The 230,686-nt window shown below is 71.3% G+C and carries 184 protein-coding genes, 2 tRNA genes and 1 pseudogene (2 of these 187 cut by a window edge); 57 read left to right on the top strand and 130 right to left on the bottom strand.

Annotation, left to right across the window (positions count from 1 at the left end; translation table 11 throughout):
* On the top strand, positions 1–723 hold the 3' portion of the coding sequence (locus ACH4U8_RS17520; RefSeq protein WP_360304846.1) for a site-2 protease family protein. The gene continues 84 nt to the left of window position 1, outside the view; the window shows 723 of its 807 coding nt (coding positions 85–807); its start codon lies beyond the left edge, outside the window; it ends in the stop codon at positions 721–723.
* Here the strand turns inward: ACH4U8_RS17520 and ACH4U8_RS17515 are convergent.
* Both ACH4U8_RS17515 and ACH4U8_RS17510 read right to left on the bottom strand, forming a co-directional pair.
* Positions 696–1,901, bottom strand: a complete 1,206-nt coding sequence (locus ACH4U8_RS17515) for an AI-2E family transporter (RefSeq protein WP_360304844.1) — start codon at positions 1,899–1,901, stop codon at positions 696–698. The genes ACH4U8_RS17520 and ACH4U8_RS17515 overlap by 28 nt on opposite strands.
* Positions 1,902–2,038: 137 nt before the next feature.
* Complete coding sequence (locus tag ACH4U8_RS17510) at positions 2,039–2,236, bottom strand: DUF3046 domain-containing protein (protein WP_360304842.1); 198 nt, start codon at positions 2,234–2,236, stop codon at positions 2,039–2,041.
* 100 nt (positions 2,237–2,336) lie between these two features.
* Here ACH4U8_RS17510 and ACH4U8_RS17505 point away from each other — a divergent pair, with 100 nt between their 5' ends.
* From ACH4U8_RS17505 to ACH4U8_RS17490, 4 genes are all read left to right on the top strand, one after another.
* On the top strand, positions 2,337–6,956 hold the full coding sequence (locus ACH4U8_RS17505; protein ID WP_395778652.1) for an ATP-dependent helicase: 4,620 nt from the start codon (positions 2,337–2,339) through the stop codon (positions 6,954–6,956).
* A gap of 342 nt (positions 6,957–7,298) precedes the next feature.
* Positions 7,299–8,132 carry a DNA-formamidopyrimidine glycosylase family protein gene (locus tag ACH4U8_RS17500; RefSeq protein ID WP_360304838.1) on the top strand — a complete coding sequence of 278 codons (834 nt, stop codon included), beginning with the start codon at positions 7,299–7,301 and terminating at the stop codon, positions 8,130–8,132.
* On the top strand, positions 8,129–8,608 hold the full coding sequence (locus tag ACH4U8_RS17495; RefSeq protein WP_395778650.1) for a hypothetical protein: 480 nt from the start codon (positions 8,129–8,131) through the stop codon (positions 8,606–8,608). The genes ACH4U8_RS17500 and ACH4U8_RS17495 overlap by 4 nt, the downstream gene beginning before the upstream one ends.
* A gap of 93 nt (positions 8,609–8,701) precedes the next feature.
* On the top strand, positions 8,702–9,499 hold the full coding sequence (locus ACH4U8_RS17490; protein ID WP_360304834.1) for an SDR family NAD(P)-dependent oxidoreductase: 798 nt from the start codon (positions 8,702–8,704) through the stop codon (positions 9,497–9,499).
* A 72-nt stretch (positions 9,500–9,571) separates the two neighbouring features.
* Here the strand turns inward: ACH4U8_RS17490 and ACH4U8_RS17485 are convergent, their stop codons facing one another.
* The 9 genes from ACH4U8_RS17485 to ACH4U8_RS17445 all read right to left on the bottom strand — a co-directional run bounded on the left by ACH4U8_RS17485 (position 9,572) and on the right by ACH4U8_RS17445 (position 24,666).
* Positions 9,572–10,045 (bottom strand): DNA starvation/stationary phase protection protein, encoded by a 474-nt coding sequence (locus ACH4U8_RS17485; protein WP_360304832.1) that lies wholly within the window; start codon positions 10,043–10,045, stop codon positions 9,572–9,574.
* A 132-nt stretch (positions 10,046–10,177) separates the two neighbouring features.
* Positions 10,178–10,570, bottom strand: a complete 393-nt coding sequence (locus ACH4U8_RS17480; protein WP_360304830.1) for a helix-turn-helix transcriptional regulator — start codon at positions 10,568–10,570, stop codon at positions 10,178–10,180.
* A gap of 244 nt (positions 10,571–10,814) precedes the next feature.
* Positions 10,815–12,092 carry a CinA family nicotinamide mononucleotide deamidase-related protein gene (locus tag ACH4U8_RS17475; protein ID WP_360304828.1) on the bottom strand — a complete coding sequence of 426 codons (1,278 nt, stop codon included), beginning with the start codon at positions 12,090–12,092 and terminating at the stop codon, positions 10,815–10,817.
* A gap of 38 nt (positions 12,093–12,130) precedes the next feature.
* Positions 12,131–12,805 carry a CDP-diacylglycerol--glycerol-3-phosphate 3-phosphatidyltransferase gene (gene pgsA / locus ACH4U8_RS17470; protein WP_360304826.1) on the bottom strand — a complete coding sequence of 225 codons (675 nt, stop codon included), beginning with the start codon at positions 12,803–12,805 and terminating at the stop codon, positions 12,131–12,133.
* On the bottom strand, positions 12,802–14,301 hold the full coding sequence (gene rimO, locus ACH4U8_RS17465; RefSeq protein WP_395778648.1) for a 30S ribosomal protein S12 methylthiotransferase RimO: 1,500 nt from the start codon (positions 14,299–14,301) through the stop codon (positions 12,802–12,804). The genes pgsA and rimO overlap by 4 nt, the downstream gene beginning before the upstream one ends.
* An 81-nt stretch (positions 14,302–14,382) precedes the next feature.
* Positions 14,383–15,174 (bottom strand): helix-turn-helix domain-containing protein, encoded by a 792-nt coding sequence (locus ACH4U8_RS17460; RefSeq protein WP_360304822.1) that lies wholly within the window; start codon positions 15,172–15,174, stop codon positions 14,383–14,385.
* 57 nt (positions 15,175–15,231) lie between these two features.
* Positions 15,232–17,742: a DNA translocase FtsK gene (locus ACH4U8_RS17455; protein ID WP_360304820.1), complete on the bottom strand. Its 2,511-nt coding sequence runs from the start codon at positions 17,740–17,742 to the stop codon at positions 15,232–15,234.
* 166 nt (positions 17,743–17,908) lie between these two features.
* Positions 17,909–18,601: a response regulator gene (locus ACH4U8_RS17450; protein ID WP_360304818.1), complete on the bottom strand. Its 693-nt coding sequence runs from the start codon at positions 18,599–18,601 to the stop codon at positions 17,909–17,911.
* 374 nt (positions 18,602–18,975) lie between these two features.
* Entirely contained in the window at positions 18,976–24,666 is a 5,691-nt protein-coding gene (locus ACH4U8_RS17445) for a HAMP domain-containing protein (RefSeq protein ID WP_395778646.1), read from the bottom strand.
* Positions 24,667–24,984: 318 nt separating this feature from the next.
* On the opposite strand from ACH4U8_RS17445, the gene ACH4U8_RS17440 reads away from it, so the two are divergent.
* Positions 24,985–27,507, top strand: coding sequence for a SpoIIE family protein phosphatase (locus ACH4U8_RS17440; RefSeq protein ID WP_395778644.1), 2,523 nt, complete (start codon positions 24,985–24,987; stop codon positions 27,505–27,507).
* 74 nt (positions 27,508–27,581) lie between these two features.
* On the opposite strand, the gene ACH4U8_RS17435 is transcribed toward ACH4U8_RS17440, so the two are convergent.
* The 7 genes from ACH4U8_RS17435 to ACH4U8_RS17405 all read right to left on the bottom strand — a co-directional run bounded on the left by ACH4U8_RS17435 (position 27,582) and on the right by ACH4U8_RS17405 (position 34,747).
* Positions 27,582–28,103, bottom strand: a complete 522-nt coding sequence (locus ACH4U8_RS17435; protein WP_395778642.1) for a GNAT family N-acetyltransferase — start codon at positions 28,101–28,103, stop codon at positions 27,582–27,584.
* 19 nt (positions 28,104–28,122) lie between these two features.
* On the bottom strand, positions 28,123–29,043 hold the full coding sequence (locus ACH4U8_RS17430; protein ID WP_379989325.1) for a hypothetical protein: 921 nt from the start codon (positions 29,041–29,043) through the stop codon (positions 28,123–28,125).
* Between the two features lie 178 nt (positions 29,044–29,221).
* Positions 29,222–29,752 carry a peptidoglycan-binding protein gene (locus ACH4U8_RS17425; protein ID WP_395778640.1) on the bottom strand — a complete coding sequence of 177 codons (531 nt, stop codon included), beginning with the start codon at positions 29,750–29,752 and terminating at the stop codon, positions 29,222–29,224.
* 421 nt (positions 29,753–30,173) lie between these two features.
* The gene (locus ACH4U8_RS17420; RefSeq protein ID WP_360304806.1) at positions 30,174–31,862 is read right to left on the bottom strand and encodes a ribonuclease J; all 1,689 of its coding nucleotides are present in this window, start codon (positions 31,860–31,862) and stop codon (positions 30,174–30,176) included.
* Positions 31,863–31,988: 126 nt separating this feature from the next.
* Entirely contained in the window at positions 31,989–32,888 is a 900-nt protein-coding gene (dapA, locus tag ACH4U8_RS17415) for a 4-hydroxy-tetrahydrodipicolinate synthase (protein WP_360304804.1), read from the bottom strand.
* A gap of 314 nt (positions 32,889–33,202) precedes the next feature.
* Positions 33,203–33,946, bottom strand: coding sequence for an FAD-dependent thymidylate synthase (gene thyX / locus ACH4U8_RS17410; RefSeq protein ID WP_360304802.1), 744 nt, complete (start codon positions 33,944–33,946; stop codon positions 33,203–33,205).
* A 48-nt stretch (positions 33,947–33,994) separates the two neighbouring features.
* Positions 33,995–34,747 (bottom strand): hypothetical protein, encoded by a 753-nt coding sequence (locus ACH4U8_RS17405; protein ID WP_395778638.1) that lies wholly within the window; start codon positions 34,745–34,747, stop codon positions 33,995–33,997.
* Positions 34,748–34,921: 174 nt separating this feature from the next.
* Here ACH4U8_RS17405 and ACH4U8_RS17400 point away from each other — a divergent pair, with 174 nt between their 5' ends.
* The gene (locus tag ACH4U8_RS17400) at positions 34,922–35,467 is read left to right on the top strand and encodes a GNAT family N-acetyltransferase (protein WP_360304798.1); all 546 of its coding nucleotides are present in this window, start codon (positions 34,922–34,924) and stop codon (positions 35,465–35,467) included.
* A gap of 95 nt (positions 35,468–35,562) precedes the next feature.
* Positions 35,563–36,237 (top strand): TetR/AcrR family transcriptional regulator, encoded by a 675-nt coding sequence (locus ACH4U8_RS17395; RefSeq protein ID WP_395778636.1) that lies wholly within the window; start codon positions 35,563–35,565, stop codon positions 36,235–36,237.
* On the opposite strand, the gene ACH4U8_RS17390 is transcribed toward ACH4U8_RS17395, so the two are convergent.
* The 6 genes from ACH4U8_RS17390 to eccD all read right to left on the bottom strand — a co-directional run bounded on the left by ACH4U8_RS17390 (position 36,234) and on the right by eccD (position 43,249).
* Positions 36,234–36,707, bottom strand: a complete 474-nt coding sequence (locus tag ACH4U8_RS17390) for a hypothetical protein (protein WP_395778634.1) — start codon at positions 36,705–36,707, stop codon at positions 36,234–36,236. The two genes, ACH4U8_RS17395 and ACH4U8_RS17390, sit on opposite strands and share 4 nt — an antisense overlap.
* Positions 36,708–36,712: 5 nt before the next feature.
* Entirely contained in the window at positions 36,713–37,465 is a 753-nt protein-coding gene (dapB, locus tag ACH4U8_RS17385; protein WP_360304792.1) for a 4-hydroxy-tetrahydrodipicolinate reductase, read from the bottom strand.
* A gap of 49 nt (positions 37,466–37,514) precedes the next feature.
* Positions 37,515–38,876 carry a M16 family metallopeptidase gene (locus tag ACH4U8_RS17380; protein WP_395778632.1) on the bottom strand — a complete coding sequence of 454 codons (1,362 nt, stop codon included), beginning with the start codon at positions 38,874–38,876 and terminating at the stop codon, positions 37,515–37,517.
* Positions 38,873–41,095, bottom strand: a complete 2,223-nt coding sequence (locus ACH4U8_RS17375) for a polyribonucleotide nucleotidyltransferase (protein WP_360304788.1) — start codon at positions 41,093–41,095, stop codon at positions 38,873–38,875. The genes ACH4U8_RS17380 and ACH4U8_RS17375 overlap by 4 nt, the downstream gene beginning before the upstream one ends.
* Positions 41,096–41,416: 321 nt before the next feature.
* Positions 41,417–41,704: a 30S ribosomal protein S15 gene (gene rpsO / locus ACH4U8_RS17370; RefSeq protein WP_360304787.1), complete on the bottom strand. Its 288-nt coding sequence runs from the start codon at positions 41,702–41,704 to the stop codon at positions 41,417–41,419.
* Positions 41,705–41,848: 144 nt separating this feature from the next.
* The gene (gene eccD / locus ACH4U8_RS17365) at positions 41,849–43,249 is read right to left on the bottom strand and encodes a type VII secretion integral membrane protein EccD (RefSeq protein ID WP_360304785.1); all 1,401 of its coding nucleotides are present in this window, start codon (positions 43,247–43,249) and stop codon (positions 41,849–41,851) included.
* A 277-nt stretch (positions 43,250–43,526) separates the two neighbouring features.
* Between eccD and eccCa the strand changes: the two genes are divergently transcribed.
* The 3 genes from eccCa to ACH4U8_RS17350 all read left to right on the top strand — a co-directional run bounded on the left by eccCa (position 43,527) and on the right by ACH4U8_RS17350 (position 51,111).
* On the top strand, positions 43,527–47,477 hold the full coding sequence (eccCa, locus tag ACH4U8_RS17360; RefSeq protein ID WP_379989332.1) for a type VII secretion protein EccCa: 3,951 nt from the start codon (positions 43,527–43,529) through the stop codon (positions 47,475–47,477).
* Positions 47,478–47,639: 162 nt separating this feature from the next.
* Positions 47,640–48,113, top strand: coding sequence for a hypothetical protein (locus ACH4U8_RS17355; protein ID WP_360304781.1), 474 nt, complete (start codon positions 47,640–47,642; stop codon positions 48,111–48,113).
* Between the two features lie 1,690 nt (positions 48,114–49,803).
* A complete protein-coding gene (locus tag ACH4U8_RS17350) occupies positions 49,804–51,111 on the top strand; it encodes a S8 family serine peptidase (RefSeq protein WP_395778630.1) in 1,308 nt (435 codons plus the stop codon).
* A 24-nt stretch (positions 51,112–51,135) separates the two neighbouring features.
* Here ACH4U8_RS17350 and ACH4U8_RS17345 read toward each other — a convergent pair whose 3' ends face one another.
* The 7 genes from ACH4U8_RS17345 to eccB form a co-directional block, all read right to left on the bottom strand.
* Entirely contained in the window at positions 51,136–52,230 is a 1,095-nt protein-coding gene (locus ACH4U8_RS17345; protein ID WP_395778628.1) for a hypothetical protein, read from the bottom strand.
* Positions 52,231–52,266: 36 nt separating this feature from the next.
* The gene (locus ACH4U8_RS17340) at positions 52,267–54,417 is read right to left on the bottom strand and encodes a hypothetical protein (RefSeq protein ID WP_395778627.1); all 2,151 of its coding nucleotides are present in this window, start codon (positions 54,415–54,417) and stop codon (positions 52,267–52,269) included.
* A gap of 9 nt (positions 54,418–54,426) precedes the next feature.
* Complete coding sequence (locus tag ACH4U8_RS17335; RefSeq protein ID WP_395778625.1) at positions 54,427–54,813, bottom strand: hypothetical protein; 387 nt, start codon at positions 54,811–54,813, stop codon at positions 54,427–54,429.
* A 204-nt stretch (positions 54,814–55,017) separates the two neighbouring features.
* Entirely contained in the window at positions 55,018–56,241 is a 1,224-nt protein-coding gene (gene mycP / locus ACH4U8_RS17330; RefSeq protein ID WP_395778623.1) for a type VII secretion-associated serine protease mycosin, read from the bottom strand.
* 287 nt (positions 56,242–56,528) lie between these two features.
* Positions 56,529–56,816 (bottom strand): WXG100 family type VII secretion target, encoded by a 288-nt coding sequence (locus tag ACH4U8_RS17325; RefSeq protein WP_355536648.1) that lies wholly within the window; start codon positions 56,814–56,816, stop codon positions 56,529–56,531.
* Positions 56,817–56,916: 100 nt separating this feature from the next.
* Complete coding sequence (locus ACH4U8_RS17320; RefSeq protein ID WP_360304769.1) at positions 56,917–57,222, bottom strand: WXG100 family type VII secretion target; 306 nt, start codon at positions 57,220–57,222, stop codon at positions 56,917–56,919.
* A gap of 287 nt (positions 57,223–57,509) precedes the next feature.
* Entirely contained in the window at positions 57,510–58,988 is a 1,479-nt protein-coding gene (gene eccB, locus ACH4U8_RS17315) for a type VII secretion protein EccB (protein WP_379992119.1), read from the bottom strand.
* Positions 58,989–59,243: 255 nt separating this feature from the next.
* Between eccB and eccE the strand changes: the two genes are divergently transcribed.
* The 3 genes from eccE to ACH4U8_RS17300 all read left to right on the top strand — a co-directional run bounded on the left by eccE (position 59,244) and on the right by ACH4U8_RS17300 (position 65,280).
* The gene (gene eccE / locus ACH4U8_RS17310) at positions 59,244–60,434 is read left to right on the top strand and encodes a type VII secretion protein EccE (RefSeq protein WP_379992120.1); all 1,191 of its coding nucleotides are present in this window, start codon (positions 59,244–59,246) and stop codon (positions 60,432–60,434) included.
* A gap of 40 nt (positions 60,435–60,474) precedes the next feature.
* Complete coding sequence (locus tag ACH4U8_RS17305; protein WP_360304763.1) at positions 60,475–61,317, top strand: hypothetical protein; 843 nt, start codon at positions 60,475–60,477, stop codon at positions 61,315–61,317.
* Positions 61,318–61,503: 186 nt separating this feature from the next.
* Complete coding sequence (locus tag ACH4U8_RS17300; RefSeq protein ID WP_395778621.1) at positions 61,504–65,280, top strand: AAA family ATPase; 3,777 nt, start codon at positions 61,504–61,506, stop codon at positions 65,278–65,280.
* A gap of 95 nt (positions 65,281–65,375) precedes the next feature.
* Here ACH4U8_RS17300 and ACH4U8_RS17295 read toward each other — a convergent pair whose 3' ends face one another.
* The 9 genes from ACH4U8_RS17295 to rimP form a co-directional block, all read right to left on the bottom strand.
* On the bottom strand, positions 65,376–66,326 hold the full coding sequence (locus ACH4U8_RS17295) for a bifunctional riboflavin kinase/FAD synthetase (RefSeq protein WP_379992669.1): 951 nt from the start codon (positions 66,324–66,326) through the stop codon (positions 65,376–65,378).
* 137 nt (positions 66,327–66,463) lie between these two features.
* Positions 66,464–67,357, bottom strand: a complete 894-nt coding sequence (truB, locus tag ACH4U8_RS17290; RefSeq protein ID WP_360304757.1) for a tRNA pseudouridine(55) synthase TruB — start codon at positions 67,355–67,357, stop codon at positions 66,464–66,466.
* Positions 67,354–68,481 (bottom strand): bifunctional oligoribonuclease/PAP phosphatase NrnA, encoded by a 1,128-nt coding sequence (locus ACH4U8_RS17285; RefSeq protein ID WP_379992668.1) that lies wholly within the window; start codon positions 68,479–68,481, stop codon positions 67,354–67,356. Before ACH4U8_RS17285 ends, truB begins: the two co-directional genes overlap by 4 nt.
* Entirely contained in the window at positions 68,478–68,963 is a 486-nt protein-coding gene (gene rbfA / locus ACH4U8_RS17280) for a 30S ribosome-binding factor RbfA (RefSeq protein ID WP_360304753.1), read from the bottom strand. The genes ACH4U8_RS17285 and rbfA overlap by 4 nt, the downstream gene beginning before the upstream one ends.
* A gap of 132 nt (positions 68,964–69,095) precedes the next feature.
* A complete protein-coding gene (locus ACH4U8_RS17275) occupies positions 69,096–69,389 on the bottom strand; it encodes a DUF503 domain-containing protein (RefSeq protein WP_360304751.1) in 294 nt (97 codons plus the stop codon).
* A gap of 238 nt (positions 69,390–69,627) precedes the next feature.
* Positions 69,628–72,807: a translation initiation factor IF-2 gene (infB, locus tag ACH4U8_RS17270; RefSeq protein WP_360304749.1), complete on the bottom strand. Its 3,180-nt coding sequence runs from the start codon at positions 72,805–72,807 to the stop codon at positions 69,628–69,630.
* 98 nt (positions 72,808–72,905) lie between these two features.
* A complete protein-coding gene (locus tag ACH4U8_RS17265; RefSeq protein WP_360305451.1) occupies positions 72,906–73,274 on the bottom strand; it encodes a YlxR family protein in 369 nt (122 codons plus the stop codon).
* Between the two features lie 8 nt (positions 73,275–73,282).
* Entirely contained in the window at positions 73,283–74,305 is a 1,023-nt protein-coding gene (gene nusA, locus ACH4U8_RS17260; RefSeq protein ID WP_360304747.1) for a transcription termination factor NusA, read from the bottom strand.
* Positions 74,306–74,308: 3 nt separating this feature from the next.
* On the bottom strand, positions 74,309–74,860 hold the full coding sequence (rimP, locus tag ACH4U8_RS17255) for a ribosome maturation factor RimP (RefSeq protein ID WP_360304745.1): 552 nt from the start codon (positions 74,858–74,860) through the stop codon (positions 74,309–74,311).
* 221 nt (positions 74,861–75,081) lie between these two features.
* On the opposite strand from rimP, the gene ACH4U8_RS17250 reads away from it, so the two are divergent.
* Genes ACH4U8_RS17250 through ACH4U8_RS17240 form a run of 3 tightly spaced genes read left to right on the top strand, consistent with a single transcriptional unit; the run spans position 75,082 to position 76,951 of the window.
* Complete coding sequence (locus ACH4U8_RS17250; protein ID WP_360304743.1) at positions 75,082–75,555, top strand: hypothetical protein; 474 nt, start codon at positions 75,082–75,084, stop codon at positions 75,553–75,555.
* Positions 75,552–76,037 (top strand): ferritin-like domain-containing protein, encoded by a 486-nt coding sequence (locus ACH4U8_RS17245; RefSeq protein WP_360304741.1) that lies wholly within the window; start codon positions 75,552–75,554, stop codon positions 76,035–76,037. Before ACH4U8_RS17250 ends, ACH4U8_RS17245 begins: the two co-directional genes overlap by 4 nt.
* Entirely contained in the window at positions 76,034–76,951 is a 918-nt protein-coding gene (locus tag ACH4U8_RS17240) for an aminoglycoside phosphotransferase family protein (RefSeq protein ID WP_360304739.1), read from the top strand. The genes ACH4U8_RS17245 and ACH4U8_RS17240 overlap by 4 nt, the downstream gene beginning before the upstream one ends.
* A gap of 19 nt (positions 76,952–76,970) precedes the next feature.
* On the opposite strand, the gene ACH4U8_RS17235 is transcribed toward ACH4U8_RS17240, so the two are convergent.
* The 11 genes from ACH4U8_RS17235 to ACH4U8_RS17185 form a co-directional block, all read right to left on the bottom strand.
* Positions 76,971–77,498 carry a GNAT family N-acetyltransferase gene (locus ACH4U8_RS17235; RefSeq protein ID WP_360304737.1) on the bottom strand — a complete coding sequence of 176 codons (528 nt, stop codon included), beginning with the start codon at positions 77,496–77,498 and terminating at the stop codon, positions 76,971–76,973.
* A gap of 58 nt (positions 77,499–77,556) precedes the next feature.
* Positions 77,557–78,414, bottom strand: a complete 858-nt coding sequence (locus ACH4U8_RS17230) for a GNAT family N-acetyltransferase (RefSeq protein ID WP_379991147.1) — start codon at positions 78,412–78,414, stop codon at positions 77,557–77,559.
* A 123-nt stretch (positions 78,415–78,537) separates the two neighbouring features.
* Positions 78,538–80,031: an alpha/beta hydrolase gene (locus ACH4U8_RS17225; RefSeq protein WP_379991148.1), complete on the bottom strand. Its 1,494-nt coding sequence runs from the start codon at positions 80,029–80,031 to the stop codon at positions 78,538–78,540.
* Positions 80,028–81,482, bottom strand: coding sequence for an alpha/beta hydrolase (locus ACH4U8_RS17220; RefSeq protein WP_395778619.1), 1,455 nt, complete (start codon positions 81,480–81,482; stop codon positions 80,028–80,030). The genes ACH4U8_RS17225 and ACH4U8_RS17220 overlap by 4 nt, the downstream gene beginning before the upstream one ends.
* A gap of 161 nt (positions 81,483–81,643) precedes the next feature.
* Positions 81,644–82,801: a flavodoxin-dependent (E)-4-hydroxy-3-methylbut-2-enyl-diphosphate synthase gene (gene ispG / locus ACH4U8_RS17215; RefSeq protein WP_360304730.1), complete on the bottom strand. Its 1,158-nt coding sequence runs from the start codon at positions 82,799–82,801 to the stop codon at positions 81,644–81,646.
* A 156-nt stretch (positions 82,802–82,957) separates the two neighbouring features.
* A complete protein-coding gene (locus ACH4U8_RS17210) occupies positions 82,958–84,262 on the bottom strand; it encodes a M50 family metallopeptidase (protein ID WP_395778617.1) in 1,305 nt (434 codons plus the stop codon).
* A complete protein-coding gene (gene dxr / locus ACH4U8_RS17205; protein WP_360304728.1) occupies positions 84,259–85,521 on the bottom strand; it encodes a 1-deoxy-D-xylulose-5-phosphate reductoisomerase in 1,263 nt (420 codons plus the stop codon). Before dxr ends, ACH4U8_RS17210 begins: the two co-directional genes overlap by 4 nt.
* A 117-nt stretch (positions 85,522–85,638) precedes the next feature.
* Entirely contained in the window at positions 85,639–87,564 is a 1,926-nt protein-coding gene (locus ACH4U8_RS17200) for an acyl-CoA dehydrogenase family protein (RefSeq protein WP_395778615.1), read from the bottom strand.
* Positions 87,565–87,799: 235 nt separating this feature from the next.
* Entirely contained in the window at positions 87,800–89,242 is a 1,443-nt protein-coding gene (locus ACH4U8_RS17195; protein ID WP_395778612.1) for an aldehyde dehydrogenase family protein, read from the bottom strand.
* 107 nt (positions 89,243–89,349) lie between these two features.
* The gene (locus ACH4U8_RS17190) at positions 89,350–90,870 is read right to left on the bottom strand and encodes a PucR family transcriptional regulator (protein WP_395778610.1); all 1,521 of its coding nucleotides are present in this window, start codon (positions 90,868–90,870) and stop codon (positions 89,350–89,352) included.
* A 44-nt stretch (positions 90,871–90,914) separates the two neighbouring features.
* Complete coding sequence (locus ACH4U8_RS17185; protein WP_360304720.1) at positions 90,915–93,290, bottom strand: hypothetical protein; 2,376 nt, start codon at positions 93,288–93,290, stop codon at positions 90,915–90,917.
* A gap of 255 nt (positions 93,291–93,545) precedes the next feature.
* Between ACH4U8_RS17185 and gabT the strand changes: the two genes are divergently transcribed.
* Positions 93,546–94,901 (top strand): 4-aminobutyrate--2-oxoglutarate transaminase, encoded by a 1,356-nt coding sequence (gene gabT, locus ACH4U8_RS17180; RefSeq protein ID WP_395778608.1) that lies wholly within the window; start codon positions 93,546–93,548, stop codon positions 94,899–94,901.
* 126 nt (positions 94,902–95,027) lie between these two features.
* On the opposite strand, the gene ACH4U8_RS17175 is transcribed toward gabT, so the two are convergent.
* Complete coding sequence (locus tag ACH4U8_RS17175; RefSeq protein WP_360304716.1) at positions 95,028–95,474, bottom strand: STAS domain-containing protein; 447 nt, start codon at positions 95,472–95,474, stop codon at positions 95,028–95,030.
* A gap of 502 nt (positions 95,475–95,976) precedes the next feature.
* Here ACH4U8_RS17175 and ACH4U8_RS17170 point away from each other — a divergent pair.
* Positions 95,977–96,651, top strand: a complete 675-nt coding sequence (locus ACH4U8_RS17170; protein WP_395778606.1) for a phosphatase PAP2 family protein — start codon at positions 95,977–95,979, stop codon at positions 96,649–96,651.
* Here the strand turns inward: ACH4U8_RS17170 and ACH4U8_RS17165 are convergent.
* Complete coding sequence (locus ACH4U8_RS17165; RefSeq protein ID WP_395778604.1) at positions 96,581–97,510, bottom strand: NAD(P)H-dependent flavin oxidoreductase; 930 nt, start codon at positions 97,508–97,510, stop codon at positions 96,581–96,583. The two genes, ACH4U8_RS17170 and ACH4U8_RS17165, sit on opposite strands and share 71 nt — an antisense overlap.
* A 262-nt stretch (positions 97,511–97,772) precedes the next feature.
* Between ACH4U8_RS17165 and ACH4U8_RS17160 the strand changes: the two genes are divergently transcribed.
* On the top strand, positions 97,773–99,188 hold the full coding sequence (locus ACH4U8_RS17160; RefSeq protein ID WP_395778602.1) for an APC family permease: 1,416 nt from the start codon (positions 97,773–97,775) through the stop codon (positions 99,186–99,188).
* Between the two features lie 94 nt (positions 99,189–99,282).
* Here ACH4U8_RS17160 and ACH4U8_RS17155 read toward each other — a convergent pair whose 3' ends face one another.
* The 8 genes from ACH4U8_RS17155 to ACH4U8_RS17120 all read right to left on the bottom strand — a co-directional run bounded on the left by ACH4U8_RS17155 (position 99,283) and on the right by ACH4U8_RS17120 (position 108,991).
* On the bottom strand, positions 99,283–100,077 hold the full coding sequence (locus ACH4U8_RS17155) for a tyrosine-protein phosphatase (RefSeq protein ID WP_395778600.1): 795 nt from the start codon (positions 100,075–100,077) through the stop codon (positions 99,283–99,285).
* Between the two features lie 37 nt (positions 100,078–100,114).
* Positions 100,115–101,074: a metallophosphoesterase gene (locus ACH4U8_RS17150; protein WP_395778598.1), complete on the bottom strand. Its 960-nt coding sequence runs from the start codon at positions 101,072–101,074 to the stop codon at positions 100,115–100,117.
* A 199-nt stretch (positions 101,075–101,273) separates the two neighbouring features.
* Positions 101,274–102,776, bottom strand: coding sequence for a CoA-acylating methylmalonate-semialdehyde dehydrogenase (locus ACH4U8_RS17145; protein WP_360304704.1), 1,503 nt, complete (start codon positions 102,774–102,776; stop codon positions 101,274–101,276).
* A 201-nt stretch (positions 102,777–102,977) separates the two neighbouring features.
* Positions 102,978–104,408, bottom strand: coding sequence for an FAD-dependent oxidoreductase (locus ACH4U8_RS17140; RefSeq protein WP_360304702.1), 1,431 nt, complete (start codon positions 104,406–104,408; stop codon positions 102,978–102,980).
* Positions 104,409–104,512: 104 nt separating this feature from the next.
* Positions 104,513–105,313, bottom strand: coding sequence for an ABC transporter permease (locus ACH4U8_RS17135; RefSeq protein WP_360304700.1), 801 nt, complete (start codon positions 105,311–105,313; stop codon positions 104,513–104,515).
* Positions 105,313–106,245 carry an ABC transporter permease gene (locus ACH4U8_RS17130; protein WP_360304698.1) on the bottom strand — a complete coding sequence of 311 codons (933 nt, stop codon included), beginning with the start codon at positions 106,243–106,245 and terminating at the stop codon, positions 105,313–105,315. The genes ACH4U8_RS17135 and ACH4U8_RS17130 overlap by 1 nt, the downstream gene beginning before the upstream one ends.
* Positions 106,242–107,393 (bottom strand): ABC transporter ATP-binding protein, encoded by a 1,152-nt coding sequence (locus ACH4U8_RS17125; RefSeq protein WP_360304696.1) that lies wholly within the window; start codon positions 107,391–107,393, stop codon positions 106,242–106,244. The genes ACH4U8_RS17130 and ACH4U8_RS17125 overlap by 4 nt, the downstream gene beginning before the upstream one ends.
* Before the next feature lie 95 nt (positions 107,394–107,488).
* A complete protein-coding gene (locus tag ACH4U8_RS17120) occupies positions 107,489–108,991 on the bottom strand; it encodes a gamma-aminobutyraldehyde dehydrogenase (protein WP_360304694.1) in 1,503 nt (500 codons plus the stop codon).
* Between the two features lie 319 nt (positions 108,992–109,310).
* Here ACH4U8_RS17120 and ACH4U8_RS17115 point away from each other — a divergent pair, with 319 nt between their 5' ends.
* Positions 109,311–110,924 carry a PucR family transcriptional regulator ligand-binding domain-containing protein gene (locus tag ACH4U8_RS17115; protein ID WP_360304692.1) on the top strand — a complete coding sequence of 538 codons (1,614 nt, stop codon included), beginning with the start codon at positions 109,311–109,313 and terminating at the stop codon, positions 110,922–110,924.
* A gap of 29 nt (positions 110,925–110,953) precedes the next feature.
* On the opposite strand, the gene ACH4U8_RS17110 is transcribed toward ACH4U8_RS17115, so the two are convergent.
* On the bottom strand, positions 110,954–112,723 hold the full coding sequence (locus ACH4U8_RS17110) for a protein kinase (RefSeq protein WP_395778596.1): 1,770 nt from the start codon (positions 112,721–112,723) through the stop codon (positions 110,954–110,956).
* Between the two features lie 272 nt (positions 112,724–112,995).
* On the opposite strand from ACH4U8_RS17110, the gene ACH4U8_RS17105 reads away from it, so the two are divergent.
* Positions 112,996–114,135 carry a hypothetical protein gene (locus ACH4U8_RS17105; RefSeq protein ID WP_395778594.1) on the top strand — a complete coding sequence of 380 codons (1,140 nt, stop codon included), beginning with the start codon at positions 112,996–112,998 and terminating at the stop codon, positions 114,133–114,135.
* Between the two features lie 68 nt (positions 114,136–114,203).
* On the opposite strand, the gene ACH4U8_RS17100 is transcribed toward ACH4U8_RS17105, so the two are convergent.
* On the bottom strand, positions 114,204–115,436 hold the full coding sequence (locus ACH4U8_RS17100) for a geranylgeranyl reductase family protein (protein WP_395778592.1): 1,233 nt from the start codon (positions 115,434–115,436) through the stop codon (positions 114,204–114,206).
* A gap of 105 nt (positions 115,437–115,541) precedes the next feature.
* Here ACH4U8_RS17100 and ACH4U8_RS17095 point away from each other — a divergent pair, with 105 nt between their 5' ends.
* A complete protein-coding gene (locus ACH4U8_RS17095; protein ID WP_395778590.1) occupies positions 115,542–116,741 on the top strand; it encodes a cation:proton antiporter in 1,200 nt (399 codons plus the stop codon).
* Positions 116,742–116,750: 9 nt separating this feature from the next.
* Here the strand turns inward: ACH4U8_RS17095 and ACH4U8_RS17090 are convergent, their stop codons facing one another.
* On the bottom strand, positions 116,751–117,968 hold the full coding sequence (locus ACH4U8_RS17090) for a spermidine/putrescine ABC transporter substrate-binding protein (protein WP_395778588.1): 1,218 nt from the start codon (positions 117,966–117,968) through the stop codon (positions 116,751–116,753).
* 193 nt (positions 117,969–118,161) lie between these two features.
* Positions 118,162–119,592 (bottom strand): gamma-aminobutyraldehyde dehydrogenase, encoded by a 1,431-nt coding sequence (locus ACH4U8_RS17085; protein WP_360304680.1) that lies wholly within the window; start codon positions 119,590–119,592, stop codon positions 118,162–118,164.
* A 185-nt stretch (positions 119,593–119,777) separates the two neighbouring features.
* On the opposite strand from ACH4U8_RS17085, the gene ACH4U8_RS17080 reads away from it, so the two are divergent.
* The 4 genes from ACH4U8_RS17080 (at position 119,778) to ACH4U8_RS17065 (ending at position 123,873) form a co-directional block, all read left to right on the top strand.
* Positions 119,778–120,269 (top strand): Lrp/AsnC family transcriptional regulator, encoded by a 492-nt coding sequence (locus ACH4U8_RS17080; protein ID WP_379989642.1) that lies wholly within the window; start codon positions 119,778–119,780, stop codon positions 120,267–120,269.
* The gene (locus ACH4U8_RS17075) at positions 120,266–121,651 is read left to right on the top strand and encodes an aspartate aminotransferase family protein (protein WP_360304678.1); all 1,386 of its coding nucleotides are present in this window, start codon (positions 120,266–120,268) and stop codon (positions 121,649–121,651) included. The genes ACH4U8_RS17080 and ACH4U8_RS17075 overlap by 4 nt, the downstream gene beginning before the upstream one ends.
* A 189-nt stretch (positions 121,652–121,840) precedes the next feature.
* A complete protein-coding gene (locus ACH4U8_RS17070) occupies positions 121,841–122,497 on the top strand; it encodes a pyridoxamine 5'-phosphate oxidase family protein (RefSeq protein WP_360304676.1) in 657 nt (218 codons plus the stop codon).
* The gene (locus ACH4U8_RS17065; protein WP_360304674.1) at positions 122,494–123,873 is read left to right on the top strand and encodes an FAD-dependent oxidoreductase; all 1,380 of its coding nucleotides are present in this window, start codon (positions 122,494–122,496) and stop codon (positions 123,871–123,873) included. Before ACH4U8_RS17070 ends, ACH4U8_RS17065 begins: the two co-directional genes overlap by 4 nt.
* Positions 123,874–123,931: 58 nt before the next feature.
* Here the strand turns inward: ACH4U8_RS17065 and ACH4U8_RS17060 are convergent, their stop codons facing one another.
* Positions 123,932–124,732: a tyrosine-protein phosphatase gene (locus ACH4U8_RS17060; protein ID WP_395778586.1), complete on the bottom strand. Its 801-nt coding sequence runs from the start codon at positions 124,730–124,732 to the stop codon at positions 123,932–123,934.
* 178 nt (positions 124,733–124,910) lie between these two features.
* On the opposite strand from ACH4U8_RS17060, the gene ACH4U8_RS17055 reads away from it, so the two are divergent.
* The gene (locus ACH4U8_RS17055) at positions 124,911–125,663 is read left to right on the top strand and encodes an ATP-binding cassette domain-containing protein (RefSeq protein ID WP_360304670.1); all 753 of its coding nucleotides are present in this window, start codon (positions 124,911–124,913) and stop codon (positions 125,661–125,663) included.
* 4 nt (positions 125,664–125,667) lie between these two features.
* Positions 125,668–126,906 (top strand): hypothetical protein, encoded by a 1,239-nt coding sequence (locus ACH4U8_RS17050; RefSeq protein ID WP_395778584.1) that lies wholly within the window; start codon positions 125,668–125,670, stop codon positions 126,904–126,906.
* A 357-nt stretch (positions 126,907–127,263) separates the two neighbouring features.
* On the opposite strand, the gene rlmN is transcribed toward ACH4U8_RS17050, so the two are convergent.
* From rlmN to rpsB, 6 genes are all read right to left on the bottom strand, one after another.
* On the bottom strand, positions 127,264–128,370 hold the full coding sequence (gene rlmN, locus ACH4U8_RS17045) for a 23S rRNA (adenine(2503)-C(2))-methyltransferase RlmN (protein ID WP_360304666.1): 1,107 nt from the start codon (positions 128,368–128,370) through the stop codon (positions 127,264–127,266).
* A 96-nt stretch (positions 128,371–128,466) separates the two neighbouring features.
* Complete coding sequence (locus ACH4U8_RS17040; RefSeq protein WP_395778582.1) at positions 128,467–129,732, bottom strand: phosphatidate cytidylyltransferase; 1,266 nt, start codon at positions 129,730–129,732, stop codon at positions 128,467–128,469.
* Positions 129,732–130,289, bottom strand: coding sequence for a ribosome recycling factor (gene frr, locus ACH4U8_RS17035; protein ID WP_360304662.1), 558 nt, complete (start codon positions 130,287–130,289; stop codon positions 129,732–129,734). Before frr ends, ACH4U8_RS17040 begins: the two co-directional genes overlap by 1 nt.
* Before the next feature lie 32 nt (positions 130,290–130,321).
* The gene (gene pyrH, locus ACH4U8_RS17030) at positions 130,322–131,131 is read right to left on the bottom strand and encodes a UMP kinase (protein WP_395778580.1); all 810 of its coding nucleotides are present in this window, start codon (positions 131,129–131,131) and stop codon (positions 130,322–130,324) included.
* A gap of 82 nt (positions 131,132–131,213) precedes the next feature.
* Positions 131,214–132,047, bottom strand: coding sequence for a translation elongation factor Ts (gene tsf, locus ACH4U8_RS17025; protein WP_360304660.1), 834 nt, complete (start codon positions 132,045–132,047; stop codon positions 131,214–131,216).
* Between the two features lie 205 nt (positions 132,048–132,252).
* Positions 132,253–133,194, bottom strand: coding sequence for a 30S ribosomal protein S2 (gene rpsB, locus ACH4U8_RS17020; protein ID WP_360304658.1), 942 nt, complete (start codon positions 133,192–133,194; stop codon positions 132,253–132,255).
* Between the two features lie 394 nt (positions 133,195–133,588).
* Between rpsB and ACH4U8_RS17015 the strand changes: the two are divergent.
* A pseudogene (locus tag ACH4U8_RS17015) lies at positions 133,589–134,026 on the top strand (peptidoglycan DD-metalloendopeptidase family protein); the annotation flags it as partial.
* 86 nt (positions 134,027–134,112) lie between these two features.
* Here the strand turns inward: ACH4U8_RS17015 and ACH4U8_RS17010 are convergent.
* Together ACH4U8_RS17010 and dusB are read right to left on the bottom strand one after the other, a co-directional pair.
* On the bottom strand, positions 134,113–134,694 hold the full coding sequence (locus ACH4U8_RS17010; protein ID WP_020553151.1) for a TetR/AcrR family transcriptional regulator: 582 nt from the start codon (positions 134,692–134,694) through the stop codon (positions 134,113–134,115).
* Between the two features lie 71 nt (positions 134,695–134,765).
* A complete protein-coding gene (gene dusB, locus ACH4U8_RS17005) occupies positions 134,766–135,962 on the bottom strand; it encodes a tRNA dihydrouridine synthase DusB (protein WP_360304656.1) in 1,197 nt (398 codons plus the stop codon).
* 119 nt (positions 135,963–136,081) lie between these two features.
* Here dusB and ACH4U8_RS17000 point away from each other — a divergent pair, with 119 nt between their 5' ends.
* Both ACH4U8_RS17000 and ACH4U8_RS16995 read left to right on the top strand, forming a co-directional pair.
* Complete coding sequence (locus ACH4U8_RS17000; protein ID WP_395778578.1) at positions 136,082–136,735, top strand: NADAR family protein; 654 nt, start codon at positions 136,082–136,084, stop codon at positions 136,733–136,735.
* Positions 136,736–136,750: 15 nt separating this feature from the next.
* Complete coding sequence (locus ACH4U8_RS16995) at positions 136,751–137,746, top strand: hypothetical protein (protein WP_395778576.1); 996 nt, start codon at positions 136,751–136,753, stop codon at positions 137,744–137,746.
* A gap of 115 nt (positions 137,747–137,861) precedes the next feature.
* Here the strand turns inward: ACH4U8_RS16995 and ACH4U8_RS16990 are convergent, their stop codons facing one another.
* On the bottom strand, positions 137,862–139,244 hold the full coding sequence (locus ACH4U8_RS16990; protein WP_360304650.1) for a glycine--tRNA ligase: 1,383 nt from the start codon (positions 139,242–139,244) through the stop codon (positions 137,862–137,864).
* A gap of 163 nt (positions 139,245–139,407) precedes the next feature.
* On the opposite strand from ACH4U8_RS16990, the gene ACH4U8_RS16985 reads away from it, so the two are divergent.
* From ACH4U8_RS16985 to ACH4U8_RS16970, 4 genes are all read left to right on the top strand, one after another.
* Positions 139,408–140,370, top strand: coding sequence for a metal ABC transporter substrate-binding protein (locus tag ACH4U8_RS16985; RefSeq protein WP_395778574.1), 963 nt, complete (start codon positions 139,408–139,410; stop codon positions 140,368–140,370).
* On the top strand, positions 140,367–141,143 hold the full coding sequence (locus ACH4U8_RS16980) for a metal ABC transporter ATP-binding protein (protein ID WP_379990278.1): 777 nt from the start codon (positions 140,367–140,369) through the stop codon (positions 141,141–141,143). The genes ACH4U8_RS16985 and ACH4U8_RS16980 overlap by 4 nt, the downstream gene beginning before the upstream one ends.
* The gene (locus ACH4U8_RS16975) at positions 141,140–142,051 is read left to right on the top strand and encodes a metal ABC transporter permease (protein ID WP_360304645.1); all 912 of its coding nucleotides are present in this window, start codon (positions 141,140–141,142) and stop codon (positions 142,049–142,051) included. Before ACH4U8_RS16980 ends, ACH4U8_RS16975 begins: the two co-directional genes overlap by 4 nt.
* Positions 142,052–142,120: 69 nt before the next feature.
* Positions 142,121–142,540: a Fur family transcriptional regulator gene (locus ACH4U8_RS16970; protein ID WP_020553159.1), complete on the top strand. Its 420-nt coding sequence runs from the start codon at positions 142,121–142,123 to the stop codon at positions 142,538–142,540.
* A gap of 15 nt (positions 142,541–142,555) precedes the next feature.
* Here ACH4U8_RS16970 and ACH4U8_RS16965 read toward each other — a convergent pair whose 3' ends face one another.
* The 7 genes from ACH4U8_RS16965 to leuA all read right to left on the bottom strand — a co-directional run bounded on the left by ACH4U8_RS16965 (position 142,556) and on the right by leuA (position 149,566).
* Positions 142,556–143,098, bottom strand: a complete 543-nt coding sequence (locus tag ACH4U8_RS16965) for a hypothetical protein (protein ID WP_395778572.1) — start codon at positions 143,096–143,098, stop codon at positions 142,556–142,558.
* A 158-nt stretch (positions 143,099–143,256) separates the two neighbouring features.
* Entirely contained in the window at positions 143,257–144,045 is a 789-nt protein-coding gene (locus ACH4U8_RS16960; protein WP_360304641.1) for a TIGR03943 family putative permease subunit, read from the bottom strand.
* Complete coding sequence (locus tag ACH4U8_RS16955; RefSeq protein ID WP_395778570.1) at positions 144,042–145,127, bottom strand: permease; 1,086 nt, start codon at positions 145,125–145,127, stop codon at positions 144,042–144,044. The genes ACH4U8_RS16960 and ACH4U8_RS16955 overlap by 4 nt, the downstream gene beginning before the upstream one ends.
* Before the next feature lie 118 nt (positions 145,128–145,245).
* Positions 145,246–146,169, bottom strand: coding sequence for an isoprenyl transferase (locus ACH4U8_RS16950; RefSeq protein WP_360304637.1), 924 nt, complete (start codon positions 146,167–146,169; stop codon positions 145,246–145,248).
* Positions 146,166–146,918, bottom strand: a complete 753-nt coding sequence (gene recO, locus ACH4U8_RS16945; protein ID WP_360304635.1) for a DNA repair protein RecO — start codon at positions 146,916–146,918, stop codon at positions 146,166–146,168. Before recO ends, ACH4U8_RS16950 begins: the two co-directional genes overlap by 4 nt.
* Before the next feature lie 69 nt (positions 146,919–146,987).
* Positions 146,988–147,596 (bottom strand): TerB family tellurite resistance protein, encoded by a 609-nt coding sequence (locus tag ACH4U8_RS16940; RefSeq protein ID WP_395778568.1) that lies wholly within the window; start codon positions 147,594–147,596, stop codon positions 146,988–146,990.
* 212 nt (positions 147,597–147,808) lie between these two features.
* Complete coding sequence (leuA, locus tag ACH4U8_RS16935) at positions 147,809–149,566, bottom strand: 2-isopropylmalate synthase (RefSeq protein ID WP_360304633.1); 1,758 nt, start codon at positions 149,564–149,566, stop codon at positions 147,809–147,811.
* A gap of 310 nt (positions 149,567–149,876) precedes the next feature.
* Between leuA and ACH4U8_RS16930 the strand changes: the two genes are divergently transcribed.
* Positions 149,877–150,626 (top strand): hypothetical protein, encoded by a 750-nt coding sequence (locus ACH4U8_RS16930; protein WP_395778566.1) that lies wholly within the window; start codon positions 149,877–149,879, stop codon positions 150,624–150,626.
* Positions 150,627–150,640: 14 nt separating this feature from the next.
* On the opposite strand, the gene era is transcribed toward ACH4U8_RS16930, so the two are convergent.
* From era to hrcA, 11 genes are all read right to left on the bottom strand, one after another.
* Positions 150,641–151,591, bottom strand: a complete 951-nt coding sequence (gene era, locus ACH4U8_RS16925) for a GTPase Era (protein ID WP_395778564.1) — start codon at positions 151,589–151,591, stop codon at positions 150,641–150,643.
* Positions 151,592–151,662: 71 nt separating this feature from the next.
* Positions 151,663–152,022: a cytidine deaminase gene (locus ACH4U8_RS16920; protein WP_395778562.1), complete on the bottom strand. Its 360-nt coding sequence runs from the start codon at positions 152,020–152,022 to the stop codon at positions 151,663–151,665.
* A gap of 96 nt (positions 152,023–152,118) precedes the next feature.
* Positions 152,119–153,447, bottom strand: coding sequence for a hemolysin family protein (locus ACH4U8_RS16915; protein WP_360304625.1), 1,329 nt, complete (start codon positions 153,445–153,447; stop codon positions 152,119–152,121).
* A gap of 51 nt (positions 153,448–153,498) precedes the next feature.
* Complete coding sequence (ybeY, locus tag ACH4U8_RS16910) at positions 153,499–153,972, bottom strand: rRNA maturation RNase YbeY (protein ID WP_360304623.1); 474 nt, start codon at positions 153,970–153,972, stop codon at positions 153,499–153,501.
* 5 nt (positions 153,973–153,977) lie between these two features.
* Positions 153,978–155,027 carry a PhoH family protein gene (locus ACH4U8_RS16905; RefSeq protein ID WP_395778898.1) on the bottom strand — a complete coding sequence of 350 codons (1,050 nt, stop codon included), beginning with the start codon at positions 155,025–155,027 and terminating at the stop codon, positions 153,978–153,980.
* Between the two features lie 215 nt (positions 155,028–155,242).
* Positions 155,243–156,154: a ribonuclease Z gene (locus ACH4U8_RS16900; protein ID WP_395778560.1), complete on the bottom strand. Its 912-nt coding sequence runs from the start codon at positions 156,152–156,154 to the stop codon at positions 155,243–155,245.
* A gap of 7 nt (positions 156,155–156,161) precedes the next feature.
* Positions 156,162–156,524 (bottom strand): HIT domain-containing protein, encoded by a 363-nt coding sequence (locus tag ACH4U8_RS16895; RefSeq protein ID WP_395778558.1) that lies wholly within the window; start codon positions 156,522–156,524, stop codon positions 156,162–156,164.
* A 73-nt stretch (positions 156,525–156,597) separates the two neighbouring features.
* Positions 156,598–157,338: a 16S rRNA (uracil(1498)-N(3))-methyltransferase gene (locus tag ACH4U8_RS16890; RefSeq protein WP_379990274.1), complete on the bottom strand. Its 741-nt coding sequence runs from the start codon at positions 157,336–157,338 to the stop codon at positions 156,598–156,600.
* Positions 157,335–158,402: an NAD(P)H-dependent flavin oxidoreductase gene (locus ACH4U8_RS16885; protein ID WP_395778896.1), complete on the bottom strand. Its 1,068-nt coding sequence runs from the start codon at positions 158,400–158,402 to the stop codon at positions 157,335–157,337. Before ACH4U8_RS16885 ends, ACH4U8_RS16890 begins: the two co-directional genes overlap by 4 nt.
* Positions 158,403–158,596: 194 nt before the next feature.
* Positions 158,597–159,727, bottom strand: coding sequence for a molecular chaperone DnaJ (gene dnaJ, locus ACH4U8_RS16880; RefSeq protein ID WP_360304615.1), 1,131 nt, complete (start codon positions 159,725–159,727; stop codon positions 158,597–158,599).
* A 2-nt stretch (positions 159,728–159,729) separates the two neighbouring features.
* Positions 159,730–160,746, bottom strand: a complete 1,017-nt coding sequence (hrcA, locus tag ACH4U8_RS16875) for a heat-inducible transcriptional repressor HrcA (RefSeq protein ID WP_360304614.1) — start codon at positions 160,744–160,746, stop codon at positions 159,730–159,732.
* A gap of 150 nt (positions 160,747–160,896) precedes the next feature.
* Here hrcA and ACH4U8_RS16870 point away from each other — a divergent pair, with 150 nt between their 5' ends.
* From ACH4U8_RS16870 to ACH4U8_RS16830, 9 genes are all read left to right on the top strand, one after another.
* Complete coding sequence (locus ACH4U8_RS16870) at positions 160,897–161,652, top strand: MBL fold metallo-hydrolase (RefSeq protein WP_360304612.1); 756 nt, start codon at positions 160,897–160,899, stop codon at positions 161,650–161,652.
* Between the two features lie 29 nt (positions 161,653–161,681).
* The gene (locus ACH4U8_RS16865) at positions 161,682–162,512 is read left to right on the top strand and encodes a DUF3097 domain-containing protein (protein ID WP_395778556.1); all 831 of its coding nucleotides are present in this window, start codon (positions 161,682–161,684) and stop codon (positions 162,510–162,512) included.
* A gap of 56 nt (positions 162,513–162,568) precedes the next feature.
* Positions 162,569–162,661 (top strand): putative leader peptide, encoded by a 93-nt coding sequence (locus ACH4U8_RS16860; RefSeq protein WP_360304608.1) that lies wholly within the window; start codon positions 162,569–162,571, stop codon positions 162,659–162,661.
* Between the two features lie 259 nt (positions 162,662–162,920).
* Entirely contained in the window at positions 162,921–164,507 is a 1,587-nt protein-coding gene (locus tag ACH4U8_RS16855) for an ABC transporter substrate-binding protein (RefSeq protein WP_395778554.1), read from the top strand.
* A gap of 1 nt (position 164,508) precedes the next feature.
* Positions 164,509–165,453 (top strand): ABC transporter permease, encoded by a 945-nt coding sequence (locus ACH4U8_RS16850; protein ID WP_395778552.1) that lies wholly within the window; start codon positions 164,509–164,511, stop codon positions 165,451–165,453.
* The gene (locus ACH4U8_RS16845; protein ID WP_395778550.1) at positions 165,450–166,319 is read left to right on the top strand and encodes an ABC transporter permease; all 870 of its coding nucleotides are present in this window, start codon (positions 165,450–165,452) and stop codon (positions 166,317–166,319) included. Before ACH4U8_RS16850 ends, ACH4U8_RS16845 begins: the two co-directional genes overlap by 4 nt.
* Positions 166,316–168,139 carry a dipeptide ABC transporter ATP-binding protein gene (locus tag ACH4U8_RS16840; protein WP_395778548.1) on the top strand — a complete coding sequence of 608 codons (1,824 nt, stop codon included), beginning with the start codon at positions 166,316–166,318 and terminating at the stop codon, positions 168,137–168,139. The genes ACH4U8_RS16845 and ACH4U8_RS16840 overlap by 4 nt, the downstream gene beginning before the upstream one ends.
* Before the next feature lie 11 nt (positions 168,140–168,150).
* The gene (locus ACH4U8_RS16835; RefSeq protein WP_395778546.1) at positions 168,151–170,466 is read left to right on the top strand and encodes an arylsulfatase; all 2,316 of its coding nucleotides are present in this window, start codon (positions 168,151–168,153) and stop codon (positions 170,464–170,466) included.
* Positions 170,467–170,538: 72 nt separating this feature from the next.
* On the top strand, positions 170,539–171,744 hold the full coding sequence (locus ACH4U8_RS16830) for a WD40 repeat domain-containing protein (RefSeq protein WP_395778544.1): 1,206 nt from the start codon (positions 170,539–170,541) through the stop codon (positions 171,742–171,744).
* A 94-nt stretch (positions 171,745–171,838) separates the two neighbouring features.
* Here the strand turns inward: ACH4U8_RS16830 and ACH4U8_RS16825 are convergent, their stop codons facing one another.
* Complete coding sequence (locus tag ACH4U8_RS16825; RefSeq protein WP_395778542.1) at positions 171,839–172,732, bottom strand: phenylalanine 4-monooxygenase; 894 nt, start codon at positions 172,730–172,732, stop codon at positions 171,839–171,841.
* Between the two features lie 225 nt (positions 172,733–172,957).
* Between ACH4U8_RS16825 and ACH4U8_RS16820 the strand changes: the two genes are divergently transcribed.
* From ACH4U8_RS16820 to ACH4U8_RS16805, 4 genes are read left to right on the top strand one after another with little or no spacing between them, the layout of a single operon-like run.
* The gene (locus tag ACH4U8_RS16820; RefSeq protein ID WP_360304592.1) at positions 172,958–174,985 is read left to right on the top strand and encodes a dynamin family protein; all 2,028 of its coding nucleotides are present in this window, start codon (positions 172,958–172,960) and stop codon (positions 174,983–174,985) included.
* The gene (locus ACH4U8_RS16815; RefSeq protein WP_395778540.1) at positions 174,982–176,112 is read left to right on the top strand and encodes a hypothetical protein; all 1,131 of its coding nucleotides are present in this window, start codon (positions 174,982–174,984) and stop codon (positions 176,110–176,112) included. The genes ACH4U8_RS16820 and ACH4U8_RS16815 overlap by 4 nt, the downstream gene beginning before the upstream one ends.
* 43 nt (positions 176,113–176,155) lie before the next feature.
* Positions 176,156–178,828, top strand: a complete 2,673-nt coding sequence (locus ACH4U8_RS16810; protein ID WP_395778538.1) for a dynamin family protein — start codon at positions 176,156–176,158, stop codon at positions 178,826–178,828.
* Between the two features lie 27 nt (positions 178,829–178,855).
* The gene (locus tag ACH4U8_RS16805; RefSeq protein ID WP_360304586.1) at positions 178,856–180,829 is read left to right on the top strand and encodes a dynamin family protein; all 1,974 of its coding nucleotides are present in this window, start codon (positions 178,856–178,858) and stop codon (positions 180,827–180,829) included.
* Positions 180,830–181,035: 206 nt separating this feature from the next.
* Here the strand turns inward: ACH4U8_RS16805 and hemW are convergent, their stop codons facing one another.
* The 3 genes from hemW to lepA all read right to left on the bottom strand — a co-directional run bounded on the left by hemW (position 181,036) and on the right by lepA (position 186,388).
* Positions 181,036–182,256, bottom strand: coding sequence for a radical SAM family heme chaperone HemW (gene hemW / locus ACH4U8_RS16800; RefSeq protein ID WP_395778536.1), 1,221 nt, complete (start codon positions 182,254–182,256; stop codon positions 181,036–181,038).
* Between the two features lie 66 nt (positions 182,257–182,322).
* Complete coding sequence (locus ACH4U8_RS16795) at positions 182,323–184,179, bottom strand: AMP-dependent synthetase/ligase (protein ID WP_395778534.1); 1,857 nt, start codon at positions 184,177–184,179, stop codon at positions 182,323–182,325.
* Between the two features lie 355 nt (positions 184,180–184,534).
* On the bottom strand, positions 184,535–186,388 hold the full coding sequence (lepA, locus tag ACH4U8_RS16790) for a translation elongation factor 4 (protein ID WP_395778533.1): 1,854 nt from the start codon (positions 186,386–186,388) through the stop codon (positions 184,535–184,537).
* 354 nt (positions 186,389–186,742) lie between these two features.
* On the opposite strand from lepA, the gene rpsT reads away from it, so the two are divergent.
* Positions 186,743–187,009 carry a 30S ribosomal protein S20 gene (rpsT, locus tag ACH4U8_RS16785; RefSeq protein WP_078977364.1) on the top strand — a complete coding sequence of 89 codons (267 nt, stop codon included), beginning with the start codon at positions 186,743–186,745 and terminating at the stop codon, positions 187,007–187,009.
* Between the two features lie 171 nt (positions 187,010–187,180).
* Here the strand turns inward: rpsT and holA are convergent, their stop codons facing one another.
* The 9 genes from holA to ACH4U8_RS16740 form a co-directional block, all read right to left on the bottom strand.
* Positions 187,181–188,170: a DNA polymerase III subunit delta gene (gene holA / locus ACH4U8_RS16780; RefSeq protein WP_395778894.1), complete on the bottom strand. Its 990-nt coding sequence runs from the start codon at positions 188,168–188,170 to the stop codon at positions 187,181–187,183.
* Positions 188,136–191,657 carry a ComEC/Rec2 family competence protein gene (locus tag ACH4U8_RS16775; protein WP_395778531.1) on the bottom strand — a complete coding sequence of 1,174 codons (3,522 nt, stop codon included), beginning with the start codon at positions 191,655–191,657 and terminating at the stop codon, positions 188,136–188,138. Before ACH4U8_RS16775 ends, holA begins: the two co-directional genes overlap by 35 nt.
* 256 nt (positions 191,658–191,913) lie before the next feature.
* Positions 191,914–192,606, bottom strand: coding sequence for a helix-hairpin-helix domain-containing protein (locus ACH4U8_RS16770; protein WP_395778529.1), 693 nt, complete (start codon positions 192,604–192,606; stop codon positions 191,914–191,916).
* A gap of 431 nt (positions 192,607–193,037) precedes the next feature.
* A complete protein-coding gene (locus ACH4U8_RS16765) occupies positions 193,038–193,883 on the bottom strand; it encodes a DegV family protein (RefSeq protein ID WP_360304574.1) in 846 nt (281 codons plus the stop codon).
* A 197-nt stretch (positions 193,884–194,080) separates the two neighbouring features.
* Positions 194,081–194,713, bottom strand: coding sequence for a hypothetical protein (locus ACH4U8_RS16760; RefSeq protein WP_360304572.1), 633 nt, complete (start codon positions 194,711–194,713; stop codon positions 194,081–194,083).
* Between the two features lie 303 nt (positions 194,714–195,016).
* Positions 195,017–197,917 carry a leucine--tRNA ligase gene (leuS, locus tag ACH4U8_RS16755; RefSeq protein WP_395778527.1) on the bottom strand — a complete coding sequence of 967 codons (2,901 nt, stop codon included), beginning with the start codon at positions 197,915–197,917 and terminating at the stop codon, positions 195,017–195,019.
* 251 nt (positions 197,918–198,168) lie between these two features.
* Positions 198,169–198,828, bottom strand: a complete 660-nt coding sequence (locus ACH4U8_RS16750) for a lysoplasmalogenase family protein (RefSeq protein WP_360304568.1) — start codon at positions 198,826–198,828, stop codon at positions 198,169–198,171.
* 149 nt (positions 198,829–198,977) lie between these two features.
* Positions 198,978–200,357 carry a glutamine synthetase family protein gene (locus tag ACH4U8_RS16745; RefSeq protein ID WP_395778525.1) on the bottom strand — a complete coding sequence of 460 codons (1,380 nt, stop codon included), beginning with the start codon at positions 200,355–200,357 and terminating at the stop codon, positions 198,978–198,980.
* 93 nt (positions 200,358–200,450) lie between these two features.
* Positions 200,451–201,428 (bottom strand): YafY family protein, encoded by a 978-nt coding sequence (locus ACH4U8_RS16740; RefSeq protein WP_360304566.1) that lies wholly within the window; start codon positions 201,426–201,428, stop codon positions 200,451–200,453.
* A 61-nt stretch (positions 201,429–201,489) separates the two neighbouring features.
* On the opposite strand from ACH4U8_RS16740, the gene ACH4U8_RS16735 reads away from it, so the two are divergent.
* Entirely contained in the window at positions 201,490–202,668 is a 1,179-nt protein-coding gene (locus ACH4U8_RS16735) for an epoxide hydrolase family protein (protein ID WP_395778524.1), read from the top strand.
* 58 nt (positions 202,669–202,726) lie between these two features.
* On the opposite strand, the gene ACH4U8_RS16730 is transcribed toward ACH4U8_RS16735, so the two are convergent.
* The 3 genes from ACH4U8_RS16730 to ACH4U8_RS16720 all read right to left on the bottom strand — a co-directional run bounded on the left by ACH4U8_RS16730 (position 202,727) and on the right by ACH4U8_RS16720 (position 204,595).
* A tRNA-Ala gene (locus ACH4U8_RS16730) sits at positions 202,727–202,799 on the bottom strand.
* Positions 202,800–202,810: 11 nt separating this feature from the next.
* Complete coding sequence (locus ACH4U8_RS16725; RefSeq protein ID WP_360304562.1) at positions 202,811–203,587, bottom strand: rhomboid-like protein; 777 nt, start codon at positions 203,585–203,587, stop codon at positions 202,811–202,813.
* Positions 203,588–203,635: 48 nt separating this feature from the next.
* Complete coding sequence (locus ACH4U8_RS16720) at positions 203,636–204,595, bottom strand: DJ-1/PfpI family protein (protein WP_360304560.1); 960 nt, start codon at positions 204,593–204,595, stop codon at positions 203,636–203,638.
* Between the two features lie 130 nt (positions 204,596–204,725).
* On the opposite strand from ACH4U8_RS16720, the gene ACH4U8_RS16715 reads away from it, so the two are divergent.
* Both ACH4U8_RS16715 and ACH4U8_RS16710 read left to right on the top strand, forming a co-directional pair.
* Positions 204,726–205,364 (top strand): HD domain-containing protein, encoded by a 639-nt coding sequence (locus ACH4U8_RS16715; protein WP_395778522.1) that lies wholly within the window; start codon positions 204,726–204,728, stop codon positions 205,362–205,364.
* Positions 205,361–205,813, top strand: coding sequence for a nuclear transport factor 2 family protein (locus ACH4U8_RS16710; protein WP_395778520.1), 453 nt, complete (start codon positions 205,361–205,363; stop codon positions 205,811–205,813). The genes ACH4U8_RS16715 and ACH4U8_RS16710 overlap by 4 nt, the downstream gene beginning before the upstream one ends.
* 20 nt (positions 205,814–205,833) lie before the next feature.
* Here ACH4U8_RS16710 and ACH4U8_RS16705 read toward each other — a convergent pair whose 3' ends face one another.
* From ACH4U8_RS16705 to ACH4U8_RS16680, 6 genes are all read right to left on the bottom strand, one after another.
* Entirely contained in the window at positions 205,834–206,817 is a 984-nt protein-coding gene (locus ACH4U8_RS16705) for an SDR family NAD(P)-dependent oxidoreductase (RefSeq protein ID WP_360304554.1), read from the bottom strand.
* A 165-nt stretch (positions 206,818–206,982) separates the two neighbouring features.
* A tRNA-Ala gene (locus ACH4U8_RS16700) sits at positions 206,983–207,055 on the bottom strand.
* Positions 207,056–207,243: 188 nt separating this feature from the next.
* A complete protein-coding gene (locus ACH4U8_RS16695; RefSeq protein WP_379990554.1) occupies positions 207,244–208,005 on the bottom strand; it encodes a glucose 1-dehydrogenase in 762 nt (253 codons plus the stop codon).
* Positions 208,006–208,063: 58 nt separating this feature from the next.
* Positions 208,064–208,840: a glucose 1-dehydrogenase gene (locus tag ACH4U8_RS16690; protein WP_395778518.1), complete on the bottom strand. Its 777-nt coding sequence runs from the start codon at positions 208,838–208,840 to the stop codon at positions 208,064–208,066.
* 115 nt (positions 208,841–208,955) lie between these two features.
* Entirely contained in the window at positions 208,956–209,711 is a 756-nt protein-coding gene (locus ACH4U8_RS16685) for a glucose 1-dehydrogenase (RefSeq protein WP_395778516.1), read from the bottom strand.
* A gap of 133 nt (positions 209,712–209,844) precedes the next feature.
* Positions 209,845–210,984 (bottom strand): LLM class flavin-dependent oxidoreductase, encoded by a 1,140-nt coding sequence (locus tag ACH4U8_RS16680; RefSeq protein ID WP_360304546.1) that lies wholly within the window; start codon positions 210,982–210,984, stop codon positions 209,845–209,847.
* 118 nt (positions 210,985–211,102) lie between these two features.
* On the opposite strand from ACH4U8_RS16680, the gene ACH4U8_RS16675 reads away from it, so the two are divergent.
* On the top strand, positions 211,103–211,678 hold the full coding sequence (locus ACH4U8_RS16675) for a PadR family transcriptional regulator (RefSeq protein WP_360304544.1): 576 nt from the start codon (positions 211,103–211,105) through the stop codon (positions 211,676–211,678).
* 107 nt (positions 211,679–211,785) lie between these two features.
* Here the strand turns inward: ACH4U8_RS16675 and ACH4U8_RS16670 are convergent, their stop codons facing one another.
* From ACH4U8_RS16670 to ACH4U8_RS16630, 9 genes are all read right to left on the bottom strand, one after another.
* Complete coding sequence (locus ACH4U8_RS16670) at positions 211,786–212,427, bottom strand: histidine phosphatase family protein (protein ID WP_360305441.1); 642 nt, start codon at positions 212,425–212,427, stop codon at positions 211,786–211,788.
* Positions 212,424–212,837 (bottom strand): ribosome silencing factor, encoded by a 414-nt coding sequence (gene rsfS / locus ACH4U8_RS16665; RefSeq protein ID WP_360304542.1) that lies wholly within the window; start codon positions 212,835–212,837, stop codon positions 212,424–212,426. Before rsfS ends, ACH4U8_RS16670 begins: the two co-directional genes overlap by 4 nt.
* Before the next feature lie 199 nt (positions 212,838–213,036).
* On the bottom strand, positions 213,037–215,151 hold the full coding sequence (locus ACH4U8_RS16660) for a LytR C-terminal domain-containing protein (protein WP_395778514.1): 2,115 nt from the start codon (positions 215,149–215,151) through the stop codon (positions 213,037–213,039).
* Complete coding sequence (gene nadD / locus ACH4U8_RS16655) at positions 215,148–215,750, bottom strand: nicotinate-nucleotide adenylyltransferase (protein ID WP_355544154.1); 603 nt, start codon at positions 215,748–215,750, stop codon at positions 215,148–215,150. Before nadD ends, ACH4U8_RS16660 begins: the two co-directional genes overlap by 4 nt.
* Before the next feature lie 43 nt (positions 215,751–215,793).
* Positions 215,794–216,627 (bottom strand): carbohydrate ABC transporter permease, encoded by an 834-nt coding sequence (locus ACH4U8_RS16650; protein WP_360304538.1) that lies wholly within the window; start codon positions 216,625–216,627, stop codon positions 215,794–215,796.
* The gene (locus ACH4U8_RS16645; protein WP_395778512.1) at positions 216,624–217,571 is read right to left on the bottom strand and encodes a carbohydrate ABC transporter permease; all 948 of its coding nucleotides are present in this window, start codon (positions 217,569–217,571) and stop codon (positions 216,624–216,626) included. Before ACH4U8_RS16645 ends, ACH4U8_RS16650 begins: the two co-directional genes overlap by 4 nt.
* On the bottom strand, positions 217,568–218,863 hold the full coding sequence (locus ACH4U8_RS16640; RefSeq protein WP_395778510.1) for an extracellular solute-binding protein: 1,296 nt from the start codon (positions 218,861–218,863) through the stop codon (positions 217,568–217,570). The genes ACH4U8_RS16645 and ACH4U8_RS16640 overlap by 4 nt, the downstream gene beginning before the upstream one ends.
* Positions 218,864–218,935: 72 nt before the next feature.
* Positions 218,936–220,165 carry a TerD family protein gene (locus tag ACH4U8_RS16635; RefSeq protein WP_395778508.1) on the bottom strand — a complete coding sequence of 410 codons (1,230 nt, stop codon included), beginning with the start codon at positions 220,163–220,165 and terminating at the stop codon, positions 218,936–218,938.
* Positions 220,166–220,305: 140 nt separating this feature from the next.
* Positions 220,306–220,455, bottom strand: a complete 150-nt coding sequence (locus tag ACH4U8_RS16630) for a hypothetical protein (RefSeq protein ID WP_360304530.1) — start codon at positions 220,453–220,455, stop codon at positions 220,306–220,308.
* A gap of 159 nt (positions 220,456–220,614) precedes the next feature.
* Here ACH4U8_RS16630 and ACH4U8_RS16625 point away from each other — a divergent pair, with 159 nt between their 5' ends.
* Positions 220,615–221,676, top strand: a complete 1,062-nt coding sequence (locus tag ACH4U8_RS16625) for a M48 family metallopeptidase (RefSeq protein WP_360304528.1) — start codon at positions 220,615–220,617, stop codon at positions 221,674–221,676.
* 6 nt (positions 221,677–221,682) lie between these two features.
* Here the strand turns inward: ACH4U8_RS16625 and ACH4U8_RS16620 are convergent, their stop codons facing one another.
* The 3 genes from ACH4U8_RS16620 to ACH4U8_RS16610 all read right to left on the bottom strand — a co-directional run bounded on the left by ACH4U8_RS16620 (position 221,683) and on the right by ACH4U8_RS16610 (position 224,826).
* Positions 221,683–222,732: a hypothetical protein gene (locus tag ACH4U8_RS16620; RefSeq protein WP_395778507.1), complete on the bottom strand. Its 1,050-nt coding sequence runs from the start codon at positions 222,730–222,732 to the stop codon at positions 221,683–221,685.
* A gap of 62 nt (positions 222,733–222,794) precedes the next feature.
* Positions 222,795–223,364, bottom strand: coding sequence for a hypothetical protein (locus tag ACH4U8_RS16615; RefSeq protein WP_360304524.1), 570 nt, complete (start codon positions 223,362–223,364; stop codon positions 222,795–222,797).
* A 199-nt stretch (positions 223,365–223,563) separates the two neighbouring features.
* Positions 223,564–224,826 (bottom strand): glutamate-5-semialdehyde dehydrogenase, encoded by a 1,263-nt coding sequence (locus tag ACH4U8_RS16610; RefSeq protein WP_395778505.1) that lies wholly within the window; start codon positions 224,824–224,826, stop codon positions 223,564–223,566.
* A 127-nt stretch (positions 224,827–224,953) separates the two neighbouring features.
* Here ACH4U8_RS16610 and ACH4U8_RS16605 point away from each other — a divergent pair, with 127 nt between their 5' ends.
* On the top strand, positions 224,954–226,507 hold the full coding sequence (locus tag ACH4U8_RS16605) for a fatty acyl-CoA synthetase (RefSeq protein ID WP_395778503.1): 1,554 nt from the start codon (positions 224,954–224,956) through the stop codon (positions 226,505–226,507).
* A 370-nt stretch (positions 226,508–226,877) separates the two neighbouring features.
* Here ACH4U8_RS16605 and ACH4U8_RS16600 read toward each other — a convergent pair whose 3' ends face one another.
* The 3 genes from ACH4U8_RS16600 to ACH4U8_RS16590 all read right to left on the bottom strand — a co-directional run.
* Positions 226,878–228,617 (bottom strand): ABC transporter ATP-binding protein, encoded by a 1,740-nt coding sequence (locus ACH4U8_RS16600; RefSeq protein ID WP_395778501.1) that lies wholly within the window; start codon positions 228,615–228,617, stop codon positions 226,878–226,880.
* Positions 228,614–230,341, bottom strand: a complete 1,728-nt coding sequence (locus tag ACH4U8_RS16595; protein ID WP_360304517.1) for an ABC transporter ATP-binding protein — start codon at positions 230,339–230,341, stop codon at positions 228,614–228,616. Before ACH4U8_RS16595 ends, ACH4U8_RS16600 begins: the two co-directional genes overlap by 4 nt.
* A gap of 127 nt (positions 230,342–230,468) precedes the next feature.
* Positions 230,469–230,686, bottom strand: partial view of a hypothetical protein gene (locus tag ACH4U8_RS16590; protein ID WP_360304516.1) — the 3' portion only. The gene runs 187 nt beyond the window's last position; the window shows 218 of its 405 coding nt (coding positions 188–405); the start codon falls outside the window, past its right edge; the stop codon is at positions 230,469–230,471.

Genomic DNA, 230,686 nt, shown 5'->3' with positions numbered 1-230,686 from the left:
ATAGTCGCGGTCTGCGCCGCCTCGACCTGGTACACGTGGCACGACGACGGCACCTCGGAGGCGGCCACCCGGACCGGGGTCTTCCTGCTGGTGATGTCCGGCTGGTTGGTGTCGTTGTGCCTGCACGAGTTCGCGCACGCGTTCGCCGCGTTGCGCTCGGGCGACCACAGCGTGGTGGGCAAGGGCTACCTGACCCTGGACCCGCTCAAGTACAGCGATCCGCTGTTGTCCTTCATCCTGCCGACGATCTTCGTGCTGCTCGGCGGCATCCCGCTCAGCGGCGGCGCGGTCTACCTGGATCGTTCGGCGATCCGGGGTCGGGCGCGCAACAGCCTGGTGTCGGCGGTCGGACCGCTGACCAACGCGGTGCTGGCGATCGTCCTCGCACTGCTGCTGTCCTCCGGCGCGGTGGACGGCGCGAGCCCGACCTTCACCGCCGCGTTCTCGTTCCTGATCCAGCTCCAGGTGATCGCGGCGGTGCTCAACCTGCTGCCGGTGCCCGGCCTGGACGGCTACGGGGTGATCGAGCCCTGGTTGCCGTACGACTTCCGCCGGGCGATCGCGCCGTACGCGCCCTACGCGATCCTGTTCCTGTTCGCGCTGTTGTGGTCGCCGTCGGTCAACGGCTGGTTCTACGACGTGATCGACCACGTCACCGACGCGCTGGACGTGTCGCCGTTCCTGGCGAGCGACGGCTACCGGTTGTTCCGCTTCTGGTCCTGACGGTCCGCGCGACCGTGCTCGTCCCGCACGCGCCGCCACATCCGGGTGAGCGGCCCCGGGCCGCGCGGGGGCCGACTCTCGTCCGGCGTCAGTCGATGCTCGGGGATCTCGTAGCGGTGCAGATAGCTGCCCACGAAGGTCTGTCCGGTGGCCGCGAGCGGGATCGCGATCAACGCGCCCACCGCGCCCAACAGCGCGGCGCCGCCGATCACCGCGCCGAACGCGAGCGCCGGGTGGATCTCCACCGTGCGGGCGGTGATCCGCGGATGCAGCAGGTAGTTCTCGAACTGCTGGTAGGCGGTCGCGAACAACACCACCCACAGCGAGGTCAACGGGCTCACCGTCAACGCGATCAACGCGGGCAACACGATCGCGATATAGGTGCCCACGGTCGGCACGAACTGCGAGATCAGCCCGACCCACAACGCCAGCGGGACCGCGTACGGCACCTCGAGCACCAGGAAGGCGATGTAGTGCGCGAACGCCGAGATCAGCGCGAGCGCGGCACGCGAATACAGGTACCCGCCGGTCTTGTCGATCGCGATCTCCCACCCGCGCAGCACCTCGGCCTGCCGCTCCGGCGGCAGCAGCGAGCACACCGCCCGGCGCATCCGCGGGCCCTCGGCGGTGAAGTAGAAGGTGAACAGCGCGATGGTGAACATCTCGAACAAACCGGCCACGATCTTCGCGGACAGGCCGAGCGCGTTGTTCGCCACCCGCTCGGCGTAGCCCTGGACGGTGCCGGAGTCCTTGAAGATGTCGCCCTGGATCTTCTCCACCGTCAGGTCGGTGCCGAACGTGCGATTCACCCAGGCGACCAGGTCGTCGAGGTAGTCGGGCAGATTCCGGGCGAACGCCACCACCTGGTCCACCAGCAGCGAGCCCACCACCGCCAGGAACCCGGCGCAGGCCAGGAAGACCACCACGAAGGCGATGGCGGTGGCCACGCCCCGGCGCATCCCGCGCCGGGCCAACCGGTCCACGGCCGGCTCGAAGGCCAGGGCGAGGAAGAACGCCAGCAACAGGTCGATCAGCAGCGAGCGCAGGTGTGCCAGCGTCCAGCCGAGCAGCCGAAAGCCCGCGATCATCGCCAGGATCATGAACACGGCCCGCGGCAACCACGACGGCATGCGATCGCGCGAGGTGAGCCGCGTCGCAGGTGTGTCGGGTGGGGTCACATGGGCTCCCTGTACTCTCCCGCACCACTGTGTCGCGATGCATGTCGAATGACAGGAAGAGCCTAGAGCGTCACGCTATGTCCGCTTGGGTGCGCCGCCGCGTGTGCCCGAGCCGCCCGGCCCCCGGGCCGGCCGGATCAGGCCCGCTTGGTCGTCGGCAGGTCCATCGAGACACACACGCCGCGCCAGACGTCCTTGGCCTCGATGCCCGCGGCCAACGCCTCGTGCACGGTCCGGCCACCCAGCTCGGACATCACGTGGTCGCGGGCGAAGGACTCGGCGTACGAGTCGCCGAAGTGGGCGCGCATGCGTCGCCAGAAGTCGGTGAGTCCCATGCGACCAGTATCCCGGTAGCGGCGACTCGCGCGGTCGCCCCGCCCGGCGCCCGAATGTCCCCGACGCGAATGTCCGAGCCACCCGGCACCATGGGGAGTTATGCCACATGACGACCCCGCTTCGGTCCTGGCCGGCTTCTCCCCCGCCACCCGGGAATGGTTCACCGGCGCCTTCCACGCGCCGACCCGGGCCCAGGAGGGCGCCTGGCGCGCCATCGCCGAGGGCAAGGACGCGCTCGTGGTCGCGCCGACCGGGTCCGGCAAGACGCTCGCGGCGTTCCTGTCCGCGCTGGACCGGCTCGCCGCCGAACCGGTGCCGGCCGATCCGCGCCGGCGCTGTCGGGTGTTGTACATCTCGCCGCTCAAGGCGCTCGCGGTCGACGTCGAGCGCAACCTGCGCAGCCCGCTCACCGGCATCCGGCAGGCGTCCGTGCGGCTGGGCCTGCCCGAGCCCGAGGTCACCGTGGGCGTGCGCTCCGGCGACACCCCGGCGGCCGATCGACGTCGCTTCGCCACGAAGCCGCCGGACATCCTGATCACCACGCCCGAGTCGCTGTTCCTGATCCTCACCTCGCAGGCCCGCGAGGCGCTGCGCGGGGTGGACACGGTGATCGTGGACGAGGTGCACGCGGTCGCCGGCACCAAGCGCGGCGCGCACCTGGCGCTGACCCTGGAGCGGCTGGACGAACTCCTCGATCGCCCGGCGCGCCGGATCGGCCTGTCCGCGACCGTGCGCCCGGTCGAGGAGGTGGCCCGCTGGATGCGTTCGACCGGCGACGTGCACGTGGTCCAGCCGCCGGCCACCAAGACGTTCGAGCTCTCGGTCGTGGTCCCGGTCGAGGACATGGGCGAACTCGGCGCCGGCAGCGGCGACTTCGACGAGGCCGGCAACGAGCGCAGGACCTCGGTGTGGCCGCACGTCGAGGAACGCATCGTCGACCTGATCCAGGCCCACCGCTCGACCATCGTGTTCGCCAATTCACGCCGCCTGGCCGAGCGGTTGTGCGGCCGGCTGAACGAGATCGCCTACGAGCGGGCCACCGGCGAGGAACTGCCGAAGGACTCGTCGCCGGCCGAGCTGATGGCCCAGGCGGGCAGCAGTCGGGGCGCCCCCGCGCTGCTCGCGCGCGCCCACCACGGCTCGGTGTCCAAGGAGCAGCGGGCCCAGGTGGAAGAAGACCTCAAGGCCGGTCGCCTGCCCGCCGTGGTGGCCACCTCCAGCCTGGAGTTGGGCATCGACATGGGCGCGGTGGACCTGGTCGTCCAGGTCGAGTCGCCGCCCTCGGTGGCCTCGGGCCTCCAGCGGGTGGGCCGGGCCGGGCACCAGGTCGGGGCGATCTCGCGCGGGGTGATCTTCCCCAAGTTCCGCGGCGACCTGGTGCAGACCGCGGTGGTCACCGAGCGCATGCGCGAGGGGGCGATCGAGTCGGTGCGCGGGCCGCGCAACCCGCTGGACGTGCTGGCCCAGCAGATCGTCTCGATGGTGTCGATCGAGGACCGCGACGTGGACGCGCTGCTCGCGCTGATCCGCCGGGCCGCGCCGTTCGCCGCGCTGCCCGCGTCGGCCTACGAGGCGACCCTGGACATGCTCGCCGGCCGCTACCCCTCGGACGCGTTCGCCGAACTGCGCCCGCGCATCGTGTGGGACCGGGTCGGCGGCGTGCTCTCCGCCCGCCCCGGCGCCCAGCGGCTCGCGGTCACCTCCGGCGGCACCATCCCCGACCGCGGCCTGTTCGGCGTGTTCCTGGTCGCCGGCGACGCGAAGTCGCGGGTCGGCGAGCTGGACGAGGAGATGGTCTACGAGTCGCGCGTGGGCGACGTGTTCACGCTGGGCACCTCGTCGTGGCGGATCGAGGACATCACCCACGACAAGGTGCTGGTCTCGCCCGCCCCCGGGGTGCCGGGCAAGCTGCCGTTCTGGCACGGCGACGCGCTGGGGCGGCCGGTGGAACTGGGCCGCGCGCTCGGCGCCTTCGTGCGCGAGGTGGGCGCGTTGCCGGCCGAGCGGGCCCGCGAGCGGGTGGCCGCCGCGGGCCTGGACCCGTGGGCGGTGGACAACCTGCTCGGCTACCTGGGCGAGCAGCGCGAGGCGTGCGGCCACATCCCGGACGACCGCACGATCGTGGTCGAGCGCTTCCGCGACGAACTGGGCGACTGGCGGGTCGTGGTGCACTCGCCGTTCGGCGCCCAGGTGCACGCGCCGTGGGCGCTGGCCATCTCGGCCCGACTGCGCGAGCGCACCGGGCTCGACGTGCAGACCATGCACGGTGACGACGGGATCGTGCTGCGGCTGCCGGACAGCGGGCTGCCCTTCGGTGACCAGTCCTTCGGGGAGTCCTCCGACGACCTCGCGGCGGGGGCGCTGCCACCGGACTTCGCGGTGTTCGAGGAGGCCGAGGTGGAACCCCTGGTGACCGCCGAGGTGGGTGGTTCGGCGCTGTTCGCGTCCCGCTTCCGCGAGTGCGCGGCCCGCGCGCTGCTGCTGCCGCGCCGGATGCCGGGCCGCCGTACCCCGCTGTGGCAACAGCGCCGGCGCTCGGCCCAACTGCTCGCGGTGGCCAGTGAGTACGGCTCGTTCCCGATCGTGCTGGAGACGATGCGCGAGTGCCTCCAGGACGTGTTCGACGTGCCCGGTCTGACCGGCCTGATGCGCGACATCGCCACCCGCGCGGTGCGCATCGTCGAGGTCACCACGACCGAACCCTCGCCGTTCGCCCGCTCGCTGCTGTTCGGCTACGTCGCGCAGTTCATGTACGAGGGCGACTCGCCGCTCGCGGAACGTCGGGCGGCGGCGCTCGCGCTGGACTCGCGGCTGTTGGCCGAGCTGCTCGGCCAGGCCGAGTTGCGCGAACTGCTCGACCCGGAGGTGCTGGCCCGCACCGAGGCCGAGTTGCAGCGGCTCGCCGAGGACCGCCGGGTGCGTGACGCGGAGGGGGTCGCCGACCTGTTGCGGCTGCTCGGACCGCTGACCACGGCCGAGGTCGCGGCACGCGGCACGGACGCGTTCGAGCTCGATTGGCTGACCGGCCTGGCGGACGCGCGTCGGGCGATCCGGGTGCGGATCGCGGGTGAGGAGCATTGGGCGGGCATCGAGGACGCCGGCCGGCTGCGCGACGCGCTGGGCACTCCGCTGCCGGTCGGCGTGCCCGAGGCGTTCACCGAGCCGGTCAAGGATCCGCTGGGCGATCTGCTGGCCCGCTACGCCCGCACGCACGGGCCGTTCCGGGCCGGCGATGCAGCCGCCCGCTTCGGCCTGGGGGTCGCGGTGACCACGGGCACGCTGGAGCGGCTGGCCGCGAGCGGGCAGGTGGTCTCGGGCGAGTTCCGCCCGGGCGGCTCCGGCCTGGAGTGGTGCGGCGCGGAGGTGTTGCGGATGTTGCGCCGGCGCTCGCTGGCGGCGCTGCGGCACGAGGTCGAGCCGGTGCCGCCGGTCGCGCTGGCCCGGTTCCTGACCGTGTGGCAGGGCGTGGGCGCGAGCGGGGTGCGCGGCCCGGACGGTCTGCTTCGGGTGGTCGAGCAACTCCAGGGGGCGAGCGTGCCGGCCTCCGCGCTGGAGAAGCTGGTGTTGCCCACGCGGGTGGTCGACTACCACCCCGCGATGCTGGACGAGCTGTGTGCGGCCGGCGAGGTGCTGTGGGCCGGACACGGCGCGCTGCCGGGCAAGGACGGTTGGCTCTCGCTCTATCTCGCGGACGCCGCGCCGTATCTGCTCCCGCCGCCGGTGCCGCTGGAGACGACGCCGCTGCACACCGCGATCCTGGCCGCGCTGGCCGGTGGCTACGCGCTGTTCTTCCGGCAGCTCGCCGAGCGGCTGGAACTGCCGACCCCGGCGTCGGAGGCGGCGATCGCCGAGGCGCTGTGGGACCTGGTGTGGTCCGGGCAGGTCACCGGCGACACGCTCACCCCGCTGCGCGCGCTGCTCGGCTCGGGACGCACGTCCGGCTCGACCGCGCACCGGGCCCGGCGGGCGACCCCGCGCGGGCGGTACGCGGGCCTGAGTCGAGGGCGGCCGGTGGCGGCCGTTCGCGGTGGGCCACCGACGGTGGCCGGCCGCTGGTCGCTGGCCCCGGTGGTCGAGCCCGACCCCACCCGGCGGGCGCACGCGTTGGCCGAGACGCTCCTGGACCGGCACGGCGTGGTCACCCGCGGCGCGGTGGTCGCCGAGGGCAGCCCGGGCGGCTTCGCCGCGGCCTACAAGGTGCTGAGCGTGTTCGAGGACGGCGGTCGGGTCCGCCGGGGCTACTTCGTGGAGGGTCTGGGCGCCGCCCAGTTCGCCGCCGACGGCGCGGTGGACCGGCTGCGCGCGTTGCAGGGCGCGAGCGAGCGCCGTGAGCCGCACGAGTTGCCCGGCGCGGTGGTGCTGGCCGCCGCCGACCCGGCCAACCCGTACGGCGCCGCGCTGGCCTGGCCGGACCGGCCCGGGGAGAGCGCGGGCGGGCACCGGCCGGGCCGCAAGGCCGGTGCGCTGGTGATCCTGCTCGACGGCGAGCCGATCCTGTACATCGAGCGCGGCGGACGCACGTTGTTGTCCTGGACCGACGACCCGGACCGAGTGGGCCCGGCGGCCGAGGCGCTGGCCGCCGCGGTGCGCGCCGGCGCGCTGGGCAAACTGACGGTGGAGAAGGCGGACGGCGCCGAGGTGCTGACCTCCTCGCTGGGCAAGGCGCTGGAGGCGGCCGGGTTCCACGCCACCCCCAGGGGGCTGCGCCTGCGAGGGTGACACCGTTTCGTTACACGAGCGCCCGGTCCGCGAAACACCCCGGTCATGTACATCGAGCAGGATCGTGGTCACGGAAGGCGACGCCGGGAGGGATCCCGACGGAGTCGACCGGCACCATCCGCCCGTGGCGACCCTGCACGCGTCACGGTCGGACGTACTCGGATCCGGCGTCGCGGGCGTGTTCCTGGCCGCGCGCTCGCGACGTCGGTTCCCGGGCCGCCACACCTGCGGCGCCGCGACCCCCGGGGTTCGGCCGCACCGACGGGTCCGGGGGGACTCGGAGGGCCGGCCCCGGGCTCGGCCCCGTCTCCCGGGGACGACGACACCCGGGACAATGGTGGAATGCCCGAAGGCGACAGCGTGTATCAGGCGGCGCGGCGGCTGCGTGCGGCCCTGGTGGACCGCCCGCTGACCGTGACCGACTTCCGGGTGCCCCGGCTGGCGACCGTGGATCTGACCGGGCGTTCGGTACTGGCGGTGGTCCCGCGCGGCAAACACCTGCTGACCCGGATCGAGGGCGACCTCACGCTGCACACCCACCTGCGGATGGACGGCACCTGGGAGATCCAGCCCACCGGCCCGCGCCCGCTCCCGCGTCCCTGGCACGCGATCCGGCTGGTGCTGGCCAACGCGGCGCAGACCGTGGTCGGGATGCGGATGCCCGTGGTCGAGTTGGTGCGCACCGCCGAGGAGTCGACCGTGGTCGGCCACCTGGGGCCGGATCCACTCGGCCCGGACTGGGATCCGGACGAGGCCGCCCGCCGGCTGGCCGCCCGGCCGGGCCGGCCGATCGGTGACGCGCTCCTGGACCAGCGCAACCTGGCCGGCCTCGGCAATGTGTACCGGGTGGAGTTGTGCTTCCTGCGCGGCGTCGCCCCCTGGACCCCGGTGGCCGCGGCGGGCGATCCGCACGCGTGGGCGACCCTGGCGCATCGTGCGTTGAACGCCAACCGCGACCGGGTCGGGCACGTCACCACGGGCGACACCCGGCCGGGTCGCCGGCACTGGGTCTACGGGCGCGGCGGACGCCCGTGCGCGCGCTGCGGCGGTTCGATCCGGCGCGCCGACCTGGGGGATCCGCCGCGGGTGACGTACTGGTGCCCGCGCTGCCAGCCGTCACCCGATGGAGGTACACCCGGTGACCGATACCCGGGCGGTTCGTCGTACAGGGCATGACCGCGTCCCGGATCGTGCCCGCCCTGGTGTTGCCCATCCTGCTGTCGGCCTCGGTCGGTTGTACCCGAGTGGCCGCGCCGGACCCGACGCCGCGCCCGGCAGCACCGGTGGCGGCTCCGGCCCCACCGGTCGCACCCGCCCCCGCCGCCGCGCTCCCGGCGGAGCCCGCGCCGGCGATCACCGAGATGGCGGGCGGCTCGACCGAAGCCGAAGCCAACGCCGAAACCGACGCCGAGGACGGGACCGGGACGCCCACGGCCGACCCCGCCGCGGACCCGGATCCGCCGCGCACCACCCGCCCGCGCCCCCGGGCCGAATCCGGCGCGGCCCGCCCGCCCCGTTCCGGCAGGACCGGATCCCAGCGGGGGTCGAATCCGGTGCGGACCGACCCGTGTGACGCCCTCGCGGCGAATGGGATCTTCCCCTTCGGCGGCGCCACACACCGCTGGTGCCATCGAAAGGAGGGCCTGCGGTGACACCGATCTCCTTGCCGCGCACCTTTATTGACTGTTCGTCAGATGGCTCGTACGGTCGGCGCGCTGTGCACGCCTAGCGCCGGGAGGCCAACCGTGTTTCGTGAAGCCCTCGATCTGACCGGCCGAGTCGCCGTCGTCACCGGCGCGGCCTCCGGCATCGGCCGCTCCAGCGCCGAGGTGCTGGCCGACCTGGGCGCGACCGTGGTCTGCGCGGACATCCACGAAGCGGGGGCCCGGGAGACCGCGAAGGCGATCGTGGCCGCCGGCGGCGCCGCGACCGCCGCGGGCGTCGACACCTCCAAGGCGGCCCAGGTGGACGCGCTGATCAACGACGCGGTCACCGCGCACGGCCGACTCGACGTGCTCGCCAACATCGCCGGGGTGATGCATTCGAGCACGGTGATCGAGACCGAGGAGGCCGACCTCGACCGGGTCCTGGCGATCAACTTCAAGGGCGTCTTCTTCGGCTGCCGGGCCGCCGCGCGCGTGATGTCCGCGCAGGGCTTCGGCAGCATCGTCAACATGGCCTCCGGCGCCGTGGACACCGCGACCTCGGGCCTGCTGTGCTACGGCGCGGCCAAGGCCGCGGTGGTGCAGTTGACCAAGACCCTGGCCACCGAGGTCGGCCCCAGCGGCGTGCGGGTCAACGCGGTCGCGCCGGGCTGGATCGTCACCGGGATGACCGGCCGGCACTGGACCGACGCGGACGGCAACGAGGATCTGGAGCGCAAGGCCGCCGTGGCCGCGCCGATGGCCCGGATGACCCCGCTGCGCGCCGTCGGCGAGCCCACCGACATCTCCTACGCGGTCGCCTACCTCGCCTCGGACGCCGCCAAGTTCGTCACCGGCCAGATCCTGCGTCCCAACGGCGGCGTCGCGATGCCCTGGTAGCCCACCCACGCCGAAGCCCCGCCTCCGAGACGGGAGACGGGGCTCGGGCGAACCGGCAGACCGGGAATCGGCTCAGCTCTGGTTCTCGGCCTGGAACATCCAGCTCATCTTCTCCAGGTCCGCGGCGATGGTGATGAACAGGTCCTGGCTGACCGGGTCCGGTTCCTCGGTGGCCGCGATCCGCTCGCGCATGCGCTCGATCACGGCGCCGTAGACGCCGACGAAGTAGCCGACCACGTCGCCGTCCTTGATCCAGCCGGATTCCGGCTGCGGGACGCCGCTGCCCGCCGTGATGGTCGCGGCCCGGCCGTCGGGGTTGTACCCGATCGCCGAAGCACGTTCGGCGACGGTGTCCGCGAAGGTACGCGCCGAGGCGACCACCTCGTCCAACTGCAGGTGGATCGAGCGGAAGCGTGGGCCGACCACATTCCAGTGGGTCTGCTTGGCGACCAACGAGAGATCTATCAGGTCGACGAGGGCGCCCTGCAGCGCCTCGCCGGTGATCTTGCGCGCCTCGTCGGACAGGGGGCTCTTGACGACGACCATGGTGCTACGACTCCTCGGGATCCGTGTCGATCGGTTGCCGGGTCGGGGAACCCGGTCCACCTGGCACCGGATGCCCCGAATCGGCCGATCGATGCTCCCGAGTGGGAAAGAGCACACCCTCGGTCGTCGTCCTCAGGCCGCCACCACCACGCTCACCGCGGTGTCGGCGGAGATCGGGCCCGTGCCCGACGACCGGTCGTTGTTCTGACGTTCGGCGGCGGCGCGCTCGTTCGGCGTGAAACCGGCACCGACCGGCTCCAGGACCGGTCGCATCGCCTCGGCCGAGGCCAGCTCGGCGAGGGCCAGCTCGTCGCTGACCTCCCGCATGAGCACGGACATGCGCACGTCCAGCGCGTCGCAGATCGCGGCGAGCAGTTCGGACGAGGCTTCCTTCTGGCCGCGCTCGACCTCGGACAGGTAGCCAAGGGATACCCGGGCTGAGGACGAAACCTCGCGCAGGGTGCGACCCTGACGCTGGCGCTGGCGCCGCAGCACGTCACCCAGCAGGCGACGGAGCAGGATCATCGGTCGCTCCCTCCTAGGGCGGCTCGGGGGGTCACAGCCCCACCGTACCTGCCCGACCGCGCGGGTGTGCCCGCCTTGCGGTCCTGTTCACTCAGGGCGTGGAACCTTGACGGCGAGGGTGTCCAGGGTCCATAGGGCTCGCGGGGCACTCCCGCCTCGATTCGCAGCACGTCCTCGCCCGCCCTTCCGCGTGTCCCCCACGTTCCCGACCGAAGTGCTCCCACCGGCCGGCCGGCGCGCCCGGTCACCCCGTACACGCCGGATCCTGCTCGGCCGGCAACCCCGCCACCACACACCGGAGCAGGTCCAGTACGCGGACCGTCGTCATCTCCCGAATCCTGCTCCGACTGCCCGAGAACAGCAGCGACAGCACGGTTGTTCCCTCGGGACCGGCCACCGCGATGTATACCGTGCCCACGGGCTTGCCGTCCTGGGGATCCGGACCGGCGACCCCCGTCGTGGCCACCCCGTAGGTACCCGACATGATCCGCCGCACACCCTCGGCCATCCGCGCCGCCACGTCCGGGTGAACCGCGCCCTCGGCGGCGAGCAGGTCGGCGTCCACCCCGAGCACCGAGTCCTTGAGGTCGGTGGCGTACGCGGTGACCGAGCCGCGCACGCTCGCGGACGCGCCGGGCACCGAGGTCAGTTCGGCGGCGACCAGGCCGCCGGTGAGCGATTCGGCCACCGCGACGGTGGCGTCGTGCTCGCGCAACAGGGCCAGCACGACACCGGCCAGCGTGTCGCCGGCCTCGCCGTAGACACAGCCGCCGAGCAGTTCGCGGGCCCGCAACGCGGCGGCGTCGACCGCCTCGACCCCGCCGGGGGCGGTCGCGGTGAGTTTGACCCTGGTCCGTCCGGCGGTGGCGAGGTAGGCCACCTCGACCGCGCCCGCGATCGCGAGTTCCTTCTCCAGCGGTTCCAGCATCGCGGCGATCACGCCCTCGCCGATCGACGCGGTGAGCAATTGCCGCTGGGCCCGGATCGGTGCGCCGCCCGCGCGCCGCAGCAGGTCGGGCAGCACCTGCTCCTCGACCATCGCGATCATCTCGTGCGGCGGGCCGGGCACCGCGTACACCGGTACGTCGCCGATCGAGATCGCCACGCCCGGGGCGCTGCCGTTCGGGTTGGGCAACGAGCGGCCGCCCTCGGGCACGTCGGCCTGCTGGAGGCCGAGCGCGGTCAAGGTGCGGTTCAGGCCCTGATAGCGCCGGCGCAGCCAATCCTCGATCGCCGGGTCCCGGCGCAGCGCCGCGCCCGCGACGGCGGCGATCGCCTCGCGGGTGCGGTCGTCGGAGGTGGGGCCCAGGCCGCCGGAGACGAGCACCGCGTCGGCACGCCGCACGGCCTGGGTGAGCACGTCGATCATCTCGTCGAGGCCGTCGCCCACGGTGGACACGCCGGTGACCCGCAGTCCGGCCGCGGTGAGCCGGCGGCCGAGGGTGACCGCGTTCGTGTTCACCACGTCGCCGACGAGCAACTCGTCCCCCACCGCGACCAGTTCGATCCTCAATTCGCGCATGGTCCTGCTCCCCCCCGTGGTCGGGATCCGTCCCGACGTCAGACCTGTCCGGCGGGCACCGGCGTGCCGCGTCGCAGTCGTATGGCCTTGACGATGTAGTCCAGGCCGGTCACCACGGTGACGATCACCGCGGCCGCCATGACCCAGGCCCGCGTGCTGGCCAGCGGGCCGGTCATGACCAGTGTGTACATGCCGATCGCGACGCCCTGGAGCATGGTCTTCGCCTTGCCGCCCCGGCTGGCCGGGATCACGCCGTGCCGGATCACCCAAAAGCGCAGCAGGGTGATGCCGATCTCCCGGGCGAGCACCACGAGGGTGACCCACCAGGGCAGGTCGCCGAGCGCGGACAGGCTGATCAGCGCGGCACCCATCAGTGCCTTGTCGGCGATCGGATCGACGAGTTTGCCGAAGTCGGTGACCAGGTTGTGCATCCGGGCCAGCTTGCCGTCGAAGAGGTCGCTGATGCTGGCGACGGTGAACGCGGCCCAGGCCCAGGCCCGCCAGGCGGGATCGTGGCCGCCGTCCTGCAGCAGCAGGACGACGAAGACCGGCACCAGGGCCACCCGCATCATGGTCAGCGCGTTGGCCGCGTTCCAGGCGCTCACCGAGGTGGTGGGGTCGCCGAGGCGGTCCGGCTTCGGCGGGTGGTTGGCCGCGGCGGCGCGGACGGCCTCGGCCGGACGCCGACGCTGCGGTGCCGGTTCGGCCGTCACCGATCGCCCCCGGGCACGATCACGTCGATCGCCTCTCCGTGCAGGTCGGCACCCTCGCTGTCGGTGACCCGGACCCGGACCAGATCGCCGACCCGCAGGCCCTCGCCGACCACCGTCGTCGATCCGTCGGTCTCGGGCGCCTGGTGGTGTGCGTGGCCCTCGGCGGTGCCGTCCTCGCCGACTTCCTCGATCAGCACGATCACCTCGGTGCCGATCCGGTCCTCGGCGCGCTGGGCGACCAGTTCCTCGGCGAGTCGGGAGATCCGCTCCACGCGGGCGGCCACCACGTCGGGTTCGAGCTTGTCGGCGTAGCCGGCGGCCTCGGTGCCGTCCTCGTCCGAGTAGCCGAACACGCCGATGGCGTCCAGCCGGGCGGCGATCAGGAAGCGCTCCAGCTCGTCGACGTCCTCCTCGGTCTCGCCGGGGAAGCCGACGATGAAGTTCGACCGGGCGCCCGCCTCGGGGGCCTTGGCCCGGGCCTGGTCCAGGAGCGCGGTGAACGCCTCGCGCGAACCGAACCGGCGCATCCGGCGCAGCACCGGCTCGGAGGCGTGCTGGAAGGACAGGTCGAAGTAGGGCGCGACGCCGGGGGTGCCGGTGAGCACGTCGAGCAGCGTCGGCCGCATCTCGGCGGGCTGGAGGTAGTTGACCCGGACCCGCTCGATGCCCTCGACGGCGGCCAGCTCCGGCAGCAGCGTCTCCAGCAGGCGCAGGTCGCCCAGGTCCTTGCCGTACGACGTGGAGTTCTCGCTGACCAGGACGATCTCGCGGACACCCTGCTCGGCCAGCCAGCGGGCCTCGGCGATCACGTCCGAGGGGCGGCGGGAGAGGAAGGAGCCGCGGAAGGAGGGGATCGCGCAGAACGAGCAGCGGCGATCGCAGCCGGAGGCGAGCTTGAGCGAGGCGACCGGGCCCGAGCCCAGCCGGCGGCGCAGCGCGCGCGGCCCGGAGGCGGGGGCGATGCCCTCCGGGAGGTCCTCGGGGGCGCCGTGACCGGGCACCGCGACGGCGGCGGCCTGGCGCTCGACCGGGGTGATCGGCAGCAACGCCCGGCGGTCGCGCGGGACGTGCGAGGTGTGCTCGTCGCCGGCGAGGATCGAGCGCAGCCGGGTGGAGATGTCGCTGTAGTCGTCGAAGCCGAGCACCGCGTCCGCCTCGGGCAGCGCGCCCGCGAGCTGGTCGCCGTAGCGTTCGGCCAGACATCCGACCGCGACGACGGCCTGGGTACGGCCCTCGCCCTTGAGGTCGGCGGCCTCCAAAACGGTGTCGATCGAGTCCTTCTTGGCGGACTCGACGAAACCGCAGGTGTTGACCATGACGACGGAGGCGTCCGCGGCGTCCTCGACGAGGGACCAGCCGTCCGCCTCGAGCCGGCCGGCGAGTTCCTCGGAGTCCACCTCGTTGCGGGCGCAGCCGAGGGTGACCAGGGCGACGGTGCGCAGGGCGGAGGGGCTCTCGGCCGGGGCGGCGGGGCTGGTGGTATCGCGGGCGGACATGCCGGAAAGCCTACGTCAGACATGGGCGTGGACCGGACGCAGGGAAGCGTCCGATGGTTCCGGGGAGGTCACGATGGCCCGTCACCGGGCGGAAGGGGTGGGCGACGGGGTCGCCCGCATCTGCGGGACCGGGTCGCCGGGCACGAAAGTGTGCTTGACGACGGCGCCCTCCTCGCCCGCCGGGCCCACGTCCTTGCCGTTGACCTTCAGGCGCGCGGCGCCGGAATTGCCGATCTGGAGTTTGAGCTGCTCGGGGTCGGTGAGCGTCTTGGCCTCGCCCTTGTCCAGGATCGTCTCGAAGATCTGCTTGTTGTCGGCGTCGAACGCGCGCACCCAGCTACGGCCGTCCACCGCGGTGATCGTGACCACCACCTCGGCCGGGAATTCGGGGGTCTTGGCCACCGGCGCGACCGGGGACGGCGGCGGGGGCGGCGGCGGAACCACGGGGGCGGCCGAGGTCGGCGTGACCCGCGACGCGGTCTCCTTCTCGTCGTCGTCGGCGCGCCCGCCAGCGAGTTGCACGAACGCGAAGATCAGCACGATGACCACGGCGACGCCCATGGCCAGCGTCCAGTTCGGCCGGCGGTACTCGATCGACTTGCGGGGGGAGTCGAAGATCTGGGTCGGGCGGGGGGTGCTGGTGCCGCCGACCGTGTGGTCGTACTCGGCGACCAGCGGCTCCGGATCCAGGCCCGTCGCGCGGGCCAGCGTGCGGATGTGACCGCGAGCGTAGAAGTCGCCGCCGCACGGTTCGAAGTCGTCGCATTCGACGCCCTCGATGATGACCTGTCGGATGCGGGTGACCTCACTGAGCCGTTCCACAGTGAGACCGGCCCGCACTCGCGCCTGGGCGAGACTCTGACCGATCGACACGATTCGCCCCTTATGCGTCATTCATCACGACTGACACCAATCATCACTTAAGTCGGATCATTCACCGCGCAACGTGGCCATAATCGACTCGATTTCATCCGGTTTGATCAAAACTTCGCGCGCCTTGGAACCTTCGCTCGGTCCCACGATGTCCCGGCTCTCCATCAGGTCCATCAGCCGACCCGCCTTGGCGAAGCCGACCCGCAGCTTGCGCTGGAGCATCGAGGTCGAGCCGAACTGGGTGGACACGACCAGTTCGACCGCCTGGCAGAGCAGGTCGAGATCGTCGCCGACGTCCTCGTCCACCTGCTTCTTGCGATCCGGCGGGGCGGTGACCTCCTCGCGGTACTCCGGCCGCAGTTGCTCCTTGCAGTGCCGGGCGACCGCCTCGATCTCGTCCTCGGTGACGTAGGCGCCCTGCATCCGGATCGGCTTGCTCGCGCCCATCGGCAGGAACAACGCGTCGCCCTTGCCGATCAGCTTCTCCGCGCCGGGCTGGTCCAGGATGACCCGGCTGTCCGCGAGCGAGGAGGTGGCGAACGCGAGCCGGGAGGGCACGTTGGCCTTGATCAGTCCGGTCACCACGTCGACGCTGGGCCGCTGGGTGGCCAGCACCAGGTGGATGCCGGCGGCGCGGGCGAGCTGGGTGATCCGCACGATGGAGTCCTCGACGTCACGCGGGGCGACCATCATCAGGTCGGCCAACTCGTCGACGATCACCAGCAGATACGGGTAGGGCTGCGCCTCGCGCTCGCTGCCCGGCGGCATCTTGAGCTTGCCCGCCCGCACCGCGGCGTTGAAGTCGTCCACGTGCCGGAAACCGAAGTTGGCCAGGTCGTCGTAGCGCATGTCCATCTCGCGCACGACCCACTGAAGCGCCTCGGCCGCCTTCTTCGGGTTGGTGATGATCGGCGTGATCAGGTGCGGGATGCCCTCGTAGGTGGTCAGTTCGACCCGCTTGGGGTCGACCAGCACCATCCGCACCTCCTCGGGCGTGGCCCGCATCATGATCGAGGTGATCAGGCCGTTGATACAGCTCGACTTGCCCGCGCCGGTGGCGCCCGCGACCAGCAGGTGCGGCATCTTGGCCAGATTGGCCACCACGTCGTTGCCCTCGACGTCCTTGCCGAGCGCGGCGATCATCGGGTGCGCGTCGCCGGCCGCGGTCTCCGAGGCCAGGATGTCGCCGAGGCTGACCATCTCGCGGTCGGTGTTGGGGATCTCGATGCCGACCGCGGACTTGCCCGGGATCGGGCTGATGATCCGCACGTCCGGGCTGGCCACCGCGTACGCGATGTTCTTGGCGAGCGCGGTGATGCGTTCGACCTTGACCGCCGGACCCAGCTCGATCACGTACCGGGTCACCGTCGGGCCCCGGGAGAAGCCGGTGACCTGCGCGTCGACGTTGAACTGTTCGAACACCTTGGACAGCGCGGCGACCACGTCGTCGTTGGCCTTGCTGCGGGCCTTGGCCGGCGGACCCTTCTTGAGCAGCGTGGGGCCGGGCAGGTGGTAGGTGATGTCGCCGGACAGCTTCAACTGCTCGCTGCGCGGCGGCGCGGGGGTGTGCGCCGGCGCGTCGGCGGCGCGGGCCCGCAGGTCGGTCACCACCCGAGCGGCGGCGGCCTTGCGCGAGCGCGCCGGCGGTACGACCAGACCCGCGTCGTTCGCGTCCAGCGCCGCCGCGGCGGCCGCGGCCACGTCGACGGCGTCCGGATGGCCGCTCGCGGCGGGACTCGGCCGGCGGCGCGGCCGGGTCTTGCGGACCGGCGCGGGCGCGGGCGGTTCCTCGTCCTCGTCGTACCCGGCGAAGCCGCTCGGGTGCTCGTCCTCGTACTCGTCCGCGGGCGGCGGCCCCTCGACGAAGCCGAGGAAGACCGCGAGCCGCTCGGGCGCCGCGTTGATCGGCGTCGCGGTCACCACGAGCAGGCCGAACACGATCAGCAGCACCAGCAGCGGCACCGCGACCCAGCGGGTGACCAGATGCACGGGCGGGGTCGCGAAGGCCCAGCCGATCAGCCCGCCGGCGTCGCGCATCGCGGCCGCGCCGTCGCCGGGTTGCGGGGTGCCGCAGCCGACGTGGATCAGGCCGAGCACGCTGCACACCAGCGCGGTGCAGCCGATCATGATCCGACCGGTGGCGTCCTTCTGGTCCGGATGGCGCATCACCCGCACGCCCAGCGCGCCGACCAGGAAGGGCACGAACAGGTCGAGCCGGCCGACCAGGCCCGCGACCACCGCGTTGACCGCTTCGCCGACCGCGCCGTCGATGGTGCCCCACGCACCCGCGGCGATCACTATGGCCAGGCCGAGCAGGGCCAGACCCACCCCGTCCCGGCGATGGGCCGGATCGAGTCCGCGCGCACCGGAGCCGATGCCCCGCGCGGCCGAGCCGAACGCGTGGGCCAACCCCAGCCACAACCGCTTGAGGCCCCTCCCGAGCAGCGCGGGCAGACCCCCGAGCAGTTTCGGCGGGGGCGGCGGAGGTGGCGCGGGCTTCTTGGCGGGAGCCTTCTTCTTCGCGGCCGTGCGCGGTTGCGCTCCGCCGCCGGACGCACGTGTGGCCATGTTCCGAGGTTACCGGTGGACCCTTCCCACCTCGTGCGTCACAGGGCCCGGAATGCGCGTGTCGACCCCGAGGCGATCCGTCCGGGTGCCCGGGCGGTCGCGGGCGGCGCCGGGCGCACGTCGGCCGGGCCGCGGATGGGCCCGGCCGGCGTGCGACACCAAAGGGTCAGTCGTCGACCTCGCCGGTGTCCGGGGCGGGCACCAGCGGCGGACCGCCGTGGCCGGCCGCTGCGGGGGCGAGGGCGTCGAGGGCGGCGCGCATCCGGGCCACCCGGCGGCGCAACTGGTTCGCCGAGGCGGCCAGGATCGCGTCGTTCGCCGACTCGACCTGTTTGGCCATGCCGTCGGCCTGCTCCTCGACCGAGGCCAGCCGCGAGGACAGCTCGGCGATCACGTCCGCCCCGGCCCGGTCGCCGCCGGCGACCCCTTCGAGTCGCCCGCGCAGCAGCGTGGCCTGTTCGCGCAGTTGGCAGTTCTTCTTGTACAGGTCCACGAACACGGAGACCTTGGCCCGCAACACCCACGGGTCGAACGGCTTGGAGATGTAGTCGACGGCACCGGCCGCGTAGCCGCGGAAGGTGTGGTGCGGACCGTGGTTGATCGCGGTCAGGAAGATGATCGGGATGTCCCGGGTCTTCTCCCGGCGCTTGATGTGCGCGGCCGTCTCGAAACCGTCCATGCCGGGCATCTGGACGTCGAGCAGGATCACCGCGAACTCGTCCGTGAGCAGCGCCTTGAGGGCTTCCTCGCCCGAGTGCGCCCGAACCAGGGTCTGGTCCAGCGCGGACAGGATCGCCTCCAGGGCGAGCAGATTCTCCTGACGGTCATCGACCAGGAGGATCTTGGCCTTCTCCGTCATGGCCCACCCTCTTCGATCCGACACGGTGGGTGACCCCGCGTATCGGTCGGCTCCACTCGTCCTTGTGCATGTTCTCGGTATACGCGGCCCTGAATGACACAGCCTCGATCGACACGGTTGCGCTCGACACAGCCTCGGCCGAGATCGCCCCGGCGCACGCCACGCCGGTCGAGCACACGTTCCGGGTGGTGCTCGTCCCGGTCATGGTAGTGGCCAGGCGATCGGCTCGGCAGGTATTCCGAAACAGACGACCGCATGGTGTCACCACGTCCCGACCCACGGTCGCGACAACACCGCATCGACCCCTCCGCTCCTTCAACGTCACTCGACCCGTTCGGGTTCCATCATGGGCTGCGAGCCGCCCCGGAAGCGAACTAGTGGTCGAGCCAGGTTCGGATGAGTCCCAACAAGTGCCGCGTATCGACCGGCTTGGCGACGTAGTCGGACGCCCCGGAGTCGATGCTCTTCTCCTGATCCCCCTTCATGGCCTTCGCGGTCAACGCGATGATCGGCAGGCCCGCGTACTGCGGCATCCGGCGAATCGCCGAGGTCGTGGCGTAGCCGTCCATCTCGGGCATCATCACGTCCATCAGCACGATCGCGATGTCGTCGTGCGCCTGGAGCACCTCGATGCCCTCGCGGCCGTTCTCCGCGTACAACACGCTCAGCCCGTACTGCTCCAGCACGCTGGTCAGGGCGAACACGTTGCGCACGTCGTCGTCGACGATCAGCACCCGCTCGCCGTCGAAGGTGCCCTCGAACGGCTCGACCACCGGCTTGGCCGGGCTCGCGTGCTCGGTGCGGTCCGGGCCGGCGGCGCCCAGGACCGTCCGGGTCAGCGCGTCCGGGGTGGAGACCCGCTGGAGCAGCACGATCCGGCGCCGGTAGCCGCGCAGTCGGCCCGATTCGGAACGGGTGGGCCGCTCCGGGACGTGCACCACGACCGGCAGGTTCTGCAATTCCGTCCGGGAGGCGACCGCGTCCAGCACCTGCCAGGCGCCCTCGTCGGCCAGCCGCAGGTCCACCACCAGGCACGCGGGCGGCGCCTCGGCGAGCAGACGCACCGCCTCGCCCTCGTCGGGGGCCGTGCTCAACTCGATCGCGCCGTCCATCGCGGCCAGCACGGTGGCCAGCGGGGCGCCGTCGGTCTGCGGGTTCTCCACCACCAGCACCCGGCGCGGCACCCGCTTGCCGGTCTCCTCGACGATCGGCTCGCCGTCCGAGAGCAGCTCGGGGGCGTCGCTGAGCAGCGGGGTGGAGGGCGGCGCGGCGGGCAGCGCGCTCCGGTACGGCGTCGGGGCGAGTTCACCCTGCCGGTCGTGGCCGGCCTCGTCGCCCGGAACCAGGACGCTGTCCAGCGGGAGGTAGAGGGTGAACGTGCTGCCGCGGCCCGGCATGCTCTCGGCGTGGATCTCGCCGCCGAGCAACCAGGCGATCTCCCGGCTGATCGACAACCCCAGCCCGGTGCCGCCGTAGCGGCGACTGGTGGTGCCGTCGGCCTGCTGGAACGCCTCGAAGATCACCTTGAGCTTGTCCACCGCGATGCCGATGCCGGTGTCGATCACCGAGAAGGCCACCGCGTGCTCGGCGTTGTCCAACTCGGTGTTGGTCAGCGGGATGTCGTCGGTGAGCGTGATCAACACCTCGACCGAGCCGGAGTCGGTGAACTTGACCGCGTTCGAGAGCAGGTTGCGCAACACCTGCTGGAGGCGCTGCTCGTCGGTGAACAGGATGCCGGGCACCGCGGGCGAGACGTGCACGGTGAAGTCGAGGTTCTTCTCCGAGGTCAGCGGCCGGATGGTCGCCTCGACGTAGTCCATCAGTTGGGCCAGCGCGATCCGCGCGGGCCGTACGTCCATCTTTCCGGCCTGCACCTTGGACAGGTCCAGGATGTCGTTGATCAGTTGCAGCAGGTCGGATCCGGCGCCGTGGATGGTCTCGGCGAACTCCACCTGCTTGCGGGTCAGGTTGCCCTCGACGTTGTCCGCGAGCAGCTTGGCCAGGATCAGCAGGCTGTTCAGCGGGGTGCGCAGCTCGTGCGACATGTTGGCGAGGAACTCGGACTTGTACTTCGAGGACAGCGCGAGTTGTTCGGCGCGCTCCTCCAGCGCCTGGCGGGCCTGTTCGATCTCCCGGTTCTTGATCTCGATGTCCCGGTTCTGCCGGGCCAGCAGCGCCGCCTTGTCCTCCAACTCGGCGTTGGAGTGTCGCAGTTCGCCCTGTTGGCGCTGGAGCTCCTCGGAGCGTTCCTGGAGTTCCTCGGTCAGCCGCTGCGATTCGGCCAGCAACATCTCGGTGCGCGAGTTCGCCATGATCGTGTTGACCGTGACGCCGATCTGCTCGTTGAGCTGCTCCAGGAAGTTGCGGTGCACCTTGGTGAACGGGCGGAACGAGGCGAGTTCGAGCACGCCGAGCAACTGGTCCTCGAACAGCACGGGCAACACGATCACGTTCGCCGGCGCCGCCTCGCCCAGTCCGGAGGCGATCTTGATGTAGCCGGGCGGCGCGTCCAGGATCAGGATCGAGCGCTTCTCCAGCGCGGCCTGGCCGACCAGGGACTGCCCGAGCCGGAAGCGGGTGGGCACGCCGCCGCCGTCCTGGTAGCCGTAGGAGGCGATCAGCCGCAGCTCGACCACGTCCTCCTGGGTCAGCTCGGCCAGGAAGAACGCGCCGTGCTGGGCGTCCACGACCGGGGTGAGCTCGCTCATGATCAGCGCGGCGACCGCCATCAGGTCGCGGCGGCCCTGCATGAGACCGGAGATCCGGGCCAGGTTGGTCTTGAGCCAGTCCTGTTCGCGGTTGGCCCGGGTGGTCTCGCGCAGGTTGTAGATCATCTGGTTGATGTTGTCCTTGAGCTCGTCGAGCTCTCCGGACGCGTCGACCGCGATCTGCAGGGACAGGTCGCCGCGGGTCACCGCGGTGGCCACCTCGGCGATGGCCCGCACCTGGCGCGTCAGGTTGCCGGCCAACTCGTTGACGTTCTCGGTGAGTTGCTTCCAGGTACCGGAGACGCCCTCGACCTCGGCCTGACCGCCGAGCATGCCCTCGGTGCCCACCTCGCGGGCGACGCGGGTCACCTCGCCGGCGAACGCGGACAACTGGTCGACCATCGTGTTGATCGTGGTCTTGAGTTCGAGCATCTCGCCGCGGGCGTCCACGTCGATCTTCTGCGACAGGTCGCCGCCCGCGATCGCGGTGGTCACCTTGGCGATGTTGCGGACCTGGCCGGTGAGGTTGTCCGCCATCGAGTTGACGTTGTCGGTCAGGTCCTTCCAGGTGCCCGAGACGCCGGGCACGTGCGCCTGGCCGCCCAGGATGCCTTCGGTGCCCACCTCGCGGGCCACTCGGGTGACCTCGTCGGCGAACGCCCGGAGCGTGTCCACCATCGTGTTGATGGTGCCCGCGAGACCGGCCATCTCGCCCTTGGCCTCGACCGTGCTCTTCTGCGACAGGTCGCCGTCGGCCACGGCCGTGGCCACCTGGGCGATGTTGCGGACCTGGGACGTCAGGTTGTTGGCCATGACGTTGACGTTGTCGGTCAGGTCCTTCCAGATGCCGGACACCCCGCGCACCCGGGCCTGGCCGCCGAGGCGGCCCTCGGTGCCCACCTCGCGGGCCACCCGGGTCACCTCGTCGGCGAACGCCGAGAGCTGGTCGACCATCGTGTTGACGGTCTCCTTCAGCTCCAGGATCTCGCCGCGCGCGTCGACGGTGATCTTCTTGGACAGGTCGCCCGTGGCCACCGCCGTGGTCACGTCGGCGATGCTGCGCACCTGGCCGGTCAGGTTGCCGGCCATCACGTTGACCGACTCGGTCAGGTCCTTCCAGGTGCCCGAGACGCCCTTGACGTCGGCCTGGCCGCCGAGGCGGCCCTCGGTGCCCACCTCGCGGGCCACCCGGGTCACCTCGTCGGCGAAGCCGGAGAGCTGGTCGACCATGGTGTTCACGGTGTTCTTGAGTTCGAGGATCTCGCCGCGCGCGTCGACGGTGATCTTCTGCGACAGGTCGCCCCGGGCCACCGCCGTGGTGACCTGGCCCAGGCTGCGGACCTGTTCGGTGAGGTTTCCGGCCATCGAGTTCACCGAGTAGGTGAGGTCGCGCCAGACGCCGGCCACGCCGAGCACCTGGGCCTGGCCGCCGAGCCGACCCTCGGTGCCGACCTCGCGGGCCACCCGGGTGACCTCGTCGGCGAACGCGGAGAGCTGGTCGACCATCGTGTTGACGGTGTTCTTGACCTCCAGGATCTCGCCGCGCGCGTCCACGTCGATCTTCTTGGACAGGTCGCCGCGCGCGACCGCCGTGGTCACCTCGGCGATGTTGCGGACCTGGGCGGTCAGGTTGCCCGCCATGAAGTTCACCGAGTCGGTCAGGTCGAGCCAGACGCCGGCGACGCCCGGGACGACCCGGGCCTGACCGCCCAGACGTCCCTCACCGCCGACCTCGCGGGCGACGCGGGTGACCTCCGAGGCGAACGCGGACAGTTGGTCCACCATCGTGTTGACGGTGTTCTTGAGCTCCAGCATCTCGCCGGAGACGTCGACCGTGATCTTCTGCGACAGGTCGCCCCGGGCCACCGCGGTGGAGACCTGGGCGATGTTGCGGACCTGGCCGGTCAGGTTGCCGGCCATCACGTTGACCGAGTCGGTCAGGTCCTTCCAGGTGCCGGCCACCCCGGATACCTGCGCCTGACCGCCGAGGATGCCCTCGCTGCCCACCTCGCGGGCCACCCGGGTCACCTCCGAGGCGAACGCGGACAGTTGGCCGACCATGGTGTTGACGGTGTTCTTGAGCTCCAGCATCTCGCCGGAGACGTCCACGGTGATCTTCTGCGACAGGTCGCCCTGGGCCACCGCCGTGGTCACCCCGGCGATGTCGCGCACCTGCGCGGTGAGGTTGAAGAAGGCGGTGTTGACCGAGTCGGTCAGGTCCTTCCAGATGCCCGCGCCACCGGGTACCTGGGCCTGGCCGCCGAGCCGACCCTCGAAGCCGACCTCGCGGGCGACCCGGGTCACCTCGGAGGCGAACGTACGCAGCGTGCCGGTCATCGCGTTGATCGTCTCGGCGAGCTGGGCCATCTCGCCGCGCGCGGACACCGTGATGGTCTGCGACAGGTCGCCGTACGCGACCGCCTTGGTCACCTGCGCGATGTCGCGCACCTGGGCGGTCAGGTTGCCCGCCATGATGTTGACCGAGTCGGTGAGGTCCTTCCAGGTGCCCGAGACACCCTCGACCCGGGCCTGCCCGCCGAGGCGGCCCTCGGTGCCGACCTCGCGGGCCACCCGGGTGACCTCCTGGGCGAAGCCGGAGAGCTGGTCGACCATCGTGTTGACGGTCTCCTTCAGCTCCAGCATCTCGCCGGCCACCTCGACGGTGACCGTGCGGGAGAGGTCGCCCTTGGCCACGGCGGTGGTCACCAGCGCGATGTCGCGCACCTGGAGGGTCAACCGGCTGGCCATCGTGTTGACCGAGTCGGTGAGGTCCTTCCAACTGCCGGACACCCCGCGCACCCGGGCCTGGCCGCCCAGCTTGCCCTCGGTGCCCACCTCGCGGGCCACCCGGGTCACCTCGTCGGCGAACGCGCTGAGCTGATCCACCAGGCCGTTGGCGGTACGGCCCATCCGCAGGAACTCGCCGCGCAACGGCTGCTCGGCGATCCGCAGGTCCATCCGCTGGGACAGATCGCCCTCGGCGACCGCGGCCAGCACCCGGCCGACCTCGACGGTCGGGCGGACCAGGTCCTCCACGAGCGCGTTGGCCGCGTCGATGCTGGTCGCCCAGGCGCCCTCGCCCGGTCCGGGGTCGAGCCGCTCGGTGAGTTTGCCCTCACGACCGACCACCCGGCGCACTCGGGCCAACTCGCCGGAGAGATGCTGGTTGCGCTCGACCATGTCGTTGAACACGACGGCGATCTCGGACATGATCCCGTCGCCGGAGACCGTGAGGCGCTTGCGGAAGTTGCCGTCACGGACGCCGGTCAGCGCGGCCAACAGCCGACGCAGATCCTGCTCGTCGTGCCGGCTCCGGGCGGCCGTCGTCCGTGCCTGCCCTGGGGAAGCCTTCGCCATCTCGCATTTCCTCCGCCGGACCGATTCGCCGCGACCGCTCGTGCACCCGGTCGCTTGCCATCGACAGTCTTTCACTCACAGGGTTGAGAGCAGAGGCGGTCCGGGAGGATGGTGCTTGTCAACCGGAAAGTGTGGGCGCGAAAGGCCCGCTCGCCCGGAAGTTCTGTCGGAATCGTGACGGATCCGTCACTGTTTGGAAGGGGTCCGCCCGATCGTCCTGAACCGATAGGGTGCGAATCTGCCGGACTGTGGAGCCGGATTCGTCACCGCAGCCGCCGTTCGTCGCAGATGCGGGAGTGTATGGATCAGGGAACGAGCATGCTCATCACTGCCCGGATGAGCGCTGCCTTCGCACCCGAGGGCAGGTCCGTGGCGGCCGCACGCTCGTTCGTCCGCAAGACGCTCAGCGACTGGGACGCCGGCGAGGTCGTGGACGACGCCGTGTTGTTGACCAGTGAGTTGGTCACCAACGCGATCGTGCACGCAGGCACCTCGGCCGAGGTCTCCTGTGTGCGCTACGACGGCGGCGTGCAGATCGAGGTCACCGACCACTACCCCAGCCGCGAGTTGCCCGAGCCCGTCACCGGGTTCGACGACGGCGACGAGAGCGGGCGCGGCCTGTTCCTGTCCGCGTCGCTGGCCTCCGGGTGGGGCGTGGAGTACGCCAAGAACGTCAAGCGGGTGTGGTTCCGGCTGGAACTGCCCGATCCGGTCTCGGCGACCAGCTCGGCGGGACCGCTGCTGCCGGCCAACGCGCTGCCCGACGCCTCGGTGCCGATCGGCGTCGCGGTGCTGCACGCGGACGCCTCGCGCAAGGTGACGCACTGGAGCCCCGAGGCGGCCCGGCTGTTCGGCCTGGGCGACGACGAGGCGGTCGGCATGTCGCTGAACGACCTGGTCGCGTGGCCGCAGACGCCCGGCACCGAACTGACCCTGGACGAGATGCTGGAGCTGTCCCGCTGGCAGGGCGGCTACGACATCCGCGCCGCCGACGGCATCGCCTCGCGCGTGTTCGCCTCGCATGTGCGGCTGCGCGATGCCGGCGGTGATCCGGCCCTGGTGGCGCTGCTGGTGCCCGCGCAGGCCCGCGCGGTGCTGGAGAACCGGGACGCGGCTCGCGCCAGGGCCGGTACCGCGACGCCCGCGGACAACGAGTGGGACGGCATCGACGGGCTGAGCCGGCTGGGCCTGGAGGACCTGTTGCAGCGCGCGGTCGAACGCGCCCGCGACCTGCTCGACGCGGACGCCGCGTTCGTCCTGCTGGCCACCGACGACGAGAGCGAGATGGAGGTGCGCGCCACCACCGGCCTGGCCGGCGCCGCGCACCGGTTGTCCCGGGTGCCGGTGGAGACCTCGGTGGGCCGCTACGGCTCGGCCCGGATGCCCGCGGTATACGAGGACCTGGACACCGGCCCCGGCGCGGTGCCGATCCTGCGGGAGACCCGGATGCGCTCGGCGGTGACCGTCCCGCTCAAGGTCGAGGGGCGGCTGACCGGCACGCTCGGCGTCGCCTCGGAATCCGCGACGCGCTTCGACAACGACGACGCGGCCCGACTCCAGCGCGCCGCCGACCGGGTCTCGTTGACCGTGGAGAGCGCGCGGCTGTCCGAGCTGGAACGGGTCCGCCGGGGCTCGCTGTCCTTCCTCGCCGAGGCGTCCGACCTGCTCGCGGGCACCCTGGACCCGGAAATGACGCTGGCCATGATCGCCCAGATCGTGGTGCCTCGGCTCGGCACGTGGTGCGCGGTGCACACCGGCGAGTCGCACGCGCCGGTGCTGAGCGTGGTGTGGCACGCCGACGAGATGCGGATCGACGACCTGCGGGCACTGCTGGACCGGGCCGAGCCGCCGCGCGCCCAGCCCACGCCCGGCGCCCGTCGCTGGCTGGGCCTGCGGCATCTGGACCCGGAGGTGGTCCGCGAGCACGCCGACCTGGTCACCGGCGAGGCGGTCACCCTGCCGCTGGTCGCCCGAGGCCGCGGGATCGGCATGCTGACCTTCGGCATCCTGGCCGGCGACCGCTTCCGCCGGGACACCCTGGAGCTGGCCGAGGACCTGTCCCGGCGCGCCGCGCTGGCGATGGACAACGCCCGGCTGTACTCCGAGCGCAACTCGACCAGCCAGGCCCTCCAGCGCAGCCTGCTGCCGCCCGAGCTGCCCAAGATCCCGGGGGTCGACGTCGAGGTGGTCTACCAGGCGTCCGGCGAGGGCAACGAGGTCGGCGGCGACTTCTACGACCTGTTCACCATCGGCGACGACAAGTGGGGCTTCGCGATCGGTGACGTGTGCGGCACCGGCCCCGAGGCCGCCGCGGTCACCGGGCTGGCCCGGCAGGCCCTGCGGCTGCTGACCCGCGAGGGGTTGTCGGTACCGGCCGTTCTGCAACGGCTGAACACCGCGATCCTGGAGGAGGGACCGCGCAGCCGGTTCCTCACCCTGTTGCACGGCCACATCACCCACCGCGAGGGCGGCGGTGTGCGGCTCAGTCTGGTCTCCGCCGGGCACCCGCTCCCGTTGCGGCTGCGTCCCGACGGCACGGTCACCTCGGTGGCCACGCCACAGCCGCTGCTGGGCGTGCTGGACGAGGTCGACCTGGTCCTGGAGACGGTGGATCTGGACCCGGGCGACGTCCTGGTCTGCGTCACCGACGGAGTCACCGAACGCCGCGAGGGCACCCGCATGCTCGGCGACGACGGTCTGGCCGACGTGCTCTCCGGATGCACGGGCCTGACCGCGGGCGCGGTCGCCACCCGAATCCACCGCGCGGTCGAACAGTTCGCCGAGGAACAGGCCCGCGACGACATGGCCATCCTGGTCATGCGCGTCTCCGCCGAGGACTGACCAAGGACGACCCGCCGGCCACCGTCCGGGCCCGGCTACCCGGGTCCGGTCCGCCGGCCCCGACGTCGCCGGGCTCAGTCGGTGGGTGTGTCCGGGCCGGGCGTCGACCAGCGTTGTTCGTCCTCTTGCCAGTGGTCGGTGGGGCGTAGACCCGCGGCCCTGGCGACGCCCGTCGAGGCGAGGTTGGCCGGGTGGATGTGCGCGTGGATCTCCTCGACACCGTGCGCGCGCAGCCAGGCCACCCAGCCGATCGCCGCCTCCTTCGCGATGCCCAGGCCCTGCCAGGCGCCGCCCACGACCCACGCCACCTCGGCGACCGGACCGGGGCCGACCGTGGCCTGCACCGTGCCCACCAACCGCTCCTGCGCACGCAGCCGGATCACCCGGTTCAGCCAGGTCACCTGCGGGTCCGGCGACCCCGCGGCCCACCGCGTGTACCGGGCCCGCAGAGCCGTCAGGTCCTCCGGTTCACCACCGATGAAGGTGTGCAGCGCCGGATCGCCGAGCACCTCGACCATCTCCTCGGCGTGCTCCGCCTCGACCGGGATCAGGTCGAGGCGATCGGTGCGCACCCACGTGGGCTCGTTCACGTTCATCGCGGCAGCATGCCGGCCCTCACGCGGCGATGTCGCCGGCATATCGACGCTCGCGCAGCCGCAGCTCGGACCCGATCCGGGCGACCGTGGCCGGCGCGTTCACGCGTACCTGGTCCGTCGGGCAGTCCAACACCCACCAGCCCTGTCCGCCGATGCTCCGCGACCGCGCCCGCACCCATTGCCGGTCCGCCGTCAGCCCCACCCCGACCCGCCACCGCGGCCAGGCCAGGGCGAAGCGGTGCAGGGTCCGGCCGAACGCCGAGCGAATCTCCCAGCCGACCTCGGCCGGCGGCAACCCGGCGCCGAGCAGCGCCAGCCGCAGTCGGGTCTCGTCCTCGCTCGCGCTGCGCCCGTCGGCCAGCCGCCCCGCCTCGGCGAGCCGCTGCCGACCCGGATGCCCGGCATAACGCCGCACCGCCGCGGCCCACCCCCCGGCCGGAACCAGGCCGGCCCGCAGGAACCCGTCCAGCACCACCACGCCGGTGTCCCGATCCGAGGTACGCACCAGGTCCGCCGCCGTCCGGAGCGGCGAGGTGACCGGAATCCCGCCCGGCCACACCACCTCCCCCGGCGCCAGCGCCATGACCCGGGCCCGGCAGCCGTGCCGGCGGGGCAGTACCGCCCCCACCGGCACGACCACCTCGACCGGTGCCGTCCGCCGAGCCCCGTCCCGGGGATCCGCCGGCACCCGCACGCCGTGCAACTCCGCCGCGGTGCGCCCACAGACCACGGTCCCGCGGGGCAGCACCACGACCGCGGCCCGGGCCCGCACCGCAGGCGTGTCCACGACATGCGCGCCGACGTAGACCCCGTGTATGACCCGACGCACGTCGCCGTCCCGCACCAGGCGTCGGACGACCGACCGGCCGACCCCGTGGCGGGCGGCGACGGCGAGGGTGAAGGGCCGGGACAGCAGGGCGCAAAGGTCGGTCGACGTCATGCGGGTCAGTGTGCGCGCGTCCCCTCCGCGCGTGCCGCCGGTTGTCCACAGCCCCCGGGATGGGTGTGACCATCACACCCGGCCTGTGCACACCGCGTGGCCGAACCGCCCCCTCGGTCCGATCCCCGGCCGACCCGCCGACGCCCTTCGTCCCCACCGCCCGGCCCTTCCGCCCCGCTCAGCCGGTGTCGACCGCCTGCTCCGCCTTCTTCCCGCATCCCTTCTTCGCGCGGTAGAGGACCTTCCAGGTGGCCGCGTCCGTGACCCCCGACGGTTCGAGGGTGTTGCACTTCTGGACCCACCGAACCGCGTCCGCGGTGGCCGCGTCGAAGACTCCGTTGTCCGGCAGCTCCCCGGGGGCACCGGACCGCGTGTCGATCAGGCACTGCACCTGGGCGACCGCGTCGTCCCGATCCCCCTCACGCAGCTCCGGCCGGTTGTCCTTGGCCACGTGATCACAGCGCGAGGCGGCCGCCGCCGGCGACCCGGGGGCCATCATCCCCGTGCCCAATCCCAGCGCAGCACACGAGGCCAGCGCGATCACCGCGGCCCGACCCCGACCCCGCTGCCGCTGCCCGGGCCGGACCGCGGGCGGCCGAGGCGCCGGAATCGGCGGGGCCGGCGGCGGCGCACCGCGCCGTGCCCCACCGCAGCGCCGGTCCCGCCGTACCGCGTCCAGCCCCGCGCACGATCCCGCGTGCGCTCCCACGCCGGGTCCCACCTTCGGTCCCGCGTTCAGTCCCGTATCCATCTCTGCTCCCGACTGCCGATCCTGTCGACGGTGTCGACCCGTCCTGCCCGAAGGGCCGAATGCCCTCCGAACACGACCGACGTTAGGAGCCGGCGAGCACGGCACCGAGAGGTACGAAAACCCGAATTACACACCGCTAAATCACCCGGAAACCCCCGATTCACACCCGCCGCACCCCGCTCCCCGCGGCCCTCCACCCACCCGCGCACCCGTCGGCCCGCACCCCGCGTCCGGACCGGCTCGCACAATCGGTCGAGAACACGCCGCCGCGCCCGACCACGAACGACGACAACCGGCGCCCCGACCACACCGACGACGACACAGGGCCCGCTACGAAGAATTCGTAGCGGGCCCGGGCAGGACGACGAGGAGGCGAGGATCAGACCTCCACGACCACCGGCAGAATCATCGGCCGGCGCCGATAGGTGTCCGACACCCACTTGCCGACGATCCGGCGCACCTGCTGCTGGAGCTGATACGGCTCCGCCACCCCGTCGGCGGCCGCCTTCTGCAACATCTCCTCGATCTTGGGGATCACCGCGTCGAACCGGGCGTCGTCGATGCCCGAGCCGCGTGCCGTGATGGTCGGCCCGCCGACCACCTTGCCGGAGGAGGAGTCCACGGCGAGGAACACGGACACGAAGCCCTCCTCGCCCAGAATCCGGCGATCCTTGAGCGAGGACTCGGTCACGTCGCCCACGGACAAACCGTCCACGTAGACGTAGCCGGCCTGCACCTTGCCGGTGATCTTGGCCACACCGTTGACCAGGTCGACGGTGAGACCGTCCTCGGCGAGCACCACCCGGTCCTTGCGCACCCCGGTCTTGATGCCCAGGTCGGCGGCGGCCCGCAGGTGGCGCCACTCGCCGTGCACCGGCATCAGGTTGCGCGGCCGGGTGAGGTTGAAGAAGTACAACAGTTCACCGGCCGAGGCGTGTCCGGAGACGTGCACCTTGGCGTTTCCCTTGTGCACGACCTTGGCGCCCCAACGGGTCAGCCCGTTGATCACCCGGTAGACCGAGGTCTCGTTGCCCGGGATCAACGAGGACGCGAGCACCACCGTGTCGCCCTCGACGATCCGGATCTGCTGGTGCGAGCGGTTGGCCATCCGCGACAGCGCCGCCATCGGCTCGCCCTGCGAGCCGGTGCACACGAGCACCACCTCGTCCGGCGGCAGGTCGTCCAGCGTCTTGACGTCCACGACCAGTCCGGCCGGAATCTTCAGATAGCCCAGCTCACCGGCGATCTTCATGTTGCGCACCATCGAGCGGCCGACGAAGGCGACCTTGCGCTCGTAGGCGTACGCGGTGTCCAGCACCTGCTGGATGCGGTGCACGTGGCTGGCGAAGCTGGCCACGATGATCCGCTGGTCGGCGTCCGCGAAGACCCGGTCGAGCACGCCGGCGATGTCGCGTTCGGCCGGGATGAAGCCGGGCACCTCGGCGTTCGTGGAGTCCACGAGCAGCAGGTCGATGCCCTCGGTGCCCAGGCGCGCGAACGCCGGCAGGTCGGTCAGCCGGTTGTCCAGCGGCAACTGGTCCATCTTGAAGTCGCCGGTGTGCACGACGGTGCCGGCCTCGGTGCGGATGGCCAGTGCGAGCGCGTCCGGGATCGAGTGGTTCACCGAGATGAACTCGCACTCGAACGGACCGAGCCGCTCGATGTCGCCTTCCTTGACCTCCAGCGTGTACGGCCGGATGCGGTGCTCGGTGAGCTTGGCCTCGATGAACGCCAGGGTCAGCTTCGACCCGATCAGCGGAATGTCGGCCTTCTCGCGGAGCAGATACGGGACCGCACCGATGTGGTCCTCGTGCCCGTGCGTCAGGATGATCGCCTCGATGTCGTCGAGGCGATCCCGAATCGAGCTGAAGTCCGGCAGGATGAGGTCGACTCCGGGCTGCTCCTCCTCGGGGAACAGCACCCCGCAGTCGACGATCAGCAGCCGGCCGTCGAACTCGAAGACGGTCATGTTTCGGCCGATCTCGCCGAGACCACCCAACGGAGTGATCCGAAGGCCGCCCTTGGGCAGCACCGGCGGCGGGCCGAATTCGGGATGGGGATGGCTCAAGTTCTCTCCTCGCCACGTGCCGCCGCCCGGCCGTCTCGAACGGTCGTACGGGGACGCGCAAAAGCTCGTGTTCGGCCCGGGCGGGTTGTGGTACCCGCCCGGGGCACTACTTACAGATATTCCTGCTTACAGCTCTACCCCACCCGCCGAAAGATCCTGCCTAAGCTGCGCGATCTGAGCCTTGGTGGCCTCGATCAGCGGCAGCCGCAGCGGCCCGGCGGGCAGGCCCTGCAATCCCAGAGCGGCCTTGGTGAGGATCACGCCCTGGGTACGAAAAATGCCGGTGTACACCGGAAGGAGGCGCTGGTGGATCTCGCGCGCCTTGGCGACGTCGCCACCCACGTGGGCGTCGATCATCGCGCGGAGCTCCGCCGACACGAGGTGCCCGACCACGCTCACCACACCGACCGCGCCGATGGACAGGAGCGGCAGGTTCAGCACGTCCTCACCGCTGTAGTACACCATGTCGGTGCGCGCCATGACCCAACTCGCGGAGGCGAGGTCGCCCTTGGCGTCCTTGTTCGCGACGATCCTGGGGTGCTCGGCGAGCCGGACCAGGGTCTCGGTCTCGACCGGTACGGCGCTGCGACCGGGGATGTCGTACAACATCACCGGCAGCTCGGTGGCGTCGGCGATGGTGGTGAAGTGCCGGTACAGGCCCTCCTGCGGGGGCTTGTTGTAGTACGGGGTGACCACGAGCAGACCGTGGGCGCCGGCGGCCTGTGCCTGCCGGGCCAACTCGACCGAGTGTCGGGTGTCGTTGGTGCCGACCCCCGTGACCACGAACGCGCGATCGCCCACGGCCTCCAGCACCGCCCGGACCAACTGCTCTTTCTCCGCGTCGCTCGTGGTGGGCGACTCGCCGGTGGTGCCGTTGACGACGAGTCCGTCGTTGCCGGCGTCGACGAGATGGGAGGCCAGGCGCTGGGCGCCGGGAAGGTCGAGCGCACCATCGGCCGTGAAGGGGGTCACCATCGCGGTGAGGACCCGGCCGAAGGGGGTCTGGGGGGTAGACGTCGGAGCCATGGCCCAAACGGTACCGGGCGCACACCTGACCTGCGGGTAGCACCCGCCTTATGAGACCTGGACCGCGGTTTCGCCGCCGATCCCGGCCGCTGTCTCGACGGCAACCCCGGGCGTTCGGCCGAGACTTCGGGCACCCGCGCACATGGTCCGGCGACCGGACGAAAAGAAAGGACCAGGCGCTGCCCGCTCGGGGGTTCGAGCAGCGCCTGATCTCTTTCAGTATCGACCCACAGCGAGCGAAACCTTAGGGATTCGGACGAAAAAGTTCTGATGTCACCCTATGTGCCGATTTGACCACTCGGACGGCTCAACACCTACGGCGCGACTCGTCCGTTCGCGTTGAACGCCGCGTACGTGAGCGGCATCAGCTCGGCCCACGCGGCCTCCATGCCCTCCGCGACCATCTCGATCTCGCGCTGCGGGAAGGACGGGAAGGTCGCGTCCTCACGCTTGGTGCGCAGGCCGAGGAAGTGCATCAGCGAACGCGCGTTGCAGGTCGCGTACATCGACGAGTAGAGGCCCACCGGCAGCGTGGTGCGCGCCACCTCGCGCGCGACGCCCGCCGCCAACATGCGCTGGTAGCCCGCGTAGGCGGCCTCGTAGGACTCGCGCGTGGCGCTGTCCACCGTCTTGTACTGCTCGGGGGTGCCGTCGACGAAGACATAGGCACCGGGCTTGCCCTGCTGGACCAGCTTGCGGTCCTCGGCGGGCACGTAGAACACCGGCTGCAGCTCGCGGTAGCGGCCGCTTTCCTCGTTGTACGACCAGCCGACGCGGTGCCGGTGGAACTCGCGGAAGACGAAGATCGGCGCGCTCACGAAGAACGTCATCGAGTTGTGCTCGAAGGGACTGCCGTGCTTGTCCCGCATCAGGAAGTTGATCAGCCCCCTGGACCGCGAGGCATCCTTTTCGAGCTCGTCGAGGGACTTCTCCCCCGCCGTGGAGACCCGAGCCGCCCACAACACGTCCTGGTCGGCGGCGCTGTGCTTGATCAGCTCGACCGTGACGTCGCTGCGGAAGCGGATGGCGGACGGATTCTCCTGGGGTGTTTCGGTCACGCGGAGTTGCTCCTCGTCGATGAGGTCGGGGTGGACGGGCGCTCCAGCCTAACCACGCCCACCGACATCCCTCGACGCCGTGGCCGAGCCGGCGGACGCGGTGGCCGAGGCGCCCGCCGTCGGTGTGGATCTGGGCACCACCACCGTGCCGGGTTGCGTCGCCGGACCCTCGGCGGGCCGGGTGGCGGCACTCGCGGGCAGCGCCACGGACGTCTCGAAGGTTGCCTTGTCCAGCCGGGACATGAACGGCTGCACCTGGATCACCAGCCTGCCGACCAGCTCGCGGGGCACCGCGAAGTTGTAGGTGAACACCGTGTCGGCGTTGCGCGCCGCCTGATCCGGGCCGCTGCGCAGGGGCCCGGTCTTCGCGGGCCCGCACGGCCACCCGTCGGGCCCGGCGTACAGCGTCACGCCGAACAGGTCGGCCACCAGGTTGGAGCCGGTCCGGTTGGTGTATCGGATCGGGATCGCGACGTCGACCGTCTCGCGTTTCTCGTTCGGCACGCCCACCGAGCGGGTCACCGCGAGCGGCAGCGTGGCCACCGTCAACCCGTTCGAATACGTGTGCGAGCCCTGTTTCGGCGGGACCTGGCCGGGTGGGACCGCCGCGCCGGGGGGCGCCGCGCTCGGCGCCGAACCACCCGTCGGGTTCTTGTCCGGCAGGTCCGGCGGATTGCCGGTCGCGCCCGCGCCCGCCGCCTTCGGCTTCTCGTCGTCGATCGTCGGACCGACCATGCAGCCGCTCGCGAGCAGCACGACCACCGCACACGCCGGGGCGATTCGTCGGATCCGGACCCCCATGACCATCCTCCGCTGCCGCGCCCACCAATCCTTGGCGGACAGCGTCGCACGCCGCGCGCGAGGTCGGGAGCGCCTGTCCCGCGTGTCGCCCACCCGTGTGCGCGTTCGGCGAGCGGGGGACACGGGCCGCCGGGGCGCGCGAGAATCGGCCGTACTCGACGATGGGGGCGCCACATGACCGATCCGTACGTACGCCCGGCCCACGCCGGCGACGGTGCCGCCCTGGGCGCCGCGCACGCCCGGGCCTGGCACGACGCGTATACCGGAGTGTTGCCGGCCGCCGCGCTGGAGGCGGCGACGCCCCGGGCGCTGGCCGCCGAGTGGGAGGACGCGGCGATCGCGCCACCCTCGCCCCGCCACCGCCTGCTGGTGGCCTGTGCGGGGCCGACCGTGGCCGGTTTCGCGGCCCTGGTGCCCGGCTCGGACGAGGATCTCGACCCGGCCCGCTCCGGCGAGTTGGCGATCCTGGTGATCGACCCGCCACGACAGCGCGAGGGGCACGCCTCACGGCTGCTGACGGCGGTCGTCGCGGACGCCGCGACGGACGAGGTGGAAACGCTGGTGACCTGGGTTTTGGAGAGCGACAAGCCGTTGTACGACTTCCTGGTCGGCACCGGTTGGGCACCCGACGGCGCGACCCGCGAACTGTGGGTGGACGAGGCGGGCGGCTCGGTGATCCGACAGGTGCGATTGCACACGGCGGTGGCCATCGGCGAGTGAGCGCGGATCGGCGGACGAAACGGCCGACGAACACGGTGAACACCACACCGATGTGCCATTGAACAAGGTAAGTCAGCCGTCTTAACGTGGGCGCCGTGAGCCGAACTCCGACCCGCGAGCGCCTTCTGCTCACCGCCGAGCGGCTCTTCGCCGTGCACGGAATCGACGCGGTCTCGCTGCGACAGATCAGTGTCGCGGCGAGTCAGCGCAACAATTCGGCCGCGCAATACCACTTCGGCAACAAAGAGGAGTTGATCCGGGCAATCTTCGGATTCCGACTCGTGGCGATCAACGCGCGCCGTGAGGCTCTGGTCCGGGAGTCGGTGCGCACCGGACTGGACGCACAGCCGAGGACGCTGGCCGAGGCCATGGTGCGACCGCTCGCCGAACAGATCGATGTCGGCGGCAGTTTCTATCTGCGCTTTCTGGCCCGCGTGCACCAGCACATGGGCGCGAGCACGTACGCGCTGCCGGCGATGGGCCTGGAGGGCAGCTCACCGGAGTTCGGCGCCTTGATCGACCTCGCGCTGGGTCATCTGCCGACCGCCGTGCGGCGCAACCGGCTGCGGCTGGGCGGGAGTCTGGCGGTGCACGCCACGGCCGACCGGGAACAGCGGGTGTACGAGGGGCAGGCGCACGACGTGTTGCCGCCGGCGGCCTTCGTGGCGGACCTGGTGGACGCGGTGGTCGGCATTCTGGCCGCGCCGGTGTCCGCCCAGGTGCTGGCCGCGCTGGAACCGCCGACGGGCCGGCCGGCCCTGCGAACCTAGGGCGAAGACGCGCCCTGGGCCCTCGCCGCGGGTCGGCCGGCGTGCAGGCGGATCGCGGTGAGCATGGCCCGGCGCCCGCGCGCGTTGTCGCGCGCGTCGCCGTACGCGACGGCCAGCCGGTACCAGACCCGCCAGTCCTCGGGGGCGGCCTCGACCTCCGCCTTGCGTCGTTCGAACGCCGCGTCCGCGCTGTCCCGGTCGACCCGGCCGCCCGGCGTGCGCCGCAACTCGTCCGGCGGCAGGGCGCCCTCGGCCGCCAACTCGCGGGCCAGGCGCTGCATCGCGAAGCCGAAACGCGCCTCGCGCCAGATGTACCAGGCGCCGACGATCGGCACGAGCAGGATCGCCAGACCCAGCACGATGGTGACCGGCTCCCCGTCGCGAATCGCGATCAGGCCACGACTGCCGACCAGGAAGACGTAGAACACCAGAACCGCGATCAGCACGAGCGCGGTGACACGTTGCTTCACGATGCTCAGTCCAGATCGAGGAAGTGTTCCAGGCCCACGGTCAGGCCGGGCACGGAAACCACACGACGCACCCCGAGCAGTACGCCCGGCATGAACGACGTGCGCTGGAACGAGTCGTGCCGGATGGTCAACATCTCGCCCTCGTCGCCGAGCAGGACCTCCTGGTGGGCGACCAGACCGCGCAGGCGCACCGCGTGCACCGGGACGCCGTCGACCTTGCCGCCGCGGGCGCCGTCCGGGTCGTCCACCGTCGCGTCGGGCATGTCCGCCAGGCCCGCCCGCTCGCGTGCCTCGGCGATCAACTCGGCGGTCCGGCGGGCGGTGCCGCTGGGCGCGTCCAGCTTGTTCGGGTGATGCAGTTCGACGATCTCGGCCGACTCGTAGAACCGGGCCGCCTTCGCCGCGAACTGCATCATCAGCACCGCGCCGATGCCGAAGTTCGGCGCGATCAGGATGCCGGTCCGCGGGCTCTTCGCCAGCCACTCGCGCAGCAGCGCCAGGCGGTCGGGGGTGAAACCGCTGGTGCCCACGACGGCGTGGATGCCGGCGCCGGCGCAATATTCGAGATTGCCCATGACCACACCCGGGTGGGTGAAGTCGACGGCGACCTGCGCGCCCGCCTTCGCGAGTTCGGCGAGGTCGTCGCCTTCGTCGACGCGCGCCACCAGTTCGAGGTCGGCCGCGGCCTCGACGGCCCGGCACGCCTCGGAACCCATGCGGCCGGCCGCACCGATCACACCCACCCGGATTGCAGTCATGTCGTGCACTCTCCAGTCAGAACGTGTTTCGACTTCGATCGCGCCGCGATCAGGCCGACGCGGCGACGAAGTCCCCGTCGTCGGCGAACGGTCCGACCACGGCCAGGGTGGGCCGCGCGGCGAGCAGGTGTTTCGCCACGTCGTGGACCTCGGCGGCGGTGACCGCCGCGATCCGGGCGAGTACCTCGTCGACGGACAGGTGCTCGCCGTAGACGAGTTCGCTCTTGCCGATCCGGCTCATCCGGGACCCGGTGTCCTCCAGGCCCAGCACGGTCGAGCCGCGCAGTTGCCCGATGGCCCGATCGATCTCGTCCTGCGGCAGGCCCTCGCGGACCACCCGGTCCAGCTCGGTCCGGCAGATCTCGATCACCTGGCGGGCCTTCTTGGGCTGGCAACCGGCATAGATGCCGAACACGCCCAGGTCGGCATAGCCGGAGTGGAAGGAGTAGACCGAGTAGGCCAGGCCGCGCTTCTCCCGGATCTCCTGGAAGAGCCGCGAACTCATCCCGCCGCCCAGCGCGGTGTTGAGCACGCTGAGCGCGAATCGCCGATCGTCGTCCCGGGCCAACCCCGGCATGCCCAGCACCAGATGGGCCTGCTCGGTCGGCCGGTTCAGCACCCGTACGCTGCCGGTCGCCCGGGCCCCGCGCCCACCGGCGCGCGGCGCGGCGGGCACCGCCTGCTCGTCCACGCGCACCTGCGCGAACGCCTTCTTGACCAGGCGGACCACCTTGGCGTGGTCGACGTTGCCGGCCGCGGTCACCACCATGTTCGGCGCCTTGTAGCGACGCTTGTAGTAGCCGCTGATCTGGGTCCGGGTGAGCGCGTTGATCGACTCGACCGTGCCCAGCACCGGACGACCGAGCGGGGCGTCGCCGAGCATCGCGTCGTAGAACAGCTCGTGCACGAGGTCGCCGGGCTCGTCCTCGTTCATCGCGATCTCCTCGAGGATCACGCCGCGTTCGGCGTCCACGTCCTCGGCGTCGATCAGCGAGCCGGTCACCATGTCGCAGATCACGTCGATCGCGAGCGGGAGATCGGTGTCGAGCACACGTGCGTAGTAGCACGTGTACTCCTTGGTGGTGAACGCGTTCATCTCGCCGCCGACCGCGTCCAGCTCGGCCGAGATCTCCAGCGCGTCGCGCTTTTCGGTGCCCTTGAACAGCAGGTGTTCGAGGTAGTGCGAGGTGCCGGCCAACGCGGGTGTCTCGTCCCGCGAGCCGACCCCGACCCAGATCCCGAACGTGGCGGAGCGCACGGAGGGCATGTTCTCGGTGATCACCCGAAGGCCGCCGGGCAGGACGGTGCGGCGGACGGCACCGGTGCCGTCCGCGTCACGCAGCAGGGTCTTCGTGGAACCAGGCCGCTGCGCGGACGCAGCGACCTGGTTCTTCGACGAGGAGGACGTCACTTGGCGGCAGCGTCCTCGGCGGTCTCGGCGTTGTCTTCGCCCTCGATGACCGGGACGAGCGACAGCTTGCCGCGCTGGTCGATCTCGGCGATCTCGACCTGCACCTTGTCGCCGACCTTGATCACGTCGTCGACGTTCTCGACCCGCTTGCCGCCGGCGATCTTGCGCAGCTGCGAGATGTGCAGCAGGCCGTCCTTGCCGGGCATCAGCGACACGAACGCGCCGAACGTGGTGGTCTTGACAACCGTACCCAGGTACCGCTCGCCGACCTCGGGCATCGTCGGGTTGGCGATCGCGTTGATCGTCGCCCGCGCGGCCTCGGCCGAGGTGCCGTCCGAGGCACCGATGTAGATCGTGCCATCGTCCTCGATGGTGATCTCGGCACCGGTGTCGTCCTGGATCTGGTTGATCATCTTGCCCTTCGGGCCGATGACCTCGCCGATCTTGTCCACCGGGATCTTGACGGTGATGATGCGCGGCGCGAACTGCGACATCTCGTCCGGCGTGTCGATGGCTTCCATCATCACGTCGAGGATGTGCAGGCGGGCGTCCTTGGCCTGCTTGAGCGCACCGGCGAGCACCGACGCCGGGATGCCGTCGAGCTTGGTGTCGAGCTGGAGCGCGGTGACGAACTCCTTGGTGCCGGCGACCTTGAAGTCCATGTCGCCGTACGCGTCCTCGGCACCGAGGATGTCGGTCAGGCAGACGTACTCGGTCTTGCCGTCGACCTCGTCCGAGATCAGCCCCATCGCGATGCCCGCGACCGGCGCCCGGAGCGGCACACCGGCGTTGAGCAGCGACATCGTGGACGCGCAGACCGAGCCCATCGAGGTCGAACCGTTGGAGCCGAGCGCCTCGGACACCTGACGGATCGCGTACGGGAAGTCCTCGCGGGCCGGCAGGACCGGGAGGATGGCGCGCTCGGCGAGCGCGCCGTGGCCGATCTCGCGGCGCTTGGGCGAGCCCACCCGGCCGGTCTCGCCGACCGAGTACGGCGGGAAGTTGTAGTTGTGCATGTAGCGCTTGCGCGTCTCGGGCGAGAGCGTGTCGAGCATCTGCTCCATGCGCAGCATGTTCAGCGTGGTGATGCCCAGGATCTGGGTCTCGCCGCGCTCGAACAGGGCCGAGCCGTGCACGCGCGGGATGACCTCGACCTCGGCCGACAGGGTGCGGATGTCGGTCAGGCCGCGACCGTCGATGCGCACCTTGTCGCGCAGCACGCGCTGACGCACGAGCTTCTTGGTGAGCGAGCGGAACGCGCCGCCGATCTCCTTCTCGCGACCCTCGAACGCCGGGAGCAGCTTCTCCGCGGCCAGGTCCTTGACCCGGTCGAGCTCGCTCTCGCGGGCCTGCTTGCCGGCGATGGTCAGCGCGGCCGACAGCTCGTCGGTCACCGCGGCGGCCAGCGCCTCGAAGACGTCGTCCTGGTAGTCCAGGAAGACCGGGAACTCGCCGGTCTCCTTGGCCGCCTTCTCGGCGACCTGGACCTGCGCGGCGCACAGCGCCTTGATGAACTTCTTGGAGGCTTCGAGGCCGTCCGCCACGACCTCCTCGGTCGGCGCCTCCGCGCCGCCCTTGACCAGCTCGATCGTGCCGGTCGTGGCCTCGGCCTCGACCATCATGATCGCCACGTCGCCGTCCTCGAGCACGCGGCCCGCGACGACCATGTCGAACACGGCGCGCTCGAGCTCGGTGTGCGTGGGGAAGCCGACCCAGGTGCCGTCGATGAGCGCCACCCGGACGCCACCGATCGGGCCGGAGAACGGCAGGCCGGCGAGCTGGGTGGACATCGAGGCCGCGTTGATCGCCACGACGTCGTACAGGTGGTCCGGGTTGAGCGCCATGATCGTCTCGACGATCTGGATCTCGTTGCGCAGGCCCTTCTTGAAGGACGGGCGCAGCGGACGGTCGATCAGGCGGCAGGTGAGGACGGCGTCCTCGGACGGGCGGCCCTCGCGACGGAAGAAGGAGCCGGGGATCTTGCCCGCGGCGTACATGCGCTCTTCGACGTCCACCGTCAGGGGGAAGAAGTCGAGCTGGTCCTTCGGGCGCTTCGAGGCGGTCGTGGCCGAGAGCACCATGGTGTCGTCGTCCAGATAGACCACGGCGGAGCCGGCGGCCTGCCGGGCGAGCCGGCCGGTCTCGAAGCGGATGGTGCGGTTGCCGAACGTGCCGTTCTCGATGACTGCTTCGGCGAAGCTGATGTCGGGACCCTCCACGGGTGCCCTCCTCGTTCGTTTCGAGGGAGGTCCGCGGCGCATGACGCCACAGGGCCGGCCGAGCCGGTCTTCGATCGAAGCACCCGGGTGCGTTACCCGGGGGCCACTACCGAGGACCGGCGCTGTAGGTCGGCGCCTTGGTCGCGACGCGGCGCTCCCAGTCTTTGTTCGTCTCCCTCGTGCCGATGCACGGGAAGGGGGTTCGTGCTGTCTTGTTCTATCGCAGCGCGGGATGCCCGCGCGCGGGACACAGCCTACAAAGACCGTGTCCGGATACGGCGAAGGAGCGGCTCGTGAAAGCCGCTCCCCCGTCGTGCGTTACTAGCGGATGCCGACGCCGCTGCGGCGGATGCTCAGGCGGTCCGTCAGCGTGCGGTAGCGCTCGATGTCCTTCTTGGCCAGGTAGCCGAGCAGGCGACGACGCTGGCCGACCAGGAGCAGCAGGCCCCGGCGGCTGTGGTGGTCGTGCTTGTGCTCCTTGAGGTGGGCGGTGAGCTCGTTGATGCGGAAGCTCAGGATCGCGACCTGCACCTCGGGGGAGCCGGTGTCGCCTTCCTTGGTGGCGTAGTCGGCCATGATCTGCTTCTTCGTTGCGGTGTCGAGCGACACGTGTTCTCCCTCTGCAAGGTGGTGAGCGCCCCCGGTCTGACTCACGGAGGCAACTTGGCTCACATGGTGCGGGCGCGCGGCCCGTGGACAGCGCGCATCCCGGGCACGAGGCTCCGGGATACGGACAACCCTAGCAGGAGCGCATCAGGCCGTGATGTTCCGCAGCTTGTCGTACAGATCCAGCACGGCCAGGCACAGCGGGACGACGGACACCATCAACATGCCTTCGAGCACGTCCATCGCGCGTCCCCAGAACGGGGACAGGCCGCGCGTGGGCACGGTGGTGGCGACGATCGCGAGGAGCGCGCCGACCGCGCAGACCAGCGCGAAGATCCAGCCCTGCCGCTCCTTGTCCAGGAATCCGGTGTCCAGGGTCAGGCCGATGAAGAGCATCGCCAGGCCCAGCAGGCCGGCCGTGTACAACACGGTGACCTGCGTGGTGTGCCGGAACAGGCGGGCGCGGCCGAGGGTGACCAGGGCCAGCACGGCGGTCAGGACCCGGGTCCACATGGTGTCGACGTTGCCCAGCACGACGCACGAGGCGACGATCACGGCGGCGCACGCGCCGGTGAGGCCGCTGAGCAGTTCGTGTCCGTTGCGGGCGCGCGCGGCGACGTCGGCGTGGTCGAGGGTGTCGCTCTGCCGGGCGGTGGGCGCGTCCGAGGGCAGGAAGCCGATCGGCAGGCGGGCCAGGCGGGCGGCCCAGGAGGGCAGGAAGGCGATCATCGCGAGCGCGACGGTGCCCGCGACGGCCGCCGCCTCGCGCGGGCCGCTCTCGAAGGTGATCAGGCCGAAGGTGGCCAGGGTTCCCAGCGCACCGGCGCCGGCGCCCGCGATGTAGACGGCGCCGCGTTCCGGCAGCAGCGCGGCGATCAGCGTGGACACCACCAGGACCGCGACGCAGGCGGTCAGGAACTGCACCCGGCCCGGGCCCTCGCGCACCGGCGGCTCGATCGCGCCCAGGCCGGCCAGGAAGGCGTTCGGCAGCGCGCCGAGGCCGAGCACGGCGCCACCCACGTGGTCGCCGTAGACCCGCGAGCGAACGCCGGCGACCACGGTGAGCACCAGGGCCAGCGAGCCGCCGACGATGGCGGGCAGGCCGTGCGGCAGGGGGGTCATCCGCCAGAGCACGATGGCGCCCAGGGTGAAGAAGGCGGCGGCACCGGACAGGCCGGCGATCCGCAACATCTCCGGCGTCCACAACCGGTTGTCGCCGGTGACCGAGGTGGCCACCGAGTCGGCCACGTCGTCGTAGACCGGCGGCGGCGGTGCGTCGGCGAGGGCGGTGAAGCGCAGCAGTTCCCCGTCGCGCACGTGCTGCCCCGCGAGGGTGAGCGCGCTGTCCAGGGCCTCGCCGTCGAGCCGGGTGAGCTGGAAGCCGGTCACCGCGCCGTTGCGCTGGGTCTGCCCGGACAGCCGGAGTATCTCCGGGTACAGCTCGGCGAGCGGGACCTCTTCCGGCAGCGCGAGGTCGACTCGGCAGTCCGGCGCGATGACGGTGATCCGGGCGAACCCGGTGGTGACCGTCGTGGTCGTGGAGTTCACCTGTGCAGATCCCCCTGCTTGTAGCTGCCCCGTGTCCCGCGGCCCCGAGGGGCCGGGATGACGACGCACTCTATACGCCGCGACCCGGCTCGCCACTGGCGCCGACGCGGTCGGCCAGTAGTATGCGGCGCACACACGAACGGCTCAACCGCCCTCACGTGTGCATGGAGACGACCCTGACGGGGTGGGTTGACTCACATCACCTGCTCCTTTTCCGTGTTCTGCGGCGGGCTCGATCCGTGTCCAGGATCCTCGCGACGGATGAGGCTGATTCACCTTGACCGTGGTCATCGTCAAGCGCCCGCCCAGGGTGCTGCCCTCGCCTGTGCCGGCGGAGGAGATCCAGCTCCAGGCACCCCCCGAACTGGAGCGCCCGACCGACCAGAACTGGATCATGAGCGTGCTCCCGATGATGGGCATGCTCGGCTCGGCCGGCTTCTTCTTCATGCCTGGTGCACCGAAGATGATGATGGTCATGGGCGGCATGATGATGATCTCGTCGCTGGTCATGGTGGTCGCCAACATCATCAAGTCGCGCGGTGGCAACCGGGTCCAGATGCTCGACGCCCGACGCGACTACCTCAAGTACCTGGCCCAGCAGCGCAAGGAGGTCCGCCGGACCGCCCGCAAGCAGCGCGACGCGCAGTTGTGGACGCACCCGGACCCGGCGCAGTTGTGGTCGGTGGCGGCGGGCGAGCGACGGATCTGGGAACGCCGGGCCGGTGACGCCGACTTCGGACAGGTCCGGGTCGGCGTGGGCCAGCAGCAGTTGTCCACTGCGCTGGTGGCGCCGAGTACCGCGCCGCTGGAGGAGTTGGAGCCGCTGTGCGCGGATGCCATGCGGCGCTTCCTGCGCACCCAGGCGACGCTGGACGACCTGCCGATGGCGGTGTCGCTGCGCTCCTTCTACCACCTGACCGTCTCCGGCGAGCCGGAGCGGGTGTACGGGCTGACCCGGGCGATGTTGGGCCAACTCGCGGTGCTGCACTCGCCGGACGACGTGCGCATCGTGGTGGCCACGGACGCGAACTCGCTGCCGCACTGGGAATGGCTGAAGTGGCTCCCGCACGTGCAGCACCCGTCCCAGTCGGACGGCGCCGGTTCGATCCGGATGATCGCGGGCGACCTCGGCGAGATCGAGGAGTGGCTGGCGGAGGACCTGGCCGGGCGTTCGCGCTTCGCGGCCGGCGCGCAGCCGGTACTGGACCAGCCGCATCTGGTGGTGGTCCTGGACGGCGGCGGCGTGCCCGCCAACTCGCTGCTCGCGGGGGCGGACGGGCTGCAGGGTGTGACCATCGTCGAGGTGGTGCCCGGCCCGCTGGACGAACTGCGCGGCGGCCTGGCGATCATCGCCGAGGAGGACCGGCTGACGCTGGAGTCCACGGCGGGCGCGTACGAGGGGGTGCCGGACTTCCTGTCGGCGGGCGACGCGGAGGCGCTCGCCCGGAAGTTGGCCCCGTTGCGGTTGTCGGCCAACGACGACGACGAGCCGCTGCTGGCCAACCTGGACTTCACCGACCTGATGGGCATCGGTGACGCCGCGCAGGTGGACGTGTCGCAGACCTGGCGGCCCAGGCCGCCGAACGACCGGCTGCGGGTGCCGATCGGGATCGGCCAGAACGGCGAGCCGATCATGCTGGACATCAAGGAAGCGGCGATGGAGGGCATGGGCCCGCACGGCCTGTGCGTCGGCGCCACCGGTTCCGGCAAGTCCGAACTGCTGCGCACCCTGGTGCTGGGCCTGGCCACCACGCACAGCTCGGAGATCCTCAACTTCGTGCTCGCCGACTTCAAGGGCGGCGCGACCTTCTCCGGGATGTCGGACATGCCGCACGTCGCGGCGGTGATCACCAACCTGTCCGACGACCTGACCCTGGTCGACCGCATGCGCGACTCGATCACCGGCGAGCTGAACCGGCGGCAGGAGCTTCTGCGTTCGGCGGGCAACTACGCCAACATGCACGACTACGAGCGGGCCCGGGTCGCGGGCGCCGCGCTGGAGCCGCTGCCCTCGCTGGTGATCATCATCGACGAGTTCAGCGAACTGCTGACCGCCAAGCCGGACTTCATCGACATGTTCATCCAGATCGGCCGCATCGGCCGATCGCTGGGCGTACACCTGCTGCTCGCGTCGCAGCGTCTGGAGGAGGGCCGGCTGCGCGGTCTGGACACGTACCTGTCCTACCGGATCGGTCTGCGTACCTTCTCCGCCGCCGAGTCGCGCGCGGCGATCGGCGTCCCGGACGCGTATCACCTGCCGTCGGTGCCCGGCGCGGGCTATCTCAAGTTCGACACCGAGTCGATGGTGCAGTTCAAGGCCGCGTACGTGTCGGGTACCTACCGGGCCTCCGACCGGATTCGACGCAACCGGTCGGGCGCCCCGATGCCGGTGCTGTTCGGGAGTCGGTGGACGGCCGCGAACATGTGGAACCGGCAGCCCGATCTGCCGCCGGAGCCCGAGCCCGAGCCGGACATCGACAGCGCGCTCGCGGACACCGTGCTGGACGTGATCGTGCGCCGGATGGTCAACCAGGGTCCGCCCGCGCACCAGGTGTGGCTGCCGCCGCTGTCCGAGTCGAACTCGGTCGACCAGATGTTGCCGCCGCTGCAGGTCACCGCGGACCGCGGGCTGTGCTCGCCGGACTGGGGCGCGAACGGCCGTCTGGTGGTGCCGCTGGGCCTGGTGGACAAGCCGTTCGAGCAGCGCCGCGACGTGATGTACGCGGACCTGTCCGGCGCGGCCGGTCACGCGCTGGTGGTGGGTGGTCCGCGAAGCGGCAAGAGCACCTTGCTGCGCACCATGATCACCTCCTTCGCACTGACCCACACGCCGGCCGAAGTGCAGTTCTACGTCCTGGACTTCGGCGGCGGCGGCATGGTCGCGCTGAGCGACCTGCCGCACGTCGGCGGGGTGGCGGGCAGGCTCGACGCCGAGCGGGTGCGCCGGATCGTCAGCGAGGTCAAGGGCATCCTGGACCGCCGCGAGGAGATGTTCCGGGTCAACAACATCGACTCGATCGACACGTTCCGCAGGCGCCGGGCCGCCGGGACGCTGCCGGACGAGGCGTGGGGCGACGTCTTCCTGTTCGTCGACGGCTGGTTGACCCTCAAGAACGACTTCGACGCGCTGGAGGCCGAGGTCACCGACATCGCCACGCGCGGTCTGGGCTTCGGCGTGCACGTGGTGCTCACCGCGTCCCGGCATCCGGAGATCCGGCCCGCGCTCAAGGACCAGATCCAGACCCGGTTGGAGCTGCGGCTCGGCGAGACGATGGAGTCCGAGGTCGACCGGCGGCTCGCGGCGAACGTGCCCACGGGTGCGCCGGGCCGCGGCCTGTCCCCGGACAAGCTGCACTTCCTGGCCGCGCTGCCGCGGATCGACGGGGCCTCCACGGCGGAGGACCTGGGCGAGGGCATGGCGGCCATGGTGGGCGCGATCAAGGCCGCTTGGGCGGGGCCGCCCGCTCCGCCGGTGCGGGTGTTGCCGATGTTGCTGCCCTACGAGCAGTTGCCGACGCCGGCGCAGGTGCCCGGTCGGGCGATCCCGATCGGGGTGGACGAGGCGACGCTCAGCCCGGTCTACCTGGACTTCAACGTCGACACGAACTTCGTGCTGTTCGGCGAGAGCGAGTCCGGCAAGACCAACTTCCTGCGGTTGCTGGCCCGCGGCATCTCCGAGCGCTACACGCCGGCCGAGGCGCGGATCATCGTGTCCGACTACCGGCGCACGCTCCTGGACGTGGTCCCGGAGTCGCACCTGCTGGAGTACGCGGCGGCGGCGCCGGCCCTGACCTCGTTCATGAACGAGATCCGCGGCGGCATCGAACGCCGCCTGCCCGGACCGGAGGTGACCCAGGACCAGCTCCGCAACCGGAGTTGGTGGAGCGGCCCCGAGCTGTTCCTGCTGGTCGACGACTACGACCTGGTGGCCTCCTCCAGCGGCAACCCGGTCGGCAGCATCGCCGAGTTCCTGCCGCTGGCCCGCGACGTCGGCCTGCACCTGATCATCGCCCGCAGCAGCGGCGGCGCGGGCCGCGCCCTGTACGAGCCGGTCCTGCAAAAGCTCCTCGACCTGGGCACGTCCGGCCTGATCCTGTCCGGCAACCGCGACGAGGGCGCCCTGATGGCCAACGTGAAACCGGCTCAACTGCCGCCGGGACGCGGCCAGTTCATCACCCGTCGACGCGGCGTCGAACTGATCCAGACGGCCTGGCTCGCGGAGAGCTGACGTCGAGAACCCGCAAGCGGGGCTCGGTCGCCACAGCGACCGGGCCCCGCTTTACGTCGGTATGCCACCCCGACCATCCGAATAGTTATAACGGAACGTCAGCCTCCTCTTGCGATCCGCTGACGATCCATGGATCAATAGTCGACGCTGCGACACGCAGGCGTGTCCGACGTGCGCCGGGGAGGCTGTCGCGGCCGAAGGTCATCAAGCGCGGGGGAAGCGTTGGCTATGGCGGGATCCGGTTTTCAGATCAGCCTGGAGATGCTCGAAAAGTTCCAGAGCGCGCTGGAGGGCGTACTGGCCGACTTGGTCGGCCCGGACGCGGGGGCCAACCCGGGGGAACACGGAATCGGTGCGGGCGACTTCGGGGTGTCGTTCGCCGAGGCCCCGATGATGGGCGCGGTCGTCACCGCGACGGCGACGCAATTGCGGCAACTGATCGACAAGTTGCAGGACCAGATCACGGCGATGAAGTTGGCGATCAAGGTCACGGGCGTGAACACTGCCGACGTGGACGACGACACGCGCCGGTCGCTGCAACAAGTGATGCAGCGGATCACCACCGGTGGACAGGCGCCCGTGGTGGCGGGCTCGGCGCCGGGCACGCCGCCGGTGCGCAAGGGGGCCGTGGAATGACGCGACTACGCGATCCGGGCGGCGTGGGGGGAATCTGATGGTGCATGCAGAAGGAGCGCCGACCAACGGACCGGGCGGCGGGGAAACCGACTTCGACAGTTTCTCGCTGGAACAACTGCAGGCGATGATCGCGCAGGCGAATCCTTCGACACTGGGCAAGTACGCCGAGAAGTTGAACGGCACGGCACGGCGGATCCAGACCGCGACGGAGGGCCTCAGCCAGTGCATCAAGGCTCTCGACGGTGTCTGGGAGGGCCCCAGCGCGGACAGCTTCCGCGCTTGGGCGGGCGGTCTCACCGCTGCCGCATCAGGACTCGGCGACTACGTCGCGGCGGCCGGCAACCACGTCAATCACGTGGGCCAACAGATCTTCGTGGCCAAGGCCCGGATGCCGGCCCGCATGGACCCCGCGATCGTGGCCAAGGCGAACCAGGGCCCGGTGGCCACGGTCTCCCTGGCCGTGACGACCCAGGCCGCCGGTGGCCCACCTCCCGGCGGCGTGGACCCGGTCAAGGCCCAACAGGAAGCCAAGGCCCAGGTCGACGCGGCCCACCGCGAGGCGGTGGCACAGATGCGGATGCTTGCTTCGACGTATCGGGTGACGGCACAGGACTTGAAGGCCCTACCGCCCCCGGCGTTTCCGGATCCGCCGGGTGACTTTCAACATGACGTCAGGTCTCTTGGTGGCCCAACCGGTAGCTCCGGTGGCCAAGCTGGTGGTGGAAGAGGCACGTCACAGTCACGTGCAGGAACAGGCCACCCTAGCTCGGGAATCTACTCCGCCCCACGAGGCTCTGCACCCAACGGCGGAGGTCCTGGCGGCGGAGGTCCCGGCGGCGGAGCAACGACGGGGCTCAATACCCCTTACGCGCCCCAACCCACCTACGTGCCACAGTCAACCAATCTGCAAGGCAACGGTTCACTCACGGCCCCCGACACCACGGCAAACGCTCCGTGGATGCCGCAGGTCTCCGGCGGTGGCCCGGGATCGGTAAATGCCCCCAACGTCAATGGTCCCGGTGTAGTGCCCTCGGGCGGTTCGAACCCGTTCTCGGGGACCTACCCCAGCACAAACGTCAGTGGCGGTCCCGGTCTGCGAGGCGGAGGCGGGAGTACCGGCAGCACACCTCTACGCGGAGGCGTCCCCGGAACGGTGCCGGGTGGCAGCGGGGTCTCGCCTCGTGGCAGCAACTCTCCGGGAACCGGCGGTGGACGAGGGTCGTTCAGCGCGCATCCGGAGGGACGCAACCCGAACACACCGGGGACCAATAGTCCGTCCGGCGCCAACTCCTCCATGCGCCCCGGAGGGATGCCAGGCTCCCCGGGTTCGGCTGGAGCCCCCGGTAGCCCGTCCTCGAACGGTGGTGCGAGCCGCAGGCTTGCCGCGTCCCGAGGCGGCTCCGTTGGAAACGCCTCGGGAACCGCGTCCAACCGGAATTCGCCCAGACTGCGAGCGCTGCCGGTCGAGGGCAGCAACCCGGCATCGGAGGCTACCGGCAGCCAGTCCTCAAGGCGATCGCCCGGACAGCGGACGCCTTTCACAGGCGGTGCCCGCTCGGAGCAGGTCCGACGTCGCACTCCGCGCGCCGAAGAAGATGACGACAATGTCTGGGACGGCCCACGCCGCCCGGGTGTCGTCCCACCGGTCATCGACTGACACCCCTCATCTCAGAAAGGACACCTTCGCCACATGAGCGGACGCCCCACCCGAACCTCCCGGATGTCCGTCACGCTCGGCATGCTTGTGATCTTCCTGATCGGCGCGGGCCAATTTGCTACGCCCGCTCTGGCCGATTCCATCCGGGCACAACAGTGGTACTTGGACGCTTGGAAGATCGATGACGTGTGGAAAACCACGCGCGGCGCAGGAGTCACAGTTGCCGTGGTCGACTCGGGCGTGGACACCACTCACTTGGACCTCGTCGGACAGATTCTCCCGAGCCTGAACACTTCGGGAGATCAAGACGGGCACGGGACTTCCATGGCCAGTCTCATTGTGGGGCAGGGCCAAACAGGTGGCGGCCAAGGTGTCTTCGGCGTTGCCCCAAAGGCTAAAGTCCTACCCTTCCGTACCAACCCTGCTCCGGTTGGAGGGGTCGATCAAACATCTTTGGCCGAGGGCGTTCGTCTCGCCGCCGACTCGCAGGCCCGAATCATCAACCTCTCAGTCGGCTCGAAAATAAATACTCCAGCATTGGGCGATGCCGTCGCATACGCGCTGAGTAAGGGAAAACTGCTGATTGCGGCCGGCGGAAACACACCACTGGACCGAAACGGCGCACCGGTGTATCCCGCCGCCTATCCGGGTGTTCTGTCGGTGAGCGCAGTCGATCGCAACGGAACGCCGGCCAAGAACAGCGTTCAGGGGTCGTGGATCTCACTGGCAGCGCCCGGAGAAGACATCCCAAGTGCCTGCGTCACGCAGACCCACTATTGTCTCGGCACCGGCTCCAGCGACGCCACCGCCCTAACCTCCGGCGTCGCCGCGCTCGTCTGGTCGGTTCACCCCGACTGGACCGCCAACCAGGTCATCCGGCGGCTGCTCGACACCGCGAACCGGCCCAATGAGCCCATCCCCTCGGACGCCTTCGGCTACGGCATCGTCAGCCCCCGCAAGGCCCTCGCCGCCACCGACACACCCGGTCCCGCCGACGTCAATCCGCTCGTCGGCGTGCGCGGCGACAAACCCGCGCCGAGTGCTCCCGCCGGCACCGCACCAAGCACCCCCTCGGCCGCCGCGTCCGCGCCGCCGAGCGCCACCGCTCCCCCGGCCGCAGCCACCGCCCCCAAGTCCGACGACAACGACAGCCTCCTCGTGCCCGTCCTCGTCGGCACCATCGCCGCGGTCGCCCTCGTCGCCGGCGCCGCCGTCATCGCCACCCGCCGTCGCCGCGCCCGCGAGGTCGCCCGCCGGCAAGCCGTCGCCGCGCCTTCCTGGCCCCCGGCACCACCGCCGACCTACTACCACCCGGGCCCCGGCCCCTACGACCGCCGCTGAGCCCGTCTCCGCAGGCGACCCCACCTACTTCGCCGCCACCGCGCAGGCCGCCGGTTCGGGGGCGGCCGCCACGATGGCCGCCTTCAGCTCACCCACCGGGCGCAGTCGGTCATCCAAGCGTTCGAGCACGCGGACGGGGGCATCGTAATCGGGGTAGGAGCGTGGTTCGCAGCCCCACTGCAAAGCCTTTCCGCCGGATAGTTCGCTGTTCACCGGGCTCTCCGGACCACGGAGAAGAGAGTGCATCTTCGTGAATCGAAGGGCCCGTTCGCCCTTCTCGTTGAAAACGTCACACCACGACACGATGTCGGGGTCGGTGCGGAAGCTTTCTCGGGTCCAGCCGGCGGTGTTCGGGATGCCGAGATCCGCCGCTGCGATCGGCAGACACGTTCGGTCGTCTCCGAGCGGCGTTCGTCGGACCGGCCCGGCGGAGATATTCGGCTCCTGTATCCGCTCGTCACAACCGATGAGTTCAAGCGAGCGATTCGTCAACCGAGTCAGCATCGATGTCAAGATCGGCCGCACGTTCTCCAACGGGGCGTTGTCGGACCGGATGATGCCGACCTTGGCGAACTGCGGCGTACCCCGAAATCTCTGTGGCGCCTTGGCGCATTCGGGCATCCGAAGCCACGCCTCACTGTCGGTGACCGCTCCGCTGAGGCCGCCGCCGAACGGGGTTGCGCCACTTGGGAAATCTCGCCGGATCGCTCCTTCGACGTTCGCATTGCCCAGCGACATCGCGAAATCGAACGTCGCCCTGGCATCACCGTCAGGATGGCTGATCAGGGTTGATTGCGCACGGACGGTACCGGGCGTCACAGGCACCTTGACCTGGCAGATCGCCAGTCCGTTGGATTTCTCGGACACCGATTCGACGGTATCGAAGGCGCGTACGTCACCGTGCTTGCCCCCCGCCGAACCACTGACCAGACGAACAACCTCTGCCCCGGACAGTACGTCAAGGCAAACGCGCTTCGGTGCGGAATAGACTTTTTTCTGCCACGGCAGTTCATGGTTGCGCCACAAAACAAGGCCGCCGGCAACCAGTGAGATGCAGACTGCAAGTATTATGATCAGCCCACGCTTTTTGCGGAACGAAATCGTCGGACCGGCGGCCATTCGTAAAACCTTTCGCAGTCGAGCACCATGGGCGAATCACTGGCCAAGATTTGACTTTGCGGTCGCACTTCCGGTCACATAACTGTCGTGGGAATTGTGGATCCAATTCTCAAGCTGCTCCCTGAAATACGGGGTGCCCGATTGGGGGTTATTGGTCGCCCACGATCGCAAAGCCGCGTCCAGACGATCCTTGTTCTCTCGGCGAAGCGCCTCCACATCCAGGGCGGTTCGCTCGGCGATCTGAGCACTCTGGTCACCGTACCAACCGTCGGTGAACAAGTTGACCGACCGCTGCGCCACGTCGCCCAGAAATGCAAATTGCGGCGGGAGAACGTATCCCGCCAGCGCGTTCGAGCCGCCACCCACTCCGTGATACCAGTATTTGCTTTCCCAGTTCTTCGCGCTGTCCTGATCACCGCCCTGATCCTTGATCACCTGTGCGCGGATTTCATCCAACGCCCCCAACGCCTCGGAACCGCTTTTGATCTCATTCTCGATCCGCAGCGGATCCCCCGCCGGGGTGACCGACAACGTGGCACCCGTATAGGCCAGTTCCTGATCGTAAATAGACCGGAAAGCCTCAGGGTTCTCGGCAGTCCCCTTGATCACCCGGACCAGGTCGCCGACATCGAAAAAGGCGTTTCCGCCTTCATTCTGAGCGAGGCTGCGGTGGGTATCCTCCACGTACTCCGAGAGGATGTTCGCGACGCTGTCACTCATGCTTCCCGGGACTGCTCCGCCCAAGGAGGCGTGGCTCCCGAGGTAGGCGACGGAGTCCTTCGCGATGCGTCGCATCACATCGTCGTGCGGCAACATCGGAGAGTCCGGCAGCCCCACACCGCCCGTCGGGATTCGGCCGGTCGTGGCGGCCTGTAGCGCGTTCCCCAAGGCGTCGAAACTCGTCGGCTCACCGCCGCCGCCGACATGGTCCGGGATCGGGTCGCGGCCCTTGAACAGGTAGTCGAGTCGGGCCGGGCCGCCGTCACCGAAGAAGCCCTTCGCCGCTTCGGGGTTCCAACTCATCGCGGTCAGTACGCCGGTCACCGGGTCGTAGCCGCTGCCGGGGCGGGAGAGGTCCAGGCCGAAGCGGGGCGGCGGGATGAGGGTCGTGCTCCAGATCGACGGCTTGCCGGCGGCCTTTTCGAACGCGATCACCTCGTCGGCGGTCTGCCGAAGGAAGCCGGTGTCGTACGTGCCATGGCTCAGCAGCGTGCCCAGCAACTGGTAGCCGTAGACCGTGGCCCGGCCCGGGTAGGCGTCACCGTCGCCGACCCGGACGAACCGGCGGCCCGCCTCCGTCATCGAGGCCATCCACGCCGGGTCCTTGGCCAGGCGCGGACTGGCCGCGGCCAGCGAGTTGCCCAGGTCGGTCTGGAGTTGCTTCAGGTCCGCGAGCCTGGGGTCGTTCCTGTCTCCGGCGGCTATCCGCGCGTTCATCTGGGCGATCAGGCCGGTGGCGTCGTAGAGACCCGTCGGCTTCATGCTCCGGGTCAGCGCCTCGGCGAAGTTCGGGTTGCCCGAGTTCGCCTGCATGATGTTGCGCAACAGGTCCAGATCGCCCGCGTCCAGCGAGGACAGGCGGGTGAACAGGTCGGACGCACGCTTGGCATCGGCCTCGGCGCCACCGCCGAGCGCCTCGGGTGAGTCGAAGGTGCTCGCGTCCTTGCCCCGCGTGGCCCGCAAGGCCGCCGCTCCCCGCTCGTCGGCGTCGCCCGCTCGACGCAGCAGGTCGGTGATCCGACGACCGATCTCCTCGGCGTGCGAGCGCTGTTCCGCCGTGTAACGATCACCGGCCTCCTTGCTCACCTCCTGCCCGGGAGCGACCTGCATCGGCGGCCAGTTGACCGAGCCGTCCGCCGCGATCACCAGCTTCTTGGCCGCCGCCTCCGCCTCGATGCTCCGCAACTCCTCACGCAGCTTGCGAAGATCACCGTTGACGTCACTGAGCACCGAGGCGACCGCCCGACTTTCCAGCGTGGCGTTCTCCAACTGCTTGTGCACCGTGTCGATGCGCAGGCCGGCGAACGTGGCGGAGAGTCCCAGCCATGTGCCGCTCTTGATCGGCCCCGACAACTCGGTTCCCAGGCGGAGTTCGACGCCCTGCATCTGTCCGGCCAGGGTGTCCCAGTACGCCACGGCCGCCGACAGGCCGTCGAGGTTGGCCTGTCGAAACTGTGCGAGGTTCATCGCTTCTCCTCAGGAGCCGAACAGGTTGGTGTTGACGTGCTCCGTGTGCCGGTACCGGTCGGCATTGGCGCGCAGGGCTTCCGCCGCCAGGGTGAACTGGGCCGCGGCGGAGGCTGCCTGCAAAGGCCAGTCGTGGGCCAACTCGCGCAGCGCCGCCTGCATCGTGAAACCCTCCAGCCCGCCGGCTGCCGTTTGCGCGGTGGCGTCGGCGTCCCGGTTGATCTTGAGGATCTCGCCCTGGAAACCGTCGGCCGTGCCGGCCAGGCGGGTCAATGCGTCCGCTTCCACATACGTCCGGCCGGGCACGTCGAACGAGCCGGGATCCTGGATCGGCGGAACACCCGGAGGCGGGTTCGGTGGGCCGGCCGCGGGCTGCCGGGAACCGGGCGGTGCCACGGGCGGGTCGCTCTTCGGCGACTGATCGGGAAAGGCGATACGACTCAGGTTGGTATCGGGTACGCCCTCTGACACGTTTCCCCCAGCTGCTCTGGCGAGATCCTCGACGAAGCCTCACCGGCCTCGCCGAAACGACGAATCGTCGACGCGCCGTCGCGGTGACCGACCTGCCGCCGAACGGTTGCGTCGGGGTGCGGTGGTGCTTCAGCCGGACGCGCGGCGCCTGCGGGCGTCGCGGATGACGGTGGCGGTGCAGGTGACGACGATGGTGAGGCCGATGGCCAGGAACAGGACGACCGAGGCTTGGCGGCGGTCGCGGTCGGCGCGGGTGGGGCCGTGGGCCAGCGGGGCGACGTTGACGAGTTCGGTGCTGCGGTCGACCTGGGGGTCCGGGACCGGGGCGAACGCGGGGACCACCGTGGAGTTGAGGGCCCGCAGCGGGTCGACCACCCCCCAGCCGACGCCGACCGTGTGGCCCGGGGCGCCGCGCTGCGCGGTCTGCTCGATCAGCGTGATCACCTGGGCCGCGGTGTAGTTCGGGTGTGCCGAGCGGATCAGCGCCGCGACCGCGGCCACGTACGGGGTCGCGAAGGAGGTGCCGTCACCGCGGCAGTGGCCGCCCTTGGGCACCGTCGACCACATGTCCACGCCGGGGGCCAACACGCCCACGTACGGCTTGTTCTGCGAGAACGGCGCCCGCTCGTTGTTGCGGTCGGAGGCGCCGACGCCCAGGACGCCGGGATACTTCGCCGGCCACGAGTCGAGGTTGTCCTTGTCGCCGGAGTTGCCCGCGGCGGCGACCACGACCACCTGCTTGGCGATCGCGCGCTGCACCGCGTCGCGCAGCTTGACGCCCGGCTCCTGGCCGCCCACGGTGTCCTGCGAAATGTTGATCACCGTGGCGCCGCCCGCCACCGCGTAGTCGATCGCCGCGGCCAGGCTGTCCTCGTTGCCCTTCGTCGCGTCGTCGCCGCCGTTCTGCCGGATCGGCAACAACATCGCCTCCGGCGCCAGACCCACGAAGCCGGTGTCGATCGCCGGGGTCAGTCGGCTGCCCGGGCGGGCCGCGATGATGCCCGCGGCCATCGTGCCGTGGCCGTTGGTGTCGTCGGTGCCGTTGGCCTTGTCGTTGAAGAAGTCCTTGCCGGGCACGATCGCCGGACCCAACTGCGGGTTGTCGTCGTCGATCCCGCTGTCGATCACCGCGACCGTGACGCCCTTGCCGGTGGACTTCTGCCACAGCTCGTCGAGCAGGACGCGTTGCAGCGACCACGGCTTGCCGGGCATCGGCTTGGACGGATATTGGCAATCACTGCCCGCGAGCAGGCCGGTGTCCGCCGGCCCTGCACCGACCACCGCCGACCCCGCCGGCAGCAGCAGGCCGAACGCGAGAAGAGGTGCCGCCCACCGTCGCCGCACGGGTCGCATCGGTTCGTTCGCCTTCCGGATCACCACCGGGCCGGGCCCGGACTCCCGGGCCGGCCAGGTCTGTCGTGTAGGTGTCCCGGCCCCCGTGAGACCGATGACGGACGCGGGAGGAGGCGGGCACCGGCCCGCCTCCTCTCACCGCGTCACAACGATGGCACCGGCCGCCGACCCGGCGACTGCCCCCGGACCGATACCGCTGTCGCCGATACCGAAACCACGTCGGTGGCGCTGTCGAACGAGCGCCACCACGCCGGGACGGATCGCCGGTGCCCCCGGAATTCCCGGTGTCAGTGCCACATCTTGGCGTTGGACGCCTCGGTCTGGCGGTACGCGTCGGCCGCACGCATCAGGCCGTCGGCGATGCCGTTGAGCGCGTCCTGCAGACCCTGCGCGTTCTGGTCCCAGCTCGCCTGCTGCACGAGGTAACCCTCGCGAGCGTCACCGGACCACGACTCGGTGACCGGCGCGATGTCCCGCTTCAGGCCCGACTGCATGTCGGCGAGACGAGCGTTGAGGGCACGAATATCGGCTGCGGCCTGTTCGAGCGCAGCAAAAGTGACAACTACCTGCGACATGCTTTCTCCCCAGTGTCGGATGACCGGCTTGCGACCGGGGCATCGCCCCGAGCAGTACGAGAGCGAGTACGACCGCCTGCGACCGAGAGGCGAACCTCGGTCAGAACATCAACTTCGAGATGTTGCCGGACACGGTCGTCTCGGTCTGGTCGTACGAGTTGGCGTTGTGGCCCATGGCCCCGGAAATGGCATCAAGAGCGCGCTTGACGCCGAGCGCCTTCTGCACGGCCTGCTCCTGCAGCGGGTCGAACTGGGTCCGGGCAGCGCCCTGCCACTGACCCTCGATCGCGTCGACCTTGCGGTTCATCTCCTGGATGGCCGCTTCGAGGTCGGTCGCCACGCCCTGAACCTTCTTCGACAACTCCGCCAACATCTGCGGAGTGATCTTGAACGCTTCACCTGCCATGTTTCACCATCCCCCATGAGACAGACGTGCGCGAGGGAAGGCTCGTGTCACCCGTGTCGGGTGCCCCCGCACCAACGTCACCGTTGCGACGTCGTGGGAACTCTAACCGCAACCCGGGACGCCACCCAAGCGACGCCCTACGCATGGTTACGGAACCTTGACCCGGTCGATACCACTGCGGCCTTGTGCAATGCGCCGGTCTGCACTGGTGCCTTCCGGTGTCTCGGGGTCGAAAGTCGTCACCACTCACGACCCACCCGACGCTACCCCAACTCCCGCACCCCGGCTCAGGAACCCTGGGGCTTCTTCGCATCGGCCGTACTCAATTGCGGGCCCCGCGAGACCAGTTCGGACCACGCCCGGGGCAACGCCCGCACTTCCACGCCCTTGTAGCCCAGGCGCTGCTTCGCTTCGCTCTCCTGGTTCGAACCGGCCGGCGCGCCGCCGGCCTGCGCCTCCTCGGGCACCCGGTAGCGCAGCCCGGAGTCGGCCACCAGGTAGGTCGGACCACCCTCGTCGGGCGTGCCGGTCACCTCGCGATACAGCGCCCCCGCACCGGGCTTGACCCACACGCCGCCCATGCCGTCGACCAGTTGCTCCGGCGGCCGGATCCCGGCGGACTGGCTGGTCACCGGCTGATTGCCGCGCCACTCGCCGGAGAACGTGTTGCACACCACGTTGCGCGGCAACTCCAGGTCGTTGCGCTCCACCCGGTTCATCGGCGTCGGCGGGATCTCCGGCCAGCCCTTGTCCGCGGCGAACGTGCGGTCCTGCACCACGGCGCCGCCGAGCGTGCCGATGTTGACCGGGAACGCGACGGGCTGGATGTTCCCGTACGCCTCCCGCGCCCGGGGGTTCGTGGTCAACAGCACGGCGGTCAGCTCGCTGACCGGCATCACGCCCTCCTTGGTGACCACGTAGTTCTGCCGCTGGGCACTGCCCTCGGCGCGCAGCACGATGCCGACCTTGTTGTACTGCCGATCCAGCGGCAGTTGGGTCGCCTTGCCGTAGTCGGCCGGCATCGGGTGGTCGATGGTGCCGCCGTCGATCAGCGTCGCCAGCCACGCGTCGCCGACCGATTGCGCGGGTATCCCGATCAGGTTCAGCGCGACGATCACCGTCGGCGCGTCCACCCGGTAGCGCTTGCCCTGGTAGACCAGGTACTTGTGCTGGGTCCGGTCCTGGACGAACAGCGCCTCGCCCGGCCGCAGCCCCCCGTCCGCCGCGGACGCGCCGATGAACACGCTGCGCTGCGGCTCGCCGGCCGGGTCGGGCCTGCCGTCCTTGCCGACGGCCGGCCGCTCGCACACGGTCCAGGACTTGCGCTCCTTGACCTCCTTGGCCGTGGGCAGCCGGTCCGGCGCGTTCGGAATGCCCAGCGGCGCACCGTGACTCACGCTGTTGAGCTGCTTCTCCGGGACCATGTTGACCTTGAACTTGCCCGGGTCGAGCAGCAGTCGCCCGGAGGCGATGTTGAGCACCGGGTGCAGCTTGCCGTCGAGGAAGACGTACCGGCTCGCCGAGTCGCGGCCCACGATCAGGCTGCTCTTGTCCTTCCAACCCGGCGGCGTCCCGGGCTTGATCAGCCCGACCACCCCGAACCCGACCAGCACCAGCATCGCGACCACGATGCTCGGCGTGACCATGCGCATCGGTTTGGGCGCGTTCTCCTCGGTGCCACCACCCGGCGCCGGTTGCAGGAACGCCGCCACCATGCGGCGGCGCGCGAAGATGTACGCCTCAAGTTGCTCGCGGCGCGATGCCATCGTTCTCCCCGTGATCGACCGTGCGCTCCGGCTGAAGGTTCTATCACCGACGCGGCCACAGGGTCGCGGGCAAACCCCCGGGCCCGTACCGTACGGTGTGCCGCACCCGCCGTGACAGCCGGGCGACGGCATACGGGGACAAGTCGTGAGCATGGGGGATCTACAAACGTGGCCGCACCCGCGCCGGTAGGGACGCATCGGCAGACCCGCCCACCCACACCCGACGGGACGTCACCACCGCCGCAGCGTGCCGTGCTGCGCGTGCACCCGCGCGCCGGCCGGATCGGCGGCGTCCTGGTCCAGCAGATCGTGTTGATCCAACTCGGTGTACTGCTGGTCGCGATCGGACTGGCCACCAATCCGGCGGTGTTGATCGGCCTGGGCGCCCTCGCGGTCCTGCTCGTGGCGCCCGCCCTGGTGCGGCTGCGCGGGCGCTGGCTCGTGCAGTGGTTGCCGATCGTGTTCGACTTCCGCCGCCGGCACCGGATGCCGGCCGTCCCGGACGACGCGGATCCGGTCCTGGTCCCGGTGCTGGAGTGCGCACCGCAGCTGGCGACGAGTTCGGTCACCGACCGCGACCGCCGCTCGATCGGCCTGATCGGCGACGGCACCTTCCTCACCGCCGTGCTGTTGGTCACCTCGCGCGACGAACCGCTGCGCCCCACCCGGGCGCAACGACCGCTGCCACTGCCCACGATCGTGAGCACGCTCGACGTCGACGACGTGACGCTGGCCTCGGTCCAGGTGGTCCAGCACACCCAGCCCGCGCCGGCCACCCACCTGCCCGAGGAGGCGCTGGCCACCCGGTCGTATCGCCAACTCGTCGAGCAGGGGCTGCACGACGTGCCGGCGCTGCGGCTGACCTGGATCGCGCTGCGCTTCGAGCCCGAGCTGTGTGCCGGAGCGGTCGCCGCCCGCGGTGGCGGCGAGGAGGGGGCCCAGCGGGCGTTGCTGCGCGCGGTCAACCAACTCGCCGGCAACCTGACCGGTGCGGGCTTCGACGCCCGTGCCCTGGAGGAAGCCGAGCTGATCCAGGCGCTGGCCACCTCGTGCAGCGTGAACCGCACCACCCGCCAGTACGGGCGCGGCGGCCGGCGCACCACCGAGTCCAAGCGGGCCTGGCGCTGCGACGACCGGTGGCACACCACCTACTGGGCCAACCGCTGGCCGCAACTGACCCAGGGCCGCACCTCCGACCTGGTGGGCGCGCTGACCGCGACACCGGCGATCGCCACCACCTTCGCGTTGACCGCCACGCACGGCGTGGGCGGCACCACCGCGCTCACCACACACGTCCGGATCGCCGCCCGCTCGGGCAGCGAACTCGCGGACGTGACAAGGCAGTTGGAACGCCGGGCCCGAGCCGAGAAGATCGGCCTGACCCGACTCGACTGGGAGCAGCAACCGGCCCTGCTGGCCACCCTGCCGCTCGGTGGCCTGTCGTGACGAACCGGCACAGGTGCCTACGTACGGGGAGGATCGACCAGTGAGCACCACCAACACCGGCCGGGGCCGACGCCGGGCCCCGAACGGGCGTGGCAACAACCGCAACCCGAACCCGCCGCCCGCCCCCACGCCGAACCCGACCCCCGGTTCGGGCACTCCCGTGCCGCCGCCCTCGCGGCGCAAGGGCCTGGCCCGACTGGTCGGGCCCCGGCACGAACGGCACCTGCTGACCGCCGCCCAGTTGCCCGCCCTGGGTCTGCCGGTGGGCGACGACGGCGTGGTGATCGGGGTCGACCCCGAGCGCAATCCGGCGGTGCTCGGCCTGTTCCGGCCCGAGGCGTTGGACGTCGCGTTCGTCGGCGGTGCCTACGTGGTGCAGATCATCGCGCTGCGGGCGGCGGCGATCGGCGCGCGGGTCGCGATCGAGTCCGGTCGTCCGCAGTTGTGGTCCGCGATGGCCCAGGCCGCGGGCGGCGCCCAGCCGTGCGTGACGGTGCATCAGGTGGGCCGGCTCGGCCCGCAGGGCCCCACCGCCGGCAGCCCGGTCCTGGTCATCCGCGACTGCGGCGCCCGCCCGCCGCGCAATCGGCTCGCGCCGGCGGCGTGGCAGACCACGCTGACCCTGCTGCCGTTCCTGGACCCGGCGCAGGCCCGGCAGCGGATCGGCGTGGGCGCGGGCCTGGTCGGCATCCAGCGGGTCTCCCCGATCGAGGCGCAGGCCGCCTCGTCGGTGTTGTCCCTGCCCGGCGAGGACGAGGCCGCGCTGCCCACCCTCGCCGACGAACTGACCCTGTGGAGTACCAGGAAGGCCCGGAAGTACGTATTGCTGACGCCCACTCAGGCCGAGGTCGGCCTGCTCGGCCCGCCGCGGCGGATGGACTGACCGAGCGCGGTCGCGACACCGGCTCCGCGCGAACAGGCGGACGGACCGGCGACGGTTGCCGACACCGCTGACTACGCTGTGAGACTCGTGTAGGGGGCAGCCTCGACTCCGGTCGAGGTACGGCGGACGGCGCGGCGCCGTGTGATCCGAGCCGAGCCGCCTCCGGACGATCGGAAGGACCACACCGTGAGCAGCGAGCAGGACGGCGCACCCATCGAGCCGGGGACCGACGAGGAAGAGGAGTGGTCGGGACCCGACTTCACCATGCCCTCGTGGTACACGCACCAGGACGGCGGCGCGCCCGCGCCACCACCGTCCGGAGTGGGCGCGCCCGCACCCCCTCGGCAGGGTGCCCAGGTGCCGGCGGCGCCCCGCTACGGCAGCGACGACGCGACGCTGGTGCCTCCCGCGCGGACGCCCGAGCCGCCCGCACCGCTGCCGTACGGGACCGGGCCCGGCCCCGGTGGGCCGACCGGCGCCGCCCCGGGTCCGTACGGCTCCGGCCCGGGAGAGCCCGGCCGGGCGTCGGTGCCGCCGGCCCGCCCGGCGCAGGCCCCGCCCGGTTACGGCACGCCGCCGGCCGAGCCGCCCGCGACGCACCGACCCGCGGCCGAGCCCTACGGGGTCGATCACGCCGCATCGCGCCCGGGCGACGCGCAGTCTCCGTACGGCCCCGGGCAGCCGGGTACCGCGCCCGACGGCGCGCCGAGCGGATTCGGCCCGCCCCCGGGTGACCCGACCACCGTGGTGCCGCCGCAGTTCACCCCGCCCGAGCCCTCGGCGCCGCTGCCGTACGGCACGCCGTCGGCCGAACAGCCCCCCGCCGGCCCGCCGACCGCCGCGGACCCGGCGTTCACCCCCGGCGAGCCGACCGTGGTCGCGCCGCCTTCCGTCGATCAGGGCCGCCCCACCGACGACCCGGCCGGTCCGCCGCCGTTCACGCCGGGCGAGCCGACGATGGTCGTGCCGCCCTCGTTCGAGCCGAACCGGGGGACCGACGCCGAGCCGCCCTTCACCCCGGGCGAGCCGACCATGGTCGTGCCGCCCTCGTTCGACCAGGGTCGCCCCGCCGCCGATCCACGCGAGGTCGGCGAACCGACCGCGCCGACCGCCGAGTCGGACCACCGCGGCCCGGATCACGCCGAGCAGGCCGAGCAGACCCCGCCCGCCTCCCGGCCGCACGACGCCGCGCCCGCCGAGCAGCCGCCGCACGACGCCGGCCCCGGGCCCGACTCCGAGCCCGCCGCGCCCACCGACCGGGCCGACGCGCCCCAGGACGCGCCGTTCGACCCGCACGACGTGCCCACCACCCCCGCCGGCGGCACCCCGATCCCCGGCCTGTCCGCCGCCGGACCGGCCCCCGAGGCACCCGGTACCCCGCCCGTCGAGGCGGCCGGCGGCCCCGCGCCACAGCAGCGGCCCGCCCCCGAGCCGCCGGGGTACGACCAGTACGCGCCGGCGGCCGACGCACCACCGGCGCCCGCGCCGTACGACCCCACCCACCACCCGACCGGCGACCCGTCCGGCCCGCCCGAGATCCGCACCGCCGAGCCGCAGCCCGCCGCGCAGGCCCCCTCGGCCGCCGCCCCGCAGCCGGCCGACGACCGGCCGTACCCGCCTCCGGGCCAGGCCCCCGCGGACCGGCAACCGCCGCCCCCCGTCGGCCAACCGCCGTACGGACAGCAGCCCGCGCCGCCGCAGACCGGCCAACCGCCGTACCAGGGCGGCCCACCCCCGGGCCCGGACCGGCAGCAACCGCAGCCCTACCCCGGCCAGGCCCAGGGCGCCCCGCTGCCCGACCCGGCCACTCGGCTGATGGCGCCGATCACCGACGACATGGCCCCGCCGCCCGGCGTCCCGCAGCAGGCGCCGCCCCCCGGCCCCGGCCAATACCCCATGCCGACCGGCGCCCCGCCGCGCCCGACGACCCCGCCGCAGGGCTCGCCCATGCCGCCCCCGGGCTGGTCCGGCACGGCCCCCGCGCACGGCGAGGCCTGGGGCACCGGCGCCCCGCCGCCGGCCGGAGCACCACTGCCGCCGCCCAGCGGCGAGCCGCTCGCGCCTCCGCAGCAGCAGTCGCCCGCGCCGCCCCCGCAGGACGAACGCTCGTGGATGCGGCGCGCGTTCGGCGGCAACAACGCCCCCGCCGGCCCGCCCGAGCAGCAGGGCGGCCAACCGCCGTACGCCCAGGCCCCCGGCCCGTACCAGCAGGCCCCGGACCCGTACCGGCCGGGCACCCCGCCGCACGGCGCCCCCGGCCCGCAGGCCCCCGCGCCCTACCCGCAGCCCGACCCCAACCAGGCGCACCACCCGTACGCCCAGGCCCCGCCCGCCGACGGCCGCCCGGGCCAGGCGCCGTACGGCCGACCCGGCCCCCAGGGCCAGGAACCGCCGCACGCCCAGGGCGCCCCCTACGGCCGCCCCGAGCAGTACGCCCAGGGCACCCCGCCGCAGGGCGCACCGGCCCCGCAGCACAACCCGTACGGCCAACCGCCCGCCGGCCCCGACCCGCAGTCGCCGTACCAGCCGGGCACGCCCCCACACGGCGCCCCCGGCCCGCACGCGCAGCCGGCCCCGCCCCACCAGGCCCAGGCCCCGCGGCCGGGAGCCCCGCAACACCAGCCCCCGCAACACCAGACCCGGCAGCCCGGGCCGCCCACACCGGCCGACCGCGCCCCCGAGCAGCCCAACCCGTACGACCCCGCGCAGCCGTACGCCCCGGGCACCCCGCCCCAGGGCAGCCAACAACCGCAGTCCTGGTCCCCCGACGGCGGCGGCGCCCCCGCCCGAACCGTCGGTGGCGCGCCGCTCGGCTACACCGCCGCCGTCGAGCTGACCAGCGACCGACTGCTGCGCAAGCAACCGCAACCCCGCCGGCAGACCCCGCGCTTCCGACTCGGCGGCAAGTCCGCCGACGCGCGCCGGGCCGAACGCCTGGAGCGGATCCGCACGCCCGTCCTGGGCTGCTACCGGATCGCGGTGATCAGCCTCAAGGGCGGCGTGGGCAAGACCACGACGACCACCGCGCTCGGCTCGACGCTGGCCACCGAGCGGCAGGACCGGGTGATCGCGATCGACGCCAACCCGGACGCCGGCACGCTCGGTCGCCGGGTCCGCCGGGAGACCGGCGCGACCATCCGCGACCTGGTCAACTCGATGGCCCACGTGCACAGTTACATGGACATCCGGCGGTTCACCTCACAGTCCTCCAGCGGCCTGGAGATCCTGGCCAACGACGTGGACCCGGCGGTGTCGACGACGTTCAACGACGAGGACTACCGCTCGGTGATCGATCTGCTGGGCAAGCAGTACCCGATCATCCTGACCGACTCGGGCACCGGACTGCTCTACAGCGCGATGCGCGGTGTGCTCGACCTGGCCCACCAGTTGATCGTGATCAGCACGCCCAGCGTGGACGGCGCGACCAGCGCGAGCACCACGCTCGACTGGCTGGTCGCGCACGGCTACGCCGACCTGGTCGCGAACAGCATCACGGTGATCTCGGGTGTCCGCGAGACCGGCAAGATGGTCAAGACCGAGGACATCGTGGCCCACTTCGAGACCCGCTGCCGTGCGGTCGTGGTCGTCCCGTTCGACGAACACCTGTCGGCGGGCGCGGAGTTGGACCTGGACATGATGCGGCCCAAGACCCGCGAGGCGTACTTCGAGCTGGCCGCGCTGGTCGCCGAGGACTTCCACCGCACCCAGCCGCCGGCCGACCAGCAGCAGTGGCAGCCCCAGTACCAGCAACCACAGCAGCAACCACCGCAACAACAGCCCTACTACGGCCAACCGCAGCAGGCCCAGCCATACCCGCAACAGCAGCCGTACCCCCAGCAGCAGCCGCAGCACCAGCCACAACAGCACCCCCACCAACAGCCCCACCCACAACAACCGCAGCCCCAGCAGCCGTACTACCAGCAGCCCCCGCCCGGCGACTGGCAACCACCGCGACAGGGCTGACACGCCGAAGGGCCGCCCCGGAGATTCCGGGGCGGCCCTTGGCACATCCGTCGCGAAGCGAAGGCGGCGCGGCGACCGGGCCGCGCGGCGCCGGTTCAGCCCGTCGGACCCAGGTCCGCCGCGTCGATCAGCTCACGCGCGCGCTTGACGTCGCGGGCCATGTGTTCCAGCAGGTCGTCGATCGAGTCGAAGCGCTCGGTCCCGCGCAGGTACTCCAGGAAGTCCACCGCGACGTGCATCCCGTACAGGTCGAGGTCGGTCCGGTCCAGCGCGTACGCCTCGACCCGCCGCTCGGTGCCGTCGAAGGTCGGGTTGGTACCGATCGAGATCGCCGCGGGCAAGCGCTCGCCCTCGATCACCAGCCAGCCCGCGTACACCCCGTCGGCCGGGATCGCCGTGTACGGGAGCACCTCCAGGTTGGCCGTCGGGTAGCCGAGTTCGCGGCCGCGCTGATCGCCGCGCACCACCACGCCCTCGACCCGATGCGGGCGACCGAGCAGCTCGGCCGCACCCGCGACGTCGCCCTCGGCGACCCGGGCCCGGACCACGGTGGACGAGAAGGTCACCTCGCCGGAGACGAACAGCTCCGGCTCGACGACGGTGAAGTCGTTCGCCACGCCCAACTCCTCCAAGAGCGCGACGTTGCCCGTCGCCTTGTGGCCGAATCGGAAATTGCGCCCCTCGACCACGACGGCCGCGTGCAGCGTGTCCAGCAGGACCTGCCGCACGAAGTCGACCGCGCTCTGCCGAGAGAATTCGAGCGTGAACGGGAGCACCAGCACCGCGTCCACACCCAGGTCCGCCATGAGCTGCGCGCGCCGGTGGTGCGGCGTGAGCAGCGGCGGGTGACTGCCCGGTCGGACCACCTCGCTGGGGTGCGGGTCGAACATGACCACGACCACCGGCAGCCCGCGCTCGCGACCGATCGCGACCGCCCGGCCGATCGTCCGTTGGTGTCCGCGATGCACACCGTCATAGGACCCGATCGTGACGACGGAGCGTCCCCAATCGCTGGGGACGTCCTCCAAGCCCCGCCAACGCTGCACCGTAACCGCTCCTCGTTCTTCGTGACGTGTCGCGGGTCCAGCTTCCCACGCAGGCGCCGTCGCTCGGTCCCACCCCCGCCGTGGCGACCGTCACCCCGGGCCCGGCAATGCCGTGCCCGGCCTCGGCCGCGAACGTCTCAGCCCACGAACACCGCGAGCGGTCGGGCCACGCCCTCCCGGTTCTCCACCAGCGCGAGGAAGGTGCCGTCGGGGCCGAACACACCCACCGGCCCCTCCCGGTCGTCGGCCGGCAGCCGGCCGCCGTGCGAGACGGCGCGCGCCTGGTCCTCGGTCACCTCGCGGCGCGGAAAGGCCGCCGTGGCCGCGTCGGCGATCGGCAACACGCCGAAGGACTCCTCCAGCTCCGCCAACGTGTGCGCCCGATCGATCGAGTACGGCCCCACCCGGGTGCGGCGCAGTGCGGTCAGATGGCCGCCGACCCCGAGCCCGGCGCCCAGGTCGCGGGCCAGCGCCCGGATGTAGGTGCCGGACGAGCAGGTCACCCGCACGTCCAGGTCGAGCGTCTCGCCCTCGCGCCGGGTGGCGAGCACCTCGAACGCGGACACCGTGACCGGGCGGGCGGCGAGTTCGAACTCCTCGCCGTCGCGCACCCGCGAGTACGAACGTTTGCCGTCGATCTTGATCGCCGACACCTTCGAGGGCACCTGCAGGATCGGGCCGGTCAGCTCGGCCACGCCCGCCGCGATCGAGGCGTCGTCCACGTGCGCGGCCGAGGTGGTCGAGGTGACCTCGCCCTCGGCGTCGTCGGTGACCGTGTTCTGCCCGAGCCGGATGGTGCCGGTGTACTCCTTCTCGGTGAGCGCGAGGTGGCCGAGCAGGCGGGTGGCCTTCTCGATGCCGATCACCAACACGCCGGTGGCCATCGGGTCCAGCGTGCCCGCGTGGCCCACCCGGCGGGTACCGGCGATCCGGCGCAGCCGGCCCACCACGTCGTGCGAGGTGAGTCCGGCCGGCTTGTCCACGATCACCAGACCGTCGGGCGGCGGGGGTCCTGCGTTGCGGCGCTTCACGCGTCGTCTCCCGGGGTTGCGTGCGCCGGAGCGACCGGCAGTAGTGCGTCGGCCAGGAGGTCCCGGAATCGGGCCACCACCTCGGCCGGTGGGTCGTATGCGGTGAAGCCGGCCGCGAACGCGTGCCCGCCGCCGCCGAAGGCCGCGCAGACGCGGCCCAGGTCCACCGCGCCCTTGGAGCGCGCCGAGGCGCGCAGCGCGCCGTCGTCGTCCTCCTTGAGCACCAGCGCGACCTCGGCCTCGCCGCTCTTGCGCACCACGTCGATCACGCCCTCGATCTCGTCCAGACGGATCCCGTGCGCGGCACGTTCGGCGCGGGTGATCACGGTGGACACCAGGCCCAGACCGCCCGCCGCGTCGGCGTCCAGTCGGGCGGCGGCCAGGGCGGTGGCGAGCACCTTGAGATAGCCGAACCGGCAGGTGTCCCAGATGGCCCGCTGGATCAGGTCGTGTCGTATCCCGGTGGCCATCAGCCGAGCCGCGAAGGTGTGCGTCTCGGGGGTGGTCCCCACGTACTTGAACGAGCCGGTGTCGGTGACCAGGCCGGTGTACAGCGCGGTCGCGATGTCGGCGGTCAGCGTCGCGCCGAGCCGGGTGATCAGCTCGTCGGCGAGCACCGCGGTCGCGGGCGCCTCGACGTCGATCAGGTGATGCGTGCCGAAGCGGGTGTTGGAGGCGTGGTGGTCGACCACCAGGAGCGTGCCGGCCGCCTTGGCCTTGGCCTCCAGCAGGCCCAGCCGCGCCGAGCCCGCCGCGTCGAAGACGGCGACCAGCTCCGGTTCCTCGGGCACCTCGGTGTGCGCCACGAGCAGGTCCTGACCGGGCAGGAACTCCAGCGAGGACGGCACCACCAGGGGGTCGTCGCCGTAGGAGACCCGGACGGTGCGGCCCAACTCGCGCAGCGCCAGCCCGACGGCGAGCGCCGAACCCAGCGCGTCGCCGTCGGGGCTGACGTGTGCCAGCAGGGTGATGTCGCCGGCCGTCAGGAGCAGGCGGACCGCCTCGTCCCACTCGGCCGCACCCGGCGCGGTCGGCGGCACCGTCCGCGCGTCGAAGTCGCCGGTCCGCGACTTCCCTCCCGCGGTCGGGCCGGGCTCCCGGTCCGCCGCCACGCCTGGTGTCAAGGTCGGTCGCCCTCCTGTGTTTCCGCCTTGGGCTCCGCCTCCGACTCGTCGTCGGAGTCGCCCACGGCCGGGGTCCGATAGGGGTCCGCGTCACCGGCATAGCCGGCCCCCGCGGCGGTTGAGCGTACCGCCGCATCGGCCTGCTGTGCCCGGGCGAGGAGATCGTCGATGAGTTTGGCGTTGTCCGGAAGGGCGTCGGCGATGAACGTCAACGACGGGGTGTGACGCACGCCGGTCTGGCGGCCCACCTCGCTGCGGAGCACGCCCTTGGCGCTCTCCAGCGCGGCGGCCGTCGCCGCCCGTTCGGTCTCGTCGCCGTAGACCGTGTAGAACACGGTCGCCTCACGGAGGTCACCGGTCACTCGTGCGGCGGTGATCGTCACGAACCCCAGACGCGGGTCCTTGATCCGGCGCTCCAAGGTCTCCGCGACCACAACCTGGATACGGTCCGCGAGTTTGCGCGCCCGCGCGGTGTCGGCCACTGATCCTCCTGCGATTGCTCGGCATTTCGGCGGGATCCCCGCGCCCGGGATCACCGGACGCGGGGCCGCTCTCGTTGCTTGTTCCGTTCGACTGCCCGCCCGACCGCTCGTTCGACGGCGGTCCGACGATCGTCAGTCGTCCTCCCCGTACACCCTGCGGCGTGCGGAGAGCAGTTCCAATTCGGGCCGGCCGGCGACCAGCCGTTCACAGTTGTCCAACACCTCGGCGCATCGCTCGACGCTCGCGGAGACCACCGCGATGCCGATCACGCTGCGCCGATGCAAATCCTGATGCTCCACCTCGGCGGCGGCAACGGCATTCTTGCGCTGAAGGTCCGCCAGGATGGGGCGGATCAAAGATCGTTTTTCCTTCAACGAGTGCACATCGCCGAACAGCACATCGAGGCTGATGGTTCCCACAAACATAGGCGACGGGCCTGGCCGGCCCGGGAGGCCTCGGGTCGGGGCCGCTGAGGCCACCGACGAAAGAACCGGGCACACACGTCGCGGCCCGGGATACCACTGGTCACGCTGATCACTCGTATCGCCGGCCCACGTACTGCCGGTGTGCCACCGCTCATCCTGCGACACGCCGGATCCGCCCGGTGGGTACCGGGCGGATCCGTCGCATCGATCAGCGGTTCGATCGGTTCGACCTACCGGGTCAGCCTCGCGGCTTCTCCCGCATCTCGAACGTCTCGATGGTGTCCTCGACCTTGATGTCGTTGAACGAACCGAGGTTGATACCGCACTCGAAGCCCTCGCGGACCTCGGTGACGTCGTCCTTCTCGCGGCGCAGGCCCTCGACGTTGAGGTTGTCGGCGACGACGGCCCCCTGCCGGATGATCCGCGCCTTGGTGTTGCGCTTGATCGTCCCGCCGGTGACCATGCAGCCCGCGATGTTGCCGAGCTTGGAGGACCGGAACACCGCGCGGATCTGCGCCGTGCCGAGCTGGACCTCTTCGTACTCGGGCTTGAGCATGCCCTTGAGCGCGGCTTCGATCTCCTCGATGGCCTGGTAGATCACCGAGTAGAAGCGAATGTCGACGCCCTCGCGGTCCGCCATCGTCCGCGCCCGGCCCTCCGGCCGGACGTTGAAGCCGATGATGATCGCGTCCGAGGCCATCGCCAGGTTGACGTTGGACTCGGTGATCGCACCGACGCCGCGGTCGATGATCCGCAGCTCGACCTCTTCGCCGACATCCAGGTTGAGCAGCGCGTCTTCCAACGCCTCCACCGAACCGGAGCCGTCACCCTTGAGGATGAGGTTGAGCTGCTGCATCTCGCCGGCCTTGAGGGCCTTGTCCAGGTCCTCGAGCGAGACGCGCTTCGAACGGCGGGCCAGGGTCGCGTTGCGCTCCCGGGCCGCCCGCTTCTCGGCGATCTGACGCGCGGTGCGCTCTTCCTCGACCACGAGGAAGTTGTCACCGGCACCCGGCACCGAGGTCAGACCCAGCACCATGACCGGACGGGACGGCGTGGCCTCGGTGAGGTTGTTGCCGTTCTCGTCGATCATCGCGCGGACCCGGCCGTACGCCTCGCCGACCACGATCGCGTCGCCGATGTGCAGCGTGCCGCGCTGGACCAGGACGGTCGCGACGGGGCCGCGGCCCTTGTCGAGGTGACCCTCGATCGCGATGCCCTGGGCTTCCTGGTGCGGGTTGGCGGTGAGCTCGAGAGCCGCGTCCGCGGTCAGCACGACCGCTTCCAGCAGCTCGTCGATGCCCAGGCCCTGCTTCGCCGAGATGTCGACGAACATCGTGTCGCCGCCGTACTCCTCGGCCACGAGCCCGTATTCGGTGAGCTGGCCACGAACCTTGGTCGGGTCCGCGCCTTCCTTGTCGATCTTGTTGACCGCGACGACGATCGGCACGCCGGCCGCCTGCGCGTGGTTGAGCGCCTCGATCGTCTGCGGCTTCACGCCGTCGTCCGCCGCGACCACGAGGATCGCGATGTCCGTCGACTTGGCACCGCGGGCACGCATGGCGGTGAACGCCTCGTGACCGGGGGTGTCGATCAGGGTGATCTTGCGGTCGACCTCGTTGACCGTGGTCGCGACCTGGTAGGCACCGATGTGCTGGGTGATGCCACCGGCCTCGCCCGCGATCACGTTCGTCTTGCGGATCGCGTCGAGCAGGCGGGTCTTGCCGTGGTCGACGTGACCCATGACCGTGACCACCGGCGGACGGGCCTCGAGGTCTTCCTCGTCGCCCTCGTCCTCGCCCCATTCGAGGTCGAAGGACTCGAGCAGCTCGCGGTCCTCCTCCTCCGGGGAGACGATCTGGATCACGAAGTCGAGCTCGGCCCCGAGGGTCTGCAGCTCGTCGTCGCTCACCGACTGGGTCGCGGTCAGCAGCGAGCCCAGGTTGAACATGATCTGGACCAGTGCCGCGGGGTTCGCGTTGATCTTCTCCGCGAAGTCGGTGAGCGAGGCACCGCGCGACATCCGGACGACGCGTCCGTTGCCGCGAGGAGCCATCACGCCACCGGCGGACGGAGCCTGCATGTTGTCGAACTCTTGACGACGCTGACGCTTCGACTTGCGCGCGCGGCCCGGACGCCCACCGGGACGACCGAACGCACCCTGCGTGCCGCCGCGACCACCGGGGCCACCACGACCGCCGCCGCCGGGACGACCGGCGAAGCCGCCGCCACCACCGGGACGACCCGGAGCGCCGCCGCCACCACCGGGACGGGGACCGCCGAAGCCGCCACCGCCGCCGCCGGGACGACCGCCACCGCCGCCGGCACCCGCCGGACGACCGCCGCCGCCACCGGGACCGCCGGGACGACCGGGCGCACCGCCGGGACGACCGGGACCACCCGGGCCACGAGCGGGCGCCGGACGGTTGGGCATCATGCCCGGGTTGGGACGCGGGCCGCCGGGGCCTGCGCTACCACCGGGACGGGGACCCGCGGGACCACCCGAACCACCCGGACGCGGGCCACCGGCCGCAGGACCCTGCGGACGCGGCGGCATGCCACCGGGGGTGGGTCGACCGGCGCCGCCGGCGGCCTGCGGCCGCGGCATGCCGGTGCTGCCCGAGGTGAAGGGGTTGTTGCCCGGACGCGGGCCGGCGGGACGGGTGCCACCCGGACGGGGTGCACCACCCTGACCGGGACCCGACGGACGCGCGCCACCGGCGGACGGAGCGCCACCGGTACGCGGACCGGAGGGACGCTCGCCACGCTCGGGACGATCGCCGCGCTCGGGACGGCCACCGGGGCCGCCCTGGCCGGCACCGGCCGGACGCGGGCCCGGACGGTTGCCCGCACCGGGACCCGAGGAGGCCGCCGCCGGACGGTCCGAACGCGGACCGCGCTCGGCCGGACCGCGGTCGCTCTGGCCACGCTCGGCCGGACCACGCTCGGCGGGACGCGCTGCCGGGCGCGGGCCCGGAGCCGGCGCACCGGCCGGACGCGGACCCGACTGGGCCGCGGGACGCTCCGCCTGACGCGGGGCGGCCGGAGCCGCCTCGGCGGCCGGGGCGGCCGGCACCACGGGCGGGGCGGTGCTGCCCTGGGGGGCCGGGCGCGGCGCCGGGCGCGGGCCCGGAGTCGGCGCACCCGCCGGGCGCGGGCCCGGAGCGGGGGCAGGACGCGCGGCGCCCTGCGCTGAACCTGGGGTGGCACCCTGCGGCGCGCCCGAGGGGGCGGGACGCTGGGGCCGGCGGGAGGGCCCGCCTTCCGTCTTGAGTGCTTCCGTCAGTTTGCGAACAACCGGCGCCTCGATCGTCGAGGACGCCGAACGAACGAACTCACCGAGTTCTTGGAGCTTGGCCATGACGACCTTGCTCTCGACTCCGAACTCCTTGGCGAGTTCGTATACCCGGACCTTTGCCACGTCGCTCCTTCTGGTCCGGGGTTGGTCGTCCGCCGGACCGTCACTACCGCATGTCTGTACTCATCGCGTACTCATCGAGTGCTCATCGCAATCTCGACCTACTTCCGACTCGCGAGGTACTGCTTCGCTGGACCTGTCCGACCGACCTCTGACAACCCATCACCGCTCAAAAAAGCACGCAGTGGTGCCGAGTCCAGCGGCCCCGGCACGCGCAAAGCCCGAACGAACGCCTTGCGACGTTCCGCCTGGGCCAGGCACTCCGGGTCGGGATGCAGATGCGCGCCCCGCCCGGGCTTTCGGCCGCGGGGGTCGGGGACACAACTGCCCTCCACCGCCACGACCCGCAATAGGTCGGCCTTGGCCGCACGCTGCCGACAACCTACGCATGTCCGGACCGGAAAGGCAGTGATTTCCTGCTTTTCCGACCGTGTACGAGGGCATGCTCGGCCACGCCTGCGACCAGACATGTTCAAGTCTACCGCTCCTCACCGCGACCTGGTTCGGCCGACCGTCCCCGGTCGTCCGAATCACCGGTCTCGGTGTCCGGCCGGATGTCGATGCGCCATCCGGTCAATCGCGCGGCAAGTCGGGCATTCTGCCCCTCCTTGCCGATCGCCAGCGAGAGCTGGTAGTCGGGCACCGTCACCCGGGCGGAACGCGCGGCGAGATCGACGATCTCCACCTTGCTCACCCGCGCCGGCGACAGCGCGTTGGCCACCATCCGCGCGGGGTCGTCCGACCAGTCGACGATGTCGATCTTCTCGCCGTTCAACTCGGCCATGACGGCACGCACGCGTGCCCCCATCGGCCCGATGCACGCGCCCTTGGGGTTGAGCCCGGCCCGCGTGGAGTAGACGGCGATCTTGGAGCGGTGGCCGGCCTCGCGGGCGATCGCGGCGATCTCGACGCTGCCGTCGGCGATCTCCGGGACCTCCAGCGCGAACAACTTCCGCACCAGGTTGGGGTGGGTGCGCGAGAGCGTGATGGACGGCCCCTTGGGCCCACGCCGCACCTGTACGACATAGCAACGCAGGCGCATGCCGTGCGCGTACCGCTCGCCCGGTACCTGCTCCTGGGGCGGCAGGATCGCCTCGATGCGACCCAGGTCCACCAGGACGTTGCGGTTGTCCTTGCCCTGCTGGACCACGCCCGCGACGATCTCGCCCTCACGGCCGGCGAACTCGCCGAACGTGATCTCCTCCTCGGCGTCGCGCAGCCGCTGCAGGATCACCTGCTTGGCGGTGGTCGCCGCGATCCGGCCGAAGTCGTCCGGGGTGTCGTCGAACTCGCGAACGCGCTGCCCGGCCTCGTCGGTCTCGGTCGCCCACACGGTGACGTGACCGGTGGAGCGGTCCAGTTCCACCCGCGCCTTGGGCAGGCTGCCCTCGGTGCGGTGGTAGGCGATCAACAGGGCCGATTCGATGGCCTCGACCAGGAGGTCGAACTTGATCTCTTTTTCGCGCTCAAGCCCGCGCAGGGCGCTCATGTCGATGTCCACGTCCTACGCCTCCTCGTCCTTGGTGTCGTCGTTGTCGGGGTCGATGTCCTCGACCTCGTCGTCCTCGTCGTCCTCGGCGTCGACCGCCGGGTCCGCGCTCTTGCGGTTGAACTCGACCTGCACGACCGCCTTGGCGATCTCGGCGTAGCCCAGCCGGCGCGGTTTGCCCTCGACGTCCAGATCCACGCCCTCGGCGTCGCTCGCGCCGATCCGGCCGGTCACGGCGTCGCCGTCGTGCAACTGGACCTGGACCAGCCGATCCGCCGCGCGGCGCCAGTGGCGCTCCAGCGTCAGCGGACGGTCCACGCCCGGGGTGGTGACTTCCAACTGATAGGGCAGGCTGCCCAGTACGTCGCTCGGGTCCAGCACGTCCGAGACGGCCCGGCTGACCTCGGCGACCTTGTCCAGATCCACGCCGCCGTCGGCGGCGACCATCACGCGCAGCACCCGGCGCTTGCCGGCGGGGGTGAGGGAGAGATCCTCCAGATCCACGCCCACCGTCGATACCACCGGCTCCAGCAACTCCCGCAGCCGGTCCAACGTGGTGGTGCTCATCCGGGTGACTCCTCGGCTGCGTGTGCTGTTGTCTCAGGTGCGTCGACCGCCGGGGCGGGTCGTGGAAGGACAACAGTATCCGGTCCGGAGCCCATCTCGCGCACGTCCGCCCGGCGTACGCCGGATGTCCACTGGGGTCCGCACGACCGCGGATGCGATAGCGTCCGACACGGCCGGAGGCCGGCAACGGACATCACGGACGAGGGTCAGGAGCGGGACGCATGCGCGACGCGGGGCCGACGCGACGGGCCGTCCTGGGCGCCGTGGCCGCAGCGACGATCGCCGCCGGCGTCGTGGGTTGCGACGACGGCGGCGGGGGTTCGGGCCAGGGACGACGCAAGGCGGACGACGCGGCGCGGCAGCGGGCCCACGCGGCGACCGGGGCGCTGCTCGCGCGCTACGACGCGGTCGCCGCGCGACACGCCACGCTGGCCGAACACATCCGGCCGCTCTCGGTCGAGCTGCGCCAGCACCTGACCGTCTTCGCGAAGGGCGCGGCGCACTCCGCGCCGCCCGCCGGCAACGCGCCGGAGGACGCCGCCGCGGCGGGCACCGCGATCGCCGACTGGGCCCGGCAGGCGTCCGACGAGCGGCTGAGCGGACTGGACGCGGTCTCCCCCGAACTGGCCCGCACCCTGGCCGCCACCGCCGCGTGCCTGGCCGGACACGCCCAATTGCTTCGGAGCACATCGTGAGCACGCCGCGGCCGACCCCGTCCGGGTCCGCCACCCCCGAGGTCAAGGCGCTGCGCGACGCGCTGGACGCGGAGCACGCGGCCGTCTACGGCTACGGCGTGGCCGGCGGCCGATTGACCGGTACCGAGCGCACCCAGGCCCGCAGCGCGCTGGACGCGCACCGGGCCCGCCGGGACACCATCGCGCGGCTGATCGGCGATCGGGGCGCGGTCGCGCAACCGGCGGCGGCCGCGTACACGATCCCGTTCACGGTGGCCACGCCCGCCGACGCGACCCGGCTCGCGATCCACCTGGAGGACGCGGTCGCCCTGCATCTGGGCGAGTTGGTGGCCGCGAGCGGGGCGCCGTTGCGCAACGAGGCGGCGGGCTGGTTGCGCGAGAGCGCCGTGTGGGCGGTGCGGTGGCGGGGCGCGAGCACCGCGTTCCCGGGGTTGCCCGCGCCGAGCGACCCGGCGGCACCGGCGGCCGGGAGCCGCACGTGAACGATCCGGTCGAGGTCCCGGAGCGGTTGACCCGGACCGCGCTGCGCTGGTGCGGCGAGGAGGTGGCCCGCCCTTGGCTGGCGGGACTGCCGGAGGCGGTCGCCGAATACGCGCGGCGCTGGGAACTGACCGTGGAACGGGCGATCATTCCCGGCGGCGCACTCAGCCTGACCTTCCTCGTCCGGCGCGCGGACGACACGCCGGCCACCCTCAAGCTCGGCCTGATCGACCGCTACACCGCGCACGAGGCGAGCGCGCTCGCGTTGTGGAACGGCGTCGGGGCGGTTCGCCTGCTCGACGCGGATCCCGAGCGCGGCGCGCTGTTGCTGGAGCGACTCCAGCCGGACGTGTCGCTGCGCTCCCTGGCCGAGGACCGGGCGATGCTGGAGGCCGCCGAGGTGGTGCGCAGGTTGTGGGTGACCCCGCCCGCGGACTGCGCGATCGAACCGGTCGCGGATCGGGCCGAGCACTGGGGCGAATCGATCCCGCGCCGCTACGCGGACCTGGCCGGCCCGTGTCCCCGGGCACTGGTCGACGAGGCGGTGTCGCTGTGCCGCGAGTTGGCCGCGTCGCAGCCGGAGGTGGTGGTCCTGCACACCGACTTCCACCACGGCAACGTGCTGGCCGCCGAGCGGACGAAGTGGCTGGCCATCGACCCGCGCCCGATGCTCGGCGAACGGGCCTTCGACCTGGGCGCACTGGTCCGGGACCGGATGGCCACGGTGGTCGCCGAGCCGCGTCCGCAGGCGCTGGTGCGGCGGCGGGTGACCTGGCTGGCGAACGCGTTGGACCTGGACGCCGAGCGGGTGCGTGGTTGGGCGTTGGTGCAGGCGCTGGCGCTCGGCCTGTGGTGCGTGTCGGTGGAGGATCCGGCGGGCGAGGACCTGCTGTCCGTCGCGGAGTGGTTGTCCTGATCCGCGCGGTGCGGACGCCTCACGTGAACGGCAGCACCGCGCCCATCACCGCGTAGGGGCGGTCGTTGCCCGGGAACAGGACCGGACGGGCCAGGTCCCGAAAACCCAGACCGCGGTACAACCGGCGGGCCGGCGTGTGTTCGTCGATCGCCGACAGCAGGATGTGCGACCGGTCCTGGCCCCGACACAGCAGGGTGATCAGGGTGCGTCCGATGCCGTGCCCCTGCCAGCGCGGCAACACGTGCAGTTCGCCGACCACGAACGACTCGTCCAGCCAGGCCCGGTATCCGGCCCGGGCCAGGTGCGGTTCGATCACCAGGCTCCACCACTGGTCGGTGAGATTGGGATAGCCGTAGCCGAAGCCGACCAGTCGACCGTCGTCGTCGAACGCGCCCAGGGAACGCACCCCGGCGAAGGTCGCGTGCCGGCGCATTATCCGCTGCCGCACCGCGATCTCGTCGTCGGCGAGACCGAACGCGCCGGCCTGGACGTCGACCGCCTCGTCCGCGTACTCGGCGAGATCGACGACCCGGCACGTCCACTCCATCAGCACACGCACTCCCTGGAATCGGGTCGCCGCCGCTGTCCGGACACCACGGGCCGGATCAGAACAGCACGCTCATGAAGGCCCCGGTCTCGGCGAAGCCGACCCGCCGGTAGGCCGCGCGCGCGGGGCCGTTGTAACTGTTGACGTAGAGACTGGCGATCGGGGCCACCTCGCTCAGCGCGTGCCGCAGGACGGCCGCCATGCCGATCTCGGACAGGCGCTCGCCGCGCCGCTCCGGCGCGACCCACACGCCCTGGATCTGGCACGCGTGTCGGGTGACCGCGCCGATCTCCGCCTTGAACACCACCCGGCCGTCCTCGATCCGGGCGAACGCCCGCCCGCCCGCGATGAGTTCGGCCACCCGGGCGCGGTACAGGGTGCCGCCGTCGCCGATCAGCGGCGAGATGCCGACCTCCTCGGTGAACATCGCCACGCACGCGGGCATCACCAGGTCCAGCTCGTCCGGACGCACCCGGCGCACGAGCGGATCCGGGGCGACCTCGCGCGAGGGTTCCTCGGCGACCATGAGCGGCTGCACCGGCCGCACGTCGCGAGCGGGTCCCCACACCGGTTCGAGCAGACGCCACAGGTCGCCGGCCGCCTCGGCCGGGCCGACGATCGACGAGCAGCGTCGGCCCTGGCGGCGGGCCCGCTCGGCGAACGAACGTATGGCGTCCGGGCCGGCCTCGACCGGGACCAGATTCGCCCCCGCGTAGCACAGCGACGTGAGCCGACCACCCTCGTAATAACCCCACAGCTCGCCGCCCAGTCGCCACGGGTCGACGCCGGCGAGTCGAACCCGGGACGCGACGAAGACGTTCGTGACGGGGTCACGGTCGAGCAGCGCCTGGACGGCGGACAGGTCGCTCCCGTCCAGGACTTTGGTGGAAACCGAGCTCAGCACGTGCCTCACCATGCCATCAGGCGGACCTTGGGGAAATGCCAGTCTTGCGGCACCACCCTATGCAGGTCCGGGCCGCCCGCGCCGCCCGGGAGGCGACGGGATCGGCGACCGGGGCCGGTGCGGCCTGTGGCCGGGTCAGCGGCGCGGGTGTGGGACCGGCGATCGGCGCGGGTCGGAATCGGCCGACGCGGGGCCGGTGCACTCGACGTCGGTCGCGGGCAGGGTGCCCTCGACCAGGTAGGCGGTGCCCCGGTCGTCGACGCACGAGCCCTCGACCAGGTAGTGCCCGTGGTTGCCGTTGCCGCGCACGGTGAGCAGCCGCGACGAGGGCAGCGCCGCGTGCATGCGCAGGGCCCCCTCGTAGGGCGTCGCCGGGTCGCCGACGGACTGGACGAGCAGGACACCGGGCAGACCGGCACCGTCGATCCGGGTCGGCGGGGCGGTGTTGCTCTGTAGGTACAGGCACGCGCCCGGAGCGGCGATGGCCGCGCCCAGCGCGCCGTGCCGGGCCCGGAACACGGCCATGTCCCGTTCCAGGACCGCCTCGTCGGCCGGGAAGGGCGCGTCCGCGCAGGCGACGGTCTGGAACACCGACTCGAAGTTGACCTCGTCCGCGGTGGCCGGTTTGCGCCCGGCGATCAGCGCGGTCGGATCGCCCGACGCGTAGTCCGCGAGTGCGCCGGACAGACTCGCCCAGTTCCGGTCGGTGTACAGCTTGCCGAGCGTGTACTGGTCGAGTTCGACGCCGCCGAACACGCCGCCGGCGGGGTGTTCGGCGAGTTGCCCGCGCAGCCGGTCCCAGCCGGCCAGTACGGCCGCGGTGGAGTCGCCCAGGTGGAAGCGGTCGGCGCGCTCGGCCGTCCACGCGGCCCAGTCGTGCCGACGCGCGTCGAACCCGCGGGCTTGCAGGAAGCCGGTCCCGTACCAGACCTCGGTCGGGTCGACCAGGCTGTCGAGCAACATCCGGTGTACCCGGTTCGGAAAGAGCTGCCCGTAGACCGCGCCCAGGTAGCTGCCGTAGGAGTAGCCCAGGATCGAGATCCGGTCGGCGCCGAACGCGGCCCGGACCAGGTCGAGGTCACGGGCGATGTCCCGGGTGGTCAGGTGCGGCAGCAGGTCGCCGGCGGACCTGCGGCAACCGTCGGCGAACGCGCGGGTCGCGGCCAGGTGCGCCGCTCGGCTGCCGGGCATCGCCGGGTCGGGCCGGGGGGAGCGGCCGAAGGTCTCCGGGTCGGTGCACTCCACGCGGGTACTCGTGCCGCGCCCGCGCAGGTCGAAGCCGATCAGGTCGTAGGCCCGGCGCAGCCGCTCGGGCAGACCGCCGGCGAGCGCTCCCATCGAGCCGACGCCGGCGGCGCCCGGGCCGCCGAAGTTGACCATCAGGATGCCCTGGTACTCCGCCTTCGTCCCGCTCGCCGCGACCTTGGAGACGCCGACCCGGATCCGCGGGCCGCCCGGACGGGCGTGGTCCAGCGGGGCGCCGATGGTGCCGCAGCGCTCCCCCGCCGCGGTGCCCGGTGGGCAGCCGCCCCACGTGATCGGCCCGGGGTCCGCCCCGGCGGGGCCGGCGACGGTCAGTACGGCGGCGGTCAGCACGCCCGCCAACAGGACGCGGACGGCGCGGATCACGATGCCTCACAGGTGGTGTCGCGGCCCGGCGGGAGCGTGCCGTCGGTCAGGTAGGCCGAGGCGGCCCGCAGGACGCATGGGGCGGGCTGGAACGCGAGGATCCCGTGGTCGCCCTCGTCGAGCACGGTGATCAGGTGCGAGGAAGGCAGTGCCTGGTGCAGCGCGCTCGCCCCGGCGGGCGGGGTGGCCGGATCCCGGGTGCCCTGGACCAGCAGCACCGGTGGCAGGTCGTGGCCGTCGATCGTCGGCGGTGTGCGGGCGGGCACCGGCCAGAACGCGCAGGGTGCGTTCAGCCAGGTGTTGGACCAGGTGGTCAGGGGCGCGGTGCGGTCCACGGCGCGGGCGTCGCGGTCCCACACCGACCAGTCGCGCGGCCAGGGCCCGTCGTGACATTCGACGGCGGTGTAGATCGCGGTGCCGTTGGCGTCCTGTGCGGTGGCCGGCGTGTACAGCGCGGCCAGCGGGCCCGGGTCGCCTCGATCGTGCGCGCGCAGTGCCGCGGCGAATTCCGGCCAGCTCCGCGAGTTGTACAGGGCGCGGGTGGCGAGGTCGCGCAGTTCGGCGGGGCCGACGAGGCCGCCGGCGGGCTCGGCTCGGACGCCGGCGAGCGTGCGGGCGAACAGGTCCTCCAGGTCGGCGCCCTCGGCCGCGACGAGGTCTCGCCAGCGGCCCTGGAAGGCGATGTCCTGACGCAGGTTGATCCGGTACCAGACCTGGTCCGGCCGCGGGTCGACGACGCTGTCCAGGATCATCCGGTCGACCCGCTCGGGGAACAGATGCCCGTAGACCGCGCCGAGGTAGGTGCCGTAGGACCAGCCGATGAAGGAGATCCGCGATTGGCCGAGCGCGGCGCGGACCAGGTCGAGGTCGCGCGCGTTCTCCAGGGTGCCCAGGTGCGGCAGCAGGTCGCCGGCCCGCTCGGCGCAGCCGCGTGCGTAGTCGCGGGCACGTTCGATCAGCCGCTGCTCGTCCTGCGCCGTGGCGGGCACCGGGTCCGGCTTCGGGGCCCGGTCGAAGCTCGCGTCGACGCAGGAGATCGGGTCGCTGTGGTGGTTGCCGCGCGGGTCGACGCCGACGATGTCGTAGCTCTGCCGCACCCGTTCCGGCATCGCGCGCCTGACCAGGTCGGCCAGCCACATGCCGCCGCCGCCCGGACCGCCGGGATTGACCACGATCGTGCCGCGCCGGGGCGCGCCGCCGCCGGCCGGTGCGAGCGAGACGCCCAGCGTCGTGGTGGGCCCGTCGGCGCGCGTGTGGTCGACCGGGACGGCCAGCGTTCCACAGCGCAGTCCGGGTGCGGCCACGTCGGCCGGACACGCACCCCAGGCGATCGCGGCCGGCACCCGGGCGGACGGTCGCCTCGCGCCCGGGTCGGGTCCGCTCGCGGGAACCGCCGCGGTGCCCACGACCATGCCGACGACGGCCAGTGCGGCCACGATGATGCGTCCCACGCGCGACGCCCCTCCCCCCGGGGCGGCGCCCCGATCACATCTCTCGATGATCGGGGCGCGATTACCGGGGGTAGGGGCGCATCAACGATATGTCACCCGGGTGGCCGAGTGGATTGATCCGGTCGAGCGGGCCGGAGCGGCCGCGGCGGGTCGGACTCGGCTCAGGCGATGTCGACGATCGGGTCGCCGCTGAGCACGCCGTCCGCCTGCATCTGCTCGGCGAGCTTGAGGGCTTCCTCGATCAGGGTCTCGACGATCTTCGACTCGGGCACGGTCTTGATCACCTCGCCCTTGACGAAGATCTGCCCCTTGCCGTTGCCGGAGGCCACACCCAGGTCCGCCTCGCGGGCCTCGCCGGGGCCGTTGACGACACAGCCCATGACGGCCACCCGCAGCGGCACCTTGAGCCCGTCCAGGCCGGCGGTGACCTGCTCGGCGAGCTTGTACACGTCGACCTGGGCGCGACCGCAGGACGGGCACGAGACGATCTCCAGGCCGCGCTGCCGCAGGCCCAGCGACTCCAGGATCTGGTTGCCGACCTTGATCTCCTCGACCGGCGGAGCGGAGAGCGAGACCCGGATGGTGTCGCCGATGCCCTGCGCGAGCAACGCGCCGAACGCGACCGCGGACTTGATCGTGCCCTGGAACGCGGGACCGGCCTCGGTGACGCCCAGGTGCAGCGGATAGTCGCAGCGCTCGGCGAGCAGCCGGTATGCCTCGATCATCACGACCGGGTCGTTGTGCTTGACCGAGATCTTGATGTCCCGGAAGTCGTGCTCCTCGAACAGCGAGCACTCCCACAGCGCGGACTCGACCAGTGCCTCGGGGGTGGCCTTGCCGTGCTTGGCGAGCAGCCGCTTGTCCAGCGACCCGGCGTTGACGCCGATCCGGATCGGGGTGCCGGCGGCGGACGCGGCCTTGGCGATCTCGGCGATCTTGTCGTCGAACTGCTTGATGTTGCCCGGGTTCACCCGCACCGCGGCGCAGCCGGCGTCGATCGCGGCGAACACGTACTTGGGCTGGAAGTGGATGTCCGCGATCACCGGGATCTGCGACTTGCGGGCGATCGCGGGCAGCGCGTCGGCGTCGTCCTGCGAGGGCACCGCGACGCGGACGATCTGGCAGCCGGAGGCGGTCAGCTCGGCGATCTGCTGAAGCGTGGCGTTGACGTCGGAGGTCAGGGTGGTGGTCATGGACTGCACCGACACCGGAGCGTCTCCACCGACGGCCACACTGCCGACCATGATCTGCCGTGACTTGCGGCGCGGCGTGAGGGGCCGGGCAGGTACGGACGGCATTCCGAGCTGGATCGCGGTCATTCTTTTCGGTCCCGTGGGTCGGCGCGGTAGGTCGTCCTCAAAGCTACGCCACCGCGACGAGGTGCGGACGCGCGTGTACCCCCATGCCGGCCCACCTGTTGCCTGATCGACACACGTGGGCCGGCGTGGGAGCCGGACGGGGTGGGGCGTACCGCGCTAAGTGAGCTTGACCGGGTTGATCAGGTCGGCGATCAACACCAGCACGGTGAAGGCGATGAAGATCGACGCCACCACGTAGGCCACCGGCATCAGCTTGGCCACGTCGAAGGGGCCCGGGTCGGGCCGCTTGCGCAGGCTCGCGATCCGCCGACGGATCGACTCCCACCACGCGCCGACCACGTGTCCGCCGTCGAGCGGGAGCAGCGGAAGCATGTTGAACAGGAACAGCGACAGGTTGAAGCCCGCGATGATGAAGATCATCAGACCCACCCGCTGGGAGGCGGGCACATCCAGCGCGGCGACCTCGCCGCCGACCCGGGCCGCGCCGACCACGCCCACCGGCGAGTCCTGGTCGCGGTCGTCGCCCTGGAAGGCCGCGCCCCACAGTGCGGGCACCTTCTGCGGGATGCGCAACATGCTGTGGAAGGCGTTGTCGACCATGTCCGTCATGTAGGTGACCGACTGCGACGCGCTCTGTCGCTGGATGCCGCTCGCCGGGCTGAAGCCGAGGAAGCCGGAGTTCTCCAGGAACTGCCCGGGGATCGGGGCGCCGTGGCTGTCGAGCTTGGCCACCTTGTTGCGGGCGATCGTCGGGGTCAGGGTGAGCTGTTCACCCTTGCGCTCGACCACGATGGTGGCCTGGCCCTCGGTCTTGCGGATCAGATCGCGCAGCGTGTCGTAACCGGTGATCTTCGTGCCGTTGTAGCTGACGATCTTGTCGCCCGCGCGCAGCCCGGCGGCCTTGCCCGGCGCGTCCGGCGCGTTCTCCGGGCACTTGTCGGTCTTGGCGTCGGCGCTGACCACACACTCGGAGACGCTGCTCACCGTGGTGCTGGGCTGGTTGATCCCGAAGCCCATCAGGAACACCGCGAACAGCGCGATGGCCAGGACCAGGTTCATGAACGGACCGGCCAGCATGATGATCGTGCGCTGCCACGGCTTGCGCTGGTAGAACATCCGGTCCTCGTCGCCGGGACCGACCTCCTCGTAGGACGCCTCGCGGGCGTCCTCGATCATGCTGCGCCAGGGTGAGGTGCTGCGGGCCTGGACCTTGCCCGACGCGTCGGGCGGGAACATGCCGATCAGCCGGCAGTAGCCGCCCGCCGGGATCGCCTTGAGCCCGTATTCGGTCTCACCGATCTTCCTCGACCACAACGTCTTGCCGAAGCCGACCATGTACTGCGGCACCCGCACACCGAACATCTTGCCGGTGATCAGGTGGCCCGCCTCGTGCCAGGCGATGGAGAACAGCAGGCCCACGACAAAGACGACGATGCCGAGGATCGTCATGAACAGGGTCAACGGGGTTCTCCTCCGTGGGCGATGATCTCGCGTGCCCGTCGGCGCGCCCAGTCCTCCGCGTCGAGGACGTCCTCCAGTGTCAGCCGGTTGCCGTCCCCACGTACATCATGCTCGCTCACGACGGCGGCGACGGTATCGGTGATGCCGTTGAACTTCAGGTGTCCCGCGATGAACGCGTCGACACACTCCTCGTTGGCCGCGTTGAACACGGCCGGCGCGGTGCCGCCCGCGCGGCCCGCGGCGCAGGCCAGTTCGACGGCCGGGAACGCCTCGTGGTCGAGCGGGAAGAACTCCCAGGTGGCCGCCTTGGTCCAGTCGCAGCCGGCCGCGACCTCGGGCACCCGGTCGGGCCAGGACAGGCCGAGCGCGATCGGCAGTCGCATGTCCGGCGGCGATGCCTGGGCCAGGGTCGAGCCGTCGACGAACTCGACCATCGAGTGCACGATCGACTGCGGGTGCACCACGACGTCGATGCGGTCGAACGGGATGTCGTAGAGCAGGTGCGCCTCGATCACCTCCAGCCCCTTGTTGACCAGGGTCGCCGAGTTGATCGTGATCACCGGGCCCATGTCCCAGGTGGGGTGGGCGGCGGCCTCCTTCGGCGTGACGTCGACCAGGTCGGCGCGGCTGCGACCGCGGAACGGGCCGCCGCTGGCGGTCACCACGAGCCGCTTGACCTGGTCCGCCCGGCCGCCGCGCAGCGCCTGGATCAGCGCCGAGTGCTCGGAGTCGACCGGGACGATCTGGCCGGGCTTGGCGATCGCCTTGACCAGCGGGCCGCCGACGATCAGCGACTCCTTGTTGGCCAGCGCGAGGGTGCGGCCCGCGGTCAGCGCGGCGAGGGTGGGGGCCAGGCCGATCGAGCCGGTGATGCCGTTGAGGACCACGTCGCACGGGTGTGCGGCCAGCTCGGTGGCGGCGGTGGGGCCGGCCAGGATGCGCGGCAGCTTGTACCGGCCCTTGGCGTAGCCGCGGCGTTGCGCCTCGGCGTAGAAGGCCAATTGCAGGTCCTGTGCGGCGGACGCCTTGGCCACCGCGACCACCTCGACCCCCAGTTCGAGTGCCTGCCGGGCCAGCTCGTCCACCCGGCCGCCGCCGGCGGACAGGCCGACGATCCGGAACAGCTCGGGGTGGGCGCGAACCACGTCGATGGTCTGGGTCCCGATCGACCCGGTGGAGCCGAGCAGGACGATGTCCCGTCGGCTGGTCGACTGGTCGGGGGCGGCGAAGGGCGCGTACGGATCGGCCAGGGAGTCCATCCGACCATTGTGGCCCGCGCCGGCGCGGCACCGAGCCCAGGTCGACGATTGCCCGCGGCGACCGCCCGCGGACCGTGCGGCGGCGGCCGGCGGGCGCTCCCGCCGGCCGCGCGCGGCTCAGCCGACGGGTCGGTGCACGTTGGCCACCTTGGCCGGGCCGGGCGTCGCGTCGGCGATCCACGGGCCCTCGGTGGACGGGTCGAGGACGCCCTCCTCCAACCACAGATACCGGCCCGCCAGCACACCCTCGGTCGCCTTGACGTCCAACACGTCGGTGTTGGTCCACAACCGGCCGAACAACTCGTCCACCCGGATCTGGGCCTGCCGGCAGAACAGGTCGGCGAGTTCGTACGCGGCCCCGCCCTGTTCGACGTCGCGGCGGCGCAGCATGTCGGCCCGTACGCACACCGCGCTCATCGCGAACAACTCGGCGCCGATGTCGACGATCCGGCCGAGGAAGCCCTGCTTGCGCTCCATCGCGCCCTGCCAGCGGGCCATCCCGTAGAAGGTGGAGCGGGCCAGCCGGCGCGAGGCGCGCTCGACGAAGCGCAGATGCGCGGCCAGGCTCGGTGCGCCGACCGGGGCGAACTCGCGGTAGGAGGTCGGCACCTGGCCCTTGCCGGCGACCAGCTTGGGCAGCCACTTGGCGTAGAAGACGCCCGCGTCGGCGGCGGCCTTGCCCTTGGCCTTCAGGTCGGCGTCGGGGTCGATGATGTCGCCGGCCACGGCCAGGTGCGCGTCCACCGCCTCCCGCGCGATCAGCAGGTGCATGATCTCGGTCGAGCCCTCGAAGATCCGGTTGATCCGCATGTCCCGCAACATCTGCTCGGCCGGCACCCCGCGTTCGCCCCGGGCGCGCAGCGAGGCGGCGGTCTCGTAGCCGCGCCCGCCGCGGATCTGGACGAGTTCGTCGCTGACCGTCCAGCCCACTTCGGACGCGTACAGCTTCGCCAGCGCGGCCTCGATCCGGATGTCGCGGCGATCCTCGTCGGCCATCCGGGCAGTCAGCTCCAGCACCGCCTCCAGCGCGAAGGCACTGGCCGCGATGTAGGCGATCTTGCCCGCGACCGCCTCGTGGCCGGCGATCGGGCGGCCCCACTGCTCGCGCTCGCCCGCCCACTCGCGGGCCACCTTGAGCGACCACTTGGCCGCGCCGGCGCACATCGCGGGCAGCGAGAGGCGGCCGGTGTTGAGCGTGGTCAGCGCGATCTTCAGGCCCGCACCCTCGGCGCCGATCCGGTTCGCCGCCGGCACCCGGACGTTGTGGAAGCGGGTCACCCCGTTCTCGATGCCGCGCAGGCCCATGAACGCGTTGCGGTTCTCCACGGTGATGCCGGGGCTGTCCGCGTCCACGACGAACGCGGTGATCCCGCCGCGCCGACCCTCCGCCTTGGGCACCCGGGCCATCACCACGAGCAGCCCGGCCACCACGCCGTTGGTGGTCCACAACTTCACGCCGTCCAGGACGTACGCCTCGCCGTCCTCGGTGGGCACCGCGGCGGTGGCCAGCCGGGCCGGGTCCGAGCCGACGTCGGGTTCGGTGAGCAGGAACGCGCTGACCTCGCGCACGCAACGCGGCAGGAACTCGCGCTTTTGCGCGTCGGTGCCGAACATCTTGACCGGTTGCGGCACCCCGATCGACTGGTGCGCGGACAGCAGCGCGCCCAGTGCCGCGTTGACCGAGCCGACCAGGACCAGCGCCTTGTTGTAGTAGAGCTGGCTCAGGCCGAGGCCGCCGTACTCGGTGTCGATCTTCATGCCCAGCGCGCCGATCTCGGCCAGGCCCTTGAGCACCTCGTCCGGGATCCGCGCGTCGCGCTCGATCACGGTGGGGTCCACCCGGGTGGTGAGGAACTCCCGCAGCACGCGGAGGAAGTCCTCCCCCCGACGGATCTCCTCCGCGTCCGCCTCGGGATGCGGGTGGACGAGGTCGAGCCGCAGCCGCCCGAGGAAGAGTTCCTTGGCAAAACTGGGCTTGTCCCAGTCCTGCTGCCGGGCTTCCTCGGCAACCTTGCGGGCTTCGCGTTCGCTGACAGGGGGCATGGCGGACTCCTCGCGGACTCGCAGCGGAACCGGCGTTGTTACCGACCGGTGTTACCTGCCCGTGCACGTCCACTGAATGCCGCGTGACGCCCATTTGTCCAGAGCTACGGCCACTTGGCGGATCACCGGCCCGCGAGGTCGCGCGGGGGGGGTCGCGGGCGCGCCGCCCCCGGAGAAATGCGAAAGGGCCCGGCGGCACCACCCCAGGTGGCCGGGCCCTTCGTCGGTGGGGTGTCTACAGGTCCAGGCCCGTGAGCACCATGACGCGCTCGTACGTGAAGTCGGTCATCGCGTAGGTGACCCCCTCACGGCCGACGCCGGAGTTCTTCGCGCCGCCGTAGGGCATCTGGTCGGCGCGGTAGGACGGGGCGTCGCCGATGATCACGCCGCCCACCTCCAGCTCGCGCTGGGCCCGGAAGGCGGTCTGGATGTCGTGCGTGAACACGCCGGCCTGGAGACCGAACTCGGAGTCGTTGACCGCGGCGAACGCGGCGTCCGTGCCGTCCACCCGGGTCAGCGTGAGCACCGGGCCGAAGACCTCCTCGCAGGCGATGGTGACGCCGGCCGGGACCTCGCTGAGCACCGTCGGCGCGTAGGCGGCACCGTCGCGGGTGCCGCCGGTGAGCACCTTGGCGCCGGCCTGCACGGCCTCGTCCACCCAGGACTGGACCCGCTCGGCGGCGGCGACGCTGACCAGCGGGCCGACGTCGACCGTGTCGTCCTCGGGGTCGCCGGTGACCTGCGCGGCCACCTTCGCCACGACCTTCTCGACCAGGCGGTCGTAGACGCTCGCGTCGGCGATCACCCGCTGCACCGAGATGCAGGACTGGCCGCCCTGGTAGTTGGAGAAGGTCGCGATCCGCTGTGCGGCCCACTCCAGGTCGGCCTCGGAGGACCAGTCGGCGAGCACGACGGCGGCGGCGTTGCCGCCCAGTTCCAGGGTGACGTGCTTGCGCGGCACCGAGTCCATGATGCTCCAGCCCACCGGGCCCGAGCCGGTGAACGAGATGACCGGCAGCCGCTCGTCCTTCACCAGCGCCGGCATCCGGTCGTTGGGGACGGGAAGCACGCTCCACGAGCCGTTCGGCAGGTCGGTCTCGGCCAGGATCTCGCCGAGCACGAGCGCGGACAGCGGGGTGGCCGGCGCGGGCTTGAGGATGATCGGGGCGCCGACCGCGATCGCCGGGGCGACCTTGTGCGCGACCAGGTTGAGCGGGAAGTTGAACGGCGCGATGCCCAGCACCACGCCCTTGGGGATCCGGCGGACCAGCGCGTAACGACCGGTGCCGCCCGCGTCGGTGTCCAGCCGCATGCCCTCGCCGTTGAACCGGCGGGCCTCCTCGGCCGCCCAGCGGAACACCGAGACCGCGCGGCCGACCTCGCCGCGCGCCCACTTGATCGGCTTGCCGTTCTCGGCGGTGATCAGCCGGGCGATCTCCTCGGTGCGCTCGCCGAGCCGCTTGGCCACGTGGTCCAGGGCCGCGGCGCGCCGGTAGGCGGGCAGTGCGGCGAACTCGTGGGCGACGGCGTGCGCCGCGGCGACGGCCTCCTCGATCTGCGCGTCGGTGGGCTCGGAGACGCGGCCGACGAGCCGGCCGTCGTACGAGTTCGTGACGTCGAAGGCCGTCTCGCCGGTGGCCTGTCGGCCTGCCAGCCAGAACGCGTGGGTGGTGGTCACTGCTGCTCCTTCTCCGTCAACGGGTGCCGATGATCCCGGTGACTCAACGGTAGGCCGATCGGGCGTCCGCGTTTTTGTCCATCCCGGCCAATCCCGCGTCTCCGGTGCTACGACTTGTCCTCACGGACCACGCTCGGGTCGCGCAGCGCGAACCACAGTTCCGCGCGGGTGTCCGGATCGTCCAGGGTACGGCCGAGGATCTCCTCGGCCCGCCGGATGCGGTAGCGCAACGTGTGCCGGTGCACGCCCAGCTCGCCGGCCGCCGCGTCCCACTGCCCGTGCCGGGCCAGCCACGCGCGCAGCGAGCCGATCAGGTCGCCCCGGCCGCCCGCGTCGTGCGCGCGCAACGGTGCGAGCAGTTGCTCGGCCCACGCGTGCACGGCGTCCCCGTCCAGCAGCGGCAACAACCCGCCGGCGTCGCGACCGTGCACGGTCAGCGCCTTCTCCGAGCGCAGGCCCACCGCGTGCGCCCCCAGCGCCTGCCGGTAGCCGTCGGCGGCGGCCGGCGGCTCCACCGGACCGGACACGCCCGCGATCAGGCCGGGCAGGTCCACCGGCTCGACCGGCTCGACCGATTCCGGCAACACCAGCACGCTCGCCCCGCCCAGCTCGCCGGTGAGCGCGGGGGTGCCGGCCCGGACCGCCCGCGCGCACAGTCGCTCCACGAACGCCGCCACCACCGGCTCCGGCCCGGTGGCCACCACCACCCGCCACGGCCCGGGCGGCAGGTCCGCCGCGATGTCGTGGGCCAGTTCGGCCGGCGTCGCCCGCTCGCCGGTGAGCAACAACCGCAGCAGCGCGGTGCGCATCCGGGCGCCCGCGTCGGCACTGACCCGGGACTGCTCCAGGGCCAGGGTGAGCAGCGAGGCGGCGGTGCCCAGCGTCTGCCGGTCGGCGGTGCGCGGCGGCCGGTCCGTGCCCACCGCCAGGAATCCGCTGATCCGCCGCTCGGCGCCCAGCGACTGGACCACCACCCGCCCGGTGTCCTCGATCCCGGGCAACGACGCGGACGACGGCGCGGGCATCCCGCGCAACTTCTCGATGTCGGCGCGCAACCCGTCGGTGCGCCCCCGGGCCGCGGCGGGCGCGACCTGGCGCAGCGTGCCGTCCGCGTCGTAGAGCGCGGCCCAGCCGTCCAGCCGAGCCGCGAGCCGGCGGATCAGCGTCGCGGGGCCCTCGCGCCCGGCGGCGGCCCGGGTCAACTCCTGCTGGACCGCGAAGCCGGTGGTGACGGTCTCGTACTGCTCGGCCGCCAGCGCCGACGAGACCACCTTGCTGATCGCGATGAACGGCGTCGGTCGCGGCACCTCGAACACCGGGAAGCCGTGCGCCTCGGCGACCTCGACGATCACCGCGGGCACCCGGTCCAGGGTCAGGCCCACCCCGATCCCGAGCCCGGCCACCTCGGCCGCCGCGAGCCGCTCGACGTAGGCGCGGCGCTCGGCGTTGTTGCGGCCGAGCTTCATCCCGGTGGTGAGCAGCAGTTCGCCGCCCTCCAGATAGGGCGTGGGATCGGCGAGTTCGCTCGTGTGCACCCACCGCACCTCGCGGTCGAGTCCGCCCTTGCCCGCGAGCACCCGCAGGTCGAGGGCGGGTGCGCGGACCAGGGACGCGAGGGTGGGCGGCATGTGGGTGTTGTCCAAACTGGAGTGGGAGAGGCTTCCAGTCTGACTCAGCGGCCGAGATCGATCAGCACGGGAGGGGTTCGCTCGCCTTTTCGGGTGGTCAGGCTGACGATGGCGTGCCGGGTGGGCAGATCGCCGGTGATCTCGGTCGGGGACCAGCGGAAGCGCTCGACGGTACGGGTGGTCACCCGCTCGGACCGCCCACTCGCCTTCTCGCCGAACAACGCGCCCAGCACCGAGTAGCGGATCCGCTTGACCAGGCCGCCCTCGGGCGTGCCCATGGTGATCGACTTCTCCTGTTCCTTGGTCATTCCCCAGTACTCGGCGAACAGTTCGGCATCGGCCCGGGAGGCACCCGGTACCACCGCCTTGCAGCCGGCCGCGGCGAACACGGTGTGCCGCAGTGCGGGGGCGAGTTCGTCGAGCGAGCGCACCGACAGCACCAGGCCGGCCCGACGGTTGCGGGCCCACTGCAAGCCCTTGGCCGCGTACTCGTCCACCAGCCGCCCGGCGTCGTCGGCGACCAGGCACGCGAACACCTTGCGCGGCCCGCGCTCGCGCCGGGGCGTGGCCATCGCCTGGACGAACTGCGACAACACGAGCCGGCCGATCAGCCGGGCCGCCTCGGGGTGCGCGGCCTCGTTCAGCGCGATCCGCACCCGCAGCGGCCGGTCGATGTCGCCGGCCGCGAAGCGTTGCCGATCGGGGCGGAACAGTTCGGCGACGCCGGGTCGTTCGAGCACCGCGAGGCGCTGCACCAGCAGCCGCGCGTCGTCGTCGCCACGCGCCATCGCGCGCAACGCCCGTTCGTGTTCGGCATACCGGTCGACCGCCCGCAGCGCGCGCTCCAGGGCGGCGAGCGCGGCCTCGGTGCCGTCCAGCAGGTCGAGCAGCGTGCCCACCTCGGGATAGCGGCCGTGCGCGGCCACGTACGCGCCGAGCACCTGGCGCAGCGCGTTGCTCACGGCGTCGCCGAGCCCGATCGCGTTCGGAGGCAGCGCCGCGGCGGCGAGCCGGTCGGCGGCGTCCTCGGGCGAGGCCGCGCCGCCGTACAGATCCAGGCCCGAGGGCGAGTCCGGGTCGCCGACGATCACTTCGAGGTCGTAGCCGCCCGGGCGTTCGAACTCGTCGCCCTTGGCGTCGATCACCACCAGCGACGCGGCGCCGGTGAGCGCGCGCAGCGCCATCGTCTCGACCACCGGTTCGAGCAGTCGGCCCGGCTCGCCCGCCCGAGCCGCCCCGACCACGAGCATCGAGGCGCCGAGCACGTCCGGATCCAGGGCGAAGGCGGTGTCCCGGTACAGCGGCGGGTTCTTCGGATGGTCGGTGCCCACGCCGACCCGCACCTGGCCGGCCAGCAGGTCGTGCTCGGCGCGCCGGGGCCGCAGGTCACGCTGCCCGGAGCCGTGCCGACAGGCCGCGGCACCGTTGTCGGTGATCTCCTCGGCCACGTCCGCGAGGTAGTCGAGGTCCGCCTCGCCGGCCTCCAGCACCCGGCGCAGCCGCAGATAGTCCACGTCCCGCAGCCGGCCCGCCGACACCTCGTGGTCGAGCACGTCGGCCGCCTCGTGTTGCGCCGCGTCGCGCAACTCGGGCCACAGCTCCGCGTCGGCGACCTGCGCCTCCTCGGTTTCCGGCACCACCTGCTCGCGCGGGGTGCGCGCGTACGGCCGGATCACCACGTCCCAGCGGCCGAGCACCGCGCCCGCGTACAGGAAACCGCCGTTGTAGAGGAGTCGCACCAGCCACTGCCCGTCGTGCAGCAGCCCACGCGGGAAGATCAGCAACAACAGCGCGACGAACGGCCGCATCAGCACGACCCAGGCGACGAAGCCCAGCACCAGGAACAGCGCGGCGCGCCGCCACTGTTCGGGGCGCGGGCGGCCGTTCAGCTCGGCCCGCCGGTCCAGCCGCTGCCACCACGGGCGCAAAAACGGCCAGGCGATCTCGTGCCAGCGACCGAGGTAGCCGAACAGCACGAACAGCAGCACGTAGAGCAGGTTGTTGAACAACAGCGGCCACATGAAGCTCGGGATGATCTTCCGGACCAGCCAGACGTAGGCGACCAGCACCCAGCTCAGGCTGAGTACCGCGATCACCAGCCACAACACCGCGCGGCGCACCAGCGCCGCCTCGGGCCGGGTGCGCGCGTCGCGCTCGGCGGCCCGCAGTCTGATCTCCCGCTCGTCCCGGCCGTAGCCGTACACGCCGGGGGCCTCCCGGTGCCGCGGTCCGCGCAACCACCCGCGCAGGTCGAACCCGTCGGGGTCGACGTCGCGTTCGGCCGCGGCCGGGGCCGGCACCCGGGCGCGGGCGGCTCGCGCGCGCCGGCGCGCGGGGTCGCCGCGGTCGCTCGGGTCGGCCCCGAAGACCTCGGCCTCGACCGCCGGTGACGCCGGGGAATCCGGCCGTTCCACGTCCACGTCTCGCCCTCCCGGAACCACGCCCTGAACCGGAACTCAATGTAGGCGCCACACCGCCTGTCGTGATGATCATTCCGGCGCGAGTCCGGGATGTGTTCGGAGTTGTTCTGCCCGATCGGCTTTTGTCCATCCCGGACACAAGCAACCGGGTGATTAACCGATGCGGCGCATGCGGCGAACGCGGCTCGGCGCCTAGCCTGCGGAGAGGACCGCGGAGCCACCGCGAACCCCCACCTCGACCCACAGGAGACCAGCATGGGCGCTTCGCAGCCCGGCGGGCCCTCGCTCCCGCAGGAGCGCCGGCTCGTCACCGCCATTCCCGGCCCGAAGTCGACCGAGCTGATGACGCGTCGCAACGCGGCGGTCGCGCGCGGCGTCAGCACCACCCTGCCGGTCTTCGTGACCCAGGCGGGCGGCGGCGTGGTCGTCGACGTGGACGGCAACTCCCTGATCGACTTCGGCTCCGGCATCGCGGTGACCAGCGTCGGCAACTCGGCCGAGGGTGTCGTGCGTCGCGCGTCCGAGCAATTGCAGCGGTTCACCCACACGTGCTTCATGGTGACCCCGTACGAGTCGTACGTGGCGGTCGCCGAGCAGCTCAACGAGCTGACCCCGGGTGACCACGACAAGCGCACCGCGCTGTTCAACTCGGGTGCCGAGGCGGTGGAGAACGCGGTCAAGATCGCGCGTGCCCACACCAAGCGCCCCGCGGTGGTCGTGTTCGACCACGGCTACCACGGTCGTACCAACCTGACCATGGCGCTGACCGCGAAGAACATGCCGTACAAGGAGTCGTTCGGCCCGTTCGCCCCCGAGGTCTACCGGGTCCCGGTCGCCTACCCCTACCGCTGGCTGACCGGCGCGGACAACTGCGCCGACGAGGCCGCCGAGCAGGCGATCGACATCGTCACCAAGCAGATCGGCGCGCACAACGTGGCCGCCGTGGTGATCGAGCCCATCCTGGGCGAGGGCGGCTTCATCGAGCCGGCCAAGGGCTTCCTGCCCAGGATCGTCGAGTTCTGCAAGGCGAACGGCATCGTGTTCGTCGCGGACGAGATCCAGACCGGCTTCTGCCGCACCGGCCAGTGGTTCGCGTGCGACGACGAGGGCATCGTGCCGGACCTGATCACCACGGCCAAGGGCATCGCCGGCGGCCTGCCGCTGGCCGCGGTGACCGGGCGCGCCGAGATCATGGACTCCGCCCACGCGGGTGGCCTCGGTGGCACCTACGGCGGCAACCCGGTCGCCTGCGCCGCGGCGCTCGGCGCGATCGAGACGATGCGCGGCCTCGACCTCAACGGCGCGGCCCGCCGGATCGGCGAGATCATGCTCGGCCGACTGGGCACGATGAGCGAGAAGTTCGCCGAGATCGGCGAGGTCCGCGGTCGGGGCGCGATGATCGCCATCGAGCTGGTCAAGCCCGGCTCCAAGGAGCCGAACCCGGAGCTGGCCGGCGCCCTCGCCAAGGCGTGCCACGCGCAGGGGCTGCTGGTGCTGACCGCCGGCACCTACGGCAACGTGCTGCGTTTCCTGCCGCCGCTGGTGATCCCCGAGCACCTGCTCGTCGAGGGCCTGGACGTGCTGGAGCAGGCGTTCGCCGCCTCGGTCTGAGCCGGACACGAACACCACGAACCCCCGTCCGTCGGAGCACGTACTCCGACGGACGGGGGTTCGGTGTGTCCGGAATGGGGGTTCGCGGGATGCGCCGCGGCCCGACCGCGTGCGGTCGGGGAATGCTCAGAGCCGCGGTCGGCGCGGCGCCGGGGCGATCCGCTCGACCATGCTCAGGCCCGGGACGGTGTCCCACCCGCACAGCGTGAGCACCCGCAACATCTGCCGGCTCGCGCCGATCAGGACCATGTGTCCGCCGCGCCGGGACAGCGCGCCGGCCTGGTCGACGAACACCCGCAGGCCCGCCACGTCGATGAAGGCGAGCTTGCTCACGTCCACCCGGACGTCACCGCCGTCGCGGGACGCGGCGGCCAGGACGCGGCGCACCACGTCCACGTTCGCGAGGTCGATCTCGCCTTCGAGTCGCAGGCCGCGCGGTCGGGTCGTGCGCACGACCCGAAGCTGACGGTCGCTGGTCAGGACCACACCCATCGCCCCCGCGCCCCGACCCCGTCGGGGTTCCACCGAGGAATCGAACACGGCACCGCCCGCCTTGACGCCCTTGTAAACCACCGGAACCTCGGTCCGGCGGACGCGCCCGCTCCCCGCAGGGGCCGGGATGCACGGCACGCGGTATGTCGAGTAATCGGACTCTTCAACCACCTGACCAACCCTACCTTTGCGTGCTGACAGCAGAGGGGCGATCGACGACATTGCGTCAATGCCACGTCACTCGAGCCACCGTCGGTTTGTCCTGCTTACGGATGTTCTCCGCGTACTTGGACTCTCCGGGGCGGCCGGACTCACGCGACACGCGCTGTGACGCCGCTCACACCCTTCAATGCTCCAACGTACAGCGTGTATGTCCCGCCTTCCAGACCGTGGAGAACGTGTGCAGGCTTTGTGTGGAGGCCGCGCGTCGGGAACCCGTCGACCTGTTCTCCGCGTATCTTCGAGTGAGATGCACAGACCTTCCACCGACGCCGGCCCTGAGCAAGCCGGCGGCCGCCCCGGGACAACGCCCCCCGTTCCGGGGCGGTGGTCTGTTCACTCACAGTACACGCGTGGCCTCGCAGTGCCGCTGATTCTCGCGCTCGTGCTCGTCGCGCTCACCGTCCAGGTAGTGGCCGAAAGCGGACCCTCGCTCACCCTGGACCGCACGGTCCGAAACGCGATGCGCGACCTCGCGGGCGCGCCCGGGACGGCCTGGCTGGACGGCCCGATGCACTTCCTGGCCGACCTGGGCGGGCCACTGCCCGCCGGGATCGCGCTCGCCGTCGCGGCGCTGTTCGCCGCCGTACGCACGCGCCGTGCCTCCCCGATCGCGATCGCTGCGGGCGGCGTGCTCGTGGTGACGATCGCGGTGATCGGCGGCAAGGATCTGATCGGCCGGCCCGGCCCGAGCGAATCGCCGGTGGCCGCGGACGCGTGGGGCTTCTTCCCGTCCGGCCATACCGCGACCTCGACGGTCTGTTACGGGATCGCCGCGCTGCTGCTCGGGCGTGTCGGCTCGGCGCGGGCGGGCCGACGCTGGGCCGCGGGCGCGGCCGCCTCGTGTGCCCTGATCGGGTTCGCGCTGCTGTGGTGCGACTACCACTGGCTCGCGGACGTGCTGGCCTCGTGGGCGCTGTGCGCGATCGTGCTGTGGGCGGCGGCCCGGGTGGCCGACGCCGGCGGCCTCAGACGTCGCCGGCCCGGCGCACCGCCGTCGCCAGCGCCGCGTGAAAGCCCGCCATCGTCCGCTCGATGATCGCGGCCACCGACTCCACGTCGTGCACCAGGCCGACCGACTGGCCCGCGGAGGCGAGCGACGCCTCCATCTCGCCGTCGAAGTACAACCGCTTGATCGCGTCGAGCGAGCTGTGCGCCGGTCCGCCCGAGGCGGCGAGCGCGCGGGAGAACTCGGTGCCCAGGACTCGCATGGTCGGGCTGCCGGTGCGGTTGACCACCACGGTCCCGGTCTCGTCCGCGGCCAGCACCGCCTGCTTGTAGTGGCTGTGCACCGGGCTCTCGGCCGAGGCCAGGAACCGGGTGCCCATCTGGATCGCCTCGGCGCCGAGCGCGAACGCCGCCGCCATGCCGCGACCGTCCACGATGCCGCCGGCGGCGACCAGCGGCAGATCGGTGATCTCCCGGATGCCCTGAAGCAACACGAGCAGCGACACCTCGGCCGGATTCTTGAAACCGCCGCCCTCGGCGCCCTCGACCACGAGCCCGTCCACGCCGGCCTCGACCGCCTTGCGGGCCGCCCGGATCGAGGGCACCACGTGATACACGGTCAGGCCGTGCTCCCGGAGCAGGTCCACGAAGGTCGCCGGATTGCCCGCCGACGTGGTCACGAAGCGCACACCCGCGTCCGCCACGTGCCGCACGAGCCGATCGTCGCGCAGGAACATCAGCGGCAGATTGACCCCGAACGGCAGCCCCGAGGCGACCATCGTGTCGATCTCCCGACGGCACGCGTCGACCTCGCCGGAGGAGGTCTCCACCATCCCCAGCCCGCCGGCCGCGGACACCGCCGCGGCCAGTCGGGAGCGGGCTATCCAGCCCATCGGCGCCTGGATCACCGGATGCCGGGCCCCGGTGTGCGCGAGTACGCGGTTGACCATGGCCGGAGGCTATCTCGACAGGTGAACGGTGAGGAAACTTTTCCCGCAGCTTCATCTGCGGATTACGCACCATCAGATGCCAGCTTGGAGCGTTATTCAATGAAATCTGGGTGTACGACCTACGGAATCAGTTGCTAACGGGATCTTGACGCATGATCTAACGGGCGTTTGTATTACGCCGCACCGTTCGGCGGATCCGAACGGCTCACATCCGTCCCGGAGGCGATAACCGCACCCCGCTGTCCCGCAGAGGTAGCGACACATGGCTGTTGAAACAACCCCACCGCCGTCCGGGACCTTGACTCCAGTCACCCTCGACGCCGGTGGCACCCCCGCCCCGCTCAAGCGCTCCATCGGAGTCGTCGGCGGCACCCTGCTCACCCTCTCGTGCCTGACCCCCGCGTCCTCGCTCTTCGTGATCGTGCCGGGGATGTTCGCGGATCTGGGTTCCGGCACCGCGCTGGCCCTGGTCGTGGCCGCCGTCCTGTGCGTGGGCGTCGCGTTCTGCTACTCCGAATTGGGCACCCTGATCCCCAGCGCCGGCGGCGAGTACGCCATGGTCGGCACCCTCATGGGCCGCTTCATGGGCTGGCTGGTCTTCATCATCGCCACCATCGTGGTGATGATCGTGCCGCCGATCATCGCCCTGGGCACCGCCGAGTATCTGACCTCGATCGCGACGATCGACACGATGTGGGCCGGCGCCGCGGTGATGATCCTGGCCACCATCATGGGTCTGCTCGACCTGCGCGCGAACGCGTGGGTGACCGGCGTCTTCCTGGCCCTGGAAGTGGTCGCCGCGGCGATCGTGGCCTTCCTCGGCTTCGCCAACGTGCACCAGTCCACCTCGACGCTGATCAAGCCCGAGGTCGTCGTGGACGCGGCGAGCAACACGACGGATCCGCTGAAGATGGGCATCCTGATCGCGGGCATGGCCGGCGCGCTGTTCGCCCTGCAGGGCTTCTCCACCGCGGTCTACCTGGCCGAGGAGATGGAGAACCCGCGCCGTACGGTCTCGCGCACGGTGTTGTGGACCCTGGGTCTGGGCGGCGTGATCCTGATCGTGCCGACCATCGCGATCTCGCTCGGCGCGCCGGACCAGGCGACCCTGGCGGGCGGCGACATCCTCGGCCTGGTCGAGGGCTGGTCCAACCACGGCATGGCCACCTTCATCGGCCTGTGCATCGCGCTGGCGATCATCAACGCGGGCGTGGTCATGGTGATCCAGAACTCCCGCGTGGTCTACGCCTCGGCCCGCGACCGGGCCTGGCCCGAGCCGATCAACCGGGCCTTCGGCAAGGTGAACCGGTTCGGTTCGCCGTGGGTGTCCACGCTGGTCGTCGGCGTGCCCGGCGCGCTGCTGTGCTTCGTGAACCTGGACATCCTCGGTGAGGTCACCGGCGTCGCGGTCGCCGCGCTCTACCTGGTGGTGGCACTGGCCGCACTGGTCGCCCGCAAGGGTGTGCACCAGGAGACCCGGGCCTGGCGGATGCCGCTGTGGCCCGCGATCCCGGTGCTCCTGATCGCGTCGATGATCTACGTGCTGACCGAACAGCCGACCCGCGCGCTGCTGATCACCGGCGGGGTGCTGGTGGTGGCCGCGCTGTACTGGCTGGTCTACCTGCGTCCGCGCCAGGAGACCCGCTGGAACATCAAGCTGATGGCCGACGACTCCTGATTCCCGGCGGCCTTCGGCAATCGCCGGACGGCCTGCCGTCCCCGGGACGGTGCCTCCTCCTGTGGGCACCGTCCCGGGGCCGTCCGGGCCCGGCTCAGTCCTCCAGCAACAGCGCCCGCAGCCGGTCCAGCCGGTCCGCGTCCAGGCCCAGACCCTGCTCCAGGTAGGCGTCGAAGCCGCCCCAGTGGGTGTCCATCACCTCGAGCGCGCCACGCAGATATTCCTCGCGCACCTCCAGGAACGGCTGGAAGAGTTCCAGCAGCCCCGGTCGCATCGCGAGCTTGTCCGAGTTCGGCTCGTAGCGGTTGCCCGGCTCGTTGCTGACCAGGTAGTTCGCCACGGCGTCGTCGGCGGAGACGCCGACGATCCGTTGCACCAGGGCCGCCGCGATGCCCGCGCGGTCCTTGCCGGCCGAACAGTGCACCACGACCGGCAGGCCGTCCGCGTCGAGCATGGCGCGCAACATCCGCGCGTGCCGGTCGACCCGGGCCACCACCTGGTCGCGGTAGTCCGCCGCGATCGACTTCTGCGCCCGCCCGTCGCCCAGTCGCTCGCGCAACACGCTCAGGTCGGCGTTGCGCAGATCGCTCCAGAAGTCCGAGTGTCGGGCCGGGTCGGACATCGGCAGGTTCAACCACCGGGCGCCCTCGGGCAGCACGTCGGCGCCGTCCAGTTCGATGTCGGCCGGGCTGCGCAGGTCCACCACGAGCCGGATGCCCAGGTCGGCCAGGACCGCGCGGTCCGCGTCCGTGGGCTTGGCCAGGTGGCCGCTGCGGAAGTAGCGGCCGGCTCGCACCAGCCGGCCGTCGGCGGTGGGCAGTCCGCCGATGTCGCGGAAGTTGCGGACCCCTTCGAGGGTGAGTCCGGCGTCCGCCTGATGTTGTGTCACGGGTCTCCTCGTACTGGTCGGGTCGTGGGAATCGGGCTCAGGCGCCGCGCACCGGACGGGGCTCGCCGAACCGGGTTCGGAACTGCTCGTCGCTCATCTCGCGCATCTCCTCGATCGTCACCACGCCGAGCATGAGATCGGTGAGGAAGCGCGGTGCGGGCTTGGCCCGCATCTCGTCGGTGATCGGGCCGGGCGCGGTGTGCGCGGCGGATTCGACCCGGCCGTCCGGGTGCAGCGTGAAGGTGCGATAGCCGGGGCCGTCGAAGTGTTTGCCGGCGTAGTCGATGCTGTACGTGGTCGAGGGCGCCACGAACACCGGCACTCCGGCGAACTCGCCCTCCAGCGAGCCGTGCAGATGGCCGCCGGAGATGGCCCGGATCCGCCCGAAGTCGCGGAGCAGCGCGCCGAGTCGGCCGGACGGGTCCAGACTCGGGCAGATCTCCGCGAGCGGCGGTTGGTGGACGAACAACAGCACGTGCTCGGCGTCCGAGCCGGCCAGGATCTCCCGGATCCGGGCGGCCTCGGGCGCGCTCAGCTCCGGCCCGTCGGCCCGGGTCATCCGGTCGTCGAGGTCGCGGTAGACACCGTCGCCCACGTGTTCGCGGCCGAGCGCGTTGGTGTCCACCATGAGCAGCAGCCAGGGCCCGATCCGCACCGCGGGTTCCAGATGCACGCCGGTGCGCGGCAGGCCCGCGACGTAGGCGTCGTGGCGGTCGTGGTTGCCCGGCAGGCAGTACACCGGCACCGGGAGCTCCTGGAGCACGTCTGCCAGCCGCCGGTAGGCCCCCGGCTCGCCGGTGTCGGCCAGGTCGCCGGAGGCCACCAGCAGGTCGGCCTCGGCGAGCGCGTCGGCGGCGTCGGCGAGGGCCGCGGCCAGCCCGGCGTCCGGGTCGTGTTGCACGAACCCGTGGGTGCCCGGAGCGTCCCGGTAGTGCACGTCGGATATCTGGATCAACCGGATGGCGGTATCGCCGGCCGGGTCGTCTTCGATGGGCATGCGCCGTTCCCCTGTCACGTCCGTAACGGCCGTCGACTGATCATCTGACGACCCGTCACGCATGCTGCCAGGGAAGGCGTGCGGAGGAAATGGCGAAGCGACCCGGGTCGGTGCCCGGGCCGCGCACGACGAAGCCCGCCCGACCACGTCATTGGGGTCGGGCGGGCTCGGTGGGCAGGCTCGCCGAGGCGAGCGAACGTCAGTCGTTGGTCGGGAAGCCCAGGTTGATGCCGCCGTGGCTCGGGTCGAGCCAGCGCTGGGTGACGACCTTGCCGCGGGTGAAGAACTGCACGCCGTCGGCGCCGTACGCGTGCAGGTCGCCGAAGAGCGAGTTCTTCCAGCCGCCGAACGAGTAGTAGGCCACCGGGACCGGGATCGGCACGTTGATGCCGATCATGCCCACCTCGACCTCGTTCTGGAACTTGCGGGCGGCGCCACCGTCGTTGGTGAAGATCGCGGTGCCGTTGCCGTACGGGTTGGCGTTGATCAGCGCCAGGCCCTCGTCGTAGGACGCGACCCGGACGACCGACAACACCGGGCCGAAGATCTCGTCGGTGTAGATCGACATCTCGGGGGTGACGTTGTCGAACAGGGTCGGACCGACCCAGTAGCCGTCGGCGGTGTCGTCCCCGTTGATCGGGTGTTCGCGGCCGTCCACCACGAGCGTCGCGCCCTGGTCCTCGCCCGCCCGGACGTAGGACAGCACCTTGTCCGCGTGCTGGCGGGTGACCAGCGGGCCCATCTCGGACGCGGCGTCGTTGCCCGCGCCGACCCGGAGCTTGGCCATCCGCTCCTTGATCCGGGCGATCAGCTCGTCGGCGATCGGCTCGACCGCGACCAGGGCGGAGATCGCCATGCAGCGCTCGCCGGCCGCGCCGAAGCCGGCGTTGACCGCGGCGTCGGCGACCAGGTCCAGGTCGGCGTCCGGGAGCACCAGCATGTGGTTCTTGGCGCCGCCGAGGGCCTGCACGCGCTTGCCGTAGCGGGTGCCGTTCTCGTAGACGTACCGGGCGATCGGGGTCGAGCCGACGAAGGAGACCGACTTGATGTCGGGGTGCTCCAGGATGCGGTCCACGGCGACCTTGTCACCGTGCACGACGTTGAACACGCCGTCGGGCAGACCGGCCTGCTTCCACAGGTCGGCGAGGAAGTTCGCGGTCGAGGGGTCCTTCTCGCTCGGCTTGAGGATCACCGTGTTGCCGGTGGCGATCGCGATCGGGAAGAACCACATCGGGACCATCGCCGGGAAGTTGAACGGCGAGATGATCGCGACCGGGCCCAGCGGCTGGCGGATCGAGTAGACGTCGATGCCCGTCGACGCCTGCTCGGAGTGGCCACCCTTCTGCAGGTGCGGGATGCCGCAGGCGAGTTCCACGACCTCCTGGCCGCGGGCGATCTCGCCCAGCGCGTCCGAGTGCACCTTGCCGTGCTCGGCCACGATGATCGCGGCGAGCTCGTCCTTCTTGGCGTTGAGCAGCTCACGGAAGTTGAAGAGCACCGTGGAGCGCTTCGCGAGCGAGGCGTTCTTCCAGGAGGCGAAGGCGCGGACGGCGACCGAGACGGCCTCGTCGACCTCGGCCACCGAGGCGTAGTCGACCGTGCCGGTGATCTTGCCGGTGGCGGGGTTGTGGATGTCGCCCCGACGCTCGGAGACGCCGGTCCACTCCGCGTTGGCAATCCAGTGGGTTACGTGGTTCGTCACGGTTCGACCTTCCGGGGGATGCGGGATTGGCGAGGGGCCGCACAAGCCCCGGGAGGCCAGTCTCACGGGCGGCGCGGGTCGGGCTCAAGCTCCAAGGTGTCGGCCCTTGCGGCATCCGCCTTACAGGTTGGGATCCCTATCGCATGGCGAAGGGGCGGACGGATCCGCCGCACGGCCGATCCGTCCGCCCCTTTCGGCGACTCAGCTGTCGAAGCCCATCCCGACCTTGTCGAGTGCCTTGAGCCACAGGTTGCGCTTGCCGGCGTTCTTGTCGGCGCGGTCCATCGACCACTTGGTCATCGTCACGCCCGCCCACTTGATCGGTTCCGGCGGGAACGGGAGCGGCTTGGTGCGAACCATCTCCAGCCGGGTGCGCTCGGTCGGGCGGCCGTCGAGCTTGTCCAGCATCACCTCGGCGCCGAACCGGGTCGCGCCCACGCCCAGGCCGGTGAAGCCCAGCGCGTAGGCGACCTTGCCCTTGTACGCCGTCCCGAAGAACGCCGAGAAGCGGCTGCAGGTGTCGATCGCGCCACCCCACGTGTGGGTGAAGCGCAGACCTTCGAGCTGCGGGAACGTCTCGAAGAAGTGCCCCGCGAGCTTCGCGAACGTCTCCGGACGCTGGTCCAGGTCCGAGGAGAGCTTGGCACCGTAGTGGTAGATGGCGTCGTAACCGCCCCACAGGATCCGGTTGTCCGCGCTGAGCCGGTAGTAGTGGAACTGGTTGTTCGTGTCGCCGATGCCCTGTCGGTTGTGCCAACCGATCGCCGCGAGCTGCTCGGCACTCAGCGGCTCGGTCATCATCGCGTAGTCGTAGACCGGGACCACGAACGGCCGCAGCCGCTTGACCAACGACGGGAACACGTTGGTACCCAGCGCCACGTTGCCCGCGAAGACCCGACCGTAGGCGGTCTTGAGCACCATGCCCGAGCCGTGCTCGCCCAGTTCGGTCACCTTGGTGCGCTCGTGGATCCGCACGCCCAGCGACTCGCACGCGGCCTTGAGGCCCCAGGCGAGTCGGGCCGGGTCGATGATCGCGCAGCCGGTCTTGTCCCAGACGCCGGCCAGGTAGGTGGGCGAGTCGACCTGCGCTCGCACCTCGTCCCGGTCCAGGAAGGTCAGCTCGGTGCCGTACTTCCGGGCGAGGTCGATCTCCTCGCGCAACTCCTCGACCTGGTGCGGCTGGGTCGCGACGTTGAGTTCACCGGTGCGACGGAAGTCGCAGTCGATGCCGTAGCGCTTGATCGCCGCCTCGATCTCGTCGAGGTTTTCCTCGCCGAGCCGCTCCAGTCGGGAGAGTTCGCTCTCCCAGCGGTCCAGCCCGTTGTAGAAGCCGTGGGTCAGGCTCGCGGCGCAGAATCCGCCGTTGCGGCCCGAGGCCGCCCAGCCGATCTCGTGCGCTTCCAGCAGCACCACGTCGCGCGAGGGGTTGCGTTCCTTCGCGATCAGCGCCGTCCACAGGCCCGAGTAGCCGCCGCCCACGATCGCCAGGTCGCAGTGGTCGTCGCCGACCAGGGCCGGGCGCGGTTCGGGGCGGTCGCTCCGGTCGAGCCAGAAGGGGGTCGGCGCGGCGTCGGCAAGCGAGCGGACGGCCTCGACCGAGGGAGCAGGATCCGACGTGTTCCGGGGACCCATGGGGTTTCACCACTCTCGCAGTGTCCGTCGGGGCCGCCTTGTCGGGCCCCGACGGTTTCACCGCATAGCTACAGATTTGGGGTCAATCATCGGCGCAGGCGCGCCTACGCCTGCTGTTTGGCTCGCCGCGAGGCTCGGATCTGCCCGATCATCACGATCAGCACCGCGATCACGAACATCGCCGAGCCGATCACGTTGATCTGCGGCGGGGTGCCGCGCTGGGCCGCGCCGTACACGAACATCGGGAAGGTGACCGTGTTGCCCGAGGTGAAGTTGGTGATCACGAAGTCGTCGAAGCTCAGCGCGAAGGCGAGCATCGCGCCCGCCCCGATGCCGGGCGCGGCCAGCGGCAGGGTCACCCGCAGGAACACCTGGGTGGGTGACGCGTACAGGTCCTGCGCGGCCTCTTCGAGCTTGGGGTCCATGCCCAACACCCGGGCCTTGACCGCGACCACGACGAAGCTCAGGCAGAACATGATGTGCGCGATCAGGATCGTCACGAAGCCCGTGTTGATCCGCATGTTCAGGAACAACGTGCCGAGCGAGGCGCCCATCACCACTTCGGGCATCGACATCGGCAGGAAGAGCAGGGTGTTGATCGCGCCGCGGGCGCGGAACCGGTAGCGACCGAGCGCGAACGCGATCGCGGTGCCGAGCACGGTGGCGATCAGGGTGGACAGGAGCGCGATCTTCATGCTGATCGCGACCGAGTCGCAGATGCCCGCGACCCCGCACGGCTCCTCCCACGCGTCCAGCGTGAAGCCGTTCCAGGTGTAGTTGAAGCGCCCGTTCGGGTCGTTGAACGAGAACATCAGCACGACGATGTTGGGCAGCGTCATGTAGCCGAGCGCGAGCAGCCCGAACAAGACGATGACGTTGCGCCGCAACCAGTTGACGACGGCCATCAGACCAGGTCCTCCGTCCCCGCCTTGCGGATGTACGCCGTCACCATGAGCACGATCAACAACATCAGGATGAACGACAGGGCGGCGGCGGTCGGGTAGTCCAGCACCCGCAGGAACTGGGTCTGGATCACGTTGCCCGCCATGCCGGTGTCCGGCGAGCCGAGCCACTGCGCGTTGACGTAGTCGCCGGACGCCGGGATGAAGGTGAGCAGCGTTCCGGAGACCACGCCCGGCAGCGACAGCGGGAAGGTGACCTTGGCGAAGGTCGTCCGCGGCGACGCGTACAGATCGCCGGCGGCCTCGTGCAGGCGCGGATCGATCCGCTCCAGGCACGCGTACAGCGGCAACACCATGAACGGCAGGAAGTTGTAGGTCAGACCGCAGATCACCGCGAGCGGCGTGGCCAGCACCCGGTCGTCCTGGGTCAGCCCGAGGAACGCGGTGACGTTGGTGAAGTGCAGCGTGTTGAGCACGTCCACGACGATCCCGTTGTCCGCGAGGATCGTCTTCCAGGCCAGCGTGCGCACCAGGAAGCTGGTGAAGAACGGCGCGATCACCAGGACCAGCCACATGCCGCGCCACTTGCCCGCCTTGAACGCGATCGCGTAGGCGAGCGGGTAGCCGATCACCAGGCACATCACGGTCGCCGCGGCCGCGTAGCCGAACGAGCGCAGGAATTGCGGGTAGTACTGGTCGATGGCGTCCCAGTAGGTGGCCCAGTGCCAGGTGAGGTCGTAGCCCTTGGTCAGGTTGCCGGTCTGCAGCGAGGTCGAGCCCTGGACCACCATCGGGATCGCGAAGAAGACCACCAGCCACAGCAGGCCGGGCGCGAGCAGGGCATAAGGCACCCATCTGCCGCGCCGCTTGAGCTCCGTGGTCTTGGTGTCCGCACCTCCCGTCGTGCCCGCGCCGAGGGTGCCGAGCGCGCTCACGCGGCGTCCTCGCTCGCCTCGGCGATGCCCGCGGTCAGGTCGCCCGACTCCAGGCCGAAGCCGTGCCCGGGGTTCCAGTGCAGGGTCACCGTCGCCCCCGGCACCAGGCGCGGGTCGCGCTCCATGTTCTGTTCGAACACGGTGAACTCCTGGTCCCACGGCATCCGCACGACGTACTGCGTGGAGACACCGATGAACGCCGCGTCCACGATCACGCCGCCGTCGAGGCGGTTGCGGTTGTCCGCGACCTTCGCGTCCGCCGCGAAGGCGATGGTGATCTTCTCCGGGCGGATGCCCATCACGATGCGGTCGCCCTCGGCGGCCGAGCGGGCGGCGGGCAGGGCCAGCCGGTTGCCGTGCGCCTCCAACAGCAGATCGCCGTCGGCGCGCCCGGTCACCTTGACGTCGAGCAGGTTGGACTGACCCAGGAAGTTGGCCACGAAGGTGGTGCGCGGGGCCTCGTACAACTCGACCGGGGAGCCGAGTTGCTCTATTCGGCCGCCGTTCATCACGGCGATCGTGTCGGCCATCGTCATGGCCTCTTCCTGGTCGTGCGTCACGTGCACGAAGGTGATGCCCACGTCGGTCTGGATGCGCTTGAGTTCGAGCTGCATCTGCCGGCGCAGCTTGAGGTCGAGCGCGCCCAGCGGCTCGTCCAGGAGCAGCACCTGCGGAGTGTTGATCAACGCGCGGGCCACCGCGACCCGCTGCTGCTGACCACCGGAGAGCTGGGTGGGCTTGCGCTTGGCCAGGTGTCCCAGCTCGACCAGGTCGAGCATCTCCCCGACCTGCTTCGAGGTGTCCTTGATACCGCGCCGCTTGAGGCCGAAGCCGACGTTGTCGGCCACGCTCAGGTGCGGGAACAGCGCGTAGTTCTGGAACACCGTGTTCACCGGGCGCTTGTACGGCGGCAGGGCCGTGACGTCGCGGTCACCGATGCTGACACTGCCGGTCGAGGGCTGCTCCAGTCCGGCGATCATCCGCAGCGTCGTGGTCTTGCCGCAGCCCGACGCGCCGAGGAGGGCGAAGAACGATCCCGCGGGGATCGTCAGGTCCATCGGTCGCACGGCCGTGAAGTCACCGTAGTGCTTGCTCAGACCCGCCAAGGAGACGTCGCCGGAGGCGCCGGCCCGCTGCTGCTCAGTCATGATTCCTCTCGCCGCGTCGCGGGCCCCCGCACCGCACGCCGGCCGCAGGGGCGGCCGAGAACTCGCGCTCTCGGCCGCCCGTTTCGATGGGGTGGTTACCGCGCTCCGAAGATCGTCCGGTGCCAGTCCTTGCGGGCGATTCCCGTGCCGTCGTACATCACGTGCTTGACCTGGGTGTACTCGTCGAAGGAGTACTGCGACATGTCCTTGCCGAAGCCGGACGCCTTGTAGCCGCCGTGCGGCATGTCGCTGATGATCGGGATGTGGTCGTTGACCCACACGCAGCCGGCCTGGATCTCCCGGGTCGCGCGCAGCGAGCGGAAGATGTCGCGCGTCCAGGCGGAGGCGGCCAGGCCGTACGGGGTGTCGTTGGCGAGCCGGATGCCCTCTTCGTCGCTGTCGAACGGCAGCACGACCAGGACCGGGCCGAAGATCTCGTCCTGCACGATCTCGCTGTCCTGGGCCACACCGGTGACCAGCGTCGGGCGGTAGAACGCGCCCTTGGCCAGCTCGCCGCCGGGGATCTCGCCACCGGTCACGATGGTCGCGCCGTAGCCGCGGGCGCGCTCGACGAAGCCGGCCACCGACTCCTGCTGGCGGCGCGAGACGAGCGGGCCGAGGTCGGTCGCGGGGTCCATCGTGTCGCCCAGGCGCACGCCCTCGTACAGTTCCGCGACGCCCGCGACGAACGCGTCGTAGAGCGGGCGCTGCACGTAGGCGCGGGTCGCGGCGGTGCAGTCCTGGCCCGAGTTGATCAGCGACGCGGCGACCGCGCCGTTGATCGCGGCATCCAGGTCGGCGTCGTCGAAGACCACGAACGGGGCCTTGCCACCGAGTTCGAGGTGCAGTCGCTTGACGGTCTGCAGGGCCACCTCGCCGACGCGCTTGCCGACGCCGGTGGAGCCGGTGAAGGAGACCATCGACACGTCCGCGTGGCCCATCAGGTACTCGCCGACGGTCCGCCCCTTGCCGGTGATCACGTTGACCACGCCGTCGGGGATGCCCGCGTCGGCGCACGCCTGGGCGAACATCAGCGAGGTCAGCGGGGTGATCTCGGCCGGCTTGAGCACGATGGTGTTGCCCGCGGCGATCGCCGGGAGGATCTTCCACGCGGCCATCTGGAGCGGGTAGTTCCACGGCGCGATCGAGCCGACCACGCCGATCGCCTCGCGGCGCACCATCGAGGTGGAGCCGGCCGAGTACTCGCCGGCCGCCTTGCCCTCCAGGTTGCGGGCCGCACCCGCGAAGAACGCGGTGTTGTCGATCGTGCCGGGCACGTCGAACTCGGTGCTGAGCCGGATCGGCTTGCCCGCCTGCGCGGTCTCGACCCGGGCGAACTCCTCGGCGCGCTCCTCCAGCAGTACCGACAACCGGTTCAGCGCGGTCGCCCGGTCGCCGGGGGTGGCCCCGGACCACTGCGGGAAGGCGTCCTTGGCGGCGGCTACCGCCGCGTCCACGTCCGCGGTGCCCGCGAGGGTGAGCGTCTCGACCGTCTCGCCGGTCGCCGGGTTGGTGACGTCGAAGGTTTCTCCGGACGAGCCCTGCCGCAGTTGTCCCCCGACGTACTGATGACCTTTGCCGAAGTCCTGCACAGGCATGGGAGCCCTCCAAGGGGGTTTTCGATGAGCCGACGGGCGCTGCGTGCGGTGGTTATGCGCGTGAGCCGCGTCAGCGTAGGACGATGCCGTTTCGACACGGGGTGCCGCAACAGGCACATCGACAGGGAGCGCGGCACCGGCTTTACAGGTCGCCAATCGCTCGGCCGAACCCCGGGGTCGGGGGTCGAACCGGGCGGCGACCTGTCACCATGAAAGCGTCGCCCGCCGAGCCGTTTACAGATTGCTCGCGAATTCCCGCTTCCTTCGGGAACCAACCGCCGTCGCGGTCGGGCCGTTGTCAGCTCGCGGAGGTTTTCGGATGTTCCCCACGGTCGCCGACGTACTGGCCCTCGACATCGTCCAGCGCGGTCGCCCACAGGTGGTCGCGGGTGAACGCGGCCTGGCCCGGCCGGTGCGCTGGGTGCACATCAGCGAGTTGCCGGACGTGACCCGGCTGCTCAAGGGCGGCGAACTGGTGATGGCCACCGGCATCGCGCTCCCCGAGGAGCGCGAGGGCCTGCAACGCTACATTCGCGATCTGGCCGACGTGGACGCGGCCGGACTCGTGGTCGAGCTGGGCCGGCGCTACACCGAGCAACTGCCGCGCGCGCTGGTCGCCGCGGCCGAGCAGGTCGGCCTGCCGGTGATCACCCTGCGCGACGAGACCCGGTTCATCGGCATCACCGAGGCCGTGCACGGGTTGATCATCGACGCCCAACTCGCCGAGTTGCAGGCTTCCGAGGCGGTGCATCAGGCGTTCAACGAACTCGCGGTCGAGGGTGCCGAACCCGCCGAGATCGTCCGGCAGGCGTCCCGGATGGCCGGGCGCCCGGTGATCCTGGAGAACCTCGCGCACCAGGTGCTCGCCTACGACGCGGCCGGGATAGTGGCGGAAACCCTGCTGGAGAACTGGGAGGACCGCTCCCGACAACTTCGGCTGTCCGCCCGGACCGCCTTCGACGAGCGCACCGGGTGGCTGGTGACCACGGTCGGCGCGCGCGGCCACGACTGGGGCCGACTGGTGCTGGTCGGCGACGGCGGCACTCCGCCCGCGCAGCAGACCATGCTCCTGGAGCGGGCCGCGTCCACCCTGGCGCTGAACCGGCTGGTGGTACGCGACCGGGAGAGCCTGGAACGGCAGACCCACCGCACGCTGCTGTCCGGGATCCTGACCCACTCCTACACCGTGGCCGAGGTGACCCTGCGGGCCCGGGCACTCGGTGTCCCGCTGGAGGGCCGGCGTCTGGTCGGCGTGGTGTTGCGGCTGCGCCGCAGCGTGACCCCGGCCGCGCTGGAATCGCAGGCCCGGCTGCGCGACTTCACCGAGATCGCCGCCGCGGCGGTCCGCGAGCGCCGGCTGGCCGCGCTGGTCGGCGGGCTCGACGACGAGAACGTCGGGCTGCTGGTCGCGCTCGCGTCGCAGGACACCGAGGACGGCGCGTTGGAGGGCTTCTCCGCCGCCATCCGCCGGCTCGCCCCGGACCTCGCGGACGACATCGTGGTCGCGGTCGGCTCCTCGGTGGGCGCGGTGCGCGACGCGCGCCGCTCGCTCCTGGAGGCCACCCAGGTCGCGGACGCCGCGCTGCACCAGGGCGGCAAGGCGGCCTTCTACCGGCTGCCCGACGTGCGACTGCGCGGGCTGCTGCACCTGTTGCGCGACGACGCGCGGTTGCAGACCTACGTCGAGCGCGAACTCGGGCCGCTGCTCGCCTACGACGCGCAGCAGGGCACCCAGTTGATCGCGATGCTCCAGGTCTACCTGGACCACGGCCGGAACAAGTCCGCGGCGGCCGACGCCGCGCACCTGTCCCGCCCGTCCTTCTACGAGCGACTGCACCGGATCGAGCGCATCCTGGGCGTCGACCTGGACCAGGTGGAGAGTTGTCTGTCGCTGCACGTGGCACTGCTCGGCCTGGAGGCGCTGCGTCGCTGACCGCGCGGCGCGCCGACGTCCGGGGCGGCTCAGACGCCGGAGCGGCTGCCCGCGAGGGCGAGGGCGCTCACCGCGAGCCCGTGCAGGGCCGCGTCGCGCGCCCATTGCCGCTCGACGCCGAACACGTCGACCTCGATGTAGATGCCGTTGACGATCACCGCGGCCAATACGGCGTGCCGGGCGGTGCCGGACTCGGTCCAGGTGTATTCCCAGACGACGCCCTTTCGGCCCTGGATGGCGCGTTCCTCGAAGATCACCTTTCGATAGTCGCGAAAAACCCTCCGCGCGTTCTGTTCGTCGTCGCGCCACTGCTCCAACAAATCCGTGGTCTGTTGGAACGCGGTACGCCCGGTCAATACGCTCGTGCCGGCCGGATCGGTGTAGACCACGCTCTGGTCCTGTTCCTTGCGGGTCCATTCCTGTGGGATCGGCCAGGTGAAGGTGCCCTCGTCGGCCGTGCGGACCGGGATCGGCGGGGTGCCCGGGGGCGTGCTCGGGTAGGGCGCGAGGCCCGCGATCGGGTTCGCCGCGGTGCCGCCGGTCGCGGAGCTCGTGGGCGGGATCGGGCCCGAGTCGCCGCCCTTCCCGTCGTCCCCGTCGCCGCCGGCGAGCAGTAGCGCCGCCACGACGGCGCCGGCCACCAGGAGGGTGACCAGCGGCATCAACACGGCCCACCGCCGGCGGCGCGAGCGGGGCGGCCGGCCGGTACGGGTCGGCATCGGGTAGGTCGGCGAGTGCGCCCGGTCGGCCGGTGTGCGCGGCCGATGCTCCGGCGCCGGCGCGGCGGGCACGCGCGGGAACGGGTCGAGCGGGGCGTCGTCGTCGGGGGCGATCCGGGCGGGCGGCATCAGGTCGCGCAGCGGCGGTTGCGGGTGCACGGTCGGCGCCGACGTCGCGTCGTCGTTCGCCGCGTCCGACTCGTGCTCGTCCGGCCCGCGCTCGATCACCCGGCCGAGTGTGGTGGGCGGGATCGGCCGGGTCACGTCGCCCGCGTGCCGGCGGCCCTCGGCCGCGAGCAGCGCGTCCAGCCGCGCCTCCACCTCGGCCGAGTCCGGGCGCCGCGCCGGGTCGCGCCGGAACAGGTCGCGGACGAGGGGCTCCAGCGGACCGATCTCCTGCGGCACCTCGGGTTCGGCGATCACGATCGCGTGCATCGTGGCCACCGGGGTGGATCGGCGGAACGGCGACGCGCCGGTGACCGCCGCGCACAGCGTGACGCCCAGCGACCACAGGTCCGACGCGGGCCCGGGATGCTCGCTCTCGATCCGCTCGGGGGCCATGAACTCGGGTGAGCCCAGGATCGCCCCGGTGCCGGTGAGCCCGCTCACCCCCTCCAGCGCGGCGATGCCGAAATCGGTCAGCACGGCGTGTCCGTCCCCGGCGATCAGCACGTTGCCCGGCTTGACGTCGCGGTGGATGACGCCCTGCGCGTGCACGACGGCGAGCGCGCGGGCGATCTGCACGGCCACCGCCGCGGCGGCGTGCGGGGTGAGCGGCCCGTCCTCCTCCAAAATGGTGTCCAGCGAGCGGGCGTCGAGCAGTTCCATCACGATCCACAGCCGGTCGTCGTCCTCGACGTAGTCGTAGACCCGGACGACGTTGGGGTGGTTGATCCGTGCGGTCGCCTGCGCCTCGCGCAGGCTGCGCTCGCGAAAGGACCGGGACGCGCTGCGCCCCCAGCCGGTGGTGATCACCTTCGCCGCCACGGGTCGATCCAGCAGCCGATCCCGGGCCCGCCACACGGTGCCCATGCCGCCGCTGCCGAGCACGCTCACCAACTCGTATCGGGCTCCGACCACGAAGCCCGCCCAATCCTCTCCAGGCCCGCCCGACATCGGCTTTCCCCCAGGTCCCGCCGCTTTTCAAGATCAGACCGTGCTTTTCAAGATCAGACCATTGCCACTTTCGTCGGATTACCTGTGAAAGGCCCTGCGAAAGCTTAGGACGGACATGGTAGAACGAATCGTCACACATAGCGGGAGGGGGATACCGCATGTTCACACCGAAAAAACTTCGATCAGAAAACGTCAAACGAGCAGCCTTGATAATTTCCGTTCCGGTCGGAATAGGAATGATTCTGAGCGCCGGCCTGGCGGTCGCGGACACCGAGGGAAACGGGCCCGCGCAGCGATCCGGCAGCGCACACACCCGGACCCACGGCCCGACCGGCGAGGTCACCACCAAGCCGCCGGTCGGCACCGAACCGCCGACCGGCACCAGGCCCCCGGTCACCACGAAGCCGGCCACCACGAAGCCGGCCACCACCGAGCCGGCGAGCACGCCGCCGCCGAGCACCCACCGGCCGACGACCAAGCCGCCCACGACGCCACCACCGAGCAGCACTCGACCGCCGACGACGACCAAGCCGCCGACCGCGGCGTTCGGTGTCGACACCGACAACCAGATCACCTTCGACGCGAACGGACGGTCGACGATCTGGTTCACCGTCACCAACAACACCGGCCAAATGGATCCCCATCGGGACGTATACGCCTACAGCACGGGACAGTTGAAGATCCTCTCGGTGCCCGGCTGTGAACCCGCGAGGGCGCTGGCCGATCCGGGTCCGCAGTGGGTGAGTTCGTTCCGGTGCACGTTCGAATTCCTGGAACCGCACGAGACCAGGCGCTGGTCCGCAACGGTGGAATACCCGCCGGCACGGTCGCCGCGCGCGGCTCGGGCCGAGGTCCGGCTCCCGCTCGCGGCGGAGCCCGACATCTCCACGTTCTGCGTGCTGGTGGTCCCCCAGGACGCCAGGGACACGACGATGGTCCTGGGCCGGCGCGGACCGCTGACCCTGAAGAACGTGCCCAACAACAACGACCCGTCCTTCATCGGCTACACCGTCGAATCACCCATTCCCGGCGGCACCACCGGCGGGGGCACGACGGGTGGCGGCACGACCGGTGGCGGAAGTACCGGAGGCAACGGCAGCACCGGCGGCGGTGGCACGACCGGAGGCGGCAGCACCGGAGGCGGTGATACGACCGGCGCGGGCACGACCGGCGGCACCACCACCGGCGCGAGCACCGGCGGCACCGACCAGGCCACACCGCCGACTTCGCTGCCCAAGACCGGCCCCGACGACGACACCCTGCCCCTCGCGGGCGGCGCGCTCGGCCTGATGCTGGTGGGCAACGCGCTGTTCCAGGGCGCGCGCCTGCGTCGGATCCGCTCGGCCGAGGGCGACGACGAGCCGGCTCGGTACTGAGTTCGGCACCCGCCCGCACAGGCCGGCCCCGGACCCGTGAAGGACGGTCCCGGGGCCGGCCGACCTCGTCAGTGGCCGGTCAGCGCCAGCACCCGCCGGGCGGCGGGCCGCTCCAGCAGGTCGGCGAACGTGGTCCGCCCCTGGACCACCTTGCGGAACACCCGCCAGCCCTGCGGCAGCGTGCTCACCGCGTGGTGCAACATCCCGGGGTGCCGCTCGAACACGCCCAGCAGGAGCCGGCCGGCGCGCATCTCGCGGCCCAGCACCGCGTCGATGTCCGCGTGATATTCGGCGCCGATCTTGTCCACCTCGGCGTCGGTGCCCACCTGGGCCACCAGCGCGGCCCGCTCCCCCGCCAGCCTGCCCGAGCGCAGCGCGTACGAGATGCCCTCGCGCGTCCACGGCTCCAGCAGCCCGGCCGCGTCGCCGGCCACCAGCACCCGGCCGCGCGAGAGCGGCGCGCTCTCCTTGCGACAGCGGGTCAGGTGGCCCGACTCGACGGCCGGCCGGAATCCGGCCAGACCGAGCCGGCCGATGAAGTCGCGCAGGTAGGCGCGGGTGGCCTCGCCCTCGCCCCGGGCGCAGATCACCCCGACGGTCAACGTGTCGCCCTTGGGAAAGACCCAACCGTACGAGCCCGGCAGCGGCCCCCAGTCGAGCAGGATCCGGCCGCGCCAGTGCGCGGCGACCTCCGGCGGCACCGGAATCTCCGCCTCCAGGCCCAGGTCGACCTGCTCGAAGGTGACCCCGACGTAGGCCGAGCTGCGTCCCGCGCTGCCGTCCGCGCCGACCACCGCGTGTGCCCGCAACAACTCGCCACCGGGCAGGGTCAGCGTCACCAGGCCGTCCCGCTCGGCCATCCGGGAGACCGCGACGCCCTCGCGCAGCACCGCGCCCGCGGCCACCGCCGCCCGGGTCAGCGCCTCGTCGAAGCGAGCCCGGTCGACCAGGCCGATCAGCGTGGTCCGGGCCGAGCGCACCCGCCGGCGGCGACCGCGCAGGGTGAATTCGACCTCGTGCACCAGGTCCTCGACCGGCGGCTCGAACCCGGGCGGAAGGGCGCTCTTGGAGGGGCCGATGATGCCGCCGCCGCAGGTCTTGTAGCGCGGCAGTTCGGCCCGGTCCAACACCAGCACCCGACGTCCCGCGCGCGCCGCGGCCAGGGCCGCGGACGCCCCGGCGGGGCCGGCTCCGATCACCACGACATCCCAGGTCACAGGCTCGGTTCCGGGGTCGGTACCGGAGTCGGCGGGCAGTTCGACGGCGGGCGCGGGGGTGGCCTCGGGGGAGCTGCTAGTCATGGATATCGACCCTAGTGCGTCCGTCCGGGCGGCTCTTGCCGGGAGGTCGGCCGCCGACCTGCGCGTCTGCCGGAATGCGCACCGGATGCGCATTATGCTCCGCCGGTGTCCCCCGACAGTGCGTCCCTTCTGATCGTCCTGGCCCTCGCCTTCGCCGCACCGCTCGTGGCCGATCTGCTCGGGCGCCGGATCCCGGTGCCCACGGTCGTGTTCGAACTCCTGCTCGGCGTCCTGGCGGGTCCGTCCGCACTGGACTGGGTGCACGAGGGTGCCGTGCTGACCTATCTGGCCGACTTCGGGCTCGCGTTCCTGATGTTCCTGGCCGGCTTCGAGATCGATCCGACCCGGCTCAGCGGCCGACCGCTGCGTCGGGCCACGCTGGGCTGGGCGCTGTCGCTGGTGGTCGGCCTGCTGTTCGGGCTGCTGCTGGTGTGGTCCGGCTCGACGATGTCCCGCCTGGTGGTCGGCCTCGCCCTGACCACCACCGCGCTCGGCACGCTGCTGCCGATCCTGCGTGACGCGGGTGCGCTGCCGACCCGGTTCGGCACCCAGGTGATGGCGATCGGCACACTCGGCGAGTTCGGCCCGATCGTGGCCGTGTCGCTGCTGCTGAGCGGGCGCAACGCGGGCGCCTCGGCGATCGCGCTGGCCTGCTTCGCGGCGGTGACCGTGGTGGTGTTCGCGTTCGCGCGCCGACCGTTGCCCGACTCGCTGGACCGGGTGGTCCGGGCCACGCTGCACTCCAGCGGCCAACTCGCCATCCGGCTGGCCGTGCTCGCGCTCGCGCTGTTGGTCTGGGCCGCGGACGAACTCGGCCTGGACCCCCTGCTCGGCGCGTTCGCCGCCGGACTGGTCATCCGGCTGCTGCTGTCCGACATGCCCGCCGAGACGCGCGAGACGGTCGCGGGCAAGCTGGACGCGATCGGCTTCGGGATGTTCGTCCCGGTCTTCTTCGTGATCAGCGGGGTGCGCTTCGACGGCCGGGCGCTGTTCGCCGACGCGGGCACGCTGGCCCTGCTGCCGCTGTTCCTGGCGCTGTTGCTGGTGGTTCGCGGGGTGCCGACGTACCTGATGGAGCGCGGCTCGCCGGCGGCCGTGCGGCTGGGCCTGGCCCTGTTCGCCTCGGCCGGTCTGCCGCTGATCGTGGTGATCAGCGGTATCGGTGTGGAGGAGGGCGAACTGCGCGCGGGCACCGCCGCCGCGATGGTCGGCGCCGGCATGGTCTCGGTGCTGGTGTTCCCGCTGCTGGGCCTGCGCGCCTATCGCGGCGCCGTCACCGCCGACCCGGCGCTGGCGGAGCGCTGATCCGCCGGCTCACAGGCCGATGATGTTCCCCCACGCCTTCTCCCAGCGCCGCTCCTCGTCCTCGGTGGTCTCGCGCATCCCGTGCAGCTTCGCGGTCATCTCGGCGTCCGGGAAGATCAGCGGGTTGGTCGCCGACTCGCGCATCTCCTGGTCCGAGGACTCGGCCAGCACCTGCTGCGCGGCCGGGACGGGACACACGTACGCCACGTAGTTCGCCAGTTCGGCCGCGACCTCCGGGTCGTAGTAGAAGTCCATCAGCTTCTCGGCGTTGGTCTTGTGCGCGGCCTTGTTCGGCACCATCAGGTTCTCCGACCACAGCTCGGCGCCCTCCTCGGGCACCACGAACTCGATGTCGGGGTTGTCCAGCTTGAGCTGGCCGACGTCGCCGGAATACGCCTGGCAGGCCAGGATGTCGCCGTTGGCCAGGCCCGAGGTGTAGTCGTTGCCGGTGAAGCTGCGGATGTGGTCCTTGTCCACCAGCTTCTGCATGCGCTCCATCACCTTGTCCACGTCCGCGTCCGCGAAGGTCTTGATGTCCGCGCCCTCGCCGAGCATCAGCAGCGCGACCGCCTCCATGAAGCCGGCGAACACGGTGACCCGCCCCTTGAGTTCGGGTCGCCACAGGTCGTTCACGGACCGGATCTCGCGGTCCACCAGCTTCTTGTTGTACGCGATGCCGGTCATCCCGCTCTGCCACGGCACGGTGTACTCGCGCCTGGGGTCGTAACCCGGGCTGCGCAGCGATTCGGCGAGGTTGGCGTCCACCTGCGGCAGGTTGGCCTTGTTCAGCTTCTGCACCCAGCCGAGCCGGACGAAGCGGGTGCACATCCAGTCCGAGATGACGATCGCGTCGCGTCCGGGCTCCTTGCCCGCCTGGATGGCCGGGTGGATCTTCCCGAAGAACTCGTCGTTGTCGTTGATCTCCTCCGAGTACCGGACCTTGATCCCGGTCTTGTCGGTGAAGGCGTCGAGCGTGGGGTGCTTCTGCTCGTCGTTCTCGTCGATGTCGATGTAGAGCGCCCAGTTGGAGAAGCGCACCACCTTCTCCTGCTCCGACCGGTCCCGGCCGCCGCGCTTGCTCTCCTGGACGTACGCGGAGGGCACGCCGCACGCGGCCAGGGTGCCCGCGGCCGCCGCCGCGCCGGTGCCGCGCAGGAACATCCGCCGGTCCACCCGGTGCCCGGCGATCCGCAGCGGGGACTGGGCGCGAGTGCGGGCGCGGGTCATCGGCGACTCCTTGGCGAATGCGGGGGTGGGGCCTGCTCCGTGGGCGGGGGACCGCACAGTGGCGTACAAAATGGCCCACCGCATCGTGGCGTCCGCCCACCCCCGACGGCAACACGCACCCTGTCAACCCTCGCGGAGCGGAGTTGACAGGGTGCGGGTGGGTCGTGCCGACGCCGCGGGCGCGGCGGTGGGATCAGGCGTCGTAGTTCGTCATCACGTGCTTGATCCGGGTGTAGTCCTCGAAGCCGTAGCCGGAGAGGTCCTTGCCGTAGCCGGAGTGCTTGAAGCCGCCGTGCGGCATCTCGGCGACCAGCGGGATGTGCGTGTTGATCCACACGCACCCGAAGTCGAGCCGCTTGGCCATCCGCATCGCCCGGCCGTGGTCCTTGGTCCACACCGAGGAGGCGAGCGCGTACTGCACGCCGTTGGCGTTGCCCAGCGCCTCCGCCTCGTCCTCGAACGACTGCACGGTGATGACCGGGCCGAACACCTCGTTCTGGATGATCTCGTCGTCCTGCTTCAGCCCGGAGACCACGGTCGGGGCGTAGAAGAAGCCCTTCTCGCCGACCTGGTGCCCGCCGGTCTCGACCTTGGCGTGCGCCGGCAGGCGCTCGATGAAGCCGCTGACCTGCTTGAGCTGGTTGACGTTGTTGACCGGGCCGAAGTACGCGTCCTCCTGCGGGCCGGTCGCCAGCTCCGCGGCGGCGGCGGCCAGCGCGGCGACGAACTCGTCGCGGATCGAGGAGTGCACTAGCACCCGGGTGGCGGCGGTGCAGTCCTGGCCGGCGTTGAAGAAGCCGGCACCGGCGATGCCCTCGGCCGCGGCGGCGATGTCCGCGTCCTCGAAGACCACGACGGGCGCCTTGCCGCCGAGTTCGAGGTGCACCCGCTTGAGGTCCTTGGACGCGCTCTCGGCGACCGACATGCCGGCGCGTACCGAACCGGTGATCGAGGCCATCGCAGGGGTCTTGTGCTCGACCATCAAACGGCCGGTGTCGCGGTCGCCGCAGATCACGTTGAACACGCCGGCGGGCAGGATCTCGCCCATGATCTCGGCGAGCAGCACGGTGGAGGCGGGGGTGGTGTCGGACGGCTTGAGCACCACGGTGTTGCCCGCGGCGATGGCCGGCGCGAACTTCCACACCGCCATCATCATCGGGTAGTTCCATGGCGCCACCTGGGCACAGACACCGACCGGCTCACGGCGCACCATGGACGTGTGCCCCGCCATGTACTCGCCGGCCGACTTGCCTTCGAGCATGCGCGCGGCGCCCGCGAAGAAGCGGATCTGGTCCACCATCGGCGGGATCTCCTCGGACGCGGTGAGCGCGCGAGGCTTGCCGGTGTTGAGACACTCGGCATCGATCAGTTCGTCGGCGCGCTTCTCCACCGCGTCGGCGATCCGCAGCAGCGCGAGCTGCCGCTCGGCCGGCGTGGTCTCGCTCCAGGTCTCGAACGCCGCCGCCGCCGCACGCATCGCCGCGTCGACGTCCCGCTCGCGAGAGAGCGGGGACGTCGCGTAGACCTCGCCGGTGGCGGGGTCGACGATGTCGAGCGTGCCGCCGTCCGCGGCGTCGGTGAACGTGCCGTCGATGTAGTTGCGCAGAGTACGCAGGTCGCTCATGTCCCAAGTCTCCTTCGAAAACGGGGCGGCACCGGCAGGACGGTGAGGGGGTCGATCCCGGCCTGGGTCGCGTTCCCAGCCTAACCGGATTGCTGTCGGTATCCGCATCCCCATCACGCACCAACAACTGAATCAGTTGTCTCGCTGAGCAAAGTCAACGGATTCCCTTGCGAAAGGCCCATCTGATGAGGCAGAGTGACCACGTGGCCGGTCGAGACAGAAACCCGAACGCTCCGGCCGACGCCGTGTCGAAGGCGATCATCGAGCAGCTCCAGGAGGACGGGCGCCGCTCATACGCCGCGATCGGCAAGGCGGTCGGTCTCTCGGAGGCTGCCGTGCGTCAACGCGTTCAGCGCCTGCTCGACCAGGGCGTGATGCAGATCGTCGCGGTGACCGATCCGCTGACCGTCGGCTTCCATCGCCAGGCCATGGTCGGGGTCCGTGTCGAAGGAGACATCGACCCCGTAGCGGACATACTGGCCACGATGAAGGAAGTGGACTACGTCGTCATCACGGCAGGTTCCTTCGACCTCATCGTGGAACTCGTATGCGAGAACGACGACCACTTGCTCGACATCATCAACAAGAGGATTCGAGCGATTCCGGGCGTACGGAGCACCGAGAGCTTCGTCTACCTGAAGCTTCGGAAGCAGACCTACCAGTGGGGTACTCGATGACACAGCAGTACGACAACGCGGCCCTCTCCAAGAGCGCCTACGACCACCTGTGGATGCACTTCACCCGCATGTCGTCCTACGAGAACGCTCCCGTGCCGACCATCGTGCGCGGTGAAGGCAGCTACATCTGGGACACCAACGGGCGCAAGTACATCGACGGCCTCGCCGGCCTGTTCGTCGTACAGGCCGGTCACGGCCGCACCGAGCTGGCCGAGGTGGCCCGCAAGCAGGCCGAGCAGCTCGCCTTCTTCCCGGTGTGGAGCTACGCCCACCCCAAGGCGATCGAACTGGCCGAGCGGCTGGCGAACCACGCCCCGGGCGACCTGAACAAGGTCTTCTTCACCACCGGTGGCGGCGAGGCCGTCGAGTCCGCGTGGAAGCTGGCGAAGCACTACTTCAAGCTGACCGGCAAGCCGACCAAGCACAAGGTCATCTCGCGGGCCATCGCCTACCACGGCACCCCGCAGGGCGCGCTGTCGATCACCGGCCTGCCGGACTACAAGGCGCCGTACGAGCCGCTGGTGCCGAGCACCTTCCGGGTGCCGAACACCAACCAGTACCGCAAGCCGGAGTTCCTCGCCGACTCCTCGCCCGAGGGCTTCGGCCGTTGGGCCGCCGACCAGATCGAGGTGGCGATCCTCAACGAGGGCCCCGACACCGTCGCCGCGGTCTTCCTGGAGCCGGTGCAAAACGCCGGCGGCTGCTTCCCGCCGCCGCCCGGCTACTTCCAGCGGGTGCGCGAGATCTGCGACCAGTACGACGTGCTGCTCGTCTCGGACGAGGTCATCTGCGCGTTCGGCCGCCTCGGCACGATGTTCGCGTGCGACAAGTTCGACTACGTGCCGGACATCATCACCTGCGCCAAGGGCATGACCTCGGGCTACTCGCCGATCGGCGCGATGCTCGTCTCGGACCGCATCGCCGAGCCGTTCTACAACGGCAGCGACAACGTCTTCATGCACGGTTACACGTTCGGCGGGCACCCGGTGTCCTCGGCCGTGGCGCTGGCCAACCTCGACATCTTCGAGCGCGAGGGCCTGAACCAGCACGTGCTGGACAACGAGTCCAAGTTCCTGGCCACGCTGCAGAAGCTCCAGGACCTGCCGATCGTCGGCGACGTGCGCGGCAACGGGTACTTCTACGGCATCGAGATGGTCAAGGACAAGGGCACCAAGGAGACGTTCAACGAGGACGAGGCCGAGCGTCTGCTGCGCGGCTTCCTGTCCACGGCGCTCTACGACAACGGCCTGTACTGCCGCGCCGACGACCGCGGCGACCCGGTCATCCAGCTGTCCCCGCCGCTGACCGCGGACCAGGGCGTGTTCGACGAGATCGAGCAGATCCTGCGTGGCGTGCTGACCGAGGCATGGACCAAGCTGTAGATCGAGCAGTGAACCCCGGCTATTCGACGAACCCTCAGTGAGTCTGCCGCCGTCGCGCACACGCCAGTGCGCGACGGCGGCAGACTCATATCCGGGATGAAATCGCCCGAAAAACCAAGAAGTACCGACATCACGACATCGAATCGCCCGCGCCGGCCCGCGCCGCGCTCGCAGCACCGAAGAGGCCCGATGAGCCACCCCACGCCCGGCTCCACCCCCCGTACCCGGATACGCCGCCTGCCCCACCACGCCGTGCCGGACCGGACCGCGCTGCACGCCGTGCTCGACGCCGGCCTGGTCGGGCACCTCGCGATCACCGACGAGCAGGGTCGGCCGTTCGTCCTCCCGGTCGCCTATGCCCGGGACGGCGAACGGGTGTTGATCCACGGCTCGACCGGCAGCCGGCTCTTCCGCGGCCTGGCCGAGGGTGCGCCGACCTGCCTGACCGTGACCCTGCTCGACGGCCTGGTACTGGCCCGCTCGGCGTTCGAATCGTCCATGCACTACCGCAGCGCGATGGTGCTCGGCTCGTGCGTCGTGGTGCCCGAGGACGAGAAGGTCGCCGCGCTGGACCTGCTCACCGACCGGCTGCTGCCCGGCCGCCGGGGCGAGTTGCGCCCGCACCGGGCCAAGGAACTCGCCGCGACGCTGGTGCTCGCCCTGCCCCTGGACGAGACCTCGGTGAAGATCTCGGCCGGTCCCCCGGACGACGCGGACGAGGACCTGGACACCCCGATCTGGGCCGGCGTGGTGCCGCTCACCGAGCGGTTCGGCGAGCCGGTGACCGCCCCCGACCTGCGCTTCGATCTACCCGCACCGGACTATCTGAGGAAGTGGCGACGATGACCACCGACTACCGGGACCTGTCGTTGTGGTTCGACACCCTCGGCGAGGACATCACGCCCCGACCGCCGCTCGCGGGCGACCTGGACGTGGACGTGGCCATCGTCGGCGCCGGCTACACCGGCCTGTGGACCGCGTACTACCTGGCCCAGGCGGACCCGTCGTTGCGGATCGTGGTCCTGGAACGGGAGGTCGCCGGATTCGGCGCCTCCGGCCGCAACGGCGGCTGGTGCTCGGCGCTGTTCCCCGCGTCGATGGCCAAGGTGGCCCGAAGCAGCACCCGCGAGCGGGCGATCGCCCAGCAGCGGGTGATGAACGCGACCGTGGACGAGGTCGGCCGGGTGGTCGCGGCGGAGGGCATCGACTGCGACTTCGCCAAGGGCGGCACCGTGGTGCTGGCCCGCACCCCGGTGCAATTGGACCGGGCCCGCCAACTGGTCGCGGACGAACACGCGTGGGGCTTCGACGACTTGGACGCCCGGCTGCTGGACGCCGCCGAGGCCCACGCGATGGTCGGCGCCACCGACGTGCTCGGCGGCACCTACACGCCGCACTGCGCGGTCGTGCACCCCGCCAAGCTGGCCCGGGGGCTGGCCGCCGCGGTGACCCGGCTGGGCGTGACCATCCACGAGCACACCCCCGTGACCGCGATCGAGGACGGTGTCGCGAGCACCCCGCACGGCCGGGTCCGGGCCGACGTGGTGGTCCGGGCCACCGAGGGCTACACCCCCGAGCTGGCCGGCTTCCATCGCGACCTGGCCCCGGTGTACTCGCTGATGATCGCCACCGAGCCGCTGCCGAAGTCGTTCTGGGCCGAGGCGGGCCTGGCCCGCCGGGAGAGCTTCAGCGACATGCGACACCTGATCATCTACGGGCAGCGCACCGCCGACGACCGGCTGGCCTTCGGCGGGCGCGGCGCGCCGTACCACTTCGGCTCCAGGGTGCGGCCCGAGTTCGACCGGGACGAGGGCGTCTTCGCCGAACTGCGTCGGGTGATCGCCGAACTGTTCCCGGCGATCGGCGACGCCGAGGTCACCCACACCTGGGGCGGACCGCTGGGCGTGGCCCGCGACTGGTACGCGAGCTGTGGCCTGGACCGCGCCCGCCGCCTGGCCTGGGCCGGCGGCTACGTCGGCGACGGCGTGGGCACCGCGAACCTCGCGGGCCGCACCCTCGCCGACCTGATCCGCGACGAGTACACCGAGCTGACCCGGCTGCCCTGGGTGCGACACCGCTCGCCCAAGTGGGAACCGGAGCCGCTGCGCTGGATCGGCACCAACGTCGGCCTGCGGGTGATGGCGGGCGCGGACGCCGAGGAGAAGCGCACCGGGAAGGAATCCCGACTCGCGCACGCGTTCGGCCGGTTCCTGGGCCACTGAGCCCCGGGCCACCGGACACACCGACGAAGCGGTGACCCGTGACCCGGGAACGATCGGGTCACCGCCCCCGGATGAGGCGACGCCAGGTCTCCAGATGCTCCGGCGCCGCACCCGCCTTGAGCAGGAAATCCGCCGCCGAGCCGTGCCGCTCGGCGAGCACGCGCAGGAACGTGTCGATCGAGGCGCGGGCCGCTCCGCGCATCGCCGGGGCCACCGGATGGGACGGGTCGATCCGCGGCTGCCGGGGCAACCGGTCGATCCGCTCGAACATCTCCACCAGGTGCACCTCGGTCTCGGTGTAGTCGGCGATGATCGCCTCCCGCTCCACCCCCGCGACCGACAACAGCAGCGCGACCAGGATCCCGGTCCGGTCCTTGCCCGCCGTACAGTGCACCAGCGCCGGCACCCCACCGTCACCGGCCAGGATCTCCAGCGAACGCACGTAGGACTCGCCGCCCCGCTCGGCCATCCGCATGTACAACAACCCCGCGCCGAACTCGTCCACGCTGCCCAGGTCGATGTCCTCGTCCAACTCCAGGCCCTGGGTCTGCCCCGCCGAGATGTCGCCGACCGCGGCCCGGTCGGCGGCCAGCGCCGAACGTCGGCCCAGCAGCGGCAACCGGTGCCGGGTCACGCCCGGCCACTGCGCGAGCGGCAGCCCTTCGCCGTCCGAACGCAGGTCCAGCACGTGGCGCACGCGGTAGGTGTGGGTCAGCCGATCGATGCCCGCGGGGGTCAGCAGATCCGGGGTCTCGCACCGCATCAGTACGCCCGTACGAGTGACTCCCCCGTCGATCAGCGGTAGGTCGCCGACGTCGCGGGCATTGAGGAGATCCGGAAGATCGAGTCGGCGGTTCATGTGCACCCCGTTCGGAACGCGTTCGATACACCTGTTCGCCTCATCATGGTGCGCGCGAACGTCCGCCGCCGGCAGCATTCCCCGAGTGAGGGGTTTGTCCTCCCTGCCGCAACCCGGCGACCGGATGCTCGTTGGAGGAGACGGGTGGCAACGAACGTTTCTCTGCGGGAGGTGTGCCATGTCCCTGTCGTCCCGCCCGGCGAGAGCCCATGAGCGGCGCGCCGTCGTCGCCGGCGTACCGACCACCCCGCCCGACAACGACATCCTGCGCGGCCGCGGGCTGACCCTGACCCAGGGTCCGGTCACCCTGCTGCGGGACGTCTCCGCGGCGGTCCGGGCCGACGAGACGTTCGCGATCACCGGTCCCGCCGGCGCCGGCAAGTCGGCGCTGCTCGCTTGTCTGTCCGGGGTGGTCGCCCCCGACTGCGGCGAGGTGTGGTTCAACAGCGGCCCGATGCACGTGCTCGACGAGAAGGGCCGGACCGCGTTGCGACGTCGGCACTTCGGGCTCGTCGACGGCCGTACCCGGCTGCTGCCGGAGTTGACCGTGGCGGAGAACGTGGCGCTGCCGCTGCTGCTGGACCGGGTCCGCCGGGCCGAGGCGTTCGCGATCGCCCGGCACTGGATGGATCGGCTGGACGTGACCGAGCACGCCGAATCCCGGCCCACCGGCCTGGGCCCCGCGTTGTTGCGCCGCGCGGCGGTCGCCCGGGCCCTGGTCACCCGCCCGGCCGTGGTGTTCGCGGACGAACCGGCCCACGATCTGGTGGGGGCCGAGTTGGACCACCTGATGCGGATCCTGGTCTCCGCGGTGCGCTCGCACGGGATGACGCTGGTGCTGGCCACCGCCCATCGGCGGGTGGCCGCACACGCGGACCACTGTCTGGCCCTGCGCGAGGGCCGCCCCGACCCGCATGCGGACGGGTGGTAGACCCGTGGCCCCCGCCGGCCGGTTGCGCAACGCGTGGCACGGCGCCTCCGGGGTCGACGCGGTGCGGGTGCTCGCCGGCGCGGCGGTGGCCGGCGCCGCCACGATCGTGCTGTTGTGCCTGCTGGCCTGGGCGCTGCCGGTCGAACCTCCCGGCCCGGCCCTGCTCGGGCCGGTGCTCGCGGCGCTGCCGGTGCTGGGCGCGGTGGCGGTGTTGGTCACGATCGGCCTTCGCCTGACGCTCCCGGGGCGGGCCGCCGACGCGAACCGGCGGAGTCGGGACTCGGTGGTGTCCGAGGTCGCGGTCACCGCCTTGGCCGGGTCGTTCGCCGGGGTGCAGGCGCATCTGGCGCTGCGCACGTTGCCGGCCGCACCGCCTGCCCCGGTCCGGCGCCTGCTGCTGATCGGCGCTTCGGCGCCCTGGCCGGGCGTGGTCGCGGTGCTCGCCGCGGTGCCCCTGGTCGCGGTGCTCGCCGCCGGCTACGCGACGGGGCGACCGTCGACCCGGATCCGGCCCCCGGTTCCGCCCTACGTCGGACCGCTGGTGGCGCTCGCCGGGCTGCTCGGCCAATACCTGATCGCCGACCCGGGCCATCCGGAGCGGTTGTCGCACGGCGCGGTGCCGGCGGCGCTGGCCGGCTACGGCGCGGTGCTGCTGGGGGCGGCGCTGACCGTGCCGTGGTTGTTGACCTGGCTGGGCTCGGGTTGGGCCGTGCGGGCGGGTCGGGCCTGGACGTTGTGCGCGGCGCGCCGGGTCGAGGCGAGTGCTCGCGGCCTGACGTTGCCACTGGGTCTGATCACGGTCGCGGTCGCGGTGATCACCACCAGCGGGCTCGCGGGCGACCACACACCGACCGGGATGGCCGACGCCCCGCTGTTCCTGATCATGACGACGGTGTCCTCGTGTGCGGCGGCGATGCTCTTCACGGTGGTCGTCGAGCACGGCCCCGCGCGCCGCGAGACCTCGCACACGTTGCACTCGATCGGCGCCGGCGAGCGGATCGATCGCCGCGCGGCCCTGGCCGCGCTGGTGGTACCGGTGCTGGTGTGCGTGCCGATCGCGATCGCGGTCGGCGCGCTGACGGCCTGGCCGGCGCGCGGCGAGGGGAATTCGTTCCCCACCATCCCCGCCCGCGCGGCCCTGCTGGGCATGGTGTGGACGGTCGGTCTGCTCACCCTCGCGCTGATCGCGGCGGTGGTGGTGACCCTGCGGGACGAACGGCCCGGCCTGCGCCGGGGAGCCTGAGCCGAGGTCGGGAAGCGCGCGAACGGACCGGGCGAAAAGCTCCGCCCCATCGGTCCGGACATGGGAAAACACTTCGAGCCCGGCGCGGCGTCCCCTTCCGCGACGGGCTCGAAGTGCTTATCGTCTCGGGGGCCACGCGACCCCGAGCCGTGCGCCGGATCGTGTCCCTTCGACCGGCGGCTTGGGCGTGCCACCGCCGGATCATTCGAACGGGGGGATCAAAGGATCCGGCGGCTTGGCACTGAGATCAGTCTGCCCTGGGGCGCCTAAGGATCCGATAAGGATTCGTTACCCGTTCTATATCGCCGCGCCGCGCACCCGTGACCTGTCCCGGATGTCCGACTTGCCGGCCGGTGCTCAGACCTCGGCGGCGGCGAGCTGGCCGCACGCCCCGTCGATGTCCCGGCCCCGGGTGTCCCGGACGGTGACCGGCACGCCGTGCTTGGTCAGCAGGCGGACGAACTCCTCCTGGCGTTCGGCCGTCGACGCGGTCCACTTCGACCCCGGGGTGGGGTTGAGCGGGATCAGGTTGACGTGCGCGTTGTGGTTCTTGAGCCGGCGCCCGAGCAGGTCGGCCCGCCAGCCGTGGTCGTTGATGTCCTTGATCAGCGCGTACTCGATGGACACCCGTCGGCCGGTGACGCCTTCGTAGTGCCACGCTGCGTCCAGCACCTCGCGTACGTCCCAGCGCGTGTTGACCGGCACGAGCGTGTTGCGCAGGTCGTCGTCCGGCGCGTGCAGGGACAGCGCGAGGGTGACCGGGATGCGTTCGTCGGCGAGCTTGTACATCGCCGGCACCAGACCGACCGTCGACATGGTCACCGAACGGGCGGAGATGCCCAGTCCGTCCGGGCTCGGGTCGGTCAGCCGACGCACCGCGCCGACCACCGCCTTGTAGTTGGCGAGCGGCTCGCCCATGCCCATGAAGACGATGTTGCTGACCCGGCCGGGGCCGCCGGGCACCTCGCCGCGGGCCAGCGCCCGGGCGCCGGCGAGCACCTGCTCGACGATCTCGCCGGTGGACAGGTTGCGGGTCAGACCCGCCTGGCCGGTGGCGCAGAACGGGCAGTTCATCCCGCAACCCGCCTGCGAGGACACACACATGGTGACCCGGTCGGGATAGCGCATCAGCACGGCCTCGACGAGCGTGCCGTCGAAGAGCTTCCACAACGACTTGCGCGTCGCGCCGTCGTCGCAGGAGATGTCCCGCACGGACGTCATCAGCGCGGGCAGCAACGCCTCGGCCAGCTTGGACCGGGACGCGGCGGGCATGTCGGTCCACTGCTCGGGGTCGTCCGAGAGGTGACCGAAGTAGTGCTTGGACAGTTGAGCCGCGCGAAACGGCTTCTCGCCCAGCTCGGCCACGGCCTCGCGGCGCTCGGCGGGGTTGAGGTCGGCAAGGTGGCGCGGCGGCTTCGAACGACGCGGCGGCGCGGTGAAGGTGAGTTCTCCTGGTTTGGGCATGGCTCGTCCAGTGTCGCAGGTGTACGGGCGGGGCCGGATCGACCCCGCTCTCGTGCACACGCGGCCTGTCCGGTTCTTCGCCGGATCAGGTCCGGGTCATACGAATGCGGCGAGCAGCAGCCACACCACGGGGGCGGCGGCCAGCAACGAGTCGAGCCGGTCCATCAGGCCGCCGTGACCGGGCAGCAGGTTGCCCATGTCCTTGACCTTGAGGTCCCGCTTGATCATCGATTCGGCCAGGTCCCCGAGCGCGGACACCGCCGCGGCGGCGACGCCCACCACGGCGCCCTGCCACCACGCGCCGTCGAGCATGGTCGTCACACAGACCGCGCCCGCGACGGCGGCCAGGAACACTCCGCCGGCGAAGCCCTCCCAGCTCTTGCCGGGGCTGATCCTCGGCGCCATCTTGTGCGGACCCCCGGAGGTGACTCCGGCCGCGTACGCGCCGGTGTCCGCACAGACCACCAGGATGATGAAGGTCAGCACCCGTTGGGCGCCGTCGTCGTCGGCGAGCATGAGCACCGCGAACCCGGCCAGGAACGGCAGGTAGAAGACGGTGAACACACCGGCCGTCATGTCCCGCAGGAAGTCTTCCGGGCCCTCGGTCATCCGCCAGAGCATCACCGCGATCGCGGTCAGCGCGGTGGCGATCGCGAGCCCCTCCGCGCCGCGCGCGTAGGCGGCGACGAGCATCGCCACCGTGCCGACCGCGAGCGGTATCACCGGGATGCGGATGCCGCGCCCGACGGTGGCGCCCTGTGCGGTCCGACCCGACGCGTCGGCGACCGCCTCGGCCCGACCGAACGCACCGGCCAGCTCCCACAGTCCGACCAGGACCGCGAGCAGCACGACGCCGACGAACAACACCGGCAGGGTCAGCAGCGAGGCGACGATGATCCCGCCGAGCCCGGCGCCGACGGCGATCGCCTGGGGCAGATTGCGACCGGCCTTGCCGACCGGTTTGGCAGGCGGCTCCTCGGTCACCACGAGCCCCTCACGCCGGGGCTCGAGCCGAGCCGCGTCCACACGAGCGGAATCCTCCCGCGCGGACGAACCCGAGCGGAGGTCCGGTTCGTCGCCCGGGTCGTGACCCGCGATCGGTGACAGCACCTGCGTGTGGTCATCCTGTGTCCGTACCCCGACGCCGGCGGGAAAGTGCTGCTGCGCACGAGTGGCGCCGTCCCCGTAGCCGCCGGACCGGACCGCGTCGTAGTGGGCCTGATCCTGACCCGTCGGTGCGTCCGGGACCTGCTCCGGCCACGCGCCGTACGCCCCGTACGGGTCGTGGCCGGGCGGCAGATCGGGGTGCGCTCCCGCGGGCGGATCGGCCGGCGGCGTACCGCCCCAGGTCGAGTCGTTCATCAGACTTCGAGCAGCTCGGCTTCCTTGTGCTTGAGCAACTCGTCGATCTGCGCGACGTACTTGTGGGTCGTGTCGTCGAGTTCCTTCTCGGCGCGGCGCACCTCGTCCTCGCCGCTCTCGCCGTCCTTGACCAGCTTGTCGAGCGTTTCCTTCGCCTTGCGGCGGATCGCCCGCAACGAGATCTTCGCGTCCTCGCCCTTGCCCCGCGCCAGCTTGATGAACTCCTTGCGGCGTTCCTCGGTGAGCTGCGGGAAGACCACGCGGATGAGCTTGCCGTCGTCGGTCGGGTTGACCCCGAGGTCGGAGTCACGGATCGCCTTGACGATCGCGTTGGTCGAGCCGCGGTCGAACGGGGTCACGATGACCATGCGCGGCTCGGGCGTGGTGAACGACGCGAGCTGGTTCACCGGAGTGGGCGAGCCGTAGTAGTCCACGAGGATCTTGTTGAACATGGCCGGGGTGGCCCGGCCCGTACGGATCGCCGCGAAGTCGTCCTTGGCGACCACGACGGCCTTCTCCATCTTTTCCTCGGCCTCGAGGAGAATCTCGTCGATCATGTCGGCTCCTGTCCCGGTCCTGTCGCCGTCGATCAGCCGTCGGTACGGCTGACCAAGGTGCCGATCTTCTCACCCCGCACGGCGCGGGCGATGTTGCCCTCGACGAGCAGGTTGAAGACGACGATCGGCAGTTCGTTGTCCATGCACAGGCTGATCGCGGTGGCGTCCGCGACCTTGAGCCCGCGGGCGAGCACCTCGGCGTGATCCAGACGATCGAACATGACCGCGTCCGGGTTGGACTTCGGGTCGCAGTCGTATACGCCGTCGACACCCTTGGCCATGAGCAACGCGACCGCGTCGATCTCGAGGGCACGCTGGGCGGCCGTGGTGTCGGTGGAGAAGTAGGGCATGCCCATGCCCGCGCCGAAGATGACCACGCGACCCTTTTCCAGGTGTCGCACGGCGCGGCGCGGGATGTACGGCTCGGCGACCTGGCCCATCGTGATGGCGGTCTGCACGCGGGTGTCGATGCCCTGCTTCTCCAGGAAGTCCTGGAGCGCGAGGCAGTTCATCACGGTGCCGAGCATGCCCATGTAGTCCGAGCGGGCGCGGTCCATGCCGCGGATCTGCAACTCGGCGCCGCGGAAGAAGTTGCCGCCGCCGATGACGATGGCGACCTGCGTGCCGCGGCGGACCACTTCGGCGATCTGGAGCGCGATGGTCTGCACGGTGTCGGGGTCGACGCCCAGGGCGCCGCCGCCCGCGAACGCCTCACCGGAGAGCTTGAGCAGCACCCGGCGCGCGTAGGGGTTCGGCTCGTCGCCCTCGGCGGACGACGAGGAGGCCGCCTTCGTTTCGGTTTCCTGCACGGTTCCCTCCACGCCTTGCGGCCTCCTCGCCATACTGCTGTTCACTGCGTTCATACCTATTGCATGCCCCGACCGCGGTGGTTTCCAAGGCGGGGCAAGGTGGTGCGAGGGGCGATCAGACGCCGACCTTGAACCGGGTGAAGCGCTTGACCTTGACGCCGGCCTCGTCCAGGACCTTGCCCACGGACTTCTTGCTGTCCTTGGCGAACGCCTGGTCGAGCAGCACGTTGTCCTTGAAGTAACCGGTCACCCGGCCCTCGACGATCCGGGCCAGGGCGGCCTCGGGCTTGCCCTCCTCGCGCGCGGTGGCCTCGGCCACGCGACGCTCGGTCTCGACCGTCTCGGCCGGGACGTCCTCGCGGGTGAGCACGGTGGGCGAGAACGCGGCGATGTGCTGCGCGACGTCCTTGGCGACCTCGGCGTCGGCGCCGTCCAGCTCGATCAGGACACCGATCTGCGCGGGCAGGTCGGGGCTGGTCTTGTGCAGGTACGCGGCGACGAAGCCGTCGGCGTACTGCACGAAGCGGTCCAGCACGATCTTCTCGCCGAGCGCGACGTTGGCGTCGTCCACGTACTGCTGGACGGTCTTGCCGGCCTCGATCTCGCTCGCGAGCAGCGCGGCGAGGTCGGCGGGCGAGGACTTGGCGACGTGCGCGGCGATCGCGTTGGCGGCCTCGATGAACTTCGGGCTCTTGGCCACGAAGTCGGTCTCGCACTTGAGCTCGACCAGGACACCGGAGGCGGTGCCGTCGAGCAGCGCGACGACCGCACCGTTGGAGGCCGAGCGGCCCTCGCGCTTGGTGACGCCCTTCTGGCCCTTGACGCGAAGGATCTCGACAGCCTTGTCGACGTCACCTTCGGCCTCTTCGAGGGCCTTCTTGCAGTCCATCATGCCTGCGGCGGTGAGCTCACGGAGCTTCTTCACGTCCGCGGCGGAGAAGTTCGCCATGTCCTGATTCTCTCGTCTCTCGGGTCAGCGGCCCGGTTGCACCGAGCGACTGCGGGTGAGGCTGTCGTCCCACCCGATGAAGGTCAAGGGGCTGTGCGGTATTCCGACACATACGGGGACGTACGGAATACGCACGCACCGTGATCGGGGCCCGGCACAGGGCGAGGGGTACGTCGGCCGGGCCGTCGTACCCCTCGTTCCAGGGTCAGACCTGCGGGTCGGCCTCGGCGGCCGGCGCCTCGGTGGTCGCAGCCTCGGCGGCCGGAGCGGCTTCGCCGGTCTCGGCCTCGGCCACGACATCGGCCTCGGTGACCGAGCCGGACTCGACGACCTCGTCGGCGGCGGGGGCGGCCTCGGCCGGAGCGGCCTCTTCCTTCTTGCCGGCCTCGAGCAGCTCGCGCTCCCAGTCGGCGAGGGGCTCGCCGGCGGTGGCCTTGGTGTCGGCGGCGGCGCCACCGGCACGCGACATGAGACCGTCGGCGACGGCGTCGGCGATCACGCGGGTGAGCAGCGTGACCGAGCGGATCGCGTCGTCGTTGCCCGGGATCTTGTAGTCGACCTCGTCGGGGTCACAGTTGGTGTCGAGGATCGCGACGACCGGGATGTGCAGCTTCCGGGCCTCGCCGACGCCGATGTGCTCCTTCTTGGTGTCCACGATCCACACGGCCGAAGGCACGCGCTGCATGTCGCGGATGCCGCCGAGGGTCTTCGCCAGCTTGTCCTTCTCGCGCTTGAGGACGAGCAGTTCCTTCTTCGTCATGCCCGAGCCGGCCACGTCGTCGAAGTCGAGCTGCTCGAGTTCCTTCAGGCGCTGGAGGCGCTTGTAGACCGTCGAGAAGTTGGTCAGCATGCCGCCGAGCCAGCGCTGGTTGACGTAGGGCATGCCCACGCGCGTCGCCTGCTCGGCGATCGCTTCCTGCGCCTGCTTCTTGGTGCCGACGAAGAGGATCGTGCCACCGTGGGCGACGGTCTCCTTGACGAACTCGTAGGCGCGGTCGATGTACGACAGCGACTGGAGCAGGTCGATGATGTAGATGCCGTTGCGCTCCGTGAAGATGAAGCGCTTCATCTTCGGGTTCCAGCGGCGGGTCTGGTGACCGAAGTGGACGCCGCTTTCCAGCAGCTCCCGCATCGTGACGACGGCCATGGCCGTACGCTCCTTGGGCTCTCGTCCCGGCGATCGTGCCCGGGACTCTCGGTTGTGCCGTGACGACGGGTCGCCGCCACGCCTGACGCCCGCGACACCACGCCGAGGTCCTTGCGGATTCCCGGACCGAGAGGTGTCCCCATCGAGTCCCGCTCGGTGGCGTCTCGCCATGCGGGACGTCGGCGGCTCGAAGGTGGGCGCGCGAAGTCGACCCGGAAGGCCGGGCCGCTCCGGGAAGTGTACGGGAACCGCGCGCGGCCGAGCGACTCGCCTTCCGGCCGGCATTTTTTGACCCTTGGTATGGAAAAAGTTGTCCACACGCGATAGATGGCCATTTATCCACAGCCGAGCGCGCGTTGGTCCGCGCCCGGTCGTGGATGGTCAACCTGAGGGCATGAACGTATCGATGCGGGGCCGAGGTTCGATCGTGCCGGTGCTGTTGTTGCTCACCGCCGTGTTGGCGACGGCCGGGCCGCCGGCCGCGCCCGGGGCGGTGCGCGGGGCGGCGCCGCCCCGGCGGTGGGTGTGGCCGCTGGATCCGCGCCCTGTGCTGCTGCGCGGATACGAGGCCCCGAAAACGGCCTGGTCGGCGGGGCATCGTGGGGTCGATCTCGCGGCCCGGGTCGGGCAACCGGTGCGGTCGGCGGGCGCGGGGGTGGTGGTGTTCGCCGGATCGGTGGCCGGGCGGGGTGTGGTCAGCGTGCGGCACGGCGCCGTGCGCACGACCTACGAGCCGGTGCTCGCGTCGGTGTCGGCCGGGCGGGCGATCGCGGCGGGCGAGCCGCTCGGGGAGTTGGCTCCGGGGCCGTTCCATCTGGGCGAGCCGTGCCTGCACTGGGGATTGCTGGTGCCCGAGTATCGGGATCCGCTCACGTTGCTGCGCCGGGTGCGGGTGCGGCTGTATCCGAACGGCGCGAGCTATCCGACCCGGGCGACGCCGCCGAGCACCAGGGCCAGCGTGGCCGCCTCGACCGCGCCGGGGTCGGCGCCGCACTCGATCCGCCGGACCGCCGCGTCGACCATGCCCTGGACCAGGGTCGCCACCAGCATCGGGTCCCGGTGACCCAGTGCGGCCAGTGCGTCCACCACGAGTTCGACGATGCGCCCGTGGGCGGCCCGGATGCGTTCGCGCGCGTTCGCATCCAGTTCGCCGGTGGAGATCGCGACCACCACCCGATGACGGCGATCACCGACCAGTTCCAACTGACGGGCCACGTAGGCCGCGATCTTTTGCGCCGGGTCCTCGGTCGCGCCCATCGCGTCCTCGACCTCGGCCACCCACGCGGGCAGGTCCACCGCGCACAGTTCCTCGACCACGGCCGCGCGCGAGGCGAAGTATTCGTAGAGCGAGGAGCGGGCCAGCCCGGTGCGTTCGGCCAGCGCGGGGAAGGTCAGTGCGGCGAAACCGCCCTCGTCGAGCAGGCTCCGCGCGGCGTCGAGCAGCGCGGCGTGCTGCATCGCGCGGTGTTCGGCGACGGAGGACGCTCGAATCTTGGGCATCCACTCACTGTACGACGTCACTGTGGGTGGCAAACGGGACCTTGTGGAATTCTCCGCCGCCCGGGCCGGGGTCAGCCGCCGGAGTGGTCCAGCTCCGCGTCGACCGGGGGCAGCGCGCACTCGGGGTCGTCCAGCCAGCCCTCGGGCAGCACGACCCGCTTGCCGCCGGCGGTGCGTCCGCGCGGCCCGTCGGCGCCGATCGGCCAGGGCTGGTCCAGGTCGAGCCGGCCGAACCAGTCGTCGAGTTCGGCCAGGCTGCTCGCGGTGGCCAGGCCGCGGCGGATGGTGCCGCCGACCGAGAAGCCCTTCATGTACCACGCGACGTGCTTGCGCAGGTCGGTCACGCCGTGCGCCTCGTCGCCGATCCACTCGGCGAGCAGCACCGCGTGCCGGCGCATGATCGCGGTGGCCTCGCCCAGGGTCGGGCGGGCCCGGTCGGCGCTGCCCTCGAACGCGGAGACCAGGTCGCGGAACAACCACGGGCGACCCAGGCAGCCGCGGCCCACCACGACGCCGTCGCAGCCGGTCTCGCGCATCATCCGCAACGCGTCCTCGGCGTCCCAGATGTCGCCGTTGCCGAGCACCGGGATGTCGGTGACGACCTCCTTGAGCCGGGCGATGGCCGACCAGTCGGCGGTGCCGCCGTAGTGCTGCTCGGCGGTGCGGCCGTGCAGGGCGACCCAGGTGACGCCCTCGTCCACGGCGATCCGGCCCGCGTCGAGGTAGGTCAGGTGGTCGTCGTCGATGCCCTTGCGCATCTTGATGGTGACCGGCACGCCGCGGGCGTTCTTGACCGCCGAGCGCAGGATGTCGCGCAGCAGGTTGCGCTTGTAGGGCAGCGCCGAGCCGCCCCCCTTGCGGGTGACCTTGGGCACCGGGCAGCCGAAGTTGAGGTCGATGTGGTCGGCCAGGTCCTCGTCCACGATCATCGCCACCGCGCGGCCGACGATGTCCGGGTCGACGCCGTAGAGCTGGATGCTGCGCGGGCGCTCGGTGTCGGCGAAGCGGATCAGGCGCAGCGTCTTGGCGTCCCGCTCGACCAGAGCGCGGGTGGTGATCATCTCGCTGACGTACAACCCGGCGGGACGTGCGGTGGTGGCCGCCTCGGCCTGTTCCTGGCACAACGTGCGGAACGGCGCGTTGGTGATTCCGGCCATCGGGGCCAGCACCACCGGTGGCCAGATCTGCGCACCGCCCGCGGCGCCCAGGCGCAGCGGCGCCCACGGGCTGCCGGTCGCGTCGGGGATGGGTGCGTCGGCGGGTGCCATGGACGGTGCTCCAGGAGGGTGCGGGAAACGGAATCGATCCATTGTCGCCCACCGGGGAGGCAGGCCTTCGGGGAATAAGCGGATGCCGGGTGTCCGCCGGTCCTGACACCATCGCGGGCATGACCACCGATTCCCCCGATTCCGGGACGACGACCGACGAGCCGGATGCCGCGCCCACGGCCGAGCCCCGCGACGTCGCGTCGCTGATCCTGCGGGCCCGGCGCACACCGCGGGTGAAGTACGTCTTCTTCTGGGGTCATCGGGAGCCGCTCGACGGCGTCGACTCGAGCTGTCTGAGTCAGTGGTATCCGTCGCCGTTCACGGTGGACGACGTGACCTATCGCACGGCCGAGCACTGGATGATGGCGGGCAAGGCGCGGATGTTCGACGACGCGGACGCGGAACGGCGGGTGTTGGCCGCGGCGCACCCCAAGGCCGCCAAGGCGATCGGTCGGCAGGTGCGCGGTTTCGACGAGCGGCGCTGGCTGGACGAGCGGTTCGAGTTGATCGTGCGCGGCAATGTGGCCAAGTTCGGGCAACACCCGGCGATGGGCGCCTTCTTGCTGGGCACCGGGCGGCGGGTGCTGGTCGAGGCCAGCCCGGTGGATCGCATCTGGGGCATCGGGCTGGCCGCGGACGACGAGCGGGCCGGCGATCCCGAGCTGTGGCGCGGGTCGAATCTGCTGGGATTCGCGCTGATGGAGACCCGGGCCCGGCTGGTCGCGGCGACCGACCGGGCCGGTGGATCCGCCCCGGCCGGGTCGCCCCGATGAACTAATCTCCGCACCATGAGTGCCTTCCCGCCCCCGCAGCCCCCCAATGGGCCCGGCTACGGCCACGGGCAACAGCCGTACGGACAGCCGAACAACGGTCCGCAGCCCTATGGGCAGCAGCAGCCCTACGGGCAACCCACGCACGGACAACAGCCGTACGGTCAGCCGTACCCGCAGCAGTACGGCCAGGGGTACGGCGGGCCGCCGCCGCCCGCGCCGCCGAGGCGGCCGAAGTGGCTGGTGCCGGTGGCCGCGGTGGTGGCGCTCGCGGTGATCGGCGGCGGGGCCTTCCTCCTCGTCTCCGGCGACGACGGCGACGACAAGAAGCCGGCCGCGAACTCCTCGCCGAAGCCGGTGAACAACGGCGGCTCGCTGCCCGCACCGCAGGGCTCGACCCCCGCCCCCGCGGACGAGCCCAAGGGGTTCCAGTCCGCGCCGCCGCCGAACACGAGCGACATCGACGCGGTCTCCACCGACAAGTTGTCCTTCACCACGGACTACTTCTTCAAGGAAGCCGGCGAGTTCGACGGGCGCAGCGGCGCCAAGTACCGGCAGTTGGCCGTCGACGGCTCGGCGGCCAAGGACTGCTCGAAGGCCGTCACCGCGACCGGCTCGGCGCTGACCCGGAACGGCTGCCTGGGCGTGTTGCGCGGGTCGTACAAGGACTCCGCCGGCAAGTTCGTGGCGACGCTGTCGGTGATCTCGGTACCGGACAAGCCCAAGGCGCAGGAGCTGCGCAAGGCGCTGGACGCGATTCCGTTCGCGACGTCGCCGACCGCGTGGCTCACGCCGCCCGCGTCGAGCGGGATCACCTTCAAGGACGGCTCCGAGCACATCGCGGTCTCCACCACGACCGGGCACTACGTGTTGGTGATCGACATCGGCCGGGCCGACGGCGCGCCGCTCAAGGGCCAGGGCGAGGCGGTCTCCAAGGCGGCGAGCGCCGTCTTCGGCGACCTGAACTACCGGATGACGGACCGGATCGTGGCGGGCATCTTCAAGATGGGCTAGGCGTGGTCGGGCGGGATCCGCGCGACGGCCCCGGGCCGGGCCGCGATGCACGTGAGGGGCGCCGTCGTGGACGGCGCCCCTCACGTTCGTTGCCCGGCCTACGGCCGGCTCCGGGTCAGCAGCCCGGCAGCCGCGCCGCGAGATAGCCCACGACCTGGTCGAGCGACACCCGCTCCTGCTGCATGGTGTCGCGCGAGCGCACGGTCACCGCGTCGTCCTCGAGCGTGTCGAAGTCGACGGTGATGCAGAACGGCGTGCCGATCTCGTCCTGGCGACGGTAGCGGCGGCCGATCGCACCGGCGTCGTCGAAGTCGCAGTTCCAGTACTGACGCAGGTCCGCGGCCAGCCCGCGGGCCTTGGGCGACAGGTCGGTGTTGCGCGACAGCGGCAGGATGGCGGCCTTGACCGGCGCCAGGCGCGGGTCCAGGCGCAGCACGGTGCGCTTTTCCAGCTTGCCCTTGGCGTTGGGCGCCTCGTCCTCGAAGTACGCGTCGAGCAGGAACGCGAGCATCGCCCGGTTCAGGCCCGCGGCGGGCTCGATGACGTACGGGAACCAGCGCTCGCCCGCGTCCTGGTCGAAGTACGACAGGTCGGTGCCGGACTTCTCCGAGTGCGTGCGCAGGTCGTAGTCCGTGCGGTTGGCGATGCCCTCCAGCTCGGAGAACTCGGTGCCACCGAAGTTGAAGCGGTACTCGATGTCGACCGTGCGCTTGGAGTAGTGCGACAACTTCTCCTTCGGGTGCTCGAAGAAGCGCATGTTGTCGGGGCTGAGGCCGAGACCGACGTACCAGTCCCAGCGCTGCTGCATCCAGTATTCCTGCCAGGTCTCGTCCTCCCCCGGCTTGACGAAGAACTCCATCTCCATCTGCTCGAACTCGCGCGTGCGGAAGATGAAGTTGCCGGGGGTGATCTCGTTGCGGAAGCTCTTGCCGGTCTGGGCGATGCCGAACGGCGGCTTCTTGCGCGAGGTCTGCTCGACGGCCTTGTAGTTGACGAAGATGCCCTGGGCGGTCTCCGGGCGCAGGAACGCGCGGCCGGACTCGTCCTGGGTGGGGCCGAGGAAGGTCTGGAGCAGCCCGTTGAACATCTTGGGCTCGGTGAAGGTGCCCTTGTTCCCGCAGTTGGGACAGGTGATGTCGGCGAGGCCGTTCTCCGGCAGCTTGCCGCGCTTGGCCTCGTACGCCTCTTCGAGGTGGTCGGCGCGGTAGCGCTTGTGGCACGAGGTGCACTCGGTCAGCGGGTCGACGAACGCCTCGACGTGACCGGACGCCTCCCACACCTCGCGGGCCAGGATGACGGAGGAGTCCAGACCGACGATGTCGTCACGCGAGGTGACCATCGTGCGCCACCACTGGCGCTTGATGTTCTCCTTGAGCTCCACGCCGAGGGGACCGTAGTCCCAGGCGGCCCTCTGGCCGCCGTAGATCTCACTACAGGGGTAAACGAAGCCTCGGCGCTTGCTCAGGCTGACGATGGTGTCGATTTTGTCGGCGGCCACAATGCTCTCTTCGGTGCGACGATGCGGGCAGTGACAGTGTCGGCACAGGCTACCGGCGCGCCGGTCGCCCCGGTAAATCCTTATGCCCGCGACCGACTCCGCCACGGTTGGCCCATTCCGCTATTATTGACAACGATTGTCATTCTAGTTGAGAATCATTGTCATGAAGATACGCCGCACCGCCCCGGCTGCCCTGCTTGCGGCCGCCGCCGCGTCCGCCTTGTTGCTCTCCGGATGCGCCGGCACCGACGACGCGAAGGCGGACACCGGCACGGGCGCGAAGCTGCGGGTGATCGCGGCGTTCTATCCGATGAAATTCATTGCCCAGCAGGTCGGCGGGCCGCACGTGAAGGTGACGAACCTGACCAAGGCCGGCGCCGAGCCGCACGATCTGGAGCTGACCCCCAAGCAGGTCGGCGCGGTCTCGCAGGCCGATCTGGTGGTCTACCTCAAGGGCCTGCAGCCCGCGGTGGACAAGGCGATCTCGCAGAACAAACCCAAGCACACCGTCGAGGCCGGCAAATTCGCGCCGCTGGAGGAGCACGGCACCGAGGTGCACGGCGCCGAGGAGGGCGGGCACGAGGGCCACGACCACGCGGACGCCGAGCACGGCGATCCGCACGTGTGGCTGGACCCGACCCGGCTCGCCGCGATCGCCGGCGGCGTGGGCGAATCGCTCGCCGCCGCGGACCCGGCCAACGCGGCGGACTACCGCGCCCGCGCCGCCGACCTGACCACGCGCCTGAACACCCTCGACGGCGAGTTCACCGCCGGGCTGACCACGTGCGCCCGCCGGGACTTCGTGACCGCCCACGCCGCCTTCGGCTACCTCGCGGAGCGTTACCACCTGAACCAGATCGGGGTGAACGGCGTCAACCCGGAATCCGAGCCCTCCCCCGCCCGCCGCGCCGACATCCAGAAGCTGGCCCGCGAACGCGGGGTGACCACGATCTACTTCGAAACCCTGGCCGAGCCCAAGACCGCCAAGGTCCTCGCCCGGGACCTGAACATCGAAACCGCCGTCCTGGATCCGCTGGAGGGCATAAAAAACGAGGCCGAGAACGATTACTTCTCGGTGATGCGCGCCAACCTGGACGCGCTGCGGAAGGGACTCGGCTGCTCATGACACGACTTCAGGCACCGGTCGCCCGACTGATCGGCGGCACCGCGTCCCTGGGCGGCCGGCCGGTACTGCGCGGAGTGGACCTGAGCGTGCACCCCGGCGAGGTGGTCGCCCTGCTCGGCGCCAACGGCTCGGGCAAGTCCACCCTGGTCCGCACCCTGGTCGGCCTGGTCCCGTTGACCGGCGGCACGATCGAACTGTTCGACACGCCGTTCGCCCGCTTCCGCGACTGGTCCCGGATCGGCTACGTGCCGCAGCGCACCACCGCCGCCGCGGGTGTCCCGGCCAGCGTGCGCGAAGTGGTCACCTCCGGCCTGCTCGACGGCCGCCGCGTGCTGGGCCCGGGTCGCCGGGGTCGGGCCGCCGTGGACGAGGCGCTGGCCGCGGTCGGCATGCTCGACCGCGCCCGCGACGGCATCGCGCACCTGTCCGGCGGCCAGCAGCAGCGGGTGCTGATCGCCCGCGCCCTGGCCCGCCGCCCCGACCTGCTGATCATGGACGAGCCGATGGCGGGCGTGGACCTGCGCAGCCAGGAGGTACTCGCGGGCACCCTGCGCGCCCAGCAGGAGCAGGGCCGGGCGGTCCTGCTCGTCCTGCACGAACTCGGCCCGCTGGAGCCGCTGATCGACCGCGCGGTGGTGCTGCGCGAGGGCTGCGTGTGCCACGACGGCCCGCCGCCCAGGGCGGTCGGCCAACACGCGCTGCCGGGCCACGACCACGTACACCCGCACGACGATCACACCGTGCACCACGCCGGGATGGGACTGCTCTCGTGACGATCCTGGACTTCCCCTTCATGCAGCGCGCGCTGCTCGCGGCCCTGCTCGTGGGCATGGCCGCGCCCGCCGTCGGCGTCTACCTGGTCCAGCGCCGGCAGGCGTTCATGGGCGACGGCATCGGACACGTCGCCCTGACCGGCGTGGGCCTGGGCTTCCTGCTCAGCACCTCCCCGGTGTGGACCGCGGTACTCACCGCGTCCGCGGGTGCGGTGCTGATCGAGCTGATCCGCGAACGCAACCGGGTCAGCGGCGACGTCGCGCTGTCCGTGCTCTTCTACGGCGGCATCGCGGGCGGCGTGATGCTGATCAACCTCGCCCCGGAGGGCTCCAACGCCAATCTCCAGTCGTACCTGTTCGGTTCGCTGACCTCGGTCTCGCCGGAGGACATCCGGATCATCACGATCCTGGCCGTCGCGGTGCTCGTGGTCACCCTGGGCCTGCGCCGCGCGTTGTTCACGGTGTGCCAGGACGAGGACTTCGCCCGGGTGACCGGACTGCCGGTGCGCGCGCTGAACCTGCTGCTCGCGGTCACCGCGGCGGTCACCGTGACGGTCGCCATGCGGGTGGTGGGGCTGCTCCTGGTGAGTGCGCTGATGGTGGTCCCGGTCGCGGTCGCCCAGCAGCTCTCGCGCACGTTCTCGATGACCGCCGCGCTCTCGATCGTGGTCGGCGTACTGGTCTCGGTCTCCGGTACGGCGCTGACCTACTACGTCGACGCGCCGCCCGGGGCCACCATCGTGCTGCTCGCCATCGCGTTGTTCGTCCTGGTGGGTCTGCTCGCGACACCGCTGAACCGGCGCCGGGCCCGGCGCGCGGAGGCCGCCGCGGCCGAGGCCGGCCCGGCTCGGGTCGACGACGTACAGGTGGACGCGGAGGTGCCCGGCGCCGGCACAATGGCGACCTAGACATGGACACACCGCGCCGGCACGAGAACAGCGCGCCGTCCGGCCCGTAGTGATCGAGGAGGCACCCAGGTGACCACCGCCCACGGCGCGAGCCCGGTTCGGGGTCGGTCCACCCGGCAGCGTGCCGCCGTATCGGCCCTCCTCGACGAGATCGAGGACTTCCGCAGCGCGCAGGACCTGCACGACCTGCTCAAGCAGCGCGGCGAGGCGGTCGGGTTGACCACCGTCTACCGCACCCTCCAGGCGCTGGCGGACGCGGACGAGGTGGACGTGCTGCGCACCCAGGACGGCGAGTCGGTCTACCGTCGGTGCAGCCGCGGCCACCACCACCACCTCGTCTGCCGCTCCTGTGGCCGCACCGTCGAGGTCGAGGGCCCGGCGGTCGAGCGCTGGGCCAACCGGATCGCCGCCGAACACGGCTTCGGCGACGTCTCGCACGAGTTGGAGATCTTCGGCACCTGCGCACAGTGCGCGAACGCCGCCGACTGAACCCGGCCCGATCGGCTACCAGGTGCCGCCCCCGGTCGTACCGGCCGTCGTGCCACCCCAGGTCCCGCCCTCGGTGCACGTCCCGGTGGGCCGCACGGTGGCCGACCCGACCCGGTTGGGCTCCAGCACGTTGAGCTGCCCGGCCGCGATCGAAGCGCCGTAGAGGAACTCCGAGTAGGCGAACGTCTTGGTGATCGACTTCTTCCCGGCGGGCACCTCGATCTTCTCCTGCTTCATGCCGCCGGAGGATCCGCCGTAGCTGATGGTGATCCGCCCGCCCTTGTGCCCGTCGGCGAAGCTGATCGTGCCGATGAAGGTCTCCATGAACGCGCTCTTGCACCGGACGCCGGCCAGCGTGCCGGGCGTGACGCTCAGGAACACGCCCTCGACCCGCAGATCACCGTCGCCGGCCCTGCCGTCCTGGTCCGAGACCTTCGGCGCCTCGCCGGTCGTGCCCTGCTTGCGGTCGGCGTCCGAACCGCCCTTGTCCTTTTGACACGCGGTCGCGCCCGACCCCATGACACCCACGATGATCGCCGCGACGACGGCACGACGCATTCCCCGACCCATGGCAATTCCCCCCGGTTGTCCGGCGGATCGTCCTCCCCAGGCGATCCGTCCGCGAACTCACGGTAGAAGCGGGGGCGTCGCGCCGCCGCCGCGCTCGCAGGACGCGAACGCGGCGGTGACGCGACCGTGACATCGTGACAGCGGATCTACTCGTACGGCTCCCGCGGCGTCGGGATGTGATCGACCCGCGTCGCGGTCAGCGCGGGCATCGCGTCGTCCGCCTGGATCTGGCCGTTGGGCAGCCAGCGGCCGGTGACGCTCACCCACGAGTCGGTGGGGGGCGCCGCGACGCCGTGCACCTCGATCTTGCGGGCGAACGCGTCGGCGGCGCAGCAACTGATCACCATCCGGGTGACGTACCACGTGCCGGGCGCCTTGCCGGGCGTGACGAAGCCGGTGAGCTGGACGTTGCGGTCCTTGAGCGGCGCGGTGGTGTCCCAGACCGAGCGGATCAGGAAGTCCGCCAGGGTCATCGGCAACGGATCCCCCGGCGGCAGCGCCGGGAAGCCCGCGTCGTTCGAGGCTGCGGCCGGCTTGGCCACCACGTTGTCCGAGCGCGAGGCGGTGTACGAACCGAGCGCGGGCGGCGCGATCAGGAACAGCGCGAGCACCGGCAGGCACAACAACCAGGCCGCGCGCGGGCCGGCCGAGTGGTCGTGGCCGTGCCCGCCCTCGTCCGCCGGTTCGGCGACGTGCCCCTCGGCGGGCCCGGTCGCCTCCGCGGACGCGTGCGCTGCGGCCGGCTCCTCGGCCCGCCGCTGGATCCCGTCCCGCACCACGGAGATCAGGCCGACCACGAGCAGGATCACGCCCGCCGCGAGCAACGCGGGACGCAGCCCGTCCTTGACGTAGCGCAGGTACATGTCGGTCAGCGAGATCCGCAGCAGCGCACCGCCGATCAGGATCAACAACACCGCCTGGACGTCCCGCCTCACAACAACCACCATCCGACGCCGTAGCTCGCCACGATCGCGACCACGAACGTGGCCGAGGAGAACCGGGCCGCGAAGCCGCGCCCGAAGGTGCCCGACTGGAGCGCGAGCAACTTCACGTCCACCATCGGGCCGACCACCATGAAGGCCAGTTTCGCGGTCGGCGAGAAACCGATCAGACTCGCCGCCACGAACGCGTCCGCCTCCGAGCAGACCGCGAGCACCACCGCGAGGAAGGCCAGCGCGAGCACCGCGAACCACGGCGAACCGGAGACCGCGTCGATCACGTGCTTGGGCACCGTGACGTTCAGCGTCGCGGCGGTGAGCGCGCCGATCACCAGGAAGCCGCCCGCGTGCAGGAAGTCGTGCTGCAGCGCGAGCCGGAAGTTCTCCCACTTGCCGTTGCCGCCGTGCTCGTGCGGGCGGCGCATCACCTTGATCCACTCGGGCCGACCGAATCGTGCCCACAACCAGCCCATCAGCACCGCCGTGCCGAGCGAGGCCACGAACCGGGCGAGCACCATCTCGGGCTGCTTGGGAAAGGCCACCGCGGTCGCGGTCAGCACGATCGGGTTGATCGCGGGCGAGGACAACAGGAACGCCAACGCCGCGGCGGGCGCCACCCCGCGCGCCATCAGCCCACTGGCCACCGGCACGGACGCGCACTCGCAACCGGGCAGGATCGCCCCGGCCGCGCCCGCGACCGGCACCGCCAGGGACTGCCGTCTGGGCAACACCTTGGTGAACACCGACGGCGGCACGAACGCGGTGATCGCCGCCGACAGCAGCGTGCCGAGCACCAGGAACGGCAGCGCCTGCACGGAGATCGCGACGAATACGGTGGCCCAGGTCTGCACCGCGGGCGCGCCGAGTCGATCCACGATCCACGGCTGGGCGAACAGCAGCACGACCAGCGCGAGGACGAAGAATTCGAGCTGGCCCGGCCGCCACCGCTCGGCGGGTGGGCGACCGTGCGTGGCGGACCCGACGGTCGCGGACGACTCGGCGCTGCGCGGTGGTGGTGGCGCCGTCCGGGCGGCGGCAGCGGGGCGCGGCGGCGCGCTCTTTTCGAACATGATGGTCATGTTCGCATTGATCGAGCGGCTGCCGCCGAGCGCACACCCCGCTTTACGAACCTTTCACCCGCCGATCGTCGCCCACTCGGACGAGCGGTGCCGGTCGGGAGCGGTCCGCCGGGGGTGATCAGGCTTTCGACGCGGCCGAGGACCCCGAGGAGACCGGCTCCGGCTCCGCCGCCGACTCCGCGGCGGCGACCGCGTTCGGCAACGCGCCGCCGTAGCGGCGATCGCGCGACGCGTACGTCTCGCACGCCTGCCACATGTGCCGCCGGTCGAAGTCCGGCCACAACACGTCGAGGAAGACCATCTCGGCGTAAGCGGACTGCCACAGCAGGAAATTGGACGTGCGCTGCTCACCGGAGGACCGAATGAACAGGTCCACATCGGGCATGTCCGGCTCGTCCAGATACTTCGCGAACAACTTCTCGTCGACCTTCTTCGGGTCGAGCCGGCCCGCCTTGACGTCCTGGGCGATCAGCGCGGCGGCGTCCGCGATCTCGGCCCGGCCGCCGTAGTTGATGCACATCGCCAGGGTGAGGTTGGTGTTGTCCTTGGTCCGCTCCTCGGCGATCTCCAGCTCCCGGATCACGCTCGCCCACAACCGGGGCCGCCGACCGCACCAGCGGATCCGCACGCCGAGCTCGTCCATCTCGTCGATGCGCCGGTGGATCGTGTCGATGTTGAAGCCCATCAGGAAGCGCACCTCCTCGGGCGAACGCTTCCAGTTCTCGGTGGAAAAGGCATACGCGGAGACGTATTTGACGCCGATCTGCGCGGCGCCCTCGACCACGTCGAACAACGACGCCTCGCCCGCGGTGTGCCCGTCGGTGCGGGCCAGACCGCGCTCCTTGGCCCAGCGACCGTTGCCGTCCATCACCAGCGCCACGTGCCGGGGCACCAGGTCGGCCGGGATCTCCGGGGGCAGCGCCCCCTCGGCGTGCGGCTTCGGGTCGCGGTAGTGCCGCTGCTCGCGAGCCGCCCGGGCGGGCGCCGACTCGGCCCGCCGGCGGCGGGGGAACAGGCCGAAGCGGCCACGCGACTGACTCACGATCTCTCCACCAATCTCAACGAGCGGATGCCCCGCTCCAGATGCCATTGCAGATACGCGGCCACCAGGCCGCTGCCCTCGCGCCGGTGCCGCGGCTCGCTCGCGTCGGCTCGGCCCCAGTCGCCGGTCAACAACGCACCGAGCAGGGAAAGGGTCTCGGGTGAGGGTACGACGGATCCGGCCGGACGGCAGTCGCCGCACACCGTCCCACCGCCCTGCACGGAGAAGAACCGGTTCGGTCCGTCCAGGCCGCAGCGCGCGCAGTCGACGAAACTGGGCGCGTAACCCGCCACCGCGAGCGAACGGAGCAGGAACGCGTCCAGCACCAGGCCGGGCTCGTGGCTGCCCATCGCGAGGGTGCGCAGGGCACCGATCAGCAGCAGGTACTGCTGGAGCGCCGGCTGGCCGCGCTCGTGGTCGGTCAGCCGCTCGGCGGTCTCCAGGATCGCCGTCCCGGCGGTGTACGCCGGGTAGTCCAGCGCGAGGCGACCGCCGTACGCGCCCAGGGTCTCCGCCTGCGTGATGATCGGCAGGCCGCGACCGGGGAAGTCGCTGCCCCGGGTGAAGAATTGGATGTCCACGTGCGCGAACGGCTCGACCCGGGCGCCGAACTTCGACTTGGTCTTGCGCACCCCGCGGGCGACGGCGCGCACGATGCCGTGGTCGCGGGTCAGGAGGGTGATGATGCGATCGGCCTCACCCAACTTCTGGGCGCGCAGGACGACACCCTCGTCACGGAGGAGGCTCATGCTCCCATTGTGCCGCGCTCGGCCGACGCGCCGGGGCGGCGCTCACCACCGGCGGGCCCGGCTCACCGCTCACGGACCTGCGAGCACATGATCGATGCGGGCCCGGCCGAGCCCGAGTCGGTCGCCGGCGTGGTAGAGGATCACCCGATGTGCCGGGTCGTACGCCCCACCGGCCAGCGCGACCCGGGCCGCGACACCGACCAGGTGCTCGCGCCCGGCGACCGCCAGATGCGGCGCGATCTCGGCGAGCGCCCACGCGGTGTCCTGCGCCACGTGCGCCCCGACGTCGGCGGCGAGCGTGCACGCGTCGTAGCTCGGCATGCCCGCGGCCCGAACCGTCTGCACCGCGGCCGCGCGCACCGCCTCCGCCGCGTGCGGCTCGTCGTCCACGGCCGCCACGACGGCCACCACGAGGGCACGCACCGCCTCGCGCAGCAGCAGCGTGAGCGCACGGGCGGTCGGCGTCTCCAACACCGAGGCGTCGTGCCGCGTGCAGCACACCGCGCACTCGATGCCGGAGCCGGCTCGCCCGAGCGGGATGAGCGCGACGCCGAACACCACGAGTCGACGCCGACCGCCGCCCTTGCGGAAGCGCCGATCGCCCCCACACGCCGGACAGTGGAATTCGCCGTCCCCGATCGCCGATCGAATGGTCCGGATGCCCACGACGAAGAACATGGTGCAGCCCCCTGCGTCCCACGCGACGGAATGCAGTATTTCCGCCTGCTCCGATGCTGCCACGATTTTCACGAAGCGTCATCGAAAGCGGACAGATGGTTACTTTTGTTTGCCGGGGGCGGAGCGTCGGGCCGTCGAAAAGGGCGGATTCGCGAGCATGCGAACGGCGGTCCCCGTCGTGCCGGGAACCGCCGTTCGCGAAAGCTTCCCGGTCAGCCGCGCGCGGCGCGGTTGACCGCGCTCACCACCGCCTGGAGCGACGCGCGCACGATGTTCTCGTCCACGCCCACGCCCCACAGCACCCGGCCGTCCACGGCGCACTCGACGTAGGCCGCGGCGCGCGCGTCCTCGCCGCCGCTCATCGCGTGCTCGGTGTAGTCCAGCACCCGCGCGTCGAAGCCCAGGCCGCCCAGCGCCCGCACGAACGCGTCGATCGGGCCGTTGCCGATCGCCTCCAGCGTCTGCACCGCGCCGTCCACGCTCATCTCGACGGTCAGCACGTCCTTGCCGTCCGCGCCGGAGACCGTGCGGTGACCGCGCAGCTCCAGCCGACCCCAGCGGGCGTCCGGGGTGGGCAGGTACTCGTCCCGGAAGGTGGCCCAGATCTGCGCCGGCGTGACCTCGCCGCCCTCGGCGTCGGTCTTGGTCTGGATGATCCGGGAGAACTCGATCTGCGCACGCCGCGGCAGGTCCATCTTGTGGTCGGCCTTGAGCACGTAGGCCACGCCGCCCTTGCCGGACTGGCTGTTGACCCGGATCACCGCTTCGTAGGTGCGGCCCACGTCCTTGGGGTCGATCGGCAGGTACGGCACCGCCCAGTCCAGTTCCTCGACCGGCTTGCCCGCCTCGGCCGCGTCCCGGTCCAGGGCCTCCAGGCCCTTCTTGATCGCGTCCTGGTGCGAGCCGGAGAACGCGGTGTACACCAGGTCGCCCGCGTACGGGTGGCGCGGGTGCACCGGCAGTTGGGTGCAGTACTCGACCGTGCGCCGGATCTCGTCGATCTCGGAGAAGTCGATCATCGGGTCTACGCCCTGGCTGAACAGGTTCATCCCCAGCGTGACCAGGTCCACGTTGCCGGTGCGCTCGCCGTGCCCGAACAGGCAACCCTCGACCCGGTCGGCGCCGGCCATCACGGCCAGCTCGGACGCCGCCACCGCGGCGCCCCGGTCGTTGTGCGGGTGCACCGACAGCGCGATGAACTCGCGTCGGGTCAGGTTGCGGCTCATCCACTCGATCTGGTCCGCGTACACGTTCGGCGTCGAGCGCTCGATGGTCGCGGGCAGGTTCAGCACGATCTCGCGACCGGCCTCGGGCTGCCATACGTCCATCACCGCCTCGCAGACCTCCAGCGCGAAGTCCGGCTCGGTGTCGATGAAGATCTCCGGCGAGTACTCGTAGCCGAACGCGGTCTCCGCACCCAGGTGCTTGTCCGCGAAGCGCATCACGTGCTCGGTGCCGGACACCGCGATCGCCTTGCACTGCTCGCGGTCGACGTTGAAGACGACCCGGCGGAAGGCGGGCGCGGTCGCGTTGTAGAGGTGGACCGTGGCCTTGGGCGCACCGATCAGCGACTCGACGGTGCGCCCGATCAGTTCCTCACGGGCCTGGGTCAGCACCGAGATGGTGACGTCGTCCGGTACCGCGCCCTCTTCGATGATCGAGCGGATGAAGTCGAAGTCGGTCTGCGACGCGGCCGGGAAACCGACCTCGATCTCCTTGTAACCCATCCGCACCAGCAGGTCGAACATGGTCCGCTTGCGGGCCGGGCTCATCGGGTCGATCAGCGCCTGATTGCCGTCCCGCAGGTCGGTGGACAGCCAGCGCGGTGCGACCGTGATCGTCTTCGACGGCCAGGTGCGGTCCGGCAGGTCGACGCCCCGGAACGGCTGGTACTTGTGAATCGGCATTCCGGACGGCTGCTGCGTCACGGACGAGGCGGTGATCGGCGTGGGGCGATTCACGGAAGGCATGCGGCTGGTCTCCTGTACGCGAGGAACGGGGCTGCAACGGCAGGTAGGCCGGCGACGGGAGGAAACGACATCCCGGAGGCTCCGACGTGCGGACATGCCTCTATCCCCGCGACGGGGGAGCCGGTCTGACCTCTGTCAGAGGGATGAGCCCCCGGCGCGGCGGCTAAGGAGAAGCAGCCACTGACGCATGATTTCGCAACCATACCCGAACGCTCGCAGCGGTCGAGCCGGCATCCGGCATACGAACACATGTGATCTTTTCGGCCCAGCCCCTCCCCCGCCGGCCGGGTTCCTCCTACGCTCACTGACCATGAGCTACGACAACCAGGGCCCATACGGACCACAGCCGGGTCAGGGCCAGCCCGGCGGATACCCCCAGCAGGGCGGGCCGGGCTACGGACAGCCGCAGCAGGGCGGCTACGGGCAGCAGCCTCCCCCGCAATACGGACAGCAGCCGCCGCAGCAGTACGGCCAACAGCCGCCGCCCGGATACGGGCAGCAGCCCCCGCAGCAGTACGGACAGCAGCCGGGCTACGGGCAGCAGCCCGGTGGCTACCCGCCGCCCACGCCGAGCGGAGGCGGCATGGGTGGCGGAGCGGCGGCGTTCGCGCCGGCGGCGATCGCCGGCGTGGTCGCTGCGGCGATCGCGGCGGTCGGCTCGTGCCTGGCCTGGATCGGCGCCAAGGGTGAGGGCGACCCGATCAAGGGCCTCCAGGGCGACGGCAAGTGGACCCTGACCGCGAGTCTGATCGCCGTCGTCCTGTTCGGCATCGGCATCGCGCTGCGCAAGGCACAGGTCGCCGCGAGCGCCGGGGTCGCCGGCGTCGTGGCCCTGGGCTTCGCGATCTGGAACATCGCCGACAAGACCCGACTGCCGATCCAGGACGCGGACCTGCCCGACTCCCAGGTCGACCGGGCCAAGAAGATCCTGGACAAGGTCGACCTCACGGCCGAGTACGGGCTGTGGATGGTGCTGGTCGGCGCCGTGATCACCATCGGCGCCGCCGTGTTCGTGCTGGTGAAGGCGAACGCCAACCAGTCCGGCCCGTACGGCCGCTGACCCCTCGACCGACCTCAGAAACCGAGCTTGCGGAGCTGCTTGGGGTCGCGCTGCCAGTCCTTGGCCACCTTCACGTGAAGGTCCAGGTAGACGGGCGTCCCAAGCAGCGCCTCGATCTGCTTGCGGGCGCGCGTGCCCACGTCCTTGAGCCGCGCGCCCTTGTGCCCGATCACGATCGCCTTCTGGCTCGGCCGCTCCACGTAGAGATTCGCGTGCACGTCGAGCAGCGGCTTGTCCGCCGGGCGGTCCTCGCGCGGGATCATCTCCTCGATGACCACCGCGAGCGAGTGCGGGAGTTCGTCCCGGACACCCTCCAGCGCGGCCTCGCGGATCAGCTCGGCGGCCATCACCATCTCCGGCTCGTCGGTGAGCTCGCCGTCCGGGTACAACGACGGGCCCGCCGGCAGCAGCGGCATCAGCAGGTCGGCGACCAGGGTCACCTGGCTGTCGCCGACGGCGGAGACCGGGATGATCTCGGCCCACTCGATGCCGACGTCCTCGCCCATCTTCTGCACCGCGAGCAACTGCTGGACCAGGGTCTGCTGGTCCACCAGGTCGGTCTTGGTCACGATCGCGACCTTGGGCGTGCGCTTGGACTCGGCCAGCTCGGCCGCGATGAACCGGTCGCCGGGGCCGACCTTCTGGTCGGCCGGGATACAGAAGCCGATCACGTCGACCTCCGCCCAGGTGGCCCGGACCAGGTCGTTCAGCCGCTGGCCGAGCAGCGTGCGCGGCTTGTGCAGGCCGGGGGTGTCCACCAGGACGAGCTGGCCGTCGGGGCGGTGCACGATGCCGCGCACCGTGTGGCGGGTGGTCTGGGGGCGGCCCGACGTGATCGCCACCTTCGTGCCCACCAGCGCGTTCGTCAGGGTGGACTTGCCGGCGTTGGGGCGGCCCACGAAGCACGCGAAGCCCGAGCGGTGGACGGGCGCGGAGGGGTTAGGGCGATCACTCATGGGTGACATTGTCGCTCAAGAAGCGAGCGTTCCTTGCGTCGCGGGTGCGGCCGCCGCCCCGAGGCGGTCGGTATCGGGCCTCAGACGCTCGCGACGGCGCGCACGACCGCGTCCGGACCGGCCGACAGGATCGGCGTACCGGCGCCGCCGAGATCGCGCACCGCGGCCCGGTCGGCCTCGGTCACCGCGGCCTCGGCCCCGACGATCGCCGCCGCCTCCAGAGCACGTGCCCCGCCCGCGACCGCCATCGCGACGGCCGTGCGCAGCGCCGACAACTCCAGCGACGGCAGCGCGACCGTGGACGCGGTGTAGGTGCGCCCGGTCTCGTCGCGCACGGCGGCGCCCTCGCTCGCCCCGTTGCGGGCCCGGGTGGCCCGGGCCAGGGTGACCAGCTTGGCGTCCTCGGGGTCGACGGCGAACTCGGGCGTCTCGGCGCTCACGGGGGCTCTCCTGTTCGGCGCGGTACGGGTGCCGCACACCCTAACTCGCCGCCGGTCCGGGGCCGCGCCCGAGGCGGCGGCCCACCCGACGGCCCGTCATCGATTGCGCTCGGCCCCCGAGCGGGTGTCCGCGGCGCTCGATCGCTCGTCGTGCTCCGACTCGACCCGGCCGACCACGATCGTGCCGACCCGGTTGCGCCTGCCCGACGGGCTCTCCGCGCTCAGCCGCAGGCCCTCGACCACGGCGGTCGCGCCCGGGATGGGCACCCGGCCCAGTGCCTTGGCGAGCAGACCGCCGACGGTCTCCACGTCCTCGTCGTCGAGTTCGAGGCCGAACAACTCGCCCAGCTCGTCCACGGGCAGCCGGGCGGTGACCCGGAAGGTGCCGTCGGCGAGTTGCTCCACCGGCGCGGTCTCGGTGTCGTACTCGTCGGTGATCTCGCCGACGATCTCCTCCAGGATGTCCTCGATGGTGACCAGCCCGGCGGTGCCGCCGTACTCGTCGACCACCACGACCATGTGCGTGCGGTCGGCCTGCATCTCGCGGAGCAGGTCGTCGGCCGGCTTGCTGTCCGGCACGAAGGTCGCGGCGCGCATGATCGAGTCGACGCTCTCCTTGGCCCAGCCGGGATCGCCCATCGTGCTGCGCCGGGCCAGGTCCTTGAGGAAGACGATGCCCACCACGTCGTCCTCGTTCTCGCCGATCACCGGGATCCGCGAGTAACCGCTGCGCAGCGCCAGCGACATCGCCTGGCGCAACGTCTTGTGTCGTTCGATGAAGACCATGTCCGGGCGGGGCACCATCACCTCGCGCACGATGGTGTCGCCCAGTTGCAGCACCGAGTGCAACATCTCGCGCTCGTCGTCCTCGATCAACGAGTCCTTCTCGGCCAGGTCCACGAACGCGCGCAGTTCGGCCTCGGACGCGAACGGGCCCTCCCGAAAGCCCTTGCCGGGCGTGAGCGCGTTGCCGAGCAGGATCAGCAGCCTGGGCAGCGGTCCGAGCACGCGGGCGAGTCCGAACAGCACGGGTGCGCCGATGGTCGCCACGGTGACCGGGTGCTGGCGGCCGACGGTGCGCGGGGACACCCCGACCGCGACGTAGGACACCACGACCATGATGCCGATGGTGGCCAGCACCGCCTGCCAGGTCTCGGCGAAGTCGTCCATGCACACGACGGTGACCAGGACGGCCGCCGACAGCTCGCACGCGACCCGCACCAGCAGGGCCAGGTTGAGATAGCGGGCGGGATCCTGAACCACCGTCAACAGGCGCTTGGCGCCCCGGCGTTCCTCGCGAACCAGTTCCTCGGCGCGGACCCGGGAGATCCGCGCGAGGGCGGTCTCCAGACAGGCGAAGAGGCCGGCCACCACCACCAGGACGATCGCGCCGACCACGAGTTGCAGCACGCTGTCAGCGGGCACTGCCGCCCCAAGGCCGGGTCCGGCTCGGGGCGGATGGATCCGATGGCGGGATCATCCGCGGTCTCCCGCGGCGCGACGGGCCTCCCGCCAGGATTCGAGCAACTCCTTCTGGAGCGCGAACATCTCGCGCTCCTCGTCCGGCTCGGCGTGGTCGTAGCCGAGCAGGTGCAACACGCCGTGCACGGTCAGCAGGTGCAGTTCGTCGTCCATGGAGTGGCCGGCCGCCGCGCCCTGGCGCTGTGCGACGGTCGGACACAGCACGACGTCGCCGAGCAGCCCCTGCGGGGGATCCTCGTCGGCCTTGCCGGGACGCAGTTCGTCCATCGGGAAGGACATCACGTCGGTCGGACCGGGCAGGTCCATCCATTGGATGTGCAGTTGTTCCATCGCGGGCTCGTCCACGATGACCACGGACAGTTCCGCCAGTGGATGGATGCGCATACGGTCCAGCGTCCACCGGGCGACGTCCACGATCGCGTGTTCGTCCACCCCCGTGCCGGACTCGTTGGCGATGTCGATGGACATGGCCTTCAGTTCACTTCCCGTTCCACTGTTTGCATGTTCACTGTGTGCTTGCCCCGCCCGTTGCGATCGCCCGGTCGCCGACCACGCGTCGCGGGCAGGTCACCCTTGGCGCCGCTGCCGTTCCCACGGCCGTCCGCCTCGACCCGGATGTCGTAGCGCGCGTACGCGTCCACGATCCGGCCGACCAGCTTGTGTCGCACCACATCCTCGCTGGTGAGGTGGCAGAACGCGATGTCGTCCACGCCACGCAGGATCTCCTGCACCACGCGCAACCCGGACTGGGTGCCCCCGGGCAGGTCCACCTGCGTGGTGTCGCCGGTCACCACGATCCGCGATCCGAACCCGAGTCGGGTCAGGAACATCTTCATCTGCTCGGCCGAGGTGTTCTGCGCCTCGTCCAGGATGATGAAGGCGTCATTGAGCGTCCTTCCACGCATGTACGCGAGGGGGGCGACCTCGATGGTGCCGGCCGCCATCAGGCGGGGGATCGAGTCGGGGTCGATCATGTCGTGCAGCGCGTCGTAGAGCGGGCGCAGGTAGGGGTCGATCTTCTCGTAGAGGGTGCCGGGCAGGAAGCCGAGGCGCTCGCCGGCCTCGACCGCCGGGCGGGTCAGGATGATCCGGGTGACCTGCTTGGACTGCAGGGCCTGGACCGCCTTGGCCATCGCCAGGTAGGTCTTGCCGGTGCCCGCCGGGCCCAGGCCGAACACGATGGTGTGTTCGTCGATCGCGTCCACGTAGCTCTTCTGGTTGAGCGTCTTGGGACGGATCGTGCGGCCGCGGTTGGACAGGATGTTGAGGGTCATCACCTCGGCGGGGCCGTGCCCGTCGCCGGAGCGGACCATCGCCACCGAGCGCTCGACCGCCTCCTCGTTGAGCGGCTGGCCGGTGCGCACGATGACCAGCAGTTCGTCGAAGAGCCGGCGGATCAGGGCCACGTCGGCCTCGGTGCCGGAGACGGTGACCTCGTTGCCGCGGACGTGGATGTCCGCGGCGGGGAACCCCTGCTCGACCACTCGCAGGAACGAGTCGCCGGACCCGAGGAGCGCCACCATGGGGTGCTTGGCGGGGATCGTGATCTTCGCCTGGGCCTGCGCGGCCGGAGTTTCGCGCGTGCTCTCGCGCGCGGTGTTCTCGGAGCTCGCGCCTCGCGCGTTCGTCGTGGGAGCCATGGGCGGCCTTGGCGGCCTGATCACGCCTCATTTCCGTGCTCGGGAAGCGGTTCGATGTTGCTCAATGGTAGCTCTCCGGTCCCGGCGGACCCCGGGGTTTATTCCGCCGGCTGCCGCCGCCTGGGCACGTCGATCCGGTCCAGGTCGTGCGCCGCGACGGTGTCCGGAAAAACCTCCCGGGCCTGCTCCAGGAGCGGCGTCACGTCGGAGTAGCGCTGCGAGAAGTGGGTCAGCACCAGCCGACGCGCCCCCGCCTCGGCGGCGATGACCGCCGCGTCGCGCGCGGTGAGGTGGCCGACCTCGCGGGCGAGCTCGGCATCGGCGTCGGCGAAGGTGGACTCGCACACGAGCAGGTCCGCGTCGCGCGCCAGCTCGACCGCGCCCGCACACATCCGGGTGTCCATCACGAAGGCGAACCGCTGGCCCGGGCGCGGCACGCTGACCTGTTCGAGGGTGACCTCGCCGACGCGGCCCTCGCGCTGGATCCGACCGACGTCTGGGCCGGATATGCCGTGCGCGGCGAGCCGCTCGGGCACCATCCGGCGGCCGTCCGGCTCGACCACGCGGTAGCCGTACGACTCGACCGGATGGGAGAGCCGACGGGCCTCCAGCGTGAAGGGCCCGGCGGGCAGTTCGACGTGCTCGCCCGCCAGCGGGTGCTCGATCAGCACGGCGGTCTCGTGGAACGCGGTCGCGTGGTGCAGTCGGTCGAACCAGTGTTGTCCGCTCGCCGGGTAGTGCGCGGTCACCGGGTGCGTGATCCGGTCCAGCGACATGCGTTGGATCACGCCGGGGAGGCCGAGGCAGTGGTCACCGTGGAAGTGCGTCACGCAGATCCGGGTGATGTCGTGCGCGGCCACCCCGGCGTGCGCCATCTGCCGTTGGGTGCCCTCCCCGGGGTCGAACAGCAGCCCTTCGCCGTCCCAACGCAGCAGGTAGCCGTTGTGGTTGCGCTGTCGTGTCGGGGCCTGGCTCGCGGTGCCGAGAACGACGAATTCCCTGGTGGACACTCGACGACTAACCGGGAGGCCAGCTCAGCCCACGACCGCCGAGCAGATGCGCGTGCACGTGGAAGACGGTCTGGCCGGCGCCGGCGCCGGTGTTGAAGACTATCCGGTAGCCCGCCTCGGCGAGGTCCTCGGCGGCCGCGACGGCCGCCGCCTCGGCGAGCAGGGCGCCTGCCAATTCGGGTGCCTGGGCGCCCAGTTCGCCCGCGTTGGCGTAGTGCGCACGCGGGATGACCAGGACGTGGGTGGGCGCCTGCGGGTTGATGTCCCGAAAGGCCACCACGTCCTTGGTCTCGCGGACGATCGTGGCCGGGACGTCGCCGGCGAGGATCTTGCAGAACAGGCAGTCGGCCTGGGGTTCCCCCGCAGCCATGGGTGCCTCCATCGGGTCCGAGTCGATCACGGGCGGTCGCCCCCGATCGTAGTCAGGTGTCCCGTCCGCCGCTTCAGCCCCAGCGGCCGGAGCGGGCCAACAACACGGACGCGGCCGAGACGCCGGCCGTGGAAGTACGCAACACGGTCGGGCCCAGGCGGTACGCGCTCGCGCCGGCGGCGGCGAACGCGGCCAGTTCGTCCGGGGACACCCCGCCCTCGGGGCCGACCACCAGGACCAGGTCGCCCTCGGTCGGCGTGCCGGCGGTCGCGATCGGCGCGTCGGCGTCCTCGTGCAGGACGCCCGCGAACGCGGCCTCGCCCAGCAGGGCGGCCACCCCACGCGTGCTCATCGGCTCGGTCACCTCGGGCAGGTGCAGCCGGCGGGCCTGCTTGCCCGCCTCGCGGGCGGTCGAGCGCCACTTGGCCAGTGCCTTCGCGCCGCGTTCGCCCTTCCACTGGGTGATGCAGCGGGCGGCGGCCCAGGGCACGATCACGTCGACGCCGACCTCGGTCATCGTCTCCACCGCGAGTTCGCCGCGGTCGCCCTTGGGCAGTGCCTGGACCACCACGATCCGGGGGGTGGGGGCGGGTTCCTCGGTGCGCGAGTCGACGTCGACGTACAGCGTGTCCTTGCCCTCGGTGCGGTTGACCGTGCCGTGCACGGCCAGTCCGGCGCCGTCGGCCAGGACGATCGGCTCACCGGCGACGAGGCGGCGCACCGTGACGGCGTGCCGGCCCTCGACACCGTCCAGGACGACCTGCCGGCCGTGCCGGATGGCGTCGCCGGGGGCGAGGAAGACGGGGGCGCTCAAGCGGCTGCCTTTCGGGTGGCGGCCATCTCGTCGACGAGCCGGCCGATCACTTCGGCGGCCGGCTCCTCGCGGGCGAGGCGCCAGCCCTGACCGGCCCACAGGGCCAGGCCGTCGGCCTCGCCCCGGGCGGCGGCGGCCTTGCGGATCGGCGAGACCAGGTGATGGACGTAGGGGTAGACGCCGGGGGCCTCGGCCTCGTGGCGGGCCACGAAGCCGTTGTGCAGTCCCCTGGCCCAGCGGCCGGAGAAGGCGCGGGTGAGCACGCTGCGATCGAAGGCCGGGTCGGCCAGCGCGGCCTTGTGCGCGGCGGGCGCGATGGCTTCCGGGCAGCGCAGGAAGGCGGTGCCCAGTTGGGCGGCACTCGCGCCGGCGAGCCGCACCGCCTCGATCTGGCGGCCGGTCATCAGGCCGCCGGCGGCGATCAGCGGCAGCTCGGTCTCGGCGGCGATCAGGGTGAGCAGGGTGAGCAGGCCGTACGGGGCGGGGGCGTCCGGGTTGGCGAAGCCGCCCTGGTGGCCGCCGGCCTCGATGCCCTGCACGCACAGCGCGTCGACCCCGGCTGCGCTCGCGAGGCGGGCCTCCTCGGGCGTGGTCACGGTGGCCACGGTCGACGTGCCGGCGGCGCGCAACGCGCCGATCGCGTCGAGGTCGGGCAGGCCGAAGGTGAAGCTCACCACCGGGACGGGGTGGGCGAGCAGCAACGCGAGCTTGGCGTCCCAGTCGTCCCGCTCCGAGCCGGGGGCGGGCGTGCCGACGGTGCCTCCGTAGTGTGCGGCGGCCCGGGCCAGCGAGGTCGCGTAGCGCCGGGTGCGCTCGTCCTGGGCCCGGGTGGGCGCGGGGTGCGGCATGAACGCGTTCACCCCGAACGGCGCGTCGCCGATCAGCGCGCGCAGTTCCTCGATCTCGGCGGCCAGCGCGTCGGCCGAGCGATACCCGGCGGCCAGGAAGCCGAGCCCGCCCGCGCGCGCGACCTCGGCCGCGAGCGCGGATCCGGCCGCCCCCGCCATCGGCGCCTGCACGATCGGCAGCGCGGTCAGCCGGGTCGGGTCGGTGGTCGTCGGCATCATGCTCCCCGTTCGCTCAAGGACGGCTCGGCTCGCGTCACCCGACCAAGCCTAGGGCGTGTCCTCGACCCGAACTCGCGCCACCGTCCGAGGTCAATGCGCGACCGAGCGCCGGATCGGGCGATTTCGGCCCGTCCGGCGCGCTACGACGACGCGGCGCGCGCGTAGAACACCCGCGCGCGCCGCAGCCGGCCTCATCGGCCGTTGAACGCGTCCTTGAGCCGGGAGAACAGGCCCTGCTGGCCCGGCGTGAACTGGCCGGAGGGCCGTTCCTCGCCGCGCAGCTTGGCGAGCCGCCGCAGCAGCTCCTCCTGCTCGGGGTCGAGCTTGTTCGGCGTCTGCACCTCGACGTGCACGATCAGGTCGCCCCGACCGCCGCCGCGCAGGTGGGTGATGCCGCGTCCGTGCAGCGGGATCGACTGGCCCGACTGGGTGCCCGGGCGGATGTCGATCTCCTCGGTGCCGTCCAGCGTCTGCAACGGCACCTTGGTGCCCAGCGACGCCGCCGTCATCGGGATGGTGACCGTGCAGTGCAGGTCGTCGCCGCGCCGCTGGAAGGTGGTGTGCGGGACCTCGACGATCTCCACGTAGAGGTCGCCGGCCGGGCCGCCGCCGGGGCCGACCTCGCCCTCGCCCGCGAGCTGGATCCGGGTGCCGCTGTCCACGCCCGCCGGGATCTTGACGGTGAGCGTGCGCCGCGCGCGGATCCGGCCGTCGCCCGCGCACTCGGGGCACGGGTGCGGGACCACGGTGCCGAAGCCCTGACACTGCGGACACGGCCGCGACGTCATGACCTGGCCCAGGAAGGACTTGGTGACCTGGCTGACCTCGCCGCGCCCGCGACACATGTCGCAGGTCTGTGCCGAGGTACCCGGGGCGGCGCCCTCGCCGTTGCACGTGTTGCACGTGACGGCGGTGTCCACCTGGATCTCCCGGGTGGTGCCGAACGCGGCCTCTTCGAGGGTGATCTCGATCCGGATCATCGCGTCCTGGCCGCGGCGCGTACGCGAGCGCGGTCCGCGCTGGCTGGCCTGGCCGAAGAACGCGTCCATGATGTCGCTGAAGCCGAAGCCGGCCTGGCCGAAGCCGCCGCCCCCGCCGCCCCCGGAGGACAGCGGGTCGCCGCCGAGGTCGTACATCTGTCGCTTCTGCGGGTCCGAGAGGACCTCGTAGGCGTTGTTGATCTCCTTGAACCGGTCCTGCGTCTTCGGGTCCGGATTGACGTCCGGGTGCAGCTCCCGAGCAAGCCGGCGGAAGGCCTTCTTGATTTCCTCCGGGGTGGCGTCCCGCCGTACCCCGAGGACCTCGTAGTAATCGGTAGCCAACTCTACGACTCCGCGAGAATCTGTCCGACGTACCGAGCCACGGCGCGCACCGCTCCCATCGTTCCGGGGTAGTCCATCCGGGTCGGCCCGAGCACCCCGAGCTTCGCCAGCGTTTCCTGCCCACTGCCGTATCCGACGGCGACCACCGAGGTCGCGGCCAGTCCTTCGTGCATGTTCTCGTGTCCGATCCGCACGACCATGCCCGGGTCGGTCGCCTCGCCCAACAGGCGCAGCAGCACGACGTGTTCCTCCAGTGCTTCGAGGACCGGGCGGATCGTGTTCGGGAAGTCCATGCCGAAACGGGTCAGGTTGGCCGTCCCGGCCAGGACGACCTTCTCTTCCTTGTGCTCGACCAGGGTGTCGAGCAGGGTGGCCAGGATGCCCGCCACGATCGGCCGTTCCTCGGCGGTGAACGGCTCGGCGAGATCCTGGATCAGCAACGGCACATCGGCGAACCGCTTGCCGGTGATCCGGCTGTTCAGCCGCGCCCGGACGTCGGCGAGCAGGTTCTCGCCGACCGGGCCCGGTGTGTCCATCACCCGCTGCTCGACCCGACCCGTGCTGGTGATCAGCACGAGCATCACCCGGGTGGGCGCGAGGGTGAGCAGTTCGACGTGCCGGATCGTCGAGCGGGTCAGCGAGGGGTACTGCACGACGGCGACCTGATGGGTGAGCTGCGCCAGCAGCCGCACCGTCCGGCCCACCACGTCGTCCAGGTCCACCGCACCGGCCAGGAAGGTCTGGATCGCCCGACGCTCGGCGCCCGACAGCGGCTTGACACCCGCGAGGCGGTCGACGAACAGCCGGTAGCCCTTGTCCGTGGGCACGCGACCGGCGCTGGTGTGGGGCTGCGTGATGTAGCCCTCCTCCTCCAGCGCGGCCATGTCGTTGCGAATGGTGGCCGGGGAGACCCCGAGGTTGTGTCGGTCCGCGAGCGCCTTGGAACCCACCGGTTCCTGGGTCGCCACATAGTCCTGCACGATGGCGCGCAGCACGTCCTGCTTACGATCGTCGAGCATGGTGCGCACCTCCCTGACCGGTTCTTCCACCCGTTGCCGTGTCCCGTCTGCGGCGATTCGTCGTGCTGGTTGGCACTCCGTCCCGCCGAGTGCCAGTGTACGGGTCACCCGATCCGGACCGTACCCCTGCGTCCGTGCCAAGGTTGACGCATGCTACGCGCCGAACAGCCGAAACACGCCACCTGGGAGCCGATCGCACCGGGCGTCCTGCGCCGCCGGCTGCCCGGCCTGGAACTGAATGTGGCGGTCGTCACGGGCCGGGACGGGATCCTGCTCGTGGACACCGGATCGCACGACCGCGAGGCGGCAGAGCTGTTGGCCTCACTCGCCCGGGAGCTGCCCACGCACGGGCTGCCCGACCGGGTGGTCGCGGTGGTGAACACACACGGTCACTTCGATCACTGCTTCGGCAACGACGAGGTGCTGCGGACCTTCCCGGACGCCGAGATCTGGGGCCACGCGGAGCTGCCGGAGTATCTGGAGCGGCGCGGCGACGCCGGTCGCGCGAGCGGCATCTCGTACGGCTTCGACCCTGGCCTGATGAATGCCGCGCGGATCGTGCCGCCGACCCGCCTGGTGGCCCGCGAGCAGCCGGTCACGGTGGACCTGGGCGGGCGCGAGGTGGTGTTGTACGCGCCGGGCCGTGGACACACCGACCACGATGTGGTCGTCCACGTGCCCGACTGCGGGGTGCTGATCGCCGGCGACATGGTGGAGGAGAGCGGGCCGCCGCTGTTCGGCTCGGACGCGTTCGCCGCCGAGTGGAGCGATTCGCTGGCCCGGGTGCGTGCGCTGGACGCGAGTGTCTGGCTGCCCGGACACGGTGCGGTGGTGGACGAGGAGTTCGTGGTTCGGCAGAACCGTTGGCTGGCCGAGGTCGCCGCCGGGCGCGTCGTACCGGACTGACGTACCGTCACCCGACTAGCGTCACTGCCATGCGCAGCCATGGACCCGAGTCGCTGATCCCGGGATGGAAGAAGGACAAGCCCGTCCCCGAGGTCGAGGCCGAACGCGATCTGGTGGTGGAGGAGGCCTCGACCGGCTTTTGCGGCGCGGTGGTCCGGGTGGAGAAGACGCCCGAGGGGTTCACCGTCACGCTGGAGGATCGGCACGGCCGGCTCCGGGTCTTCCCGCTGGATCCGCGCGCCTTCCTGATCGACGGCGAGGTGGTCACCCTGGTCCGCCCGCGGGCGCCGGGCCCGGCGCGCACCCCCGGGCGGACCGCGTCCGGTTCGGTGGCGGTGCGTGGCGCTCGGGCCAGGGTGGCGCGGGCCGGTCGGATCTATGTGGAGGGTCGGCACGACGCCGAGTTGGTCGAGCGGGTGTGGGGCGACGACCTGCGGATCGAGGGCGTGGTCGTGGAGTATCTGGAAGGCATCGACGATCTCCCGGCGGTGGTGCGCGAGTTCGCGCCGGGCCCGGGTCGGCGGCTGGGCGTGTTGGTGGACCACCTGGTGCCCGGTTCGAAGGAGAGCCGGATCGCCGCGCGGGTGACCGGCGATCAGGTGCTCGTGGTGGGACACCCCTATATCGACGTGTGGCAGGCGGTCCGGCCGGCGTCGGTGGGCATCGCGGCCTGGCCGGACGTACCGCGCGAAGTGCCCTGGAAGGAAGGGGTCTGCACGGCGCTCGGCTGGCCGGTGGACCCGCCGCGGGCCTGGCGTCGGATCCTCGCGGCGGTGGATTCGTACCGCGACCTGGAGCCGGCGCTGCTGGGAAAGGTGGAGGAATTGATCGATTTCGTGACAGCACCGTCCGAGATGTGAGACGCGGGCGGATTGTTCGTTGACCACCGCAGCAGCCGGCTGCAACTCTCCATTTCGTGAACCACCGTGACGTCGGCCTCGTGACGCGCCGCCATGTCGACCTTCGTCGACAGGCCAGCGCGATCTGTGCCGTCCGGCCCGTCCGCTGACCGGAGTTCCACACTCCCGGTAGGACCACCCCCGAACCGCGCGTGACCCCCACGATCGGCGCGCCCACGCGCGCCTGATCCCGCTCGGCACCGCGCGGGCACTTTCCCGGCTCTCCCCCGACCGTTCGTCGCACCCGACCGCGTGCGGCCGACCCCTGCCCGGGTCCGCCGGCGGTCTCCCTCGCCACGCCCCGATGCCGTTCGCGTGCGAACCGGCCGCGATTCGGCGTGCGCGCAAACCTGCCTTCCAGGAGTCCGAATGTCCGTTTCACCCACCTTCGTCGACATGTTGAGCCGTCGCCGGCTCGTCCAGGGAATCGGTACGGGCGCCGCCCTGCTGGGCCTCGCCGGCTGCCGCTCGGCGGTGGACCGGGACAAGACCGCGCCGGCCGGGGCGGCGGGCAGACCCAGGCGCGGCGGCACACTCAGAGTGGCCACCCTCGCCGATCTGACCCCGGCCCTGTTGTTCACCCAGGGCCCGATGTTCAGCATTCATCGGCTGGTCTTCAACACCCTGACCCACTACGCCCCCGGCGGGCTCGATCCACAACCCGAACTGGCCACCGGATGGCAGATCGCGCCGGACGGCAAGGCGATCACGCTGACCCTGCGCGAGGACGTCGTCTTCCACAACGGGCGCCCGTTCACCGCCGAGGACGTGGTGTTCGCGGTGCAGAACCTGCAGAACCCGCAGCGCAGCGCCCAGTTGCGGGCCACCGCGCTGGCGGTCACCGGCTTCGACATCGCCTCGCCGCATCGCCTCACGCTGCGGCTGGCCCATCCCGTGGCCAACATCTTCGACCTGTTCGAGTTCATGGTGATCTCCGCCAAGGAGTCGGTCGAGGACGCGGTGCTGGGCCGGAACGTGGTCGGCACCGGCCCCTTCGTGTGGAAGACCTGGACCCCGGGCACCTCGCTGGTGCTGGACCGCAATCCGAGGTATTGGGTGCCCGAGCGGCCCTACCTGGACGCGGTGGAGATCCGGGTGGTCCCGCAGCCGGACGCGCTGATCGCCTCGCTGCGCAGCGGCCAGAGCCATCTGGCCGCCGGCCTCGGTGGGCGCGACATCGTGCCGTTGCGCGACGACAAGGCGCTCGATCTGCGCGAATACGACCAGGGTTCGGGCAACATCTACCTCGGGGTGAACACCTCGGTCGCCCCGCTGGACGACCAGCGGGTGCGCCAGGCACTGTCCTTCGCGGTCGACCGGGACCGGATCGTCAAGCAGGCGCTGGGCGGCTACGGGCTCGCCTCGGCCGCGCCGTGGCCCAAGTCCTCGCCGGCATACACCGACGCGGACGCGAATCGTTACCCGCACGACCCGGCCCGGGCCAAGGCGCTGTTGGCCGAGGCGGGCCACGGCGGCGGCCTCGACCTGCCGATGGCGTTCTTGAGCACGGCTCCGGCGGTGGCCCAGATGGTGCAGTTCGATCTGGCCCGGGTCGGTGTCCAGACCACCCTCGAACCGCTGGATCCGGCCAAGTTCCAGGCCCGGTTGATCGCGCAGACGATGCCGGCCCTGTGGACCGGCACGCACGGCTTCGCGTCCAACCAGCCAGCCACGCTCGCGGTCAGCGCGTATCCGTTCAACGAGGCCAGGAACACCTCGAAGTTCGTCGACCCCGCGTACACCGAGATCGTGCAACGCGCCTGGAACCAGACCGACGCGCGCTCGGCGGCGGCCAAGGTCGCCTACGCCGAACTGGGTCGGGCGCTGCTGGACCGGCAGTTCATCATCGACCTCGCGGTGCTGACCAATGTGCAGCCGGCCACCGCGAAGCTGCGCGACGTGCGACAGAACCGCTACAACGCGACCGTGCTCGACGACGCGTACCTGGCGGGCTGAGATGAGCGGCTACCTCCTGCGCCGACTGCCCTCGGCCCTGCTCGTGCTGGTGCTCGCCTCGTTCGCGATCTTCGCCATCCTGCGGCTGATCCCGGGCGATCCGGCGACCACGCTCGCGGGCTCCGATCCCTCTCCCGAAACGGTCGCCGCGATCCGCGCCGACCTCGGCCTCGACCGGCCTTTCCCGGCCCAGTACTTCTCCTGGATCGGCGACCTGCTCACCGGTGACCCGGGCCGGTCGTACCTGATCGGCGGGCGGATCACCGACCTGATCGGGGCCCGGTTCGGCAACACGCTCGCACTCGCGCTGGGCGCCCTGGTGCTGATGCTGGTGCTCGGCCCGATCCTCGGCGTGCTCGGCGCCACCGCCCGCGGCCGTGTCCCGCGCGCGCTGCTGAGCGCGGTCGACTCGGTCTCGCTGACCGTGCCGGTGTTCGTCACCGGGGTGTTGCTGGTGCTGCTGTTCGCGGTGACCTGGCGGTTGTTGCCGCCGGGTGGACACGAGTCGATCGTGGCCGACCCGGTGATCGGGTTGCAGTACCTGGTATTGCCCGCGTTGTGCCTGGCGTTGCCCGGCTCGGCGGTGCTCGCCCGCTACCTCGGGGACGGCGTGCGCCAGGCGCTCGGCGAGGACTACGTGCGCACCGCCCGCTCGCTGGGCGTCTCGCCCCGGCGGATCCTGTGGCGGCACGCGCTGCCGAACGCATTGCCCCCGGTGTTGACCGTGCTCGGCATGCAGGTCGGCGCGCTGCTGGGCGGTGCGGTCGTGGTGGAGGCGCTGTTCGCCTGGCCCGGACTGGGTCAGCTCGCCGAACAGGGCGTGGCCCGGCGCGACTACCCGGTGGTCCAGACGCTGTTGTTGCTGCTCGTGGGGGTGTACGTGCTCGTGCAGTTGCTGACCGACATCGCCTACGCGCTGCTCGACCCGAGGGTGAGGCTGGGATGAGCGCCGCAGTGATCGTCGACGAGGCCCCGGCACCGATCGCGCCCACGAAGCGGGCGCGCAACCCCTATATACGGGGCTTGCGCACACCGCGCGGGATCGCCGGGCTGACCGTGGTCGCCCTGGTGGTCCTGCTCGGCCTGGCCGCACCGCTGTTGACCCGGTACGCACCCACCTTCCAGACCGCGGACGCGCTGCTGGGGCCGAGCGGGGAGCATCCGCTGGGCACCGACGAGATCGGCCGCGACCTGTGGTCGCGGGTGCTGTTCGGGATCCGCACCGACCTGATCGTGGTGGTGAGCGCGGTACCACTGGGCGCGCTCACGGGCTGCCTGCTCGCGCTGGTGTCGGTGACGTCGCGGTGGGCGGACGTGGTCGTGCAGCGCGCGTTCGACCTGGTGCTCGCGTTTCCCGGGCTGATCCTGGGCCTGACCGTGACCGCCGTGCTCGGTGCCGGCAAGAGCACGGTGATCGTGGTGATCGCGGTGGTCGAGGCGCCCGCGTTCGGCCGCATGTTGCGCGGCGCGATCCTGTCCCACCGCGAGCGCGAATACGCGTTGGCGGCCCGGGTCGGCGGCGCCGGTCGGGTCCGGCTGCTGGTCCGGCACATCCTGCCGAACGCGGCCGATCCCCTGGTCGTGCAGATCGCCGTGTCGTTGTCGATCGCGGTGATCGTCGAGGGCGCGATGAGCTTCATCGGCATCGGCGTGCGTCCGCCCGAGCCCTCGCTCGGCTCGATCGTCAGTGGCTCGGTGATGCACCTCCAAGACCACCCGAGCTACGCCATCGGCCCGCTCGTCGCCATCAGCGCGTTCGTGCTGGGCCTGAACCTGATCGCGGAAGCACTCAACAAGGGGGTCCGGCGATGACCGTCACGATCGACAAGCCCGCACAAATCCGGGCCGGCACCCCGCTGTTGGCCGCGCACGACCTCCGGGTCGTCTTCGACTCCGAGCGCGGCCCGGTGCACGCGGTACGCGGCGTGGACCTGGAGTTGGCCGTCGGCGAAATGTTGGGCGTCGTCGGCGAGTCCGGCTCGGGCAAGTCGACGACCGCGCTCGCGTTGGCCCGGATGTTGCCGCCCGCGGGCCGGATCGTGGGCGGCTCGGTGCTGCTGGACGGCGACACCGACCTGGTCACGGCGTCCGAGGCGGCACTGGTCGGGGTGCGCGGGCGGCGCATCGGCATGGTCTTCCAGGACCCGATGACGTCGCTGAATCCGCTGCTGACGGTGCGCCGACAGTTGCACGAGGCACTGCGCGCCCACGGGTTCGGCGACCGACGGGCCCGCGAGGCCCGTGCGGTCGAGCTGGCGGAGCTGGTCGGCATCCCGGGCGCCCGGTTGTCCGGCTACCCGCACCAGTTCTCCGGCGGCATGCGGCAGCGGGTGATGATCGCGCTGGCCCTGGCCAACCGGCCCGACGTGCTGATCGCCGACGAGCCGACCACCGCGCTGGATCCGACCGTGCAGGCGCAGATCCTGGAGTTGCTGGACACGCTGCGCCGCGAACTGGGCACCGCCGTACTGCTGATCACGCACAACATGGGGGTGGTCGCCGAACGCTGCGACCGGGTCGCGGTGATGTACGGCGGTCGGGTGATCGAGCAGGGTCCGGTCGCCGAGGTGCTCACCGCACCTCGACACCCCTATACCGCCGGACTGTTGCGGGCGGTGCCGCGCCTGGACACCCCCGCCGGCACCCGACTCGCCGGGATCCCCGGGACCCCGCCGGACCTGGCGCTGCCGGTGCTCGGCTGCGCGTTCGCGGACCGGTGCGCCGCGGTGATCGACCGGTGCCGAACCGAACAACCGGACCTGGTCCCGGTCACCGACGACGTGCGCAGCGCGTGCTGGGTGCCGCCGACCGAGGCACCCGCCCACGAGCCCGGGCCGATCCGGCGCAACGCACCGGATCCGACCTCGCCGGTGCTCGAAGTACGCGGCGTATCGAAGTCGTTCCGCTCCCGAAGGCGGCCGGCGGTGGCCGCGCTGACGGACGTGGACCTGGTGCTGTATCCGGGCGAGACGCTCGGCGTCGTCGGCGAGTCCGGTTCCGGCAAGTCCACCCTGGCCCGGGCGATCGTCGGCATCCACAAGCCCGATCGCGGGGTGATCCGGGTGGCCGGCAAGGGTCGGCTCGCCCGCGAGGTGCAGATGGTCTTCCAGGACCCGTTTGCCTCGCTCAACCCGCGGATGACGGTCGGCGACATCGTCGCCGACCCGCTGCACGCCCAGCGCATCGGCACGCCGCTGGAACGCCGGGCACGGGTCCTGGAGTTGCTCGAACGGGTCGGTCTGGATCCGGCCGCGGCCTCCCGCCTGCCCCGCGACTTCTCCGGCGGGCAGCGGCAACGCATCGGCATCGCCCGGGCGTTGGCACCCGCGCCCTCGGTGCTGATCTGCGACGAGGCGGTGTCCGCCCTGGACGTCTCGGTGCAGGCCCAGGTGGTCAACCTGCTCGCCGAGCTCCAGGCCGAACTGGGTCTGGCGTTGCTGTTCATCGCGCACGACCTCGCGGTGGTGCGCTCGATCAGCCACCGGATCGTGGTGCTGCGCGAGGGCCGTGTGGTGGAGACCGGCCCGGCCGACGATCTGGTCGCGCATCCGCAGGACCCCTATACGAAGGCCCTGTTGGCCGCCGTCCCCTCCCCCGTTCCGGTCGCCGTGCGTGCGGCCGAGGCAGTCTGAAGGAGCGTCACGTGCCCATTCCCGACGAACGACACCGGGATCCGTACCAGGGCTTCCCGGGCCGGGTCGGCCGCACCTTCGCCACGTCCGAGCCGGCCTGGCCACAACCGCGTGCGGCCCGTCCGGGCGCGCCGAACGTGGTCGTGGTGCTGATCGACGACATGGGCTACAGCGACATCGGCCCGTTCGGCTCGGAGATCCCCACTCCCACTCTGGACCGACTCGCCGAGCGGGGCCTGCGGCTGACGAACTATCACACGATGCCGCTGTGCTCCCCCGCCCGGGCGGCGCTGCTCACCGGCCTGAATCCGCACCGGGTCGGCTACGCGATGGTGGCCAACGCCGATCCCGGCTTCCCGGGCTACGGCATGGAGATCTCGGACGACATCCCGACCCTGCCGCAGACCCTGCACGACGCGGGCTACGCGACCTTCGCGGTCGGCAAGTGGCATCTGGTGCGCGATTCGGCGTCCAATACGGCCGACCATCGCGGCAACTGGCCGCTCCAGAAGGGCTTCGACCGGTACTACGGCGTCCTGGAGGGCCTGACCAGCCTGTTCCATCCGCACCAACTGGTCCGGGACAACTCGCCGTTGGACATCGACGAGCTGCCCGAGGACTACTACTACACGGACGACATCACCGATCAGGCGATCGCGATGATCAAGGGCCTGCGCGCGCACGACCACGACAAGCCGTTCTTCCTCTATGTCGCGCACAACGCGGTGCACGGCCCGTTGCAGGCGAAGGCGGCGGACATCGCGGCGCAGCGGGGCCGCTACGACCGGGGCTGGGACGTGTTGCGCGAGGAGCGCTTCGACCGGCAGCGGTCGGCCGGGCTGTTCGACCCGAACACCCGGCTGCCCCGGCGCAACTTCGAGGCCGGGCAGGAGGTGGGCGCGTGGGCCGACCTGGAGCCGCGGACCCGGGAGTTGTACGCGCGGTACATGGAGGTCTACGCGGGCATGGTCGCGAACATCGACCACAACCTGGGCCGACTGGTGGACACCCTGGCGGCGCTCGGCGAGTTGGACAACACCGTCATCGTGTTCACCTCGGACAACGGCGGCACGGGCGAGGGCGGCGCCGAGGGCACCCGGGCCTACTTCAAGCGGTTCAATCAGCACCCGGCCAAGCCCGCCGACTGGCGCGGCGACATCGAGCTGGACCCGGACCTGATCGGCGGGCCGCGCAGCCTGATCCACTACCCGCGCGGCTGGGGCATGGCCTCGAACACGCCGTTTCGGCTGTACAAGGGCCAGACCTACGCGGGCGGGGTGCGGGTGCCGTTCGTGATCTCCTGGCCGGCCGGGTTGCGCGAACGCGGGGTGCGGCCGCAGTACCAGTACGTCACCGACGTGCTGCCCACGCTGCTCGACCTGGCCGGTGTGCCGGTTCCGCCGGAACGATCGGGCGCGCCGACGCAGGAGTTGGACGGGACCTCGTTCACGAACGTGCTCGCGGATCCGGCCGCCGAGTCGCGGCATGGCGAGCAGTACAGCGAGATGGTCGGCAATCGCAGCTACTACCGCCACCCCTACAAGTTGGTGACGCACCACCGGGCGGGCGACGCGTACGACGACGAGGAATGGGCGCTGTACGACATCACCGCGGATCCGACCGAGATCGACGATCTGGCGGACCGACATCCGGAGGTGGTCCGGGAGTTGGCCGCCGCGTGGGAGGCCGACGCGTGGCGCAACGGGGTGTTCCCGCTGGCCGACGGCGGGGGGCTCGCGCTGCGTGGGCCGGCCGAGGAGCGGCTGCGCCGGCCGGTGCGGTTGCTCGCGGGCACGCCGGAGCTGGAGCGTTATCGCTCGGCGAAGCTGATCACCTTCCGGGACTTCGAGGTGTCCATCGAACTGGGCGGGCACGGGGCCGCCGATCAGGGCGTGCTGGTCTCGCACGGCGATCAGGGCGGTGGGTACAGCGTCTATGTCGAGGACGGCCGGCTGTTCTTCGCCTACAACGAGTACGGCGAACTGCACGAGGTGGACGCGGGCGAACTGGCGCCGGGTACCCGGGTGGTGGTGCTCCGGGCACACGCGCGGCCGCACTTTCGCTGGGACTTCACGGTCGCGGTGGACGGCGAGGACGTGGCCTGGCTGGAGGGTGTGCACATCCTGATCGGGATGGCGCCGCTACAGGGGATCAGCGTCGGCGTGGATCGCAAGTCGCCGGTGTCCTGGCCGCTGTGGGAGCGCCGTCGCTCGTTCCGCTATACGGGCGACCTGACCGCGGTCACCTACACCCCGGGGCCACCGGCCCCCTACGACCCGGAGACGGTCGTTCGCGCGCTGCGCGAGGCGGCGGCCACGTTCGAATAGCCCCGGTCCGACACGGTGACCGCTCGGCGACCGGGCGGTCACCGTGTCTCCTGCGTGCCCTACCGTGCTCCGATGCGACAGGAACAGGTCACGCTCGTACTGCCGGACTCGGCCGGGCCCAAGTATCGATCTTTCGCCGTGGACGGCGCCGAGTTCGTCCGGGCCGCGTGGTCCGGGGAGGGGGCGGCTCGGCAGACCCGCAAGGAGTTCGCCGATCCGGCCGCCGCGGTGGTGACGCTGCGTCGGGAGGTGGGCAAGGCGCTGCGGGCCGGGTTCGTCCGGCTGGGCGGGCCGGAGGATCCGGTGGTGTTGGAGTTCATGCCGCCGGGCAAGACCGCGTCGCGGGCGCTGGACCTGCATCCGGACGGGCACACGGTGCTGATCGCCTACGACGGCGCGATCCGCCTGGTGGACGTGGCCACCGGGGTCCGGCGCACGGTGCACGCGGTACCGACGGACGAGCGGCCGACCGGCATCCGCAGCGTGTTGTTCGACGCGACCGGATCGGCGGTGGTCTACACCGTCGGCGGGTTCACGCGTCGGCTCGACCTGGTCACCCTGCGCGAGGAACAGCTCGCCGGTTACCGGCAGTTCGAGGACGCCCTGTTCAACCCGTACACCGTGCAGCCGTCCTGGGACGCGGCCCGTGAACGACTCGTGGTCTTCGACTCCGGCGACCGGGTGCGGGTCCTGGACGCGGCCGGTGCGCAGGTGTGCGAGGTGTCGACCGACTCGTCGACCACCGAGTGCCGGGCCGCCGCGCTGTCCGCGTCGGGCCGGCTGCTGGCGGTGTGGCGGGTCAGTCGTGGGTTGGTCTACGGGCACCGGGACGCGATGCAGGACTCGACCAACGAGGTCGAGGTGTGGGACGTGGCGACCGCTCGCCTGGCGGCCCGGGTGCCGCTCGCGTGGGAGATCGGCGACCTCGGCTTCGATCCGAGCGAGACCCTGCTCCTGGTGAACCGGGGCCGGGTGCACGGGCCGTTCGCCATCTCGATCGACACCGGCGAGCCGGCCTGGCACTTCACCGACCCGCACCACCCGAACGGTTGGAACACGTGCTACGCGTGGGCCTACTCACCGAACGGCAAGCGACTCGCGGTCGGCGGCCGTCGCACCGGCGCGCTGCACGTGTACGACGCGCAACTGCGCGAGGCCGACGGGCGGGCCCTGCCCGGCCACGACGACCAACGAGTACGCCGCCTCGCCTTCTCCGCCGACGGCACCCTCCTGGCCACGGGCGGCGACTTCGGCCGGGTCTTCGTACGCCGGGTCTAGCGGGTCCTCGCGGGCGGCCCGACCGGCCGCAAAACCGCCCGTGCGGACGACCGGGCAACGTGGTGCCCGATCACCCGCACGGGTGAACGAAGGGCTACGGGGTCTTCGCCGCGGCGCACAGTGCGGCGATCGACTCGTCGGTGCAGTCGGCCCAGAAGGCGCCGACGACGTCCTCCAACTGGGTCATCGAGCGGGCCGCGTACAGGATGTCCTGGTAGTGGGTGATGTCGTACTGCATCGTGCCCATCGACACCAGGTCGAGGTCGCGGATGTCGACGGTGCGGAACTCGCGGATCTCGCCGTAGGACGACATGATCCCCGCGCCGTACGCCTTGAGCACGCCCGCCTCGTGCATGACGCCGAATTCCAGGGTGAACCAGAAGACCTTGGAAACGAATTCCAGCGCCTCGCGGCTCTCCACCCGGCGGGCCGCCTCGCCGGCCACCCGGTACAGCGCGGCGAACCGGTCCGAGGCGAGCATGTTCGCGTGCCCGATCACCTCGTGCACGACGTCCGGCTCGGGCGTGTAGAGCGGCACGCTGTGGTGGCGGATGTACTGCGTCGAGTGGAAGTACGAGTCGGCCAGTGATCCGTAGAAGTCGCGCAGCGGGACCAGGCCGGCCGCAGGCAGGTAACGGAACCCGGTGAGCGGCTGCAACGCGCCGCCGACCTCCTCCAACTGGGGGATCCGGTCGGTCGGCAGTTTCAGCCGCGCGGCACCCTCCAGATAGTCCGCGACCGCGAACTCCGCGTGCGCGATCGACAACTCGCGCGAGACCAGGCGCCAGACCTCGTGCTCCTCCTCGGTGTACTCGACCTCGGGGATCGGGTCGCCGCGGTGGTGCTTCAGGGCCAGCTCCGCGATGCGGTTGCGCCGCTCGCGATACACCGCGTCCGCGAACCCCGGGTGGCTGCGGGACAGCTCGACCTCGACTCCGCCGTCGGCCCTGCGGGTGACCGGGGCCAGATATTGGGCCTCCTCGAACATGGCGTCTCCTGATCGCATCGCCATCGGCTCGCCGGACGAGCCGAGGTACCCATACAGCACCAGTATGCGACGAATGCCTACTTTTCGGACCAATCGGTCCGGTGGGGGCGGTCGCGTGGATCGGCTGCGCCTGCATCGAGACGGGATTCGGGCCCGCGTGGCAGGATCGCCCGTACATCGGGGAGGGCACCGTCGGGAGGGGGCGCGGTGGTGGATTCTCGCGGCATGGCCGGGGATCGTTCGAAGCGACGCGATGTGGTCGAGGCGCTCACCGAGACCTCCGACCATCTCGACTTCGCACTCGCCATGGTGCGCCGCATCGTCGGCGACCAGGAGCGACTGACCCAGTTGACCGAACGCATTCGCGAGATCGAGACGCGACTGCGCGACGATCGGTACTACCTCGCCGTGATCGGGGAGTTCTCGGCCGGCAAGAGCACGTTCATCAACGCACTGCTGGCCGAGGACCTGCTGCCCACCTCGGCGCTGCCGACCACGGGCGCGGCGACCAGGATCACCTACGGTGACGAGTTCGCCGTCGAGGTGCGCTTCAACGGCGACGGATACCGCTACGTCTACCCCTCCGGGCGCTACACCGGCGCGGCCAGTCCGCTCGGCGGGATGCTCGCCCAGTTGGCCCCGCACGTGGCCGTGCCCGACGACACGGCCGGCGTCCTGCGGCTGCTCACCGCCGACGACACCATCGCGCCGCACGTGCAAAGCCTGGAGGTGCGCCACCCCGCCGAGGCACTGCGCGACGGGCTGGTGATCATCGACACTCCCGGCACCAACGCCCGGGTCGGACACACCGAGATCACCCGCACGGTGATGCGCGACATCGCCGACGTCGCGGCGGTGCTCACCGCGTCCACGTCGCCCTCGCCGGTGTCGCTGGCCGAGTTCCTGACCGACGCGCTCGACCCCGGGCAACTGCGCCGTTGCATCGTCCTGGTCACCAAGATGGACCACATCGACGAGGACGAGCGGGAGGATCTGCTCGCCCACGTCCGGCAGCGGTTCGCCCGGATGCTGGGCGTGGCCGATCCGGTGATCGAGCCGGTGGCCGCCGAGCCGGTGGTCCGGCTCGCCTCCGGACGACCGTTGCGCGGACCGGAACAGGCCTACTGGGCCGAGGAGTTCCCGCGCACGCTGACCCGACTCCGGGACCTGATGCAGCGCCAGCGCATCGTCGCGGTATCCGACCACCTGCTCCGGCTCCTGGAGGACCTGCTCGAGGAACTGCGCCGCGAGGTGACCCTGGCCCAGCAGCGGCTGGACGCCGAGGAGGCCGAGCTCGCGGGCGCCCGGATCGCCGACATGGCCGCCTTCGTCCGGGCCCAACACGGCGAGACCGCACGCCTGCTCGGCGCCGGCGCCCAGCGCGCGCAGCAGGCGGTCGGCGGCATGGCCCCGCAGTGGTGGCGCTACACCCAGGCCGAGATCGACCACACGTTGGACGGCGCGGAGACCCCGGACGAACTGCGCGCGGTGATCGCGGTCCGCGCGCCCGAACTGATCCGCCAGGGCCTGCCCCGGATCGGCGACATCGTGCAGCAGGCCGTCACCGGCGCGCTGGCCACCGCCGCCGAGAGCGCCCGGGCCGCCGCCGACACCGCGTTCGAGGCGGCGTATCGCAAGCTCGGCGCGATCCACCGCCCGGCCGGCCCGGACCGGGTCACCGTGCTGACCGGGCATCAGCTCGCGGACGCGGCGATGCGTACATATCAGGACTCGGTCACCGGGGTCACCCAGCAGATCCGCGCCGTGCGACTCGATCCGGCCGGGCCGCGCACCCCCGGCGCCCGGATCGGCGGCGCGCTGGACCAGTGGTTCGGCGGCGCCCGCCACGGCGAGCCGGGAGCACCGTCCGGCCGAGCCGGCTTCGGCGGATTCATGGCCAAAGTGGCGGATTCACTCTCATCCACCGACATGACGGCCCTGCGGAACCGCGCACGCGTCGAAATGCATCAGACACTGCGAACCGTCGCCGACGGTTTGTCCCGACAGATCGACGAAGCCGTCGGCACGGCCACCACGCACTATTCGCTGGACGTCTCACAACACGTGGACCGCTACCGGGCCAGGTACGAGGCGACGGTCGCCGAACTGGTGACCGAGCATCACCGCCGTGAGGATATTCTCGCGGCTCGCAGAAGCCTGTTGCAGGACGCGGACAGGCAGACGGAACGGCGCCGCGACACGGTGAACAACCAACGCGAGCGCCTCACACGCCGGGGGGAATTCGGCAGATGAGCGACTACACGCACGACGACGACCTGTTCGCGATGGTCTCCGACGACACCATCGACACACTGGACACCGCCGACGGGGGCACTGTCGGGGCGGCACCACTGTGGGAGACCGACGCGGGCGGCGAGAGCAACGGCGCCTATCCCAACTCCACTCTGCCGTACACGGACCCGAACTTCGATCCGCTGCACGACCCGAACTACGACCCGTTCCACGCGGACAGCGACGGCGACGGCAAGATCGACATGTACGACCCGCAGATGTTCGACCCCAACGACGGAGGCGACCCGGCCGCCACGCCCAGTCAGCAGTGGCGCGACGACCAGCTCGCGAACGACCCGTACGGCTCGGACCCGTACGCCGATCCCTACGGCGACCCGTACGCGGACCCCTACGGCGACCCGTACGGCAGCGACCCGTACGCCGACCCGCAGGGCGGCGACCCGTACGCCGACCCGGCGAGCTACCCGGGCACGGGCAACAGCGAGCCCGGTGTCCCCGCCGCGTGGGGCGCCGTCGACGACGGTTCGGGCAACTGGACGTACCACGCGCCGAACAACTGGACGCCGGCCGAGTTCGACGGCTTCGGCGACCCGGTCGGCGACGCGCAGTACTGGCAGCAGCAGGTCAGCCCGACGAGCTGCGCGGTGGTCTCCCAGGGGATGATCCTGGAGAAGCTCACCGGCCTGCCGTTGGACGAGAACGCGCTGATGACCGAGGCCCAGCAGGCCGGCATCTACGACCCGGAGAACGGCACCAGAACCGACGACATCGGCAAGCTGCTCGAAATGCACGGCGTGGACACCGACATGGTGCCGGGCGCCGACATGCAGCAGATGCTCGACGCGTTGGAGAAGGGCGATCAGGTCATCGTCGCCCTGGACGCTCAGGAGATCTGGTCCCCGATGCAGGACCCGGCCACCGGTGCGCCGATGGAGCAGGACCCCACGATGGGACACGCCGTGTGGGTCACCGGCATCGACACCCAGCCCGACGGCTCGGTCTACGTCCTGCTCAACGACCCCGGTGCGCCGTTCGGCCAGACCGAGCCGATTCCGCTCGCGGACTTCGTCAACGCGTGGCAGGACCGGGACACCACGATGATCGTCGCCCACCCGACGCACGCCTGATCGTTCGACATCACAACGGATTCGATGGGAGTAGGGACAACACATGTCGTTCGATCGTGAACACGTGCTGCGCCAGGCCGCACAGGTACAGCCGCGCCGACGCCCGGGCGTCGCGGGCCTGTTGAGCGGGATCCACCGCAGCGACGAGCTGCGCGGCTGGGTCACCATGGAATCGGTGGCGCTGCCGCCGGTGCCCGAGCGAACCGCGAACGGGTGGACGTTGTGGAGCCTGATCGGGGTCGGCAAGGCCACCCCGGGGCGCCGCGAACTGCCGATCCGCCCGGTGTGGGGCGCGGTCCGGTGGGCCTGGCCGTCCGAGGACGTGCTCCGGCACGTGAAGCTGACCGAGTTGCCCGAGGTCGCCAAGTCGATCGAGAGCACGATCGCGGACGAGGCCGCCTGGTCGTTGTCGATGCAGCCGGAGGCGCTGGCCGAGCGGGCCCGCTTCTTCCAGTCGCTCGGCCGCTTCCTGGCCGACCCCGAAGCGGACGCCAAGGGCGGCCCGCGGATCCTCGCCGGGCTGTACGCGCGGGTGATGCCCGAGGGGGCGGTGGCCGCCTACCACCGACTCGTGCCGAGCACGACCTCGTGGTTGCGGGCCGGTGCGCCGCGTGAGGCGGCGGCGCGTCGCGACTCGGGCGACTCGCCCTCCGGCCGACCCGGCCCGTCGGGGCAGACGGCGGACCGGAGGCAGGCCCCGGCTCCGGGTCCGCGCCCGGCGGGCGGCGCTTCGGCTGTTCCGGGGCCGAATCCGGGCTGGGCGGGTCGCCTCGCGGGCGGCCCGTCCGGCGCGGGCGGGTCGGCGGGCGCAGGCGGGTCGGCGGGCGCGGTCCCGCCGCCTGCCGCGCGGGTCGCGCGGGTCGCGCCCGGGGCGCCGGCTGCGCGCAGGCCCGCACCGGCCGGCGAGGTGCCCGCCGGCTCGGTGACCAGCCTGGTCAAGCAGGCCCCGTCGGCGACCACGCTCGGCCGTCGGATCAACGACGCCCAGGCGATCGCCGGCGACTTCGGCCTGGACGCCATCGCCGCCGAACTGGACCGGTTGCGGGCCCGCATGCGTCGGCCCGGGCTGCGGATCGCGGTGGTCGGCGAATTCGGCCGCGGCAAGTCCTCGCTGATCAACCGGCTGCTCGGCGCCCCCGTGTTGCCCGAGGGCCGGCACACCCCGGTCCCGCTGGTGATCGCCGCCGGGCCGGAGCCGCGCCTGGAGTTGCAGTTCGCCGACGGGCGGGCCGAACCCAGGCCGGCGGTGTCCGCGTCGTGGGACGAGGTGCACCGGCTGAGTGAGCGGGAGGACCCGGATCAGGTCCGACTGGTCGGCGTTCGGGTGCTCGTCGCCGACCCCGAGCTGGCCAAGCTGGATGTCGAGTTGGTGGACACCCCCGGTGTCAACGCCGGGCGCGGCAAGGGCACCGACGCCGAGGAGGAGGACCGCCGGACCGAGGACCTGGTCCGGCGCACCGTCGCGGCCAGCGACGCGGTGCTGATGGTGGTCTCCGCGAGCGCGCCGCTCGGCCTGTCCGAGACCGCGTTCCTGGAGGAGGAGGTGATCGCCCGGCACGTGCCGCGGATCACCGTGGTGGTGTCCAAGCTGGACACCGTCGACGAGGACGAGCGCGAGGACATCGTCGACTACCTGGGCGGCCGGGTGCGCCGCATCGCACCGACGCTGCAGGTGCTCGCCGGCCCGCATCGCGAGGATGTCTCGCCGGTGACCGGCGTGTTGGCGCGGATCACCGAGTACACCACCTCCGGCGGCCGGCGCAGCATGCGCTCGCGGCAGACCGCGGGCCAACTGCTCGCGCTGCTCGACGAGATGGCCCGGGTGGGCCGGGACGGCCTGGCCGCGGTCGAGCTGGGCGCGGCCGAACGGCGGCGCGCCGTCGAGCAGTCCGAGGTGGAGATCGACCGGATGTCCGCCGAGTGGGGCAAGGTCCGGGTCGAGCTCCAGCAGCGACGCACCCAGACCGCGGAGAAGTTCCGCGAGCACCTCCAGCTCTCGCGCGGCGACCTGTTGGACACGCTGCGCTACGAAATGGAGCGCGCGCCCGACCCGCGGACCTGGTGGGAGCGCGACCTGCCGTTCCGACTGCGCCGCGAACTCACGGCGATGGCCAAGAAGTTCGAGGCCCAGTTGCATTCCAGCGTGCAGGCCGACGTGCAATGGCTGGACGCCAAGATGAAGGTGCACTTCGGCCGCGGCAGCGGCTACCGGCTGGAGAAGGTCGAGCAGTTGTCCACCGAGTTCGAACTCGGCGAGGCGGAGTCGCTCGGCCTCAAGGACCTCAAGAGCCGCAAGCTCGCCTGGCGGATCGGCCCGACCGGCCTGGCCGTGCTCGGCGCGCTGTTGATCCCGCTCACCGGCGGCGTCTCCGCGCTGCCGATGGGGGCGAGCATGGCCGCCTCTGCCGGCGGCATGGTGCTCGGCGAGGTCAAGTCGACGTCGTTGACCGAGGGTCAGCGCGCCCAGGCGATGAAGGCCCTGGAGCCGACGGTCGAGGAGGTGCTCGGCGGCTTCTCCGAGGAGGTCTCCAAGCGCCTGCACACGCTCTACGCCGGCGTGATGGACGAGGCGGTGCGCGGCCAGAAGGCGTGGCGCACCGATCGACAGACCGCGCTGGCCAAGGTCGGCACCGATGGACCCGCATGGCAGGATCTCATCTCGCGCAGCGAGCAGCTCGGGGTGCAGCTCGACACCATGCTGGGTGCCAGGGGCTGACAGCCGTCGAGGAGGGGAGCGTTCAGGGTGGACAGGGGTCACGGGGCGGCCGATGGGGCCTACGCGGGTTACGGCGCGTGGCGGGCACGGCAGGAGACCCTGGTCGGCCTGATCGACCGGCTCACGCCGATCGTGGCCGGACTGCGGATCGGTGCGGGCGTCAAGAAGTTGGATTCGTTGAAGCAGCGGGCCGCGTCCGAGGCGTTCAAGGTGATGATCGTCGGCGAGTTCAAGCGCGGCAAGAGCACGGTGATCAACTCGATGCTCGGCGAGAAGGTGCTGCCCTCCTTCGCGCGTCCGTGTACCGCGATCATCAACGAGGTGACGTGGGGTGACACCCGCTCGGCGCTGATCTATCCGCTGGAGGCGGACGGTACGGCGGGCGATCCGCTGACCGTCGGCGTGGACGAGATCGCCGACTACGTCACCATCGGCGCGGACGACGACAACACCCCGAATCCGTACGAGCGGGCGGTGGTGCGCTGGCCGCTCGAACTGTGCCGCAACGGCGTCGTGGTGGTCGACTCGCCGGGTCTCAACGAGGCCCCCGAGCGCGAGAAGGTCACCCTGAACTACCTCGAACAGGCCGATGTGCTGGTGTTCGTGGTGGACTGCCAGGCCGCGATGTCGCGCAGCGAACAGCTCTTCCTGGACGTGCACGTCAAGGCGCGCGGACACGAGGACGTGTTCTACGTCGGCAACAAGATCAACCTGGTCGAGGAGGAGGAGCGCGAGGACGTGCAGCGGGAGATCCGCAAGCGCCTCTCGCCCTACCTCTCCCGCCCGGACCGGGTCTTCTTCGTCAACGCCCGGGCCGCGCTGACCGGCCGGCAGAAGGGCGACCCGGAGCTGCTGGCCGGCTCCGGGATGCCCGAACTGGAGCGCGGCCTGGAGGACTTCCTGACCCGCGAGCGCGGCCGGGCCAAGATCCTGTCGCCCGCCCGGGAGTTGAAATACCTGCTGATCGAGGCGCGCGAACAGATCGACCGCAAGGAGGCGTTGCTGACCCAGGACGTCGAGGAGTTGCGGGCCACCTACGAGCGGGTCCAGGGTCCGCTGACCCGGCTGGAGCAAAATCGCCGGGTGATCGTCGCGCAGATGGAGGAGCACCTGCGCGAGACCCGCGGCGAGGTGGAGGCCGCGACCCGGCGGTTCATGGACCGGGTCGCCGCGAACATCCCGAACTGGGCGCAGGAGTACGACCCGAGCAACACCATCGGCGCCAATCCGTTCAACGCGCGGGAGAAGATGGAGGCGGCGGTCAAGGAGATCACCGACCATCTCTCCGGGCGGGTCCAGGTCGAGTTCGCCCAGTGGCAGGAGAGCGAACTCAAGCCGCTCGTCGCACGTCGCGTCGAGGACATGGAACGCATGATCGACGACGACGTGAAGCAGTTCGTCACCCGCATCGACGAGATCCGCGCCTCGCTCACCGCCGGCCCGGTCGGCACCGACGAGGACGGCAAACCCTCGACGCCGATCGAGCGGCTGCTCGCGGACGCGGTCAGCTTCGTGCTCGACCCGGCGACCGCGGTCTCCGGCGGCAAATTCAACCTCAGGTCGATGCTCACCGCGCTGCTGCCGCAGATCGCGGTCGGCACGGCGGCCTTCCTGGTCGGCCTGGGCCCGTTCGTGATCCTCGGCGCGGTGCTCGGTTCGACCGTGTTCAAGGGCGCGCTGCAACTGAACAAGGCCAACCGCCGGCTCAAGGAACAGGTCGCCGAGCAGGTCCAGCTCGAACTGCGCAAGCAGGCCGACACCGACGTGACCAACCTGGGCGAAGAGGTGGTCAAGCAACTCCGCAAGATGCGCGACGCGATCGCCCAGGGCCTGGACGCCGAGATCAAGTCGATCCGCGACGAGGTGGGCGCGGCCCTGCGCACCAAGGAGCAGGGCGAGTCCGACGCCAAGCGCGAAAGCACCGAAATGCGCCGCTACGCCCAGGAACTCAACCGGGTGGACGAATCCCTGGCCGACCTCATCATGGACGTGGCCATGTGAAACCCCGGCAGCCGAGTCCACCTCGGCCCGGCCGGCGCTTGGGGCCACTCAGCCCGGCCGACGTTTGAGGCCACTCAGCCCGGCCGGCGCTTGAGGCCACTCAGCCCGGCCGGCGCTTGAGGCCAAATCAGCCCGGCCGGCGCTTGAGGCCACTCAGCCCGCCGGCGCTTGAGGCGAACCCGGCCCGGCGGGCGCAGAGGCCACCCTCAGTCCACCAGATCCCGCACGACCGCGTCCGCCAACAACCGCCCCCGCAAGGTGAGAACCGCCCGCCCACTCCCAAGCGGCTCCAGCAACCCGTCCCCCGCGGCCCGGTCCGCCGCCTTCCTCCCCACCTCCGCAAGGAGCGAGAGCGGCACCCCCTCCGCCAACCGCAGTTCCAGCAGGATGCGCTCGACCCGGCGATCCTCCGCCGTGAGCAACTCACGCCCCTGGCCGGGAGACACCCCCGCGGCCAGCCGCTGCGCGTACGCGGCGGGATGCCGGACGTTCCACCACCGCACGCCACCCACATGGCTGTGCGCCCCCGGCCCCGCACCCCACCAGTCGGCACCGGTCCAGTACAGCTCGTTGTGCCGGCAGCGCGCCGCGTCGTCGGCGGCCCAGTTGGACACCTCGTACCAGCCGAGCCCGGCGCCGGAGAACGCCTCGTCCGCCATCAGGTACCGGTCCGCGAGCACGTCGTCGTCCGGCATCGGCAACTCGCCGCGCCGCACCCGCCCGGCCAGCCGGGTCCCGTCCTCGACGATCAGCGCGTACGCCGAGACGTGGTCGGGCCGAGCCCCCAGCACCGCGTCCAGCGAGGCCCGCCAGTCGTCGTCGGACTCCCCCGGCGTGCCGTAGATCAGGTCCAGGTTGACGTGCTCGAACCCGGCCGCACGCGCGTCGGCCACACACTGCTCGGGCCGACCCGGGGTATGCCGGCGATCCAGGATCTGCAACACGTGTTTGCGCGCGCTCTGCATGCCGAACGACAGCCGGTTGAAGCCGCCCGCGAGCAGCGTGTCCAGGTAGGCCGGATCCACCGACTCGGGATTGGCCTCGGTGGTCACCTCGGCCCCGGCGGCGAGCCCGAACTCGTCCCGGATCGCACCCAGGATCCGAGCCAGGTCCGAAGCCGGCAGCAGGGTGGGCGTGCCACCGCCGAAGAACACCGTCTCCACCGGTCGGTCCACCTCGCCCAGCAGCCGCCGGGCCAGCCGGATCTCGGCGATCGCGTCGTCCGCGTAGGACCCCTGCGAGGCCGACCCGCCCAGCTCGGTCGCGGTGTAGGTGTTGAAGTCGCAGTAGCCGCACCGTGACGCGCAGTAGGGCACGTGCACGTAGAAGCCGAAGGGGCGACCCGCCCCCGCGAACTCGGCGAGTGCGGACGTGGGCAACGAACCGTCTTCGGGCACGGGCAGACCGTCGGGGGGTGCGGAGGGCATCCTCCCATTGTCCACGAGCCGGCGACCGGCCTCGGCGATCGTCGATCCGCGCGGTCCGCCCCGGGCTCAGGTGACCAGCGTGTCCTTGTACATGTCGTCGAGCAGTTCCGCGTACTCCCGCTCCACCGCCCGTCGCTTGACCTTCAGGCTGGGCGTCAGCTCGCCGTGCTCCACGCTCAGGTCGCGCGGCAGGATGGCGAACTTCTTCACCGTCTGCCAGCGCTGCAGCCCGGCGTTGAGTTCCTCGAGACAATCGGCGATGAGCGCGCGTGCCTCGGCGCTGCCGGCCAGTTCCTCGTACGAGCTGTCCCGCAGTGCCGGTCGGTCGGCGGCCCAGCCCCGGATCGCGTCCGGGTCCAGGGTGATCAGCGCGGAACAGAAGTTGCGGCTCTCGCCGTGCACCAGGATGTTGCTGACGTACGGGCACATGCCCTTGAAGCGCCCCTCGATCTCGCTGGGCGCCACGTACTTCCCGCCCGACGTCTTGATCAGGTCCTTCTTGCGGTCGGTGATCCGCAGGAAGCCGTCCTCGATCACCGCGATGTCGCCGGTGTGCAGCCAGCCGTCCTCGGTGAGCACCTCGGCCGTGGCCTCGGGGTTGTTGTGATAGCCCTGCATCACCGCCGGGCCGCGCACGAGCAGCTCGCCGTCCTCGGCGATCCGCAGCTCCGAGCCGGGCAGCACCACGCCGACGGTGCCGATGCGGTGCGCGTCGTAGCGGTTGACCGAGCTGCCCGCGCTGGCCTCGGTCAGGCCGTAGCCCTCCAGGATGGGGATGCCGATCGCGTCGAAGAACTCCGCGACGTCGGGCGAGAGCGCGACACTGCCGGATATACAGCCCTTGAGCCGGCCGCCGAACAGGTCGCGCAGCTTGGCGAAGACGAGCCGATCGGCCAGCCGATACCTGGCCTCGGACAGCGCGGAGGGCGTACGACCGGCCTGCCGGGTCTGTGACATCTCCCGACCGACGCCGATCGCCCACCGGAAGATCCGATACTTGAGGCCGCCCTCGGCCCGCATCCGCACGTGCACGGAGTTGTACACCTTCTCGAACACCCGTGGCGCGGCGGCCATGAAGGTCGGGCGCACGATCGGGAGGTTGGTGATCAGCTTGGGGATGCGACCGTCGATCGCGGTCGGGTAGCCGATCCGGATCTGGCCGGACATCATCACCTTGCCGTAGCAGTGCGCGAGCGGCAGCCACAGGTACTGCAACTCGTCCATGTCGGTCAGCCCCATCGCGGCCTGCGCGGCGGCCTGATAGGCCCACGTGTCGTGGGCGAGCCGAACTCCCTTGGGCCGGCCGGTGGTTCCGGAGGTGTAGATCAACGTCGCGAGCTGGTCCCGGGTGATCGCGGCGACCCGGGTCTCGATCAGATCCGGCTCCTTCGCCAGCCGGGCGCGGCCGAGTTCCTCCAGTTCGGCGAGGGTGAGCACCCAGTCGTCGCCGTCCCGATCGGGCGTGTGGTCGAAGACGATCACCTTGCGCACCGCGCCGAGGGCGGCCCGCTCGCCGCGCAGCTTGGCGAGTTGGGCGTCGTCGGCGGCGAAGGCCGCCACGCTGCCGGAGTCGGCCAGGATGAAGGCCGCCTCGTCGGCGTTGGTGGTCGGATAGACGGTGGTGGTGGCCGCTCCGGCGCACATGATGCCCAGGTCGGCGAGTACCCAGTCCAGCCTGGTCTCGGCGACGATCGCGACCCGGTCCTCGGGTTCGACCCCCAGCACCACCAGGCCGGCGGCGATCGCCTTGGCCCGGTCGCCGGCCTGTCCCCAGGTGAGCGAACGCCATTCCTCGCGGTCGCCGTCACCCACCGCCACCGGGTGCCGATACGCCTCGCGTTCGGGCGTCGCGCGAATGCGCTCCAGGAAGTCCGCGGCGATGGACGGTGGGCGGTGGTCGATGCCGACCGACTCTGGACTCACTGCGACCTCCTGCTCCTGGGCGGCTGACGGCCCGGGGATGTCGACCCGGGTGGATCCCGGGCTGCGCGGTTCAGGGAGTGCTGGCAATGCCGAGTACCGGTATCGATACCGGTATCGGCGGGGGTGAGAGCCCGATGTCGGTAGCGGCCGGGGGTGGGGCGTCAGGTATCGCGGGAGCAAAAAAGCAAAGCGGGTGCATCGGTTCTGCCCGATGCACCCGCAACGTACGCCGCCGCAGGGCTACGCGGTAGTAGCTTCGCCCGGATCCGTCCGCGAATCGCGCGCGCCACACCCGCCGTGCCCGGCCGCGGTGTCCTGCTTTCCCGCCGCCTGCTTGCCGCCTACCTCTTCCCGCCTACCTCTTCCCGCCGCTGTCGTCGGTGGACAGCGCCGCGATGAAGGCTTCCTGCGGCACCTCCACACGGCCGACCATCTTCATCCGCTTCTTGCCTTCCTTCTGCTTCTCCAGCAGCTTGCGCTTGCGGCTGATGTCACCGCCGTAGCACTTGGCGAGCACGTCCTTGCGGATCGCGCGGATGTTCTCGCGGGCGATCACCCGGGCCCCGACCGCGGCCTGGATCGGCACCTCGAACTGCTGACGCGGAATCAACTCGCGCAGCTTCTTGGTCATCTCGACGCCGTAGCTGTACGCCTTGTCCTTGTGCACGATCGCGCTGAACGCGTCGACGGCCTCGCCCTGGAGCAGGATGTCGACCTTGACCAGCGCGGATTCCTGCTCGCCGGTGGTCTCGTAGTCGAGCGACGCGTAACCGCGGGTCTTGGACTTGAGCGCGTCGAAGAAGTCGAACACGATCTCCGCGAGCGGCAGCGTGTAGCGCAGCTCCACCCGGTCCTCGGAGAGGTAGTCCATCCCGATCTGGACCCCGCGCCGGGTCTGGCACAGGTCCATGATCGTGCCGATGTACTCGCTCGGCGCCAGGATCGTGGCGCGCACCACCGGCTCGTGCACCTCGGCGATCTTGCCGCCGGGGAACTCGCTCGGGTTGGTCACCGTGTGCTCGGTACCGTCCTCCATGACCACGCGGTAGACCACGCTCGGCGCGGTGGAGATGAGCTCCAGGTTGAACTCGCGCTCCAACCGCTCCCGGACGATCTCCAGGTGCAGCAGGCCCAGGAAGCCGCAGCGGAAGCCGAAGCCGAGCGCGACCGAGGTCTCCGGCTCGTACACCAGCGCGGCGTCGTTGAGCTGGAGTTTGTCGAGCGCGTCGCGCAGCTCGGGGTAGTCCGACCCGTCCAGCGGATACAGGCCGGAGAACACCATCGGCTTCGGGTCCTTGTAACCGCCGAGCGCCTCGGTCGCACCGTGGTGCAACGAGGTGATCGTGTCACCGACCCGGGACTGCCGAACGTCCTTCACGCCGGTGATGATGTAGCCGACCTCGCCGACGCTCAGGCCGTCGGACGGCTTGGGCTCGGGCGAGATGACGCCGATCTCCAGGAGTTCGTGGGTCACCCCCGTCGACATCATCTGGATCCGCTCGCGCTTCTTCAGGTCGCCGTCGACCACCCGGACGTAGGTGACCACGCCCCGGTACGAGTCGTAGACCGAGTCGAAGATCATCGCGCGGGCGGGCGCGTCCTTGGCCCCGATCGGCGGCGGCACCAGACGAACGCACTCGTCCAGCAGTTCGGGCACACCCACACCGGTCTTGCCGGAGACCTTGAGCACGTCCTCCGGGTCGCAGCCGATGATGTGCGCGAGCTCGGCCGCGTACTTCTCGGGCTGGGCGGCCGGCAGGTCGATCTTGTTCAGCACCGGGATGATCTGGAGGTCGTTCTCCAGCGCCAGGTAGAGGTTGGCGAGCGTCTGCGCCTCGATCCCCTGGGCCGCGTCGACCAGCAGGATCGCGCCCTCACAGGCGGCGAGCGAACGGGACACCTCGTACGTGAAGTCCACGTGACCGGGGGTGTCGATCATGTTGAGGATGTGGGTCCGGCCATCGGGGGCCGTCCACGGCAGCCGCACCGCCTGCGACTTGATGGTGATTCCGCGCTCACGCTCGATGTCCATGCGGTCGAGGTACTGCGCGCGCATCTGTCGCGCATCGACCACACCGGTGATCTGAAGCATCCGGTCGGCGAGCGTCGACTTGCCGTGGTCGATGTGGGCGATGATGCAGAAGTTCCGGATCAGCGCCGGGTCGGTACGGCTGGGCTCCGGCACGTTCACTGGCGGGGTCGCGGGCACGCGGGCTTCCAGATTCTCGATCGGGTGGACTGGCGAGGGCTTGCGAGGGTCGTGCGGTCTCGGGGTCTTGCGAGGTCCTGCGGGTGGCACGTGGGATCGGTGTGGGATCGCCGGTGTTCCCCACATCGTCCCATGCGGCATGGGTGAGCCGCGTTGGTGGAGCCGGCGAGGGCGATTCGAGTCGCGTCCGGCGCGGGTTCGGGGGCGGTGAGCCGTCCGGGTGTTTGTGGACCCGTTGATCACTGGTAATCTGATGGATCGCGTGTGGCGTACGTGTCTCTGCCACGCAAGTCAACGTCCGGACGGGCCCTCTCCCTGGATCGGATCCCGACCTAGTACTCAGAAGGCTCTTTCGTGGCGAACATCAAGTCCCAGATCAAGCGCAACAAGACGAACGAGATTGCGCGTCAGCGCAACAAGGCCGTCAAGTCGGAGCTCAAGACCTTCGTGCGCAAGGCGCGCGAGGCGGCCGAGGCCGGCAACGTCGAGCAGGCCGAGGCGCTCACCCGTCTCGCGGCCCGCAAGCTCGACAAGGCCGTCAGCAAGGGTGTCATCCACAAGAACCAGGCCGCCAACAAGAAGTCGGCGCTGGCGAAGCGGGTCGCGACGGCCAAGGCCTGATTCGCGGCACCCTTCACGGGGTGACATTCGAGCGATTGCGCTCGCAGTGACTTCGAAGGCGCCGTCCCCGGGATTCCGGGGGCGGCGCCTTTGTGGTGGGCGGCCTGTTCGTGGCAGGTGACCTGCCTCTGGTGGGCGGCCTGTCCGTGGTGGGAGCAGGGCGTGCTCCCGTCAGATGTTGCGGACCGTGGAGACCGTCACGACGGCCTTCTCCAGCGCATAGGCCGGGTCCGTGCCGCCGCCCTTGACCGCCGCGTCGGCGTCGGCGACGGCGCACAGCGCGCGCACGATGCCGTCGGGGGTCCAGCCGCGCAGTTGTTGGCGCACCCGGTCCACCTTCCACGGCGGCATGCCCAGGTCGCGGGCCAGGTCGTTCGGCCGGGCGTTGCGCGGGGCGGCGCCGACCCGGGCGATCTGCCGCACACTCTGCGCGAGCGCGCTGGTGACCATGACCGGCGCGACGCCGACCGACAGCGCCCAGCGCAACTGCTCCAGCGCCTCGGCGGTACGACCCTCGACGGTCTTGTCGGCCACGGTGAAGCTGGACGCCTCGGCGACCCCGCTGTAGTAGCGCGCGACCACTTCCTCGTCGACCACGCCGTCGGTGTCCGCCATCAACTGGCTGCACGCGGACGCCAATTCGCGCAGGTCGTTGCCGATCGCCTCGACCAGGGTGCGACACGCGTCCTCGGTGAGCGAGCGACCCGCGATCCGGAACTCGGAACGGGCGAACGCGACCCGGTCGCCGACCTTGGTGACCTTGGGGCAGGTGACCTCGCGCACGCCGACCTTGCGGACCGCGTCCAGGAGGTTCTTGCCCTTGGGCCCGCCGAGATGGGCGAGGACGAGCACGATCTCGTCGGCGGGATCGGCGATCAGCTTCTTGACCTCGCCGGCCAGGTCCGTCCCGAGGTCCTGCGCGGACCGGATCACGATCACCTTGCGCTCGCCGAACAACGACGGGCTGGCCAACTCGGACAACATCCCCGCCTGCAGTGCGCCCGGCGCGAGATCGCGCACATCGGCGTCGGGGTCCTGCGCCCGCACGGCGCGCACCACCTCGCCGATCGCCCGATCCACCAGCAATTCCTCGGCCCCGACGACAAGCGTCACCGGCGCGAGCGGATCATCCTGCATTCTCCTGGCCACCCGACCAAGCATCCCACGCCCGACGGACACGCCTCCCCCGCGTCGCCGGCGCACGGGGACGGGTGATGCGGGCGGGGCGCGGAGCCGATCCGGACGGGCCGAACAGGGGCCATGGGCGGCTCGTGTACCGCCCTCCGGGCAGCGGCGTTCGATGTACGCCCGATCCTCGTCGTACCGGGCGACATCGGCCGGCGCCCGCGCCGCGTCGGAGCCGGCCGGGCGGGGTGCGGGGGTGGGCTTGTGTGCGGGGTCGTGGTGGGCCGGGGGCGACGGCCGGTACCACCGCCGGGGTCGGAGCGGGAAGGCGGTCGGCGTGTGCCGGGGTGTCGGGGCCTCGGGCCACCGCGTCGAGGTGGGCGGGGGAGCCGGTCACCGCGATCGGGCCGTCGGTGTCGGTGCGCAGCAGGCGGGCGCCGGTGGCCGCGACCAGGGCGCGCGCGGACGGGGACGGATGGCCGTACGGGTTGCCCTTGCCCACCGAGACGAGCGCGAGGCGTGGATGCAATCCGAGCACCAGGCCCGGATCCTGGCGCGAGGAACCGTGATGGGCGACCTTGAGCACATCCACCCGGAGCCCGGCCAGCCGGTCCCGCAACGCCTCCTGGGCCTCGATCTCGGCATCCCCCGTGAGCAACATGCGAACGCCGTGCCGCTCGGCCAACACCACGAGACTCGCGTTGTTGGCCACCGATCCACCCACCGCGCTCCCCACCGGCAGCCCCCGAACCGGCGCCGACTCCCGTGCCCCGGGCCCGGCCCACGGGCGACCGGGAGCAAGGTCGCCCGCTCCGGTGATCGGAACCCCGACACCCGAGGTCGGCAACGCAGGCCCGCCGACCCGGGCGTCGGACACCCCGGGCACGGACACGTCGGCCCGGCGGATGGCCGGGTCGACCGAGTCGGTGATCCGCCGGCCGGACAACGGCAGCCGGGCGGCATCGACGCCCGAGGCGGCAACGAACTCGGCCGGGACAGCGGCCGGCGTGTCGAACAGGAGGCTGCGGGCGCCGACGGATCCGGCCGGCGCATCGGGTGACCACGACACCTCGGGGCAGGGGCACGAAGCCGGGCCGAGGGTGGCGGGGTGGGCCGCCCGGACGCCGGGCGGGAACGACGAGGCGGGTGCGGAACATGCGCCGCAGCCCGGGCCGGCCGGCGCGTCGAGTCGCGTCGGCGGGGCCGACCCGGGCTGCGAAGGAGGTGCCTGATCGGGCCTCCGGATGCCCGACGGGCCCGACGCCCGTGGTGGGGGCGGCTTCGGTTGCGAGGCGGGGGTCGGATCGCGGGGCCGGGTGGTCGGCATGTCGAGTCGGGGCGGGACCGCGGGCGGGGTCCCGGCGGAGCGTGGTGGTTCGGGCAGGTGGGTGGGAGGTGCGTCTCGGAGTGGGTCGGGGTTCGGGGTGCGTGGGCCGGGACGAAGGCGGAGGGCCGTCGGGGGTGGGGTGAGGGTTTGCCAGGTCAGGGCGGCTCGGCTGCGGCGTTCGGCGTCGGTGGGGGTGGACAACGCGATGCCGGCGGCGGTGGCCCAGCGGCGCACTCGGGCGACCTCGGCCATCGGTTCCAGGACCGAGGTGCCCTGGATCAGACCCACCGCGCGATCGCGCAACGCGCCCGGGAGGCCCTCGACATGGTCGGCGTGGAAGTGGCTGAGCAGGATCAGCGGCAGCCGCCGGATCCCGAGGTCGCGCAGGCAGCGGTCGACCGCGCGTGGATCGGGGCCGGCGTCGACCAGGACACCCGTGCCGGGACCGGCGTTGAGCACGATCGCATCGCCCTGGCCGACGTCGCACATCACCAGGTGCCAGTCCGGGGGCGGCCAGCCGGTCAGCGGGCGAACCACGGCCGGTGGACGCAGCAGGAGCACCACGGCGAGGAGCGCGAGCAACGCGCCGGTCATGGCGCGCGATCCGCCGAACGGGGTGGACCGCGGCCGACGCAGCGCGCGCAGCGTCGGCACGGCCGCAACGGTGATCGCGGCGAGCACCGCGCCGCCGAAGAGGCCGGTCGGCCAGGTGACGGCCGCACCGGGCAGCGCGGCGCCGGTGTGGGCCACGGTCACGATCCATCGGATCGGCCAGGAGCCCAGCCACGCCGCCGCCTGCGCGAGCGGCAGGCAGACCGGCGCGAGCACGAGGGCGACGAAGCCGAGGATCGTGGCCGGCGCGACCGCGAACTCGGCGAGCAGGTTGCACGGTACGGCCATCAGTCCGACCCGGCCGGCAAAGCTCACCACGAGCGGCCCGCACACGGCCTGCGCGGCCAGCGGCACGGCGACCGGGACCGCCGCCCACTTCGGCCAACCTCGGGCACACAGCCGCGCGGCCCAGTGCGGCGCGAGCAGCAACAGCGCCCCCGTGGCCAGCACGGACAGCGCGAATGCGTACGAGCGGGCCAGGGTCGGATCGAACAGCACCAGGCCCAATACCGCGACGGCGAGCGCGGGAAGGCCGCGCCGGGGCCGCCCGGTGTACAGCGCGGCCAGGGTGACCAGGCCCATCACCGCGGCCCGCAACACGCTGGGTTCGGGCCGGGCCACCACCACGAAGCACGCGACGACCACCGCGCCGGTGATCGGCAGCGCCCGACCGCGCAGTCCGCCGCGGCGCAGCACCAGCAGCACGAAGCCGAGCAGGATCGTGATGTTGGTGCCGCTCACCGCGGTCAAATGGGTGAGTTCGGTGGTCCGGAAGTCGGCTTCGAGGTCGGCGGGAAGCATGCCGGTATCCCCGACGACCAGCCCCGGGAGCAGGCCGCGAGCGGCAGGCGGCAGGTCCGCGCAGGCCGCGCGCAGGTGGGCCCGGAGTCGACCCGCGAAGCGCTGATGGGCTGCCGGAGCACCGGTCCGCTCCGGGGCGGATCGCACCAGGAGGAGGGCCTGCCCGCCCTTGCCCGGAACGAGGCGACCATGGGCGCGGATCGGCGTGCTCGGCAACAGCCCGAGCCAGGAGCCGGCCTCGGGACCGGTGGCCAGGACGGTGACGGGAGTACGAACTCGCGTACCACCCGGAACGCTTGCGCCCAGGGATCGGCCGGTTCCGCTCGCCGGGTCGGTCCGAGTCGACGAGCCGGGTGCGACGCGCACGTGGTCGATGCGGGCGGCGAAGACCGTGGGTGGCCCACCGAGTTCGCTGCCGCGGACCCGAGTGCCCCGGCGCTCCGGGTCGGTGCGTACGGTCAGCTCGACGGTGGCTTCGGCCTGCCGGCCGGCCGCGGCGGCGACCGGGCCGGCGTGGTCGGCGGCGGTGCGCAGGCCGGCCACCAGACCACCGGCCGCGAGACAGACGAGCACGACGGCCACCGTCGCCCGGCGACGGAAGGTGGGCAGCCGCGCGAGCACGGCGGCGCCCAGGACCGCGCCTGCGCTCGCCGTCACCGTGGCCCGGAGGGGCACCAGCGGCGCGATCCACGCCGCCGTCCAGACGGCGATCGCACCGGGCAGCAGGCGCGCATCCGCCGAACGCTCCCGCCGGCCGGCCCCGGTCGCCTGGCCATGGGCCATCAGGCCGCGGCCGTGTCGCGGTCGGGCCGGCACCGCCGCACGCCACGCCTTCCGTCGCACTTCCGCCCCGAGCCCACGGACGCACCGACACCGCCGAGGCCCGACCGAGGCGCACCCCCCGGCAGCGGGCCGGCCCGCCCCCGCCCGCCACCGCCCGGACCCACCGCACCGCCCACCGGCAGCGGGCGAATCCCGCCGTCCCGGCGGCGCCTCGTCGGGTGGGCCGCCGGCCCGCCCGCGCTCGCGATCGGCCCGCTCATACCCGGACCCTCGGCTTCAGGTCGCTGTACTTGCGGTCGCCGATGCCGCGGATCCGGCGCAGTTGGTCGACCGTGGCGAAGCGGCCGAGCAGGGTGCGCTGTTCGATGATTTGCCGGGCCAGAACCGGGCCCACGCCGGGGAGTTGCTCCAGTTGTTCGGCCGTTGCCGTGTTGATGTCGACGAGCGCGCCCGAAGGCGCCGAGCCGCCCGGCCCGGTCGAGGCCACCGGCACCGGCGCCGGGGCGCCCGGGACGCCGACCGGGACCTGTTCGCCGTCGGCCAGCGGGCGGGCCAGGTTCAACGTGGCCAGATCCGCCGCCGGCAACGCCCCACCGGCGGCCTGCACCGCATCCGCCACCCGCGCCCCCGGCGGCAACAACACCACCCCCGGACGCGCCACCTTCCCGGCCACATGCACCGTGATCGGCCCGGTCACAGGCACCGGCCCGGCAGCCGACGACGAAGCCGGCGCACCGGCCGACGCCGCGAAGCCCGACCCCGGACCCCCCGTCGCCTGCCCCACCGGAATCGCCGCCGGCGCCGCCACACTCTGCGGCCGCGCCCGCCACCAGCCGCCCACCGCGAGCGCGACCGCCACCAGCGCGAGCACCGCGACCGCGGCCACCGCGCGCCGATCCACCCCCATCCGAAGCCGGGCCGGCAGACGATCCGCGACCGCCTCGGCCACCCGCCGCGCGGAATCCGGCCCCCGAGGCCCCTCCGGCTCCCCCGCCCCGAGCAGCGCCGCGACCCGCTCGGCACCCGACCGCGGCAACGCCGAGGCCGCACGGCCGGGCGACGCACGCCCCGGCGAAGCCCGACCGGAGAACGAATACCCGGCGGACGAATCTCCGGCCGACGAAGACGACATCCCGGGCGACGAGAACCCGGGCGCGGCATATCCGGAGGACGAGTCCGGCACAGGAGACGGCGAAGGCGAAGGCGAGGAAAACGGCAACGAGGATCCGGGCATGCCCGAAAGCTAGGCCGCCCCGCTCACCCGCCCCCGCTCACCGCGGCCCCCTGTGCACAACCCGCCGGGCTGTGGAAACCAACCCCACCCACGTGGGTGACCCACCCCGCCCCGACAACGCCACCCCACCCGGCCCCGCCCGCCCCTCACCGAGGCGAAACCACCACCGCCAACAACCCCGGCCCCGCATGCGCCCCGATCACCGCGCCCACCTCGCTCACGTACAACTCCCCCAGCCCGGCCACCCGCTCCCGCAGCCGCCCCGCCAACGCCTCCGCGCGCTCCGGACTGGCCAGATGATGCACCGCGATGTCGACCGCCCCGGCCCCGGCCCGCTCCACCGCCAACTCCTCCAGCCGACTGATCGCGCGCGTCGCCGTACGAACCTTCTCCAACGGCCCGATCAACCCGTCGCTCACATGCAACAGCGGCTTGACCGCCAACGCCGTCCCCATGAACGCCGCCGCCGCCCCGATCCGCCCGCCCCGGCGCAGATACTCCAGCGTGTCCACGTAGAACAGCGCCGACGTGGTCTGCGCGCGCTTCTCCGCCGCGATCGCCGCCTCCTCCAGGGACGCGCCGTCCGCCGCCGCCTCCGCCGCGGTCAGCACGGAGAAGCCCATCCCCATGCCCAACGTGCGCGAGTCCACCACCCGCACCGGCACCTCGGCGTCCCGCGCCGCGAGCAGCGCGGCCTCGTAGGTGCCGGAGAGTTCGCGGGAGAGGTGGATCGAGACGATGCCCGTCGCACCCTTCTCGGCGAGTTCGCGATAGACCTCGGCGAACGTCTCCGGCGCCGGGCGCGACGTGGTCACCACCCGGCGCTGACGCAGCGCGTCGGTGAGTTGGGCGGGCGTGGCCTCGATGCCGTCGTCCAGCGGCCGTCCACGCAGGACGACCTTGAGCGGGACCACCACGAGGCGGTGCCGCTCCACGAGCTCCTCGGGCAGATAGGCCGTGGAATCGGTGACCACGGCAAGATCGGTGGGCATCGTCGGCATGAGCGGGCAACCACCCGGATGTGAGACGACAGGGGGGCGGGGTCGGTGTCTCGACTACCCCGTGTCGGGTCGCTGAGTCGAGACACCACATTCAATCTCGGTCACCATGCCACGCCCCGACGCGCGGGTGACGCGCGCGAGGGTGCGGCCGGCGCGTCCCGTCGTCGGGGCCCGCCGCCGGCGGCTGCTCAGGTCAACCGCTTGCTCTCGGATCGGCTCTCGTCCGCGTACGCGCGCAGGGCCGCGGCCTCGCGCTCGACGTCCGTGCCGAGCCGGTCCAACTCGTCCTCGCCCAGGTGGCGTTCGCGGTCCTGAACGGCCCACCGCAGCGAGGCTGCGGCATGCTCGATGCGATCCGCGCGCTCCTTGAGGCCGGGCAACTCGCGGGCGACCCGGTCCCGATCGGGCTCGCGCTCGACCATCTTGAGGTCCGTGTCCAGCGCCTTGGCGAATTCGTCCAGCCGGCGCAACAGCGCGACCGCGTCGGAGAGCTGCGCGTCGTGTGCGTAGCCCGCCTCCAGCACTCTCCGGGTCTGGTCCAGCGAGCGCCGCACCGACCCGCGCAGGCGCGCCGCCTCGCCCGCATCACCCGTGCGGGTATACGCACGAGCCTTGGACGTGGCGTCCTCCACGAGGCCGCGGACCCGGGGCGCGTGCCGGTCGATCCGGCGGCGCACCGCCCGCCGCATCATCGTGATCAGGCCCACCACGACGCCCACGAGTACGAGACACGCGAGCACACCGGCGCCCAGCACCACGCCGAAGGTCTCGGCGCCATCGGCCAACGAGTCGGTGGTCGCGGGAACGTCGGCGAGGGCCACGAGGCGTCTCCTGCCTGGTCGGGGCCGGAAGGTTTCCCCTCACACTAACGCCGCCGGGCGGCTTCGATACGCACGCGGCGGAAAACACCGCGTTCCAGACCGATCGTCACCGACCGGAAACGGTCCGGACACCGTCCGGAAATCGGCCGCCGCACAAGCCGGCCCGCACACCGTGAAGGCCCGACCGCACACCGCGCGCCCCCGCCGCACACCGCGAGAACCCGCCACGCGGGCCCACCGCGAAGCACGGCCCGCGCGCGGTCGGCCGCTCACCGAGCGAGCGGCCGACCCGCACCGACCGACCTACGCCGGAACGATGTTCACCAGCTTCGGCGGCTTGACGATCACCATCCGCACGCCGGCCCCGTCCAGCGCGGCCAGCACCACCGGATCGGCCAGCGCCAGCGCCTTCAGCTCGTCCTCGCCGATGCTCGGCGGCACCTCCAGGCGGGCCCGCACCTTGCCCTTGATCTGCACGACACAGGTGACCGTGTCCTCGACCAGGTAGGCCGGATCCGCCTGCGGGAACGCCTCGTAGGTGACCGTGTCGCCGTGCCCCAGCCGGGACCACAGCTCCTCGGCCACGTGCGGCACCAGCGGCGCCACCATCAGCACCAGCTTCTCGGCGATCTCGCGCGGCACGGCCGGCAGCTTGACCAGCGTGTTGTTCAGCTCGATCGCCTTGGCGATGGCGGTGTTGAAACGCAGCGCGTCCATGTCCCGCCGCATGCCGTCGATCGCCTTGTGGGTGGCCCGCAGCGTGGCCTCGTCGGCCGGCTCCTCGACCACGGTCGGCGCGCCGGTGTGCTCGTCCACGATGTTGCGCCACAGCCGCTGCAGGAAGCGGTACGAGCCGACCACCGCGCGGGTGTCCCACGGTCGGGAGATCTCCAGCGGGCCCATCGACATCTCGTACAGGCGCAGGGTGTCCGCGCCGTACTCCTCGGCCATCTGGTCGGGCGTCACCGAGTTCTTCAGCGACTTGCCCATCTTCCCGTACTCGCGGCTGACCGCCTGCTCGCCCAGGAAGAACTTCCCGTCCCGCTCCTCGACCTCGCTCGCCTCGACGTAGACGCCGCGCTCGTCCTTGTACGCGAACGCCTGGATGTAGCCCTGGTTGAACAGCTTGTGGAACGGCTCGGACGAGGACACGTGGCCCAGGTCGAACAGCACCTTGTGCCAAAAGCGCGAGTACAGCAGGTGCAGCACCGCGTGCTCGACACCGCCGACGTACAGGTCCACGCCGCCGGTGTGGCCCTCGTGCTTCGGGCCCATCCAGTACTTCTCGACCTCGGGGTCGACCAGCACCTCGGTGTTGGTCGGGTCCAGGTAACGCAGCTCGTACCAGCACGAACCGGCCCAGTTGGGCATGGTGTTGGTCTCGCGGCGGTACTGCCGGGGCCCGTCCCCCAGGTCCAGCGTGACGTTCACCCAGTCGGCGTTGCGCGACAGCGGCGTCTCGGGCTTGGTGTCCGCGTCGTCCGGGTCGAAGGTGCGCGGGCGGTAGTCGTCGATCTCGGGCAGCTCGACCGGCAGCATCGAGTCCGGCAGCGCGTGCGCGACGCCGTCCTCGTCGAACACGATCGGGAACGGCTCGCCCCAGTAACGCTGCCGGGAGAACAGCCAGTCGCGCAGCTTGAAGTTGATCGTGCCCTCGCCGATGCCGCGCGCGGCCAGCCACTCGGTGATCGTCCTCTTGGCCTCGACCACCCCCAGACCGTCCAGCGTGATGCCCGCGCCGGAGCTGTTCACCAGCTTCGCGTCGTAGGACACGAACGCGTCGGCCCACTCGGTGGTGTCGCTGATCGAGCGGTCGTCGGTGGGCTCGACCACGCAGCGGATCGGCAGCTCGAAGGCCCGCGCGAACTCGAAGTCGCGGTGGTCGTGCGCGGGCACCGCCATGATCGCGCCGGTGCCGTAGCCCATCAGCACGTAGTCGGCGATGAAGACCGGCACCCGCTCGCCGTCGACCGGGTTGATCGCGTAGGCGCCGGTGAAGACGCCGGTCTTGTCCTTGCCCTCGCTCTGCCGCTCGACGTCGCTCTTGGACCCGGCGAATCGGCGGTAGGCCGCGATCGCCTCGGCCGGCGTCGCCGCGCCGCCCGTCCACACCGCCGGGATGCCCTCGGGCCAGGCGTCCGCGACGATCGCGTCGACCAGTTCGTGCTCGGGTGCCAGCACCATGTAGGTGGCGCCGAACAGCGTGTCGGGCCGGGTCGTGAACACCTCGATCGGCGCCGCGTCGGTGGCGAAGGAGACCTTGGCGCCCTCGGATCGGCCGATCCAGTTGCGCTGCATGATCTTGATCGGCTCGGGCCAGTCCAGCTTGTCCAGATCGCCCAGCAGCCGGTCGGAGTACGCGGTGATCCGCATCATCCACTGCCGCAGGTTGGACTTGAACACGGGGAAGTTGCCGCGCTCGCTGCGGCCGTCGGCGGTGACCTCCTCGTTGGCCAGCACGGTGCCCAGACCGGGCGCCCAGTTGACCGGGGCCTGTGACACGTACGCCAGGCGGTACTCGTCCAGCACCGCCGAACGCTCGGTGGCGCTCAGGTCGGCCCACGCGCGCCCGTCCGGGGTGGCCCGGTCGCCCTTCTCGAACTGCTCGACCAGCTCGGTGATCGGACGCGCGCGACCGACGCCCCCGTCCGCGCCGGGCGCCTCGGGGTCGTACCAGGAGTTGAAGATCTGCAGGAAGATCCACTGCGTCCAGCGGTAGTAGGCCGGGTCGGTGGTGGCCACCGACCGGCGCTGGTCGTGGCCCAGGCCCAGCCGGCGCAGTTGCCGGCGCATGTTGGCGATGTTCGCCTCGGTGGTCACCCGCGGGTGTGTGCCGGTCTGGACCGCGTACTGCTCGGCGGGCAGGCCGAACGCGTCGTAGCCCAGCGTGTGCAGCACGTTGTACCCGGTCATGCGCTTGAACCGGGCGTATACGTCGGTCGCGATGAAGCCCAGCGGGTGTCCGACATGCAGGCCCACACCCGAGGGGTACGGGAACATGTCCATCACCATCATCTTGGGCCGCCCGGCGACCTTCTCCGGCTCGGCCAGCGGACCGGCCGGGTTCGGCGCCTCGTACGTGCCGTCGGCCTCCCACCGGTCCTGCCACCGCGCCTCGATGTCGCCGGCCAGGACGGCGTTGTAGCGGAAGGGCTCGGTCGGGGCGTCGGTGTTGCCGGCAGGACCCTGCGTCATCTCGGTCATCGTCCTCAACCATCGGGGTGTGGGCAGCCGTCGGCTGCTTCCGGTTTCGTCGCTTGCGCGAAGCGACCGTTTCTGGAAACGAAAAGACCCCTCGCTCAGGAGGGGTCGCCGCGCCGAGTCGGGTGGGAGCGGTCCTCCACCCGGTCTGCTCAGCGCGGCCCGGTAAGCAGCAGTACGGCACGCATGGCCTCAGGCTACCGCAGGTGACCCGGGGCCGGTTCGATCCGGGGGCGACATCCGGGCCGCCTCGGTCACAGTCCCGGAGCGGGCCCGGTGGACAACGACAACACCAGCAGGATCTGGGCGAGGTGGTAGGCGCCCACGATCAGCACCGGCGCGTACGGCGTCGGGGCGCGGAACCGGTTCCAGCCGACCAGGGTGTCGGAGACGTAGAACAGGAACGCGCCGGCCACCGCGCTCGGTCGACCGGTGGCCGCCGCGGCGACCACCATCAACGAGACCACGCCGACGTAGAGCAGCACCATGCCGATGTACGTGGGCGCGCTCTCGCGCGCACCGGTGACCAGACGCACCGCGTAGGCACCCGCCGCGAACAGCACGACCACGATGCCGGCCGCGGCCCACAGCCAGGACCACCCCATGCGTTGAAAGCCCGCGACGTAGCCGATGTGGGCGAACAGCGAGGCCACCACCGCGGCCACGAACCAGCGCGGGGCGAGCAGGTCGCGCAGCAGCGACAACGCGAGCGCGACGCTGAACAACGCGCGCAGTGCCCCGTCGACGTCGTCGAACGACCAGACGGCGACCAGCAGGGCACAGATCACCGCGGCCTTCAGGAGGCGATCGAGGGGGAGCCGATCGAGCGGGAGACGTTCCCGGGCGACGGCCACCCAGTCGGCGACCGCGAGCAGGCTCGCGAGCACCAGCACGAGTACTGCGGTGAGGGTCACGTCCGGCGACACTACTGGCCGGAAACCGGACCATTCGCCCACTCGTTCGACCCGTCACGCAACCGTGACGGGAAAGACCTCAATCGTGATCACCCGGGGCCTCGGGAGCGGTCCGCGCCCGCTCCCGAACCCCGCCGACCGGGCCGTCCTCACATGCGTTCGAAGCCCCGGAACAGTTCCCAGTCGGTGACCGCCGCGTCGTAGGCGGCGAGTTCGACCCGGGCGGCGTTGGCGTAGTGCTCGACGACCTCGGGACCGAACACCTCGAGCGCGAGCGTGCTCTTCTCCCACAGCTCCAGCGCCGCGCGCAGCGACGTGGGCACGTGCTGCCCGTCGGAGGCGTACGCGTTGCCGGCGCACGCCTCGGCCGGCTCCAGCCAGTGGTCTATCCCGTACAGCCCGGCGCCGATCATCGCGGCCACCGCCAGGTAGGGGTTCACGTCGCCGCCGGGAACCCGGTTCTCCACCCGCAGGCCCGCGCCTCGGCCGACCAGGCGCAGCGCGCAGGTGCGGTTGTCGATGCCCCACTCGACGGCGGTCGGCGCGAACGTGCCGGGCTGGTAGCGCTTGTAGGAGTTGATGTTGGGCGCGTACAGGAGGGTGAACTCGCGCAGCGCGGCGAGCTGCCCGGCCAGGAACTGGCTGCCGAGCCGGGACAGTCCGTGCGCTCCCGAGCCGGCCAGGAGCGGCCGGCCGTCCGCCTCCTCGCGCAACGACAGGTGGATGTGGCACGAATTGCCCTCGCGCGCGTTGGGCTTGGCCATGAAGGTCAGGCTCATCCCCTCCTGCGCGGCGATCTCCTTGGCCCCGGTCTTGTAGACGCTGTGGTTGTCGCAGGTCCGCAGCGCCTCGTCGTAGCGGAAGGCGATCTCGTGCTGGCCGAGATTGCACTCGCCCTTCGCGGATTCCACGTACATCCCCGCGTCGGACATCTCGTTGCGGATCCGGCGCAGCAGCGGCTCGATCCGACCGGTGCCCAGGATCGAGTAGTCGACGTTGTAGAGGTTGGCCGGGGTCAGGTCGCGATAGGCGCGGTGCCATGCCTCCTCGTAGGTGTCCCGATAGACGCAGAACTCCAGCTCGGTACCGACCATCGCGGTCCAGCCGCGCTCGGCGAGCCGCTCGGTCTGCGCCCTGAGGATCTGGCGCGGCGACGCGGCCACGGGGCGTTCGTCGCCCCACTTCAGGTCCGCCTGGACCAGCGCGGCACCGAGATTCCACGGCACCGGGCGCAGGGTGCGCAGGTCGGCGTGCAGCACGAAGTCGCCGTAGCCGCGATCCCACGAACTCATGTCGAAGCCGTCGACGGTGTTCAGATCGACGTCCACGGCGAGCAGGTAGTCGCACGCCTCGGTGTGGTGTTCGAGCACCTCCTCCAGGAAGAAGCGGGCGGACAACCGCTTGCCCTGCAACCGCCCCTGCATGTCGGTGAACGCGACCACGACGGTGTCCACCTCGCGCGCCCGGACCAACTCCCGCAACCGCTCGATCTCCAGCATGATCCACGCCTCCCCGTCGGTTCCGGCCATCCAAGCGCACTCGATGTGCCGGGCGGGGGATTTCGCCGGGCGGGCCGACGCGAAACCGAGCCGATCGAGGACACGACCGCCGCCGTGGCGGCTTCACGGGGCCGGTGCGTCCGCGCGGGTCGAGCGGGCATAGCGGTCCGTCAGGGCACGCAGATGGGCGACCAGTTCCGGGGGGTCGGTGACGGTGAAGTCGTGGCCGAGCAGGCCCAGGTGCACGGCCAGGGTGTCGAGCGAGTCGGCGCCGGTGTCCAGCACGCAGGTGTCGGCGTCGATCGCCTCGACCGTGCCCACGGCCGGGTTGATCCGGTCCAGGACGTCGGCGGCGGGCGCGTGCACCAGGACCCGGGCGCGATGTCGCCAGGCCGCCGCGGAGACCTTGCCGGCCACGTACCTGGCGGCGTCGCCGTCCGGGTCCTCGCGCGGCGCGAACCTGGGCCCGTTCGGGGTGCGCGGGGTGATCCGGTCGACCCGGAAGGTGCGCCAGTCGGCGCGGTCCACGTCCCAGGCGACCAGATACCAGCGGCGGCCCCAGTTGACCACCCGCTGCGGCTCGACGGTGCGCACGGTGCCCGCGCCGGCGTGGTCGAGGTAGTCCAGCCGCAGCCGCTCGCGGTCCCGGCAGGCCGCGACCAGGACGGTGAGCACGTCGGTGTCCACCTTGGCGGAGGGCCGATCCGCGGGTACCGGCACCGCGTACTGCTGCAACGTGCGCACCCGTCGGCGCAGCCGCGCCGGCAACACCCGCTCCAGCTTGGCCAGTGCCTGTATCGAGGTCTCCTCCATGCCCGCCATCGCCCCCTGGGCGACGGTGCGCAGGCCGATGGTGACCGCCACCGCCTCGTCGTCGGACAGGAGCAGCGGCGGCATCGCGGCGCCGGCGGCGAGCCGGTAGCCGCCGGCGGACCCCCGGGTGGCGTCGACGGGATAGCCGAGTTCGCGCAGCCGCTCGACGTCCTTGCGGATCGTGCGGCCGGTCACGCCCAGGCGGTCGGCCAGTTCCGAGCCGGGCCACTCGCGGGGCGTCTGGAGCAGGGACAACAGGCGCAACAAACGTGCCGAGGTTTCCAACATTTTCGCAGCCTGCCGCCTCAATAGGATCGAAGCATTCCTATTGGGATCCTACTGTTCACTCATGGAGAACAGCAGCCACACCGCAGCCGAGACCGCGACCGCCGACACGATCCGCCCCTTCCGGATCGGGATCGCGCAGGCCGATCTGGACGACCTGCGCGAGCGCCTGACCCGCACCCGCTGGGCCGCCGACGTCCCGGGCGTGCCCGAGTGGACGCGTGGCGTGCCGACGCCCTACCTGCGGGACCTGGCCGCGTACTGGGCGAACGACTTCGACTGGCGCAAGGCGGAGGCCCGGCTGAACTCCTTCCCGCAGTACCTCACCGGGATCGACGGTCAGGACATCCACTTCGCGCATGTGCGCTCGGCCCGGGCGGACGCCCCCGCGTTGTTGTTGATCCACGACTGGCCGGGCTCGTTCGTGCAGTTCGTCGACGTGATCGAGCCGCTGTCGCGCGACTTCCACGTCGTGGTCACCGACACGCCCGGTGTCGGCTTCTCCGGCCCGCTGTCCGGGCCGGGCTGGAACACCGGCCGGATCGCGGGTGCCTTCACCGAGCTGATGGCCCGCCTGGGCTACTCGCGCTACGGCGTGCAGGGCAACGGCGGCGGGGCGTGGATCGCGGCCGAGATGGGGCGGATCGCGCCGGAGCGGGTGATCGGCATCCACGTCAACGGCCTGGTCACCTTCCCGTCCGAGGACTCGGCCGACTTCGCCGGGTTGACCGAGAGCGAGCAGTCCAGGCTGGCCCGGCTCCAGGAGTTCCGGGACGACAAGATGGGCTTCAACGCGATCCAGTCGACCCGGCCGCAGACGCTCGCCCACGCGTTGCACGACTCCCCGGTCGGTCAGCTCGCCTGGATCGTGGAGAAGTTCAAGGAGTGGACGGACACCGCGAGCGCGCTGCCCGAGGACGCGGTGGACCGGGACACCCTGCTCACCAACGTCAGCCTGTACTGGTTCACCGGCACGGCGGGCTCCTCGGCCAACCTCTACTACGAGATGGCGCACGACCCGAGCGCGTGGGCGCCCAGGGAGCGCGGCACCGTGCCGACCGCGGTGGCCGTCGCCCTGCCCCAGGACGTCGCGATCCGCCGCTTCGCCGAGCGCGACCACCACGTGGTGCGCTGGACCGAGTTCGAGCGTGGTGGCAACTTCCTGTCGCTGGAGCAGCCCGAACTGCTGATCGGCGACGTCCGGGAGTTCTTCACGGGTCCGGACGGCCGGGACGTGTCCTAGGGGCCGTCCGAAACGACCGAAGGCCGCTTCCTGGGGGAAGCGGCCTTCGGGATTGCGGTGGAGCTACGGAGAATTGAACTCCGGACCTCTTGCATGCCATGCAAGCGCTCTACCAACTGAGCTACAGCCCCGCGTGAATACGTCACAAGTCTACCGGGTCGCCCGCAGTGCTCACGACCAAGGGGGTGCGCAGCGGCGGCGGCGCGCGCAGCGGCCCGACCGCCCGCAGCAGCACCGCGGCGGTGAGGCCGCACAGCGTCGCGAACAGGTGCCCGAGGTCCCAGATGGTGTGGTCCACGATCACCGGCAGGCCGACCGAGACGAACATCACCGCCGTGCCCGCGAGTCGGACCCAGCCGGACATGATCAGCACCGCCGCCGCGCACGAGCCCACCTCGACGTAGCTCACCCCGACGTCCGTCGCGAACGCGATCTTGTGCGGGAGTCGGCCCGCCTCGATCGCGCCCTTCTCCACCGCGGCGGTCAGCAGCGACCCGAACACGTGGCCGCTCGCGCCGATCAGCAACATCCTGGGCGAGCCGTAGCGGCGTTCCGCCCACGCCACGATCGTGCCGAACACGACCATGTAGGTGGCCAGTCCGGAGCCGTGGTCGGCGACCCAGAACGCGCTGGTGAGCAGCGCCTCCAGCGGATCGTCGCCGAGCCGGAGCAGGTTGGTGCTGTTCAGCTTGGTGAGCAGGTCGATCAGCCGGGGCGGCGAGGTGCGTTGCACGACCGTGGACGCGGTGAAGATGGCGATGTAGGTGAAGGTGACCGGCGCGGACAACACCCACGCGTGCAGCCGGGCGGTCCACGGGCTCAGCACCCGCACGCAACGCCGGGCCCAGGCCCAGCGACGGGCGAGGCCGCGCAACACGTACCAGGCGATGGCGAGGCTCAGCCCGAGTGCGACGGTCACCCGGCTCCGGTGCCCGCGCGGCCCGCGCGCGAATCTTCTCCGCCCGGCTCAGCCGCCGATCGTGCTGCGGAAGCGGGCGCGGTAGGCGGAGGGGGTGATGCCCAGCCGGCGCAGGAACGCCCGGCGCAGGGATTCGTCGCTGCCCAGGCCGCTGTGCGCGGCGGCGGCGGTCACGGTGGCGCCGGCGGCCAGCAGGGATTGGGCCGCCTCGATCCGCACGGCCTCCACGTAGACCGCCGGGGTCGAGCCGACCCGCTCGTGGAACAGCCGGGTGAGGTGGCGCGGGCTGAAGCCGCCCAGTCGGGCGAGCGCGGGCAACGAGTGGTCGGCCGCCGGGTCCGCGGCGACCGCGTCCAGGACCGGGCGCAGCGGATCGTCGAGGCCGGCCCGGGCGCGCGAGGGGACCGAGAACTGCGATTGGCCGCCCGGTCGACGCAGGAACACCACCAGGTCGCGGGCCACCTCGCGGGCCAGGTCGGCGCCCTCGTCCGCCTCGACCAGGGCCAGGGCGAGGTCGATGCCGGCGGTCACCCCGGCGGACGTGTAGACCGTGCCGTCCCGGACGAAGATCGCGTCCGGCTCGACCGAGACGCTCGGATGGCGCCGGGCCAGCATCGCCGCGTGCCGCCAGTGCGTCACCGCCCGCCGCCCGTCGAGCAGCCCCGCCCGGGCGAGCAGGAACGCGCCCGTGCACACCGACGCGATCCGCCCGGAGGTCGCGGCGAGCGTGGTCACCGCGTCGAGCAGCCGGGCCGACGGCGCGTGTTGCGGGAAGTCCACCGACCCCGGCACGACCAGCGTGTGGGCGCCGTCGATCTCCGTCGCGGCCGCGTCGACCAGCAGCCGGGTGCCCGCCGACGTGGTCACCGGCTCGCCGGTCGGCGAGCACAGGGTCAGCGTGTAGGCGCCGCCCAGGCGCTCGGCCGTGCCGAACACCTCCAGCGGCGCGGTCACGTCCATCAGCCGGACCCCGTCGTACGCGAGCACCGTCACATTCCTGCGTTGCATGCCTCCCACGCTACCCGCGAGCCGTGTCCGAATCCGAGGGATCGCCGTCCGAATGGACATGGCCGCGCCCCGGGCCCGGGCGGCAGGCTTGAGCCGTTCCCCCCTCCCTCCATCGGAAAGGACCGTTGCCATGTCCGAGCGCATCGCCGACGTGGAGATCCCCGACAGCGCCCTGGCCAAGGAGGCCACCGAGCTGATCCGGGACGTCGCCGACCCACTGCTGTACGACCATTCGCGCCGCGTCTATCTCTTCGGCGCACTCCGGGGGCGCCGCCTGGGCCTGGACTTCGACCCCGAACTGCTCTACGTCGGCGCGATGTTCCACGACCTGGGGCTGACCGCCGGGTATCGCACCTCGCAGCAGCGCTTCGAGCTCGACGGCGCCGACGCCGCCCGCGACTTCCTGCTCCGGCACGGCCTGCCCGCCGACCGCGCGCGCATCGTCTGGACCGCGATCGCACTGCACACCACACCCGGGATCCCCGCCCGGATGGAGCCCGAGGTGGCCCTGGTGACCGCCGGCGTCGAGCTGGACGTGCTCGGCCTGGGCCTGGCGGACCTCCCCGCCGAGACGCGCGCCGCCGTGGTCGCCGCACATCCCCGCCCGGACTTCGAGCGGCGGATCCTGCGGGCCTTCACCGAGGGCGTCGAACACCGCCCGCAGACCACGTTCGGCAACGTCAAGGCCGACGTACTCGCCCGGTTCGTACCGGGCTTCGAGCGGACCGACTTCGTCGACGTGATCGAGCAGTCGGGGTGGTCCGCGTGAAGCCGCCGCTGCCCCCGTTCACCGAGACCTCGGCCCGCGCCAAGGTGCAGGCCGCCGAGGACGCCTGGAACACCCGCGACCCCGAACGCGTCGCGCTCGCCTACACACCCGATTCGGTCTGGCGCAATCGCGACCGGTTCGTCACCGGGCGCCCGGCGATCGTGGCCTTCCTGACCGAGAAGTGGGCCCGCGAGCACGACTACGCGCTGCGCAAGGAGCTGTGGGCGTACACCGACGACAGGATCGCGGTCCGTTTCCAGTACGAGTGGCACGACGGCGCGGGACGCTTCGTGCGCAGCTACGGCAACGAACTGTGGGAGTTCACCGAGGACGGTCTGATGCGTCGGCGCGAGGCGAGCATCAACGACGTGGTGATCACCGAGGCGGACCGCCGCATCCACGGCCCGCGCCCGATCGAGGAGCACGGGCTCACCTTTCCCCTCGCCTGACCACGCCGGGGGCCGCGCGTCTAGTCCGCGCGGCCGCCGCACTCCCCGGCCCACGGGTGCGTCAGTTCCTGGCAGCGTCGCCAGAACCAGGCCCGGTCCGGTCGGCTCTCCCGGGTCGCCGGCCGGTAGTGCGTCGGTCGCGGGGTCCGGTCCTGCCAGAACAGGCCGGTGCTGCCGCCCGGTTCGTCGGCCGCGCACAACCACACCACGGTGTCCGCGCCCTGCTCCGGAGTGCGCAGCAGCGGCGCGGTCAGCCGGCGGAAGGTCGGCATCGACGCGCGCAGGCCGGGGGTGTCCACCCACCCGGGGTGGGTGGCGTGCACGACCGGGCCGCCGGTGCCCAGGTGCTCGGCCCACAGCTCGGCCAGCACCACCTGCATGCGCTTGGTCCGCGCGTACGCCACGGCCGCCTTGTACGGGCCGCGCAGGTACTCGATGTCGTCCACCGGCAACCGTTGGGTGTACATCCCGCCCGAACTCAACCAGACCACCCGGGCGCAGGACGCGGGGTCGGCGGCCACCAGGCGGCTGAGCAGGTGCGGCCCGAGCACGTGCACGGCCAGCGACAGTTCGTGCCCCTCGGCGGTCTCGGCGCGCGTCGCGGACATCGCGCCGGCGTTGTGCACCAGGGCGTGCAGCGGGCCGTGTTCGGAGCGCAGCTCCTTGGCGAACCGGGCCACGTCCGGCAGGCTGCCCACATCGCAGCGGCGCACGGTCGCCTCGGCGCCCGGGACCCGCTGCACCACCCGTCGGCGGGCCGCCTCGGTGCGCTCCTCGTCGCGGCCGACCAGCACCACGGTCGCGCCGAGCCGGGCCAGGCCGGTCGCCGCCGCCTCGCCGATGCCGGCGGACGCCCCGGTCACCACGACGGTCCGCCCCTTGAGTGCGGCCGGTTCCGGGTCGGCGGGCAGCCCGGCCCGCCGGCGCACCCCGTACCCGATCCGGCTGTATCCGGGCACGATCGCCCGGTCCATCGCCCGCTCCCAGAACCGACTCTCCGTCATCGCACGCTCACCTTCGTCGTAGTCACGGAGAGACAATGCCCGGTACGGGGCTTTCACACTATTTCCGCCCGATCGGCAGCCACCGGACCGACCGCTCCGACACCGGCCGCGACGGCATACGAAAAGGACCGCCTCCCGGACGAATCCGGGAGGCGGTCCTGTCTGTGGAGCTACGGAGAATTGAACTCCGGACCTCTTGCATGCCATGCAAGCGCTCTACCAACTGAGCTACAGCCCCGCTGTTTATCTCGGCCGGCGGGCTCACCCGCTCGACCACGAGTACTTTACACGCTCCCCCGGGCCGCATCCAAACGCCTTTCCCGGGGCCGCTCCCGGGCCGCTCCCGGGCCGCTCCCGGGCCGCTCCCGGGCCGCTCCCGGGCCGCTCCGGGGTCCGCGGAGGCGCTCCGCGAACCCCGGTGTCGGCTCAGAAACTGCCTGCGGGCCGGACCATCCCGGCCATCGCCCCGCCGTCCACGACCAGCTCGGTGCCGGTCAGGTAGGACGCCGCGTCGGAGGCGACGAAGGCGACCACCTCGGCGACCTCCTCCGGCGCGGCGATCCGGCGCAGCGGCACGGACGGGAACCTGCCCGGCCCCTGTTCCAGGCCGACCGCGGCGATCATCGGGGTGTCGATCGTGCCCGGGTGCACCGAGTTGACCCGGATGCCGTGCTCGCCGACCTCCAGGGCGACCGTCTTGGACAGGCCGCGGACGGCCCACTTGGTCGCGCCGTAGGCCGCGTGCCCGGGCATGCCCTCCAGGCCGGCCTGCGAGGAGATGTTGACGATCGAGCCGCCGCCCCGCTCCTTCATCGCGGGCAGCACCGCCTGCATCCCGTGCCAGACGCCGAAGAAGTTGACCCGGAGGATGCGCTCGACCCGCTCGGGCGTCTCGTCCGCGAAGCCCTTGGTCCAGTAGATCGCGGCGTTGTTGACCAGGATGTCCAGGCCGCCGAACTCGGCGACGGCGACGGCGACCACCTCGGCCCAGTCCGCCGGATCCGACACGTCGTGCCGGACGAAGCGCGCGGCGTCGCCGAGTTCGGCGGCGACCCGCTCACCCTCCTCCACCAACAGGTCGGTCAGCACGACCCGGGCGCCGCTCGCGACGAACAGCCGGGCCTCGGCCGCGCCCTGCCCGCGTGCGGCGCCGGTGATTATCGCGACCTTGCCGGTCAGATCCGCCATGGGATGTCACCTTTCCTCGATCGATGCGAACGCTGCGACGACACGGCTCCCATCCGGGTCAGCCGCCCATCACGTACTTCACCGTCGGCCCGGTGGTCCAGCCGCCGTCCACGGCCAGCTCCGCGCCGGTCACGTAGGACGCCGCGTCGGAGAGCAGGAAGGCGACGGCGGAGCCGATCTCGCTCGGCTCGCCGACCCGGCCCATCGGGGTGTTCGGGTAGTTGCCCTCGCCCGCCTGGATGCCCACGGACGAGGTCATCGGCGTGTAGACCATGCCGGGGTGCACCGAGTTGACCCGGATCCCGGCGGTGCCCAGCTCGACCGCGGCCACCTTGCTCATGCCGCGCACGGCCCATTTGGACGCGCCGTAGGAGCCGGTCATCGCCAGGCCCATCAGGCCGGCGGCGGAGGAGATGTTGACGATCGAGCCGCCGCCGCCCGCCTTGAGGTGCGGGATGACCGCCTGCATGCCCAGCCAGACGCCGGTCAGGTTGACCTTGATCACGAACTCGAAGTGTTCGAGCGTCTCGGTGTCGAACATCGCACCGGTGGACACACCCGCGTTGTTGACCAGCCCGTCGACCCGGCCGAACTCGGCGATCGTGAAGTCCACGACCGCCTGCCACTGCTCCGGGCTCGTCACGTCGTGCTTGTGGAAGCGCGCGTTCGCGCCCAACGCGGCGGCCGTGTCGGCACCCTCGTCCAACAGGTCGGTGATCACCACCCACCCGCCGCCCGCGACGATCTGTGCGGCCGCGGCGGCACCCAGCCCGCGGGCGCCACCGGTGACGATGACGACCTTGTCGGTCAGGTTGGGGCCCTGGAGTTCAGCCATGATGCGTTCCTTCGATCTGTGCCTGCCGACTTCTCGGCTCGCATTTGCATAGTACAACTAAGCAAATCGGCGAACAAAAGAACGGTTGCCGGACGGCCACCGCCCGCCGCTCCCGCTACCCCCGCACCGGCGGCACGATGCCCGCCATCGAGCCGCCGTCGATGACGAACTCGGTCCCGGTGATCCACGAGGACTCGTCCGACGCGAGGAAGACCACCAACTCCCCGACGTCCTCCGGCTCCCCGACCCGACGCAGCGGCACGGTCGGGAAGTTGCCCGCACCGCGCGTGAATCGATTGCCGATCATCGGCGTGTCCACGGCCCCGGGATGCACCGAGTTGACCCGAATCCCGTACTCGCCCAACTCCAGCGCGGCGGTCTTGGTCAGCCCCCGCATCGCCCACTTGGACGACCCGTAGGCCGCGTGCCCCGGAATGCCCTGGAGGCCCGCGAGCGAAGAGATGTTCACGATCGACCCGCCGCCGGCGGCCCGCATCGACGGAGCCACCGCCTGGATCCCGTGGAAGGCGCCGAACAGGTTGACCTTGAGGATGCGATCCAGCCCCTCGGCCGTCTCCTCCAGGATCGGCTTGGTCCACAGGATGCCCGCGTTGTTCACCAGGACGTGCACCCCGCCGAACTCCCGCACGGCCACCTCGACGACCGCCGCCCAGTCCCCGGCATCGGACACGTCGTGCCGCACGAACCGTGCCGCCGCGCCGATCGAGGCGGCGACCCGGGCCCCCTCGTCCGCGAGCAGATCCGTCACCACCACCTTCGCCCCACGCGCGGCCAACAACCGCGCCTCGGCCTCCCCCTGCCCCCGCGCCGCCCCGGTGACAATGGCCACCTTGCCCGTCAGATCCACCACACCGACCACCTCCGCATCGCCGAACCCCGCCCGCACAAGCAGCCCGGCCGGACCCAGTCCTCCGCACCGGGTCCGGCCGCACCGCCCTCGCCCGGGACGACCGCGCCGCACGCGTGTCGTCCCGAACGAAATCTCAGGCCCCGTACTTGGCCCGGAAGTGCGGGATGACCTTCTCGCCCCAGATCCGGATCGTCTCCATGCAGTCCTCCTGCGGGATCGTCCCCATCTGGATCAGGCACATGATCTCGTCCGCACCCGCGTCGATCAGCTTCTGCACGTAGCCGATCGCGTCCTCCGCCGTGCCGTAGGCGTGGTTGATGTTGTACGTCGCGGTGGCGTTCACCGTCACCGGAATCTTCGCCTCGTGCAGCATCGCGACCTGCTGCTCGGCGGCCTCGGTGATGATCGCCACCTCGTCCCGGCCCTCGACCACGGCCTCGTCCGGGATGCCGGACCTGCCGCCGGAGAACCAGTGCGCGATCGACTGCGCGAAGAAGCGCTGGCCGCGCGCGCCCACCTGACGGGCCCGGGCGCCGTCCTCGGAGACGATCGTCGGGCACAGCGCGACGAGGTGGTCGTTGGTCACCGAGGAAACGAACCGCTCGCCGGTGCGCTCCTTGATCGCGTCCCGATAGATCTGGTTGAGGTTCGCCACCTCCTCCGGACCGGCGAAGCCCAGCACCAGCGCGCCGACGCCGTACTCCGCCGCCTCGACCAGGCTCGGCTGCTTGCTGCAGGCCAGGAACAGCGGCGGGTGCGGCGTCTGCACCGGGCGCGGCAGGATCGGGTGCGAGCCCTCGATGTCGAGCACGTCGCCGTGCCAGACCAACTCGTCCTGCTGCCACGCGGCGCCGATGATCCGCAGCGCCTCCTCGACCTGGGCCTTGGTCTGCTCGATGTCCACCCCGCACAGCGAGGACTCCTGGAGCGTGCCGCCCCGGGCCGCGCCGACGTCGAGCCGACCGCCGGAGAGCGTGTCGAGCATGCCGATGCGCTCGGCGACCCGCGCCGGGTGGTTGAAGTTGAACGGCATGCAGACCGCGCCGTGCGCGATCCGGATCCGGCTGGTCCGCGCGGCCACCCAGGTCAGGAAGATCTCCGGGGCGCTCATGTGCGAGTACCACTTGGTCGAGTGGTGCTCGACCGCCCAGATCCGGTCGAAGCCCATCTCCTCGGCGTATACGGCCTGATCCACGGAGTTGAGGATGACCTCACGCTCGTGCTCTGCCGTGGGGTTGGCCATCTGGGCTTCGAAGATCATCGAGAACTGCATGCCGTACTCCTGGTGCGCGAGGCGTGGAATACTTCAATTAGATGTATGACGACCAGTCAGGTCAATAGCCAACTGACGTAGAATCAGAAAAAGTTGACGCGTACCGATGGAGGCCACGATGACGGGGGACCCGCTCCCGAAGCTGCCCGCAACCGCGTGGGCCGTGCTCGGCCTCTTGTCGTTCCCGGGCGAGCGCTCCGGATACGACCTCAAGAAGTGGGCCGACGCGTCGCTGCGCTTCTTCTACTGGAGCCCGGCGCTGAGTCAGATCTACAGCGAGCTCAAGCGCCTGGAGCAGCTCGGCTTCGCCGTCTCGCGCATCGCCTCCCAGGACGAGCTGCGCAACAAACGGCTGTACCGCATCACCGATTCCGGCCAGGAGGCCCTGGCCGCCTGGGCCCGGGAGACCCCCGCCGGACCGCCGGTGCTCAAGCACGGCGTCGCGCTGCGGGTCTGGCTCGGCCACCTCAGCGAGCCGGAGGAACTGCGCAAGACGCTGGTGGAGCACCGCGACTACGCGGCGGGCACGCTGGACGAGGTGCGCGCGAGCGAGGACTCGGCGCAGGACCGCTGGCCGTTCCCGGCCCTGGTGCTCAAGTGGAGCGAGCGCTACTGGCAGGCCGAACGCGATCTCGCCGACGGCATGCTCGCCGACCTGGAGGAGCTGTACCGCAAGCAGGCCGACGAAGGCTGAGCACCCGAGCGGCGGCACGAAAAACGGTCCCGAAGCCGAGGAGGGCGCCCCATCGGGGCGCCCTCGACTCCGGGACCGTCGGCTTCACCGGCCGGTTCGCGGCCCGTTCAGTCGTCGTCGCCGATGACCGGCTCGGGCAGCGTGCCGGCGTTGTGCTCCAGCAGTCGCCACCCGCGCGCCCCCGGGCCCAGCACCGACCAGCAACAGTTGGACAGCGCGCCCAGCGCGCCCCAGGTCTCCCGGGGCAGGCCCAGCATCGCGCCCAGTCCGCAGCGGATCGCGCCGCCGTGCGAGACGACCACGAGCATGCCGTCCGGCGGCAACTTCTCCACCGAGAGCTCGATCGCCGCGGCCATCCGGTCGGCGACCTCGCTCTCCAGCTCGCCGCCGCCGCGCCGCACCGGCTCGCCGCGCCGCCAGGCGGCGAACTGCTCGGGGAAGGTCTCCTCGATCTCCCGGTTGGTCAGCCCCTGCCACTCGCCCGCGTACGTCTCGCGCAGCGCGGAATCCACGGTGACCGGGACGTCCACCAGCCGGGCCAGTTCGGCGGCCGTGTCCACCGCGCGGGTCAGATCGGACGCCACGATCGCGTCCGGGCGCAGCGCCGCGAGCAGCCGGGCCGAGCGCCGGGCCTGGGCCAGGCCCGCCTCGGTCAGCGGGATGTCGGTCTGGCCCTGGAAGCGCCGCTCGACGTTCCACGTGGTCTGGCCGTGCCGCCACAGCAGGACACGGCGCCCCTTCCCGCTCAGAGCGCGCCCTCCGCCGCCTCCGCGGCCTTGGCCTGCTCGTTGCCCAGTCGCACCGAGTCCGGCAGCTCGATCCGCGGGCAGTCCTTCCACAACTTCTCGAGCGAGTAGTAGGCCCGCTCCTCGGCGTGCTGGACGTGCACCACGATGTCGATGTAGTCGAGGAGGATCCAGCGCCCTTCGCGCTCGCCCTCGCGCCGGACCGGCTTGGCGCCGAGGCCGCGCAACGCTTCCTCGACCTCGTCCATGATCGCCTTGACCTGGCGGTCGTTGGACGCGGAGGCGAGCACGAACACGTCGGTGATCGTGACGACCTCGCTCACGTCGTAGGCGACGACGTCGGTGGCGAGCTTCTCTGCACATGCCACGGCAGCCGCGGTGGCGAGCTCCAGGGCGTGGGGGGTTGCGGTCACGATTCGCTTCCTGCGGACGACAAGGGGATTACCGTTCAGGGTCTCACACACGGGGCATCCGACGGCCACTCGTTATTCGCGCGTTCACCGACCGCACGCGCACGGGCACCGGCCGGCCGCCGGACCCACCCGCCGGCGAGGTGCCGCGACCGGGTGCGGCCGGCCCCGAACCGATGGTCGGGACCGGCCGCACCCTCGGCTACGGCTTGTCCGGGTTGTAGTCCTGCCCGAGCGTGACCACCACGTCGGCGAGCATCTCGCCGGTGGCCTTCTTCACCGCGCTCGCCGGCAGCCGCAACGTCAGCGCCACCTGTTCCGCGTCGCCCTTGCGGGCGTCGTCGGCGTACTGCACGGTCGACGTCGGCTGGGTGCGCTTGCCCCCGGCGCCGCCCGGGACGTACGTGACGCCCGCGTTGAGCAGCCGCGCGTGTGCGTCCTCCTGGGCACCGGTCCGGCCGCTTGCGTCCTCCACCATCACCCGGGTCGGCCCGGTGCCGACCTTGCCCTGACGTACCGTGCCGCCGAGCAGCTCGCGCACGATCGGCACCGCCGCCGGGCCGTCCAGCACGCCGTCCGGGGAGACCGGGAGCGCGCGGACCTGCAATTGCTTCGCCTGGGTGGCCTTGGCCAGATTCGCCAGCAGCACGCTGAGCTTGTCGTCCGGCAGCGAGGGGTCGGGCAGGTTGGCCATGTTGGCGAGCAGCGTCAGGATCGCGTCCGACTGGGTCGGGAACGCGGCCAGCAGGCCCTGGAGGACCCGGCCGAAGCGATCGCCGGTCACCGAGGGCGCCTCGTTGGGCTGCTTGTAGGTGGCGAAGGCCAGCGCCGCGGCGCCGTTGGCCGGGTTGCGGCCCTGGCCGACCAGCACCTTGCCGTCCGGGCCCTTGACCTCGACGTCGGCGTTCAACTGGATGCCGCCGGTCAGGTCGACCAGCCCCTGCAGGACCGGTTCGGAGATCACCCACGAGCCGTCCAGCTTGACGCCGAGCAGGTCGGAGAGCGCGTCCCGGGACGCGCCGGGGCCCTCGTCGGCCATCAGCCGGCCGAGCGGGAAGGAGTTGTTGGCCGAGTTGACCACGGTGACCGAGGACACGCTGACCATCGACGCGGTGTTCTTGGCCGGGTCGACGGTGAGCAGCGCGTTGGCCGACGACTGGCCGTCCTTGGCGCGCAGTTGCACCAGTACGCCGCCGTTCTTGCCCGGCGCGGCAACCGTCTTCTCCTCGCGCATCCAGGTGTCCCAGGCGAAGTAGCCGCCGACGCCGAGCAGGGCCACCGCGAGCACCACCGCCAGCGCGATCAGCCGCTGCCGGATCGCCCGGCGCTTCTCGTCCCGGCGCTCGGAGCGGGTCTCGGCGAAGGACAGCCAGTCGATCACGTCCTCGGCCTGCTCGCTCTCGTCGTCGACGAACGCGAACTCGTCCGAACCGTAGCCGGGTCGGCCCGGTCGACCGGTTCCCGACCGGCGCGCCCGCGGCCCCGGCACCCGGCCGTCCTCGGCCGGGGACCCGGACTTGCCCGCGCCCGCACCGGACTTGCCGCCCGCACGGGATCGGGATCCGGCCTCGGCCGAACCCGAGGAGGGCGACGCCGAAGCCGGCTCGGTCCGCGGGGATCGGGTCGGGCCGGCCGGCCGGACCGGGATCGAGCCCGCCGCGATGCCGGTCGAGGCCGGATCCGGACCGACCGGAAGCGGCCCGCCGGGCGTCGGCCGACTCGCCGGCACCACCGGCGGCGCGGGCGGCTGCTCGTAGTATCCGGCGGGCTGTTGCGGTTCGTGGTAGCCCTGCTCCCGGTCCGGGTAGCCGGTCGCCCCGCCCTGTTGCGGATCCGGGTAACCGGCTCCGCCCTGCGGGTAGCCGCCCGGCGCCTGCTGCGGGTACTCCGGGGCGGCGTACCCCGTCGTGTCGTAACCGCCCTGCCCGGCACCGCCGTACGCGTTCGGGTCGTACGTCCCCGCGCCCTGGCCCGCGTCGTACCCGTTCCGGTCGTAGCCGCCCGACGAATAGCCCCCGGAGGGATAGGCGTTCGGGTCGTACGCGGTGACGTCGTAGCCGCCCTGGCCGTAGGCGTTCGGGTCGTACGGATACTGCTGTTGCGGGGTGAAACTCACCGGGTCGAGCCCACCCGGACCCGGCTGCGCCGGCTGCCCGTCGTACCCCGGATAGCCGCCGTCGGGACCGTACGAGCCGTATCCCGGCTGCTGCCCCGCCGTGCCGTCGCCTCGCTCGGTGCCGTAAGGCTCCTGCGCCTGTCCGCCGTCCCCTCGCTCGGTGCCGTAAGGCTCCCACTCGCGCCGGTCGTCGTTGCTCACGAAGCTCCCCGGTACAGCCCCCGCTTGCTGATGTATTGGACGACCCCGTCCGGCACCAGGTACCAGACCGGATCACCCCCGGCCACCCTTGCACGGATGTCGGTCGACGAGATGGCCAGTGCGGGGACCTCCACCAGGCTCACGCCGCCGTCCGGGAAACCCGGGTCGGACAGAGTGTGCCCCGGACGGGTGCAACCCACGAAATGCGCGAGCTCGAACATCTCGTGCGCGTTGTGCCAGGAGAAGATCTGGGACAGCGCGTCGGCGCCGGTGATGAAGAATATCTCGGTCCCCTCGGGCGAGGACTCGCGCAGGTCGCGCAGGGTGTCGAGGGTGTACGTCTCGCCCTCGCGGTCGATGTCCACCCGGCTCACCGAGAAGGTCGGGTTGGACGCGGTGGCGATCACCGTCATCAGGTAGCGGTCCTCGGGCGAGGACACGTCCTGTGCGGACTTCTGCCACGGCCGCCCGGTCGGTACGAACACCACCTCGTCGAGCCCGAACTGGCCCGCCACCTCGCTCGCGGCGACGAGGTGTCCGTGGTGGATGGGATCGAAGGTGCCGCCCATGACACCGACACGTCTGTTCCGCTCGCTCATGGCGCGAGAATCTATCGGTCCGCGCTCCCGGACCGCGCGGTCCCTACTCCTTGACCGCGCCCGAGGTGATGCCCGCGACGATCCGCTTCTGGAAAACCAGCACCAGGACGACCACCGGAATGCTCACCACGACCGACGCCGCGGCGATCGCGGCGGTGGGCTGCTGGAACTGCGAGGCACCGGTGAAGAAGGCCAGCGCGGCGGGCACCGTGCGCGAATTGTTGGTCGAGGTCAGCGACACCGAGAAGACGAAGTCGTTCCACGCGAAGAAGAACACCAGGATCGCGGTGGTCACCACCGCGGGCACCGCCATCGGCGCGATCACGTAGCGAAACGCCTGCCACGCGGACGCGCCGTCGATCCGCGCGGCGTCCTCCAGGGCCCACGGGATCTGCTTGAAGAACGAGGTCAGCGTCCAGATCGACAACGGCATGGTGAAGGACAGATACGGCAGGATCAGCCCGATCCAGGTGTCGAACAGGCCGATGCTGCGCCACATGTCGAACAGCGGACCGACCACCGCGATGGTCGGGAACATCGCGATCGCCAGCGCGCCGAGCAGGATCAGTCGCTTGCCCGGGAACTCCATCCGCACGATCGCGTACGCGGTGCCGGTCGCACAGGCGACCGCGATCACCGTGGCGATCAGCGAGATGCCGATCGAGTTGCGCAGCGCGTCGGTGAACAGGTCGTTCCGAAACACGGTCCGATAGTTGTCCCAGCTCCAGGTCTTCGGCAGGAACTGCGCGTTGTTGATGTCGTCGCCGCCCTTGAACGACAGCGACACCATCCAGGCCAGCGGGAGCACGGTGATCGCGATCACCAACACGCAGACCAGGGCGCGAACGCCCTCCCGGACCGGGCTGGGCCGACTCACGAAGGACTCCCGAGCTTGCTCACGTCGGTACGGAAGAGCTTGATGAACAGGAACGCGATCAGCAGCACGCACGCGAACAACAACACCGAGATCGCCGAGCCCAGCCCCAGCGCGGTGCGGCTGACGAGTTGTCGGTAGGCCAGAAAGGACACCGTCTCGGTGTTGTTGGCTCCGCCGGTCATCACGAACACCGAGTCGAAGATCCGGAACGCGTCCATCGTGCGAAACAGCAGCGCGACCAGGATGGCCTGCTTCATGATCGGCATGGTGACCCTGGTCAGCCGCTGCCACGGCCCCGCGCCGTCCACCCGGGCCGCCTCCTGCACGTCCGGGGAGACCTGGATGAGGCCGGCGAGCAGCAGCAGGGACATGAACGGCGTGGTCTTCCAGATCTCCGAGAGGGCGATCACGAACAGCGCCGACCAGCGGTGGTCGAACCACGCGATGTCGGTGCCGAACCAGTCGTTGACGAACCCGGTGGAGGGGTCGAACGCGTAGCGCCACGCGTAGGCGGAGACGACCGTGACGATGCCGTACGGGATCAGCACGATCGTGCGCAGGGTGCGCCGCAGGTACAGCGCCCGCTGCATCAACCAGGCGAGCCCGAAGCCGATCACGAACTCCACCGAGACGGTGGCCACGGTCAGCGCCAGCGTGGTCCACACGTCGGTCCACCACAGCGGGTCCTTGAGCACCACCCAGTAGTTGGACAGGCCCGCGAACGAGTTCGCGTCCGGGGTGGTCAGCCGCTTGTGGAAGAGCGAGAGCCAAACCGCGTCGGCCAGCGGCGCGATCGCGACCAGGAGCATGATCGTCACGGCGGGCGCGGACAGCAGCAGGCCGGTGCGCCGCATGCGCTGGGCGTGATCGAGCTGCTTGCGGGGCTTGTGCCCGCGGGGCTTTCGGTGCCCGGGTGCGGCGTCGGCGGTGGATACCGTGCTCACAGCAGCACCTTGTCGTGCAGGACCCCGGTGATCAGGTCGTCGGTGTCCCGTGGGGCGGTGTCCGGGTTCACGTCCGCAGGCGGGTGGTAGATGCGCTGCACGGACGCGGAGACGTCGTTGTAGTACGGGGTGCGCGGGCGCGGGCCGGCCTGGTCCAGCGACTCCTTGATCAGGTCGGCCATCGGCAACGCCGCGCGTACGCGCGGATCGTCGTAGGCGGCGGCCTTGGCGGTGGTCTCCTTGGACTCCAGCATGTAGGTGATCTGGTTTTCCAGCGTGCCCGCGCAGCGCACCGCGCTCACCGCCGCCGCGCTGTGTCCGCCGTACTTGCTGACGCCCAGCGCGATGCCACCGAACGGCGGCCTGGACGCCTTGCCGGGGTCGGTCCGCGGGTAGCGCGCCCAGCCGTAGTCGTCGAGCACCTCGCGCCCGAGTTGGCCGGCCGCCACCGCCTCGGCCGCGGCGCCGTGGGCGTACGTCCAGTTGATCATGAAGCCGCCCGTGTCGGACTGGAACGTGGTCCGGGTGTCGTCCTCGATCGAGGTGGCCAGATTGGTCGGCGCGGCGGAGGAGCGGCCGAGTCGGCGCATGATCTCGGCGGCCCGCTTGCCCGAACCGCCCTCCTGGAGCGTCGGTTCGAGGTCGACGCCCTTTTCCACGTCCCGCACGATCGCGCCGCCGGCGCCGGCGACCAGGCCGTTGACCCAGACGGTGATGCCCTCGTAGCGCTTGGCGGGCACCGCCACCGTTTTGTGCGTCTTCTCGGCGGCGGCGATCACCTCGTCCCAGCCGACCGGCCGGCTCGGGTCGAGCCCGGCGGCGGCGGCCACCGACTTGCGGTACCACAGGAGTTGGGTGTTCGCCCGGAACGGCGCGGCGACCAGTCGATTGCGCCAGCCCGAGGACTCGACCGCGCTGCTCAGCATGCCCTCGGTGAGCGCCGCGGCCTCGGCCGGCTCGAACGGGCGCAGGAAGCCCGCTTCGGCGAACTCCGGTACGTAGACCGGGTCGAGCGCCATCACGTCGATCGAGGAGTCCTTGGCGGCCAGCCGCCGCACCAACTGCTCCCGCTGCCCGGACGCGTCGGTGGGCAACACCGAGACCTTGACCCGATAGGCGCCGCCGGACGCCCGGCTGCACCGGTCGGCGAGCTTTTGGTAGGCCCCGTTGTCCGGCGGCGCGTACCAGTTGAGCACCGGTGGGCCCGAACCACCGCCCCCGCATCCGACCGTGGAGGCCACCAATGCGAGCGCGACGGCCCGGAGTCCGCAGCGCCGCAGGATGTGGTTCACCGGGTCAGCAGATCAAGCAAACCGCTCTCGTCGCTCTATTTACCCCCGAATGGTGGCGTGTCGACGCGGGGTTCAGCCGCCGTCCGCGGTCAGCGACCAGTCGCCGTCGGCTTCGAGTTCGATCAGGCACGGGCCCTTGGGCAGGATCGACTCGCCCTCGTAGTCGCCGATCGTGTTGGCCAGGGTGCCCAGGTAGGCATCCTCCGTGCCGTGTTCGGCGAAGGTGCCGACGATGAAGTTGCTGTCGCCCCGGTGGGTCATCGCGAGCACCGTGCGCGGGCCGGTCCAGCGCACCGTCTCCGGGCCGCTGCCGGCCAGCCGGTCGGTCAACACCCGGGCCGCGTCGGGAGCGAGCAGCCGCACGGTCCACTCGCCGTCGGCCTCGATCTTCAGGCGCGAGGTGTGGCCGCCGCGCTCGTCCACCAGGGCGCGGCCTCGGTACGCGCCGATCGCGTTGGCGAGCAGCTTGTCCGTCTCCAGTTCCGCGTTCAGCGTCCACACCACGAAGTTCTCGGTGCCGCGTCCTTCCAACTCGACCAGGAAGGGGCCGGATCCGACCGGGCGGTCGATCGAAAGGACCCTGTCGCCGCGACCTTCGTACACCGGGGCGGGTGGTTCCTCGACGGCGGCGGGAGCGCGGGCGGGCGACGGCTCGGGCGCGGACTCCGGCTCCGGCTCGGGCTCCGGCTGCGGCGCGGACTCCGGCTCCGGCTCCGGCTCCGGCACGGACTCCGGCTTCGCCTCCGGCGCGGCCGAGTCGACCGGGTCCGGCGTCGCTCGCGTCGGCTCCGCGTCGGCCGGCATCGCCGCGACGATCAGCGTCTGTTCGGGGTCCCCGCCCAGATCGCGCACCAATTCGTCCACGCCCGCCTCGTAGCCCTGTCCCACCGCGCCGAACCGCCAGCCGTCCCGCCGATAGACCTCGGCCAGGATCAGCGCGCGTTCGCGAGTCAGTTCCGCCACCGGCAGTACGAAGCGGCCGATCTCGCCGTCGGCGCCCAGCAGGCGGATCAGCGACCCGGCGCCGAATCCGGGCGCCTGCGCGCCGACCGCGAACACCAGGCGATCCACCAGGTCGTCCACCGCGGCCAGGTCCACGTGGAACTCGGCGGTGCCGGTGCCGCCGGCCACCAGCGCGACCGCGCTGGTCAGCGACGCCGGCCGGGCCGTACAGACCACGTCCGGGTCCGCCGCGCCCAGGCTGAAGCAGTACGCGGCCAGGCCCTCGCCCGACACCTCGAACTCCACCCTGATGGCCGAGTCGTCCAGCCTCGTCTTCTCGCCCATGGCGAATGTGCGCATCGCGTCCTCCCCCGGCCACCCCTGGTCTGGCGTCACCTTAACGCGCACGACGAAGTGCCGGGACGGCAAAGCGCCGGCCCGGCGATCACGGAAGGAAATCCGACCACCGGACGCCCACGCCCGGCTTCGGCAACGGGTGCTCAGCGGTCCTTGTTGAACCGCGTCACCACGAACAGCAGGAGCAGGAGCACGGCCAGCGCACCGATGCCGGCGCCCAACGGGTTCAGGTTTTCGTGCTTGCCGCTCTCGTTGGCCAGCGTGGTGAGGACGGTCGTCGCGTGCTGGGTCATCCGTGGTCAGCCCTTGCGTAGTGTTTGCCGACGTGTGCGCACGACATCGTACGGGCGCGCACGGCGAGTCGCGCGGCCAGGTTCCGGGGACGACCCTCGGCCGCGGGCGGCGGACGCGCCTAGTGTGGGGGCAGATTGGTCGAGGCAAGGGGGCACGGCATGCCGGACGACAAGACGATCGGGACCTTCGAGGGGCGCAGGCGATTCCCCGGGATCTCCTCCCGGGCGTACGAACATCCCGCCGACCGCACCGCGCTGGTGGCGATGCGCCGCCTCAGCGGGTTCGACACGGTGCTCAAGCAGATGTCGGGCATGGTGTCCGAGCGGGCCATCCGGCTCGCCTTCCTCGCGGGCTCGGTGCGCGCGGGCGAGCAGCAGTTCCGCCGGTTGCACGAGATGGTCCGCGAGTCCGCGTACATCCTGGACCTGCCCACCGTGCCCGAGTTGTACGTCAGCATGGACCCGCAGCCCAACGCGATGGCGATCGGCATGGACAAGCCGTTCATCGTGGTCACTTCGGGCCTGGTCGAGTTGCTCGACGACGACGAGATGCGCACGGTGATCGGGCACGAGACCGGGCACATCCTGTCCGGGCACGCGGTCTACCGCACCATGTTGTTGATCCTGACCCGGTTCGCCTCCGCGCTGTCCGGGATCCCGCTCGGCACGCTGGGCGTGCACGCGATCATCACCGCGTTGCAGGAGTGGTTCCGCAAGTCGGAACTGTCCTGCGACCGGGCGGGCCTGCTGGTCGGGCAGGACCCCGAGGTGTCGATGCGCGCGTTGATGAAGGTCGCGGGCGGCTCGCAGTTGCACGAGATGAGCACGGACGCGTTCCTGGAGCAGGCCGCCGAGTACGAGGGCGCCGGCGATCTGCGCGACAGCGTGCTCAAGTTGATGAACCTGCTCGGCCGCTCGCACCCGTTCCCGGTGGTCCGGGTGGCCGAACTGCGCAAGTGGGCGGACGGCGGGGAGTACACCCGGATCGTCGCGGGCGAGTATCCGCGCCGCGAGGACGACCCGAACGCGTCGGTGCGCGAGGAGGCCAAGGCGTCGGCGGGCGCCTACCGCGATTCGGTGCGCACCACCACGGACCCGCTGTTCGGGCTGCTCCGCGACCTCGCCGACGGCGCGGCGGACGCGGGCGGCAAGCTGCGCGACAAGTTCACCGGGCGCCGCGACGAACCGGGCGCGACCCCGACGAACAACGGCGGCGGCTGACCGTCGTCAGGGCGAGCCCGCCAGTCGGGCACACGTGCCGGTCGGGGCCGAGCGGAACGGATCCACCTGCTCGGCCGCCGGCGGCGCGTCGCTCGGCGCCGGGCCGGTGAACGCGGGCCGGAACCAGGCCGAGGAGTCCGCGTCGCACCCCTGCGGCCCGGCCGCGGTCAGGATCCGGCGGACCTGGAGCAGGCCGTCGTGCACCATCGCCGGGTCCAGACGGAAGTCCCACACCCGGTGCAACACGAACCGGGTCCAGCCCGGCCCGCCGACCTGGGCGACCGCGTACACGAACACCACGTCGGCGGTGACCACGAGGTCCGCGCGCGCGTGCTCGGCGACCACGAGCGTGCCCGCGACCTTGATCGGCACCTCCAGGACCTTGACCGAGGCCGGATCGAATCGGGTGATCCACCCGGTGGGCGCCGACGTGTCGTCGTCGTGTGGCGCGATCAGCGCCGCGTCGAGTTGCTCGCGCTGCTCCGAACGCAACAGCGGCAGCGCGGCCCACGGCCGGCCGCCCGCGAGCACGGCCGGGTCGAGCTGGGTGCCGACCACGAACTCCCGCACCAGATCCAGGGCTTGGCCGACCTGGGTGGCCGAGAAGTGCGCGGTCGCCCGGCGCTCGCCCACGACGATCCCGGCGGCACCCTGGGCCCAGCCGGCGGCCGGACCGCCCGCCATCGGATCGGCGGGCAGCGCCCCCGTCGCATAGCCGGACGGTGGCAGCAGCGAGACCCGGTGCAGCACCGCCGGGCCGATCACCAGGCGCGGCGCGGGCGCGGCGGCCCGCCGCGCGCCCAGAAAACTCGCGCTGGCGATCACCAGCAGTACGAGTAACGCGCCCAGCACGCCGCGCAGCGTGCGCACCCGCACGCCGAACACCCGACGCTGCGGGTGCGGGCGTTTGCCTTCGTGCAGCCGTTCCCGCGCCGAGGGCTCGTGCAGCCCCGCCGCGCGCACGAAGGTCGCGTCGAATACGACGGCGTTGAACTCGTCCTCGCCGTCGGGCCCACCCCGGTTCGGGCCTTCGGGGGGCACTCCCCGTCCGGACATGGACTCAGCTTAAGTCGCCCGCGAGCAGGTGGATATGCACCCGGAGCAGGGGTTGCCGACGGTCAGCCGGGCCCCGAACGCGCCGACCCGGGCAACGACGCGACCGGCACGGACCGGTCCGTCGCGCGGGAGTCCCCCGGCGGGACGGTGATCCGCACCTGGGACGTGTCCTGCCCCGGGAGCGGCGCGAACACCGGGTTGTTGTCGGTCGTCGCGCTCCGCCCCGTCCCCACCGAGGGTTGTCGGGGCGTGGTGGGTCCCTGGGTGGATCCGCTGCGATAGAACGCGGTCACCGCGATCGCGACCACACCGACGCCCATCAGCAGCGCCAGCACCCAGGCCGTTCCGCGCCGCCAGCGGGTGGACCGGGTCGATCGGGTCCACGGCTCGCTCGCGAACCAGGTCGGCACGTCCGCCGACATCGGGGTCGAGTCGTGGCCGGACCCGGTCCGGGCCCGCCACGGGTCCTCGCCGTCCGCCGGATACGTCCCGTCGTCGAACCAGTCGGAGCGATCGGCCTGTTCGGCCTGCTTGTCGGTCCGCTCGGGCGCGGCCGGGGTGGGCGTCGGCGCATGATCGATCGCCGCACCACGCTCGTTCGCCGAGGGCTCGTGCACGCGAGCGGCGCGCACGAACGACTCGTCGAAAACGACGGAGGAGAGCTCATCCTCCGAGAACTCGGGAAAGTCTGGGCCGTCCGGGAACTCTGGCCCTGGTGATTCGGGCACTCCTAGACAGTATTACCGCAGGCGCCCGGATGGGTACCGATTCATCGCACCGGTCGCGTCGCCGAGCACGATCCGGGCCGATCCGCGGCCCCTCGCTCCCGGGTCAGGGGCGCACGTGACCGTCGCCGGTGACCACGTACTTCGTGCTGGTCAGCTCGGGCAGACCCATCGGCCCGCGCGCGTGCAGCTTCTGCGTCGAGATGCCGATCTCCGCACCGAAGCCGAACTGGCCGCCGTCGGTGAACCGCGTCGACGCGTTGACCATCACGGCGGTCGAGTCGACCAGGCTGACGAACTCGCGGGCCGCGGCCTGCGACGTGGTCACGATCGCCTCGGTGTGGCCGGAGCTGTGTCGACGGATGTGCGCGACCGCGTCGTGCAGCGAGGGCACCACGGCGGCGGCGATGTCGTAGGAGAGGTATTCGGTGTCCCAGTCGGCATCGGTGGCGGGCACCACGTCGGCCGAGAACGCCTGCACCGCGGTGTCGCCGTGCACGGTCACCCCGGCGTCCTTCAGCGCGGCCAGCGCGAGCGGCACGAAGGCGTCCGCCACGTCCCGGTGCACCAGCAGCGTCTCGGCCGCGTTGCACACGCTGACCCGGTGCGCCTTGGAGTTGACCAGGATGTTCACCGCCATCTCCAGGTCGGTGTGCGCGTCCACGTAGACGTGGCAGTTGCCGACACCGGTCTCGATCACCGGCACGGTCGAGCCCTCGACCACGGTGCGGATCAGGCCGGCGCCGCCGCGCGGGATCAGCACGTCCACCAGGCCGCGCGCGGTCATCAGCTCCTTCACCGAGTCGTGCGTCTCGCCCGGCACCAGTTGGATCGCGTCGGCGGGCAGGCCGGCCGCGACGATCGCGTCGCGCATCACCGCGACGATCGCGGTGTTCGAGCGGTAGGCGGACGAGGAGCCGCGCAGCAGCACCGCGTTGCCCGACTTCAGGCACAGCGCGGCACCGTCCACGGTGACGTTGGGACGAGCCTCGTAGATGATCCCGACCACGCCGAGCGGCACCCGCACCTGGCGCAGTTCCAGACCGTTGGGCAGGGTCGAGCCGCGCAACACCTCGCCGACCGGGTCGGGCAGACCGACCACGTCGCGCACGTCCGAGGCGATCGCGGCGATCCGCTCGTCGGTCAGGGTCAGCCGGTCGATCATCGCCTCGCCGGTGCCGTCGGCCCGGGCCCGCTCGACGTCCTCGGCATTGGCGACCACGATCTCGGCCGAACGAGCCACCAGCGCGTCGGCGAGCGCGAGCAGCGCGTCGTCCTTGGCCCGGCGGGTCAGTGGCGCGAGGACGGCGGCGGCCTCCCGGGCGCGACGGGCGGTGTCGAGGACTGCGGAGGCTTCGCTGCTGGTCATGCCGGCAAGCCTACCTACGCCCGCCGATGATCAACACGAGGATTTCAGCGGTCGAGACGCTTCCGCCCGGCCGCCGTGCCGGACACAATGACGCCTCCATGTGCTGCACAGAGGCAAGGAGCCATCCGTGACCGCTGTACAGGCCCGCCGGCACGGCGTCGCCGACCTGCTCGCGCGCACCGCCGCCCGGTTGCCGAACCGGCTCGCGATCGTGGCGGGCGAGCTGCGGCAGACCTTCGCCGAGTTCGACGACACCGTCTCGGCCGCCGCCGGTGCGCTCGCCGCGCGCGGCATCGGCAAGGGCGATCGGGTCGTATTGCTCTCCCGCAATTCGCACGGCTTCGCGGTGGCCTACTTCGCGCTGGCCCGGCTCGGCGCGGTCTCCGTCCCGGTCAACTTCATGCTGACCCCGCCCGAGGTGGGCTACGTCCTGGAGCACGCGGGCGCCCGCGCCGTGCTGGCCGGCCCGGAGCTGACCGACACCGCCGACGCCGCGTTGGCCGGCCGCGAGGCGCTGCGCGTGGTGTTCGGCCCGGCCGCGCCGGGCTGGGAGCCGTTCGCGACGCTGCTCGCCGAGGGCGGCCCGGTGCCCGATCTCGACCTGGACGACGACGACCCGGTGCAGCTCATGTACACCTCGGGCACCGAGTCCCGGCCCAAGGGCGCGGTGATGACCAGCCGCAACCTGATCGCGCAGTACGCCACCGCGATCATCGACGGCGGCATGGCGGCCGACGACATCGAGATCCACGCGCTGCCCCTCTACCACTGCGCGCAGCTCCACTGCTTCCTGACGCCGGACGTCTACCTCGGCGCGACCTCGATCATCCTGCCCGCCCCGGACCCGGCCGCGGTGCTCGCCACGGTCGAGCGCGAACGAGTCACCAAACTCTTCTGCCCACCGACCGTCTGGATCGCCCTGCTGCGCCACCCCGACTTCGACACCCGGGACCTGTCCAGTCTGCGCAAGGGCTACTACGGAGCGGCCGCGATGCCGGTCGAGGTGCTGGCCGAACTACGCCGCCGACTCCCGCAGTTGCGGCTGTACAACTTCTACGGCCAGACCGAGATGTCGCCGGTCGCCACCATCCTGGGCCCGGACGACCAGGAGCGAAAGGCCGGTTCGGCCGGCCGCGCGGGGCTGAACGTGCAAACCGCCGTGGTCGACGAGCAGGACCGCCCGGTGCCGGCCGGCGAGGTCGGCGAGATCGTGCACCGAGGCCCGCACACCATGCTCGGCTACTGGAACGACCCGGAGCGCACCGCCGAGGCGTTCCGAGGCGGCTGGTTCCACAGCGGCGACCTCGGCGTGCTCGACGAGGAGGGCTATCTCACCGTCGTCGACCGCAAAAAGGACATGGTCAAAACCGGCGGCGAAAACGTCGCCGGCCGCGAGGTCGAAGAGGTCATCCACACCCACCCCGCCGTAGCCGAAGCCGCCGTCTTCGGCATCCCCCACCCCTACTGGATAGAAGCCGTCACCGCGGTGGTGGTCCCCAAACCCGGCCAAACCATCACCCCGGACCAACTCATCCAACACTGCCGATCCCACCTGGCAGCCTTCAAAGTCCCCAAATACGTAATCCTCACCACCGCCCTCCCCAAAAACCCAAGCGGCAAAATCCTCAAACGCCAACTCCGAACCGAACACAACTCCCTGGCAACCCAAACCCCCGAATAGCCCAACCGACACTCGAAAGCCACCCAGCCCGGCCGACGCATGAGACCACTCAGCCCGGCCGGCACTCGAGGCCACCCAGCCCCGCCGGCGCTTGAGGCGAACCCAGCCTCGCCAGCGCAGACGAATCAGCCCGGCCGGCGCTTGAGGCCACTCAGCCCGGCCGGCACTCGACGCCAAATCAGCCTCGCCGGCGCATGAGGCGAATCAGCCCGGCCGGCGTTTGAGGCCACTCAGCCCGGCCGGCGCTTGAGGCCACTCAGCCTCGCCGGCGCTTGAGGCGAACCAGCCCGGCCGGCGCATGAGGCCAAATCAGCCCCGCCGGCGCATGAGGCGAACCAGCCCGGCCGGCGCATGAGGCCAAAAACCCGGCTCACCCATGCCAAGACCGCCAAAGCGCAGCATACGCACCGGAAGCCGCAATCAACTCCCGATGACTCCCCAACTCGGTAATCCGCCCACCCTCCACCACCGCAACCCGATCCGCATCATGCGCCGTATACAACCGATGCGCGATCGCCACCACCGTCCGCCCCGAAATCACCGCCCCCAACGACCGCTCCAGATGCCGAGCCGCCCGAGGATCGATCAACGACGTCGCCTCATCCAGCACGAGCGTGTGCGGATCGGCCAACACCAACCGCGCCAACGCGAGCTGCTGCGCCTGCGGTGCGGTCAACTCGTGCCCCTTGGGCCCCACTTCGGTATCCACGCCGGCAGGCAACGTCGCCACCCAGTCCGCGTCGACCGCCCGCAACGCGTCCAGCACCTCCTCGTCGGAGGCGTGCTCCCGCGCCAGCAGCAGGTTGTCCCGCAACGTGCCCCGGAAGACGTGGTGCTCCTGCGTCACCAACGCGACCCGGCCCCGCAGTTCGTCCAGCGGCAACCCGACCAGCGGCACCCCACCCACCGACACGCTCCCCGAGGTGGGTGCGTTGACCCCGGCCAACAGCCGCCCCAGCGTGGACTTCCCGGCCCCACTGGGCCCCACCACCGCGATCCGCTCCCCCGGCCGAATCGTCAGGTCGATGCCGTGCAGCACCTCCCTGCCCGCCGCATAGGCGAACCGCACGTCGCGCACGGTCAACGTCTCGTCCACCGGCACGGCGTCGGTCGGTTCGCGATCGGAGGGCACATCGGCCACCCCCAGCAACCGGGCCAGCGAGGCCGCCGAGATCTGCACCTCGTCCAGCCAGTTCAACAACTCGTCCATCGGGCCGATGATCAACTGCACGTACAACACGGCCGTCGCCACCTCGCCGAGCGAGGCCCAGCCGTGCAGATACGCCCAGCCACCGAACCCCGTGGTCGCCACCACCGGCAACATGTAGCCGAAGTCCACCGACGGAAACCAGATCGTGCGCAGCCACAGCGTGTACCGCTCGGCCGCGTACGCCTGCCTGACGTCCTCGTCGCCCCGCCGCCGGCGCCGGTCGGCCAGCCGCAGCGCCTCGACCGTGCGCGCCCCCTCGACCGTCTCCGCGAGCGAGTCGGTCACCTGCGCCCACGCCGCGTTCTCGCGCAGGTAGCCGGCCGGCGCGCGGCGAAGGTACCAGTAGGTGACCGGCACCAACAGCGGCAGCGTGATCAACAACGGCAGCGCGAGCAGCGGATTGAGCAGCAGCAGCCCCGCGAAGGTGAGCACGATCGTCACCGCCGCGACCAGCACGGACGGCACCGCCCGCCGGGCCGACCGGGACATCGCGGCCACATCGCGGTTCGCCCGCCCGAGCAGGTCGCCGGAGCCGGCCCGCTCGACCGTGGACAGCGGCAGGTCCAGGATCCGGTCCACGAACTCCTCGCGGACCTGCGCGAGCAGCCCCTCGCCCAACCGCGCGGCGGCCACCGCGGCCTGCCGCACGATCAGCGCCTGTAGCAACAGCGCGCCGGCGATGCCCAGTCCGAGCAGGTCGATCGTGCGGGTCGGGCTGTCCGCGCGGACCTTCTCGATCAACACCCCGAGCAACCGCGGCGCGACCAGACCGGCCACCGCGGCGAGCGCGTAGAACAGCACGGTCAGAATCAGATCGCGCCGCCGCTCGCGCAACAGCCGTACGGCGTGCCTGCCGACCTCGGCGGCCGGCGCGATCGGGAGCAGTTCCCGCGCGCTCACGCGTCCTCCTCCTCTTTCTCGTCGTCCTCGTCCTCGTCGACCCGGGTGACCAACGCCGCGTACCGAGGCTCGGTCGCCAACAGTTCGCGGTGCGGCCCGACCGCCATCACCTTGCCGTCCTCGACGTAGGCGACCTCGTCCATCGTGTCCAGCACGAGCGGACTCGTGGTGGCCACCACCGTGGTCCGGCCCCGGCGGTGCGCGGCGAGCCGGGCGGCTATCCGCGCCTCGGTGTGCGCGTCCACCGCGCTGGTGGGTTCGATCAATACCAGCGTCTGCGGGTCGGCCACCAACGCCCGTACCAGTCGCAGACGTTGCACCTGACCGCCGGAGAACTCCCGGCCGCGCGCCGCGATCTCGCTGTCCAGTCCCGCGTCCAGCGCATCGATCACGTCGTCGGCGCAGGCCACCTCGACCGCCGTGGCCAGATCACCCGATCCGCCGTCGCCCGGCGTCAGTTCGCGGCGCAGCGGCCCGGCGAACAGCCCGGCGTCGTGGTGCCCGACCAGGATCCGCGCCCGCACGTCGGCGAGCGCCAGGTCGGCGAGCGGCACGTCGGCATAGAGCACGTCGGCCTCCTCGTAGCGACCGAGCCGATCGGCCAACGCCGGTGCGTCCTGCGGGTCTTCGCACGCGACGCCGAGCAGCGCACCGGGTCGGACCAGCAGGCCCGAACGCCGATCCACCAGATCTCCCGGCGGCGGCCAGGCGACCGGCGCGGCGGGGTCCGGCACACCCGGTTCCAGGGCGAGCACCCGCGTCACCCGCCGGGCCGCGACATGCCCGCGCACGATCCGGTCGGCGAACTCGGTGATGGTGGAGAGCGGCACCGTCAGGAACGCCGCGTAGCCGTAGAAGGACACCATCTGACCGACCGTCAACCGACCGTCCAGGGCGAACCGGGCGGCCAACCAGGTGCCGAACGCGATGAAGAAGCCGGGCACCAGGAACTGCGCGGCCTCCAAAAGGGATTCGATCCGGGCGGTGCGTACGCCGGCCACCCGCAGTTGTTGCGACTCGCGTCGATAGCGGGCGCCGAACGTGCGCTCGCCGCCGATCCCGCGCAGCACCCGCAGACCGGATGCGATGTCCACGGCCCGATCGGCCAGCCCGGCCTGCAGGTCGCGATAGGCGTTCTGGCGTCGGTGCAGCGGCCGCAGCAGCAGCGAGACCAGGCCCATCAGCAGTGGCACGCCGATCAGTACGAGCAGGCCCAGCGGCACCGACATGTTCAGCAGCACCACCGCGACCACGACGAGCGTGACCACCGACGCGGAACCGCGGGCGGTGATGTCGAGCACCGAGCCGATCGCGTCCACGTCCGAGGTGCCCACCCCGACCACCTCGCCGGTGGCGATCCGGTGTTGGAGGGCGGCACCGAGTCGGGAGGCGTGTCGGGTGACCAGTTGGATCGTGCGAAACGCGCCGTCCAGGAAGTTGGCGACCGCGTTGCGGTGGCGCATGATCCCGGTGAAGCCGATCAGCACGGCGAGCCCCAACAGCGCGCCCGACCACCCGAACAGCGCCTGCTCGTCGCGTGCTTCGATCGCGTCGATCGCGCGGCCGACCGCGGCGGGCATCAACGCCTGGGCGACCATCCACACGGACGCCCACAGGATGCCCATACAGATGGTCCGGCGACAACGAACGGCGAGCCAGATCAGGTATCGGCCCGCCGACCGGATATCGGGATCGCCGGGGTCGGCGACGGGAAACGTACGCATTGTCCTGCGACGCTAACGCGCGAGAGTTTTTCGGGCCACGCATTATTCGCCCGCGCCCGGCCGCCGTTCGACCCCGCCCGTTCGACCCGCCCGGGCACACCGCCCGGCGGGCACCCCGGGGCATCTCCTAGAAGGGCTGCACCCGGCCCGGTTGCACCGGCAGCGGGGCCGGGGCGCCGGCCCGCTTCTGGTACGTCGGGCGGTCGACCACCTCCAGCCCGATCAGTTCCCACGGCGGCAGGCCCGCGCTCTGCCGATGCTCGCCCCACAACCGCAACGCGATCGCCGCGGCGTCGTGCAGGTTGGGCGCCTCTTCCCAGTAGCGCACCTCGGCGTGGTCGGCCG

Source organism: Embleya sp. NPDC020886 (genome assembly GCF_044333915.1).
In the GTDB taxonomy this organism is placed as follows: domain Bacteria; phylum Actinomycetota; class Actinomycetes; order Streptomycetales; family Streptomycetaceae; genus Embleya.
This window is presented reverse-complemented; position numbering and strand designations above follow the sequence as displayed.

Bases quoted from the DNA above. Each gene is read 5' to 3' on its own strand.
- ACH4U8_RS17510 (WP_360304842.1), bottom strand. From the start codon at position 2,236: ATGGGACTCACCGACTTCTGGCGACGCATGCGCGCCCACTTCGGCGAC.
- ACH4U8_RS17505 (WP_395778652.1), top strand. From the start codon at position 2,337: ATGCCACATGACGACCCCGCTTCGGTCCTGGCCGGCTTCTCCCCCGCC.
- ACH4U8_RS17500 (WP_360304838.1), top strand. From the start codon at position 7,299: ATGCCCGAAGGCGACAGCGTGTATCAGGCGGCGCGGCGGCTGCGTGCG.
- ACH4U8_RS17495 (WP_395778650.1), top strand. From the start codon at position 8,129: ATGACCGCGTCCCGGATCGTGCCCGCCCTGGTGTTGCCCATCCTGCTG.
- ACH4U8_RS17485 (WP_360304832.1), bottom strand. From the start codon at position 10,045: ATGGTCGTCGTCAAGAGCCCCCTGTCCGACGAGGCGCGCAAGATCACC.
- ACH4U8_RS17480 (WP_360304830.1), bottom strand. From the start codon at position 10,570: ATGATCCTGCTCCGTCGCCTGCTGGGTGACGTGCTGCGGCGCCAGCGC.
- ACH4U8_RS17475 (WP_360304828.1), bottom strand. From the start codon at position 12,092: ATGCGCGAATTGAGGATCGAACTGGTCGCGGTGGGGGACGAGTTGCTC.
- rimO (WP_395778648.1), bottom strand. From the start codon at position 14,301: ATGTCCGCCCGCGATACCACCAGCCCCGCCGCCCCGGCCGAGAGCCCC.
- ACH4U8_RS17455 (WP_360304820.1), bottom strand. From the start codon at position 17,742: ATGGCCACACGTGCGTCCGGCGGCGGAGCGCAACCGCGCACGGCCGCG.
- ACH4U8_RS17450 (WP_360304818.1), bottom strand. From the start codon at position 18,601: ATGACGGAGAAGGCCAAGATCCTCCTGGTCGATGACCGTCAGGAGAAT.
- ACH4U8_RS17445 (WP_395778646.1), bottom strand. From the start codon at position 24,666: ATGGCGAAGGCTTCCCCAGGGCAGGCACGGACGACGGCCGCCCGGAGC.
- ACH4U8_RS17440 (WP_395778644.1), top strand. From the start codon at position 24,985: ATGCTCATCACTGCCCGGATGAGCGCTGCCTTCGCACCCGAGGGCAGG.
- ACH4U8_RS17435 (WP_395778642.1), bottom strand. From the start codon at position 28,103: ATGAACGTGAACGAGCCCACGTGGGTGCGCACCGATCGCCTCGACCTG.
- ACH4U8_RS17430 (WP_379989325.1), bottom strand. From the start codon at position 29,043: ATGACGTCGACCGACCTTTGCGCCCTGCTGTCCCGGCCCTTCACCCTC.
- dapA (WP_360304804.1), bottom strand. From the start codon at position 32,888: ATGGCTCCGACGTCTACCCCCCAGACCCCCTTCGGCCGGGTCCTCACC.
- ACH4U8_RS17405 (WP_395778638.1), bottom strand. From the start codon at position 34,747: ATGGGGGTCCGGATCCGACGAATCGCCCCGGCGTGTGCGGTGGTCGTG.
- ACH4U8_RS17400 (WP_360304798.1), top strand. From the start codon at position 34,922: ATGACCGATCCGTACGTACGCCCGGCCCACGCCGGCGACGGTGCCGCC.
- dapB (WP_360304792.1), bottom strand. From the start codon at position 37,465: ATGACTGCAATCCGGGTGGGTGTGATCGGTGCGGCCGGCCGCATGGGT.
- ACH4U8_RS17350 (WP_395778630.1), top strand. From the start codon at position 49,804: ATGAGCGGACGCCCCACCCGAACCTCCCGGATGTCCGTCACGCTCGGC.
- ACH4U8_RS17345 (WP_395778628.1), bottom strand. From the start codon at position 52,230: ATGGCCGCCGGTCCGACGATTTCGTTCCGCAAAAAGCGTGGGCTGATC.
- ACH4U8_RS17340 (WP_395778627.1), bottom strand. From the start codon at position 54,417: ATGAACCTCGCACAGTTTCGACAGGCCAACCTCGACGGCCTGTCGGCG.
- mycP (WP_395778623.1), bottom strand. From the start codon at position 56,241: ATGCGACCCGTGCGGCGACGGTGGGCGGCACCTCTTCTCGCGTTCGGC.
- ACH4U8_RS17325 (WP_355536648.1), bottom strand. From the start codon at position 56,816: ATGTCGCAGGTAGTTGTCACTTTTGCTGCGCTCGAACAGGCCGCAGCC.
- ACH4U8_RS17320 (WP_360304769.1), bottom strand. From the start codon at position 57,222: ATGGCAGGTGAAGCGTTCAAGATCACTCCGCAGATGTTGGCGGAGTTG.
- eccB (WP_379992119.1), bottom strand. From the start codon at position 58,988: ATGGCATCGCGCCGCGAGCAACTTGAGGCGTACATCTTCGCGCGCCGC.
- ACH4U8_RS17275 (WP_360304751.1), bottom strand. From the start codon at position 69,389: ATGTTTGTGGGAACCATCAGCCTCGATGTGCTGTTCGGCGATGTGCAC.
- ACH4U8_RS17265 (WP_360305451.1), bottom strand. From the start codon at position 73,274: ATGTCTGGTCGCAGGCGTGGCCGAGCATGCCCTCGTACACGGTCGGAA.
- rimP (WP_360304745.1), bottom strand. From the start codon at position 74,860: ATGAGCACCACCACGTTGGACCGGCTGCGGGAGTTGCTGGAGCCGGTG.
- ACH4U8_RS17250 (WP_360304743.1), top strand. From the start codon at position 75,082: ATGCGCGACGCGGGGCCGACGCGACGGGCCGTCCTGGGCGCCGTGGCC.
- ACH4U8_RS17235 (WP_360304737.1), bottom strand. From the start codon at position 77,498: ATGGAGTGGACGTGCCGGGTCGTCGATCTCGCCGAGTACGCGGACGAG.
- ACH4U8_RS17230 (WP_379991147.1), bottom strand. From the start codon at position 78,414: ATGGTGAGGCACGTGCTGAGCTCGGTTTCCACCAAAGTCCTGGACGGG.
- ispG (WP_360304730.1), bottom strand. From the start codon at position 82,801: ATGACCGCGATCCAGCTCGGAATGCCGTCCGTACCTGCCCGGCCCCTC.
- dxr (WP_360304728.1), bottom strand. From the start codon at position 85,521: ATGGACTCCCTGGCCGATCCGTACGCGCCCTTCGCCGCCCCCGACCAG.
- ACH4U8_RS17200 (WP_395778615.1), bottom strand. From the start codon at position 87,564: ATGCCCCCTGTCAGCGAACGCGAAGCCCGCAAGGTTGCCGAGGAAGCC.
- ACH4U8_RS17190 (WP_395778610.1), bottom strand. From the start codon at position 90,870: ATGCCGCCCACCCTCGCGTCCCTGGTCCGCGCACCCGCCCTCGACCTG.
- gabT (WP_395778608.1), top strand. From the start codon at position 93,546: ATGGGCGCTTCGCAGCCCGGCGGGCCCTCGCTCCCGCAGGAGCGCCGG.
- ACH4U8_RS17165 (WP_395778604.1), bottom strand. From the start codon at position 97,510: ATGGTCAACCGCGTACTCGCGCACACCGGGGCCCGGCATCCGGTGATC.
- ACH4U8_RS17160 (WP_395778602.1), top strand. From the start codon at position 97,773: ATGGCTGTTGAAACAACCCCACCGCCGTCCGGGACCTTGACTCCAGTC.
- ACH4U8_RS17150 (WP_395778598.1), bottom strand. From the start codon at position 101,074: ATGCCCATCGAAGACGACCCGGCCGGCGATACCGCCATCCGGTTGATC.
- ACH4U8_RS17140 (WP_360304702.1), bottom strand. From the start codon at position 104,408: ATGGGTCCCCGGAACACGTCGGATCCTGCTCCCTCGGTCGAGGCCGTC.
- ACH4U8_RS17135 (WP_360304700.1), bottom strand. From the start codon at position 105,313: ATGGCCGTCGTCAACTGGTTGCGGCGCAACGTCATCGTCTTGTTCGGG.
- ACH4U8_RS17125 (WP_360304696.1), bottom strand. From the start codon at position 107,393: ATGACTGAGCAGCAGCGGGCCGGCGCCTCCGGCGACGTCTCCTTGGCG.
- ACH4U8_RS17120 (WP_360304694.1), bottom strand. From the start codon at position 108,991: ATGCCTGTGCAGGACTTCGGCAAAGGTCATCAGTACGTCGGGGGACAA.
- ACH4U8_RS17115 (WP_360304692.1), top strand. From the start codon at position 109,311: ATGTTCCCCACGGTCGCCGACGTACTGGCCCTCGACATCGTCCAGCGC.
- ACH4U8_RS17105 (WP_395778594.1), top strand. From the start codon at position 112,996: ATGATTCTGAGCGCCGGCCTGGCGGTCGCGGACACCGAGGGAAACGGG.
- ACH4U8_RS17100 (WP_395778592.1), bottom strand. From the start codon at position 115,436: ATGACTAGCAGCTCCCCCGAGGCCACCCCCGCGCCCGCCGTCGAACTG.
- ACH4U8_RS17090 (WP_395778588.1), bottom strand. From the start codon at position 117,968: ATGACCCGCGCCCGCACTCGCGCCCAGTCCCCGCTGCGGATCGCCGGG.
- ACH4U8_RS17085 (WP_360304680.1), bottom strand. From the start codon at position 119,592: ATGAGCGACCTGCGTACTCTGCGCAACTACATCGACGGCACGTTCACC.
- ACH4U8_RS17080 (WP_379989642.1), top strand. From the start codon at position 119,778: ATGAGGCAGAGTGACCACGTGGCCGGTCGAGACAGAAACCCGAACGCT.
- ACH4U8_RS17075 (WP_360304678.1), top strand. From the start codon at position 120,266: ATGACACAGCAGTACGACAACGCGGCCCTCTCCAAGAGCGCCTACGAC.
- ACH4U8_RS17070 (WP_360304676.1), top strand. From the start codon at position 121,841: ATGAGCCACCCCACGCCCGGCTCCACCCCCCGTACCCGGATACGCCGC.
- ACH4U8_RS17065 (WP_360304674.1), top strand. From the start codon at position 122,494: ATGACCACCGACTACCGGGACCTGTCGTTGTGGTTCGACACCCTCGGC.
- ACH4U8_RS17060 (WP_395778586.1), bottom strand. From the start codon at position 124,732: ATGAACCGCCGACTCGATCTTCCGGATCTCCTCAATGCCCGCGACGTC.
- ACH4U8_RS17055 (WP_360304670.1), top strand. From the start codon at position 124,911: ATGTCCCTGTCGTCCCGCCCGGCGAGAGCCCATGAGCGGCGCGCCGTC.
- rlmN (WP_360304666.1), bottom strand. From the start codon at position 128,370: ATGCCCAAACCAGGAGAACTCACCTTCACCGCGCCGCCGCGTCGTTCG.
- ACH4U8_RS17040 (WP_395778582.1), bottom strand. From the start codon at position 129,732: ATGAACGACTCGACCTGGGGCGGTACGCCGCCGGCCGATCCGCCCGCG.
- frr (WP_360304662.1), bottom strand. From the start codon at position 130,289: ATGATCGACGAGATTCTCCTCGAGGCCGAGGAAAAGATGGAGAAGGCC.
- pyrH (WP_395778580.1), bottom strand. From the start codon at position 131,131: ATGGCGAGGAGGCCGCAAGGCGTGGAGGGAACCGTGCAGGAAACCGAA.
- tsf (WP_360304660.1), bottom strand. From the start codon at position 132,047: ATGGCGAACTTCTCCGCCGCGGACGTGAAGAAGCTCCGTGAGCTCACC.
- rpsB (WP_360304658.1), bottom strand. From the start codon at position 133,194: ATGGCCGTCGTCACGATGCGGGAGCTGCTGGAAAGCGGCGTCCACTTC.
- ACH4U8_RS17010 (WP_020553151.1), bottom strand. From the start codon at position 134,694: ATGCCCAAGATTCGAGCGTCCTCCGTCGCCGAACACCGCGCGATGCAG.
- dusB (WP_360304656.1), bottom strand. From the start codon at position 135,962: ATGGCACCCGCCGACGCACCCATCCCCGACGCGACCGGCAGCCCGTGG.
- ACH4U8_RS17000 (WP_395778578.1), top strand. From the start codon at position 136,082: ATGACCACCGATTCCCCCGATTCCGGGACGACGACCGACGAGCCGGAT.
- ACH4U8_RS16995 (WP_395778576.1), top strand. From the start codon at position 136,751: ATGAGTGCCTTCCCGCCCCCGCAGCCCCCCAATGGGCCCGGCTACGGC.
- ACH4U8_RS16985 (WP_395778574.1), top strand. From the start codon at position 139,408: ATGAAGATACGCCGCACCGCCCCGGCTGCCCTGCTTGCGGCCGCCGCC.
- ACH4U8_RS16980 (WP_379990278.1), top strand. From the start codon at position 140,367: ATGACACGACTTCAGGCACCGGTCGCCCGACTGATCGGCGGCACCGCG.
- ACH4U8_RS16965 (WP_395778572.1), bottom strand. From the start codon at position 143,098: ATGCGTCGTGCCGTCGTCGCGGCGATCATCGTGGGTGTCATGGGGTCG.
- ACH4U8_RS16955 (WP_395778570.1), bottom strand. From the start codon at position 145,127: ATGACCATCATGTTCGAAAAGAGCGCGCCGCCGCGCCCCGCTGCCGCC.
- recO (WP_360304635.1), bottom strand. From the start codon at position 146,918: ATGAGCCTCCTCCGTGACGAGGGTGTCGTCCTGCGCGCCCAGAAGTTG.
- ACH4U8_RS16940 (WP_395778568.1), bottom strand. From the start codon at position 147,596: ATGTTCTTCGTCGTGGGCATCCGGACCATTCGATCGGCGATCGGGGAC.
- leuA (WP_360304633.1), bottom strand. From the start codon at position 149,566: ATGCCTTCCGTGAATCGCCCCACGCCGATCACCGCCTCGTCCGTGACG.
- ACH4U8_RS16930 (WP_395778566.1), top strand. From the start codon at position 149,877: ATGAGCTACGACAACCAGGGCCCATACGGACCACAGCCGGGTCAGGGC.
- era (WP_395778564.1), bottom strand. From the start codon at position 151,591: ATGTCACCCATGAGTGATCGCCCTAACCCCTCCGCGCCCGTCCACCGC.
- ybeY (WP_360304623.1), bottom strand. From the start codon at position 153,972: ATGTCCATCGACATCGCCAACGAGTCCGGCACGGGGGTGGACGAACAC.
- ACH4U8_RS16905 (WP_395778898.1), bottom strand. From the start codon at position 155,027: ATGGTGGCGCTCCTCGGGTCCGGCGACTCGTTCCTGCGAGTGGTCGAG.
- ACH4U8_RS16895 (WP_395778558.1), bottom strand. From the start codon at position 156,524: ATGGCTGCGGGGGAACCCCAGGCCGACTGCCTGTTCTGCAAGATCCTC.
- ACH4U8_RS16885 (WP_395778896.1), bottom strand. From the start codon at position 158,402: ATGCCGACGACCACCGACCCGACCCGGCTGACCGCGCTGCCGATCGTG.
- hrcA (WP_360304614.1), bottom strand. From the start codon at position 160,746: ATGCTCGACGATCGTAAGCAGGACGTGCTGCGCGCCATCGTGCAGGAC.
- ACH4U8_RS16870 (WP_360304612.1), top strand. From the start codon at position 160,897: ATGCTACGCGCCGAACAGCCGAAACACGCCACCTGGGAGCCGATCGCA.
- ACH4U8_RS16865 (WP_395778556.1), top strand. From the start codon at position 161,682: ATGCGCAGCCATGGACCCGAGTCGCTGATCCCGGGATGGAAGAAGGAC.
- ACH4U8_RS16855 (WP_395778554.1), top strand. From the start codon at position 162,921: ATGTCCGTTTCACCCACCTTCGTCGACATGTTGAGCCGTCGCCGGCTC.
- ACH4U8_RS16850 (WP_395778552.1), top strand. From the start codon at position 164,509: ATGAGCGGCTACCTCCTGCGCCGACTGCCCTCGGCCCTGCTCGTGCTG.
- ACH4U8_RS16845 (WP_395778550.1), top strand. From the start codon at position 165,450: ATGAGCGCCGCAGTGATCGTCGACGAGGCCCCGGCACCGATCGCGCCC.
- ACH4U8_RS16840 (WP_395778548.1), top strand. From the start codon at position 166,316: ATGACCGTCACGATCGACAAGCCCGCACAAATCCGGGCCGGCACCCCG.
- ACH4U8_RS16830 (WP_395778544.1), top strand. From the start codon at position 170,539: ATGCGACAGGAACAGGTCACGCTCGTACTGCCGGACTCGGCCGGGCCC.
- ACH4U8_RS16825 (WP_395778542.1), bottom strand. From the start codon at position 172,732: ATGTTCGAGGAGGCCCAATATCTGGCCCCGGTCACCCGCAGGGCCGAC.
- ACH4U8_RS16820 (WP_360304592.1), top strand. From the start codon at position 172,958: ATGGCCGGGGATCGTTCGAAGCGACGCGATGTGGTCGAGGCGCTCACC.
- ACH4U8_RS16815 (WP_395778540.1), top strand. From the start codon at position 174,982: ATGAGCGACTACACGCACGACGACGACCTGTTCGCGATGGTCTCCGAC.
- ACH4U8_RS16810 (WP_395778538.1), top strand. From the start codon at position 176,156: ATGTCGTTCGATCGTGAACACGTGCTGCGCCAGGCCGCACAGGTACAG.
- hemW (WP_395778536.1), bottom strand. From the start codon at position 182,256: ATGCCCTCCGCACCCCCCGACGGTCTGCCCGTGCCCGAAGACGGTTCG.
- holA (WP_395778894.1), bottom strand. From the start codon at position 188,170: ATGCTTGGTCGGGTGGCCAGGAGAATGCAGGATGATCCGCTCGCGCCG.
- ACH4U8_RS16775 (WP_395778531.1), bottom strand. From the start codon at position 191,657: ATGGCCCATGGCCAGGCGACCGGGGCCGGCCGGCGGGAGCGTTCGGCG.
- ACH4U8_RS16765 (WP_360304574.1), bottom strand. From the start codon at position 193,883: ATGCCCACCGATCTTGCCGTGGTCACCGATTCCACGGCCTATCTGCCC.
- leuS (WP_395778527.1), bottom strand. From the start codon at position 197,917: ATGACCGAGATGACGCAGGGTCCTGCCGGCAACACCGACGCCCCGACC.
- ACH4U8_RS16745 (WP_395778525.1), bottom strand. From the start codon at position 200,357: ATGGCCGGAACCGACGGGGAGGCGTGGATCATGCTGGAGATCGAGCGG.
- ACH4U8_RS16740 (WP_360304566.1), bottom strand. From the start codon at position 201,428: ATGTTGGAAACCTCGGCACGTTTGTTGCGCCTGTTGTCCCTGCTCCAG.
- ACH4U8_RS16735 (WP_395778524.1), top strand. From the start codon at position 201,490: ATGGAGAACAGCAGCCACACCGCAGCCGAGACCGCGACCGCCGACACG.
- ACH4U8_RS16720 (WP_360304560.1), bottom strand. From the start codon at position 204,595: ATGCAACGCAGGAATGTGACGGTGCTCGCGTACGACGGGGTCCGGCTG.
- ACH4U8_RS16715 (WP_395778522.1), top strand. From the start codon at position 204,726: ATGTCCGAGCGCATCGCCGACGTGGAGATCCCCGACAGCGCCCTGGCC.
- ACH4U8_RS16705 (WP_360304554.1), bottom strand. From the start codon at position 206,817: ATGACGGAGAGTCGGTTCTGGGAGCGGGCGATGGACCGGGCGATCGTG.
- ACH4U8_RS16695 (WP_379990554.1), bottom strand. From the start codon at position 208,005: ATGGCGGATCTGACCGGCAAGGTCGCGATAATCACCGGCGCCGCACGC.
- ACH4U8_RS16690 (WP_395778518.1), bottom strand. From the start codon at position 208,840: ATGGCTGAACTCCAGGGCCCCAACCTGACCGACAAGGTCGTCATCGTC.
- ACH4U8_RS16680 (WP_360304546.1), bottom strand. From the start codon at position 210,984: ATGCAGTTCTCGATGATCTTCGAAGCCCAGATGGCCAACCCCACGGCA.
- ACH4U8_RS16675 (WP_360304544.1), top strand. From the start codon at position 211,103: ATGACGGGGGACCCGCTCCCGAAGCTGCCCGCAACCGCGTGGGCCGTG.
- nadD (WP_355544154.1), bottom strand. From the start codon at position 215,750: ATGAGCGAGCGGAACAGACGTGTCGGTGTCATGGGCGGCACCTTCGAT.
- ACH4U8_RS16635 (WP_395778508.1), bottom strand. From the start codon at position 220,165: ATGCGCACATTCGCCATGGGCGAGAAGACGAGGCTGGACGACTCGGCC.
- ACH4U8_RS16630 (WP_360304530.1), bottom strand. From the start codon at position 220,455: ATGACCCAGCACGCGACGACCGTCCTCACCACGCTGGCCAACGAGAGC.
- ACH4U8_RS16625 (WP_360304528.1), top strand. From the start codon at position 220,615: ATGCCGGACGACAAGACGATCGGGACCTTCGAGGGGCGCAGGCGATTC.
- ACH4U8_RS16620 (WP_395778507.1), bottom strand. From the start codon at position 222,732: ATGTCCGGACGGGGAGTGCCCCCCGAAGGCCCGAACCGGGGTGGGCCC.
- ACH4U8_RS16610 (WP_395778505.1), bottom strand. From the start codon at position 224,826: ATGACCAGCAGCGAAGCCTCCGCAGTCCTCGACACCGCCCGTCGCGCC.
- ACH4U8_RS16595 (WP_360304517.1), bottom strand. From the start codon at position 230,341: ATGCGTACGTTTCCCGTCGCCGACCCCGGCGATCCCGATATCCGGTCG.